This window comes from Pantoea sp. 22096, assembly GCF_052045955.1.
Classification (GTDB): Bacteria; Pseudomonadota; Gammaproteobacteria; order Enterobacterales; family Enterobacteriaceae; genus Pantoea; species Pantoea alfalfae.
The window spans coordinates 171,855-402,540 of sequence record NZ_JBQEPW010000003.1 but is presented as its reverse complement, the minus strand read 5'-3'; the positions used below and the strand labels follow the sequence as shown (position 1 = coordinate 402,540).

At 55.5% G+C, this 230,686-nt stretch carries 205 protein-coding genes, 5 tRNA genes, 1 other RNA gene and 1 riboswitch (1 of these 212 running past the window's edge); of the genes, 126 read left to right on the top strand and 85 right to left on the bottom strand.

Annotated elements, in window-relative coordinates; translation table 11 throughout:
• Positions 1-150 precede the first annotated feature (150 nt).
• The 3 genes from ACTJKZ_RS14530 to ACTJKZ_RS14520 all read left to right on the top strand — a co-directional run bounded on the left by ACTJKZ_RS14530 (position 151) and on the right by ACTJKZ_RS14520 (position 433).
• Positions 151-226 (top strand) — tRNA-Gly (locus ACTJKZ_RS14530).
• A 30-nt stretch (positions 227-256) separates the two neighbouring features.
• Positions 257-332 (top strand) — tRNA-Gly (locus tag ACTJKZ_RS14525).
• 25 nt (positions 333-357) lie between these two features.
• Positions 358-433, top strand: a tRNA-Gly gene (locus ACTJKZ_RS14520).
• Positions 434-783: 350 nt separating this feature from the next.
• Here the strand turns inward: ACTJKZ_RS14520 and queG are convergent.
• Positions 784-1,923 (bottom strand): tRNA epoxyqueuosine(34) reductase QueG, encoded by a 1,140-nt coding sequence (queG, locus tag ACTJKZ_RS14515; RefSeq protein ID WP_222924938.1) that lies wholly within the window; start codon positions 1,921-1,923, stop codon positions 784-786.
• On the opposite strand from queG, the gene nnr reads away from it, so the two are divergent.
• The 15 genes from nnr to ACTJKZ_RS14440 all read left to right on the top strand — a co-directional run bounded on the left by nnr (position 1,922) and on the right by ACTJKZ_RS14440 (position 20,234).
• Positions 1,922-3,442 carry a bifunctional ADP-dependent NAD(P)H-hydrate dehydratase/NAD(P)H-hydrate epimerase gene (gene nnr, locus ACTJKZ_RS14510; RefSeq protein WP_260059377.1) on the top strand — a complete coding sequence of 507 codons (1,521 nt, stop codon included), beginning with the start codon at positions 1,922-1,924 and terminating at the stop codon, positions 3,440-3,442. The two genes, queG and nnr, sit on opposite strands and share 2 nt — an antisense overlap.
• The gene (tsaE, locus tag ACTJKZ_RS14505) at positions 3,439-3,915 is read left to right on the top strand and encodes a tRNA (adenosine(37)-N6)-threonylcarbamoyltransferase complex ATPase subunit type 1 TsaE (protein WP_285087420.1); all 477 of its coding nucleotides are present in this window, start codon (positions 3,439-3,441) and stop codon (positions 3,913-3,915) included. The genes nnr and tsaE overlap by 4 nt, the downstream gene beginning before the upstream one ends.
• Positions 3,912-5,582 carry an N-acetylmuramoyl-L-alanine amidase AmiB gene (gene amiB / locus ACTJKZ_RS14500; protein ID WP_260059376.1) on the top strand — a complete coding sequence of 557 codons (1,671 nt, stop codon included), beginning with the start codon at positions 3,912-3,914 and terminating at the stop codon, positions 5,580-5,582. The genes tsaE and amiB overlap by 4 nt, the downstream gene beginning before the upstream one ends.
• Positions 5,583-5,628: 46 nt before the next feature.
• Positions 5,629-7,488, top strand: a complete 1,860-nt coding sequence (gene mutL / locus ACTJKZ_RS14495) for a DNA mismatch repair endonuclease MutL (RefSeq protein WP_440829759.1) — start codon at positions 5,629-5,631, stop codon at positions 7,486-7,488.
• Positions 7,481-8,431, top strand: coding sequence for a tRNA (adenosine(37)-N6)-dimethylallyltransferase MiaA (gene miaA / locus ACTJKZ_RS14490; RefSeq protein WP_161734917.1), 951 nt, complete (start codon positions 7,481-7,483; stop codon positions 8,429-8,431). Before mutL ends, miaA begins: the two co-directional genes overlap by 8 nt.
• 103 nt (positions 8,432-8,534) lie before the next feature.
• Positions 8,535-8,846 (top strand): RNA chaperone Hfq, encoded by a 312-nt coding sequence (gene hfq, locus ACTJKZ_RS14485; protein ID WP_010256116.1) that lies wholly within the window; start codon positions 8,535-8,537, stop codon positions 8,844-8,846.
• Between the two features lie 72 nt (positions 8,847-8,918).
• The gene (gene hflX, locus ACTJKZ_RS14480; RefSeq protein WP_161734914.1) at positions 8,919-10,199 is read left to right on the top strand and encodes a ribosome rescue GTPase HflX; all 1,281 of its coding nucleotides are present in this window, start codon (positions 8,919-8,921) and stop codon (positions 10,197-10,199) included.
• 227 nt (positions 10,200-10,426) lie between these two features.
• Complete coding sequence (gene hflK, locus ACTJKZ_RS14475) at positions 10,427-11,665, top strand: FtsH protease activity modulator HflK (RefSeq protein ID WP_161734911.1); 1,239 nt, start codon at positions 10,427-10,429, stop codon at positions 11,663-11,665.
• A 3-nt stretch (positions 11,666-11,668) separates the two neighbouring features.
• Positions 11,669-12,673, top strand: a complete 1,005-nt coding sequence (gene hflC, locus ACTJKZ_RS14470; protein WP_161734908.1) for a protease modulator HflC — start codon at positions 11,669-11,671, stop codon at positions 12,671-12,673.
• A 56-nt stretch (positions 12,674-12,729) separates the two neighbouring features.
• The gene (locus ACTJKZ_RS14465) at positions 12,730-12,930 is read left to right on the top strand and encodes a DUF2065 domain-containing protein (RefSeq protein WP_010256126.1); all 201 of its coding nucleotides are present in this window, start codon (positions 12,730-12,732) and stop codon (positions 12,928-12,930) included.
• Positions 12,931-13,096: 166 nt separating this feature from the next.
• Positions 13,097-14,395, top strand: coding sequence for an adenylosuccinate synthase (locus tag ACTJKZ_RS14460; RefSeq protein WP_031592738.1), 1,299 nt, complete (start codon positions 13,097-13,099; stop codon positions 14,393-14,395).
• A gap of 218 nt (positions 14,396-14,613) precedes the next feature.
• Positions 14,614-15,057, top strand: coding sequence for a nitric oxide-sensing transcriptional repressor NsrR (nsrR, locus tag ACTJKZ_RS14455; RefSeq protein ID WP_161734886.1), 444 nt, complete (start codon positions 14,614-14,616; stop codon positions 15,055-15,057).
• Positions 15,058-15,073: 16 nt separating this feature from the next.
• Complete coding sequence (gene rnr / locus ACTJKZ_RS14450; RefSeq protein ID WP_161734883.1) at positions 15,074-17,569, top strand: ribonuclease R; 2,496 nt, start codon at positions 15,074-15,076, stop codon at positions 17,567-17,569.
• Positions 17,570-17,650: 81 nt separating this feature from the next.
• Positions 17,651-18,385 (top strand): 23S rRNA (guanosine(2251)-2'-O)-methyltransferase RlmB, encoded by a 735-nt coding sequence (gene rlmB, locus ACTJKZ_RS14445; RefSeq protein WP_161734880.1) that lies wholly within the window; start codon positions 17,651-17,653, stop codon positions 18,383-18,385.
• Between the two features lie 220 nt (positions 18,386-18,605).
• The gene (locus ACTJKZ_RS14440; RefSeq protein ID WP_253420180.1) at positions 18,606-20,234 is read left to right on the top strand and encodes an isovaleryl-CoA dehydrogenase; all 1,629 of its coding nucleotides are present in this window, start codon (positions 18,606-18,608) and stop codon (positions 20,232-20,234) included.
• On the opposite strand, the gene bsmA is transcribed toward ACTJKZ_RS14440, so the two are convergent.
• Together bsmA and ACTJKZ_RS14430 are read right to left on the bottom strand one after the other, a co-directional pair.
• Entirely contained in the window at positions 20,208-20,534 is a 327-nt protein-coding gene (bsmA, locus tag ACTJKZ_RS14435) for a biofilm peroxide resistance protein BsmA (RefSeq protein WP_033734041.1), read from the bottom strand. The two genes, ACTJKZ_RS14440 and bsmA, sit on opposite strands and share 27 nt — an antisense overlap.
• A gap of 56 nt (positions 20,535-20,590) precedes the next feature.
• On the bottom strand, positions 20,591-22,522 hold the full coding sequence (locus tag ACTJKZ_RS14430; RefSeq protein ID WP_440829758.1) for a methyl-accepting chemotaxis protein: 1,932 nt from the start codon (positions 22,520-22,522) through the stop codon (positions 20,591-20,593).
• Positions 22,523-22,681: 159 nt separating this feature from the next.
• Here ACTJKZ_RS14430 and yjfP point away from each other — a divergent pair, with 159 nt between their 5' ends.
• Positions 22,682-23,431: an esterase gene (yjfP, locus tag ACTJKZ_RS14425; protein ID WP_161734867.1), complete on the top strand. Its 750-nt coding sequence runs from the start codon at positions 22,682-22,684 to the stop codon at positions 23,429-23,431.
• A 49-nt stretch (positions 23,432-23,480) separates the two neighbouring features.
• Here yjfP and ACTJKZ_RS14420 read toward each other — a convergent pair whose 3' ends face one another.
• On the bottom strand, positions 23,481-23,687 hold the full coding sequence (locus ACTJKZ_RS14420; RefSeq protein ID WP_013359170.1) for a hypothetical protein: 207 nt from the start codon (positions 23,685-23,687) through the stop codon (positions 23,481-23,483).
• A gap of 404 nt (positions 23,688-24,091) precedes the next feature.
• Between ACTJKZ_RS14420 and rpsF the strand changes: the two genes are divergently transcribed.
• Genes rpsF through rplI form a run of 4 tightly spaced genes read left to right on the top strand, consistent with a single transcriptional unit; the run spans position 24,092 to position 25,532 of the window.
• Complete coding sequence (gene rpsF, locus ACTJKZ_RS14415) at positions 24,092-24,487, top strand: 30S ribosomal protein S6 (RefSeq protein ID WP_003855334.1); 396 nt, start codon at positions 24,092-24,094, stop codon at positions 24,485-24,487.
• A gap of 6 nt (positions 24,488-24,493) precedes the next feature.
• Complete coding sequence (gene priB, locus ACTJKZ_RS14410) at positions 24,494-24,811, top strand: primosomal replication protein N (RefSeq protein WP_013359169.1); 318 nt, start codon at positions 24,494-24,496, stop codon at positions 24,809-24,811.
• 4 nt (positions 24,812-24,815) lie between these two features.
• Complete coding sequence (gene rpsR / locus ACTJKZ_RS14405; RefSeq protein WP_002210155.1) at positions 24,816-25,043, top strand: 30S ribosomal protein S18; 228 nt, start codon at positions 24,816-24,818, stop codon at positions 25,041-25,043.
• 39 nt (positions 25,044-25,082) lie between these two features.
• Positions 25,083-25,532, top strand: a complete 450-nt coding sequence (rplI, locus tag ACTJKZ_RS14400; protein ID WP_161734864.1) for a 50S ribosomal protein L9 — start codon at positions 25,083-25,085, stop codon at positions 25,530-25,532.
• A gap of 82 nt (positions 25,533-25,614) precedes the next feature.
• On the opposite strand, the gene ACTJKZ_RS14395 is transcribed toward rplI, so the two are convergent.
• Entirely contained in the window at positions 25,615-26,292 is a 678-nt protein-coding gene (locus ACTJKZ_RS14395) for a LysM-like peptidoglycan-binding domain-containing protein (RefSeq protein ID WP_161734861.1), read from the bottom strand.
• Positions 26,293-26,512: 220 nt separating this feature from the next.
• Here ACTJKZ_RS14395 and fklB point away from each other — a divergent pair, with 220 nt between their 5' ends.
• Positions 26,513-27,133, top strand: coding sequence for an FKBP-type peptidyl-prolyl cis-trans isomerase (fklB, locus tag ACTJKZ_RS14390; protein WP_010256433.1), 621 nt, complete (start codon positions 26,513-26,515; stop codon positions 27,131-27,133).
• Positions 27,134-27,179: 46 nt separating this feature from the next.
• On the opposite strand, the gene ACTJKZ_RS14385 is transcribed toward fklB, so the two are convergent.
• Positions 27,180-29,123 carry a bifunctional 2',3'-cyclic-nucleotide 2'-phosphodiesterase/3'-nucleotidase gene (locus ACTJKZ_RS14385; RefSeq protein WP_161734858.1) on the bottom strand — a complete coding sequence of 648 codons (1,944 nt, stop codon included), beginning with the start codon at positions 29,121-29,123 and terminating at the stop codon, positions 27,180-27,182.
• A 293-nt stretch (positions 29,124-29,416) separates the two neighbouring features.
• Here ACTJKZ_RS14385 and cysQ point away from each other — a divergent pair, with 293 nt between their 5' ends.
• Positions 29,417-30,160, top strand: coding sequence for a 3'(2'),5'-bisphosphate nucleotidase CysQ (cysQ, locus tag ACTJKZ_RS14380; protein WP_161734855.1), 744 nt, complete (start codon positions 29,417-29,419; stop codon positions 30,158-30,160).
• A gap of 66 nt (positions 30,161-30,226) precedes the next feature.
• Here cysQ and ACTJKZ_RS14375 read toward each other — a convergent pair whose 3' ends face one another.
• Positions 30,227-30,784: a YtfJ family protein gene (locus ACTJKZ_RS14375; RefSeq protein ID WP_253420173.1), complete on the bottom strand. Its 558-nt coding sequence runs from the start codon at positions 30,782-30,784 to the stop codon at positions 30,227-30,229.
• A 315-nt stretch (positions 30,785-31,099) separates the two neighbouring features.
• On the opposite strand from ACTJKZ_RS14375, the gene ACTJKZ_RS14370 reads away from it, so the two are divergent.
• Positions 31,100-31,306, top strand: coding sequence for a DUF1107 domain-containing protein (locus ACTJKZ_RS14370; RefSeq protein WP_003855513.1), 207 nt, complete (start codon positions 31,100-31,102; stop codon positions 31,304-31,306).
• An 82-nt stretch (positions 31,307-31,388) separates the two neighbouring features.
• Here the strand turns inward: ACTJKZ_RS14370 and ACTJKZ_RS14365 are convergent, their stop codons facing one another.
• Positions 31,389-32,711: a hemolysin family protein gene (locus ACTJKZ_RS14365; protein ID WP_013359164.1), complete on the bottom strand. Its 1,323-nt coding sequence runs from the start codon at positions 32,709-32,711 to the stop codon at positions 31,389-31,391.
• Between the two features lie 517 nt (positions 32,712-33,228).
• Here ACTJKZ_RS14365 and tamA point away from each other — a divergent pair.
• From tamA to ACTJKZ_RS14350, 3 genes are read left to right on the top strand one after another with little or no spacing between them, the layout of a single operon-like run.
• On the top strand, positions 33,229-34,944 hold the full coding sequence (tamA, locus tag ACTJKZ_RS14360; RefSeq protein WP_202604986.1) for an autotransporter assembly complex protein TamA: 1,716 nt from the start codon (positions 33,229-33,231) through the stop codon (positions 34,942-34,944).
• Positions 34,941-38,708 (top strand): autotransporter assembly complex protein TamB, encoded by a 3,768-nt coding sequence (tamB, locus tag ACTJKZ_RS14355; RefSeq protein ID WP_440829757.1) that lies wholly within the window; start codon positions 34,941-34,943, stop codon positions 38,706-38,708. The genes tamA and tamB overlap by 4 nt, the downstream gene beginning before the upstream one ends.
• Before the next feature lie 2 nt (positions 38,709-38,710).
• Positions 38,711-39,064, top strand: coding sequence for a gamma-glutamylcyclotransferase family protein (locus ACTJKZ_RS14350; RefSeq protein WP_013359161.1), 354 nt, complete (start codon positions 38,711-38,713; stop codon positions 39,062-39,064).
• 59 nt (positions 39,065-39,123) lie between these two features.
• On the opposite strand, the gene ppa is transcribed toward ACTJKZ_RS14350, so the two are convergent.
• From ppa to ACTJKZ_RS14335, 3 genes are all read right to left on the bottom strand, one after another.
• Complete coding sequence (gene ppa / locus ACTJKZ_RS14345) at positions 39,124-39,654, bottom strand: inorganic diphosphatase (RefSeq protein WP_033734022.1); 531 nt, start codon at positions 39,652-39,654, stop codon at positions 39,124-39,126.
• Between the two features lie 100 nt (positions 39,655-39,754).
• Positions 39,755-40,204, bottom strand: coding sequence for a DUF441 domain-containing protein (locus ACTJKZ_RS14340; protein ID WP_013359160.1), 450 nt, complete (start codon positions 40,202-40,204; stop codon positions 39,755-39,757).
• Between the two features lie 61 nt (positions 40,205-40,265).
• Positions 40,266-40,676, bottom strand: a complete 411-nt coding sequence (locus ACTJKZ_RS14335) for a lysozyme inhibitor LprI family protein (RefSeq protein ID WP_161734841.1) — start codon at positions 40,674-40,676, stop codon at positions 40,266-40,268.
• Between the two features lie 169 nt (positions 40,677-40,845).
• On the opposite strand from ACTJKZ_RS14335, the gene ACTJKZ_RS14330 reads away from it, so the two are divergent.
• On the top strand, positions 40,846-42,405 hold the full coding sequence (locus ACTJKZ_RS14330; RefSeq protein ID WP_440829756.1) for a methyl-accepting chemotaxis protein: 1,560 nt from the start codon (positions 40,846-40,848) through the stop codon (positions 42,403-42,405).
• 58 nt (positions 42,406-42,463) lie between these two features.
• On the opposite strand, the gene fbp is transcribed toward ACTJKZ_RS14330, so the two are convergent.
• Positions 42,464-43,471: a class 1 fructose-bisphosphatase gene (gene fbp, locus ACTJKZ_RS14325; RefSeq protein ID WP_010256459.1), complete on the bottom strand. Its 1,008-nt coding sequence runs from the start codon at positions 43,469-43,471 to the stop codon at positions 42,464-42,466.
• Between the two features lie 168 nt (positions 43,472-43,639).
• Here fbp and mpl point away from each other — a divergent pair, with 168 nt between their 5' ends.
• Positions 43,640-44,992 carry a UDP-N-acetylmuramate:L-alanyl-gamma-D-glutamyl-meso-diaminopimelate ligase gene (gene mpl / locus ACTJKZ_RS14320; RefSeq protein WP_222924947.1) on the top strand — a complete coding sequence of 451 codons (1,353 nt, stop codon included), beginning with the start codon at positions 43,640-43,642 and terminating at the stop codon, positions 44,990-44,992.
• A gap of 582 nt (positions 44,993-45,574) precedes the next feature.
• Positions 45,575-46,315 carry an oligogalacturonate-specific porin KdgM family protein gene (locus ACTJKZ_RS14315; RefSeq protein ID WP_135907641.1) on the top strand — a complete coding sequence of 247 codons (741 nt, stop codon included), beginning with the start codon at positions 45,575-45,577 and terminating at the stop codon, positions 46,313-46,315.
• Between the two features lie 38 nt (positions 46,316-46,353).
• Here the strand turns inward: ACTJKZ_RS14315 and yjgA are convergent, their stop codons facing one another.
• On the bottom strand, positions 46,354-46,899 hold the full coding sequence (gene yjgA / locus ACTJKZ_RS14310; protein ID WP_013359154.1) for a ribosome biogenesis factor YjgA: 546 nt from the start codon (positions 46,897-46,899) through the stop codon (positions 46,354-46,356).
• Positions 46,900-47,014: 115 nt separating this feature from the next.
• Here yjgA and pmbA point away from each other — a divergent pair, with 115 nt between their 5' ends.
• The 11 genes from pmbA to ACTJKZ_RS14255 all read left to right on the top strand — a co-directional run bounded on the left by pmbA (position 47,015) and on the right by ACTJKZ_RS14255 (position 56,699).
• Positions 47,015-48,355: a metalloprotease PmbA gene (pmbA, locus tag ACTJKZ_RS14305; RefSeq protein ID WP_161735387.1), complete on the top strand. Its 1,341-nt coding sequence runs from the start codon at positions 47,015-47,017 to the stop codon at positions 48,353-48,355.
• A gap of 63 nt (positions 48,356-48,418) precedes the next feature.
• The gene (gene cybC / locus ACTJKZ_RS14300; protein WP_161735395.1) at positions 48,419-48,805 is read left to right on the top strand and encodes a cytochrome b562; all 387 of its coding nucleotides are present in this window, start codon (positions 48,419-48,421) and stop codon (positions 48,803-48,805) included.
• 294 nt (positions 48,806-49,099) lie between these two features.
• Positions 49,100-49,435, top strand: coding sequence for a glycine dehydrogenase (locus ACTJKZ_RS14295; RefSeq protein WP_440829755.1), 336 nt, complete (start codon positions 49,100-49,102; stop codon positions 49,433-49,435).
• Between the two features lie 13 nt (positions 49,436-49,448).
• Complete coding sequence (locus tag ACTJKZ_RS14290) at positions 49,449-49,805, top strand: SFCGS family glycine-rich protein (RefSeq protein ID WP_010256477.1); 357 nt, start codon at positions 49,449-49,451, stop codon at positions 49,803-49,805.
• 2 nt (positions 49,806-49,807) lie between these two features.
• Complete coding sequence (locus tag ACTJKZ_RS14285) at positions 49,808-50,107, top strand: DUF4312 family protein (RefSeq protein ID WP_013359149.1); 300 nt, start codon at positions 49,808-49,810, stop codon at positions 50,105-50,107.
• A 127-nt stretch (positions 50,108-50,234) separates the two neighbouring features.
• Positions 50,235-51,011 (top strand): DUF4311 domain-containing protein, encoded by a 777-nt coding sequence (locus tag ACTJKZ_RS14280; protein WP_161735383.1) that lies wholly within the window; start codon positions 50,235-50,237, stop codon positions 51,009-51,011.
• An 11-nt stretch (positions 51,012-51,022) separates the two neighbouring features.
• Positions 51,023-51,664 (top strand): DUF4310 family protein, encoded by a 642-nt coding sequence (locus tag ACTJKZ_RS14275; protein ID WP_010256482.1) that lies wholly within the window; start codon positions 51,023-51,025, stop codon positions 51,662-51,664.
• A 44-nt stretch (positions 51,665-51,708) separates the two neighbouring features.
• On the top strand, positions 51,709-52,839 hold the full coding sequence (locus ACTJKZ_RS14270) for an amidohydrolase/deacetylase family metallohydrolase (protein WP_440829754.1): 1,131 nt from the start codon (positions 51,709-51,711) through the stop codon (positions 52,837-52,839).
• Positions 52,823-53,944, top strand: a complete 1,122-nt coding sequence (locus ACTJKZ_RS14265; RefSeq protein ID WP_222924950.1) for a DgaE family pyridoxal phosphate-dependent ammonia lyase — start codon at positions 52,823-52,825, stop codon at positions 53,942-53,944. The genes ACTJKZ_RS14270 and ACTJKZ_RS14265 overlap by 17 nt, the downstream gene beginning before the upstream one ends.
• Entirely contained in the window at positions 53,941-54,681 is a 741-nt protein-coding gene (dagF, locus tag ACTJKZ_RS14260; protein ID WP_440829753.1) for a 2-dehydro-3-deoxy-phosphogluconate aldolase, read from the top strand. Before ACTJKZ_RS14265 ends, dagF begins: the two co-directional genes overlap by 4 nt.
• Positions 54,682-54,788: 107 nt before the next feature.
• Positions 54,789-56,699, top strand: a complete 1,911-nt coding sequence (locus tag ACTJKZ_RS14255) for a BglG family transcription antiterminator (RefSeq protein WP_285087483.1) — start codon at positions 54,789-54,791, stop codon at positions 56,697-56,699.
• A gap of 22 nt (positions 56,700-56,721) precedes the next feature.
• On the opposite strand, the gene ACTJKZ_RS14250 is transcribed toward ACTJKZ_RS14255, so the two are convergent.
• Positions 56,722-57,621: a LysR family transcriptional regulator gene (locus ACTJKZ_RS14250; RefSeq protein WP_013359142.1), complete on the bottom strand. Its 900-nt coding sequence runs from the start codon at positions 57,619-57,621 to the stop codon at positions 56,722-56,724.
• 129 nt (positions 57,622-57,750) lie between these two features.
• Here ACTJKZ_RS14250 and ACTJKZ_RS14245 point away from each other — a divergent pair, with 129 nt between their 5' ends.
• A complete protein-coding gene (locus ACTJKZ_RS14245) occupies positions 57,751-58,455 on the top strand; it encodes a pirin family protein (protein ID WP_161735374.1) in 705 nt (234 codons plus the stop codon).
• A gap of 52 nt (positions 58,456-58,507) precedes the next feature.
• Here ACTJKZ_RS14245 and dolP read toward each other — a convergent pair whose 3' ends face one another.
• From dolP to ACTJKZ_RS14225, 4 genes are read right to left on the bottom strand one after another with little or no spacing between them, the layout of a single operon-like run.
• Positions 58,508-59,080, bottom strand: a complete 573-nt coding sequence (gene dolP, locus ACTJKZ_RS14240) for a division/outer membrane stress-associated lipid-binding lipoprotein (protein WP_161735372.1) — start codon at positions 59,078-59,080, stop codon at positions 58,508-58,510.
• A 14-nt stretch (positions 59,081-59,094) separates the two neighbouring features.
• Complete coding sequence (gene diaA, locus ACTJKZ_RS14235) at positions 59,095-59,682, bottom strand: DnaA initiator-associating protein DiaA (protein WP_003855538.1); 588 nt, start codon at positions 59,680-59,682, stop codon at positions 59,095-59,097.
• Between the two features lie 14 nt (positions 59,683-59,696).
• The gene (locus ACTJKZ_RS14230; protein ID WP_161735370.1) at positions 59,697-60,092 is read right to left on the bottom strand and encodes a YraN family protein; all 396 of its coding nucleotides are present in this window, start codon (positions 60,090-60,092) and stop codon (positions 59,697-59,699) included.
• Positions 60,050-62,080 carry a penicillin-binding protein activator gene (locus ACTJKZ_RS14225; RefSeq protein WP_440829752.1) on the bottom strand — a complete coding sequence of 677 codons (2,031 nt, stop codon included), beginning with the start codon at positions 62,078-62,080 and terminating at the stop codon, positions 60,050-60,052. The genes ACTJKZ_RS14230 and ACTJKZ_RS14225 overlap by 43 nt, the downstream gene beginning before the upstream one ends.
• Before the next feature lie 62 nt (positions 62,081-62,142).
• On the opposite strand from ACTJKZ_RS14225, the gene rsmI reads away from it, so the two are divergent.
• Both rsmI and rnpB read left to right on the top strand, forming a co-directional pair.
• Positions 62,143-63,009 (top strand): 16S rRNA (cytidine(1402)-2'-O)-methyltransferase, encoded by an 867-nt coding sequence (gene rsmI / locus ACTJKZ_RS14220; RefSeq protein ID WP_045139595.1) that lies wholly within the window; start codon positions 62,143-62,145, stop codon positions 63,007-63,009.
• Positions 63,010-63,042: 33 nt separating this feature from the next.
• An RNA gene (gene rnpB / locus ACTJKZ_RS14215) (RNase P RNA component class A) lies at positions 63,043-63,421 on the top strand.
• A gap of 59 nt (positions 63,422-63,480) precedes the next feature.
• Here the strand turns inward: rnpB and ACTJKZ_RS14210 are convergent.
• The 10 genes from ACTJKZ_RS14210 to ACTJKZ_RS14165 form a co-directional block, all read right to left on the bottom strand.
• Complete coding sequence (locus ACTJKZ_RS14210; protein ID WP_440829751.1) at positions 63,481-64,455, bottom strand: glutathione S-transferase family protein; 975 nt, start codon at positions 64,453-64,455, stop codon at positions 63,481-63,483.
• Positions 64,456-64,531: 76 nt separating this feature from the next.
• Complete coding sequence (locus ACTJKZ_RS14205; protein WP_222925449.1) at positions 64,532-64,945, bottom strand: DoxX family protein; 414 nt, start codon at positions 64,943-64,945, stop codon at positions 64,532-64,534.
• Between the two features lie 201 nt (positions 64,946-65,146).
• Positions 65,147-65,431, bottom strand: a complete 285-nt coding sequence (locus ACTJKZ_RS14200; protein ID WP_033733988.1) for a YqjK-like family protein — start codon at positions 65,429-65,431, stop codon at positions 65,147-65,149.
• Entirely contained in the window at positions 65,431-65,826 is a 396-nt protein-coding gene (locus tag ACTJKZ_RS14195; protein ID WP_440829750.1) for a phage holin family protein, read from the bottom strand. The genes ACTJKZ_RS14200 and ACTJKZ_RS14195 overlap by 1 nt, the downstream gene beginning before the upstream one ends.
• A 2-nt stretch (positions 65,827-65,828) precedes the next feature.
• Positions 65,829-66,134 carry a DUF883 family protein gene (locus ACTJKZ_RS14190; protein ID WP_089414886.1) on the bottom strand — a complete coding sequence of 102 codons (306 nt, stop codon included), beginning with the start codon at positions 66,132-66,134 and terminating at the stop codon, positions 65,829-65,831.
• A 35-nt stretch (positions 66,135-66,169) separates the two neighbouring features.
• Positions 66,170-66,544, bottom strand: coding sequence for a DUF1090 domain-containing protein (locus ACTJKZ_RS14185; protein WP_440829749.1), 375 nt, complete (start codon positions 66,542-66,544; stop codon positions 66,170-66,172).
• A gap of 190 nt (positions 66,545-66,734) precedes the next feature.
• Entirely contained in the window at positions 66,735-67,082 is a 348-nt protein-coding gene (gene mzrA / locus ACTJKZ_RS14180) for an EnvZ/OmpR regulon moderator MzrA (RefSeq protein ID WP_161735360.1), read from the bottom strand.
• Complete coding sequence (locus ACTJKZ_RS14175) at positions 67,082-67,756, bottom strand: DedA family protein (protein ID WP_098052313.1); 675 nt, start codon at positions 67,754-67,756, stop codon at positions 67,082-67,084. The genes mzrA and ACTJKZ_RS14175 overlap by 1 nt, the downstream gene beginning before the upstream one ends.
• 323 nt (positions 67,757-68,079) lie before the next feature.
• Positions 68,080-68,856: a transcriptional regulator ExuR gene (gene exuR / locus ACTJKZ_RS14170; RefSeq protein WP_150013533.1), complete on the bottom strand. Its 777-nt coding sequence runs from the start codon at positions 68,854-68,856 to the stop codon at positions 68,080-68,082.
• Between the two features lie 86 nt (positions 68,857-68,942).
• A complete protein-coding gene (locus ACTJKZ_RS14165; protein ID WP_440829748.1) occupies positions 68,943-70,247 on the bottom strand; it encodes an MFS transporter in 1,305 nt (434 codons plus the stop codon).
• A gap of 399 nt (positions 70,248-70,646) precedes the next feature.
• Between ACTJKZ_RS14165 and uxaC the strand changes: the two genes are divergently transcribed.
• Genes uxaC through ACTJKZ_RS14150 form a run of 3 tightly spaced genes read left to right on the top strand, consistent with a single transcriptional unit; the run spans position 70,647 to position 75,008 of the window.
• The gene (gene uxaC, locus ACTJKZ_RS14160; protein WP_161735354.1) at positions 70,647-72,062 is read left to right on the top strand and encodes a glucuronate isomerase; all 1,416 of its coding nucleotides are present in this window, start codon (positions 70,647-70,649) and stop codon (positions 72,060-72,062) included.
• Between the two features lie 2 nt (positions 72,063-72,064).
• Complete coding sequence (locus ACTJKZ_RS14155; RefSeq protein WP_161735352.1) at positions 72,065-73,513, top strand: tagaturonate reductase; 1,449 nt, start codon at positions 72,065-72,067, stop codon at positions 73,511-73,513.
• A gap of 4 nt (positions 73,514-73,517) precedes the next feature.
• Positions 73,518-75,008: a UxaA family hydrolase gene (locus ACTJKZ_RS14150; protein ID WP_440829747.1), complete on the top strand. Its 1,491-nt coding sequence runs from the start codon at positions 73,518-73,520 to the stop codon at positions 75,006-75,008.
• Between the two features lie 294 nt (positions 75,009-75,302).
• Here ACTJKZ_RS14150 and sstT read toward each other — a convergent pair whose 3' ends face one another.
• The 3 genes from sstT to ACTJKZ_RS14135 form a co-directional block, all read right to left on the bottom strand.
• Positions 75,303-76,535: a serine/threonine transporter SstT gene (sstT, locus tag ACTJKZ_RS14145; protein WP_440829746.1), complete on the bottom strand. Its 1,233-nt coding sequence runs from the start codon at positions 76,533-76,535 to the stop codon at positions 75,303-75,305.
• A gap of 235 nt (positions 76,536-76,770) precedes the next feature.
• Positions 76,771-77,739, bottom strand: a complete 969-nt coding sequence (locus ACTJKZ_RS14140; protein ID WP_161735347.1) for a TerC family protein — start codon at positions 77,737-77,739, stop codon at positions 76,771-76,773.
• 255 nt (positions 77,740-77,994) lie between these two features.
• On the bottom strand, positions 77,995-78,981 hold the full coding sequence (locus ACTJKZ_RS14135) for a Gfo/Idh/MocA family protein (protein ID WP_161735345.1): 987 nt from the start codon (positions 78,979-78,981) through the stop codon (positions 77,995-77,997).
• Between the two features lie 146 nt (positions 78,982-79,127).
• Here ACTJKZ_RS14135 and ACTJKZ_RS14130 point away from each other — a divergent pair, with 146 nt between their 5' ends.
• Positions 79,128-80,816, top strand: coding sequence for a chloride channel protein (locus tag ACTJKZ_RS14130; RefSeq protein ID WP_260059327.1), 1,689 nt, complete (start codon positions 79,128-79,130; stop codon positions 80,814-80,816).
• On the opposite strand, the gene ACTJKZ_RS14125 is transcribed toward ACTJKZ_RS14130, so the two are convergent.
• Positions 80,813-81,316 carry a M48 metallopeptidase family protein gene (locus ACTJKZ_RS14125; RefSeq protein WP_161735341.1) on the bottom strand — a complete coding sequence of 168 codons (504 nt, stop codon included), beginning with the start codon at positions 81,314-81,316 and terminating at the stop codon, positions 80,813-80,815. The genes ACTJKZ_RS14130 and ACTJKZ_RS14125 overlap by 4 nt on opposite strands.
• A gap of 83 nt (positions 81,317-81,399) precedes the next feature.
• On the opposite strand from ACTJKZ_RS14125, the gene rlmG reads away from it, so the two are divergent.
• The gene (gene rlmG, locus ACTJKZ_RS14120) at positions 81,400-82,518 is read left to right on the top strand and encodes a 23S rRNA (guanine(1835)-N(2))-methyltransferase RlmG (protein ID WP_440829745.1); all 1,119 of its coding nucleotides are present in this window, start codon (positions 81,400-81,402) and stop codon (positions 82,516-82,518) included.
• On the opposite strand, the gene ACTJKZ_RS14115 is transcribed toward rlmG, so the two are convergent.
• On the bottom strand, positions 82,519-84,537 hold the full coding sequence (locus ACTJKZ_RS14115; RefSeq protein WP_260059323.1) for an NADPH-dependent 2,4-dienoyl-CoA reductase: 2,019 nt from the start codon (positions 84,535-84,537) through the stop codon (positions 82,519-82,521).
• Positions 84,538-84,730: 193 nt separating this feature from the next.
• Positions 84,731-85,438 (bottom strand): polyphenol oxidase family protein, encoded by a 708-nt coding sequence (locus ACTJKZ_RS14110; RefSeq protein ID WP_222924959.1) that lies wholly within the window; start codon positions 85,436-85,438, stop codon positions 84,731-84,733.
• A 106-nt stretch (positions 85,439-85,544) separates the two neighbouring features.
• On the opposite strand from ACTJKZ_RS14110, the gene ACTJKZ_RS14105 reads away from it, so the two are divergent.
• From ACTJKZ_RS14105 to ACTJKZ_RS14090, 4 genes are all read left to right on the top strand, one after another.
• On the top strand, positions 85,545-86,354 hold the full coding sequence (locus ACTJKZ_RS14105; RefSeq protein WP_222925450.1) for a 5'-nucleotidase, lipoprotein e(P4) family: 810 nt from the start codon (positions 85,545-85,547) through the stop codon (positions 86,352-86,354).
• A 579-nt stretch (positions 86,355-86,933) separates the two neighbouring features.
• Positions 86,934-87,569, top strand: coding sequence for a carbonic anhydrase (locus ACTJKZ_RS14100; protein WP_161735333.1), 636 nt, complete (start codon positions 86,934-86,936; stop codon positions 87,567-87,569).
• Positions 87,566-89,041, top strand: a complete 1,476-nt coding sequence (locus tag ACTJKZ_RS14095) for a SulP family inorganic anion transporter (RefSeq protein ID WP_161735332.1) — start codon at positions 87,566-87,568, stop codon at positions 89,039-89,041. The genes ACTJKZ_RS14100 and ACTJKZ_RS14095 overlap by 4 nt, the downstream gene beginning before the upstream one ends.
• A 269-nt stretch (positions 89,042-89,310) precedes the next feature.
• Positions 89,311-90,732, top strand: coding sequence for a diguanylate cyclase (locus tag ACTJKZ_RS14090; protein ID WP_440829744.1), 1,422 nt, complete (start codon positions 89,311-89,313; stop codon positions 90,730-90,732).
• Positions 90,733-90,752: 20 nt separating this feature from the next.
• On the opposite strand, the gene ddlA is transcribed toward ACTJKZ_RS14090, so the two are convergent.
• Both ddlA and ACTJKZ_RS14080 read right to left on the bottom strand, forming a co-directional pair.
• Positions 90,753-91,850, bottom strand: coding sequence for a D-alanine--D-alanine ligase (ddlA, locus tag ACTJKZ_RS14085; protein ID WP_161735328.1), 1,098 nt, complete (start codon positions 91,848-91,850; stop codon positions 90,753-90,755).
• A gap of 225 nt (positions 91,851-92,075) precedes the next feature.
• A complete protein-coding gene (locus tag ACTJKZ_RS14080; protein ID WP_440829743.1) occupies positions 92,076-100,661 on the bottom strand; it encodes a GH36-type glycosyl hydrolase domain-containing protein in 8,586 nt (2,861 codons plus the stop codon).
• A 308-nt stretch (positions 100,662-100,969) separates the two neighbouring features.
• Between ACTJKZ_RS14080 and ACTJKZ_RS14075 the strand changes: the two genes are divergently transcribed.
• The gene (locus tag ACTJKZ_RS14075) at positions 100,970-101,125 is read left to right on the top strand and encodes a YnfU family zinc-binding protein (RefSeq protein ID WP_216844881.1); all 156 of its coding nucleotides are present in this window, start codon (positions 100,970-100,972) and stop codon (positions 101,123-101,125) included.
• Positions 101,126-101,243: 118 nt separating this feature from the next.
• Here ACTJKZ_RS14075 and ACTJKZ_RS14070 read toward each other — a convergent pair whose 3' ends face one another.
• The 3 genes from ACTJKZ_RS14070 to ACTJKZ_RS14060 form a co-directional block, all read right to left on the bottom strand.
• The gene (locus ACTJKZ_RS14070; protein ID WP_285087537.1) at positions 101,244-101,516 is read right to left on the bottom strand and encodes a hypothetical protein; all 273 of its coding nucleotides are present in this window, start codon (positions 101,514-101,516) and stop codon (positions 101,244-101,246) included.
• Between the two features lie 601 nt (positions 101,517-102,117).
• Positions 102,118-102,193: transfer RNA gene (locus ACTJKZ_RS14065), tRNA-Ile, on the bottom strand.
• Between the two features lie 202 nt (positions 102,194-102,395).
• A complete protein-coding gene (locus tag ACTJKZ_RS14060) occupies positions 102,396-103,187 on the bottom strand; it encodes an SDR family NAD(P)-dependent oxidoreductase (protein WP_260059297.1) in 792 nt (263 codons plus the stop codon).
• 137 nt (positions 103,188-103,324) lie between these two features.
• Here ACTJKZ_RS14060 and ACTJKZ_RS14055 point away from each other — a divergent pair, with 137 nt between their 5' ends.
• Together ACTJKZ_RS14055 and mug are read left to right on the top strand one after the other, a co-directional pair.
• Entirely contained in the window at positions 103,325-103,909 is a 585-nt protein-coding gene (locus tag ACTJKZ_RS14055) for a TetR/AcrR family transcriptional regulator (RefSeq protein ID WP_440829742.1), read from the top strand.
• Complete coding sequence (gene mug, locus ACTJKZ_RS14050) at positions 103,906-104,424, top strand: G/U mismatch-specific DNA glycosylase (RefSeq protein ID WP_161734955.1); 519 nt, start codon at positions 103,906-103,908, stop codon at positions 104,422-104,424. The genes ACTJKZ_RS14055 and mug overlap by 4 nt, the downstream gene beginning before the upstream one ends.
• Before the next feature lie 75 nt (positions 104,425-104,499).
• On the opposite strand, the gene rpoD is transcribed toward mug, so the two are convergent.
• The 3 genes from rpoD to rpsU form a co-directional block, all read right to left on the bottom strand.
• Positions 104,500-106,341 carry an RNA polymerase sigma factor RpoD gene (gene rpoD / locus ACTJKZ_RS14045; RefSeq protein ID WP_013359071.1) on the bottom strand — a complete coding sequence of 614 codons (1,842 nt, stop codon included), beginning with the start codon at positions 106,339-106,341 and terminating at the stop codon, positions 104,500-104,502.
• 231 nt (positions 106,342-106,572) lie between these two features.
• A complete protein-coding gene (dnaG, locus tag ACTJKZ_RS14040; RefSeq protein ID WP_161734958.1) occupies positions 106,573-108,318 on the bottom strand; it encodes a DNA primase in 1,746 nt (581 codons plus the stop codon).
• Between the two features lie 118 nt (positions 108,319-108,436).
• Entirely contained in the window at positions 108,437-108,652 is a 216-nt protein-coding gene (gene rpsU / locus ACTJKZ_RS14035) for a 30S ribosomal protein S21 (protein ID WP_001144069.1), read from the bottom strand.
• Positions 108,653-108,929: 277 nt separating this feature from the next.
• On the opposite strand from rpsU, the gene tsaD reads away from it, so the two are divergent.
• Positions 108,930-109,943, top strand: a complete 1,014-nt coding sequence (gene tsaD, locus ACTJKZ_RS14030) for a tRNA (adenosine(37)-N6)-threonylcarbamoyltransferase complex transferase subunit TsaD (protein WP_440829741.1) — start codon at positions 108,930-108,932, stop codon at positions 109,941-109,943.
• A 29-nt stretch (positions 109,944-109,972) separates the two neighbouring features.
• Here the strand turns inward: tsaD and plsY are convergent, their stop codons facing one another.
• On the bottom strand, positions 109,973-110,578 hold the full coding sequence (gene plsY, locus ACTJKZ_RS14025) for a glycerol-3-phosphate 1-O-acyltransferase PlsY (RefSeq protein ID WP_098052336.1): 606 nt from the start codon (positions 110,576-110,578) through the stop codon (positions 109,973-109,975).
• A gap of 108 nt (positions 110,579-110,686) precedes the next feature.
• Between plsY and folB the strand changes: the two genes are divergently transcribed.
• Positions 110,687-111,046 carry a bifunctional dihydroneopterin aldolase/7,8-dihydroneopterin epimerase gene (folB, locus tag ACTJKZ_RS14020; protein ID WP_013359068.1) on the top strand — a complete coding sequence of 120 codons (360 nt, stop codon included), beginning with the start codon at positions 110,687-110,689 and terminating at the stop codon, positions 111,044-111,046.
• A gap of 191 nt (positions 111,047-111,237) precedes the next feature.
• On the top strand, positions 111,238-112,056 hold the full coding sequence (gene bacA, locus ACTJKZ_RS14015) for an undecaprenyl-diphosphate phosphatase (RefSeq protein ID WP_003848438.1): 819 nt from the start codon (positions 111,238-111,240) through the stop codon (positions 112,054-112,056).
• A gap of 15 nt (positions 112,057-112,071) precedes the next feature.
• Here bacA and ACTJKZ_RS14010 read toward each other — a convergent pair whose 3' ends face one another.
• Both ACTJKZ_RS14010 and ACTJKZ_RS14005 read right to left on the bottom strand, forming a co-directional pair.
• Positions 112,072-113,304, bottom strand: a complete 1,233-nt coding sequence (locus ACTJKZ_RS14010) for a multifunctional CCA addition/repair protein (protein WP_440829740.1) — start codon at positions 113,302-113,304, stop codon at positions 112,072-112,074.
• Positions 113,305-113,461: 157 nt separating this feature from the next.
• The gene (locus ACTJKZ_RS14005) at positions 113,462-114,082 is read right to left on the bottom strand and encodes a TIGR04211 family SH3 domain-containing protein (RefSeq protein ID WP_008925741.1); all 621 of its coding nucleotides are present in this window, start codon (positions 114,080-114,082) and stop codon (positions 113,462-113,464) included.
• Positions 114,083-114,353: 271 nt separating this feature from the next.
• Here ACTJKZ_RS14005 and ACTJKZ_RS14000 point away from each other — a divergent pair, with 271 nt between their 5' ends.
• The 3 genes from ACTJKZ_RS14000 to hldE all read left to right on the top strand — a co-directional run bounded on the left by ACTJKZ_RS14000 (position 114,354) and on the right by hldE (position 120,045).
• The gene (locus ACTJKZ_RS14000; protein ID WP_440829739.1) at positions 114,354-115,664 is read left to right on the top strand and encodes a CYTH domain-containing protein; all 1,311 of its coding nucleotides are present in this window, start codon (positions 114,354-114,356) and stop codon (positions 115,662-115,664) included.
• A 33-nt stretch (positions 115,665-115,697) separates the two neighbouring features.
• Positions 115,698-118,550 carry a bifunctional [glutamate--ammonia ligase]-adenylyl-L-tyrosine phosphorylase/[glutamate--ammonia-ligase] adenylyltransferase gene (gene glnE, locus ACTJKZ_RS13995; protein ID WP_161734967.1) on the top strand — a complete coding sequence of 951 codons (2,853 nt, stop codon included), beginning with the start codon at positions 115,698-115,700 and terminating at the stop codon, positions 118,548-118,550.
• A gap of 70 nt (positions 118,551-118,620) precedes the next feature.
• Positions 118,621-120,045 carry a bifunctional D-glycero-beta-D-manno-heptose-7-phosphate kinase/D-glycero-beta-D-manno-heptose 1-phosphate adenylyltransferase HldE gene (gene hldE, locus ACTJKZ_RS13990; RefSeq protein ID WP_161734970.1) on the top strand — a complete coding sequence of 475 codons (1,425 nt, stop codon included), beginning with the start codon at positions 118,621-118,623 and terminating at the stop codon, positions 120,043-120,045.
• A 38-nt stretch (positions 120,046-120,083) separates the two neighbouring features.
• Here hldE and ubiK read toward each other — a convergent pair whose 3' ends face one another.
• Positions 120,084-120,479: a ubiquinone biosynthesis accessory factor UbiK gene (gene ubiK / locus ACTJKZ_RS13985; RefSeq protein WP_161734973.1), complete on the bottom strand. Its 396-nt coding sequence runs from the start codon at positions 120,477-120,479 to the stop codon at positions 120,084-120,086.
• Positions 120,480-120,650: 171 nt separating this feature from the next.
• Positions 120,651-120,808, top strand: a riboswitch (FMN riboswitch).
• Between the two features lie 110 nt (positions 120,809-120,918).
• Here ubiK and ribB point away from each other — a divergent pair.
• Complete coding sequence (ribB, locus tag ACTJKZ_RS13980) at positions 120,919-121,575, top strand: 3,4-dihydroxy-2-butanone-4-phosphate synthase (protein ID WP_222924974.1); 657 nt, start codon at positions 120,919-120,921, stop codon at positions 121,573-121,575.
• A gap of 235 nt (positions 121,576-121,810) precedes the next feature.
• On the top strand, positions 121,811-122,596 hold the full coding sequence (gene ygiD, locus ACTJKZ_RS13975; protein ID WP_440829738.1) for a 4,5-DOPA dioxygenase extradiol: 786 nt from the start codon (positions 121,811-121,813) through the stop codon (positions 122,594-122,596).
• Between the two features lie 53 nt (positions 122,597-122,649).
• Here ygiD and ACTJKZ_RS13970 read toward each other — a convergent pair whose 3' ends face one another.
• From ACTJKZ_RS13970 to tolC, 3 genes are all read right to left on the bottom strand, one after another.
• Entirely contained in the window at positions 122,650-123,810 is a 1,161-nt protein-coding gene (locus tag ACTJKZ_RS13970; RefSeq protein WP_161734981.1) for a glutathionylspermidine synthase family protein, read from the bottom strand.
• A 7-nt stretch (positions 123,811-123,817) separates the two neighbouring features.
• The gene (locus ACTJKZ_RS13965) at positions 123,818-124,489 is read right to left on the bottom strand and encodes a DUF1190 family protein (RefSeq protein WP_033733914.1); all 672 of its coding nucleotides are present in this window, start codon (positions 124,487-124,489) and stop codon (positions 123,818-123,820) included.
• A 142-nt stretch (positions 124,490-124,631) separates the two neighbouring features.
• Positions 124,632-126,098: an outer membrane channel protein TolC gene (gene tolC / locus ACTJKZ_RS13960; RefSeq protein WP_222924976.1), complete on the bottom strand. Its 1,467-nt coding sequence runs from the start codon at positions 126,096-126,098 to the stop codon at positions 124,632-124,634.
• Positions 126,099-126,310: 212 nt separating this feature from the next.
• Between tolC and nudF the strand changes: the two genes are divergently transcribed.
• The 6 genes from nudF to ACTJKZ_RS13930 all read left to right on the top strand — a co-directional run bounded on the left by nudF (position 126,311) and on the right by ACTJKZ_RS13930 (position 131,761).
• The gene (nudF, locus tag ACTJKZ_RS13955) at positions 126,311-126,946 is read left to right on the top strand and encodes an ADP-ribose diphosphatase (protein ID WP_161735044.1); all 636 of its coding nucleotides are present in this window, start codon (positions 126,311-126,313) and stop codon (positions 126,944-126,946) included.
• The gene (locus tag ACTJKZ_RS13950; protein ID WP_061063379.1) at positions 126,943-127,368 is read left to right on the top strand and encodes a DUF1249 family protein; all 426 of its coding nucleotides are present in this window, start codon (positions 126,943-126,945) and stop codon (positions 127,366-127,368) included. Before nudF ends, ACTJKZ_RS13950 begins: the two co-directional genes overlap by 4 nt.
• Before the next feature lie 42 nt (positions 127,369-127,410).
• Positions 127,411-128,238 (top strand): 3',5'-cyclic-AMP phosphodiesterase, encoded by an 828-nt coding sequence (gene cpdA, locus ACTJKZ_RS13945; RefSeq protein ID WP_013359054.1) that lies wholly within the window; start codon positions 127,411-127,413, stop codon positions 128,236-128,238.
• A gap of 3 nt (positions 128,239-128,241) precedes the next feature.
• Positions 128,242-128,823: an esterase YqiA gene (yqiA, locus tag ACTJKZ_RS13940; RefSeq protein WP_033733910.1), complete on the top strand. Its 582-nt coding sequence runs from the start codon at positions 128,242-128,244 to the stop codon at positions 128,821-128,823.
• A gap of 49 nt (positions 128,824-128,872) precedes the next feature.
• A complete protein-coding gene (parE, locus tag ACTJKZ_RS13935) occupies positions 128,873-130,768 on the top strand; it encodes a DNA topoisomerase IV subunit B (RefSeq protein WP_033733909.1) in 1,896 nt (631 codons plus the stop codon).
• 93 nt (positions 130,769-130,861) lie between these two features.
• Positions 130,862-131,761 (top strand): LysR substrate-binding domain-containing protein, encoded by a 900-nt coding sequence (locus tag ACTJKZ_RS13930; RefSeq protein ID WP_161734990.1) that lies wholly within the window; start codon positions 130,862-130,864, stop codon positions 131,759-131,761.
• 378 nt (positions 131,762-132,139) lie between these two features.
• Here ACTJKZ_RS13930 and ACTJKZ_RS13925 read toward each other — a convergent pair whose 3' ends face one another.
• Positions 132,140-132,448: a putative quinol monooxygenase gene (locus ACTJKZ_RS13925; protein ID WP_013359050.1), complete on the bottom strand. Its 309-nt coding sequence runs from the start codon at positions 132,446-132,448 to the stop codon at positions 132,140-132,142.
• 48 nt (positions 132,449-132,496) lie between these two features.
• Positions 132,497-133,078, bottom strand: a complete 582-nt coding sequence (locus ACTJKZ_RS13920; RefSeq protein ID WP_150014764.1) for an NAD(P)H-dependent oxidoreductase — start codon at positions 133,076-133,078, stop codon at positions 132,497-132,499.
• A 114-nt stretch (positions 133,079-133,192) separates the two neighbouring features.
• Here ACTJKZ_RS13920 and ACTJKZ_RS13915 point away from each other — a divergent pair, with 114 nt between their 5' ends.
• The 4 genes from ACTJKZ_RS13915 (at position 133,193) to ftsP (ending at position 138,830) form a co-directional block, all read left to right on the top strand.
• On the top strand, positions 133,193-134,008 hold the full coding sequence (locus ACTJKZ_RS13915; protein WP_253422070.1) for a transporter substrate-binding domain-containing protein: 816 nt from the start codon (positions 133,193-133,195) through the stop codon (positions 134,006-134,008).
• Positions 134,009-134,200: 192 nt separating this feature from the next.
• Positions 134,201-136,474 carry a DNA topoisomerase IV subunit A gene (parC, locus tag ACTJKZ_RS13910; RefSeq protein WP_161734993.1) on the top strand — a complete coding sequence of 758 codons (2,274 nt, stop codon included), beginning with the start codon at positions 134,201-134,203 and terminating at the stop codon, positions 136,472-136,474.
• A 45-nt stretch (positions 136,475-136,519) separates the two neighbouring features.
• The gene (locus tag ACTJKZ_RS13905) at positions 136,520-137,257 is read left to right on the top strand and encodes a 1-acylglycerol-3-phosphate O-acyltransferase (RefSeq protein WP_161734996.1); all 738 of its coding nucleotides are present in this window, start codon (positions 136,520-136,522) and stop codon (positions 137,255-137,257) included.
• Positions 137,258-137,399: 142 nt separating this feature from the next.
• The gene (ftsP, locus tag ACTJKZ_RS13900; RefSeq protein ID WP_161734999.1) at positions 137,400-138,830 is read left to right on the top strand and encodes a cell division protein FtsP; all 1,431 of its coding nucleotides are present in this window, start codon (positions 137,400-137,402) and stop codon (positions 138,828-138,830) included.
• A 91-nt stretch (positions 138,831-138,921) separates the two neighbouring features.
• On the opposite strand, the gene dkgA is transcribed toward ftsP, so the two are convergent.
• Positions 138,922-139,746 carry a 2,5-didehydrogluconate reductase DkgA gene (dkgA, locus tag ACTJKZ_RS13895; protein ID WP_161735003.1) on the bottom strand — a complete coding sequence of 275 codons (825 nt, stop codon included), beginning with the start codon at positions 139,744-139,746 and terminating at the stop codon, positions 138,922-138,924.
• A 203-nt stretch (positions 139,747-139,949) separates the two neighbouring features.
• Between dkgA and ACTJKZ_RS13890 the strand changes: the two genes are divergently transcribed.
• Positions 139,950-140,858, top strand: a complete 909-nt coding sequence (locus ACTJKZ_RS13890) for an AraC family transcriptional regulator (protein ID WP_013359043.1) — start codon at positions 139,950-139,952, stop codon at positions 140,856-140,858.
• A gap of 30 nt (positions 140,859-140,888) precedes the next feature.
• On the opposite strand, the gene ACTJKZ_RS13885 is transcribed toward ACTJKZ_RS13890, so the two are convergent.
• The 5 genes from ACTJKZ_RS13885 to ACTJKZ_RS13865 form a co-directional block, all read right to left on the bottom strand.
• On the bottom strand, positions 140,889-141,551 hold the full coding sequence (locus tag ACTJKZ_RS13885; protein ID WP_033733897.1) for a DedA family protein: 663 nt from the start codon (positions 141,549-141,551) through the stop codon (positions 140,889-140,891).
• A 175-nt stretch (positions 141,552-141,726) separates the two neighbouring features.
• Positions 141,727-142,917 (bottom strand): cystathionine beta-lyase, encoded by a 1,191-nt coding sequence (gene metC / locus ACTJKZ_RS13880; protein ID WP_161735006.1) that lies wholly within the window; start codon positions 142,915-142,917, stop codon positions 141,727-141,729.
• 408 nt (positions 142,918-143,325) lie between these two features.
• Positions 143,326-144,612, bottom strand: a complete 1,287-nt coding sequence (locus ACTJKZ_RS13875) for a TRAP transporter large permease (protein WP_161735008.1) — start codon at positions 144,610-144,612, stop codon at positions 143,326-143,328.
• Between the two features lie 14 nt (positions 144,613-144,626).
• Complete coding sequence (locus ACTJKZ_RS13870; protein WP_161735011.1) at positions 144,627-145,133, bottom strand: TRAP transporter small permease; 507 nt, start codon at positions 145,131-145,133, stop codon at positions 144,627-144,629.
• A gap of 49 nt (positions 145,134-145,182) precedes the next feature.
• The gene (locus tag ACTJKZ_RS13865; RefSeq protein WP_253420064.1) at positions 145,183-146,154 is read right to left on the bottom strand and encodes a TRAP transporter substrate-binding protein; all 972 of its coding nucleotides are present in this window, start codon (positions 146,152-146,154) and stop codon (positions 145,183-145,185) included.
• Positions 146,155-146,503: 349 nt separating this feature from the next.
• On the opposite strand from ACTJKZ_RS13865, the gene exbB reads away from it, so the two are divergent.
• From exbB to ACTJKZ_RS13850, 3 genes are all read left to right on the top strand, one after another.
• On the top strand, positions 146,504-147,226 hold the full coding sequence (gene exbB, locus ACTJKZ_RS13860; RefSeq protein WP_222924979.1) for a tol-pal system-associated acyl-CoA thioesterase: 723 nt from the start codon (positions 146,504-146,506) through the stop codon (positions 147,224-147,226).
• Positions 147,227-147,232: 6 nt separating this feature from the next.
• Entirely contained in the window at positions 147,233-147,655 is a 423-nt protein-coding gene (exbD, locus tag ACTJKZ_RS13855; protein WP_013359036.1) for a TonB system transport protein ExbD, read from the top strand.
• A gap of 235 nt (positions 147,656-147,890) precedes the next feature.
• Entirely contained in the window at positions 147,891-149,213 is a 1,323-nt protein-coding gene (locus ACTJKZ_RS13850; RefSeq protein WP_440829737.1) for an MFS transporter, read from the top strand.
• On the opposite strand, the gene ACTJKZ_RS13845 is transcribed toward ACTJKZ_RS13850, so the two are convergent.
• Genes ACTJKZ_RS13845 through ACTJKZ_RS13825 form a run of 5 tightly spaced genes read right to left on the bottom strand, consistent with a single transcriptional unit; the run spans position 149,210 to position 154,470 of the window.
• Positions 149,210-150,187, bottom strand: coding sequence for a Csu type fimbrial protein (locus ACTJKZ_RS13845; RefSeq protein ID WP_161735024.1), 978 nt, complete (start codon positions 150,185-150,187; stop codon positions 149,210-149,212). The genes ACTJKZ_RS13850 and ACTJKZ_RS13845 overlap by 4 nt on opposite strands.
• Positions 150,184-152,631, bottom strand: a complete 2,448-nt coding sequence (locus ACTJKZ_RS13840) for a fimbria/pilus outer membrane usher protein (RefSeq protein ID WP_440829736.1) — start codon at positions 152,629-152,631, stop codon at positions 150,184-150,186. The genes ACTJKZ_RS13845 and ACTJKZ_RS13840 overlap by 4 nt, the downstream gene beginning before the upstream one ends.
• Before the next feature lie 7 nt (positions 152,632-152,638).
• Complete coding sequence (locus ACTJKZ_RS13835) at positions 152,639-153,337, bottom strand: fimbrial biogenesis chaperone (protein WP_440829735.1); 699 nt, start codon at positions 153,335-153,337, stop codon at positions 152,639-152,641.
• Positions 153,338-153,362: 25 nt separating this feature from the next.
• Positions 153,363-153,878, bottom strand: coding sequence for a Csu type fimbrial protein (locus ACTJKZ_RS13830; protein ID WP_161735038.1), 516 nt, complete (start codon positions 153,876-153,878; stop codon positions 153,363-153,365).
• A 22-nt stretch (positions 153,879-153,900) separates the two neighbouring features.
• Positions 153,901-154,470, bottom strand: a complete 570-nt coding sequence (locus ACTJKZ_RS13825) for a spore coat protein U domain-containing protein (RefSeq protein WP_161735041.1) — start codon at positions 154,468-154,470, stop codon at positions 153,901-153,903.
• A gap of 544 nt (positions 154,471-155,014) precedes the next feature.
• Between ACTJKZ_RS13825 and ACTJKZ_RS13820 the strand changes: the two genes are divergently transcribed.
• The 3 genes from ACTJKZ_RS13820 to ACTJKZ_RS13810 all read left to right on the top strand — a co-directional run bounded on the left by ACTJKZ_RS13820 (position 155,015) and on the right by ACTJKZ_RS13810 (position 160,915).
• Positions 155,015-157,096, top strand: a complete 2,082-nt coding sequence (locus ACTJKZ_RS13820; protein ID WP_440829734.1) for a putative bifunctional diguanylate cyclase/phosphodiesterase — start codon at positions 155,015-155,017, stop codon at positions 157,094-157,096.
• 144 nt (positions 157,097-157,240) lie between these two features.
• The gene (locus tag ACTJKZ_RS13815) at positions 157,241-159,385 is read left to right on the top strand and encodes a putative bifunctional diguanylate cyclase/phosphodiesterase (RefSeq protein WP_161732725.1); all 2,145 of its coding nucleotides are present in this window, start codon (positions 157,241-157,243) and stop codon (positions 159,383-159,385) included.
• A 126-nt stretch (positions 159,386-159,511) separates the two neighbouring features.
• A complete protein-coding gene (locus tag ACTJKZ_RS13810) occupies positions 159,512-160,915 on the top strand; it encodes an aminotransferase-like domain-containing protein (RefSeq protein ID WP_161732723.1) in 1,404 nt (467 codons plus the stop codon).
• On the opposite strand, the gene ACTJKZ_RS13805 is transcribed toward ACTJKZ_RS13810, so the two are convergent.
• Positions 160,912-161,394, bottom strand: a complete 483-nt coding sequence (locus ACTJKZ_RS13805) for a YlaC family protein (RefSeq protein ID WP_013359026.1) — start codon at positions 161,392-161,394, stop codon at positions 160,912-160,914. The two genes, ACTJKZ_RS13810 and ACTJKZ_RS13805, sit on opposite strands and share 4 nt — an antisense overlap.
• 331 nt (positions 161,395-161,725) lie before the next feature.
• On the opposite strand from ACTJKZ_RS13805, the gene ACTJKZ_RS13800 reads away from it, so the two are divergent.
• Both ACTJKZ_RS13800 and ACTJKZ_RS13795 read left to right on the top strand, forming a co-directional pair.
• On the top strand, positions 161,726-162,337 hold the full coding sequence (locus ACTJKZ_RS13800; protein ID WP_440829733.1) for a cupin domain-containing protein: 612 nt from the start codon (positions 161,726-161,728) through the stop codon (positions 162,335-162,337).
• Between the two features lie 272 nt (positions 162,338-162,609).
• On the top strand, positions 162,610-165,459 hold the full coding sequence (locus tag ACTJKZ_RS13795) for a bifunctional diguanylate cyclase/phosphodiesterase (RefSeq protein WP_161732717.1): 2,850 nt from the start codon (positions 162,610-162,612) through the stop codon (positions 165,457-165,459).
• An 11-nt stretch (positions 165,460-165,470) separates the two neighbouring features.
• Here the strand turns inward: ACTJKZ_RS13795 and ACTJKZ_RS13790 are convergent, their stop codons facing one another.
• Positions 165,471-166,535, bottom strand: a complete 1,065-nt coding sequence (locus ACTJKZ_RS13790) for a LacI family DNA-binding transcriptional regulator (RefSeq protein WP_161732715.1) — start codon at positions 166,533-166,535, stop codon at positions 165,471-165,473.
• Positions 166,536-166,758: 223 nt separating this feature from the next.
• Here ACTJKZ_RS13790 and ACTJKZ_RS13785 point away from each other — a divergent pair, with 223 nt between their 5' ends.
• Together ACTJKZ_RS13785 and ACTJKZ_RS13780 are read left to right on the top strand one after the other, a co-directional pair.
• Positions 166,759-168,069 (top strand): MFS transporter, encoded by a 1,311-nt coding sequence (locus ACTJKZ_RS13785; RefSeq protein ID WP_440829732.1) that lies wholly within the window; start codon positions 166,759-166,761, stop codon positions 168,067-168,069.
• A gap of 10 nt (positions 168,070-168,079) precedes the next feature.
• On the top strand, positions 168,080-170,443 hold the full coding sequence (locus ACTJKZ_RS13780; protein WP_440829731.1) for a TIM-barrel domain-containing protein: 2,364 nt from the start codon (positions 168,080-168,082) through the stop codon (positions 170,441-170,443).
• 359 nt (positions 170,444-170,802) lie between these two features.
• On the opposite strand, the gene ftnA is transcribed toward ACTJKZ_RS13780, so the two are convergent.
• Positions 170,803-171,309 (bottom strand): non-heme ferritin, encoded by a 507-nt coding sequence (ftnA, locus tag ACTJKZ_RS13775; RefSeq protein ID WP_033733871.1) that lies wholly within the window; start codon positions 171,307-171,309, stop codon positions 170,803-170,805.
• A gap of 490 nt (positions 171,310-171,799) precedes the next feature.
• On the opposite strand from ftnA, the gene ACTJKZ_RS13770 reads away from it, so the two are divergent.
• From ACTJKZ_RS13770 to mrdA, 13 genes are all read left to right on the top strand, one after another.
• Entirely contained in the window at positions 171,800-172,468 is a 669-nt protein-coding gene (locus ACTJKZ_RS13770) for a nucleoside recognition domain-containing protein (protein ID WP_161732709.1), read from the top strand.
• Positions 172,458-172,931 carry a YjiG family protein gene (locus ACTJKZ_RS13765; RefSeq protein ID WP_161732707.1) on the top strand — a complete coding sequence of 158 codons (474 nt, stop codon included), beginning with the start codon at positions 172,458-172,460 and terminating at the stop codon, positions 172,929-172,931. Before ACTJKZ_RS13770 ends, ACTJKZ_RS13765 begins: the two co-directional genes overlap by 11 nt.
• Positions 172,932-172,935: 4 nt before the next feature.
• Positions 172,936-174,039 (top strand): amidohydrolase, encoded by a 1,104-nt coding sequence (locus tag ACTJKZ_RS13760; protein WP_161732705.1) that lies wholly within the window; start codon positions 172,936-172,938, stop codon positions 174,037-174,039.
• Between the two features lie 292 nt (positions 174,040-174,331).
• Complete coding sequence (gene prfC / locus ACTJKZ_RS13755; RefSeq protein WP_161732735.1) at positions 174,332-175,918, top strand: peptide chain release factor 3; 1,587 nt, start codon at positions 174,332-174,334, stop codon at positions 175,916-175,918.
• A 257-nt stretch (positions 175,919-176,175) separates the two neighbouring features.
• Complete coding sequence (gene osmY, locus ACTJKZ_RS13750; RefSeq protein WP_161732703.1) at positions 176,176-176,790, top strand: molecular chaperone OsmY; 615 nt, start codon at positions 176,176-176,178, stop codon at positions 176,788-176,790.
• Positions 176,791-176,885: 95 nt separating this feature from the next.
• Positions 176,886-177,047 (top strand): DUF1328 domain-containing protein, encoded by a 162-nt coding sequence (locus ACTJKZ_RS13745; RefSeq protein WP_003848537.1) that lies wholly within the window; start codon positions 176,886-176,888, stop codon positions 177,045-177,047.
• Positions 177,048-177,268: 221 nt separating this feature from the next.
• Complete coding sequence (locus ACTJKZ_RS13740) at positions 177,269-178,321, top strand: patatin-like phospholipase family protein (RefSeq protein ID WP_440829730.1); 1,053 nt, start codon at positions 177,269-177,271, stop codon at positions 178,319-178,321.
• The gene (locus ACTJKZ_RS13735; RefSeq protein ID WP_440829729.1) at positions 178,318-179,115 is read left to right on the top strand and encodes a TatD family hydrolase; all 798 of its coding nucleotides are present in this window, start codon (positions 178,318-178,320) and stop codon (positions 179,113-179,115) included. Before ACTJKZ_RS13740 ends, ACTJKZ_RS13735 begins: the two co-directional genes overlap by 4 nt.
• Positions 179,116-179,349: 234 nt before the next feature.
• On the top strand, positions 179,350-180,129 hold the full coding sequence (gene deoC, locus ACTJKZ_RS13730) for a deoxyribose-phosphate aldolase (RefSeq protein ID WP_161732697.1): 780 nt from the start codon (positions 179,350-179,352) through the stop codon (positions 180,127-180,129).
• A 62-nt stretch (positions 180,130-180,191) separates the two neighbouring features.
• Positions 180,192-181,520: a thymidine phosphorylase gene (gene deoA / locus ACTJKZ_RS13725; protein WP_440829728.1), complete on the top strand. Its 1,329-nt coding sequence runs from the start codon at positions 180,192-180,194 to the stop codon at positions 181,518-181,520.
• A gap of 95 nt (positions 181,521-181,615) precedes the next feature.
• A complete protein-coding gene (deoB, locus tag ACTJKZ_RS13720) occupies positions 181,616-182,839 on the top strand; it encodes a phosphopentomutase (RefSeq protein WP_222924993.1) in 1,224 nt (407 codons plus the stop codon).
• A 26-nt stretch (positions 182,840-182,865) separates the two neighbouring features.
• Positions 182,866-183,579, top strand: coding sequence for a purine-nucleoside phosphorylase (gene deoD, locus ACTJKZ_RS13715; RefSeq protein ID WP_090965956.1), 714 nt, complete (start codon positions 182,866-182,868; stop codon positions 183,577-183,579).
• A gap of 220 nt (positions 183,580-183,799) precedes the next feature.
• Positions 183,800-185,677, top strand: coding sequence for a penicillin-binding protein 2 (gene mrdA / locus ACTJKZ_RS13710; protein WP_222924994.1), 1,878 nt, complete (start codon positions 183,800-183,802; stop codon positions 185,675-185,677).
• Between the two features lie 23 nt (positions 185,678-185,700).
• On the opposite strand, the gene ACTJKZ_RS13705 is transcribed toward mrdA, so the two are convergent.
• Positions 185,701-187,020: a methyl-accepting chemotaxis protein gene (locus ACTJKZ_RS13705; RefSeq protein ID WP_440829727.1), complete on the bottom strand. Its 1,320-nt coding sequence runs from the start codon at positions 187,018-187,020 to the stop codon at positions 185,701-185,703.
• A 222-nt stretch (positions 187,021-187,242) separates the two neighbouring features.
• On the opposite strand from ACTJKZ_RS13705, the gene ACTJKZ_RS13700 reads away from it, so the two are divergent.
• From ACTJKZ_RS13700 to ACTJKZ_RS13655, 10 genes are all read left to right on the top strand, one after another.
• A tRNA-Phe gene (locus ACTJKZ_RS13700) sits at positions 187,243-187,318 on the top strand.
• A gap of 557 nt (positions 187,319-187,875) precedes the next feature.
• On the top strand, positions 187,876-188,628 hold the full coding sequence (locus ACTJKZ_RS13695) for a HalD/BesD family halogenase (protein WP_440829726.1): 753 nt from the start codon (positions 187,876-187,878) through the stop codon (positions 188,626-188,628).
• A 27-nt stretch (positions 188,629-188,655) separates the two neighbouring features.
• Entirely contained in the window at positions 188,656-189,309 is a 654-nt protein-coding gene (locus ACTJKZ_RS13690) for a class I SAM-dependent methyltransferase (RefSeq protein ID WP_440829725.1), read from the top strand.
• Between the two features lie 68 nt (positions 189,310-189,377).
• On the top strand, positions 189,378-190,637 hold the full coding sequence (locus ACTJKZ_RS13685; protein WP_440829724.1) for an ATP-grasp domain-containing protein: 1,260 nt from the start codon (positions 189,378-189,380) through the stop codon (positions 190,635-190,637).
• A gap of 7 nt (positions 190,638-190,644) precedes the next feature.
• Positions 190,645-191,607: a DMT family transporter gene (locus ACTJKZ_RS13680; protein WP_440829723.1), complete on the top strand. Its 963-nt coding sequence runs from the start codon at positions 190,645-190,647 to the stop codon at positions 191,605-191,607.
• Positions 191,570-192,358: an AraC family transcriptional regulator gene (locus tag ACTJKZ_RS13675; protein WP_440829722.1), complete on the top strand. Its 789-nt coding sequence runs from the start codon at positions 191,570-191,572 to the stop codon at positions 192,356-192,358. Before ACTJKZ_RS13680 ends, ACTJKZ_RS13675 begins: the two co-directional genes overlap by 38 nt.
• A gap of 555 nt (positions 192,359-192,913) precedes the next feature.
• The gene (locus ACTJKZ_RS13670; protein ID WP_440829721.1) at positions 192,914-193,879 is read left to right on the top strand and encodes a diguanylate cyclase domain-containing protein; all 966 of its coding nucleotides are present in this window, start codon (positions 192,914-192,916) and stop codon (positions 193,877-193,879) included.
• A 749-nt stretch (positions 193,880-194,628) separates the two neighbouring features.
• The gene (locus ACTJKZ_RS13665) at positions 194,629-194,793 is read left to right on the top strand and encodes a general stress protein (protein WP_004571242.1); all 165 of its coding nucleotides are present in this window, start codon (positions 194,629-194,631) and stop codon (positions 194,791-194,793) included.
• Between the two features lie 502 nt (positions 194,794-195,295).
• Positions 195,296-195,778, top strand: coding sequence for a YciE/YciF ferroxidase family protein (locus tag ACTJKZ_RS13660; protein WP_150015696.1), 483 nt, complete (start codon positions 195,296-195,298; stop codon positions 195,776-195,778).
• Between the two features lie 10 nt (positions 195,779-195,788).
• Positions 195,789-196,295: a ferritin-like domain-containing protein gene (locus ACTJKZ_RS13655; RefSeq protein ID WP_136196597.1), complete on the top strand. Its 507-nt coding sequence runs from the start codon at positions 195,789-195,791 to the stop codon at positions 196,293-196,295.
• 74 nt (positions 196,296-196,369) lie between these two features.
• On the opposite strand, the gene treF is transcribed toward ACTJKZ_RS13655, so the two are convergent.
• Together treF and ACTJKZ_RS13645 are read right to left on the bottom strand one after the other, a co-directional pair.
• On the bottom strand, positions 196,370-198,028 hold the full coding sequence (gene treF / locus ACTJKZ_RS13650) for an alpha,alpha-trehalase TreF (protein WP_161732733.1): 1,659 nt from the start codon (positions 198,026-198,028) through the stop codon (positions 196,370-196,372).
• Positions 198,029-198,379: 351 nt separating this feature from the next.
• The gene (locus tag ACTJKZ_RS13645) at positions 198,380-199,237 is read right to left on the bottom strand and encodes an SDR family oxidoreductase (RefSeq protein ID WP_253420018.1); all 858 of its coding nucleotides are present in this window, start codon (positions 199,235-199,237) and stop codon (positions 198,380-198,382) included.
• Positions 199,238-199,335: 98 nt separating this feature from the next.
• Here ACTJKZ_RS13645 and ACTJKZ_RS13640 point away from each other — a divergent pair, with 98 nt between their 5' ends.
• From ACTJKZ_RS13640 to ACTJKZ_RS13605, 8 genes are all read left to right on the top strand, one after another.
• Positions 199,336-199,716, top strand: a complete 381-nt coding sequence (locus tag ACTJKZ_RS13640; protein ID WP_033784031.1) for a winged helix-turn-helix transcriptional regulator — start codon at positions 199,336-199,338, stop codon at positions 199,714-199,716.
• 777 nt (positions 199,717-200,493) lie between these two features.
• Positions 200,494-201,906 (top strand): cytochrome ubiquinol oxidase subunit I, encoded by a 1,413-nt coding sequence (locus tag ACTJKZ_RS13635; protein WP_285087770.1) that lies wholly within the window; start codon positions 200,494-200,496, stop codon positions 201,904-201,906.
• 1 nt (position 201,907) lies between these two features.
• On the top strand, positions 201,908-202,912 hold the full coding sequence (gene cydB / locus ACTJKZ_RS13630; RefSeq protein ID WP_013359001.1) for a cytochrome d ubiquinol oxidase subunit II: 1,005 nt from the start codon (positions 201,908-201,910) through the stop codon (positions 202,910-202,912).
• Position 202,913: 1 nt separating this feature from the next.
• Entirely contained in the window at positions 202,914-203,087 is a 174-nt protein-coding gene (locus tag ACTJKZ_RS13625) for a DUF2474 domain-containing protein (RefSeq protein WP_253420012.1), read from the top strand.
• Between the two features lie 495 nt (positions 203,088-203,582).
• On the top strand, positions 203,583-204,452 hold the full coding sequence (locus tag ACTJKZ_RS13620; RefSeq protein WP_161732679.1) for a helix-turn-helix domain-containing protein: 870 nt from the start codon (positions 203,583-203,585) through the stop codon (positions 204,450-204,452).
• A 224-nt stretch (positions 204,453-204,676) separates the two neighbouring features.
• On the top strand, positions 204,677-204,859 hold the full coding sequence (locus ACTJKZ_RS13615; protein WP_223811653.1) for a hypothetical protein: 183 nt from the start codon (positions 204,677-204,679) through the stop codon (positions 204,857-204,859).
• A gap of 332 nt (positions 204,860-205,191) precedes the next feature.
• Positions 205,192-206,028, top strand: a complete 837-nt coding sequence (locus ACTJKZ_RS13610) for a siderophore-interacting protein (protein WP_440829720.1) — start codon at positions 205,192-205,194, stop codon at positions 206,026-206,028.
• Positions 206,029-206,099: 71 nt separating this feature from the next.
• A complete protein-coding gene (locus ACTJKZ_RS13605; RefSeq protein ID WP_222925000.1) occupies positions 206,100-206,639 on the top strand; it encodes a PadR family transcriptional regulator in 540 nt (179 codons plus the stop codon).
• Here ACTJKZ_RS13605 and ACTJKZ_RS13600 read toward each other — a convergent pair whose 3' ends face one another.
• Complete coding sequence (locus ACTJKZ_RS13600; RefSeq protein WP_161732673.1) at positions 206,640-206,936, bottom strand: SelT/SelW/SelH family protein; 297 nt, start codon at positions 206,934-206,936, stop codon at positions 206,640-206,642.
• Between the two features lie 495 nt (positions 206,937-207,431).
• Here ACTJKZ_RS13600 and ACTJKZ_RS13595 point away from each other — a divergent pair, with 495 nt between their 5' ends.
• Positions 207,432-207,929, top strand: a complete 498-nt coding sequence (locus tag ACTJKZ_RS13595) for a CinA family protein (RefSeq protein WP_161732671.1) — start codon at positions 207,432-207,434, stop codon at positions 207,927-207,929.
• A 30-nt stretch (positions 207,930-207,959) separates the two neighbouring features.
• Here the strand turns inward: ACTJKZ_RS13595 and acuI are convergent, their stop codons facing one another.
• The gene (gene acuI, locus ACTJKZ_RS13590; RefSeq protein WP_440829719.1) at positions 207,960-208,943 is read right to left on the bottom strand and encodes an acrylyl-CoA reductase (NADPH); all 984 of its coding nucleotides are present in this window, start codon (positions 208,941-208,943) and stop codon (positions 207,960-207,962) included.
• Positions 208,944-209,496: 553 nt separating this feature from the next.
• Here acuI and ACTJKZ_RS13585 point away from each other — a divergent pair.
• Positions 209,497-211,650: an ornithine decarboxylase gene (locus ACTJKZ_RS13585; protein ID WP_161732667.1), complete on the top strand. Its 2,154-nt coding sequence runs from the start codon at positions 209,497-209,499 to the stop codon at positions 211,648-211,650.
• Between the two features lie 802 nt (positions 211,651-212,452).
• Here the strand turns inward: ACTJKZ_RS13585 and mltC are convergent.
• Genes mltC through mutY form a run of 3 tightly spaced genes read right to left on the bottom strand, consistent with a single transcriptional unit; the run spans position 212,453 to position 214,944 of the window.
• Positions 212,453-213,532 (bottom strand): membrane-bound lytic murein transglycosylase MltC, encoded by a 1,080-nt coding sequence (gene mltC, locus ACTJKZ_RS13580; protein ID WP_161732666.1) that lies wholly within the window; start codon positions 213,530-213,532, stop codon positions 212,453-212,455.
• A gap of 54 nt (positions 213,533-213,586) precedes the next feature.
• Positions 213,587-213,859 (bottom strand): oxidative damage protection protein, encoded by a 273-nt coding sequence (locus ACTJKZ_RS13575; RefSeq protein WP_003853409.1) that lies wholly within the window; start codon positions 213,857-213,859, stop codon positions 213,587-213,589.
• A complete protein-coding gene (gene mutY / locus ACTJKZ_RS13570) occupies positions 213,859-214,944 on the bottom strand; it encodes an A/G-specific adenine glycosylase (protein WP_260060056.1) in 1,086 nt (361 codons plus the stop codon). Before mutY ends, ACTJKZ_RS13575 begins: the two co-directional genes overlap by 1 nt.
• 154 nt (positions 214,945-215,098) lie before the next feature.
• On the opposite strand from mutY, the gene trmB reads away from it, so the two are divergent.
• The 3 genes from trmB to ACTJKZ_RS13555 all read left to right on the top strand — a co-directional run bounded on the left by trmB (position 215,099) and on the right by ACTJKZ_RS13555 (position 216,926).
• On the top strand, positions 215,099-215,818 hold the full coding sequence (gene trmB, locus ACTJKZ_RS13565; RefSeq protein ID WP_150014222.1) for a tRNA (guanosine(46)-N7)-methyltransferase TrmB: 720 nt from the start codon (positions 215,099-215,101) through the stop codon (positions 215,816-215,818).
• The gene (locus ACTJKZ_RS13560; RefSeq protein ID WP_003853403.1) at positions 215,818-216,144 is read left to right on the top strand and encodes a YggL family protein; all 327 of its coding nucleotides are present in this window, start codon (positions 215,818-215,820) and stop codon (positions 216,142-216,144) included. Before trmB ends, ACTJKZ_RS13560 begins: the two co-directional genes overlap by 1 nt.
• A gap of 65 nt (positions 216,145-216,209) precedes the next feature.
• Positions 216,210-216,926 carry a DUF2884 domain-containing protein gene (locus ACTJKZ_RS13555; protein WP_222925004.1) on the top strand — a complete coding sequence of 239 codons (717 nt, stop codon included), beginning with the start codon at positions 216,210-216,212 and terminating at the stop codon, positions 216,924-216,926.
• Positions 216,927-216,962: 36 nt separating this feature from the next.
• Here ACTJKZ_RS13555 and hemW read toward each other — a convergent pair whose 3' ends face one another.
• Genes hemW through ACTJKZ_RS13535 form a run of 4 tightly spaced genes read right to left on the bottom strand, consistent with a single transcriptional unit; the run spans position 216,963 to position 219,984 of the window.
• Complete coding sequence (gene hemW, locus ACTJKZ_RS13550) at positions 216,963-218,102, bottom strand: radical SAM family heme chaperone HemW (protein WP_222925005.1); 1,140 nt, start codon at positions 218,100-218,102, stop codon at positions 216,963-216,965.
• Positions 218,095-218,688: an XTP/dITP diphosphatase gene (locus tag ACTJKZ_RS13545; RefSeq protein WP_161732654.1), complete on the bottom strand. Its 594-nt coding sequence runs from the start codon at positions 218,686-218,688 to the stop codon at positions 218,095-218,097. The genes hemW and ACTJKZ_RS13545 overlap by 8 nt, the downstream gene beginning before the upstream one ends.
• 21 nt (positions 218,689-218,709) lie before the next feature.
• Positions 218,710-219,264 (bottom strand): YggT family protein, encoded by a 555-nt coding sequence (locus ACTJKZ_RS13540; protein ID WP_150014212.1) that lies wholly within the window; start codon positions 219,262-219,264, stop codon positions 218,710-218,712.
• A gap of 12 nt (positions 219,265-219,276) precedes the next feature.
• Positions 219,277-219,984 (bottom strand): YggS family pyridoxal phosphate-dependent enzyme, encoded by a 708-nt coding sequence (locus tag ACTJKZ_RS13535; protein WP_440829718.1) that lies wholly within the window; start codon positions 219,982-219,984, stop codon positions 219,277-219,279.
• A gap of 14 nt (positions 219,985-219,998) precedes the next feature.
• Between ACTJKZ_RS13535 and ACTJKZ_RS13530 the strand changes: the two genes are divergently transcribed.
• Positions 219,999-220,994: a type IV pilus twitching motility protein PilT gene (locus ACTJKZ_RS13530; RefSeq protein WP_440829717.1), complete on the top strand. Its 996-nt coding sequence runs from the start codon at positions 219,999-220,001 to the stop codon at positions 220,992-220,994.
• 5 nt (positions 220,995-220,999) lie between these two features.
• Here ACTJKZ_RS13530 and ruvX read toward each other — a convergent pair whose 3' ends face one another.
• The 6 genes from ruvX to ACTJKZ_RS13500 all read right to left on the bottom strand — a co-directional run bounded on the left by ruvX (position 221,000) and on the right by ACTJKZ_RS13500 (position 225,216).
• Positions 221,000-221,419, bottom strand: a complete 420-nt coding sequence (gene ruvX, locus ACTJKZ_RS13525) for a Holliday junction resolvase RuvX (RefSeq protein ID WP_161732648.1) — start codon at positions 221,417-221,419, stop codon at positions 221,000-221,002.
• On the bottom strand, positions 221,419-221,982 hold the full coding sequence (locus ACTJKZ_RS13520) for a YqgE/AlgH family protein (RefSeq protein WP_161732646.1): 564 nt from the start codon (positions 221,980-221,982) through the stop codon (positions 221,419-221,421). Before ACTJKZ_RS13520 ends, ruvX begins: the two co-directional genes overlap by 1 nt.
• Before the next feature lie 87 nt (positions 221,983-222,069).
• The gene (gene gshB / locus ACTJKZ_RS13515) at positions 222,070-223,014 is read right to left on the bottom strand and encodes a glutathione synthase (RefSeq protein ID WP_098052423.1); all 945 of its coding nucleotides are present in this window, start codon (positions 223,012-223,014) and stop codon (positions 222,070-222,072) included.
• 106 nt (positions 223,015-223,120) lie between these two features.
• Positions 223,121-223,852 (bottom strand): 16S rRNA (uracil(1498)-N(3))-methyltransferase, encoded by a 732-nt coding sequence (gene rsmE, locus ACTJKZ_RS13510; protein WP_161732642.1) that lies wholly within the window; start codon positions 223,850-223,852, stop codon positions 223,121-223,123.
• A gap of 70 nt (positions 223,853-223,922) precedes the next feature.
• Complete coding sequence (endA, locus tag ACTJKZ_RS13505) at positions 223,923-224,627, bottom strand: deoxyribonuclease I (protein WP_161732640.1); 705 nt, start codon at positions 224,625-224,627, stop codon at positions 223,923-223,925.
• A 76-nt stretch (positions 224,628-224,703) separates the two neighbouring features.
• Positions 224,704-225,216: a SprT family zinc-dependent metalloprotease gene (locus ACTJKZ_RS13500; RefSeq protein WP_285087811.1), complete on the bottom strand. Its 513-nt coding sequence runs from the start codon at positions 225,214-225,216 to the stop codon at positions 224,704-224,706.
• A gap of 210 nt (positions 225,217-225,426) precedes the next feature.
• Between ACTJKZ_RS13500 and ACTJKZ_RS13495 the strand changes: the two genes are divergently transcribed.
• Entirely contained in the window at positions 225,427-226,572 is a 1,146-nt protein-coding gene (locus ACTJKZ_RS13495) for a glycosyltransferase (RefSeq protein ID WP_285087814.1), read from the top strand.
• Positions 226,562-227,830 (top strand): O-antigen ligase family protein, encoded by a 1,269-nt coding sequence (locus ACTJKZ_RS13490; protein WP_237566680.1) that lies wholly within the window; start codon positions 226,562-226,564, stop codon positions 227,828-227,830. Before ACTJKZ_RS13495 ends, ACTJKZ_RS13490 begins: the two co-directional genes overlap by 11 nt.
• A 79-nt stretch (positions 227,831-227,909) precedes the next feature.
• Here ACTJKZ_RS13490 and ACTJKZ_RS13485 read toward each other — a convergent pair whose 3' ends face one another.
• Both ACTJKZ_RS13485 and metK read right to left on the bottom strand, forming a co-directional pair.
• A complete protein-coding gene (locus tag ACTJKZ_RS13485) occupies positions 227,910-229,307 on the bottom strand; it encodes a sugar porter family MFS transporter (RefSeq protein WP_161732634.1) in 1,398 nt (465 codons plus the stop codon).
• 532 nt (positions 229,308-229,839) lie between these two features.
• On the bottom strand, positions 229,840-230,686 hold the 3' portion of the coding sequence (gene metK, locus ACTJKZ_RS13480; RefSeq protein ID WP_010248851.1) for a methionine adenosyltransferase. 305 nt of this gene lie beyond the right edge of the window; the window shows 847 of its 1,152 coding nt (coding positions 306-1,152); the start codon falls outside the window, past its right edge — the gene reads right to left on this strand; it ends in the stop codon at positions 229,840-229,842.

The following is a 230,686-nucleotide window of genomic DNA, read 5'->3' as shown; positions in this document are numbered from 1 at the left end:
CGACGGGTGCGCATGAAACCACCAGGTTGCTGATTTAATCAGCAAACGCGCTGAAAGCGAAAAATTTTGCTTTCAGACGCTTGCAGCAGCAACGATTTCTCGTATAATGCGCACCCCGTACCGGTGAAGAATTTAGTATCGGTACAAGGCGCGGGAATAGCTCAGTTGGTAGAGCACGACCTTGCCAAGGTCGGGGTCGCGAGTTCGAGTCTCGTTTCCCGCTCCAGATTTTTAAAATGTAAGCAGTAACCTCTTTGCGGGAATAGCTCAGTTGGTAGAGCACGACCTTGCCAAGGTCGGGGTCGCGAGTTCGAGTCTCGTTTCCCGCTCCAGTTTTATAAAGCAGTACCCTTCTATGCGGGAATAGCTCAGTTGGTAGAGCACGACCTTGCCAAGGTCGGGGTCGCGAGTTCGAGTCTCGTTTCCCGCTCCAGATTTTACATCACCCCCTGTTTCAGTTCGTTATATGGCTGTTTTTGGTCGCGTGATTTTAGTTGTCTCCTGAAGGTTATCCACAGCACCCCCCCCCATCTTTCATGCCTGTCAGGGCGATCTGTAAATATCTTCTGAACAGAGTTATCCACAGCTTTGTGATTTAACCGCAGCGGTAGTCTCATTATTAAATAAACACAAATTTTTCATAAGTGGTTGATATTTATGTTTATGAAGATATTTCAATTTGTTATTTCACAGTGAAATCAGCGTTGTTGCAGTTGAATGACAACGGCTTTTTATTTTTATTCACAGCATGTGGAAAACGATATCTAGCGGCTCGCTGTTCAATCATGCATCACGCGGTAAACCCTTCTCAACTGCACGAACCAGCCGTTTCTGCTGGGCGGGCTGCACTTCAACTACCAGCTGCTCACGTTTCTGCTGCTGTTGTATCACTGCCCACTGAATATGTTCATCCAGCAGTTCACTCTCACCAAGTCGTTGTTCCAGCACCTGAATGATGTGGGGCGACCAGGGTGCATTACCCAGCGCCACGGCAATATTGCGCAGCCAGCGTAAATGGCCAATACGGCGAATGGCTGAGCCTTCCGTGATGCGTAAAAATTTCGCTTCATCCCACTGAAACAAATCGAGCAGCTCCGGTGCATGTAAAGCCGCGCGCGGTGAAAAGTCGCTTTCGTCACTGAGTTGTCCATAGCGATTCCACGGACAGATCAGCTGGCAGTCATCGCAGCCATAAATCCGGTTACCCATCAGCGGACGAAATTCTTCCGGGATAGCCCCTTCCAGCTCAATGGTGAGATAGGAGATACAGCGCCGGGCATCCACGACGTAAGGCTCAACGATTGCGCTGGTGGGGCAGATGGTCATGCAGGCAACGCAGCGGCCACACTGCTCCTGCTGCGGAGTGTCGACCGGCAGCGGAATGTCGATCAACAGCTCGCCGAGGAAAAACCACGAGCCGGCTTCCCGATTCAGTATCAGCGAATGTTTGCCGGTCCAGCCGAGTCCGGCTTTGGCCGCCAGCGGGCGCTCCAGCAGCGGTGCCGAATCCACAAACGGCCGGAAATTCAGCTCGCCACAGTGCTGCTGGATCATTTCTCCGAGCTTTTTCAGTCGATTGCGCAATACTTTGTGGTAATCACGACCGAGTGCATAACGGCTGACATAGCCCAGTCGGGGATTTTTCAGCGTGGTGGCAAAGGCAGCTTTGGCCGGAAGGTAGTTCATACGAACGCTGATGACGCGCAGCGTGCCGGGCAGCAACTCATGAGGACGCGCCCGCATCATGCCGTGTCGCGCCATCCATGCCATCTCACCATGATACTGCTTATCGAGCCATTCCTGCAGGCGCGGCTCTTCTGCACTGAGATCGGTATCGGTGATGCCGACCTGCTGAAAGCCGAGATCCAATCCCCACTGTTTAATCTGTTGTGCGAGTTCATGAAGATCGAGAGGGTATGACATGAGTGACCAGGATTCGAAGAAAAACAGCCGCAGTTTACCATATTCTGTCTGGCCTGCGCAGGCTGTGGCACAGCTTGAGCAACAGGGAGCCGATGCGCTCGGGATTACTCTGTATGAGCTGATGCAGCGTGCCGGGCAGGCCGCTTACGAGCATCTGACAGCGCACTGGCCCGAAGCCAGCCACTGGCTGATCCTGTGCGGTCATGGCAATAACGGCGGTGATGGCTATGTGCTGGCGCGTCTGGGGCAGGCGGCGGGCAAAACCATCACGTTGCTGGCGTGCGAAAGTGAAAAAGCGCTGCCGGAAGAGGCACAGCGTGCGCGGGACGCATGGCTGGATGCGGGCGGTGAAATTCATGCGGCCGATGCGGCCTGGCCAGATCAGGTTGATATGATTGTCGATGCCCTGCTGGGAACGGGCAGCAATCGTGCGCCCGAAGAACCTTATGCCACGCTGATCCAGCAGGCGAACGCCCATGCGGCACCGATAGTCGCCATTGATATGCCTTCTGGCTTATCCGCGCGCAACGGCACTGCGCCCGGCGAGGTGATTAATGCCAGTCATACGCTGAGTATGGTCGCACTGAAACCGGGCCAGATCACCGGCAAGGCGCGAGACTACATCGGAAAGCTCTGGTATGCCGATCTTGGTCTGGCTGCTTTTCTGGCCGGAGAAGAGGCACCTATCGCCCGTTATGATGCCAGCGCATTAACTCGCTGGCTTAAGCCACGTAAACCGACCTCGCACAAGGGCAGTCACGGCCGGCTGCTGGTCGTGGGAGGCGATGCGGGCACCGCGGGCGCCGTTCGAATGACGGCAGAAGCCGCGTTACGCAGCGGCAGTGGGTTGGTGCGAGTACTCACTCACAAAGATAATATTATTCCGATTCTGACCGCACGGCCTGAAATTATGGTCGATGAACTGACTGATGAACGCCTGACGGAGGCGCTGGAGTGGGCTGATGTCATCGCGATTGGACCCGGTCTGGGTCAGCGCGAATGGGGAAAGCAGGCATTGAAGCGGGTAGCAGGCAGTGAAAAGCCGATGCTTTGGGACGCGGATGCACTTAACCTGCTGGCAATCAGTGCTGAGAAACGTCAGAATCGCATTATTACGCCGCATCCTGGCGAAGCGGCGCGTTTGCTGAATATCGAGACCAGTGAAATTGAGAGTGACCGCTTACATGCAGCGCAGACATTGGCGCAGCGTTATGGTGGCGTAGTGGTACTGAAAGGTGCCGGCACGCTGATTGCCAGCGAGCAGGGCGAAATGGCCTTTGCGGATGTAGGCAATGCCGGTATGGCGTCCGGCGGTATGGGCGATCTCCTGAGTGGAATTATCGCCTCGCTGGTGGGTCAGAAACTGACGCTGTTCGATGCGGCCTGCGCGGGCTGCGTTGCACATGGTGCAGCGGCCGATGCGGTTGCGGCAGAACGCGGTACTCGCGGTATGCTGGCCACTGATTTACTGGATCTGCTGTGGCAGTTTGTTAATCCTGAGATGAATAAAGAAGCATGAAGACCTGTGTTATTTCTTTGCCCGATGAGGCGGCTACGCTCAGTTTGGGCGCTCAGCTGGCGCGCGCCTGTGGCAGCGCGGCAGTGATTTATCTCTATGGCGATCTGGGGGCGGGTAAAACCACCTTCAGCCGCGGCTTTCTGCAGGCGCTGGGCCATCAGGGCAATGTCAAAAGTCCTACTTACACCCTCGTTGAACCTTACACGCTGGATGACCGTACGCTCTACCACTTCGATCTTTATCGCCTTGCCGATCCCGAAGAGCTTGAGTTTATGGGCATCCGCGACTACTTCAGCGGTGATGCTATCTGTCTGGTGGAATGGCCTCAGCAGGGTGCCGGTTTTCTGCCACAGCCCGATCTCACCTTAACGCTACGTTATGCGGGTGAGGCGCGTGAAGCAGAACTGACGGCACAATCCGCGTCCGGCCAGCAGTGGCTTGAACACGTTGGTCAGAACAGGGATGAGGCATGATGTCACGGATGAAAATAGCACTGGTATCACTGCTGCTGCTGGTCTGTACGCCCCTGTTTGCCGCCACGCTGTCTGATATCAAAGTGGCTAATGGCGATAGTCAGGCTACCGTTACGCTGAACTTTGCCGGACAGCCGGTCTATGCCTTTTTCTCTCTGCACAACCCGAATCGTGTAGTGCTGGATGTGCGCCAGAGCGGCGTGGTTCAGGGGCTGCCGTTAAATTTCAGCGGCGAAAACATCGTAAAGCGAATTCGCACCAGCACCCCTAAAGATAAACAGAGCGTGCGGCTGGTGTTTGAGCTGACGCAGGCGGGTAAAACCCGGGCGGTCACCCAGCGCAATGGCAACAGCTACAGCGTAGTCTTCACCATTACCGGTAAGCCACCTGCTGTTACGCGCAGTGTGCCTGCGCCCGTCACAGCACCGACGCGCGTACCCACCCAGAGTGCCGCAGCGGCTAACCCCTTTAATTCGAATCCGGTGACGTCCGTGACCAGCACAGCCAGCACCGTGAGTCCTGGCCGGGCCGTCAGCCAGAATGATACCGTGATTGTGGCGATTGATGCCGGACATGGCGGTCAGGATCCCGGCGCCATCGGGCAGCGCGGACTGAAAGAGAAGAACGTCACGATCGCGATTGCACGTAAACTGCGGGTGTTGCTGAATAACGATCCGATGTTTAAAGGCGTCCTGACGCGTGATGGCGACTATTTTATCTCGGTTATGGGCCGCTCCGACGTGGCGCGTAAAGCCAACGCCAACGTGCTGGTTTCAATTCATGCTGATGCCGCGCCGAGCCATGCGGCGACCGGTGCATCGGTCTGGGTATTATCAAACCGCCGGGCCAATAACGAGATGGCTAACTGGCTGGAGCAGAAAGAGAAACAGTCTGAGCTGCTGGGCGGCGCAGGTGACCTGCTGGCTAACAGTCAGGCCGACCCCTACCTCAGCCAGGCGGTACTTGACCTGCAATTCGGCCACTCGCAGCGGGTCGGTTATGACATCGCCCAGAAAGTGTTGCAGCAGATGCGCAGCGTGACGTCGCTGCATAAACGTCTGCCTGAGCATGCCAGTCTTGGCGTGCTGCGTTCACCCGATATTCCTTCTTTGCTGGTGGAAACCGGCTTTATCAGTAATTCCTCGGAGGAGCGACTGCTTGGCAGTAGCGCACACCAGGATAAGATTGCGCAGTCGATCTATAAGGGTCTGCGCACTTATTTCCTGGCGCACCCGCTGCAATCCATCCCAAAGGAGGAAAACCGGCCGCTGGGCTCGTCGCCAGCGGTTAGCGTCGCCAGCAACCCGGCGACAGGTGTGACACAATATACCGGAGCAACGCAGCGCCATACGGTAACGCGTGGTGAGACACTTTCCGGTATTGCCGCGAAGTATGGCGTCAGCATGAACACCCTGCGTGAGATGAACACCCTGAAGCGGGATGTGGTGTGGGTCGGACAGCGGCTCAAAGTGCCGGCCAGTGCAGTCGCCAGTCGCACCACGCGCGCTACGCCACGCGGCGTTGTGCGCCACAAAGTTGTGGTGGGCGATTCATTAACCGGCATTGCCGCACACTACGGCGTCAGTCCGAAAGCGATAATGCAGACCAATAATCTGAAGTCGACCAACGTCATGTTGGGGCAGAACCTGAAAATTCCTGCATCCTGATTGTTTGCCCGGCCCCTGCGCCGGGCTGCCAGCTAAAAGGAAAACCATGCCGATTCAAATTTTACCACCCCAGCTGGCTAACCAGATTGCGGCGGGTGAAGTGGTTGAGCGTCCTGCCTCCGTGGTTAAAGAGCTGGTGGAGAATAGCCTGGATGCCGGCGCGACGCGCATTGACGTTGATATTGAAAAAGGCGGCGCAAAGCTGATTCGCATTCGTGACAACGGGTGCGGCATCGTGAAAAGCGAGCTGTCGATGGCACTCGCCCGTCACGCTACCAGTAAAATAACCTCACTGGATGACCTGGAAGCGATCATGAGCCTGGGTTTTCGTGGTGAAGCGTTGGCCAGTATCAGTTCTGTCTCCCGCCTGACACTCACCTCACGCACCGCCGATCAAACTGAAGCCTGGCAGGCCTATGCAGAAGGGCGTGATATGGCGGTAACGGTTAAACCGGCGGCACATCCCTGTGGTACCACACTGGAAGTGCTGGACCTGTTTTATAACACGCCGGCACGCCGCAAATTTATGCGCACCGAGAAAACCGAGTTCGGTCATATCGACGAGGTCATTCGCCGTATTGCCCTGGCACGTTTTGATGTCGCCCTTTCGCTAAGCCACAACGGTAAAATGATGCGTCAGTATCGGGCCGTCAGCGAGGAGAGCCAGCGCGAACGGCGGCTGGCTTCTATCTGCGGCACCACGTTTATGCAGCATGCGCTGCGCATCGACTGGCAGCATGACGACCTCTCGCTGCGCGGCTGGGTTGCCGACCCTGCCGGTTCGCGCCAGGTCACCGATCTGCAGTATTGCTATGTGAATGGCCGAATGATGCGCGATAAACTGATTAACCACGCTATTCGCCAGGCGTTCCAGACTCAGCTCCAGGATGACCAGCAGCCCGCTTATGTGCTCTATCTGGAGATCGACCCACATCAGGTTGATGTCAACGTCCATCCGGCCAAGCACGAAGTACGGTTTCATCAATCACGCCTGGTGCATGACTTTATCTATCAGGGTGTGGTCAGCGCATTACAGGCGATGGCGACACCGACCTTACCTGCGCTCCAGGCAGAAGAGCCCGCACCGCGCTGGCAGCCGGAAAACCGTCAGGCAGCAGGCGGTAATCATTTTGCGCAGCCATCGGCATCCGTCAGTGAGAAGAAATCAGCAGCATCCGGGCGTGAAACACAGCCTGCTCCGGCCTGGCAGAACAAAGAGAATGGGTATCGTCAACGTGAAGGGGCGGTTTATCAGCAGTTGCTGAAAACGCCTGTCAGCACGTCATCACCGCCAAAAGCCCGCGAGCCGATAGCGCGTCAGGCCGAAAGACCCTCGCCACTGGCCGCGCATGCTCAAAGTTTTGGCCGTGTACTGACCGTGTTACACAATCACTTTGCACTGCTGGAGCAGGATCAGACATTAATGCTGATGGCGTTGCCGGTGGCGGCGCGCTGGCTGAAACAGGCGCAGCTTGAACCGGGCGAAGAGGGGCTTAAACCGCAGCCACTATTGATCCCGGTGCGCCTGAAAATCGCCCAGGAAGAACGACAGGCAGCAAAAGAAAAGAGCAGCCTGCTCAATCAGATGGGCATTGAACTTCAGCCCGAAGGAGACCACGTGACATTGCGCGCGGTGCCTTTACCGTTACGAACACAAAATTTACAAATCTTGATTCCTGAGCTGTTAGGCTATCTCGCCCGGCAGCAGGAGATCTCTGCGACGCAACTGGCCCAGTGGCTGGCGCGGCGTCAGGATACAGAGTCCTCCGACTGGAATCACTCACAGGCGATCAACCTGCTGGCAGAGCTTGAACGGCTTTGCCCACAGCTGCTGAAATCGCCGCCTTCAGGCTTATTACAGCCCATAGAGATTGAGAGCGCGATCAACGCGTTGAAGCATGAGTGAATTAAACCAGGCTGGCCGGCCAAAGGCTATTTTTTTGATGGGACCCACGGCGTCTGGCAAAACGGCTTTAGCAATTGAATTGCGTAAGCAGTTACCAGTGGAACTAATCAGCGTAGATTCTGCCTTAATCTATCGTCAGATGGATATTGGCACGGCGAAACCGTCGGCTGAGGAGTTAGCAGTGGCGCCCCATCGTCTGCTCGACATCCGCGACCCCGCAGAAACCTATTCGGCAGCGGAGTTCCGGCGGGATGCTTTAGCAGAAATGGCGGATATCGTTGAAGCCGGACGAATACCGTTGCTTGTTGGTGGAACCATGCTCTACTTCAAGGCGTTACTTGAAGGATTGTCGCCGTTGCCCTCGGCCGATCCCGACGTTCGTCAGCGGATAGAGCAAACGGCGCGTGAAAAAGGCTGGGAAGCTTTACACCGCCAGCTGTGTGAAATCGACCCGGTTGCCGGCAGTCGTATTCATCCGAATGATCCGCAGAGACTTTCGCGAGCACTGGAAGTTTTTTTTATTTCGGGTAAAACTTTAACGGAACTGACAAAAACATCCGGTGAAGCGTTACCCTACGACGTGCAACAGTTTGCCATCGCCCCCGCGAGCCGCGAATTGCTGCACCAGCGCATCGCGTTGCGTTTTGAGCAGATGTTGGCGTCAGGATTTGAAGCGGAGTCTCGGGCCCTGTTTGCACGAGGTGATTTGCATACGGACATGCCTTCCATTCGTTGTGTTGGTTATCGTCAGATGTGGTCTTATTTGTCGGGCGAAATCGATTACAGCGAGATGGTTTATCGGGGAATTTGCGCAACCCGGCAGCTTGCTAAGCGACAGATGACCTGGTTACGCGGTTGGGAAAATGTTCACTGGCTTGACAGTGACGAGCCCCGGCTGGCGCGTGATACAGTGTTACAGGTTCTTAGTGCGAAGCATGGGTGATTGTGTACAATTGATGGGTTATCGTGCGCAAATTTTTACGCAGTTTTTTCAGAACCATAGGTTCTACTTGCAACAAACAACAAGCATATAAGGAAAAGATAGAATGGCTAAGGGGCAATCATTACAAGACCCGTTTTTGAACGCACTGCGTCGTGAACGTGTTCCGGTTTCGATTTATCTGGTTAACGGTATTAAGCTGCAGGGTCAGATTGAGTCATTTGATCAGTTCGTCATTTTGTTGAAAAACACGGTGAGTCAGATGGTGTATAAGCACGCCATTTCTACCGTTGTTCCTTCACGCCCGGTTTCTCACCATAGCAATAATACCGGTGGCGGCAGCAACAATTACCATCATGGCGGCAGCAACACAACTGCGCAGCCACAGCCACAACAAGACGGTGATAACGCAGAATAACGCGTCACCGTACAGCCAGGAACGGAGAACAGCGGTTTTCCGTCCTGGTCTTTTATTTAGCGAGGTTATAGCTTGTTTGACCGTTATGAAGCCGGTGAGCAGGCCGTACTGGTACACATCTGGTTCTCCCAAGACAAAGAAGTAGAAGATTTGCAGGAGTTTGAAACCCTGGTCTCTTCTGCTGGCGTTGAGGCGCTGCAAGTGGTTACTGGCAGCCGCAAAGCGCCACACCCCAAGTATTTTGTCGGTGAAGGAAAAGCCGTTGAAATTGCCGATGCGGTAAAAACAACAGGAGCATCGGTCGTATTATTCGATCATGCCCTTACGCCCGCTCAGGAAAGAAACCTCGAGCGCCTGTGCGAATGCCGTGTCATTGATCGCACCGGTCTGATTCTGGATATCTTTGCCCAACGCGCACGTACCCACGAAGGTAAATTGCAGGTTGAGCTGGCACAGCTGCGCCATCTTGCGACACGTCTGGTACGCGGCTGGACGCACCTTGAACGTCAGAAAGGCGGGATAGGCTTGCGTGGCCCGGGTGAAACACAGTTAGAAACCGACCGTCGTCTGCTGCGCGGACGTATAAGTCAGATCCTGTCACGTCTTGAGCGGGTTGAAAAACAGCGTGAGCAGGGACGACAATCTCGTGCTAAAGCGGATGTGCCAACGGTTTCGCTGGTGGGTTACACCAATGCCGGCAAGTCGACCCTCTTTAACGCCATGACCTCTGCCAACGTCTTTGCCGCAGACCAGCTGTTTGCGACACTTGACCCTACACTGCGTCGTCTGAATGTTGCCGATGTCGGAGATGTCGTTCTGGCGGACACGGTGGGCTTTATCCGCCATCTTCCTCACGATCTGGTTGCCGCATTTAAAGCCACGCTGCAGGAGACACGTCAGGCGACGCTGTTACTGCACGTGATTGATGGTGCCGATCTTCGCGTTACGGAAAATATCGCCGCCGTCGATACCGTACTGGAAGAGATCGAAGCGGACGAAATTCCGACCTTACTGGTCATGAATAAAATCGATATGCTCGACGGATTCGAACCGCGTATCGATCGCAACGAAGAGAACCTGCCCATCCGCGTCTGGCTTTCCGCCCAGACTGGTGCAGGCATTCCGTTGCTGTGGCAGGCTCTGTCCGAGCGCCTGTCAGGTGAAATTGCCCAGCACGCGTTACGTCTGCCACCGGAGGCGGGGCGACTTCGCAGCCGTTTCTATCAGTTGCAGGCGATTGAGAAAGAGTGGAATGAAGACGACGGCAGTGTAGGATTGCAGATACGTATGCCCATCATTGAGTGGATGCGTTTATGTAAGCAGGAACCGTCGCTGACCAGTTACATTGTTTGATATTGCCCAAACGCATTTACCTTAAAAATTGAAGATTGTCGCACTTTCGTTGCAGGCCTGAATACGCAGGATTTACCCGGGTATTTCGGATTTCAGCAAGGCGGCAACTGAGTGAATCCCCGGGCGCTTACGCAGATGAGTGAGCGGGGTGAGCGAAGGCAGCCAACACCGCTGCAATCCGAAAGATGAAGGGTAAAAACCGTAATTACAATAAATGGAGTAGAGACATGGCGTGGAATCAGCCCGGAAATAACGGACAGGACCGCGACCCGTGGGGAAGCAGCAATAATCAAGGCGGCAACTCTGGGGGAAATAAGGGAGGACGGGAATCCGGGCCTCCTGATCTGGATGATATCTTCCGTAAGCTGAGCAAGAAGCTTGGTGGACTGGGTGGTGGCAAACAGAGCGATAACGGTCAACGCGGCTCCGGCAGCGGAGGCAAAATCGTTGGCATCGTGGCTGTTGCTGCTGTAGTCATCTGGGCTGCAAGCGGTTTCTACACCATCAAAGAAGCGGAACGCGGCGTGGTAACGCGCTTCGGTAAGTTCAGTCACCTGGTTGAGCCCGGCCTGAACTGGAAACCGACATTTGTTGATCAGGTACGTGCGGTTAACGTTGAATCGGTGCGTGAACTGGCGGCTTCTGGCGTGATGCTGACCTCAGATGAGAACGTGGTACGCGTGGAGATGAACGTGCAGTATCGCGTGACCGATCCGGAACGTTATCTTTATGCCGTCACCAGCGCGGATGACAGTCTGCGTCAGGCGACTGACAGTGCGCTGCGCGGCGTGATTGGTCGTTCTACCATGGACCGCATTCTGACTGAAGGTCGTACCGTGGTGCGTAGCGATACCCAGCGTGAAATCGATGAAACAATTCGCCCTTACAACATGGGGATCGCGGTACTGGACGTCAACTTCCAGGCTGCCCGTCCGCCGGAAGAGGTGAAGTCTGCGTTTGATGATGCGATTGCCGCACGTGAAAACCGCGAACAGTATGTCCGTGAAGCAGAAGCTTACGCCAATGAAGTTCAGCCTCGAGCTAATGGCCAGGCGCAACGTATTCTGGAAGAGGCGCGCGCTTACAAAGAGCGTACCGTGCTGGAAGCGCAGGGTGAAGTGGCGCGTTTCGCCAAGATTTTGCCGGAGTATAAAGCCGCGCCTGAAATTACCAAAGAGCGTCTCTATATTGAGACAATGGAACGCGTGCTGAGCCATACCCGCAAAGTACTGGTTAACGATCGGGGTAACAACCTGATGGTACTGCCGCTGGATCAACTGATGCGTGGTGGTCAGTCTGCACCAGGCCAGAATGGTCAGAAAGGCGGTAACAGTTCTTCGCTGCCAGCCATCTCCGATCGCAACGCCAGCCGCAATGACACGTCGTCATACAGTCCGGACAATATCATGGATCAGCGTCGGGCGAATGCTCAACGCAGCGACAGCCAGCGCGAAGGGAGAGAGTAATCGATGCGTAAGCCAATAGTATTTTTAATCATTGTCGTGCTGGTGGCGCTCTATGCGTCGCTGTTTGTGGTGCAGGAAGGGCAGCGAGGCATTGTTCTGCGCTTCGGTAAAGTCCTGCGCGACGGCGAAAACAAACCGCAGGTATTTGAGCCGGGTCTGCATTTTAAGATTCCATTCCTGGAAACGGTTAAAACGCTGGATGCGCGAATTCAGACGATGGATAACCAGGCCGATCGCTTCGTCACCAAAGAGAAGAAAGATTTGATCGTGGACTCCTACATCAAATGGCGTATCAGCGATTTCAGTCGCTACTACCTGGCTACCGGTGGCGGTGATGTTTCTCAGGCAGAAGTGCTGCTGAAACGTAAGTTCAGTGACCGTTTGCGTTCTGAAATGGGTCGTCTGGATGTGAAGGATATCGTCACAGACTCCCGTGGTCGCCTGACCACCGATGTGCGTGACGCGCTGAATACTGGTTCTGCGGGCAGCGATGATGAAATCGCCACGCCTGCGGCTGATGATGCGATTGCCAGCGCAGCAGCCCGTGTCGAGCGCGAAACCAACAGCAGCGAGCCGGCACCGAATCCGAACAGTATGGCAGCACTGGGTATTCAGGTTGTGGATGTGCGCATCAAGCAGATCAACCTGCCGACAGAAGTCTCCGATGCCATCTTCAACCGTATGCGTGCTGAGCGTGAAGCCGTAGCGCGTAGTCAGCGTTCACAGGGTCAGGAAGAGGCGGAAAAACTGCGCGCCCAGGCCGATTACCAGGTGACGCGTACGCTGGCTGAAGCCCAGCGTGAAGCCCTGATCACGCGCGGTGACGGTGATGCGGAAACGGCGCGGTTGTTTGCCGATTCGTTCAGTAAAGATCCTGACTTCTACGCCTTTATTCGTAGCCTGCGTGCCTATGAAAACAGCTTCAATAGCGATCAGGATGTGATGGTGTTAAGCCCGGATAGCGACTTCTTCCGATATATGAAGGCGCCCTCTAACGCAACACGCTAAGAACTGATATAACCTGTGGGCCGACAATGTTGTCGGCCTTTTTTTTAGGATTCAGAATGAAAACAAGCATCTGGATGGCGCTGGCGCTGGTGTTAGTGCTGGAAGGGTTGGGACCGATGTTTATGCCGCGCGCCTGGCGACGCATGATCCTGACGATGACGCGGTTGCCCGATCGTCTGCTGCACCGCTTTGGGGGAGGACTGGTCGTTGCTGGCATGGTGATTTACTGCATGCTCAGCCTGCACGGCAACCTCTAGTACCCGAGTTCACACCGGCTAAATTGTGCCTCTTCGCGCCATTATCCCCAACATGTTGTAGTGATCAAAACTCAGGCAAAAAAGCGCGCAATCGTATGCTAAAAGTGCTGAAAGCCATGGGATCAGATGGTAGAATCCTTTTTTAAGCAATCGGTGATTTTGAGAAATGGGTAAGAACGTCGTCGTACTGGGCACCCAATGGGGTGACGAAGGTAAAGGTAAGATTGTAGACCTTCTGACTGAGCGCGCGAATTACGTTGTGCGTTATCAAGGCGGCCACAATGCGGGCCACACGCTTGTCATCAACGGTGAAAAAACCGTCCTCCACCTGATCCCTTCTGGCATTCTGCGCGATAACGTAACCAGCATTATTGGTAACGGCGTAGTGCTTTCTCCTGAAGCCTTAATGAAAGAGATGAAAGGCCTGGAAGCGCGCGGGATCCCGGTACGTGAACGTCTGCTGATTTCTGAAGCCTGTCCGCTGATCCTGCAATATCACGTTGCGATGGATATGGCGCGTGAACGTGCCCGTGGTGCCAAAGCGATTGGTACTACCGGCCGTGGCATCGGCCCTGCTTATGAAGATAAAGTCGCTCGCCGTGCACTGCGCGTTAGCGACCTGTTCAACAAAGAAACCTTTGCTGCCAAGCTGAAAGAAGTGGTCGATTTCTACAACTTCCAGCTGGTTGAGTACTACAAAGAGCCGGCAGTGGACTTCGACAAAGTGCTGAGCGATGTGATGGAAGTCGCTGACATCCTCACGGGCATGGTGGTTGACGTCTCTGAACTGCTGGACGTTGCGCGTAAGCGTGGCGATCTGATTATGTTTGAAGGCGCGCAGGGTACGCTGCTGGATATCGATCACGGAACCTATCCGTACGTGACGTCGTCCAACACGACCGCAGGTGGCGTGGCAACCGGTTCAGGCATTGGTCCGCGTTATGTCGACTACGTGCTGGGTATTGTGAAAGCGTACTCAACCCGCGTGGGCGCAGGCCCGTTCCCGACCGAGCTGTTCGATGAAACTGGCGAATTCCTCTGTGCGCAGGGCAATGAGTTTGGTGCGACCACCGGACGTCGCCGTCGTACCGGCTGGCTGGATGCGGTCGCGGTTCGCCGTGCGGTTCAGATTAACTCCCTGTCAGGTTTCTGCATGACCAAGCTGGACGTGCTGGATGGCCTGAAAGAAGTGAAAATCTGTGTTGCTTACCGTATGCCTGATGGCCGCGAAGTGACCACGACGCCACTGGCGGCAGAGAACTGGGAAGGCATTGAGCCGATCTACGAAACCCTGCCAGGCTGGAGCGAGACCACGTTTGGCGTGAAGACGCTGGAAGGTTTGCCTCAGGCCGCACGCGACTACATTAAGCGTGTAGAAGAGGTAACGGGTGTGCCGATTGATATCATCTCAACCGGTCCCGATCGCAGTGAAACGATGATTCTGCGCGATCCGTTCGACGCATAATCACTCAGGCCGGACGCTGTCCGGCCCTTGTTTTTCCACTATTTGATGCCACTTTACCTCCCTTCGCTTGTCAAACCTTGTGCTGGCTTAAAAAAACGCACGGCAAATCAGACTCTGGTTTATCATCGTAGTTAATCGAATGGCAATCCGATTTAATCCTGACATCAATCACAGGGCGAATAATGCAATGCCACGCCTGAAGGTTCACTGAGGTTACTGTGCAGCTCACGAGTTTTACTGATTATGGCTTACGGGCGCTGATTTATCTGGCAGCGTTGCCTGAAGATCAGCAGACCAATATTACGGAAGTGACAAACACCTATGGTTTGTCCCGTAATCATATGGTCAAAATCATCAATCAGCTGAGCCGTGCGGGCTACGTTGCCGCAACGCGTGGTAAAAATGGGGGCATTCGCCTGGGTATGCCGCCTCGTCAGATTGTCATTGGCGACGTGGTACGCAAGATGGAACCGCTACAATTAGTGGACTGCGCCTCCTGTTCCATCACACCAGCCTGCCGTCTGAAGCAGGCACTGCACGATGCAGTGCAGCGCTTTTTGCAGGAGCTGGATAGCTATACGCTGGCAGATTTGGTCGAAGGTAATACACCACTTTATGAAATCATCCTGTCCAAATCGCCGCCGGAAATAAATATTAAATGACATCGGAGGAACCGCTATGTCAAAAGATCCTTTTCAGGATAGAGAAGCTGAAAAATACGAAAATCCTATTCCAAGCCGTGAATTTATTCTGGCTCTGTTAGAAAAACGTGAAAAACCAGCCAGCCGTGAAGAGCTGGCTGAAGAGATGAATCTGCACGAAGAAGAGCACCTTGAGGCGCTACGTCGCCGTCTTCGCGCCATGGAACGTGATGGTCAGCTGGTGTTCACCCGCCGTCAATGCTATGCGCTGCCAGAACGTCTTGATCTCCTGCGGGGTAAAGTCATTGGCCATCGTGATGGCTACGGCTTCCTGCGGGCAGAAGGTCAGAAAGATGACCTCTACCTCTCCGCAGAGCAGATGAAATTCTGTATGCACGGTGACGTAATCCTGGCGCAGCCGCTGGGTGCCGATCGCAAAGGCCGCCGCGAAGCGCGCGTGGTCCGCGTGCAGGAACCGCGCAACAATCAGATCGTTGGCCGCTACTTTACCGATGCGGGTGCCGGCTTTGTGGTGCCTGACGACAGTCGCCTGAGTTTTGATATCCTCATCCCGCCTGAAGAGACGATGAATGCCCGCATGGGTTCTGTGGTGGTGGTTGAGCTGGTCCAGCGTCCGAACCGTCGCACCAAAGCGATCGGTAAAGTGGCTGAGATACTGGGCGATGATATGGGCACCAGCCTGGCCGTTGATATGGCGCTGCGTACCCATGAAATTCCGCACACCTGGCCGCCAGAAGTGGAAGCTCAGGTCAGCAAGCTGAAAGAAGACGTCCCGGAAGAGGCCAAAAAAGGCCGCGTCGATCTGCGCAAACTGCCGCTGGTCACCATAGATGGTGAAGATGCCCGTGACTTTGATGATGCGGTCTACTGCGAGAAAAAACGCGGTGGCGGATGGCGTCTGTGGGTCGCTATCGCCGATGTGAGCTATTACGTCCGTCCGGGTACGCCACTGGATGACGAAGCGCATCAGCGCGGCACCTCAGTCTACTTCCCGTCGCAGGTTGTGCCGATGCTGCCGGAAGTCTTGTCGAATGGCTTATGCTCGCTTAACCCGCAGGTCGATCGACTCTGTATGGTGTGCGAGATGACCATTTCGACTAAAGGTAAGCTCACCGGCTTTAAGCATTACGAAGCGGTGATGAACTCCCATGCGCGTCTGACCTATAACAAAGTCTGGAACATCCTGCAGGGCGACAAAGAGTTGCGTCAGCAGTATGCACCGCTGGTCAAAGATCTTGAAGAGCTGCACAACCTCTACCAGGTACTGGATGCTGCACGTGAAGAGCGCGGCGGTATCTCGTTTGAAACGGAAGAAGCGAAGTTCATCTTCAACGCCGAGCGCCGTATTGAACGTGTTGAGCGCGCGTCACGTAATGACGCCCACAAGCTGATCGAAGAGTGCATGATCCTGGCGAACATCGCCTCAGCACGCTTCGTTGAGAAAAATCAGGAACCGGCACTGTTCCGCGATCACGATCGCCCGACCGATGAGAGCATCAAGAGCTTCCGTACCGTGCTAAACGAGCTGGGACTGACTCTGCCAGGCGGCAACAAACCGCAGCCTGTCGACTATGCGGCGCTGCTGAAGCAGGTTGCCGATCGTCCTGATGCAGAGATGCTCCAAACCATGCTGCTGCGTTCGATGAAGCAGGCGGTTTACGATCCGGAAAACCGCGGTCACTTTGGTCTGGCACTCTCATCGTATGCGCACTTTACTTCGCCAATTCGCCGCTACCCGGATCTGACGCTGCACCGCGCCATCAAATATCTGCTGGCAAAAGAGCAGGATGAAGGTAAAGGCCTGGTACAACGCGCCATCAAATACCTGATGCCGAGAGAGCGCAGCGTCGCCAAAGATATGACGACAGCAACCGGCGGCTATCACTACGAGATGCCGGAGATGCTGCAACTGGGTCTGCACTGTTCCCTGACCGAACGTCGCGCCGATGAAGCAACCCGCGACGTCGCGGACTGGCTCAAGTGTGACTTCATGCAGGACCAGGTTGGCAACGTCTTCAACGGCGTTATCTCCAGCGTGACCGGATTTGGCTTCTTTGTCCGCCTGAGCGATCTGTTCATCGACGGACTGGTCCACGTTTCAACCCTCGACAACGATTACTACCGTTTTGACCCGGTAGGTCAGCGTCTGATTGGTGAATCGGGCGGCCGTACCTATCGTCTGGGTGACACCGTTGAAGTACGTGTCGAAGCGGTCCATATGGACGAGCGTAAAATCGACTTCGCTCTTATCTCCAGCCAGCGTCAGGTGCGTGGTGAGGGTAAAACCGCGCGTGATCGGGCGAAGCGTGAAGACAACGCGCCAGCGAAGCGTCGTCGTAACGTGAACAAAAAGTCCAACTTCGAGCCGGATGCTGCATTCCGGGGTGACAAGGGCAAACCAGCCGTGGCGAATACCGAGAAAAAAAGTAAAAACGTCTCGGAAAAAACCCGTAAAATCGCCGCCGCCACCCGGGCGAAGCGCGCCAGAAAAAAAGCTGAGCCTGAAGGCTGAGCGTAATAGAGTGCGCATACCCGCCCTTTCTTTCCGCAGAAAGGGCGGTCATTTATTCATTTCCAACCACTGAGCAGATCGATGAGCGAAATTATTTTTGGTATCCATGCCGTGCAGGCGCTGCTGGAACGTGATCCACAACGTTTCCAGGAAGTCTTTATCCTCAAAGGCCGCGACGATCGTCGCCTGCAACCCGTGGTCACCGCGCTGGAAGCTCAGGGGATCGTGATTCAACTGGCCGAGCGTAAGTGGCTCGATAGCCAGGTTGAAGGCGGTGTGCATCAGGGCATCGTGGCACGGGTAAAACCGGGTCGTCAGTATCAGGAAGGCGACCTGCCGGATCTGCTGCAGAGCCTGGAGAAGCCTTTCCTGCTGGTGCTGGATGGGGTTACCGATCCGCACAACCTGGGTGCCTGCCTGCGCAGCGCCGATGCGGCCGGTGTTCATGCGATTATCGTGCCCAAAGATCGTTCTGCTCCCCTGAATGCCACGGCCAAAAAAGTGGCCAGCGGTGCGGCAGAGAATGTGCCGTTGATTCGCGTCACTAATCTTGCGCGTACACTGCGCCTGCTGCAGGAGTACAACATCTGGGTGGTCGGCACCGCAGGTGAAGCGGACCATACCGTCTTCCAGAGCAAAATGACCGGTCCGATGGCGCTGGTAATGGGCGCGGAAGGCGAAGGCATGCGTCGTCTGACCCGCGAGCATTGCGATGAGCTGATCAGCATTCCGATGGCGGGCAGTGTTTCTTCACTCAACGTCTCGGTCGCAACCGGTGTCTGCCTGTTTGAAGCAGTGCGTCAGCGCAACGCCTAATCCCCGATGTGATCCTCGCCACAAATTAGTTTCTGTACCAGGCATAACTGCGCGTCATTCGTATATACCCAAAGGATTTCGGGTTGCATTGAGGCGGCAAGAGAACGAATCCCGATGAGCTTACATGAGTAAGTGATTCGGGTGAGTGAACGCAGCCAACAAAAATGCAGCTTGAAAGACGACGGGTATACTTACTGAGTGACATCCGCGAGGAGTGGTTATGACCTGGACAACACACACCGTTTTTAATCAGCCCCATCCTCTGAGCAACAGTAACCTGTTCCTGTCCGACACGCCGCTTGGTGAGGCACTGTCACGCGAAGGCGCCGGATGGGATGGGGAATGGCTGGCGTCAGTCGGCCGCCAGCTGGGCAGCGCCGAGTCGCTGGAGCTGGGCCGACTCGCCAACGCTGAACTGCCTGAACTGCTGCGCTACGATGCCCGTGGCGTGCGCCTGGATGAGATTCGCTTTCATCCTGCCTGGCACCTGCTGATGCAGGGCGTCTGCGCCAGTCGTCTGCACAATCTCAGCTGGCAACCGACGGTGCGTGAACAGGCCAGCGTAGCGCGCGCTGCACGCTTTATTCTGCACGCACAGGTAGATGCGGGTACGCTCTGCCCGGTGACCATGACGCACGCCGCCATTCCGCTGCTGCAGACTTATCTGCCCGCCGCGTTTGAAAGCTGGCTCGATCCGCTGCTCAGCGACCGCTACGACACGCATACACAGCCTGGCGACCAGAAACGCGGATTGCTGATCGGGATGGGCATGACAGAAAAGCAGGGCGGCAGCGATCTGCTTACCAGCACCACCCGTGCCGAGCCGCTGGGTGCGCGCGGCGCGGGAGAAGCCTACCGACTGACCGGTCACAAGTGGTTCTTCTCAGTGCCGCAGAGCGATGCGCATCTGGTCCTGGCCCAGACGCCCGAGGGATTAAGCTGTTTTTTCCTGCCGCGTCTGTTGCCCGATGGGTCACGCAACGCCATCCAGCTTGAGCAGCTCAAAGATAAGCTGGGCAATCGCTCAAATGCCAGCTGCGAAGTGGAATTTCGCGACGCGACCGGCTGGCTGCTGGGTGAGGAGGGCGAAGGCGTACGACTGATCCTGAAAATGGCCGGTATGACGCGCTTTGACTGCGCGCTCGGCAGTCATGGCCAGATGCGGCGTGCCTTCTCAGTGGCGATCTGGCATGCCCATCAGCGTCAGGTCATGGGAAAAAATCTGGTGGATCAGCCACTGATGCGTCAGGTTCTGGCACAGCAGGCGCTGCAGCTTGAGGGGCAAACCGCCTTGCTGATGCGGCTGGCTCGTGCCTGGTCACAACCGGCCAAACCGCATGAGGTCGCCTTTGCCCGTTTATTTACGCCAGCGGCAAAATATGTGATTTGCAAAGCGGGTGCGCCGTTTGTGGCGGAATCGATGGAAGTGCTGGGGGGCATCGGCTACTGCGAAGCGAGTGAGCTGCCGCGCCTCTATCGTGACATGCCGGTCAACAGCATCTGGGAAGGATCGGGCAATGTGATGTGTCTTGACGTTCTGCGCGTACTCGCCCGTCACGCAGAGGTGACTGAGATGCTGAGTCAGGAGTTTGAGGCGGTAAAAGGGAGTAATCGTCATTTCGATACGCGCTGGCGTCAGCTGCGACTGAGGCTTAAGAACGTTCCCGAAGAGCAGGCGCGCGACGTCACCCACGCGCTGCTGCAGCTGGCGACAGGCGCTCAGCTACTGAAATACAGTGAGCCACCGCTGGCGGATGCGTGGTGCCAGCAGTGGCTCGACCAGCGGGGTTCACACCCGTCTGAGGCTGCAGTAACTGACCGGTTACTGGCCCGCGCCTGTGGCCGGTGAGGCACCATACAGAATTGCGCTGGCGTACCATAAACCGGGCATCACGGTTTCGCTTAGCATCACGATCTGATAGTAAGCCGCGCCAGCCTGATTAGCCTGGGCGGCGATGGCCCGCTGGGCATCATCCGGTGAGCCATGCACGTTAACGGTAATGTTACCCAGCTTCGGCAAACCGCCACTCTGTGCCCGTGAAATTTCCTGCGCCTGTTGGGTTGGCGCAGGCGGGGCTTTTGGCGTGGTTTCAAGCGCGGAACAGCCTGCCAGCAACAGACTGATTATCAGTAAGTAAGCGGAACGCATAGCCAAACCCCTGTTCAGGACGAAACAATAAGTGTATGTCATCGTCCTGAATGACGTCAGGATTTAAGGCTGAAAACGCTGACCAGCTGAGTCAGGTGATGCCCTTTATCACTCAGGTTCTGTGCGCTGTGTTCTGCCTGTGCCACCAGTTCACTGTTCTGATGGGTTGCCTGGCTGATCTGGTTCATCGCCAGATTCACCTGGCCGATACCCGCCGCCTGCTCCTGCGCTGCCACGTTGATCTCGCCCATCAGCGCCTGCACCTGTTCGATGTGGGTCACAATGTTGGTCATCGCATCACGCGTCTGCTCAGAGAGCTGGTGTCCCTCCGCCACGTTGCTGATAGAGGTGGCAATCAATCCATCAATCTCTTTGGCGGCCTGCGCGGAACGCTGTGCCAGCGCACGCACTTCTGCAGCCACCACAGCAAAGCCACGGCCCTGTTCACCGGCTCGTGCCGCTTCAACGGCCGCATTCAGTGCCAGAATATTGGTCTGGAAGGCGATCGACTCAATCACATGGGTGATATCCGCAATGCTTTGCGATGACACCTTAATGGCCGACATGGTGTTAACCGAGTGCACCACCGTCTGGCTGCCATGACTGACGATATCGCTGGCTTCGGCCACCAGTGACATCGCCTGACGCAGGCTGTCAGCGGTGTGTTCGACCGTGGCACCAAACTGCTCCATGCTGGCAGAGGTCTGCTCCACGCTGCTGGCCTGACGCCCGATCTGCTCGCTGATGTTATGGCTGCTGGCCGCGATGGTGTCCGTGCCGTCGCTGATCTCCTGCGCCGCGCCGCGCACCTGGCCGACGATTTTTTCCAGCCCATCGCCAATGCCGTTAATCGCAATAATCAACTGACCGACTTCATCACGACGGCGGGTATCCATATGGACCTGCAGATTTCCGGCGGCATACTGCTCCGCCAGATGGATCACCTGCTGTAGCGGACGGGTAATCGCCCGGCGGCTGTACCAGACAAACCCCAGTGCGAAGATCACCACCAGAATCAGTCCGGTAATCAGGAACAGGTTACGGCTGTGGGTAATCGGGGCGAGCAGGCTGGCACGGTTAACTTCACCGGTAATCACCCAGTTCCAGCCCGGCAGCTGCTGCCATGCCAGCATCTGCTGTTTACCGTTGATCTCCACCTGCTGCATACCCTGCGGCTGCGTCAGCAGGGGCTGAAGTGTCGCGTCATCCCAGTCTGGCCGTTTCCCTTCATTGTGCTGATCGAACAGATACTCGCCCTGATTCTTGCCTGGCGTGCCGTTGAGCACATAGAAATGGCCGCTGTCGCCCAGCCGGCGCGCCAGGATTTTCTCGCGCATCAGGGCATACTGCTTATCAATGCCAACACCGACAAACAGGATGGCGACGACTTTGCCACTCTCATCTTTTACCGGCTGATACTGCGTGATGTAGCGATGGCCGAACAGCGTGGCCAGGCCGCGGTAGACTTCGCCCTGGTGAACACTCTTCCAGGCGGCACCGCTGCGGTCCAGCTGCGTACCGATGGCGCGACGGCCATCTTCTTTTTTCAGCGAGGTTGAAACACGGACAAAATCATCACCATCGCGCACGAAAATGGTCGCCACGGCGGCAGTGCGGTCGGTGAAATCGTCAACCGCGGTCTGATCGAGGTTCAGCGTTTTTAATCCAGCACGCAGCACCGGCGTCGAAATGGTACCCACCTGCACCCGCGAGCTTTCATCCAGACTAAAGCGCCTGGGCAGGAAACTGGTAAACAAATCGGTGTAGTGAGCCACCTCTTCGGTGAGGGTGGCGTTAAACATGGTAGTCATTTCATAGATGCCCTGCACCTGGTTGTGCATATCATCAATGGCGAGATTTTCCAGCTGACGCGAGGCGTTGTGGCTTTGAGTCAGGGTCAGTACCAGCAACAGCAGCGCTACGCTGAGAGACGTCAGTACAGACAGCTTAACTCCGAGACTCAGTCCGCTGAGAGAGAGACGCTTCATAAATTACCTTTGATCAAGTTAGGGGAATACACGATCAACGGCACGCTGCGGAAAAAGTTTAGCGTGGAAAAGCATAACTAAGCGCAGCGGGGAATTTCGCAAATTAACCTGCAGAACGTACACTTGAACGGCACGCCTTGCCCCCGCTCAGGAGAGACCATGATTGAACTCACCACAGAAACGCTGGCCGGTATCGAATGCCTGCACGCCACGCCTGCCGGACAGCGGAATCAGCCGCTGCCGACCGTACTGTTTTATCACGGCTTCACCTCATCAAAAGAGGTCTACGCCTACTTCGCCGTTGCGCTGGCGCAGGCGGGATTTCGTGCAGTCATGCCGGATGCCGAGCTGCACGGCGCGCGTTTTCACGGTGATGCCGAAGCACGCCTGGGCCGCTTCTGGGAAATACTGAAGCAGAACATTGATGAGCTGCCGCTGCTGGAGACTGCGCTGCGTAATAAGAATCTGATCGCTGACGGGCATTTCGCCGTGGCAGGTGCGTCGATGGGCGGGATGACGGCGCTGGGTGCGATGGCGCGTTATCCACAGATTCAAAGTGTCGCCTGCATGATGGGATCGGGCTATTTTATGCAGCTCAGCGAGTCGCTCTTTCCGCCGCTGGTGGCCGACACGCCAGAGCAGAAGGCGCAGTTTGCGGCCCGCATGGCACCGCTGGCGGACTATGATCCCTGCAATCGTCTGCAGGCACTGGCAAACCGACCGCTGCTGTTATGGCACGGCGAGGCGGATGAGGTGGTGCCCTGGGCGGAGAGCGTCCGACTGGAGCGCGCACTGCGTGAAAACGGGCTGGCGCAGCATCTGACCACGCTATCGGAAAAGCAGATTGGGCATAAGATCACCCCATCCGCATTGACGGCGCTGGTCAGCTTTTTTAAAGATCAGCTTTGAAAAATGAACGGGCGTAGAAGAACTCTGCCGCCCGTAAACTTACCGGCACTTACCAGTGTGCAGACGATTTTTCTGCTGTTCTGGCAGGCGCATTGACCGGGTTTCTTTCCGGCGTATCCAGACGGTTAACGTAGACATAACCCGATGCCGCTTCGCTGCTGTGACTTCTCATCTGCTGCGCACAGTCAGCATAGCTGGCAAGAGCGGGTGGAGACAGGAAGAGACCCAGTAAAGTGGCGATGACGAACGTTTTCATGCCCGACTCCTCACTTCAGGGAACACACTCTGAATGACGCCACGAAGCGAATCGTCGCGTCTTTATTCAGTTTAGCGACTGAGCATAGTATCGCCAGATCGTTCCTCTGAACCTCTTCGTCAGCGTTTTTGAACAAAGCGGCATTAACCCGCTGTATTCACGCCATTAGCACAAAAAGCCACGGTATCTGGCACGCTATCGGCAATTTGTTTAAATGTGCGCTTGAGTTCACGGGCCGTCACCAGTATGATTACGCGTCAATTTTTCAGCCGCATTCTCAGGCTGTGTCCCACAAACGCTCGTCACAGCGAACCTTTGTGGGACACAGCCTATAACGTTCCTTGCTTCCATGGGCCGCGGTTGACCCCGACAGGAGGCTGAATAATCCGTAAGGAGCAATTTCGATGCGTCATTACGAAATCGTATTTATGGTTCATCCTGACCAGAGCGAACAGGTTCCTGGCATGATCGAGCGTTACACTGGTGCTATCACTGGTGCAGAAGGCACGATTCACCGTCTGGAAGACTGGGGCCGCCGTCAGCTGGCTTACCCGATCAACAAACTGCACAAAGCGCATTACGTTCTGATGAACGTTGAAGCGCCGCAGGAAGCGATCGATGAGCTGGAAACGAACTTCCGCTTCAACGACGCCGTTATCCGTAGCATGGTTATGCGCGTTAAAAACGCGGTAACTGAAGCATCGCCGATGGTTAAAGCGAAAGATGAGCGTCGTGATCGTCGCGAAGATTTTGCTAACGAATCCGCTGATGAGTCAGATGCTGGGGATTCTGAAGAGTAATCCATCGTGACGGTCAATCGACTTCGCCTGTCAGGCACTGTGTGCAGGACACCGGTTCGAAGAGTTAGCCCGTCAGGAATTCCTCACTGTCAGTTCGTGCTTGAGCACCGCTCAGTGCAGGAGGAGGCCGGGTTTCACCGGCAAGCCTGGTGTCGTATGCCTGTTATTATTAGCGGCAGCGCCCATCAGGTGATTACTCAACATATAACGGTCGGCACGCAACTCACACTCGACGGTTTCATTAGTTGCCATCAGGCACGAAATGGCCAGAGCAAAGTGGTGTTCCATGCCGAGCAGATTGAATTGATAGATTCTGGAGACTAGCCTAATGGCACGTTATTTCCGTCGTCGCAAGTTCTGCCGTTTCACCGCGGAAGGCGTTGTTGAGATCGATTACAAAGACATCGCAACGTTGAAAAACTACATTACCGAAAGCGGTAAAATTGTCCCGAGCCGTATCACCGGTACTCGTGCAAAATACCAGCGTCAGTTGGCTCGCTGCATCAAGCGTGCGCGTTACCTGTCTCTGCTGCCGTACACTGATCGTCATCAGTAATCGGCAACTGTCCATTAACGACTTTAAGAGGATAAGGTAATGCAAGTTATTCTGCTTGATAAAGTAGCAAACCTTGGCACCCTGGGTGATCAGGTTAACGTTAAAGCGGGCTACGCTCGTAACTTCCTGGTACCACAGGGCAAAGCTGTTCCTGCCACCAGGAAAAACGTTGAGTTCTTCGAAGCACGCCGTGCTGAACTGGAAGCCAAACTGGCTGACGTTCAGTCTGCAGCAACTGCACGCGCTGAGAAAATCAATGCACTGGGCACGGTAACCATCACGTCTAAAGCAGGCGATGAAGGTAAACTGTTCGGTTCAATCGGTACCCGCGACATCGCTGATGCAGTGACTGCAGCAGGCGTTGAAGTTGCTAAGAGCGAAGTTCGTCTGCCGAACGGCGTTCTGCGCACTACCGGTGAGCATGAAGTAAGCTTCCAGGTTCACAGCGAAGTCTTCGCTAAACTGAACGTGAAAGTTGTTGCTGGTTAATCCTGATTAACTAAGCACGACATCAACGCCGGCCCTGTGCCGGCGTTTTTGTTTTTATACCTTTGTTTATCCGCTGTTCGCATTACTGCGCGCGAATAAAGCTGCCATCGGGCTGACGGGTAAACAGCACCGGGCCGTTAGCGCCCTCCACCGTCAGACCTGTTACTGCACCCTGCGCATCCTGACGGATTTTTACCTGCTGACCACTTTTCAGTGTGCTGAGCGGCTGATCGCTACCCTCTACCCGCGCCATCGCAAACACATCATTGACCGGCAGACTGTTGTCACGGAACAACTGCGCCAGCGTCTGACCGGAAGCGATGGTGAGGTTACGCCATTCCCCCTGAGAATCGGCTTTTGGCGTCTGCTGAGATTGTGAGGATGAAGGCTGGCGGGTACCGTTGTTTTCATAAATATCCGCCTGCATCGGTACCTCCTTCTCAGCCGAGGGTGTAACAGGCTGCTCAACCGGATAGCGCAATGTACTGGCGGGCCAGAGAAACGCCACCAGTATCACCAGCAGGGCAGCTACGATGCCCCGGCGGTGCGGCGCTGGCAGCGGATCCATCCAGCGAATGTGGTCGGTAAAATGCCAGATACGCTGTAGCCAGCTCGGCAGGCGGGATGACGCGTCTGAAGCCATTCGGGGTTCCTCCTCTCCGGCAGGCTGCTGCGGCCTGCGTGCGGCCAGCCAGGTCTGTAGCCGGGTTACAATATGTTGTGCACGCATCCTGCGGCGGCGTGGGGCAATCTGGCCCATGTTTACTCTCTTATTCAGGTGCTACAGACGGGGTGATCCCCATCGATAGTTATAGTATGGGCAATACCGGCGCGAAGTGCCTGCCAGCATTGATAAATTTGACGGCTCTATTGTTTCTCTTTCATCAGTAAAAGTCATCTGCGACGCAGGGCATTTTACGCCAGCGGCCTGCACTGCTATGCTGCCGGTTCGAATTTATCCGAGAGTGAAAGGAACGAAGATGACTACCCCTTCTTTCGACAGCGTCGAAGCACAAGCAAGTTACGGTATTGGTTTACAGGTTGGCCAGCAGTTGCTGGAATCTGGTCTGCAGGGTCTGCAACCAGAAGCACTGCTCGCGGGTCTGCGCGACGCGCTGGAAGGGAACTCACCGGCCGTACCGGTTGACGTGGTTCATCGCGCACTGCGTGAAGTACACGAACGTGCAGAAGGCGTGCGCCGTGAGCGCACCGAAGCCATGGCAGCAGAAGGTCAGGCGTTCCTGCAGGAACATGCGCAGCGTGAAGGCGTGAGCAGCACCGAATCAGGCCTGCAGTTCAGCGTGATTACTCAGGGCGAAGGTCCAATCCCATCACGTCAGGATCGCGTACGCGTTCATTACACCGGCAAACTGATCGACGGCAGCGTATTCGACAGCTCGGTTGCCCGTGGCGAACCGGCTGAATTCCCGGTAAGTGGTGTTATCCCTGGCTGGATCGAAGCACTGACCCTGATGCCGGTTGGCTCAAAATGGGAACTGGTGATCCCACAGAACCTCGCGTATGGCGAGCGCGGTGCGGGTGCCTCTATCCCACCATTCAGCACCCTGATCTTCGAAGTCGAACTGCTGGAAATTCTGTAATACCCGGACGCTGCAACCAATCCGGTTGCAGCGTTTTTCTCCCGCCTTATTTTTGCTGTAAATTCACCTGCCACAGCGCAAAGCCAATCGCATCTGTGCCTTTGGGCTGAAGCGGATATTGCGCATGCTGCTGAATAAAGTTGGTCGCCTTATCACCCGGTGCCGTTTCAAACTGAATATTGAGCGGGGTGGATGCGGTAATCGGTGCCAGACGCCAGTTATTGTCCGCCTTCGGCTGCACTTCACCGTGTGCTTTGGTTTCCGCGCTGATATAAGCCGCAACCACTGCCCGGTTCTCGTCCGGCGAAGCAAAGGCAATGTACTTATCCCCGGTGCCAGCAAACTTGCCGCCGTAAGCGCGATAGTTATTGGTCGCGACCAGGAAAGTGGCCTGCGGATCGACGGGCTTACCCTGCCAGGTAAGCTGGCGGATACGTGAAGCATCCGGGTGGATCAGTTTACACTCCGCGTCGTAGCGCGCGGGTTGAGTCACATCGATCTGGTAATTTACCCCATCGATCACATCGAAGTTATAGGTGCGGAAATCCCAGTTGATCAGCGACTGCGTTTTGCTGCTGTGTGGATCGATCTGGTTAAACTGGCCCGCAGAACACTCCAGCCACTCTTTGACCTGTGCGCCTGTGACTTTCATCACCACCAGCGTATTGGGATAGAGATAAAGGTCGGCGGCGTTACGGAAGGTCAGCGCGCCTTTCTCCACTTCGGTGTAGCTTGATGGGTCGTTTTTACGTCCGCCCGCTTTAAACGGCGCAGCAGCGGAGAGTACCGGCAGTCGGCCCAGATCCGGATCGCCCTGAATAAAGTGCTCCACATAGGCGCGTTGAGCATTATTGACGATCTGCACGGTTGGGTCGTCCTGAACCAGCGACAGATAGCTGTACATCACATCGGCGGACTTGCCGATGGGTTTCGCCACAAACTCCCGTGTTGCGCGGTGATCGTCAGCGAGCACTTTTACCAGCGTCGGATCCTCTGCGGCCAGTGATTTCTTTGCGGCGATGTCATAAATTGGCCGCGCCTGTGCTTTGCCACTGCTTACCTGCCAGTGTCCATCTTCATTGCTCAGCACCAGATCGACCACACCCAGATGATCGCCCCACATGCCTGGCATCACTGCCGGAATCCCGTTCAGCGTGCCGTTAGCGATGTCTGCACCCTTAATGGCGGCGAACTCCTCACTGGGGAAGACTGCATGTGCATGACCAAACAGGATGGCATTGATGCCTTCTACCTGGCTGAGATAGTAAACCGAGTTTTCCGCCATCGTGTGATACGGCTCGCTGCTCAGGCCGGAGTGAGGGATAGCAATAATCAGATCGGCACCCTGCGCACGCATCTCAGGCACGTAGCGGCGTGCCGTTTCGGTGATGTCATCGACCCGTACCTTGCCCTGCAGGTTGGCTTTATCCCACACCATGATCTGCGGCGGCACAAAGCCGATATAGCCAACCTTCAGGGTCTGTGTTTTCCCCTCACGATCAACCACCGTGGTGGATTTGATGATATATGGGGTAAACAGCGGCTTGCCGCTCTTCACATCAATCACGTTGGCGTTCACATAAGGAAAGCGGGCGCCTGCCAGCGCTTTTTTCAGGTAGGGCAAGCCATAATTGAATTCATGATTACCGAGGTTGCCGACGCTGTAATCCAGGGTGTTGAGCGCCTTATAGACCGGATGAATCTCGCCATCACGTAACCCTTTGGCCGCCATATAGTCACCCAGCGGGCTGCCCTGGATGATGTCACCATTATCGACCAGCAGACTGTTCTTCACCTCCTGGCGCGCAGTGTGAATCAGCGTGGCGGTTCGCACCAGCCCAAACTTCGCGGTTGGCGTGTCTTTGTAATAGTCGAAATCCATCATATTGCTGTGCAGATCGGTGGTTTCAAGTATCCGCAAATCCACCGTTGCGGCCTGGGTGGCGACGGAAACGCTCAGGGCCAGTAACATCATTCCGGGCTTAAACATGCTTGCTCCTGCTGCAAATTAAATTAAGGCTCTCAAAATAATGTAAAAGCATGACAGATAGTCATTTTAAATCGTGATGGATATAACGTTTTGGTGCATCAGCCAGCGGCGGATTCTTATACGCCGGAGGCGCATCGGCGCAGGCGTAGCGATAAGCGTGTAACTATGGTATTGATATATCTATAAATTGATGGGTCAGCCTGCCTGTGCATGAGCACCGCAGGCTGAACTGCTAAAATGTCACTAGCTGGGGTGAACCTATCCCGCAGCAGACAGACACAACGAGGTGAAAAATGTTAGAGCAAATCTGCCAACTGGCACGCGAAGCGGGCGACGCGATTATGCAGGTCTATAACGATGCCGCGCCGCTTGACGTTTCTCACAAATCGGACGATTCACCGGTGACCGCCGCAGATATCGCGGCGCACCACGTTATCATGCAGGGCCTGAAGCAGTTATCGCCTGAAATCCCGGTGCTGTCAGAAGAAGATCCCCCTGCCTGGGAGGTGCGTCAGCACTGGCAGCGTTACTGGCTGGTCGATCCGCTGGATGGCACCAAAGAGTTCATCAAGCGTAACGGCGAATTTACCGTCAATATTGCGCTGATCGAAGCGGGCAAGCCAGTGATGGGCGTGGTTTACGCGCCGGTGCTGGGCGTAATGTACTCCGCAGCAGATGGCAAAGCGTGGAAAGAGGAGGGCGGTCAGCGTGAGCAGATTCATGCCCGTGACGCGCGTCCTCCGCTGGTGGTGGTAAGCCGCTCACATGGCGATGACGCCGAGATGAAAGAGTACCTGAAACAGCTGGGTGAACATCAGACCGTCGCCACCGGCTCTTCTCTGAAATTCTGCCTGGTGGCGGAAGGGAAAGCCCAGCTCTATCCCCGTTTCGGGCCAACCAACATCTGGGATACCGGCGCGGGTCATGCCGTGGCGATGGCCGCTGGCGCCCATGTTCATGACTGGCAGGGTAAAACCCTGGACTACGCGCCGCGCGAATCCTTTCTTAATCCTGGCTTCCGCGTCTCACTGTTTTAATGCTGTCTGAATTTGCAGGCTTATGAAATGCCGACGGTCGCTCTGTGACCGCCGGGATTTCAGCGATTACTCTTTCAGCAGTGAGGCCAGCAGCGCCATCACTTTTGTCACTTCATCCTGCGTCAGCGATCCATCCTTCACAAATCTCACCTTGCCCTGTTTATCCAGTACCACAATGGCGGAACCGCCCGACTGTAACTGCCAGGCATGCTGCACATTGCCCTTGCTGTCGATGACAAACTGCGACCAGGAATATTGCTGCTTGTTGGTCTCAACGCTGCTGCGCACAAACATGCCGGTGCCGGGAATGGCGTCATCGGTATTTACGATAGTGGTGGTCTGATAGCGCTCGTGCGGCAACTTCGCGGCCTTGATCGCCTCTATCAGTGCCGCATTCATCTCTTTAGCGGAGGAGCGGCCAGCAATATGCTGGACCACGCGAACTTTTCCACTAAGCTGCGCGCTATTCCAGTTTTTGTAGCTAAACTTCTTCTGCTGTAATAACAGTTCGCCCTTATCGTTGACGCCAATGGCGGGGACTCGTGATCCCAGCCTGAGGTCATGGGCCATCACGCTTGCTGGTATCAGCAAAGACAGCGCCACCGCGGTCAGAATGTTTCGCATTGCTATTTCCTTGAGTGATCGGACCAGTTAGTCATTTTACTGCAATAGTAAGCAGGGATGATGCGCCTGTCATGGAAAGGTGTCAGGTTTGTTATGGACACCACAATTCCTTAACCAATGAAGGTTTATACTGTCTTGTATGACGCTGATAACAGAGTGTTCTGTAATGATGTGTCAATTCAGTAAAAAAATTCACTTTTCGGAACACCAGTCGATTTTAGTGTTCTATAGTTATCGCGAATTCGCGCTTCATGGGCTGGAACCAAATTTGGAAACGGCGAAGCGTGCTTTAAAAATGTACAGGAGTTAGTCACTATGAAGATCTTCCAGCGCTATAATCCGCTACAAATAGCGAAATATGTAAAAACGCTGTTCAAAGGAAGGTTGTATATCAAGGACGTTGGCGCGTTCGAGTTCGATAAAGGGAAAGTCTTAATCCCGCGCGTTAAAGACAAACAGCATCTGAGCGTGATGTCAGAAATTAACCGCCAGGTCGTTCGTCTCAAGCTTGAGTTCAACTAATATCAAGGGCGCCGATGGCGCCCTTAGTGTCTGGCCCGTCAGACTATTTTATTTGACAGTCTGAACCTGGCCCTGAGTCATTCTACTCTTCTTCGCTTTTCGTCATGCTCAGTACCGGCGGTCGTTCGTCGATGCGGGTCACCAGCAGCTGGTCGATGCGATAGCTATCAATATCCACCACCTCGAACTTGTAGCCAGCAAACTTCACAAAATCAGTACGCTTCGGAATCTTACGCAGCATATACATCATAAAGCCGCCGATGGTTTCGTAGTTGCCTGACTGCGGGAAATCATCAATGTCCAGCACGCGCATTACGTCATCAATGGGTGTGCCGCCCTCAACCAGCCATGAATTTTCATCGCGCGCCACAATCTGCTCTTCCATGCCCTGTCCCACCAGGTCACCCATCAGCGTGGTCATCACGTCATTCAGGGTAATGATGCCCACGACCAGCGCATACTCGTTCATGATCACCGCAAAATCTTCGCCAGCGGTTTTAAAACTTTCCAGCGCTTCGGAGAGGGTCAGCGTGTCCGGCACAATCAGCGCAGAGCGAATCTGCAGGCCGCTGTTCAGCGCCATACTCTGATTGCCCAGCACACGCAGCAGCAGCTCTTTAGAGTCGACATAACCGACGATATGATCGATATCACCGCTGCAGACCAGAAATTTAGAATGCGGATGCTCAGCGATTTTGGTCTTGAGGCTGGTTTCATCTTCATGCAGATCAAACCAGACGATATTCTCACGCGAGGTCATGGAAGAGGGAACGGTACGTGATTCCAGCTCAAACACGTTTTCAATCAGTTCATGCTCCTGCTTACGCAGCACGCCCGCCAGGGCACCCGCTTCAACGACGGCATAGATGTCGTCAGAGGTGATGTCATCTTTGCGCACCATCGGCAGTTTGAATATACGGAAGAAGACGTTGGCCAGGCCGTTAAACAGAAACACCAGCGGACGCATCACCAGCAGGCAGAAACGCATTGGGTTGATGATGCGCAGCGCGATGGTTTCCGGGGCGACCATGCCGACCCGTTTCGGCGTTAAGTCGGCGAACAGGATAAAGAGGCTGGTGACGATGGTGAAAGAGCAGATAAAGCTGAGCTGCTCTGCCAGTTCTGGCGAGACAAAGCGGTTAAACAGGCCGCTGAAAACCGGTGAAAAGGCGGCGTCGCCGACAATACCGCCCAGGATGGCGACGGCGTTAAGGCCAATCTGCACCACGGTGAAGAACATGCCCGGCGTTTCCTGCATTTTAAGCACACGCTGCGCATTAACATTGCCTTCATCGGCCAGCAGTTTGAGTTTGATCTTACGGGCGGCCGCCAGCGATATCTCTGACAGAGAAAAAAAGGCACTGATTACGATCAGCAACAGAATGACAAGTAAGCTATCTAACATATGAGATCCAAAGGGTTATCCACTTGTCATTTTTGGCCTGGGCAGCGTGGGTAAGCGCAAACAGAGTTGGTTTATCCGTGAAACACAGCTATCCGTGCCAAAAATGTCTGCGCCTGTTCGACAGGAAAAAAGATGTCGGGGCAGAAATGAAAACAGGCGGAATGCCTGTGGTGGCAGATTATAGCAGGAGCGCTCATTGTGCCGCCAGAGGGCAAACCGCCGCATCGGACAGCATTAGCGTCCAGAGCAGCCGGTTATCGGCTCGGATTTATCTGGCTGAGTCATCTGAAATTGATCATTCCACTCCTCAGGAGTTGTATCGCGATCCTCATTTACCGACAATACCCTGTTATTTGACTTAGATGTCAGCGTTGCGCCGCCGTTTACCATAAAGTGCGGCTATGATGAGGGTGTTGCCGTTGCGGTAGTGCGGGCAAAGATGATTAATAAGTGCCCCGCGGAAAAGGGGCCGGCATGATTAACAGGAGTACAGGTGCCACGATTTTATGTTTATTGCATGGCTGGCCTGCTGCTTGCCGCGCCCGCCCTTGAGGCGGCGACAGTGCGATTACAGGTAGACGGCTTAACCGGGGATCTTCAGAGAAATGTCAGGGCGCGCCTGTCGACCATCGGCAGCGATGAGGTCTCTAACGATGGCCGTTTTCGCGCGCGTGTTTCTGTTGCGATAAAAGAGGGGCTACGTGCACTCGGTTATTATGAGCCCACCATCGATTTTGAATCCCGCCCCGCGCCTGCGCAGGGCGGACGCCCGGTATTAGTGGCCCATGTCACCCCTGGCGAGCCTGTCAAAATCGGCGGCAGCACCATCGTCGTTGAAGGCGATGCGCGCAATGATCCCGATTACAAAGCCTGGGTGAAGCAGGGACGGCCCAAAGTGGGCGCGCAGCTTAACCACGGGCAATATGACAAATTCAAAAGCGGTTTCTCAAATCTTGCGCTGCGTAACGGCTACTTCGACGGTACGTTTAAAAAAAGCCAGCTCGGCGTCTCGGTAGAGCGGCGTGAAGCCTTCTGGGATATTGATTACGACAGCGGCGAGCGCTATCGCTTTGGCGACGTCACGTTCCAGGGGTCGCAGATTCGCGAAGAGTACCTGCAGAATCTGGTGCCGTTCAAAGAGGGGGATTACTACAGTTCCCGCGATTTAGCCGAACTGAATCGCCGCCTTTCCGCCACCGGCTGGTTTAATTCGGTGGTGGTCGCGCCGGAATTCAGCAAGGGACGCCAGACCAAAGTCCTGCCGCTGAATGCCGTGATGTCGCCCCGCACCGAAAATACTATTGAAACCGGTGTCGGCTACTCCACAGATGTCGGTCCGCGCCTGAAAGGCACCTGGAAAAAACCGTGGATCAACGACAGCGGCCACAGCCTGGCGGCCAGCGCCTACGTTTCTGCGCCGGAACAGCAGGTCGATCTCAGCTACAAAGTGCCGCTGCTGAAAAGCCCGCTGGAGCAGTATTACACCTTCTCTGGCGGTCTGAAGCGCACCGACCTCAACGACACGAAAGCCGATACCACGACGCTGGCGATGTCGCGCAACTGGGACAGCAGCAGCGGCTGGCAGAAGGCCGTTAACCTGCGCTGGAGCCTGGACCACTTTACGCAGGGCAGCGTGACCAACACCACGATGCTGCTCTATCCCGGCGTCAGCGTAAACCGCACCCGTTCGCGTGGCGGTCTGATGCCGACCTGGGGCGATTCACAGCGCTACTCGGTGGACGTCTCTGATACGACCTGGGGTTCGGACGTTGACTTTCTGATCCTGCAGGCGCAAAACGTCTGGATCCGCACGCTGGGCGACAGCCATCGCTTTGTGGCGCGCGGCAATCTTGGCTGGATCGAAACCAACGACTTTGACAAAGTGCCGCCGGATCTGCGCTTCTTTGCCGGGGGTGACCGCAGTATTCGTGGCTACAAATACAAAAACATTTCCCCGCGTGATGACGACGGCAAACTCACCGGTGCATCCAAACTCGCCACCGGATCGTTGGAATATCAGTACAACGTCACCGGGAAATGGTGGGGCGCGGTGTTTGTCGACTCGGGCGAAGCGGTTAACGACATCAAGCAAAGTAACGTCAAAACCGGTGCGGGCGTCGGCGTACGATGGTCTTCACCAGTTGGCCCCATCAAATTTGATATCGCCAGACCTATCGGGGATGACGAGGCACATGGATTACAATTTTACGTAGGGCTGGGGCCAGAACTATGAAGCTGTGGAAAAAGGTCCTGATCGGTATTCTGATCTTTCTGGTACTGCTGTTGGGCGGCGCGGCATTTTTAATCGGTACCACGCCTGGGCTGCATTTAGTGCTGAAAGGGGCATCGCGCTGGGTGCCCGGCCTGTCAATCAAACAGGTCGATGGCGGCTGGCGTAACCTGACGCTCAACGGTCTGCGCTATGAAATGCCAGGCGTCAGTGTGGATGCCGGGCAGATTCATCTGGCGGTGGATCTCAACTGCCTGCTGCACTCCTCCGTGTGCGTTAACGACGTCTCCCTGCACGATATCAGCGTGGTCGTTGACAGCAAGAAGATGACACCTGCTGCACCTGCGCCGGAAGAGGAGAGTGGCAGCACTAACCTCAGCACGCCATACCCGATTACGCTGCGTCATCTTGGCCTGCACAACATCAATGTCAAAGTGGATGACACGGCGATCTCGCTGCTCGACTTTACTACCGGCCTGCAATGGCAGGATCGCGCGCTGACGCTGAATCCGACCCATATTCAAAGCCTGCTGATTGCGCTGCCGAAAGCGGCGAAAGTGGTCAATGACGAGGTAGTAGAACCGAAAGTCCAGCAGCCCCATCCTGCCGAGAAACCGCTGGGTGAAACGCTGCAGGCGATGTTTGCCCAACCGCTGCTGCCTGCGCTGCCCGATTTCCGTCTGCCGCTGGATATTGAGGTTCAGCAGATTCTGGGCGAACAGCTGCGCATTACCGGCGATACCGATATCTCCGTCAGCCGGTTGCTGCTGAAAGCTAAAACCGCCGATCGTCAGATGCAACTCAGCACGCTGGAGGTGGACTCGAACCTCGGCAACCTGAAGGGTAGTGGTCAGGCGACGCTGGCGGATAACTGGCCGGTCGATTTCTCCCTTAACGGTACAGTTAACACCGATCCGATTAAAGGCGAAAAGCTGGCGCTGAAACTGAATGGCGCGATGCGCGACGAGCTGAAGATGGGGCTGAACCTCTCCGGTCCGGTGAATGCGCAGCTGGACGCCACGACCCAGCTGGCGGTGGCGGGACTGCCGCTGTCACTGAAGCTGACCAGCCCGCAGCTTCGCTGGCCGTTAACCGGCCCGGTACAGTACCAGGCGGATAACCTGGACTATCAGTTCAAAGGCAAAGCCACTGACTATGTGATGTCACTGCAAACCGCCGTGAAGGGCGAGTCCGTACCACCAGCCACTATCTCACTGACGGGTAAAGGCAATGTTGAGCAGTTCAGCCTGGATCGCCTGCGCGTGGCTGCATTGCAGGGCAACATCGATCTCACCGCGCTGGTGGACTGGAGCAAGGCGATCAGCTGGCGCAGTGAGCTGACGCTGGCCGGGATCAACACCGCGAAACAGTATCCTGACTGGCCGGCGCGGCTGGATGGAAAAATTACCACCCGCGGCAGCCTTTATGGCGGCAGCTGGCAGCTGAGTGTGCCGCAGCTTCAGCTGAAAGGAAACGTGAAGCAGAACGCCGTGACCGCTGACGGCTCACTGACCGGTAACAGCTACAACCAGTGGACAGTGCCGGGCATTAAGCTGGCGCTGGGACGCAACCATCTGGATGTCAAAGGGGCGTTGGGTGACAGTCTGGATCTCGATGCCAGCATCGACGCACCGCAGCTCGATAATGCACTGCCCGGTCTGGGCGGTGTCGTCAACGGCACCCTCAAAGCGCGCGGCACCCTGAAGGCGCCGCAGCTGCTGGCCGATCTCAACGGTCGTGGTCTGCGCTGGCAGCAGATGCAAATTAATCGCGTTACGCTGAATGGCGATGTGCGTTCCGGCGAACAGGTGGCGGGTAAACTGCAACTGCGCGTCGAGCAACTGAAGCAGGATGCGCTGAACATCAGCCTGCTGACGCTGAATGCGGATGGCAACGAGCGTCAGCATCAGCTGAAGCTGAATGTGCAGGGCAAACCGGTCTCTGGCCAGCTGGCGCTCAATGGCAGCTTTGATCGCCAGACCGAACGCTGGAGAGGCTCGCTGAACGATACCCGCTTTGATACGCCTGTCGGCGAGTGGCGTCTGACCCGCGCGATGGCCATCGACTATCTCAACAGCCGCCAGACGGCGACCATTGGGCCGCACTGCTGGCAGAACCCGAATGCACAGATTTGTGTACCAGAGCCGGTAGAAGCCGGGCCGGAAGGCAAGGCGCATGTCGTGCTGAATCGCTTTGACCTGGCGATGGTGAAGCCGTTTATGCCGGATGCGACCCAACTCAGCGGCCTGTTCAGCGGTGATGTGCGCGTCAACTGGACGGCCGACGGCGCGCTGCCGACCGGAACCGTGGCGCTGAAAGGCAATGGCGTGAAAGTGGTGCAGGATGTGCAGGGCAATAACCTGCCCATCGCCTTTGATACGCTGAACCTCAATGCCGCGCTGCGTAATGGACGCGCCCAGCTCGACTGGCTGATCCGCATCGCTAATAACGGGCAGCTGGATGGCAGTGTGCAGATCGACGATCCGCAAAACCGCCGCACGCTGGGTGGCAACGTTAACATCCGCAATATCTCGCTGGCGATGCTCAATCCGGCCCTGATGCAGGGTGAGAAAATCAAAGGCAGCCTGAACAGCAGCCTGCGTCTGGGTGGCAGCATCCAGCAGCCACAGGTGTTTGGTCAGCTTGGTCTGACGGGTGTCGATGTGGATGGCAACTTTATGCCGGTCGATCTCACTGCCGCTAACCTGAATCTGGTGTTCAACGGAATGAGTTCGACCCTGAACGGGCTGGTGCAGACCGGGCAGGGCAACATCAACCTTAGCGGTAACGCGGACTGGAGTCAGCTTGATAACTGGCGTGCGCGCATTGCGGCGCAGGGCAGCCGGGTTCGCGTGACCGTGCCGCCGATGGTGCGTATGGACGTCTCGCCGGATCTGGTATTTGAAGCGACGCCAGCCGCCTTTAACCTTGATGGCCGGGTCGACATTCCGTGGGCGCGCATCACGGTGCAGGAAGTGCCGGAAAGCGCCACTGGCGTCTCGTCGGATGAAGTGATGCTGGATAAACAGCTGAAGCCAATCGCACCGCAAACCGCCGCGATTCCGATTAACAGTAATCTGGTGATCCATGTCGGTAACGATGTGCGGCTCTCAGCATTTGGCCTGAAAGCGAAACTGAATGGCGATCTGAAAATGGTGCAGGATCGGTCAGGACTTGGCTTAAACGGTCAGATCAATATCCCATCAGGTCGCTTCCACGCCTACGGTCAGGATCTGATTGTGCGTAAAGGCGAACTGCAGTTTGCTGGCCCGCCGGACCAGCCTTACATCAACCTGGAAGCCATCCGTAACCCGGATGCGACTGAAGATGGCGTCACTGCCGGTCTGCGCGTCACCGGCCTTGCCGATGAGCCGAAAGCAGAGGTCTTCTCCGATCCGGCGATGTCGCAACAGGAAGCGCTTTCCTACCTGCTGCGCGGTCAGGGACTGGGCAGTGACGGCGACAGTAACGCCCTGACTTCGGCTCTTGTTGGCTTAGGGGTTGCACAAAGTGGGCAGGTTGTGGGTAAAATCGGGGAGACATTCGGTGTCAGTAATCTGGCCGTTGATACTGCGGGTGTTGGCGACAGCCAGCAGGTGCAGGTCAGTGGCTATGTACTACCGGGTCTGCAGGTAAAATACGGTGTTGGCATATTTGATTCACTGGCGACGTTAACCTTGCGTTACCGCCTGATGCCTAAACTCTATCTGGAAGCCGTGTCCGGTGTGGATCAGGCTCTCGATTTGCTCTATCAGTTTGAGTTTTAGCAATGCGAATAATTGTCTACGGCAGTTTACGGCGCAAACAGGGAAACAGTCACTGGATGACGAATGCGCAGTGGCTGGGTGATCACCAGATTGAAGGCTTTGAGCTTTACAGTCTGGGGCATTATCCCGGCGTCATAGAGGGCAATGGAGCGGTACAATGTGAAGTGTACCGCATTGATGCCTCAACCCTTGCGGAGCTGGATGCGCTTCGCACCAAAGGGGGAGAGTACAAACGTTATCTGACTCAGACGCCGTTTGGCAGTGCATGGCTTTATGTCTATCAACGCTCAGTGGCAGGACGCCAGCGCATTATGAGTGGTGACTGGCTGAAGCGCGATGAGGAGCCAGAGGCCTGAACAAAAACACCGTCCAGTTGGACGGTGTTTTTTTTTCGACTCACAAACCGGCAGCAGGATTACTTCTTCTGTGCGCGCTCGTAAGAGGCGATGATTTCGGCTTTAGCGGCTTCGGCGTTATCCCAGCCATCCACTTTCACCCATTTGCCTTTTTCCAGATCTTTGTAGTGCTCAAAGAAATGGGTGATCTGTGCACGCAGCAGTTCTGGCAGGTCGTTCACATCTTTGATGTGATCGTACTCTTTAGAGAGCTTGGTGTGCGGAACGGCAACCAGTTTGGCATCTTCGCCAGACTCGTCGGTCATTTTCAGCACGCCAACCGGACGGCAGCGAATCACTGAGCCTGGGACCAGTGGATACGGGGTCGGAACCAGTACGTCAACCGGATCACCATCCAGAGAAAGGGTGTGGTTGATGTAGCCGTAGTTGCACGGATAGAACATGGCGGTAGACATGAAACGGTCTACAAACAGGGCACCAGACTCTTTATCAACTTCATATTTGATCGGATCAGCATTCGCTGGGATCTCAATGACAACGTAGATATCTTCTGGCAGGTCTTTACCTGCTGGCACCTGGTTCAAACTCATCTGGCATTCCTTCAGTAGTCGTATGTTGAGTGTCGGCTATTATAGCCAACTGACTCTGAAAGTATGCCCTCTTTTTGGCGTTTCGGAATGCGCCCAAACGCTACTTCGCCGCCACAAACAGCGAAACAATGCCTGCGGCAATCAGTGGCCCTACCGGCACGCCACGGAAGAACGCTACGCCAATCACCGTACCAATCAGCAGTCCCCCGATGACCGACGGCTGCACGCTCATAAAGTTCACGCCACGACCGCCCAGCCAGGCGACAAAAATCCCCACCACAATCGCCACAATCGACTTCCAGTTGGCAAACGATTTGAGCAGCGCGGAGGCGGGCAGTGAGCCGCTGGCCAGCGGGGCCATCACCGCCACGGTAAGAATAATGATGCCTAAAGTAATGCCCTGTTTTTCCACATAGGGAAAGAACTGCGCCAGTGGGGTAATTTTAATCGCCAGCAGCACCAGAATCGAAATCGTGACCGCGTTGTTGTGAACGAAATAGCTCAGTACGGCAAGGGCAATCAGAATCAATGTCGAGGCGTAAGCAGCCATGGTTTCTCCCTGAAGGTGAATGAGCGCGCTGACTTCAGCCAGCGCAAAAGCCGGTTATCGATCAGCAGTCATCGGGGTTAGCACAGCTGCCTTTACCAAGTGACTGCAACATCAGTGCCTGATTGCGCACCAGGCTCAGGCTCTGAGCGCTCAGCGCCACGCTGCCCAGCGAGCCTTGTGTAGTGAGCTGGCTGCGGCTCGCCTCAAGCCAGCTGTCGCGGTAACTCAGCCAGGCACGCTGCGCGGCACGCAGTTTGTTTTTAGGTTCACCGGAGAGGGTTTTCATCAGTGTGTTGTACTGCTTATTCATCTCCTGATCCCAGGCCCGATTGGCCGCAGCGTAGCACTGGTTCATGGCAAGGGTAGTCGAGGCGTCATTGAGGCAGCGGTCGGGCGAGGCGTCTGTCGGCAGATCCTCTGCCAGCGCCGCCGTGCTGAGGCACAGCAGCATCAGAAGTAATCCTGGTTTCATTCTTTTCTCCGGATAACGGATAAGCGGCGATTAGCTTGATGGATGTTTCCGTGATGATCAAGTTGTTAACACTAATCAGAGTTAAAGTTTCGCGCCGTTACTGCCGATACTTCATCCGTTTTAGGGCCGCTGGAAAATTCGCCTTTTCTCTTACACGGAAATTATCAGGATGAAACAGATATCACTTCGCACGGGGTTGCTGGCATTGCTGGCATTTATGACACTGCTGCTGTTGGCGGTGAGTTTTATGGGTATCGTGGCAATTAATAAAGGGAATCGCTCGCTGGATGTGATCAACCGTATTCAGGGGATCGAGCTGAACAGTCTTTACCAGAGTAATTCAGATCTGATGCGGGCCCGCGCTAATGCAGCGCTGGCGGTGCGTAAAATTGAAATCGGTATGCTGGAAGAGGGCGCGGCAGTGACAAAGCTGTCGCAGGCGGATGTGGTGTCATCACAGCGAAACCTGAAGCGCTTTGTGGATGCCGGAACGGTGACGGCGCACGGGAAAATGCTGGCGGACGCGATTTCAGCCAGTTACAAAGCCTATCTCGACCAGGGCATCAAACCGATGATGGACGCGCTTGATAAGCAATACACTGACGAATATTACCAGCTGCTGGAAGGCAACCTGGCGACGCTGGCGGCAAGCTACAACAACGCTGTCACAGACTTCAGCCAGTTCGCCGGACAGGTCACCGAGGCCCAGCTCGCACAGGCGGCCTACAATGAAACCAAAATGAAAATTCTGATCGCTGTGGCAGGCGTATTAACACTACTGCTGCTGGTGCTCGCCTGGCAACTGCTGCGCCGGATGCTGCTGCAGCCGCTGAATCTGGCGATTGTCCATCTTGAACAGATCGCGGCTGGCGACCTGTCGCAGGTGCTGCCGCCGTCCAGCAACAACGAGCTGGGCAGGCTTAATCATGCACTGAGCGGGATGCAGCAGTCACTGCGCACCTCGGTGAGTCAGGTGCGTGAAGCGAGTATGCAGATCGACATCGGCAGCCGTGAACTGGCGGCGGGTAACGTCAATCTGTCGCAGCGCACCGAAGAGTCCGCTGCCTCGCTGGAGCAGACGGCGGCCAGCATGGAGCAGCTTACGGCCACGGTCCGTCTTAACGCCAGCAACGCTCAGCAGGCGCATCAGCTGGCTAACGCGGTCTCTGATACCGCCGATCGCGGCGCTGAAGTGGTCTGCTACGTGATGGAAAAAATGCATGAGATTACCGATAGCGCCAATCGTATCGGCGACATTCTCAGCGTGATTGACGGCATCGCCTTCCAGACCAACATTCTGGCGCTTAACGCCGCCGTCGAAGCGGCGCGAGCCGGCGAACAGGGGCGTGGCTTTGCGGTGGTGGCGAATGAGGTGCGTACGCTGGCGCAGCGCAGTGCTAACGCGGCCAAAGAGATCCGCACGCTAATCAGTGATTCACAGTCGCGGGTCAAAGAGGGGACGGAGATGGCGACGCGCGCTGGGGAAACCATGGATGAAATTTCTGGTGAAGTGATGCGCGTAACGGCACTGATGAAAGAGATCTCGATGGCCTCCGACGAGCAGAGCCGTGGCATTGAGCAGGTCAATCTGGCGGTCACGCAGATGGATGCAACGGCGCAGCAGAATGCGGCACTGGTAGAGCAGGCCACCGCCGCGACCCAGTCGCTGGAAGCGCAGTCCGGCCAGCTTCAGGCGACGATGGCGCAGTTCAGATTGCAGACGGCGTAAAAGCAAAAAGGGCGCGAAATCGCGCCCTTTTTATATCTCTTATTAAACCACTACCTGATTAACCCTGACGGCAATCCGGGAACTCGGCCAGGAAACGCTCAACGTCGTTCACCATCGCCTCGTTACCGCAGTAGAACGGGCAGCGCTGGTGCAGCGTGACCGGTGGAATATCCAGAATACGCTTCTGACCGTCGCTGGCTTTACCGCCCGCCTGCTCGGCCAGGAAGGCCATCGGATTGCACTCATACAGCAGACGCAGCTTGCCCTGTGGGTGGCTGGCGGTGCTTGGATAGAGGTAGATACCGCCTTTCAGCAGGTTACGATGGAAATCCGCGACCAGCGATCCGATGTAACGTGAGGTATAAGGACGGTGCGTTGGCAGATCCTCTTCCTGACAGAACTTCAGATATTTCTTCACACCCTGCGGGAAACGAATGTAGTTACCTTCGTTAATGGAGTAGGTGTAACCCGTTGGTGGATAGGTCATACGTTCGTGGCTGAGGCAGAATACACCCAGAGACGGATCGTAAGTAAACGCATGCACGCCTGCACCGGTGGTATAAACCATCATGGTGGAGGAGCCGTAAACCACGTAACCCGCAGCGACCTGCTTGTTGCCTGGCTGCATGAAGTCCGCTTCAACAACCGGCGTACCCGGTTCGCTGACGCGGCGGTAGATAGAGAAAATGGTGCCGACAGAAACGTTAACGTCGATGTTAGAAGAACCATCCAGTGGATCCATTAACACCACGTACTTACCGTTTTCTTCACCTTCAAAGATCACAAACTCGTCTTCTTCCTCAGAAGCGATACCGGCGACGATGCCGCGTGCTTTCAGTGCTGCCTTCAGTTTCTCGTTGGCAAACAGATCCAGTTTCATCTGCTGCTCACCCTGAATATTCTCGACGCCGCTGGCACCCAGAATATCCACTAAACCGGCTTTGTTGATGTCGCGGTGGATGATTTTGGCACCCAGCTTAATAGCGGAAATCAGCGCTGTCAGTTCACCTGTAGCGTGCGGAAAGTCATGCTGCTTCTCGACGATAAATTCGCCCAACGTTTTCATAACACATTCCCTGAATCTTCGATGGAGTGGCAGCACGCGTAACAGTCTGCCAACGGATGCGTACGCAGTTTAGCCGATTGAACTTCAAAAACCATAGTCCTAATCCGTTTCTTCCGTCTGCGAGCGGCGTTACACTGTGCGCCGAACTTTTGAGTAATGGATCATGTTATGCGCATTCACATCCTCGGGATTTGTGGCACTTTTATGGGTGGTCTGGCGGTGCTGGCTCGTTCACTGGGTCATCAGGTGACCGGTTCAGACGCCAACGTTTATCCGCCAATGAGTACACTGCTCGAACAGCAAGGTATTGAATTAACAGAAGGTTATGATGCCAGTCAGCTTGATCCGGTGCCTGACTTAGTCATTATCGGCAATGCGATGACGCGGGGTAATCCTTGTGTGGAAGCGGTGCTGGAACGCAACATTCCCTACCTCTCTGGCCCGCAGTGGCTGCACGATTTCGTGCTGCGCGATCGCTGGGTGCTGGCCGTGGCCGGAACCCACGGTAAAACCACCACAGCCGGCATGGCAGCGTGGATTCTCGAGGCCTGCGGCCTGGAACCCGGCTTCATTATTGGTGGTGTGCCTGGAAACTTCGATGTCTCGGCAAAATTAGGAAAAAGTCCATTCTTCGTGATTGAAGCGGATGAGTATGACTGCGCGTTTTTTGATAAGCGTTCCAAGTTTGTCCATTACTCTCCACGAACCCTGATCCTCAACAACCTTGAATTTGATCACGCCGATATCTTTGACGATCTGCGGGCGATCCAGAAGCAGTTCCACCATCTGGTGCGGATCGTGCCGGGGCAGGGCAAGATCCTGCTGCCGGAACATGATCCTAACCTCAAACAGGTGATGGCGATGGGTTGCTGGAGCGAGCAGGAGAGCATTGGCGAGCACGGGCGCTGGCAGGCGAAGAAGCTGACCAACGATGCGTCTCACTGGGAAATCTGGCTCGACGGCGAAAAAGTCGGGGAAGTGAACTGGGCGCTGGTGGGTGAACACAATATGCACAACGGGCTGATGGCGATTGCAGCCGCGCGGCATGTCGGTGTGAAGCCGGAAGATGCAGGCCAGGCGCTGAACACCTTTATCAATGCACGTCGCCGGCTGGAGCTGCGTGGCGAAGTAAATAACATCAAAGTCTATGATGACTTCGCTCACCATCCGACGGCAATTCTGGCGACGCTGGCTGCCCTGCGCAGCAAAGTGGGCGGCAGAGCACGCATCCTGGCCGTGCTGGAGCCTCGCTCCAATACCATGAAGATGGGCGTCAGCAAAAACGACCTGGCACCGTCGCTGGCGCGTGCTGATGAGGTCTTCCTGTTCCAGCCGCACCATATTCCGTGGCAGGTTTCAGATGTCGCAGAAGCGTGCATTCCGCCTGCACACTGGAGCGCGGATATCGATACCCTGGTAGAAATGGTGGCAAAAGCCGCTCAGCCAGGTGACACGATTCTGGTGATGAGCAACGGTGGGTTTGGCGGCATTCATCAGAAGCTGTTGGACAGGCTGGCCTAAAAACAGGCACCCGTTTCGGGCGTTTCAGACTGATGACAAACCCTAATCAGGGTGAATCTGGCAGCAACGCAGTTGCCCAAGGCGAAGGGAATTCGGTCAGAAGAGGAAAGCGTCCCGCGCTACGGATGACGCGGGCCGGGCGTGTCATCGATGACAGCTTTTGCGTCTTTCCGATCTGACCGCGTTCTCTTTGCAGGCTCGGTCTTACCGCTACAGGGCCGAACTTTATCAACAATCTCCGACGCCCATATCGGGCGTTTTTTTAAACGTAGTATTCCCTATAATATTATCTTCTCAACAAATACCACATATTTTTGAATTTGATCTGCTCACTCTTCCTTCAGTTGCCATATTTTCTCTATTAGTGTCTGAAACAGAAAGGCCACACCTGTCGGTTATTTTTAGCATCGTCTCTGTTGTAGCCGGGAAATAAATAATAACCAGAAGGATTCAGGTTAAAAAATAACAGGTTTTATTTATGTGGCATCTTATATTAATACGGTTTTTAAATATAAGTTAACTTTGGGTTAAATGAGTTCGGATAATTCATTGCCCTGATGACTGAGAATAAGGATGTTTTTTATGGGAAAAAGTACAACACGATCATTGGCTCTGGGCGTTACGCTGTTATGCACTTCCGCAGCAGCACTGGCAACAGCCACGGTGGATTACCGGCACGAATACCGTCTTCGCGACCGCACGCACTATGACAAGCTGGGGCTGAGTACCACGCTGCCGGATAATATGTTTCTTGGCGTCGAAACCAAATTTAAAACCGGTGGCGCCGATCCAAAAGATAAATATTATAACGACACCGTGTTAAATGTGGTGGAAGTCACCTTTCTGAAGTCCTATTACTGGGGTAACTGGACGCTGTCACCTTTTATCCAGCCGGAATTTAACTCCTCGCGCACCGAATGGAAGTTTGGTGTGGCGCCCTGGTATAAAATTAATGACCGCTGGTCTGTTGGCGGATTATATCGCCTTGAACTGACCGATTATGCCCATGACGATCAATGCCGCACCGGGGGGATTGATTATTGCGATACTGACCGGCATCGCACGGCTAACCGTTTTGACCTCTATCTGCGCAATAAAACCGATCGTCTCACCACCACCTATAAGCTGGTATATAAGCACGCGGATGCGAAACTGTTTGCTAATAAGCATGATGACTATGAACAGGAATTACAGTTCGATTATGCGCTTGGCAACGATCGCGTCTGGGTGCCTTACGTCACCTTTGGCGATATCGGACGTTCTGCGACATCGAGCGAACGCCAGTTGCGGCTGCGCACCGGTATTCTCTATATCTATCGGTAAGGGCTGCCGGGAGGCGGGCGAAACTGCCCGCCATGGCATTACTGCGCTTCGGCCAGCTCGCGCAGATACTGGAAAATCTGACGGGCAGACTTCGGCGGCTTGTTGCCCGCTTTCTCTTTCTGCGCGTTACGGATCATGCTGCGTAACTGCTGACGATCGGCATCGGGATAAAGCGCAATGACGTCGCTCATCGCCTCATCGCCTTGCTCAATCAGACGATCGCGCAGCATTTCCAGTTTGTGGAACAGCGCAACCTGCTGGTTGTGGCGATTCTTTAGCTTATCCAGCGCAATGCGGATCGGCTCCACATCAATACTGCGCAGCAGTTTACCGATCAGCTGCAGCTGACGGCGGCGACCCTCTTTCTTGATGCGCTGTGCCAGTTCGATCTCGGTGCGCAGGCGTTCATCCAGCGGGATTTTATCCAGCGAGTTTTTACCCAGATCAACCAGTTCGGCTCCCAGGCGCTTTAGCTCTTCTGCATCGCGTTTAATTTCACTCTTACTGACCCAGATAATCTCTTCATCTTCTTCTTCGTCATTATCTGGCACATCGTCGAGCCACTCATCGGGCTGTCTGGTCATTTCCGGGCTCCCAAAAAAAAGAGGCTAATCCTACCAGTTTATCGGGTGACTGCGAAATTGTTCTCTGACTCTGATAGACTCAAATCATTCACACATAAGATTAGACGGCAGGTCGATGAACGTATCTACTCAGGTTGCAGAACAGCGAAAAGTACTGGAGCAGGCCATTGCGCAGGCACTTGAACTGGCTAAAGCAAGCACTGACAGCGCGGAAGTGGCTGTCAGTAAGACCACCGGCATCGGGGTCAGCACCCGCTATGGCGAAGTGGAAAACGTTGAATTTAACAGCGACGGTGCGCTGGGCATCACCGTTTATCATCAGAATCGTAAAGGCAGTGCCTCATCGACCGACCTCAGCCCGGATGCGATCAAGCGTACCGTGCAGGCGGCGATTGATATTGCCCGCTACACCTCACCCGATCCCTTTGCCGGTCTGGCCGACGCAGAACTGCTGGCCTATGATGCGCCGGATCTGGATCTCTACCATCCGTGGGAAATTGACGCTGATCGTGCCATTGAACTGGCCGCGCAGGCGGAACAGGCGTCACTGCGTGCCGACAAGCGTATTACCAACACCGAAGGCGGTAGTTTCAACAGCCACGTCGGCATCAAAGTCTTTGGCAACAGCCACGGAATGTTGCAGAGCTACTGCTCAAGCCGCCATTCGCTCTCCAGCTGCGTTATCGCTGAGCAGGATGGCAACATGGAGCGCGACTACGCCTATACCATTGGCCGTGCATTTGAAGATTTGAAAAGCCCGGATTGGGTAGGTGCAGAGTGCGCGCGCCGTACGCTCTCCCGTCTGGCCCCGCGTAAACTTCCGACCATGAAAGCCCCGGTGATTTTTGCCGCTGAAGTGGCGACTGGCTTGTTTGGTCATCTGGTTGGTGCGATCAGCGGCAGCAGCGTTTACCGTAAATCGACTTTCCTGCTGGATTCAATGGGTCAGGAGATTCTGCCGGAGTGGCTCACTATCAGTGAACAGCCACACCTGCTGAAAGGGCTCGCCTCTACGCCGTTTGACAGTGAAGGGGTGCGGACTCAGGCGCGCGACATCATCAAAGATGGCGTATTGCAGACCTGGCTGTTGACCAGCTATTCCGCCCGTAAACTGGGTCTGACCAGCACCGGCCATGCTGGTGGTATTCATAACTGGCGCATTGCGGGTCAGGGCCACAGCTTTGACGACCTGCTGAAGCAGATGGGTACCGGGTTAGTGGTGACCGAACTGATGGGCCAGGGCGTCAGCGCCATTACCGGTGACTACTCACGCGGTGCAGCCGGTTTCTGGGTTGAGAATGGCGTAATTCAGTACCCGGTCAGCGAAGTCACTATTGCCGGCAATCTTAAAGAGATGTGGCACAACATGGTGACCATCGGTGACGATATTGAAACCCGCAGTAATATCCAGTGCGGTTCGGTGTTACTGCCTGAGATGAAGATAGCGGGACAATAAAGATGAATTCCTGAAGCAGCCTGTTGGCTGCTTTTTTTTCATCACAATAAAAAGGAAGTAATGATGCGTAAGCATGTGATTGCAATGTTGTCGGCTTCTCTGTTGTTCTCCAGCGTCAGTCTCTATGCGGCAGATCTGGAGCAGGATATGGACACGCTGAATGCGAACCTGAAAATCGTTAAGAAAACGGACAGTGCGCAGGAGATGCAGCAGGCGTTAACCAAAATGCGTGCCGCGGCGCAGGATGCCAAAAAGTCGACGCCCGATAAGCTGGAAGGTCAGCCTGCTGACAGTGCGCAGATCAAAGACTATCACGCTGGCCTGGACTCACTCATCGCACAGATTGATGTGGTCAGCACGCTGGCGAAAGCTAACAACGTGGACGGCGCAAAGCGCGAAGCCGCTAAATTTGATGACATCCGTAATACTAACCATAAGAAATTCCGCTAATCCGACCGCCGGTCAGCCCGACCGGCAGTTTTTACCATCACTTCTGCTTATTACCGCGCCGTAAACTACCGTTTGGCAGTCTGGTCGCCGCACAATATCACCGCTTTTCTCGGTTAAATCCATCAAATTACGCATTCTGCGACGCGTGTCGCACTAAGCGTGCAGCCTGCGATCTGACGCACAACCTTCACTTCAATTTCCACTTGCTGCTGGAAATGTTGCCTCTCCACAGCCGGGGTGATGACCGCTAATTTATTTCTAACGCGAATTATCCGGTTTAACAGGAGTAGCAAGGTGAGCAATAACGGCGTCCCGGTGTATGAAGCGCCACCGGAGAAAGTGCAGCAGCTGGCTGACAGCGTAATGACGCAGATTGCGGCACTCTATCAGCAGCATGGCATTCAGCCCAATGCGGTCCAGCAGCAGATGCTGCAATCGCATGTCGGAGCCATGGCGTCACGCTCGCTGAGCGGCGAGCCGTTACCGGAAGTGGAAGCGGAGTTGTTTGAGGATATTCCGCCGGAAACGGTCGCGCTGGCGCAGCAGGTTGTCGACCTGTTTGGCAATCTCCCCCGCGAAGAGGCCTGGCTGCTGTCAGTGCATATTGAAGTCGCGCGATCAAACAAATAGAGAGGAACACACCATGGTAACAGTAGTGATTGGCGATCGTTTAGGTAAGGGCCAGAAAGTGGCCGCGGGCATCGAGAAAGCGGGTGGTCGTGCCGTCGTGGTGCCAGGCGTGGCCGCTGACATGAAGCTGGGTGACGTGATGAAGGCAGAGAACGCTGATTTCGGCATCTCGTTCTGCGGCAGCGGTGGCGCGGGTGCTATTACCGCGCAGAACAAATATGGCTACAAAGCAAAACATGGCATGCGTTCTGTCGACGAAGGCGTCACTGCCATCAATGAAGGTGCCACGGTGCTGGGCTTCGGCTTTATGGATAAAGAAGAGTTAGGCGAGCGGCTGGTGCAGGCCTGGAACAAGAAGCACGGCAGCTGATTATGAAAGAACACTACGTTACCCAGGTAACGGTCGAGGGCAAAGGCGACACCAAAGCGAAAGCCTTTGCCGATGCCCTGAGTCGGGTGCAGAACCAGGTCCTGCGCGCGACGCAAAAAATTCTGCTGCGCATTGAACCTCAGGATGTCCGGGTGCTGCGCGCGCAGGAGAGCGTCAGAACCGAGAAGTTTCTCTTCTTCTTTCTGGCGCGCCAGCGGAGGAGCTTCAGCGTCACGCTGGAGATCACCGTCAGCGTCACCGTTTTCGACACCGAACAGGTGACGTTCACGGCGGCATCATAAAACAGAACCTGTTCACATCAGCCCGCCGTTTGTCCGTTCCACTGCTGTTGCGATAGCGCGGCGGTCAGGCCAGGTCAATGCGGCGTCGCGGATAGGGCGGGTAAAAACGACAACAAGGTACAACAACATGTTTTTAATCATTTTGTTTAAGTCGTTGATCATTGGCGGGCTGGTCGGGGTCGGCGTCGGTGCGGGTGCTGCGCGCATGTTCCATGCGCCCACCACCCAGGGCATGGGCGCCTTTCGTACGCTGGGCGAGCTGAATTCGTGCGAGGGCGATCCGGCATCCCACTTCTCCTTTGGTCTTGGCTTCTTTTTCAATGCCTGGGCATCGTCTGTCGCAGCCGGTTCATTCACGCAGGATGTGGATCACCGCATCATTCCAAACTGGGGCGCGGCCGCTTTGATGGTGAAGAACCGTAATGTGGCGGAGACGCTGCACGATCCGAAAAAAATGGCCATCGCCTGCGGCATCATCGGCATGATCGTGGTCGCCTTCCTCAACTCCACTGCCTCTGCTGTGCCGGCTGCACTGCAGGTGACCGCGGTCAAAGTACTGGTGCCCGCCGCTAACCTGCTGGTGAATACCGTCATGCCGGTGATCTTCTGGCTGGCGGCGATTGATGCAGGCAAAAAATCAGGCTTCTGGGCCACCATTTTTGGCGGTCTGGCGCAGCTGATTATGGGCAACGCCGTGCCAGGTCTGGTGCTGGGTATCCTGATCGGTAAAGGCGTGGAAGAGAGCGGCTGGAACCGGGTCACTAAAGTGATGATGACCGCCATCGTGCTGCTGTTTGTGCTCAGCGGTTTCTTCCGTGGTTTCGACATGAAGCTGCTGCAGTCCTTCCAGCTCGGCATTCCCGGCTGGCTCGACATGATCCATAACGCAGTCAGCGGCAAATAAGAGGCGATGCGATGAACGAAAATAAAGGCTTCTGGTACGCCGACTGGTCTTTCCCAATCTTTGTTGGCCTGCTCTCCTCGGGCGTTTTTGCCGGGACCCACATGTATTACCTCTATGGCATCGGCGCGTTTAACGAAGTGGCGTTTGTTTCGATGCTGCGCGCGGGCATGGAGACCGGCGTCTACGGTGCAGTCGCCGCCTTCGGTGCCAGTTTCCTGTTTGCCCGCATCATTGAAGGTTCGCTGGTGGGCATTCTGGATATCGGCGGCGCGATCCAGACCGGCGTCGGGCTGGGTGTTCCGGCACTGCTGCTGGGGGCGGGCATCGTCTTTCCGGTGGCGAACTTCGCGGCTTCGCTGGCGACCGGCCTGGTGATTGGCGTGGCGATTGGCTACCTGATTATTCTGGCGCGTAAATTCACCATCAATCAGAGCGACTCCACCTACGGCGCAGACGTGATGATGGGCGCGGGTAATGCTTCGGGCCGCTTCCTGGGTCCGCTGATCATCCTGTCCGCTATGGCAGCCTCCATTCCGATTGGCCTGGGCTCACTGCTGGGTGCGCTGCTGTTCTACCTCTGGAACAAACCGATTACCGGCGGTGCCATCCTCGGCGCGATGATTCTGGGTGCGCTGTTCCCGATTGCTCTCTGAATCTCACCGGCAGCCCGGCAGCGGGCTGCCGTTAAGGAGAAACCATGTACGACTTGATTATCCGCGCAGCAAGACTCTGCGATGAGCAGGTGGTCGACATTGCGCTGCAGGATGGCCGCATTGCCGCTATCGGCAACGTGCAGGGCAAGGCCTGGCACGAGCGCGATATGGCGGGCCGCTACTACGTCAGCGCTGGCTGGATAGACTCACACGTTCACTGCTATCCCAAATCACCGATTTACCATGATGAAGCGGACGCGATTGGCGTGGCGCATGGCGTCACCACGGTAGTCGATGCGGGCAGCACCGGCGCAGAACACATTGACGATTTCTACCAGCTGACGCGTGCGGCGCAGACTCAGGTCTATGCGCTGATCAATATCGCCCGCACCGGCATCGTCACCCAGAATGAGCTGGCCGATATGACGCAGATCGACGGCGAAGCGGTGCAGCAGGCCGTAGCACGACTGCCCGATTTTATTGTCGGCCTTAAGGCGCGCATCAGCAGCAGCGTGGTGGGTCAGAACGGCGTCCAGCCGCTGATAAAAGCTAAGGCAATTCAGCAGGAAAGTGGCGGTCTGCCGCTGATGGTTCACATCGGCAATAATCCACCCAATCTCGACCAGATTGCGGATCTGCTCACCACGGGCGACATCATCACGCACTGTTTTAATGGCAAACCCAACCGCATTCTGACGCCGCAGGGTGAACTCAAAGCGGCGGTAAAACATGCCATTGCACGTGGCGTAAAACTCGATGTCGGCCACGGTAGCGCCAGTTTCAGCTTTGAGGTTGCCCGCGTGGCGATTGCGCAGGGCATTCTGCCCGACACCATCAGCTCTGACATCTACTGCCGTAATCGCCTGAGCGGGCCGGTTCACAGCCTGGCACATGTGATGTCGAAATTCTTCAGCGTCGGCATGACGCTGCCGCAGGTTATCGACTGTGTGACGGTCAATGCGGCTGCCGGACTGCGCCTGCTGCGCAAGGGCCAGCTGAAAATTGGCTACGACGCCGACCTGACGGTTTTTAGCGTCAAAGAGGAAACCCGGCCCTTTATCGATTCAGAAGGTGAACAGGTCGCCGGTGAGAAGCATCTTGTTCCGCTGGCGGCCGTCGTCGCTGGTACGTGGTTCGCGACAAAAGAAGGAATAGCGCATGAACTCGGTATATGAAAAGTATGGCCTGAAGCCAGTAATAAACGCCTCTGGCCGTATGACGATCCTCGGCGTTTCAACGCCGTCCAGTGACGTGATCGATACGGTGAAGTACGGCCTCGACCACTACTTTGAAATGAAAGATCTGGTGGATAAGACGGGTACTTATATCGCCGGTCTGCTGAAGGTGGAGGACGCGCTGGTGGTCTCCTGCGCCTCGGCCGGTATTGCCCAGAGCGTGGCGGCGGTGATTGTGAAAGACAACGACTGGCTGGTGGACAACCTGCACGCCGCACCGCTGACCATCCCGCACCAGATTGTCGTGCCGAAAGGGCACAACGTGAACTATGGCGCACCGGTCGGCAGCATGGTGGCGCTGGGTGGCGGGCAACTGGTGGAAGCAGGATATAGCAACGAGTGCTCACCCGCCCAGCTGGCGGCGGCGATCACGCCACAGACCGCAGCGATCCTCTATGTGAAATCTCACCACTGCGTGCAGAAAAGCCATCTCGATGTGGCACAGGCCGCGGCGGTTGCGCGTGAGCATGGTGTGCCGCTAATCGTCGATGCGGCAGCGGAAGAGGATCTGCAATGCTACTACCAGGCGGGTGCTGATCTGGTGATCTACAGCGGCGCAAAAGCGATTGAAGGGCCGACCAGCGGACTGGTCATTGGCAGACACCACTACGTTGAGTGGGTCAAACGCCAGACTAACGGTATAGGCCGCGCGATGAAAGTGGGCAAAGAGGGGATTCTCGGGCTGACCCAGGCGATTGAAAACTATCTGTCTCAGCCAAAAATCAGCGGCGCGCAGATGGTGGAAAAAATGACGCCGTTTATTGAGCGGCTCAACAGCCTGAATGGCGTGACGGCCCGCATCGTGTGGGATGCAGCCGGACGCGATATCGCCCGCGCTGAGATCGCATTTGACGAAGCCGCGATCCAGCAGCGCACCGGCGATCTGGTGCAGGCGCTGAAAAAGGGCGACGTCGCGATCTACTTCCGTGGCTACAAAGCCAACGAGGGGATCATTGAGGCGGACGTGCGCAGCGTCAGCGCCGATCAACTGCACACGATTTTCACCCGCATTCAGGCACTGTTAAACGGAGAGAAACACGCATGACGCTGACCCCCAACTTTTATCAGGATCGCATCTGCCTTAACGTCCTGGCGGGATCAAAGGAGAACGCCCGCGCCATCTGGCAGGCAGCAGAAGGGCACGTGCTGGTCGGCGTGCTGTCAAAAAACTACGCCAGCAATGACGCTGCTATCGCGGATATGCGTGAGTATGCCGCGCTGATCGATAATGCACTCTCGGTGGGGCTGGGCGCGGGCGATCCTAATCAGTCACTGATGGTGAGTGAGATTTCGGCGGTGCTGCAACCACAGCATGTGAACCAGGTCTTTACCGGCGTTGCCACCAGTCGTGCGCTGCTGGGCCAGTCACAGACCATCGTGAACGGTCTGATCTCGCCCACCGGCTCGCCGGGCCGGGTCAAAATCTCTACCGGACCGCGCAGCGCAAAAGAGCAGGACGGGATCGTGCCCATCGAAACGGCGATTGCGATGCTGCAGGATATGGGCGGCAGCTCGGTGAAATATTTCCCGATGGGCGGCCTGCAGGCGGTGGATGAGTACCGCGCTGTGGCGGAAGCCTGTGCAAAACAGGATTTCTGGCTGGAGCCCACCGGCGGCATCGATCTGGACAATTTCGGCGAGATCGTGCGCATTGCGCTGGAGTCGGGCGTCAGCAAAGTGATCCCGCACGTCTACAGTTCGATCATTGACAAAGCCAGCGGAGAGACCCGCATTGAAGATGTGCAGCAGCTACTGGCCATCTGTAAAACGCTGCTGGCCTGAAGATCGACACGATCAGCCTGCGGCAGGCCGATCGCGCGACATGGACGTTGCGTGACGATCGCCGTAGGCTGATCTTCCCACTTTCTGTCTGCAAACAGGTAACGCTTGTGAGATTTCCCAATCAGCGCCTTGCGCAACTGTTCGATGCCCTGCAAAACGAAACGCTGCCTCAGGATGAGCTGGCGCGGCGTTTTGCCGTCTCGACCCGCACCGTGCGCACCGATATCACGGCGCTGAATGCGCTGCTGGCAGAGCATGGCGCGCAGTTTATCCTGAGCCGTGGCGCGGGCTATCAGCTGAAGATTGAGGATGTTCAGCGCTTTCAGCATCTGCAGCAGCACACTGCGTCGCCGCTACGAGTGCCACGCACCTCGCCAGACCGGGTTCGTTACCTGCTGACCCGCTTTCTCACTGCGGCTTATTCGCTGAAACTTGAAGAGCTGGCCGAAGAGTGGTTTGTCAGCCGCGCCACCCTGCAGAATGATATGGCGGAGGTGCGCGAATGGCTGGGTCGCTATCACCTCACCATTGAGAGCAAGCCACACTACGGCATGAAGCTGTTTGGCAGCGAAGTGGCAATTCGTACCTGCCTGACCGACCTGTTATGGCAAATCGATCAGGCGCAGCCAGAGAGTCCGCTGCTGACGATTGAAGCGCTGAACAGCGGCATGCTGGAGACGCTGCGCCCGCTGCTGCAAAGCTGTTTTGCTCAACACAACATTCGCCTCAGCGATGAAGGTGAACGCTATCTGCGGCTTTACTGCGCCGTGGCGGTGCGTCGCATCAGCGAGGGCTATCCGCTTAACGATCCGGGTGCCGAGGAGATTGGCGATGAAGTGCGGGAAGCGGCGCATCAGTTGATTAATCTGATGCGCCCGCTGGTCAGCAAACCGATTTCACCGGCGGAAGAGAACTGGCTGCGGGTCAATATTGCGGCGCGACGCATTCAGGCGATCGCGCCCAGCGCCATCAATGCGGATGATGCCGACGCGCTGGTGGATTATCTGCTCAGCTTTATCAACACGCACTACAACTTCAATCTGCAAAACGATCAGCAGCTGCGTGCTGACCTGCTCACCCACATCAAAACTATGATTACCCGGGTGCGTTATCAGATCCACATTCCAAACCCGCTGCTCAGCAACATTAAGCAGCACTATCCGATGGCCTACGATGTCACCTTAGCGGCGGTGACCAGCTGGGGGAAATATACTCCATATGTTATCTCCGAGAATGAGATCGGCTTTCTGGTGCTGCATATTGGCGTCGGGCTGGAGCGCCACTATGACGTGGGCTATCAGCGTCATCCGCAGGTGTTGCTGGTGTGCGACAGTGGTAACTCTACGCTGCGCATGATAGAGGCGATGCTGCTGCGCAAATACCCGCAGTTACAGATCACGGCGCGCCTGTCACAGCGCGAATATGAAGCGCGAAGTCGTATTGACGAGGATTTTGTTATCTCGACCATCCGGCTCAGTGAAAAAGAGAAACCGGTGGTAGTGATGTCACCGTTTCCCACCGGTTTTCAACTGGAGCAGATTGGCAAGCTGGTGCTGGTTGACCGGACCCGGCCCTACATGTTGGCGAAATTTTTTGATGCCCAGCACTTTCATATCGTTGACAGGCCGATGACCCAGTCTGAACTGTTCCGTCAGCTGTGCGATCAGCTACAGACTGAGGGCTTTGTAGATGCGGCGTTCTATCCGTCGGTTGAAGAGCGTGAAGCGATTGTCAGCACCATGCTCGGCGAAGGGATTGCGCTGCCGCATTCGCTGGGACTGCTGGCAAAGAAAACCGTGGTCTATACCGTGCTGGCACCGCACGGCATCGCGTGGGGCGACGATACCGCCTATGTCATCTTCCTGTTGGCGATCAGCAAAAGTGAATATGAAGAAGCAATGGCAATTTACGATCTGTTTGTGACGTTCCTGCGTGAACGGGCGATGACCCGCCTGCGGGACAGCAGCGATTTTAACAGCTTCAGGGCGGTGGCGATGGATTGCCTGAGCCGGTCTTAGCTTCGCCCTGAAACCACGATACTTAGTTTTTCTTCGCCAGCAGGCGCGGGATCTCGCGCAGGCACCAGGATTTGGCTTCGCCCATGCTGTCACGTCGCCACGCCATAATAATATCGACCTCGCGGGTATATTCCGGGCTCACTACCCGCAGACGACCTTCAGCAATATCCTGCTCGACTAATGAATAGGGCATGGTTGCCACGCCCAGACCCGCCAGCAGCGCACGGCGCTTATCGTCCATGCTGCTCACGGTCAGGCGCTGCTGCTTATCCAGCAACTGCACGGTCAGCACCGGACGTTCGCGCGCAGTATCCGCGACTGCAATGCCACGGTATTTCACCCGCGTCACTTCAGACTGCGGTTCCGGCTCGTTATGAATCGGGTGATCCGCACTGGCGACGTAGACGCTCATCATGGTGTAGAGCTTGCGGGTATTGATCTCGGTGGAGGCGCGGAAATGCATATCGGGGGCAATCACGATATCGGCGCGGCCCTGTTCCAGTCGTTCCCATGCGCCCGCCAGTACTTCTGTGACCAGCGAAAACTGCGTGTTAGCTTTGTCGGCCAGACGGGTCACCAGCGGAAAGAGTGCATCAATGGGCACCAGCGCTTCGGTAACGATAGTCAGATGGGTTTCCCAGCCACGCGCCAGCGCTTCCGCATCGGTGGTGAGCTTGTCGGCCGCTTCCAGCAGTACCCGGCCACGCTCCAGCAGCATGCGCCCCACGTTGGTAAATTTGGTGCGGTGACCGGAGCGGTCAAACAGCACCACATCCAGTTCTTCTTCCAGCTTTTGCATGGTGTAGCTGAGGGCAGACGGTACACGCCCCAGTTCATCCGCTGCTGCTGCAAAACTGCCACGGCGATCGATCGCATCCATAACGCGTAACGATTCAAGGGTTAACGCACGCTCTTTAGCCATCCCGGTTCTCTGTCAGGAAATTTGAACATGCCGGGCAGATTAACTGGCTAACAATCCGGCGTCCAGACTTTTACCATGGGTGCATAAAGTCCGTGGCCGATCCTCGTCACCGGATGCCGGAGGTAAATAATGATAACGACACGCAGTGCGTCCGCCTGTGGTCAGGCCGATTTCGGCTGGTTGCAGGGCCGCTACAGTTTCTCTTTTGGCCACTACTTTGATCCCAAACTGATGGGGTACGCATCGCTGCGCGTACTGAACCAGGAAGTGCTGGCGCCGGGTGCCGCTTTTCAGCCGCGCACCTATCCGCAGGTCGATGTGCTGAACATCGTGCTGCAGGGTGAAGCCGAATATCGCGACAGCGAAGGCAATACGATCAGCGTGCGGGAAGGGGAAGCGCTGCTGCTCTCTGCTCAACCCGGTGTGAGTTACACCGAAATTAATCTGAGCAAAGATCGCCCGCTGACACGCATGCAGCTCTGGCTGGCTGCCTGTCCGGAGCGCGAAAATCTGCGGATGCAGAAAATAGCCCTCACGGAAGGTCGCTTGTCTCAGCTTATCGCCTCGCCGGATGGCGTGGACGATAGTCTGCAACTGCGTCAGCAGGTGTGGATCCACCAGGTCGAGCTGGCACCGGGCGAACATTACTCGCTGCCGATACAGGGCCCGCGCGCCTATCTGCAGTCGATTCATGGCTCGCTGGAGGCGATGTCCGGCACGGATCATCAGGAGAAGCTGGGCTGTGGCGATGGTGCGTTTTTACAGGAAGAGAAACAGTTGCAGCTGACAGCAAAAACCGCGACCCGCGCGCTGGTCATCGACATTCCGGTCTGAAAATCGGACCATAAAAAAGGCGGCCATGGCCGCCTTTTTTGCGTTTCAGGAGTTACTTCAGCATGGTGAAGGCCGTAGTGACGTGCTTCACGCCACTGACGCGGCTGGCAACATCGGCCGCAGCCTGCGCTTCCTGTTGTGTCACGAGACCCAGCAGGAATACTTCGCCATTCTCGGTCGTCACTTTCACGTTGGAGGATTTCACCTGATCGCTGCCCAACAGCTGCGATCGGATTTTGGTGGTAATCCAGGTGTCGGACGACGTAGTGCCTAACGTCACTTTCTGGCCGATGCGGATCTCGTTATAGACTTCGGTTGCGCCATCGACGCCCATGGTGATCTGTTTGGCACGATTGGCGATATCCTGCGAAGGTGCCTGACCGGTCAGCAGCACTTTGCCCTGATAAGCCGTGGCGATGACGCGTGCATCGGTTTTAATCTGCTGATCTTTCGCCAGCGCGTTAGTGACGCGCAGCTCCAGAGTGCCGTCATCAACCTGCGTACCTACCGAGCGTGGATCGGTCGCCGTTTTGGTGGCAACCGCTGCGCCGCCAGCCACAACCGCAACGCAGCCCTGAAGCAGCATGGCGGTTAACAGAATAGCTATAGCATTCAATGCTTTCATTCGTGCTCCTTCGGTCATTCCTGATGGGGAAAGAGAGTGTTATCGATCAGATCGCATAAGCAATTCACGGTCAGCATATGCATCTCCTGGATACGGGCGCTACGGTGCGATGGAATGCGGATTTCCACATCCTGCGGCCCCAGCAGTCCGGCGAGCTCTCCGCCATCATACCCGGTAAGCGCAACGATAGTCATATCGCGTGTTACCGCTGCTTCGACGGCCTTAACGATATCGCGGGTGTTGCCCCGGGTTGAGATAGCCAGTAGTACATCGCCTGCGTGTCCCAGCGCGCGTACCTGCTTGGCATAGATCTCATCGTGCAGACGATCATTACCAATCGCGGTCAGCATCACGTTGTCTGCACTTAATGCCAGCGCCGGTAAGCTGGGACGCTCAGTCTCAAAACGGTTGATCATGCTGGCGGCGAAGTGCTGTGCATTGGCGGATGAGGCACCGTTGCCACAGCTGAGGATTTTATTGCCATTCAGAAGCGACTGCACCAGCGTCATGGCTGCGCGGGAAATAGCGTCGGGCAACGCCTCTGCTGCGGCAATCTGAGTCTGAATACTTTCGGTAAAACACGCTTTAATTCTTTCCTGCACACGACCACCTGGTTCTAAACGTCTGCATTAAAGGCATTCGGCAGCCACTCGAGCGCCGTGCCGGTAATGGCGATGATGTCGAAACGGCAATTCACTGTTTCAAAACTGCCGCCGCGTTGCGCCAGCCAGAGAGCAGCGGCGCGCAGCAGCTTTTGTTGTTTATTCCGGGTAATGCTGGCGAGTGCGCCACCATAACGCGCATCGCGCCGGTAGCGGACTTCAACAAACACCCAACAGTGCCCGTCACGCATAATCAGGTCAAGTTCACCGTTGCGAAAGTGAACATTGCTGGCGACCCATATCAGGCCTGCCTGCTCCAGATAGTGTCGGGCATTTTCTTCATGCCCGGCACCAATCTGACGGCGATTTAGTTGGCCGGTGCGATTTCGCCCCGACGATACTGGTTCCATGTCAACTTCCTGTTGATCACACAATCCGTGTCGGCGCTCAGCTTGCCGGTATTACCATCCAGCGTAAAGCCAGGAGACTGACGCATCTGGTTAAAGTGGTTCGCCAGCGTCCAGGCATCCATTCCCATGGCATAGAGACGCACCAGCGAGTAGTCATTATTGAATGACTTCGAGGTCTGCTGCATCAGGCCAGGGTTGCTGCCGGAGAGCAGCGGAATATCGCTGAACTGCAGGCCATCCATTTCCAGACGGAAGTCCGGTCCTGCACCTGCCTGCGCGCTGCGCGAGCTGGCATAGAGCGAAATGTTGCTGCGACTGCCAGTGCGCATGGCAATCATAGGTTTGATCAGCTGCAGTTCATCCTGCGTGGAGACGATGTAGACCGCATCGACGCCGCCACCGCTGCTGGTGCTGACCACATCTGGCGTGCTCTGTTGCGGTGCTGGAATGGTGAGGCCTGCAATCGAAACGCCCTGTGGCTCGGCAGGTGCAGCGTTCACAGGCGTACCCGATAAGCTGATGCCCGCACCGCTGTTGATGCCCTGTTTCAGCTCAGATGTCGTGCCAAAGCGTTGCTGCATGACGGTGCTGCCCCCCAGCGTCTGCCACTCCTGAGCAAAAGCGTTGGTGACGCGATCGCCCAGTCCACTGCGCGGCACCAGCAACAGCGGCTGGCGTTTGCCCTGATCCCAGATATGGTGTGCGGCATCGCGCGCTTCGTCTTCAGGAGAAAGCGCAAAGTAACAAATATTCGGATGGTTCTGGATCTTTTCCGGCTCATTAAGCGCCAGCACATTCAGTGGCGTCTGGCTGTTGGCGACCTTCTCAACGTTGCTCTTCAGCAGCGGGCCGACCACGATAGTCGCACCATCCTGCTGGGCCTGCTGCATGACCTGCTCAATAGGCTGGCTGCTGGTGTCATAAACCTTGATCTGGGCGTTGCTGACCGGTGCGGCTGCAGCAGGCTGAGACTGGGGCTGTGACTGAGGTTGTGGTGTGATGTCAGCAGACTGCTGCGGCGCGCTGATGGGATCGGCAGCCGATCCCGCGGCAGCAGCAGGTTGCGTGCTGGCCGTCGCATCTGCAGAAGCAGGCTGGGCAGCCGCTGGCTGGGCGACCGGCGCGGTTACGCCATTCTTCGCGTCGTTAAAGCCTTTCTGAATCGCATTCGCAAACACCTGCGCCTGGCCATTCAGCGGCAGCAGCAGGGCGATGATGCTGGTAGAGGCTTTGGTGTAGTTCTGCATCTGGCTCAGCTGCGTCGGCAGCGTTTTAGCCGCCGGGTTCTGCGGATAGCGGGTCTGCCAGTCTTTGATGCCGGACTTGAGCATCTCCGCATCCTGGGCGTTGGCACGCCAGACCGCGAGCAGATCGAGCCAGCCCTGCAGCACATTTTCGTCGGCATTAATCACCAGGTTGCTGGCCTCCTGTGGTGACATCTGCGTCAGGGTCTGCCAGGTGGCGTCAATGTTGGCCTGATGATCGGTGCCTTTCAGCAGCGGCTCCTGCGCAATATAGGTGCGCAGCAGTGAGAGTGAAGGGCGACCCTGGGCGCTGGCGATCTGCAGGCTGTAATAACGTGCCAGCTGATCCTGCGACAGCGAACCGGTTTTCACCTGTGCTAACAGGGGTTCAGCCTCTTTGGTTTTCTGCTGTGAAATCAGCAATTGCGCTCTCAGCAGCAGGGATTCCTGTTGCTGCGTCTCTGAGAGCTGCTGCGGCAACTGGCTCAGTTGCTGGGTCGCTTCAGGATACTTTCCTTCCTTCAACAGGGCGCGGATTGCGAGTAATTGCCAGTCGGTCTTGCTATCATCGCTGCTTTGCTGCGCTTGCTGCAGATAGTAAGCGGAGCTGGCGGTGACTGGCCCCTGAATATTGACGGTTGAGGTTTGCGGCCCCTGACCGCTACACGCGGCTAAAATCAGCCCAGCAAGAATGACAGGCAGAAAGCGTCCTGCTTTATGACGAACGACTTTTGAAGGAAGCATACTGTATCCAGTGATGTTTTTTTCAAGATGCTCAATATTAAATCGGCAATTCGGATGAAACAATGAAACAACTCGATCGGGCAGAGATTTCTGCCAGCACGCTCTACATCGTTCCAACCCCGATTGGTAATTTGGGTGATATCACCCAGCGGGCGCTGACGGTGCTTTCGAGCGTCGATCTGGTCGCTGCGGAAGATACACGTCATACCGGGCTGTTGCTACAACATTTCGCCATCAATGCGCGACTCTTCTCACTTCATGACCACAACGAGCAGCACAAGGCTGAACTGCTGTTAACGAAGCTGCAGGAGGGTCAAAGCATAGCCTTAGTTTCCGATGCTGGCACGCCGCTGATCAACGATCCGGGCTACCATCTGGTGCGTCGCTGCCGTGAAGCGGGTATTCGTGTGGTGCCGCTGCCCGGTGCCTGTGCTGCCATTGCCGCGTTAAGTGCTGCAGGACTGCCATCCGATCGTTTCTGTTACGAAGGGTTTCTGCCCGCTAAAACCAAAGGCCGCTGCGATGCGCTGCGGGCGCTGGTGCAGGAGCCACGCACGCTGATTTTCTATGAGTCGACTCATCGTCTGATCGACAGCCTGCAGGATATGGTGAGTGAGCTGGGTGCCGAACGCTACGTGGTGCTGGCGCGCGAGCTGACTAAAACCTGGGAGTCGATCTACGGTGCACCGGTTGGCGAGCTGCTGGCCTGGGTGAAAGAAGATGAGAATCGTCGCAAAGGCGAAATGGTGCTGATTGTTGAAGGGTATAAAGTCGATGATGAAGATGCGCTACCGGCTGATGCGCTACGTACGCTGGCGCTGCTGCAGAAAGAGCTGCCACTGAAACGCGCGGCTGCGCTGACCGCTGAGATCCACAGCGTGAAGAAAAATGCCCTTTATAAGTATGCGCTGGAGCAGCAAGAGGCGTGACAAACGCTGGCGAATGTCCTATTATCCCGCGCCGAAGCTGACCAGACAGTCGCCGCTTTGTCGTCGTCCTCACTTGTGGGGAGACGGGCAGAGGGGAGGAAAGTCCGGGCTCCATAGGGCAGGGTGCCAGGTAACGCCTGGGAGGCGCAAGCCTACGACCAGTGCAACAGAGAGCAAACCGCCGATGGCCCAGAAATGGGATCAGGTAAGGGTGAAAGGGTGCGGTAAGAGCGCACCGCGCGACTGGCAACAGTTCGTGGCACGGTAAACTCCACCCGGAGCAAGGCCAAATAGGGGTTCACAAGGTACGGCCCGTACTGAACCCGGGTAGGCTGCTTGAGCCAGTGAGCGATTGCTGGCCTAGATGAATGACTGTCCACGACAGAACCCGGCTTAACGGTCAGCTTCGACTTTTTATCAAAAACCCCGCTTCGGCGGGGTTTTTTGCTTTGTGGGATATGTGCTGGCAGCTTAACCGCGGCCGTGCGGCTCATCCCAGTCAAACGCCGGGCCCAACGAAATGACGCCGTTCGGGTTGATGGTCTTATGGCTGCAGTAATAATGATGGCGGATATGTGGCAGATTAACCGTCTCTGCGATACCCGGCATCTGATAGATATCACGCAGGAAACCGCTGAGGTTTCTGTAGTCACTGATGCGATGGCGATCGCATTTAAAGTGGGTCACATAGACCGGATCAAAGCGCACCAGCGTGGTCCACAACCGAAGATCTGCTTCGGTCAGCTGATCGCCAGTGAGGTAGCGATGCTGGCCCAGGATCTGCTCCAGCCGCGACAACGAATGGAACAGCGCCGTGACGGCCTCATCGTACGCGGATTGCGACGTGGCGAAGCCTGACTTATAGACGCCGTTGTTCACCGTGTCGTAGATCCAGCCATTCAGCTCATCAATCTTCTCGCGCAGCGCAACGGGATAGTAGTCACCGGCACGGGCGCCCACCGCATCAAACGCACTGTTGAACATGCGGATGATATCCGACGACTCATTGCTGACGATGGTATTCTGGTGTTTGTCCCACAATACCGGCACGGTTACGCGGCCACTGTATTGTGGGTCGGCATGCAGATAGAGTTGATAGAGGAACTCATTCTGGTAAAGCTTATCGCCGGTCGCATCCTGAAAACTATCATCGAAGGTCCAGCCATTCTCCAGCATCAGCGGATGCACCACGGAGACATCGATCATGCTATCCAGGCCCTTCAGCTGGCGCATCAGCAGCGTGCGGTGCGCCCAGGGGCAGGCCAGCGAGACATAAAGATGATAGCGGTCGCGTTCGGCGACAAATCCCGCTTTACCTGCCGGGCCAGCACTGCCATCCGCGGTAACCCAGTTGCGGAAAGCCGACTCTGAACGCTTGAAGCGTCCGCCGGTAGATTTAGTGTCGTACCAGGTGTCATGCCAGACACCGTCAATTAACTGTCCCATAATGGCTCCAATGCAAACAGGGCGGGGAAATGTCCCCGCCCTGCTAAGTATATGTGGCATTACGCTTTATGTGAGATTAGCGCGCAATCGCTGGCTGTGTTTTTCTTTTGCTGATCAGGCGATCAAGGCTATATGCACCCGGACCCACCAGACCTAACACCAGGAAACCCCCGGCGATAGAGAGGTTCTTCATGAACATCAGCTGGTTCACGCCTTCGGCAAAGTTACTGTGAAACAGAAACGCGGTCAGGATGGTGAAGCCTGCAGTGAACAGGGCAGTGAAACGGGTCAGGAAACCAAACAGGATGGCCAGACCGCCGCCAAACTCCAGCAGGATAACCAGCGGCAGCATAAAGCCCGGGACGCCCATTGCTTCCATATATTGCTGAGTGCCAGCATAACCGGTGATTTTGCCCCAGCCAGCCGTAATGAACAGGATTGGCATCAGGATGCGAGCCAGTAACAAACCAACGTCTTCGAATTTTTTCATCATTTACTCCAGCGCTATCAGGAATGCAGGGCAAGCTGCCCGCAGGGTTTATGCCCGCTGAAAGCAGTTCTGCATTCATTGGGTTGATAGCTGGAGATGATAATCGCGGCGTGGAAAGGTTGTAAGCGAGATATACTGTCAGTGTTCTTCAGAAATTCTGATGAAGAAAACCGGCCTTTTCAGGACCGGCTTTAAGCAGAATTAACGCGGGGGCAGAGCAGACTTGATCATGCGCCAGGTGCTCCATGCACCGAATCCCCGCTTTGCCCAGCGCAACAGCTTGCTGGGACTGCGAATGGAGTAAACGGCCAGCGCGCTGCTGCCAATGGCCAGATAGCGACGTAAGCTGAGGAAAGTAAACCAGCCGCGATCGTAGTGGGCGGTGCCTTCCAGCCAGTCACGCCGCGCAGCGCTTAAATCCAGCCGCTGCTGCTGCACATGCTTAAGCAGTTCATGGATGCGTTCTTCACGCTCGCGGCGACTCATCAGCGCTGGTCCTCAAGCAAATCACGATCTGTTTCCAGCTCTTTGCGCGTGTGGCGCAACAGCGTGGACTGACGTGATTTGTGAAGCGTCCAGAGTCCGAAAATAACCGCCAGCAAAAACAGCGTACCGGTCGTGATGCCAATCGCCATCAGACGATATTGTGCATCCACTGCCCAGATGATCAGGACCATCAGGCTCATCAGACCAAATGCAGTGAACAACATTGTCAGGCCAGTCATCAACAGCATCTGTATCAGATTCGCTTTCTCATGCTCAAGTTCCACCACTGCCAGACGAACGCGTGTCTCAACTATGCCAACCAGCGTGGTAATGATACGCTGGCCGATGTTAATGACCCCTTTAGCCGGGCCGTGGTTCTGCTGTGAGTCTGCCATGGTTAGCGACGCGAAATGAGCATGCCGAGTGCGACGCCAATCGCTGCACCGATACCCACACCATGCCATGGATTTTCACGCACGTAGCCTTCAGCTTTCTGCGCCGCTTCGCGCGTAGTCGCAGCGATGCGCTCGCCTGATTCGCCCAGTCGCTCACGAGAGCTATCCAGCGCCACACGCGCTTTATTGCGAAGTTTATCCAGCTCACCTTTGGATTTTTCGGTGCTGCTGCTCAGCACTTCTTCCAGCGTATCAGCAAGGTTTTTCAGTTCAGCACGTAAATGTTCCGATGATGTGTCTTTAGACATAAAATACTCCTTTAACATCAGTTGGTTAATTCCGATTAATAGGGCTCCGCCTGTAACTTTTTCAGGTCCCGGCGCGCTTCATCCAGTTTTTGTTGTCGCCTGGCAATCTTCTCCCTGTCATGGCCCTCTTCACGCTCTTCCCTGAGTGCGTGCTCACGCTCAGCCACTTTCTGCTTCTGAGCATTAATTCTTTCCAGATGGGCCGCTTCCAGCTTTTTATCACTGCAATCAGCCCGGACTTCGGTCAGCGCACGCTCCAGGCCGTTAACCCGGCGCTGGTTGTTATGCTTCTGTGCCATCCCGATTTCACGCTGAATATCCTGTTCTTTCTGTTCACAAAGCGATTCTGCTGCCAGCAGCGAACCCGACAACGAAAGCAGCGCGACGCCCAGTAATACTTGATATTTCATCGGTCCTGAACCTTCCATTGCGATCTGATTCCTCATCACACGCGTAATGTTATGCCTGCGCGTGCTGAGAATCGACTCTCAGTTAAGCATAGACATCGATAGTAAAAAGTTCAAAGAAGACCGGGAGATAGGGCGCCTTTCAGACCGCCACACCCTGCCGCGGCGGCCTGAAAGCAAAGAGAGGAGCTTATTACGCCAGAGAGAGGTGCTGAGCGTGATCGTGCTGGGCCACGATAAAACCCTGTGGCAACAATCGGCGCAATACCTTCTGTGCGGCCAGGCTCTGCTCTTCGCTGTCAAAATGGATAATCAGTGCGTCACCCGCAGGCGTGATGCTTTTGATACGAATACCCTGCGCACTTAATTGCTGATAGAGATAAAAGCCATCAGGCAGCGTTGCACCAGCATGAGAAACCCGAATTTTCACTACCGTCTCGTGCTGCATCAGAGGAGGAACCACACAAAGCGCGGTCAGCGCAAGTGCGCCAGCGATCAACCACGGTATCCACCGTTTAGGAATAGCCTGCAGCAGTTTCATTACTCGGCTTTCCCGTTCTGATTCGCCTGACGCTTACGCCATAACACGACCAGCGATCCCACCAGGCCAAAGACCAGCAGCGCCAGTGGCAGCATCATCAGGAAGAACATCATCTCATCTTCATAACGACGGAAAATCGGGGTTTTACCCAGCGCAAAGCCGATAACGGTCAGAATGACTACCCAGAGGAAGGCGCTCACCCAGTTGAAGAACTGAAAGCGGGCATTGCTGAGGCCTGACAATCCGGCGATGGTCGGCAGCAGCGTTCGCACAAATGCGATAAAGCGGCCAATCAACAGGGCAGACAGACCATGGCGATGGAACAGACTGTGCGCGCGTAGATGATACTGGGCGGGAAGGTGAGAGAGCCATTTCTGTACCGTAGGCGTATTGCCCAGCCAGCGGCCCTGAATGTAGCTCACCCAGCAGCCAAGGCTGGCCCCAGTAGTGAGAACCAGAATCGTTAACGGGAAACTCATGGTGCCTTTGGCAATCAGAACACCAACAAGAATCAGCAGACTGTCACCCGGCAGAAATGCGGCAGGAAGAAGACCATTTTCTAAAAACAAAATCATAAACAGCACGCCGTAAATGGCCCATACCAGCGTGGGGTCGGAGAGAGTTTCGTAGTCCTGTTGCCACAGGGCATGCAGCAACGCTTGCAAAATATCCATCAATCATTCCTGAACATCATTGTTAAACATGTCCCACAGGGACTTAAACGCAGACCGGCATTTCGTTATAAATTTTAGGAGCGCAGCCTGGGCGGGGTTTTCCGGATCCTTCCAGAATTGATTGTTAAATCAGCGACTTTATAAAACCCTGTCGCAAAGGGTAATAAAAGGGCGATAACTGTAACAAAAATCGCCTGTCTGAGACAGGAAAACTCTCTGGCAAACAGGAGTTTTACCTTGTGAAACGGCGTGTAAAAAGGAGCTTTACATGACCTGACACTATTGCAGATTAACTGACCATCTCAGGGTGTTTTCAGGCACTTTTAGCGGGCGTTGTTGGATCCATCAGGCAGGATGACCGGATTTTCACCAAACATGTAACGATCCACGTTAAATTCAAAATCATCCGCCGTCGCGTTGAACAGCATCTGTTTAGTATTTTCCAGATGTTGCCACATCGCCAGTTTGCTGGCGGCGGGATCTTTACGCATCAGGGCTTTGAGAATCTGATCGTGGTCGTCGCACCAGCTGAGAATGCTGCGCTGGTCGATATGTTCGTGAAGTTTAAGCCAGTAGGGATTGTGCAGACGATGCAGCCACATTTTTTCAACGATGGCGGCCAGGGCACTGTTTTGGGTGGATTGTGCAATTCGCACATGAAACTGCATGTCCCACTCGGAGTCACGGAAGTGATCCTCCTGGCGGGCTTTTTCCTGGATCGCCATCAGATCGATAATGTCCTGACGCGTTACCTGGGTGGCAGCGAATTCCGCCACGTTACTCTCAATCAGCTGGCGCGCCTGCAGTAATTCAAACGGACCAAAAGTGGCAAACTCAAGCTGGCTGCTGGTAGCGGCGATGCGGTTCTGCTGCTGGCTGGCGATAACATGAATACCCGATCCTTTACGAACCTCAACATAGCCTTCAACTTCCAGCATGATGATCGCTTCGCGGACGACGGTGCGGCTCACTTCCATCTCTTCAGCAATCAGGCGCTCGGCAGGCAGTTTTTCACCCACCGGGTAGATCCCGGTTTCAATGCGGCTTTTCAGCTCGCTGGCCAGCTGTTGATAGAGTCGACGGGATTCAGTGATGTCCATTGCACAATCCTGGTAGCAGACAGATAAGTTGTTATACCACTTCAGGGCGTGCGAGGAAATGGGCTGGCGCAAGCCAGCCCGGCGGGTTAACTGCGAACGGCGCTGGCTGACGGAATAACCGCTTCATTATTCAGCTCTGAAACAGGTTTATTTTTCAGGACCGTCCAGATAACGACAGCACCCAGCAGATCGAACACTGCCAGCGCGGCAAAGAGCGGGCTGAAGCCCAGCGTATCGGCCAGGGCGCCGACAACCAGCGCAAACATGGTACTGGCGGTCCAGGCGGCCATGCCGGTTAAGCCGTTCGCTGTCGCAACTTCGTTGCGGCCGAAAACGTCTGACGACAGGGTGATCAGTGCGCCAGAGAGGGCCTGATGCGCAAAGCCGCCGACGCACAGCAGGCCAATGGCGACGTAAGGGTTGGTAAATAGCCCGATGGTGCCTGGCGCAATCATTAATACCGCACCCATTGTCACCACCATCTTGCGGGAGACGATCAGGTTAACGCCAAACCAGCGCTGAAACAGCGGCGGCAGATAGCCACCCAGGATGCAGCCAAAATCCGCAAACAGCATCGGCATCCAGGCGAACATTGCAATCTCTTTCAGATTGAAGCCGTACACCTTGAACATAAACAGCGGTATCCAGGCGTTGAACGTTCCCCACGCCGGTTCTGCCAGAAAACGCGGCAGCGCGATGCCCCAGAACTGACGGTTACGGATAATCTGCAGGGCCGACATTTTGTGGGTGTTGTTGGTCTGATGCTGCGCTTCCTGACCAGAGATAATATAGTCACGCTCTTCATCGCTCAGCTTCTTTTGCTGTTTGGGGTGCTTATAGAACACCAGCCAGCAGAGTGCCCACGCCATGCTCAGCACACCGGTCATGACAAAGGCCATCTGCCAGCTATGCACCACGATTGCCCAGACGACCAGTGGCGGAGCCAGCATCGCACCGATAGACGAACCGACGTTAAAGTAGCCTACCGCAACCGAACGCTCTTTGGCCGGAAACCACTCACTGCTCGCCTTCAGTCCGGCCGGGATCATCGCCGCTTCAGCCGCACCGACGGCACCACGCGCCAGAGCAAGGCCGCCCCAGCTGCCCGCCATCGCCGTAGCGGCACAGAAAATCGCCCACATAATAGCAAACACCGCGTAGCCAACTTTGGTGCCAAGCAGATCCAGTACATAACCTGCCACCGGTTGCATCAGCGTGTAGCAGGCTGAATAGGCCGCAATGATGTAGGAGTACTGCTGCGTGGTGATATGCAGCTCTGACATTAATGTCGGGGCCGCCACGGCAATGGTGTTACGGGTCAGATACCCTAATACCGTACCGAGCGTCACCAGTCCAATCATGTACCAGCGTAACCCTTTGATCTTACGCATCCTCTACCTCTTCCAGTTCTGTATGCGGTCTTGCCGCTGTTGTTATCTGGAGCGGGACAGCACGTGATGCAGCTCTGCTCACGCCCGCAGGTTCTGTATGAGCAACCCTGTTATGACCTTGCCCTTTGTGAGTCGCTAACGACCTCACGATGGGGCCAGAGCCTAACTTGTTATACAACTTTAAAAGTTGAGAGCCATCACAAAAACCCTTTCTGCACTGTGGGATACTGGAAACCTGCGAAATGACAGCCATTTAGCGCGCTGCGGACGACAGAAACGTCCATAACGGCAGTCAGGCACCGCCGTTTATGTGAGCAGGATCTCAAATAAATCCGTAACGAACTAAAATTGGTATGATAACTTTGGGCCATCAGTGGTTCAGTCGATGAGGAAGCATGTATGTCACGTTTCATGACCGAAGATTTTTTGCTGGATACCGAATTCGCCCGTCGTCTCTATCACGATTATGCAAAGGATCAGCCGATTTTCGACTATCACTGCCACTTGCCGCCGCAGCAGATTGCCGAAAATTATCGCTTCGCCAACCTTTATGACATCTGGCTGAAGGGCGATCACTACAAATGGCGGGCAATGCGCGCTAACGGTGTGGCTGAGGCGTTCTGTACCGGCAACGCCAGCGATCGTGAAAAATTTGACGCCTGGGCGCGCACCGTGCCTCACACCATCGGCAACCCGCTCTATCACTGGACCCACCTGGAGTTACGCCGGCCTTTCGGCATCACCGATACGCTGCTTTCTGAGAAAACCGCCGACACCATCTGGCATCGCTGCAATGAACTGCTGGCGCAGGATAGCTTTACCACGCGCGGCATCATGCAGCAGATGAAGGTGAAGATGGTCGGCACCACCGACGATCCGCTGGATGATCTGCGCCATCACCGCGCGCTGGCAGACGATGCCAGCTTCAGCGTCAAAGTGCTGCCGAGCTGGCGTCCGGATAAAGCCTTTAATATCGAAGCCGAAACCTTTCTGCCGTGGATCGCGACGCTGGAGCAGCTGACTGATATCAGCGTGCAGCGTTTTGACGATCTGCGCCGCGCACTGCATCAGCGGCTGGATCACTTTGCGGCTCACGGCTGTAAAGTCTCCGATCACGCGCTGGATGTCGTCTGTTATGCCGAGGCGGATGACGCCACGCTGGATGCAATCCTGGCGCGTCGTCGCAGCGGTGCCGCGCCCAACCCGCAGGAAACGGCCCAGTTTAAAACGGCGGTACTGGTCTGGCTGGGCAGCGAATATGCCCGCCGTGGCTGGGTGCAGCAGTATCATATTGGCGCACTGCGCAACACCAATCCGCGCCAGTATCAGCTGCTGGGGCCGGATGTGGGCTTTGATTCCATCAACGATCAGCCGCTGGCGGAACCGCTGGCGCGACTGCTGGGCGCACAGAATCTCAATAACGCGTTGCCAAAAACCATTCTTTACTGCCTGAACCCGCGCGACAACGAAGTACTGGCGACGATGGCGGGTAACTTCCAGGGCGAAGGCCAGGCGGGCAAGATGCAGTTTGGTTCAGCCTGGTGGTTCAACGATCAGCTGGATGGCATGCAGCGTCAGATGACGCAGCTGGCGCAGATTGGCCTGCTGAGCCGCTTCGTCGGGATGCTGACCGACAGCCGCAGCTTCCTCTCCTACACCCGCCACGAATATTTCCGCCGTCTGCTGTGCCAGATGATTGGCCGCTGGGTAGAGCAGGGTGAAGCGCCAGCCGATGAAGCGCTGTTAGGTCAGATGGTACAGAACATCTGCTTCAACAATGCCCGCGACTACTTTGGCATTGAGCTGGGAGCCTGATAATGAAAAGGCTAAACCGCCACGACTTTCCGGGCGCGGTCTATCGCGAACGGGTGATCCAGTTTGGCGAAGGCAACTTCCTGCGCGCCTTTATTGACTGGCAGATTGACTGGCTGAACGAACATCAGGGCACCGATGCGGGGGTTGTGGTGGTGCGGCCGCGCAACCGTGAAGTCAGCGACAGCCTGAATCAGCAGGATGGCCTCTACACCACGCTGATCCGCGGGTTAAACGATCAGGGCGAACAGGTCAGCGAAACCCGGCTGATCCGCAGCCTGAATCGTGAAATTCAGCCTTATCAGCAGATTGGCGAGTTTATGGCGCTGGCCCGTAATCCCGATCTGCGTATGGTCTTTTCCAACACCACTGAAGCGGGCATCGCCTTTGTCGGCACGGACCAGCTCACCGATCAGCCCGCCAGCAGTTTCCCTGGCAAACTGACGCAGCTGCTGTGGGCGCGCTATTCGCACTTCAGTGGTGCCAGCGATCGGGGCTGGCTGGTGGTGCCGTGCGAGCTGATTGACCATAACGGCGACACGCTGCGCGAGCTGGTGCTGCGCTATGCCGACCACTGGCATCTGCCATCCGAATTTAAAACCTGGATTCATCAGCACTGTGCATTTTACAACACGTTAGTGGACCGCATCGTCACTGGCTTCCCGGCGGAAAGCGAGCAGCTGCAACGTGAGCTGGGTTATGAAGATCGCTATCTGGTGGCGGGCGAAGTCTACTACCAGTTTGTGATTCAGGGGCCGTCGGCGCTGTTCAGTGAGCTGAAGCTGGCGACGCTGTCGCCGCAGGTCCGGCATGTGGATGATATTGCGCCCTATAAAGCGCAAAAAGTGGCGATCCTCAATGGTGCGCATACCGCGATGGTACCGGTGGCGTATCTTGCCGGGATTGAAAGCGTCGGCGAGGCAATGGCCGATCCGGCCATTGCCGGATTTGTCGATAACCTGCTGCGTCACGAAGTGATCCCGACGCTCGATCTGCCCGCCGATGAACTTCACGCCTTTGCCGATGCGGTTCAGCGCCGTTTCCGCAATCCGTTCATTCGCCACGCGCTGCTGTCGATTGCTCTCAACGGCATGACCAAGTTCCGTACCCGTCTGCTGACGCCACTGCTTGCCGCGCATCAGCAAACTGGCGAATGGCCGACACACATCACCTTTGCGCTGGCGGCGCTGATCGCCTTTTATCGCGGTGAGTCAGCCGGCAAAAGCTGGCCGTTACAGGATGAGCCGCAGTGGTTACAGCGCTACGCCGATGCCTGGAAAGCGGTTAATGCGGACCAGATGTCGCCACAACAGCTGGTGCATGCTGTGCTCAGCGACGCGCAACACTGGGGCAAAGATTTAACCCGTCAGCCCGGACTGGCTGCGGTGGTCACCCAACACCTGCAAAATATCATCGCCCACGGAATGCGTGAGGCGCTGAGCCAACTGAGATAACGCTATGCAAGACGCAATTAAAATTGATCCCCACGACAACGTCGCCGTGGCGTTACGTGACTTAGAGGGGGGCGCCACGATTGAACTGCCGCCACTGAGCGTGGCGCTGCAACAGGCCGTGGGACGCGGGCATAAATTCGCCCTGCAGCCCATCGCGCAGGATGAGCTGGTGATCAAATATGGGCTGCCGATTGCCCATGCCACACAGCCTGTGGCCGCCGGTGAGGTCATCCATTCGCAGAATGCCCGCACCAATCTCAGCGATCTGGATGAGTATGCGTATCAGCCCGAGTTTGTAACGCTTTCACCGCAGCCAGGTGACCGGGAGGTGCAGATCTACCGTCGCGCCAGTGGCGAAGTCGGCATCCGCAATGAGCTGTGGATCCTGCCGACCGTTGGTTGCGTCAACGGGATTGCACGTCAGATCCTGCAGCGTTTCCTGAAAGAGACCCGGGACGCAGAAGGCATTGACGGCGCATTCCTGTTCAGCCACACCTTCGGCTGCTCGCAGCTGGGGCAGGACCATGAAAACACCCGCACCATGCTGCAGAATATGGTGCGCCATCCCAACGCGGGCGCGGTGCTGGTGATTGGTCTTGGCTGTGAAAACAATCAGGTCGATGCCTTCAGAGACACCCTCGGCGCGTTTGAAAGCGACCGGGTCGAGTTTATGGTCTGCCAGCAGCATGACGACGAAGTGGAAGCCGGGCTGGAGCGTCTGCATGCGTTGTATAAAAAAATGCGCCATGACCGGCGTGAACCGGGCAAGCTTAGCGAGCTGAAGTTTGGTCTGGAGTGCGGCGGTTCGGATGGTTTGTCTGGTATCACCGCCAACCCGTTGCTGGGGCGTTTCTCAGACCAGATGATCGCTAATGGCGGCACCACCGTACTGACCGAAGTGCCGGAAATGTTTGGCGCAGAACGCATCCTGATGAGCCGCTGTCGCGACGAAGAGACCTTCGGCAAAACGGTGGCGATGATCAACGACTTTAAACAGTACTTTATCGATCACCAGCAGCCGATCTATGAGAATCCGTCACCGGGCAACAAAGCGGGCGGTATCACCACGCTGGAGGAGAAGTCGCTGGGCTGTACGCAGAAAGCGGGGCAGAGTCAGGTGGTCGATGTGCTGAAGTATGGCGAGCGGTTAAAAACGCCGGGGCTGAATCTGCTGAGTGCGCCGGGCAATGATGCGGTCGCCACCAGTGCGCTGGCCGGCGCCGGTTGCCACATGGTGCTGTTCAGTACCGGACGCGGCACGCCGTATGGAGGATTTGTGCCGACGGTGAAGCTGGCGACCAACACGCCGCTGGCGGAGAAAAAACCGCACTGGATCGACTTTAATGCCGGACGGTTGATCGAAGGGATGAGCATGGATGCGATGCTGGAAGATTTTGTCGACAGCATTGTGGCGATTGCCAGTGGTCAGCAGACCAACAATGAGAAAAACGATTTCCGCGAGCTGGCGATTTTTAAAAGCGGTGTGACGCTTTAAACAAAACGACCCGCTAAAGTGCGGGTCGCTTGAGATCGTTGATAAAGTCCGGCTCTGTGGCGGTGAGACCGAGCCTGCGAAGGGAACACAGTCAGATCGGAAAGTCGCAAAGGCCGTCATCCATGACACGCTCGGCCCGCGCCATCCTTGGCGCGGGACGCTTTCCTCTTCTGCCCGTGTTCCCTGCGCGTTGAGTTTATCCGTTGCGGCTGGATTAACCCTGATGTGGGCATGGCAGCAGCCTTAAGCGATCCGTAATTATTCATACGGGTCGCCTTTTTTATGTTAACTGAATCAGGCCCGGCTTGTTTCGCGCTCCGCTTCTGCCTGACAGACAGCGGCAGTAAACAGAATATCGGTTGAGGAGTTCAGTGCGGTTTCCGCCGAATCCTGCAGGACGCCGATAATAAAGCCCACGGCCACCACCTGCATCGCCAAATCATTCGGAATGCCGAACATATTGCAGGCCACCGGGATCAGCAGCAGCGAACCGCCCGCTACGCCCGATGCACCACAGGCACAGAGTGACGCCACCAGACTCAGCAGAATCGCGGTCGGCACATCAATGCTGATCCCCAGCGTATGCACCGCCGCCAGCGTCAGCACGGTAATGGTGATCGACGCACCCGCCATACTGATAGTCGCGCCCAGCGGAATCGACACCGAATAGGTATCCTCATCGAGATCCAGACGTTTCGCCAGTGCCATATTCACCGGAATATTGGCGGCAGAACTGCGGGTAAAGAAGGCGGTCACGCCGCTTTCACGCAGGCAGGTGAAGACCAGCGGATAAGGGTTGCGACGGATTTTCCAGAAGACCAGCAGCGGGTTCACCACCAGCGCCATCAGCACCATGCAGCCCAGCAGCAGCGCCAGCAGATGGGCATATTGCCACAGCGCGCCAAAGCCGGTTGAGGCCAGAATCGACGCCACCAGACCGAAAATACCGACAGGCGCACAGCGGATGACGCAGCGCACCAGCCAGGTTACCGCCTCAGAGGCATCGTTGAGAAAGGCACGGGTGCTGTCACTGCTGTGACGGAACGCCAGCCCCAGGCCAATGGCCCATACCAGAATGCCGATATAGTTAGCCTGCATCAATGCAGTGATCGGATTCGAAACCATGCTCATCAGCAGTCCACGTAACACTTCGGTGATGCCGGAAGGGGGAACGATTTCCGTGCTGCCCACCGCCAGCGTCAGCGTCTGCGGGATCAGATGGCTGAAGACCACCGCGACGACCGCCGCGAAGAAGGTGCTTAGCAGATAGAGCATAATAATTGGCCGGATATTGGTTTTCTGGCCTTGCTGGTGGTTGGCGATTGAGGCGATGACCAGCATCAGAACCAGCAAGGGCGCGACCGCTTTCAGCGCACTGACAAACAGTTCACCCAGCAGACCGACCGCCAGCGCGGCATCGTGTGAAATCCAGGCGAGCGCCACACCGGCGATCAGCCCAATCATGATTTGCTTCACCAGGCTTCCGGCGAGCAGCGTGCCCAGACGTGCGGAGAGAGTTTTCTGCATAATATTTTCTATATTTTGTCGCGGATGTAGTTTCAGACGCGATGTTTTGCATCGGCTAAAACGGTTTGCCCGGCGGAGTATAAGGAAAAGATCGGACGAGAAAAGAGAAAGTTCTGTTGCTGTGGGGTATGTCGGATTTTTATTATGCTGAATAGTGGAAGTGTGACAGAGAGATGAAATGGCGTGGCAGGCTGCCGCAAAATAAAACAGGGGCATCCGCTGCCCCTGCAGGTAATTATGGTGTGAGCTTTTTCTGGTCTCTTTTGCGGTTAACCCAGGCGTTGATCAGCAGGGTAGACGCCAGAATGGCACCGACTACGCCCAGTGAGATCCCGACCGGAATATGGTAGAGGTCGACAATCAGCATTTTGAAGCCGATGAACACCAGCACAATCGCCAGGCCATACTTCAGCATTGAGAAGCGCTCTGCCACGTTCGCCAGCAGGAAGTACATGGCACGTAATCCCAGAATCGCGAACAGGTTTGAGGTCAGCACGATAAACGGGTCGGTCGTGACGGCGAAGATCGCCGGGATACTGTCGACGGCAAAGATCACGTCGCTGAGCTCCACCATAATCAGCACCAGCAGCAGCGGCGTCGCAAACAGCACGCCGTTTTTGCGGGTGAAGAACTTCTCGCCGTCGAGATCATCGGTCATGCGTAAATGCTTACGCAGCCAGCGCACCACTGGCTTGTCGCCCACCGCACCGTCATCCTCTTTCGCCAGCGCCATTTTCACGCCGGTAAACAGCAGGAACGCACCAAACACATAGAGGATCCAGCTGAACTGCGTGACCAGCCAGCTACCTGCGAAGATCATGATAGTACGCAGCACGATAGCGCCTAATACGCCGTAGATCAGTACCCGTCGCTGCAGGTTGGCCGGAATAGAGAAGTAGCTGAACAGCATCAGCCAGACGAAGACGTTATCCACCGCCAGCGCTTTTTCCAGCACGTAACCGGTCAGGAAGGCGAGCGTCTGCGTATTAGCCACTTCACGTCCCGCGCTGCCCTCCAGATACCACCAGAAAGCGGCGCTGAACAGCAGTGAGACGGAAACCCAGATCAGCGACCAGACAGCCGCCTGTTTGAAAGACATGGTCTGCGCGCCGCGACGTCCCTGCAACAGCAGGTCGATAGCCAGCATGATCAGCACCACAACCGCAAAGCTGCCCCACAGTAAAGGCGTACCCACAGTTTGCATATTCGTATCCTGTCTTAAAAATAAAAAAACGGCTGAAGTCAGAAGACGTCAGCCGCTTATTTTTGTGTAAGCAAACCTCGCCTTCCGGCAAGGTCTCACTTACAACACAGAAATGGATTCCGGGTTGCCTGATGACCGGATGCCTGCGCATCGTAGTGACGATCAATCAGCTTACAAGTTACTCCCCTTTGCAGGAGGGTAAGTTACGGTTTAGCCGCACAGGAAGCAACTCCTCACAGACATATTTAGAAATATTTACACAGCAGCATGATCGGCAGGGAAGATCACGCCGGTCTGACGCCGGATTTCGGTCAGCAACGCGGCGGTAATGCGCGAAACCTCAAGCCCCGGATGGTCCACCTGGCGCTGCTCAACCAGCCGGGCAAAAACGGCCGCTTCGTACAGCATGGTGTTGATATGTTGCGGCTGGCTCAGCGCCTGCTTTTCCGCGCCCCGCGGCACAAAGGTCAGCTGCTGGCACTCCGATAGCTTTTCAATCACCAGCGCGCCCGCTTCACCCTGAATCTCGCTGGGCAGGCTGGAATCACTCACCTTCGAATGCAGAATCGTCACGTCGAAATCACCGTAGCTCAGCACCACCACGCCATGTGCATCCACGCCGCTCGTCAGCAATGTCGCAGTGGCCTGCACACTATCTGGCTCGCCCCACAGCGTCACCGCCGAGGCCAGACAGTAATACCCGATATCCATCACCGAGCCATTCGACCAGCGCGGATCAAAAGTATTGGGGTTCTCGCCGTTGAGATAGCGCGGGTAGCGTGAAGAGTACTGACAGTAATTCAGCAGCGCTTTTCGCAGTTTACCCACGTCAGGCAGCGCCTGCTGTAGACGCAGGAAATTCGGCAGGCTGGCGGTTTTAAATGCCTCAAACAGCACCACCTGATGCTCACGAGCGCAGGCGATCATCTTCTCTGCTTCGGCCAGATTTGAGGCCAGCGGTTTTTCGCAAATGACATGCTTGCCGTGCGACATAAACAGCAGCGCCTGCTGGCAGTGCAGGGCGTTGGGGCTGGCCAGATAGACCGCATCGATCGCCGGGCTGGCGGCCAGGGCGTCCAGTGAGGTAAAGGTCTGTTTGCAGGGATAATCGGCGATAAAGGCGTCGGCCTGCTGCTGACTGCGTGAATAGACCGCGCAGAGCTTCATCGCTCCGGTTTCATGAGCGGCATCAATAAACTGGCGTGTAATCCAGTTTGTTCCCACAATGGCAAAACGAATCACGTCATCTCTCCGGCAGCGGTAAAGCGGCAGAGTAACATCTCACCGACGCGGTGCAAGCGCGCCGGGCAGGCAGGGATTGATCCTGCGATCCGCATTCCAATACTATGCGGAAGCAATAATAAACAGGCATCAACCAGGGAGCACAGGTGAAAGCAAGTAAGCACGCATTAAACTGGACCACATTGCTGATTGCCATTCCGGTCGGGTGTGCGGCGTCGCTGGTGACGCTGGCTTTTCGCGGCGTCATTGAACTGATCAACCATCTGCTGTTTGCGCGCAGTGGCGACATTACCGAATCCCTGCATCTCTGGCCGTGGATTTTCTGGCCGCTGCTGGTGGGCGCGGGCGGCGTGCTGGCGGGCTTTTTCCTGCGTTATGCGGTTGCCATTGAGCAGCAGCAGACGGTGAAAACGGATTACCTTGAAGTGATCAACGCCCGGCTCGATGCGGTGCCGACCAAAACCTCGCTGTTCCGCGCCCTGTCGTCGATTGCCAGTATCGGCAGCGGCGCGTCGATCGGTAAAGAGGGGCCGATGGTGCAGCTCTCAGCACTGTGCGGCAGCGCGATTGGCCGCCTGTTACCGTCCTCGCTTAACCTGAAAAACAGTGACGTCGTGGCGATGGCGGCCGCGGCGGGCCTCTCGTCGGTCTACCATGCGCCGCTGGCGTCGGCGATTTTCGTCGCGGAGATTGCCTTCGGTATTTCCGCGTTGCAGCGGCTGATCCCGCTTATTATCGCCTCGGCGACGGCGGTGATGACTATGTGGACGCTGGGCTTCCGCAGCGCGCTCTATCCGCTGGCGGACGCGAATTTCGCTATGGATCTGAGCAGCCTGCTGATGACGGTGGTGATCGGTCTGAGCGCCGGTCTGGCGGGCTGGATGCTGATTAAGTGTATCGCTCGCAGCAAAATGCTGTTCAGCCGGGTCGCCTCGCTGCCCGTGCGTCTGGGCGCGGGCGGAGTCGCCGTAGGCTTACTGGCGCTGATCTCCACCGATATCCTCGGCAACGGCTACGAGGTCATCGTCAAAGTGATGGCGGGCGACTATCTGCTGCCGGGCCTGTTGCTGCTACTGGTGCTGAAAACCCTCGCCACCAGCCTGTCGGTAGGATCGAACGCGGTCGGCGGACTCTTCACGCCTTCGCTGCTGATTGGCGCACTGCTTGGCGTCATCATCGCGACGGTGGGTGCGGCGCTGCATCTGCCGCTCGGCAATGTGCTGCTCTATGCCGCCATTGGCATGGCGGCAGTGCTGGCGGCGGTCAGTCAGGCACCGTTGATGGCGATGCTGATGGTGCTGGAGATGACGCTCAACAGCAGCCTGTTGTTCCCGCTGATGATCGCTACCGTGCTGGCGTCGATGGTGGTTTATCGCCTGCAATCAGTCAGTACCTATCCGGTGGTGAGTCATCACTTCAGCCGTTCAGAGGCGAAATATGATTTCGATAATATGCGCATTGCCGAGTTGATTATTCCCGGCGCGGCGCTGCAGCCGGAAGAGTCGGTAGGGCAGGCGCTGGCGGTCAGCTCGCTTAAGCGTGAACGCTACGTCTATGTCATTAATGCCGCAGGCGCTTTCCTCGGCGTGGTCTCAATTCATGAGATTTCGCGCCGGGTGCTGGCGCAGGAGATCACCCTTGATTCACCGGTGCAGTGCGTGATGGATCAGGATTTTCCGGTGGTGTTTGAGAATCAGAGTATGCGTGAAGGGTGGGAGGCGTTTGCGGCGGTCACGCTGGAGCGACTGCCGGTGCTTAACAATCCCCAGGAACGACGCTTTCTGGGCGCGCTGACCAAAACCAGCCTGATTCAGAAAGCACAGGAGTTTCTTTAAGCCGCGTTACCGCGCATCGCCTGATCAGTCATCCAGAGCCGCGCATCAAATTCGAGCTGGTGGTAATCCGGCTCCATATGGCAGCAGAGCTGGTAGAACGCCTTATCGTGGTCTTTCTCTTTCAGGTGTGCCAGTTCATGCACCACGATCATTCGCAGAAACGGCTCTGGCGCAAGGCGGAAAAAGGTCGAGATGCGGATCTCCGCTTTCGCCTTGAGTTTGCCGCCCTGAATCCGTGAGATGGCCGTATGCAGGCCAAGTGCGTGCTTCATCACCTTAATCCTGTTATCCCACATCACTTTGCTGATGGGTGGCGCGTTGCGCATATAGCGATTTTTCAGCGCCTGGGTGTAGTCATATAGCGCTTTATCACTCATCACGTCGTGAGTGTCCGGATAACGTTCCTGCAGAAACGCACCTAAGCGCTGGTGGGTAATCAGCGTCTGAACCTGCTCAAGAAGGGGGGCAGGATAACCCTGAAGGTAGATCAGTGAGGACATTAGGGATTCCAGGCGAAAGACAGTATACTGCGCCCCCGTTTTTGGGGCGAAAATCAACCAAAGTGTACCACGCCGGAGAATTCATGAGCCAACTTGAACTGAACGATCGCACACTGATCCTGCATCGCTTCCCGCAGATGCGTGACGAAAGTCCATTACAAGCCTGGGATGCGGCTGATGAATATCTCTTACAGCAGGCGCTGCCGGCAGGACCGGTGCTGGTCTTCAACGACAGTTTCGGGGCATTAACCTGCGCCCTGAGTCCACGCACCGTCTGGCATGTCAGCGACTCCTGGCTCAGCCAGCAGGCCGCCCGTCAGAACCTTTCCTTTAATGAGCTGGATGGCAGCGACGTACACTTTGTTGATAGCCTCGCGGAATTGCCGGCGGCTCCGGCGGCAGTGCTGATTAAGGTGCCGAAAACGCTGGCGCTGCTGGAGCATCAGCTGCGTGCCATTCGCGAAGTGGTCACACCCGATACGGTGATTCTGGCGGCGGCGCGCGCCAAAGAGATCCATAACTCTACCCTTCAGCTGTTCGAACAGATCATCGGGGAAACCAAAACCTCACTGGCGTGGAAAAAAGCGCGTCTGATTTTCAGCCAGTTCAGCAAGCCTGCAGTGCGTGAGGCGACGCCGACGCTGGTCTGGCCGCTGGATGGCACCTCTTATCAGATCCACAACTATGCCAACGTTTTCTCGCGCTCGTCGCTGGATATCGGCGCACGGCTGTTTGTGCAGCATCTGCCGGAAAACATTGAAGGTGAGATTGTCGATCTGGGCTGTGGCAACGGCGTGGTAGGGCTGGTGGCGCTGGAGCAGAATCCGCAGGCCGAAGTGCATTTCCTTGATGAGTCTTATATGGCGGTCGCCTCCAGCCAGCTTAATGTGGAAGTGAACCGTCCTGACGATCTGTCGCGCTGTCAGTTCCTGGTGAACAACGTGCTGAGCGGCTATCCGTCAGATCGGCTGCACGCGGTGCTGTGCAACCCGCCGTTCCATCAGCAGCACGCTGTCACCGATCATCTGGCGTGGCAGATGTTCCGCGATGCGAAACGCTGCCTTCAGTATGGCGGTGAGTTGCGTATTGTCGGCAACCGCCACCTTGATTATCACCACAAACTGAAGAAGCTGTTCGGCAACTGCACGCTGATCGCCTCTAACCAGAAGTTTGTGGTGCTGCGCGCGGTGAAAATGCGCTAGTCAGACCGTTAAAGCCAGCTGCGTTGCCTGCGCAATCGCGCGGCGCGCATCCAGTTCCTGCGCTACGTCTGCACCGCCTATTACCGTCACTACCTGTCCTTTTGCACGCAGCGCGGCTTCCAGTTCGCGTTGTGGCTCCTGTCCGGCACAGATAATCACGTTATCGATCGCCAGCAGCAGCGTTTCGCCGTTACGCCGCAAGTGCAGGCCGCTATCATCAATCGCCAGATACTCCGCGCCGCCCCACATCTCCACGCCGCGCGCCTGCAGGCTGGCGCGATGGATCCAGCCGGTGGTTTTTGCCAGCCCGGCGCCGGGTTTCCCTGTCCGGCGCTGCAGCAGCCAGATTTGCCGTAACGCGGCAGGCGGCTCAGGTTTCACGATGCCGCCGCGCTGCGTCAGGCTGTGGTCGATGCCCCATTCGGCGTAAAACGCCGCCCGATCCTCATCATGTGAAGGCTGTGACAGATACTCCGCCACATCAAAGCCAATCCCGCCCGCGCCGATAATCGCCACCCGTTTACCCACCGGGCGCTTATCACGCAGCACCTCAAGGTAGCTCAGCACGCTGGGGTGATCGATGCCTGGAATATCAGGCGTACGGGGCTGAATGCCGGTCGCCAGCACCACTTCATCGGCGTCACTCAACTGATCCGCCGTGACCCGACAGCCGGTTTTGACCATCACGCCCGCTGCCGCCAGCTGATTGCGGAAATAGCGCAGCGTTTCGCTGAACTCCGATTTGCCGGGGATCAGCCGGGCAATATTGAACTGGCCGCCTATCTCCGGCGCGGCCTCATAGAGTGTCACCTGATGGCCGCGCTGTGCCGCCTGCAGCGCAAACGCCATCCCGGCGGGACCGGCACCCACTACTGCCAGCCTGCGCGGTGCGGTGCTGACGATAACCGGCATCAGCGACTCATGGCAGGCGCGCGGATTGACCAGACAGGAGGTGATCTTCCCGGCAAACACCTGGTCGAGACAGGCCTGGTTACAGGCAATGCAGGTGTTGATGCTGTCCGGTTCGCCGCGCTGCGCTTTGCTGACAAAGGCGGGGTCGGCAAGGAAAGGGCGCGCCATCGAGACCATATCGGCGCAGCCCGACTGCAACAGCTCTTCGGCAACGGCGGGGTGGTTGATGCGATTGGTGGCGATCACCGGCACTGACACATGGGCGCGCAGGCGCTGCGTCACCCAGGCAAAGGCCGCGCGCGGCACGCAGGTGGCGATGGTCGGGATGCGCGCTTCGTGCCAGCCAATGCCGGTATTGAACAGCGTGACGCCGCACTGCTCCAGCTCGCCCGCCAGCAGCAGCGTCTCCTCCAGCGTGCTGCCTTCTTCGATCAGGTCGAGCATCGACAGCCGGAAGATGATGATAAAGGCATCGCCGGTTGCGGCGCGAACCGCGCGGGTAATCGCCAGCGCGAACTGCATCCGCTGGCGGAAGTCGCCGCCCCAGCGGTCGGTTCGCTGATTGGTGTGCTTCACCAGAAACTGATTAATCAGGTAGCCTTCGGAACCCATGATCTCCACGCCATCGTAGCCCGCCCGCTGCGCCAGACGGGCGCAGCGGGCAAAGTCATCAATGGTCTGTTCAATCGCCGCCTCGCTCATCGCCTGTGGCGTGAACGGGTTAATCGGGGCCTGACGTGCCGAAGGCGCAACCAGATCGGGCTGATAGCTGTAACGGCCAGTATGCAGGATCTGCAGGGCGATTTTGCCCTGATGCTGATGTACCGCCTCCGTGATCTGCCGATGCCAGCTGCACTGCGCTTCGTCGATAAGCATCGCGCCATGCGCGGTGGTGACACCCTGAGCATTAGGCGCAATGCCGCCGGTGACAATCAGTGCAACGCCTTCACGCGCCCGCTCGCCGTAGAACGCCGCCAGCCGCGCTGCGCCATCCGGATGCTCCTCCAGACCGGTGTGCATTGACCCCATCAGAAAGCGGTTTTTCAATTGGGTAAAGCCAAGATTCAGCGGCGTAAACAGCGCAGGATAATCAGGATTGACGGGCATGATAGTCACTCACAGTTAAGTGGTCGGATGAGTTCACTCTAGCCACTTCTGCGTTAAAAAAAAGTGAAAGAATGTCAGGGTGTGAGTGAAATCATAAACATCGGTGGGGAAGTGCTGATGAGCGGGAGCAGGGAGGTTGTGCCTTACGCAGCACAACTATCCGTGGGCTTTAATGTTTCTGACTCTGAAACGCTTAGCGCCGTCGGATCCACGAATAGCGTGAGCGATAGCCGCTGCCATGATGAGTATTAAAGCGGTAGCTTGATCCGCTCTCCGCCATGCAGTAGGTGCAGACGTTCACGTTATCGATCTGCGCGACCGGCACACCCGCCTGCACCAGCAAATGCGTTGCCAGCGCAGGCAGATCGAACCAGACGCCCTGCTGGCGGGCAGCAGCCTGTGGACGTTGCGCCAGCGGATTGACCGGCGGGTTCCGGTGCCAGCGCAGCCCGCTGGCAAACGCCGGGTTCTGCGCAATCTCTGCAAGCTGCGGTTCAGCCAGCTCATAGCAGCAGGGCCCCATTGCCGGGCCAATCGCCACCACCAGGTCCTGCGGGTTGCAGCCCTGCTCGCCCAGTTTTTCCACGGCGCGGGTCAGCACGCCCGCCAGTGTTCCCTTAAGTCCGGCATGAACTGCCGCCACGATTCGTTTATTGCGGTCGGCGAACAGCACCGGCAGGCAGTCGGCGGTATAAACCGCCACCGGGCGTGTTCCGCTACCGATCACGCCATCCGACTCGCAGCTTTTCGGCGGGGTGTTCTCAATGTCGGTGACCACAGTCGCGCTGTGGCGCTGATGTCCCCAGGCGGCATCGGCGGGAGGCGGCTCACCGGCGGGCTGAAACGCATAATCGAGCCACTCCAGTGAATCGAGCAACGGCGAGCGCGGGATCACGGCCATAAGAATCTCCTGTTATAACAGCGTGCGTTAGGCTGCCCACAGCTTACGTTAACTGCTACATTTTTGAAGCTTCTCCTCAGACCTTTCTCACCTTAAGGATGAAATGATGAAAACCTCCGCAAAACTCGCTGCATCCGGACTGGTCGCGCTGCTGCTGACCGGCTGCGCCTCGTCAACACATCAGACCGCGCAACAGCAGCTCGGGCAGCAATCGGTGCTGGCGGTAAACTGGTTCCAGCAGTCAGGCGAATATCAGGCACTGACCTGGCAGGCGTTCAATACCGCGCGCATGGCGTTTGATCAGGCACCGTCGCTGACCGGCAAACCCAAAGCGGTGATTGTCGATCTGGATGAAACCATGCTGGATAACAGCGCCTACAGTGCATGGCAGGCGAAGAACGGCCAGCCGTTCAGCAGCAAAACCTGGTCAGCCTGGACGCAGGCGCGTCAGGCGAAAGCAGTGCCGGGTGCGGTCGAGTTCGCGCGTCATGTGACAGAGAAGGGCGGCACGCTGTTCTATGTGTCGAACCGCGATCAGAAAGATTACGCCGCCACGGTCGCCAATATGCAGCAGCTCGGCTTCCCGAACGTCAGTGATAAAACGGTACGTCTGAATACCGACAGCTCCAACAAGCAGGCGCGTTTCGATGCCATCAAAAACGCGGGTTACAACGTGGTGCTCTATGTCGGCGACAACCTCAACGATTTTGGTGGGTCGACCTGGCATAAGGGTAATCAGACGCGTCGCGATTTTGTGAGTCTAAATCACCAGCAGTTTGGTACGCAGTTCATCGTTCTGCCGAATCCACTTTATGGCGACTGGGAGAGCGGAATGGCGGAAAACTACAATAAACTGACACCGGAGCAGCAGTTGTCGGTGCGGGAATCACGGCTGCAAAGCTGGAACGGTAAATAATTCGTCAAGAAAAAGAGCCTGCTCATTCAGGCTCTGTTCAGAACTGGTCCTGATTTACTTACTGCCGTCACTATTCTGCTGCAAATTAAATTAATCATCTCTTGCTTCATTCTTCTCTTATTACAGGCATATTTAACTGGCTGTCAGCAATTAAGCCGGTGGATTGTGCTAATGGTTAGTTTTTTAATTAAGAGTATTCCTGGAAAAAAGCCCACCGGTTGGTATGGCAGTGAATATCCCCTCATTTATTAATTGTATTTATTTGTCATCAGTAACTTTAGTTTATTTTTATTACTATTTTATCTGTTTGATTTTATTGCCTTAATAAGGTGGTTGATTTATTTGCCCACATTCCTGCTGCTGAATTAAATTTACTTAACCCTGACCTTTACTGACTGTTAGTTGACAATAGCGGCATTGTTAAATCGCTGTGAAATATTACGCGTGCATTGAAATTAGTTAGCGTCTATAACCTTTTTCTGTGACTCAGTTCTTATTAACCTGGCGGCTCACGCTTTATTTGTGAGCCGATACACTTTGTGGTTAGCCAGGATGCGACATCCCGGTAGTAGAGAGAAGATGATTGTGACGACACTTAAACCCTTATTAGCGAAAAATCGCAGTTGGGCCTTACAGCGCCGCCAGCGTAATCCGGATTATTTTAACAAATTCCTTCATCAGCAAAAGCCACACTCACTCTGGATTGGCTGCTCTGATAGTCGCGTTCCGGCAGAAGTCTTAACCGGCTCCCATCCCGGCGAACTCTTTGTGCATCGCAATATCGCCAACATGGTGATTGAGGACGATGACAATTTACTGAGCGTGCTGCAATACGCACTCTTCTTTCTCGGCGTTAAACGCATTGTATTAAGTGGTCACTATGGCTGCGGCGGCGTAGAAGCCGCGCAAAATCTGCCGGGCAGTGTGCTGGACGGTCAGGAGAGCGCACTGGCGAGACGCATTCAGACCCTGCGTGATGATATTCAGGCGGGTCTGACAGACATTCCCCTCTCAGACGCGCCGCCGGGTGAACAGCTCGATCGGCTGGTTGAGGCCAACGTTAAGGCGCAATTCGCCCGGCTGGTGAAATCTGAACCGGTCCGGCAAATCTGGCAATCGGGCCAGGAACTGGAGGTGTTTGGTTGTGTTTATGACCTGCGCTCCGGCCATCTCAAAGAGCTGATTCATCAATCTGCAGAGGAGCCTTCATTATGAACCTCGATACCCTGCGTCGCGATATTCCTGCGGGTCTGGTGGTTTTCCTGGTCGCCTTGCCGCTCTGCCTTGGCATCGCACAGGCCAGCGGATTACCTCCGTTTGCCGGTCTGCTGACCGGTGTGATTGGCGGTCTGGTGGTGACGTCACTAAGCCCATCCCGGTTTGCCGTGAGTGGCCCGGCGGCGGGGCTTGTCACTATTGTCGTCGCCTCGATGGCTTCACTGGGCAGCTTCTCTGCTTTTCTCACTGCGCTGATTATCGCCGGGGCACTGCAATGCCTGTTTGGCCTGCTGCGCGCCGGACGGTTTATTTCGCTGGTGCCGGGTAGTGTCATCAAAGGAATGCTGGCGGCGATTGGCCTGCTGCTGATTATGCAGCAGATTCCGGTGGCGCTGGGCGCCGCTGGTGATGCAGAGCTGGTGTCACTGGTGACCGGCCAGATGACTTTCTCGCTGCCAGCGATAGCGGTGGCGGGTGTCGGCCTGGCCATTCTCTGTCTCTGGACGACCGCGCCGGTGAAACGGATCAAAGCGCTCGCCTGGATCCCTGGCCCGCTGATTGCGGTACTGATCGGCTGTCTGGCGACGGTAGCAGGAGGGCGGCTCTTCCCTGAAATGACGCAGGGGCTGGCGCGCATTTCGTTGCCTGCGTTTGACAGCGTTTCCGCACTGATGGCTGAACTGGAAACGCCCGACTGGATGGCCTGGCAGAATCCGCAGGTCTGGGTAGTGGCGGTGACTCTGGCACTGGTTGCCAGTCTGGAAACGCTGCTGAGTCAGGAGGCGCTGAAAAAACTGCGCCCTCAGACGCCCGCGCCGTCGCCCAATAAAGAGATGTTCGCGCAGGGTATCGGTAACCTGGCGGCGGGTTTTCTTGGGGCGATGCCGATAACGGCAGTGATTGTACGTAGCTCGGTCAACGTCAGTGCGGGCGCGCAGACGAAGCTCTCGATCTTCATTCACGGCGTGCTGCTGCTGATTTGTGGCATGTGGTTCAGTGAGATGCTGAATGCCATTCCGCTGGCCAGCCTGGCTGCCGTACTGCTCTATACCGGTTATAAGCTGGCGACACCTAAACTGTTTGTTGAGCAGTTCCGGATGGGCGCACAGCAGTACGTGCCGTTTCTGGCCACCATCGTCGGCATTATCACGCTGGGTATGCTGGTTGGTATTGGCATCGGTATCGCCACACAAATCCTCTACAGCATCTATAAGAGCCATCGCAACGCGTTGCAGCTTACCCGTTATGATGACCATTACGTGCTGCGCTTCCAGCAGAACCTGACCTTTATGCACAATCCAAAGTTGCAGGGATTGCTGGATGAGATCCCGGAGAACAGCGTGGTTATCGTCGATAACGACAATGCGGAATATATCGATCCGGACGTTAAAGCGGTGCTGAAAGATTTTGGTGATAACGCCGATAAACGCGGCATTCGCCTGAGTCAGTGGCCGGTTGCGGTAAAATAGCGCTTAGCGCAACGGTAAAGGGGTTTAAAAGGAAAAAATCGGATATCTCGGATATCCGATTTTTTTATTTGCGAGGCATAATAAGTTCCCAATTTCTGCTGTCATCGGATGGGGTTAGCCACTGCAGGATAACTTTCCTGAATCATCCCACGAAATGAGGCTTTATCGCCGGATGAGATTGAGGGTATTCAGGATTTAATCATTCTGACACCACGCGCCTGTTCAGGCTGGCGTGGACAGCCAGCCTCTCTGCGACAAGGTCCGGATGTATGCGCATACAGCTGTTTGAAGAGCACAACGCTAAGAAGAACGCATTTTTGCTGTTTTTAATCACGCTGCTGTTTTGCTTTATCGGCGGACACCTGCGTTTCCCCCAGGAGCTGTCTCTTTTCTGGCCGGTCAACGCGATCGTCACTGGCGTTATCGTCCGTAATCCTTTTCTGCATCAGACCCGCTCTTACCTGGCCATCTTTGCCGCGATGGTGTTTAACGACACCGTATTTTCCGGCTGGGCGCTTTCTGCATTTACCCTCAACCTGGCGAATATTCTGTTTGTGCTGGTGGCCGCCACGCTGCTGGTAAAGCATCTTCAGCATGACTCCGGCAGCGAGCGTATTACCAGTGTGCTGCGTATTTTTCCTGCCTGTCTGCTGGCCGCGCTGGCCTGTGCCAGCTGGGGAGCGCTGGCACAGCAGGCTGATTTTGATGCCGGACTGGCGGTGGCATGGGGTGACTGGTTCAGTGAGCAGTTATCAACCGGGCTGATGCTGCTGCCCTTTTTGCTGACGCGCGACTGGTCGTCGCTGTCGCCCCGCCAGTTTCTGCAGTTCCGCAAGCTGGCACCGGTCATCGCCGTGATGGTTTCGCTGATGATCGGCGCAATGATGGGGGGCGCGGGCAGCCTGACGCTGCCGGTTCCGGCGCTGGTCTGGTGCGCTATTGTGTTGCCGATGCCGCTGACCAGCCTGGTGATCCTGCTGACCGGTATTACTGAAATCATTCTGGTCTCTCATGGTGTGATGAACATTCAGGGCGACGATAATCTGTTGCCGCTCAGCCATCTGACCTCTGCGCGACTGGGTGTGGCAACCATCGCAATTAGTCCGCTGATCGTGGCTGCAAGCATGGATGCAATCCGCCAGCTTAATCAGCGTCTGGCGCTGCGCGCGAATTACGATTTCCTGACCCGCCTGCTGTCACGTTCCGGTTTATATGAAAGCCTGCGTGCGGAGCCGATTTTTCCGGATCGCAAAGTGGGCGTGATCCTGCTTGATGTTGATTACTTCAAAGCCATCAATGACAATTTTGGTCACGATGCGGGTGACAGCGTGCTGGAAGAGATCGCCCGCCGGATGCAGTGCGTGGTGGGTAAAGCGGGGCGCATCTGTCGCTTTGGCGGAGAGGAGTTTGTGGTAGTGCTGTTCGACCAGAATGCGGAAAAGCTCTATTTTCTGGCGGAGGCAATCCGGCAGAAGATGGCGAAAGAGAAGTTCTGGTTGCAGGGTAGCACGGCTACGGTGACCGTCAGCCTGGGGCTGGCCCATGGCAGTGCCAATGAGGCGACGGAATGGCACCGCGTGATCAACCGGCTAATCTCTGCGGCGGATAAAAATCTCTATCTGTCGAAGCGCAATGGCCGTAATCAGACTTCGCCGGTTAACTACCGCACGATTACCAGCGACGTGGCATAACGCCACGTCACCGGGTTCGATCAACTGACGCTGCTTTTCAGGGTGCTGGCCTGCTGATGGCGTTCAATCGCCAGGTCGATCAGACGGCTGATCAAATCCTGATAACTGAGTCCGGCCGCCTGCCACAGTTTCGGATACATGCTGATATTGGTGAAGCCGGGCAGGGTATTCACTTCATTGACGATAATCTCGCCGTCATCGGTCAGGAACACATCGACGCGCGCCATGCCAAAGCACTCCAGCGCGGAGAAGGCTTTGATGGCGACGTCACGGATTGCATCGCTGGTTTCCGCTGCAATGGCTGCCGGAACCACCGTCTGCGCACCACTTTCAGAGATATATTTAGTGTCATAAGAGTAGAAAGCGTCATGCACCACCACTTCGCCACACGGGCTGGCTTCCGGCGCATCGTTACCGAGCACCGCGCACTCGATCTCCCGGCCTTTGATACCCTGTTCAATCAGCACCTTGCGGTCAAAAGAGAAGGCCAGCGCCAGCGCCGCATCAAATTCTTCCATGCTATCCACTTTGCTGACGCCGACTGATGACCCCTGGTTGGCGGGTTTGATAAACAGCGGCAGGCCAAAGCGGGCAATGACTGCCTCTGCATCCAGGAGGGCGCGTTGTGCCTGAGTAATGCTCAGCCATGGCGCGACGTTGAGGCCGGCATCACGCAGCAGGCGTTTGGTGAAATCCTTATCCATGCTGACCGCAGAACCCAGCACGTCGGAACCGATGAAGGGTAACGAGGCCATGCGCAGCAGGCCCTGCAGAGAGCCATCTTCACCCAGCGTACCGTGCACGATAGGGAAGATAACGTCGATCTGCGACAGCGGATGGGCGTTGTGGCGGGTGATGATCTGCTGCTGAGTCGTGCCGGGCACCAGCGCCACATCTTCAGCGGCGTGATTCAGCGCGATTAGCGCCGGATTTTCTGCGTTAAGTAAGAAGTTTGACGCATCGTTAAGACGCCAGTGTCCCTGCTTATCGATGCCCAGCAACACCACGTCAAACCTGGTTTTGTCGATCGCCTCAAGGATATTTTTGGCCGACTGCAACGACACCTCATGCTCAGCCGATTTGCCGCCAAACACGATCCCTACCCGCAACTTTGTCATCAATTTTGCCCACTGAAAAAATCAAAACCACAAGATAGCATGGGGTTTGCGCGGGAAAACAGGGTGGGGCGAGAGATAATTGTGAGCAGGCGATTAACCCTCGCCATTCACCCGATCGCTGTCGTTGAGCTGCCCGTAGCGGCGCGGGTGGCAGCTCAACGGCCCGCTCGCAAAGGCCACTTAATCTCCTCTTTAACCTGATGCAGGCGGGGTGTCTGGTTTAACTTAATCTGACGCAGAGCCCAGCCAGACTTCAACCTGATGTTCCTGGCTATGGCTTTCCAGCGCTATTTCGTCGCCGTCACACCGTTTGCCATCCAGCCACAGCTGATAGGTGCTGCCACCGCGAGTAACCCGGATGTTGTAGATCCCTTCCCCCTCACGGTAGACAATTTTTATCTCTGACCATTCAGCGGGAAGCTGTGGCCGGACAGACAGCGCGTTGCCGCGCCGGATTATCCCAAGCAGACTCTCACTGATAAGCTGATAGGCCCAGCCTGATGAACCGGTATACCAGGTCCAGCCGCCTCGCCCGCTGTGGCCTTCGGCTGCATACACATCCGCAGCCATCACATAAGGTTCCGCTTTGTAGATCGCCATATCCTGTTGATTGCCACTATGATTAACCGGATTAATCATTGAGAGTAGGGACCAGGCGCGCTCTGTTTCACCCATCGCCGCAAAGGCCATAATCGCCCACAGAGCCCCATGGGTGTACTGACCGCCATTTTCCCTGACGCCCGGTAAATAACCGCGAATGTAGCCCGGATTTGGCCCTGCGCCATCGAAAGGCGGAGTAAGCAATTTAATCAGCCGGTTATCCTTATCAACCAGATGCTGATAAAGTGCCGCCATCGCTGACCGGCATCTGGCGTCCTCGCCTGCGCCAGAGAGTACCGACCAGCTCTGGGCAATGGCGTCTATCCGGCACTCACTGTCAGCATGTGAACCGAGCGTCTGACCACTGTCAAAAAAGCCGCGCAGATACCATTCACCATCCCAGGCCGCATGGTTAAGCGCGGTTTTGAGCGCCTGCGCATTGTCCTGACAGTGCCGGGCGGTATCGGTATCGCCGAACCGCACAGCCAGCGCGGCAAAGCGGTCCAGAACCGTATAGAGGAAGAAGCCGAGCCAGACGCTTTCACCCTTGCCGGCAATCCCGACGGTACTCATACCATCGTTCCAGTCCCCGGAGCCCATCAGCGGGAGGCCGTGCTGACCGAAATTAAGGGCGTGGTTAATCGCGCGAACGCAGTGCTGCCATAGCGTTTCATTAATCTTACTGACGCCCGGAAGCTCATAGACAGACTCTTCGTCCTCTGCCAGCAGGCGACCTTCAAGGTAGCTGACGGGCTGTGACAGCAGCGCAATATCATCGGTTGCCTGCACATAGCGGCACAGCGCATAGGGCAACCACAGGTAGTCGTCGGAGCAGCGGGTTCTGACGCCACGGCCAGCAGGCGGATGCCACCAGTGCTGTACATCTCCCTCGATAAACTGGCGGGATGCACACAACAACAGCTGATCGCGCAGACGCTGCGGGGCTGCGTGGGTCAGCGCCAGCGTATCCTGCAACTGATCGCGGAAGCCAAAGGCACCACCGGATTGGTAATATCCGCTGCGCGCCAGCAAACGGCTGGCCAGCGTCTGGTACAGCAGCCAGCCGTTTGCCAGTAAATCGACCTCCGTTGCCGGTGTCTGGATTTGCACTTTAGTCAGTAGCTGGTGCCAGTGCTGTTTAACCCTGGTCAGCTCGTTCTGAGCCTCCCCGGTGGAGAGGAACTGCTGCATCAGCGCGGTCACTGCACCCTCATCTTCCCCGACGCCGAGGGCAAAAACAAAACTGCGGCTGTCGCCGTCAATCAGTGTCGTCAGCGTTTGCAGCGCGGCGCAGGGATCCATTCCTGCCCCGGTGTTACCTGACAGACCACGAACATTCATCATCGCGGGCTGCCGTGTGGTGCCGTTACGACCCAGACACTCAAGCCGGTTGCCGCTGTGCGCAATCCGGGTTCCTGTGACGGCAAAAAAAGCGGTCCGCGCAGAGCCTGTGCTGTTATAAAAGTTTCTGGCCAGAACCGCGCTGCCTGTGGCAATAGCGGCAGGGGACGTCACCACATGCCTTGCGGAGCGGCTCGCCAGCTCACCCAGAACCCATTCGACGTATCCGGTAATTGACAGATTACGCGTTTTGCCAGAGAGGTTACTCAGCGTCAGCAGGGAAAGTCTGACCGGCGCCTCCTCTGCCACGAACACCGTCAGCGTGCTGCTGATGCCATACTCCGTGTGTTCAAACGTGCTGTAACCGAAGCCATGACGGGTCAGATAATCCCCCTTGCCGCGAACCGGAAGCGGCGTGGGCGACCAGACATCACCCGTCTCTTCATCACGCAGATAAAGCGCTTCGCCAGAGCTGTCACTGACGGGGTCATTATGCCAGGGCGTCAGGCGATATTCATGCGCGTTTTCATACCAGCTATAGCCCTGGCCACTCTCGGAAATGACGGTGCCAGACTGGCTGTTGGCCAGCACATTGCACCACGGCGCAGGTGTCTGTTGCTGGTCGGAAAGAATGATGTGATATTCGCTGCCGTCCTCGTTGAAGCCACCAGTGCCATTAAAAAACTGCAACCGCTCCGGCGAAAAGGTGACGGCTGCAGGCTGCGGCGTCTTACTGACCGATGGAAACGCAAAAGCAGGCGGGGTGCGCACCGGTTTTAACAGCGTGCTGAGTTGATCGGCGAGGCTGCCGTTTCGGCCTTCCAGCACGACCGCCGCGACGCTCAGCAACAATTGCAGATCGTCAGCGGAAAAACTTTCGCTTTTGCGGATAAAGATGCCGCCAGGTTTGTCTGCCTGCTGTCGTTCGTCTCCGGCAGGGATCAGAGTCGTGAGCTGATTGAACAGATTCTGCTGGTAGCCGCCCTGGTCGCTGTTCAGGATGAGCAGATCGACCATCAGCCCTTTTTGTCGCCAGTACTGATGCGCCTGAATGAGGGTGGTGACCAGGTCGAGCTGATTAATGTTTTCTATCCGAACCAGAAGAATCGGCAGATCACCCGAAATCGCATGACGCCACAATGACTCCTGGCCCAGCCGGTTCTGCATCAGCGCGTCTGATTCGCCACGCATTTCGGCGCTGGAAAACAGTACGGCACTGGCCAGCTGATTAAACAGACTGGTATCTTCGGTGCGGATATTCAACTGACGCAAGGCGACCTGACTGTGGGACCACGCCAGTTCAAACACCCGATCGGCGCTAATGTGGTTACGGTACTTCTCAATCAGCGCAATAGTTGTTTCACGCTGAAGTGTCACACCGTAAAGCATATCGATGGTGACGGCCTCTCCCGCTTTTAACGTCACTGACTGGCGAATTGATAACACGGGATCTAACACCGCTCCCTGCTGACCCGTTAATTCACTGCCCGGCATCAGCGCCTGAGCATCGGCTGGTATCCTGCCACGCCCGAGAAAACCAGCCCGGTCGGTTTCAAAAGAGGTCTGGCGGCCGGTATTGCCATGTATCGCCATCGCGTGAAACATCCATGCCGTCACTTCTTTCTCTTCACGTGGCCGTCGGTGAGCCAGGATCGCTTCCAGCCTGTCAACGATCTCAGTCTGGACGAACAGATTACTGAACGCAGGGTGGGCCATATCGCTGGCTGCTGGTGCCAGTACCACTTCGGTGTAGCTGGTGATATCGAACGGGCGGGTCTGACGGGAACGGTTAGTGACCGTGATGCGTCTGATCTCCACATCATCTTCCGGGGAGACCACGATATGCGTGTGAATGCTGAAGGTGGTGCCTGAAGCGTCAAACTCAATCCCGGCATCAGTAAAACGGGTTTTATAATGCGGACGCTCGCAGCAGGTCGGCTGATAGCTGTGAGCAATCACTTCGGCGGATTGCTGATCGGTAACGTAGCAGAACGTTCCGTAGTTGTTGCTGGTGCTATCCGCACGCCAGCGGGTGAGTGCCAGCCCCTTCCACTGGCTGTAGCCCGTCCCCGCGTGCGTCACCATCAGGTGATAATCTGCGTTTGAAAGCAGCTGCAGTTGTGGCTGGTGCGGATCTGAACCACTGAATTCTCGCTGGTCGGTAATGCTGCGCTGCTGTTTAGGGTCACTGTTTTCGACAAAACTGCGGCGTGGGGTATAGAGCTCAATATCATCAGGCACTTTTTCCTGAAGCAGCAAACGCGAAGACTGAAACAGTGCGCTGGACATAAAGCGCGCGACCATTGGCGCATCCAGCAGCTGGTGAGAGAGTGCAAGCAATCCCATCGCCTGATGATGGGCCATATACGATTTGACGATCGAAAATGGCTGACCGGGAGCCAGTCGGTCCGCGGTGAAATCCAGCGCTTCGTAATAACCGTAGTCACCGCTGGCACCCATTTTTTTAAGTCTTATCAGATTAGCCGTCGCCTCCTGCGGCAGCACCATCAGCGCCAGCAGCGTCGCATAGGGCGCAACAACATGATTGTCATTCAGGCCGCGTTTCAGACCCAGTTCTGGCGTGCCAAATGCCCGATACTGGTAGTTATGATTGACGTCAAACGCAGCGTAACCCGATTCCGAAACGCCCCAGGGCGTATCGGTGCTGTTACCCGAGGCAATCTGTTGCCTGACCGCCGATAACGCCATCTTTTCCAGTAGCGTGTCGGGGTAAACCGGCATGACCAGGTGCGGCATCAGGTATTCAAACATTGAGCCGCTCCATGACATCACGGCGGGCTGGTTATTCAGCTGAGTAAATAAGCGACCCAGCACAAACCAGCTCTTAGCCGGAAGCTGACTGGTGGAGATAGCAAAGTAGTGCGTCAGGCGGACTTCTGAAGGGAAAAGGTCATATTTGCTGGCGTCCAGCAGACCGCTGTCCATGTTATAGCCCACGCTGAGTAAAGACGTGGCTGGATAATAGAGAAAGCGGAAGTCCATACTGGCGTGATCGTTAAGGCGGCTGTCCAGCTCCAGCAGGGCAGCCATACGTTCGCGGGCGGCCCATATCACCGTTTCTGCCTGTTTTTCCGGGAGTCCGGGGCGGTTCAGGTTCAACTCAGCGAGCCACAGCAATGACGGAATGTCGGCAGGCAGTGGCGCATCCGGGCTAACCCAGCTGAAAAGGAGGGACCACTCCTGAGTAAAATCGACCAGCTGCTGGTGGAAAAGCGCCGGCCAGTTTACCCGTGTTGTCGGAAGATAAGTCTGTTCTGCCACCACGCTTAACGCCAGCAGAGCCTGCATCCCGGCGTGAAAATCGGCGGGCGAAGCGTGCTGCATCAGGCTTAATTGCGCATCGATTTTTTCCACAATGTCGCTGCGGGTGTCGCTCAGTTGGTCTTTAAGCAGTGAGAAGGTATCGGAGAGACCTTCCAGGATACAGGGAAGAGACATCACCGGCTGGTATTTCCACTGCGCCAGGCCAGCCTGAAGGGTTACAAGGTGAGCCGCCATATTACCGCTGTCTACCGTTGAGACGTAGCGTGGGTTCAGCGGTTTTAACGTCTGGGTGTCATACCAGTTATAAAGATGTCCTCTGAAATGCTCCATTCGGTCAAGAGTATCGAGGGTGTCGAGCGTCCGGCTGATGACCCGATTCTGGCTGATATAACCAAAATCCCAGGCCGTCAGGTTTGCCAGCAGCGACAGGCCAATGTTGGTCGGTGACGTCCGGTGGGCCACCCGCGACTCCGGAATCTCCTGCAGATTATCCGGCGGCAAATGGTTGTTGTCACTGCTGGCAAATTCGTTAAACCAGGCCCAGGTTTTACGCGCGGTGCGACGCAAAAAGATGCGCTGTTCCGCTGAAAGGCTGCCTGGCTGAGCGCGTTTAGGCTGGCTCATGCGGCTCAGTAACGCGGGGGCGACCGCCCACAATAAAGCGAGCGCCAGTGCAACATGCGTCATCGACGGCATGCTCAGGCTGGTCAGGAATACCAGAACCGCGCCTGCTACCGGATTAATCCACATGCAGCGGTAGAAGTGGCGCACATCAGGCTCGACAGGTTTCTGTGATGAAGCGCTTTTCCACTCGTTCAGGTAGCGATGGCTGATAGTCAGGCGCCATAAGGTCACGATAATCGCCTTCAGCGACCAGTAACTCTCGTGAGGCAGGATGGCCAGCGCCAGGCCAGCGCGGGAGAGGCGGTTAAAGGCATCGGTGACCAGCATGGATAAATGCTGTCGCCAGGTACGCGTTTTACTTTTCGTCACCCCATCGATCACCAACGCTGGCAGTCCCGGAAGCAGCAGAAAGAGCATGATGCATCCGACCCAGAATATCGGGTTTGGTACTATCGTGCACAGCATAAACACCAGCATCAGCAGGGCAGGTGCTACCAGGCTGCGGCGCAGATTGTCTGTTAATTTCCAGCGGGAAAGCGCACTGAGTGGGTTTTTTTGACGGCTGCAATCTTCCTGCCGCACCTGCAGCCGTAGCCAGTTCAGGAGCTGCCAGTCGCCCCGCACCCAGCGAAATCGTCGGTCAACATCGCTCAGGTAACTATCCGGATATTGTTCATACAGGACGACGTTACTGACCACACCGGAGCGGGCATAGCAGCCCTCCAGCAGGTCATGGCTCAGCACCAGATTTTCCGGACAGGTATTGCGTATCGCCCGGCTAAAGGCAGCGACATCGTAAATACCCTTGCCGACAAATGAGCCTTCACCAAACAGATCCTGATAAATATCGGATGAGAGTGAGGAGTAAGCATCATTCCCCGGAATGCTGCTGCACAGCCGGGCATAGCGGCTCTGACCGTTAACTGGTATCTCTTCAGCCAGACGAGGCTGCAGGATGGCATAGCCTTCAACTACCCGATTTTTGACATCGTCGAACACCGGCGCATTGAGCGGGTGGGCCATGACGCCAATCAGCTTATGCGCTGTCTCACGCGGCAGTATTGTGTCGCTGTCGAGAGTAATCACATATTTAACGCTGTGCAGTTGCGTCTGCGTGGCACCTACCGTGACGCTGAAGGCGTTTTCTTCACCCTGAAGCCAGCGATTCAGGGCATGGATCTTACCGCGCTTGCGTTCATACCCCATCCAGACGCCCTGAGAAATATTATGGGTGCGGTCACGGTGTAACAGGGAGAATAGCGCAATGTCCGATTTACCCCCGCTGTAGCGCCGATTCAGGGCTTCCGTTTTCAGCACGGCGTAACGGATAAGCGCGGCGTCATGATGATGGTCCTGTTCGGCGCTATCGGTAAAGTCGGTCAGTAACGCAAAACTGATATTCGCCAGGGCGTTACCGAGATAGCAGATTTCCAGAGAGCGCAACAGGGCGTCTGTGCCCTCATTGCTGCTGAGCAAACAGGGGATAACCACCAGTGTACGGTCATGCTCTGGTATCGCCTGAGCATAATCGAGTCGTGGCAGGGGAAGGGGATGGCGGCTGCGGGTGGTTAACTCACTCAGCAACTGTAAGGCTAACTGGCTGCTGACAATGATGGCGGGCAGCACCAGCAACCACAGTAAAGATGCCATGCCCGCCTGATGGGTGCTGTAGAGCATCTCGGCGGTAAACGCGGTTGTCAGCAGTAAAAGGCTGCCTAACCAGGAGAGTAAAGGAGTCTGGCTCAGATGCTGCCGGCTCTTGTTCAGCCACGTCACCTTAACGTCAAGCTGCTGTTCCAGTTGCTGAAATCCTTTATCCAGCAGGTAATAGCCGACATGCTGCTGACGCAGGGGAAGATCAGGCTGGCTGGCCAGCGTCAGCACAGCCTGGGCGACTTCACGTTCATCAAACCGACTGTGTCGTGCCAGACGTTCAATCACATGGCGGTAGTCATCACGACTGTCAAAATGCATCAGCGGGTATGTCCCGGTGGGATCCTGCTGCAGGACTTTCTCAACCAGGCTGACGGATTCGACAAAGGCCTGCCAGTCAATTTCGCCGAGTTGCCGCAGGCCGGTAATAGTGTTGCTGACAGAGAGCTGACTCAGGGCCAGCTGCCGGTTGAACTGCTCAATGACTTCCGAGGTTTTCCGGCCGGTAATTTCCAGCTGTTGTTCAACCCAGGTTAACGCCAGGGTATTGTTCTGGCCACTTAATCGCCGTTCAAGTTCAGCGACGAAAGCGCCGGAAACCTGCGGGTTCTGGCGGGCCATATCAGCGATGACCAGAATAACTTTTGACGCATCTTCGGCGGCAGTGGATAGGATATCGCTGATCCACTGCTCCGCTTTATTACGTTCCTGATGTACCCTGGCCACGTCATCCGCAATCCGGGACAGATTGTTGATAAGCGCAAAACGTAACATGGCAGGCAGGGCCCACAGTTCGCCGAGCAGCAGGGGCGTAACACGCTGGTAGGCAGCGATAAAAGGATGTAGAACGCTGGTTTCCAGGCGGCCATCACTGTGCTTAATCATCTCCTCGGCGATAGCCTGGATGCGAAGGTAATGGGCCGACTCCTCCAGCATGGGCAATCCTTTACCGAATTTGGCCGGTAACAGGTGCCGGACCAGGCGGATCTGCTCTTCAATGATGTAAAAATTATCGAGTATCCAGACGGCCGCTGGTGTCTGGCTGCGCTTATCGCCTTCACTCAGGATTTCTGCGCTGCGCGTCAATGACTGTTCATTATCTGCCAGCTGCTGCAACAGTCGGTAGGACCATTTCCCACCCGACAGATTATGCGTTTTCGCTAATTTTTCGCCGTAGTTATCCATTTGTTCAGCCGAAAAAACATCTGGCCGATGGGCCTGATAAATACCTTCTGTCGGGAACAAAGGAAAATGCTCATCGGATAATTCACTTTCCCGGCTGAACCACGTCGTCAGTTTTATTTTCACACTCATTTCCTTGCGCTTGCGCAGCAGCTGGATCCGGAAAAAAAGAAAGGATGACAAAAAAGGAGCCAAAAGAAGGGCTGGAGGTGATAAAAAGGTGTAGATGGTATTGATTATAGTCCTGTTTGCGTTATTCGTAGCTTTCCTGATTATCCGGCTGACGTTCTTTTATGGCGATTAAATAACGTTAAAAAAAATAAACAGCTGCCTTCTCCTCACCTTAGCCCTTTTTAACATCATAGCCGACAGATAAAAAAATTAATTTACCTCCACTGTGTTACGCTGATGGCAACATTTCAGAGGATAACGACATGACCTGGTTGAGCTTTCTCTTCGACGCGCTACACAGCAGCGAAACCAATACACAGTGTCCGGTGTGTAAAAAGTTTTCCAGACAGTCTGTAGCTAAAAAGAATAAAGGACAGGCAGTTTTATGCCCTCACTGTAAGTCATTGTATGTTATATAAAGTCCGTCGTCTTTTTATGTTGTGATCACCAGGCGTCAGCAAGTTATACTGTTTAACCTTATCCCTCATTGAGGCAATATCTTCGTAACATGTATTTCAATGTGCTGATAACTCTGCATTATCTTTCATACTCGGTGAAATAACGCTTTGATTCACCCTGGTCGAGAAATTCGAATGGTGAAAGTTGAATAATATCTGATCCTGCAGACCACACGTCATTAACTCTTGAAATAATATCGCCTTCCTGAAGCGACAGGAGGTTGTTAATGCGTAACACAGCAAATCTGCCATTTTCAAATTCGACTTGATACAACGCAACTTTCTCCAGCGGCATGATGGTTCTTCCACGAATTACCCGGCAGCAGAGTTCAGCACTCGATGAACTTTTCATGATAAACCTCTAATCTATTCATAATCTTCTGTTCAATAAATTAATCTGCAGCATTGTTAATCTGAGCTCAGCGCACACGTTGTGCAGATTTCAATTGGCCCGTTTTGACTGCATTTTTTCATATCCGTAAATATAGCGGGTTTATGAAAATAATCTGATATACCCTCTGCAGAGTTAAAAAGTGACTCCGGGGTATCCGTCGGGTTATCAGAGTGAGCATGAGTGGCGTCTTTTACAGGGAAAATAGTGGATATGAGAGTGTGAGGTTAATCAGGGAAAGGGAGAGGTGAAACGGCTGACGCGGCAATATACTGAAGCCTTCATCTCCCTGACGTAGCTTACCTGGCACGGCCCCGACCAGTTGGGCTATGCGCACTAAGGCATCACCACGCCGCCTGTTGAGTTCGCGAAAGGCCGAACTTTCCATCTGATGAAGTCGGACATCAATCAGCAGATTTCCGGCCTGCCGGGTTAGCTGTCGGTGGCTTAACAGAAAAATTTCAGATTTTTATAGGAAGAGAGAAACAAGGAAGTGAGATTTGAAGGATAAAAAAACCACCGTGAAAGGTGGCTTTAATCTGCTGATTTTACAGCTAAAATTTGGTGGCCCCTGCTGGGTTTGAACCAGCGACCAAGCGATTATGAGTCGCCTGCTCTAACCACTGAGCTAAGGGGCCAGCGGAGCGGGGATTATAAAGTATCTCTTCAGGGCAATCCAGCACTCCGCCATCGGTTGCTGAAATAAGCAGCAGTGATTTACCTGCTGATTTCTATAACAAATCTGGCAACGCCTGAAGCTGTAGTCGCAAAACGGCACGGATAATGCTTTACCGTGCCTTTAACAGAACTGTACTTCAGGCGGAAAGAATTAAGACTGACTCACTTCTGACGATAGCGGGATGCCGATTTGTCCCGTGAAAGGTGAGGAACCATTGCACCACGCGCCCGATCGTAATCGTGCCACATCTGCAGATCTTCCAGCGCCGGAATAGTTACCGTCTCCTTGCTGTCGAGTCCGGCAAGCGCGGCGTCCACCATCTCATCAACGTCCATCAGCATTTCAGCCGGGATTTCATTGATAGACTGGCCTGCGCGGTCGAAAATCTCCGTACGGGTCGCACCGGGTAACACCGCCTGTACCTGCACGCCGCTCTCTGCGAGTTCGCGCTGCATCGCACGCGTCAGTGTCAGCACGTAAGACTTGGTGGCGTTGTAGGCACCATTGAACATCTCGTGCACCAGCGACAGCACCGACGCGATATTGATAATGATGCCGTGACCGCGTGCTTTGAATGTCCGGCCAGCCGCCTGTGCCAGACGGGTTGGGGCCAGAATATTTAACGCCAGCATGCTGTTAATGCGTGTGATGTCCGCCTCCAGAAACTCACCCTCAACGTTCATGCCCGCGTTGTTCAGCAGCAGCGTAATCTGTGCGTTGTTCGCGAGCTCCGACTCCACACGCTGCAGGTCCTGCTCCTGCGTTAAGTCAGCCTTCATCACGGTCACCTGAACAGCGTGCAGCTTTGCCAGTGTGTCCGCCAGGGTGGTGAGTCGCGCCTGATCCCGGGCGACCAGGATCAGATCATAACCGCGTGCTGCCAGCCGTTTTGCATAAGTCGCGCCGATACCGCTGGATGCGCCGGTGATTAATGCTGTGCCTGATTTTGACATCTTTTTTCCTCGTATGATGATCGTCATAATCGTTATAAATATGACGATCATCATATCTGCCGTCAAGCTGGAATATGATGACCGTAATAATTACTATAATAGCCAGAAGCTACCGGGCAGAAACCGAAGGAAATAAGATGGAGAAGCAGAGCAGCAAAGCACAGACGCGGCAGCGTATCCTTGATGAGGCGGCGCGTGTGATGCGTGAAACCGGCACCGAAGGAATCGGTGTAGCGGCGCTGATGAAGCGGGTAGGGCTGACACACGGCGGTTTTTATGCACATTTTGCGTCACGTGAGGAGCTGGTTGAGGAGGTGCTAAAGCATATGTTCGCTGAAGCCGATACCTTTAAGCCCGCTGAGTCCGTGGCCCAGCCAGCGCAGCAGGTGGCAGACTTTATTGATAGCTATCTATCCGAGGCGCATCGTAATGCACCGGCGCAGGGCTGTCCGATGGCAGCGCTGGTGAGCGAAGTGGCGCATCTTCCCCAACCGACGCGACAGATCTTCGCTCAGGGCTTCAGTACGATGCATGCCAGCCTGACGCAGTTGCTGAGTGAGCTGGGGTGGACGGAAGCGGATACGCTTGCTTCAAGCATGATGGCAGAGATGATTGGCGCGCTGGCGCTGGCGCGAGCCTGTCCGGATGCGGAGCAGGCCAGCCTGCTGCTGCAACGCAGTCGCACAGCGCTGAAGCAGCGCACGCTGGAGGTCACCGCATGAGTGAACACGCTATCCGCGACATCATCAGTTCCGGTCTGGATGTACTGTTCTGCGGCATTAACCCAGGCCAGTCAACGGCCCATCAGGGGTTCCACTTTGCACATCCCGGTAATCGCTTCTGGAAGGTGATCCATCTGGCGGGATTCACCCGGGAACAGCTGAAACCCGAAGAGGAGCAGCGCCTGGAGGAAACCGGCTGCGGCATCACGATGCTGGTCGAGCGGCCCACGGTGCAAGCGAATGAGTTAGCGCCTGATGAGCTGCGGGACGGCGGCAAGCGGCTGATGGAAAAGGTGCTGAATTATCAGCCCGCCGCGCTGGCGATTCTGGGTAAAGATGCGTTTCGTCGTGCCTTTAAGCAGAGCAAAGTCGAATGGGGGAAACAGCCGATCTGTATGGGGAAAACGCAGGTGTGGGTGTTGCCGAATCCCAGTGGTCTGAATCGCGCATCACTGGACGAAATGGTTGAGGCGTATCGTCAGCTCTGGCTGGAACTGCATCCGGAGAGCAGCTGAACCTGCGCAGGGCAGGGGAGAGGCGGGTAGCAGGCAGGCATAAAAAACCCCGGCGAACCGGGGTTTTTGTCGGACTTAATCGTCGAGGAAGCTACGCAGCACTTCCGAACGGCTCGGATGGCGCAGTTTACGCAGGGCTTTCGCTTCAATCTGACGAATACGCTCACGCGTAACGTCAAACTGTTTGCCCACTTCTTCCAGCGTATGGTCGGTATTCATATCGATACCGAAACGCATGCGCAGTACTTTCGCTTCACGCGCGGTCAGGCCAGCCAGCACATCGTGGGTGGCAGAACGCAGGCTCTCTGAGGTAGCAGAATCCAGCGGCAGCTCCAGCGTGGTGTCTTCGATAAAATCGCCCAGATGTGAATCTTCATCATCACCAATCGGCGTCTCCATCGAGATCGGCTCTTTAGCGATTTTCAGCACTTTGCGGATTTTATCTTCCGGCATCAGCATACGCTCAGCCAGCTCTTCCGGCGTCGGTTCGCGGCCCATCTCCTGCAGCATCTGGCGCGAAATACGGTTGAGCTTGTTGATGGTCTCAATCATGTGCACCGGAATACGGATGGTACGTGCCTGGTCAGCGATAGAGCGGGTGATAGCCTGACGGATCCACCAGGTCGCATAGGTCGAGAACTTGTAACCACGGCGATATTCAAACTTATCTACCGCTTTCATCAGGCCGATATTACCTTCCTGAATCAGGTCGAGGAACTGCAGACCGCGGTTGGTGTATTTCTTGGCAATCGAAATAACCAGACGCAGGTTCGCTTCCACCATCTCTTTCTTGGCGCGACGGGCTTTAGCTTCACCGATCGACATGCGACGGTTAATATCTTTAACCTGTTCAATAGTCAGGCCGGTCTCTTCTTCAACCTGTGCCAGTTTCTGCAGGGAACGCATTACGTCATCCTGCACTTCCAGCAGCTTCTCAGACCACGGCTTGTTCATTGCCAGTGCGGCTTTGAACCAGCTTTCATTGGTTTCGTTGCCGGTAAACAGCGTGATGAAGTTTTTCTTCGGCATTTTGCACAGCTCAATACAGAGCTTCATGATCAGACGTTCCTGGGTACGGACACGTTCCATCATGGTGCGCATGCTGCCTACCAGGTAATCGAACTGCTTCGGTACCAGGCGGAACTGCTTGAAGACGTCGGAAAGGTTCTGGATTTCGGCAACGGCAGCAGCATGACTGCGACCTTTGCTTTTAATCACGTCGCGGGTGGTTTCATACTGCTTACGCAGGTCAGAAAACTTCTCGCGTGCCAGTTCCGGGTCGATAGAATTATCGTCGTCGGAGCTGTCATCATCCTCTTCATCTTCTTCATCGTCGTCGTTACGATCGGCTTCAGAAAGTTCGGAGCCCACGTGCGTTGCCGTCGGGGCCAGATCTTCTTCTGCGTTAGGATCGACGAAACCCGTGATCAGATCGGAGAGGCGTGATTCACCTGCTTCAACTTTGTCGTACTGGTCCAGAAGATAAGTAATCGCTTCAGGGTATTCGGCTACGGAACACTGAACCTGGTTGATACCGTCTTCAATACGCTTGGCGATGTCGATTTCGCCTTCGCGCGTCAGCAGTTCAACGGTACCCATTTCACGCATATACATGCGAACCGGGTCAGTGGTGCGCCCGATTTCAGATTCAACGCTGGATAACACCTGAGCGGCAGCTTCCGCGGCATCTTCGTCAGTATCGGAGCTGTTTTCATTCAGCATCAGATCGTCAGCATCCGGGGCTTCTTCAACCACCTGAATACCCATGTCGTTAATCATCTGGATGATGTCTTCGATCTGATCTGAGTCGACGATATCTTCCGGCAGATGGTCATTGACCTCAGCATAGGTCAGATAGCCTTGCTCCTTACCACGGGTGACAAGAAGCTTGAGCTGTGACTGCGGGTTTTGCTCCATAAGACGGTATCCACACTTCTGTTAAATTAGATTGGTGTCGGTCGGCAGCGAGCCAACAATAGCAGTAAAGGCGTTTAATTCTTGCCGCTGCCTTCGTCGCGGCGTGGGCTTTGCCCAACAGTAATCGGCACTTAAGCCGCTTGTATAAATTTTGGTGGTACAGGCCTGGCTTAACGCTCCCGGCCTTAAAACAGCCACGCTGCCCTTCGTCAGAACGGGCAGCGTGCTAAATTATTTCCTGGCAAAAGCCTGACTGAGTGTCCAGAGTTCACGGCGCTCATCGGCGCTCAGTCCCTGGGTGCGCTCACGCGCAATCAAAAATTCCAAACGCTCTTCAAGAGCAGAATCGTAGATGCTGGCCAGCGAGTCCTGAAATACCGCTTCGGCTTCTTCATCTACTATCATGTGGTTCCAGATCGCCAGCGTTTCAAGCGTCTGACTAAAATTTGTTCCGCGATATAACTCTAGTAGCTGTCCGGTGGTCAATCCAGGATTCTCAGTGCAACGACCCACTAACTCAATAAATAGCGGTAAACCCGGCATTTTTGACTCAGACAGCCCATCAAGCGAAGGCACCAGGGTAGCCAGCTGCGGGTTCTGAATCAGCAAGGCGATCAGCACACGCATGGTGGTCCGTTTCAGCGGTGGCGCAACTGGCGCCGTTCCACTTGCAGCCAGCTTCGGCATCAGCTTTTCAAGTTGATTGTCGTCAAGAATACCCAGTTTGTTCCCCAACTCCTGACGCATATAAATACGCAAGGTCTCACCGGGGATCTGGGTAATCAGCGGTAAAGCCAGCGTGCTCAGACGCGCTTTTCCGTCGCGTGAGCTCAGATCTACCTGCGGCAGCAGGCTATCAAACAAAAACGAAGAGAGCGGCATGGCCTGCTCCATCCTCGCTTCGAAGGCGGCTTTACCCTCTTTGCGTACCAGCGTATCCGGGTCTTCACCCTCAGGTAAAAACATAAAGCGTAGCTGACGACCATCATTCATGTAAGGCAATGCGGTCTCAAGCGCACGCCAAGCCGCTTCACGACCCGCCCTGTCGCCGTCGTAACAGCAGATCACGGTGTCGGTACTGCGAAACAGCAACTGAATGTGTTCAGCCGTGGTTGAGGTGCCTAATGACGCGACGGCATAATCGATCCCGTACTGCGCCAGCGCAACCACGTCCATGTATCCCTCGACCACTAACAGGCGGGCGGGTTCAGGATGGTTCTTAACTGCTTCATACAGGCCATAGAGCTGGCGGCCTTTATGGAAAATAGGGGTTTCCGGTGAGTTCAGATACTTCGGCGTATCGTTACCCAGTACGCGGCCACCAAAACCGATGACGCGTCCACGTTTATCGCGGATCGGAAACATGACGCGGTCGCGAAACCGGTCATAGGTACGGCCTTTGTCATTGCTGACCAGCATGCCCGCCTCCATCAACGATTCGCGGTCTTCCGATTGCTTACCAAAACGCTTGAGAACATTATCCCAGCCGGCTGGCGCGTAACCTATGGCGAAATGATTGATGATGTCGGCGCTCAGACCACGACGATCAAGATAGTCGCGTGCTGGCTGCGCACTGGATTGCTGCAGACCCTGCTGATAAAAACCGTTCAGGTTCTCCATCAGCTGATACAGGCTCTGGCGCTGATGGCGTTCCATCTGGCTGGGCCCGCTGCCTGCTTCGTAAGGCACGTCTAAACCGTGGGAAGTGGCTAACTCTTCAATACTTTCAACAAACTCCAGACGATCAAAGTTCATTAAAAAGTCGATAGCGTTGCCGTGTGCACCACAGCCGAAACAGTGATAGAACTGCTTTTCGCCGTTTACGGTGAAAGAGGGCGTTTTTTCATTATGGAAAGGACAGCACGCATGGAAATTCTTACCCTGCTTTTTCAGCTTAACGCGGGCATCGATAAGATCCACGATATCCGTGCGGGCAAGTAAATCGTTGATAAATACGCGTGGAATTCGTCCAGCCATACGCCCCAGATTTTCAGCTCATAAACGGCAACAAGCCGCGCTTCCTTTCGGAAAGCACGGCCTTTTACTTGACTCTGTCTGCGTGAATCACGCGGTGGAGGCGAACCTCCGGAACGACTTAGTACAGACGAGTGCGGCGTGCGTTTTCGCGAGCCAGTTTCTTGGCATGACGCTTAACTGCTGACGCTTTAGCGCGCTTACGTTCGGTAGTCGGTTTTTCATAGAACTCACGACGACGAACTTCAGCCAGAACGCCTGCTTTCTCGCATGAACGCTTGAAGCGACGCAGTGCTACGTCAAATGGCTCGTTTTCACGTACTTTAATTACCGGCATGTAACTCTCACCTCGATAAAATTCGGTTTTGCTGCTGACTGCGGCGCCAGCACATTTCAAAATGGTGCAGCATTTTACTCCAACTCATGTTGGTTTGTAAAGCACCATGGATAATTTGAAACCAACAGGAGCGTTTGCCTGTGCGGCTGCCGGTTTTTCCAGGGGCGGGAGTATAGCGCACTCTTTAGCCGACAGAAAATGACTTTTTAAGCGGGATGCCCGCGCTGCACATCACATTGCTGTGATAAACTGCGCGCCGCAAGAATGAGGTGATGCAATGCGAATTCTGGGTATTGAAACGTCGTGCGATGAAACCGGCATCGCAATCTATGATGACGAGGCTGGATTACTGGCTAACCAGCTCTACAGCCAGGTAAAACTGCACGCCGACTATGGTGGTGTGGTGCCGGAACTGGCCTCACGCGATCACGTGCGTAAAACCGTGCCGCTGATTCAGGCGGCGCTGAAAGAAGCGGGTCTGGAGCCGCAGCAGATTGATGCAGTCGCTTACACTGCCGGTCCCGGACTGGTCGGTGCGCTACTGGTCGGCGCCACCATTGGCCGCGCGCTGGCGTTTGCATGGAAAGTGCCTGCCGTGCCGGTTCATCATATGGAAGGGCACCTGCTGGCACCAATGCTGGAAGAGAATCCACCGGAGTTTCCGTTTGTCGCACTGCTGGTGTCCGGCGGGCATACCCAGCTGATTAGCGTCACCGGCGTCGGTGAATATGAATTGCTGGGTGAATCGATCGATGATGCCGCGGGCGAAGCCTTTGATAAGACGGCGAAGCTGCTCGGCCTGGATTATCCGGGCGGGCCGATGTTGTCGAAGATGGCGCAGCAGGGCACGGCGGGGCGTTTCACCTTCCCGCGTCCGATGACCGATCGTCCGGGCCTGGATTTCAGCTTCTCCGGCCTGAAAACCTTTGCCGCTAATACGATTCGCGCCAATCCTGATGATGCGCAGACCCGTGCTGACATCGCCCGCGCCTTTGAAGATGCGGTGGTGGATACGCTGTCGATCAAATGTAAACGCGCGCTGGATCAGACCGGCTTTAAGCGTCTGGTGATTGCCGGGGGCGTCAGCGCTAACCGCACATTGCGCGAGCAGGTGGCAATTATGATGCAAAAGCGCGGCGGCGAAGTGTTTTACGCCCGCCCGGAGTTCTGTACCGACAACGGTGCAATGATCGCGTATGCGGGCATGGTGCGGTTAAAAGGCGGAACACGGGGCGAGTTAAGCGTCAGCGTGCGGCCGCGATGGCCGCTGGCGGAGTTGCCCGCGATCTGATGTGAAAAAAGCCGGCTTGCCGGCTTTTTTTATGGCTGAGATTTCTTTTTGCGCTTCCAGATTTTACCTTCCTGACCGCGCCACAGCCGCTGAATATTATCGTGATGACGCAGCAGGATCAGACAGGAGAGCATGGAAACCGGAAAGGTAAACTGCGGTTTGAACCACCAGACATAGAATGGCGCGATCAGTGCACTGACAATCGCCCCCAGCGAAGAATAGCCACTGAGTAGCACCGTGAGCAGCCATGTGCCGGTAACCAGCCCGGTTAAGTCCCAGCCAATCGGCGCAATCGCGCCAAATGCCGTTGCTACGCCTTTGCCACCGCGAAAGTGAAAGAACACCGGATAAATATGACCGAGACAGGCGGCAATGGCGGTCAGGCCAAGATAGAGCGGCGTCACGTGCATCAGATAAGCCAGCCAGACCGGTACCATCCCTTTCAGCACATCAAACACTAATACGCTGGCTGCAGCGGCTTTACCGCCCAGACGCAGTACGTTGGTGGCACCCGGATTACCGGAACCGTGTGTGCGGGGATCGGGCAGGCCAGCGAGTTTGCAAACCAGAATCGCACTGGAAATGGAACCGCAAAGATACGCGAAAATAATCATACCAAGCGCGAAAGCACTCATAACACCGTACCGTTCCCTTTAGGGTCGTTTTGATCTCATCAACCGTGGATAATACGCATAATCCGCCGGAAGTGGTATCCGGCTTAGCCAAAAACAGAGACCCTCATCATGGATATCGTATTTATAGAACAACTCACGGTGTTCACCACCATTGGCGTTTACGACTGGGAACAGGGTATACAGCAGAAGCTGGTGCTCGATGTCGAAATGGCCTGGGATAACCGTCTGGCGGCCAGCAGCGACGATGTGAAAGATTGTCTCAGCTATGCCGATGTCTCCTCTGCGATTCTGACCCATCTGAATGGGGGGCGTTTTGCCCTGGTTGAGCGGGTAGCTGAAGAAATCGCGGATCTGTTGATGAACCGTTTCAATTCGCCTGGCGTACGCATAAAGGTAAGCAAACCGGGCGCTGTAGCCCAGGCGGCGCAGGTTGGCGTGCGAATTGAGCGCGGGACTATTCCTAAATAAATACGATGTGATTGCCATCACAATGAAACCAAACCAAATTACTGTCTGTCATAGCGTGGACCGTTTCGTTACAGCAGGCGAAACGGAGCGGAGCTTAAGGTTTAATTCAGGCTAATTGCGGCATGATTTCAGGCGATAGCAACGCGCTACCGCCTTTTTAATGGTTTTGAAACGGATAGAGGGAACATTTGATGGCAGATATTCATCAGCTTTGGGTAGCTGCAATCCTGGGCGTTGTGGAAGGGCTGACCGAATTTTTACCGGTCTCTTCCACAGGGCACATGATTATAGTGGGTCACCTGCTGGGCTTTGAAGGTGAAAAAGCCGAGACCTTTGAAGTTGTGATCCAGTTAGGATCGATTCTGGCTGTAGTAGTGATGTTCTGGCGCCGTCTGTTTGGCCTGATCGGCATTCACTTTGGCGAAGTCAAACATGAAGGTGTCGGCACCGGTCGTCTGTCGCTGATCCATATCCTGCTGGGTATGGTTCCGGCTGTGGTGGTGGGTCTGGTGCTGCACGATCAGATCAAAACGCTGTTCAATCCGATCAACGTGATGTACGCGCTGGTCGTGGGGGGGGTGCTGCTGCTGGCCGCAGAGTATCTCAAGCCAAAACAGCCGAAAGCCGTAGGTGTCGATGATATTACCTATCGTCAGGCGTTTATGATTGGCTGTTTCCAGTGCTTAGCGCTGTGGCCGGGCTTCTCACGTTCTGGAGCAACCATCTCCGGCGGGATGCTGATGGGTGTGAGCCGCTATGCCGCGTCAGAATTCTCCTTCATTCTGGCCGTGCCAATGATGATGGGTGCGACTGTACTGGACATGTACAAGAGCATCGGCTTCCTGACGATGGCGGACTTCCCGATGTTCGCCGTGGGCTTTGTCACGGCGTTTATCGTGGCGCTGATTGCGATTAAAGCCTTCCTTGAGCTGATCAAACGCATCTCTTTTGTCTCGTTCGCCATTTACCGCTTCATCGTGGCGGCAGCGGTTTACATGGTCTTCATGTAAACCTGTGGCAGCCTGCTAGTCAGGCTGCCCAATCGCCAGACCTTGCGCGACAGCGGCAATGCGTCGTCGCGTCATCTCTTTTCGCACTTCCATCCCTTTGAATCCCGCTTCGACGACCGCTTTGGTCGGCACCGTCTGCGCCAGCGCAAAAGCACGACGCAGATAGTCGCCCTGCGGATAAGGCATACTCTCCAGCCCGGCACGTCCGCGCGCATCTGCTTCGCTGGTCAGCGCCATCTGCTCAACGCGCTGCGGCTTACGCCAGGCATCGATGCGATCAAACAGCGCTACCAGTGACGCCGCAGATTGCCGCTCAATGGTGTGCACAATGTCGTGAAATTCGGTCACGATCAGCGCCAGATCGCGAATTGCGTTGGGCACCCGCAGCCGCTGGCACAGCGCCTCGACCAGCGGAACGCCTGCCAGTCCATGACCGTGGTGGCTTGGCCACAATTCAGGCGGTGTCAGCGCCTTGCCGACGTCATGGAACAGCGTAGCAAAGCGCACATCGATCTCGCCGGAGAGCGCGGCGGCCATCGCCAGCGTCATCAGCGTATGCACACCGGTGTCGATCTCCGGGTGCCACTTAATCGGTGCAGGAATACCAAACAGATTATCCAGCTCAGGAAACAGCACCTGCAACGCACCGCAGTCGCGCAGCACCTGAAAGTAGACCTGCGGATTACGGGTGCCCAGTGCTTTTTCTGTCTCTTTCCACACCCGTTCGGCAGTGAGATTCGACAGCTCACCGCTTGCAGCCATCTGCTGCATCAGCTGCTGGGTTTCGGGGGCAATACGAAAGTTGAGATGGGCAAAACGCGCAGCAAAGCGCGCGACACGCAATACCCGCAGCGGGTCTTCACTGAAGGCTTCCGAGACGTGACGCAGCAGGCGCAGGGCAATATCACGCTGGCCGTTGTAGGGATCAACCAGCTCGCCGCTTTCATCCTGTGCGATGGCATTGATGGTCAGATCGCGGCGCTGTAAGTCCTGCTCCAGCGTCACGTCGGGCGCAGACCAGGTGACAAAACCGGTGTAGCCTTTCCCGTTTTTCCGCTCGGTCCGGGCCAGCGCATACTCTTCGCGACTGACGGGATGCAGGAAAACGGGAAAATCGCGACCGACCTGTTGATAACCCTGCTCAAGCATGGCTTCGGGCGTGGAACCTGTTACCACCCAATCTTTATCTGTAACCGGCAGATTCAGCAGCGCATCACGCACCGCACCGCCAACAAGAAACGTCTTCACGCAACACTCCAGAGAAAAAGAAATGACCTGCACGCCGGGCGTATCCCGCGCCAGAAATCGGCGGTGCATCTCATTTTATTGTTGCACAGATTCCCCGGATTGCAGACATGCCAAAAGGGAGATCCTGTGATCCCCTGATCAGACCGACAGAAGGGGGTCAGTTCATCCAGCGGTCGCTTTTCTTACGACGCGGCAGCATGTGCGGCAGTAAGAGTCCCAGCAGCAGGCCAACACCCAGCACGCCACCGCCATACATAAACCACTGCATGATAATGGTGCGCTGCTTGTCATCCAGCTGAACGTTAGCGGCGCTGACTTTCTTCTGAGCGACGATCAGCTCATTTTTCAGCTTCTGATTCTCGCCTTTCAGCCCGTTGATCACGCCGTCGCTACTGGCGACTTTGTTCTGCATCTCAGCGGTACGCTGGTTCCAGCTGTTGTCGATGTTATCCAGCTTGGCTGTCAAATCTTTCACCTGCTGCTCAAGCTGCGGCACACGGGTACGCAGGCTCGGATTCGCGCTAAGCTGCGACAGGGGGATCCAGGTAGTGCGGCCTTCCGAATCACGGATCTGGCCGTAATGGGTGTCATTGTTGGTCTGTAACAGCTGCACCTCTTCTCCGGCGTTCAGCTTACCGAGCAGGCGAAACTGATCGCCCGGCCCGCTGCGGACCCAGGTTGAGAGTTCATCAGAAACATAGCGTTTTTCGTCGGCATGGGCAGGTGCAAGGGTGCTGAGGGCCAGCAAAGTGAGTCCAGCGAGTGTGATTTTTTTCATTCGATTTCGTTTGGCTTAGTCTGACTAAAATTTACCGGCACAGTCTGGAGAGGCCTCGCATAAATCTGAATGAGAACTATCCTGGTCTCATGAGAGTGCGAAAAGGTCTGCGAAAGAGCAAAGAAAGCAGAGACAGCGCGGCTTCTGTGCATTAATCTTCGCCTGATACCCCCTTGCCCTCCAGGCGACAGCGTGAGTAACCTGCTGATAATCGCCTGAAATATGCAGGAAAAACTCTCTTAAGTGCCAGCGGCGTAGTGAATAAAAAATTATGACCATCGAAATCGAACTAAAGTTCATTGCAACTCCACAAGCGGCCGGGAAACTGGCTGAACTGCTCTCCACTCTGCCGCATCAGCATCAGGCTGCTCGCGAGCTGACCAACATCTACTTCGAAACCGACGACAACCAGCTTCGACGCTGGGATATGGGATTGCGTATCCGTGGCATCGACCAGCGGTACGAAATGACGCTGAAAGCGGCGGGCCAGACGCTCGGCGGGCTGCATCAGCGCCCGGAATACAACGTTGAACTCAGCGAGCCGGTGCTGGATATTGCCCGCCTGCCTGCAGAAATCTGGCCGCAGGGCACCGATGTCGCAGCGCTGCAGCCGCGCTTGCAGCCCCTGTTTACCACCCATTTTCAGCGCGAGATCTGGCTGATCACCACAGGCAACAGTGAAGTTGAAGTGGCGTTTGATCAGGGCGAGGTCACGGCAGGTGATCTCAGCGAACCGCTGTGCGAGATCGAGCTGGAGCTGAAACGTGGCGAACGCCAGGATCTGCTGGCCTTCGCACAGCAACTGGTGGCGCTGGGTGGTCTGCGTATGGGCAGCCTGAGCAAAGCCGCCCGCGGTTATCAACTGGCGCAGGGTAATTCGTCACGCCAGATTGAGGCTTTCCCGCTGCTGAAAGCCGGCGTTAAAGCGACAGTTGAGCAGGGCATGGTCGCTGCGATGTCGGCTGGCTTGCGTCACTGGCAATATCATGAAGAAGTCTGGCTGCGCGGCAACGCGGCGGCGCAGGATGCGGTGCGCGAAGCGCTGGATCTGCTGCGTCAGGCATTCAGCCTGTTCGGTGCGCTGGTGCCACGCAAAGCCAGCAGCGCCCTGCGTCAGCAACTGACCACGCTGGAAGAGATGCTGGTGAACGAAGAGCAGGAGGCGGCGACGTTCTGCTTATCTTCTCTCTCGGTTGAAACGCAGCTGGCGCTGACCCACTGGCTGGCTGAGTCTCAGTGGCGTCAGTGGATTGATGCCAAAGGGGAGGCCAAGCTGCAGGGTTCATTTAAGCGCTTCAGCGACATCATGCTGAGTCGCGTCAATGCTGACCTGAGAGAGACGTTCGTCACGGTCAAACAACCTAACGAGTATCAGGACAAAGCCACGCGTCTGGCGCGTCAGCTGCTTACGGTGCATTTGCTGGCCGGATCTTATCCTGCAGAAACGGTAATGGCCTGGCTGGAACCTTGGCAGCAACTGCTGTCGGCGATTCATGAAAAGCAGTCATCCGGCTTAGCCTGGCTGACGTCGCAGGCTCTGAAACAGCAGCCATTCTGGCTCACCAGCGGCGCTGGCCGCTAACGGGTAATTCGTACCGCCATCAAGGAGGGCGTTATGTTGGCAGCACTTCCCGCGTTGCTACGCGATCAGGCCGAAGAGGCCGCCCGACAGCTTGGGGTTCCGCTGGCTTCGCTCAGCCCGGAGCAGGCCGCCGGGCTGGCTTTCAGCGACTTTGTGCTGGAAAATCTGCAACAACATCCCGACTGGTGGCAGATGATGCTCGACCAGCCGCCGCAGCCTGAAGAGTGGCAGCACTACGCTGTATGGCTAAACGAGGTGCTCAGCAGCATCGACAGTGAAGCGAGCCTGATGCGCGAACTGCGGCTGTTTCGCCGCCGTATGCTGGTGCGTATTGCCTGGATGCAGGCGCTGCAACACGCCACGACCGAACAGAGCCTGCACCAGCTCAGCGTTTTAGCCGAAGTGCTGATCAGCAGGGCGCGTGACTGGGTATATCAGGATTGCTGCCGTGATTTTGGTACGCCCTGTAATGCCGACGGCGACGCACAGCCGCTGCTGATTCTGGGCATGGGCAAGCTGGGCGGCGGCGAACTCAATTTCTCCTCTGACATCGACCTTATTTTCGCCTGGCCGGAAAACGGCACCACGCGTGGCGGACGGCGTGAGCTCGACAATGCTCAGTTCTTTACCCGTATGGGCCAGCGGCTGATCAAAGTCCTGGATCAACCCACCATGGATGGCTTTGTCTACCGTGTGGATATGCGGCTGCGGCCATTTGGCGACAGCGGTCCGCTGGTGATGAGTTTTGCCGCGCTGGAGGATTACTACCAGGAGCAGGGACGCGACTGGGAGCGTTACGCCATGGTCAAGGCGCGCCTGATGGGCGATGACCACGACCGCTGGAGCCTGGAGCTGCAGCAGATGTTGCGGCCGTTCGTGTATCGCCGCTACATCGACTTCAGCGTGATCCAGTCACTGCGTAACATGAAAGGGATGATCAGCCGCGAGGTACGGCGTCGCGGACTGAAAAACAATATCAAACTGGGGGCGGGCGGCATCCGTGAAACCGAGTTTATCGTACAGGTGTTCCAGCTGATTCGGGGCGGGCGTGAGCGCTCGCTTCAGTTACGTGCCCTGTTGCCGACGCTGGAGGCGATCAAAACCCTGGCTCTGCTGCCTGCTGAACAGGTGGATACGCTGCGTGACGCCTATCTGTTCCTGCGGCGGCTGGAGAATCTGCTGCAAAGCCTGGGCGACGAGCAGACCCAGACGCTGCCGGAAGATGAGCTGCATCGCGCCCGGCTGGCGTGGGCGATGGATTGTGCCGACTGGCCTGCGCTGATGACCCAGCTTGAGGCTCAGATGGCAGCGGTACGGACAATCTTTGACGAGCTGATTGGGGAAGATACGCCTGAGATTGGCGATCAGCGTGAGCTGGCGGAGTTTCAGGTGCTGTGGCAGGACCAGCTGGAGAATAATGAGCTGGCGCCGCTGGTACCGCAGCTCAGTGACGATCAGCGGCTTACACTGCATCAGACGCTGGAGGCGTTTCGTCAGGACATCAGCCGGCGCACTATCGGTCCGCGTGGCCGTCAGGCGCTGGATCAACTGATGCCGCGTCTGCTGAGCGAGGTCTGCCCGCGTGAAGATGCGGCGGTCACGCTGAGTCGTCTGACGCCGCTGCTGCTCGGCGTGCTGACCCGTAGCACCTATCTGGAGCTGCTGACCGAATATCACGGTGCCCTGCGTCACCTGATTCGCCTGTGCGCGGCCTCACCGATGGTGGCCAGCCAGCTGGCGCGTCACCCTTTATTGCTGGATGAACTGCTCGATCCGGCCACGCTCTATCAGCCGACCGCCACTGACGCCTATCGCGATGAGCTGCGACAATATCTGCTGCGCATACCCACTGAGGATGAGGAGCAGCAGCTGGAAGCGGTGCGGCAGTTTAAGCAGGCGCAACATCTGCGTATTGCCGCCGCTGACATCGCAGGCACGCTGCCGGTGATGAAAGTCAGCGATCATCTCACCTGGCTGGCTGAAGCAATCATCGACTCTGTGGTACGTCAGGCGTGGAACATGATGGTGCAGCGCTATGGTCGTCCCTCTCACCTGAACAATGAATATGAACGCGGTTTTGCCGTACTGGGCTATGGCAAGCTGGGCGGCTGGGAGCTGGGTTACAGTTCTGACCTCGATTTAGTCTTCCTGCATGACTGTCCGGCAGACGCAGTGACAGAAGGGGAGCGCAGCATTGATGGCCGTCAGTTCTATCTGCGCCTTGCTCAACGCATTATGCATCTCTTCAGTACCCGTACCGCCTCCGGCATTCTCTACGAAGTGGACGCGCGTCTGCGTCCTTCCGGCGCGGCAGGCATGCTGGTCAGTACTTTTGAAGCGTTTGAAGAGTATCAGCGTAGTGAAGCCTGGACCTGGGAGCATCAGGCGCTGGTCCGGGCGCGCGTGGTGTTTGGCGAAGCCGCGCTGGGTGATCGTTTCAACGCGATTCGTCAGACGATTCTGTCGCTGCCACGTCCTGCAGACGCGCTGCAAACCGAAGTGCGTGAGATGCGTGAAAAGATGCGTGCTCACCTCAGTAACAAACATAAAGGTCGGTGGGATATCAAGGCCGATGCGGGTGGCATCACCGATATTGAATTCATCGCCCAATATCTTGTCTTACGCTACGCCGCTGAGCAGCCCGAGCTGACGCGCTGGTCTGACAATGTGCGCATTTTTGAGCTGATGGCGAAGTACCATAAAATGCCCGCCGATGAAGCGCAGGCGCTGACGCAGGCTTATGTCACGCTGCGCGACGCCCTGCATCATCGCGCCCTGCAGGCGCTGCCGGGCCACGTTGAGCCAGAGGCTTACGCAGCGGAGCGGCAGACGGTTCTGAACAGCTGGCAACGCTGGCTGATAACGCCTGCGTCTATCCTGGCGTGATGCTGATAGCACAAATCGCAACTGTGCTATCATCCGCGCACTATTTTTAATGCAGTCTGGAGTGTCTGGAATGAAAGTGACTCTGCCCGCGTTCGGCCAAGCCTCAGTGCTGGTTGTTGGCGATGTAATGTTGGATCGTTACTGGTATGGCCCAACCAGCCGTATCTCCCCTGAAGCCCCGGTTCCGGTGGTGAAAGTGGACACGGTTGAAGAGCGCCCTGGCGGCGCGGCAAACGTGGCGATGAACATTGCAGCACTCGGTGCCGCGTCCCGGCTAATTGGCCTGACCGGTGAAGATGATGCGGCGCGCGTGTTAAGTAATACGCTCAAAGACGTCAACGTTCATTGTGACTTCGTGGCGGTCAAAAGCCATCCGACCATTACCAAACTGCGCGTACTTTCCCGCAATCAGCAGCTGATCCGCCTCGATTTTGAAGAGGGCTTTGAACAGGTCGATCCAGAGCCGATTCACCAGAAGATGCGTGAGTCACTGGCTGCTGCGGGTGCGCTGGTGCTGTCCGATTATGCCAAAGGCGCGCTCTCCAGCGTGCAGACCATGATTACCCTGGCCCGCGAAGCGGGCGTGCCGGTATTGATCGACCCGAAAGGCACTGATTTTGCGCGCTATCGTGGCGCAACGCTGCTGACGCCGAACCTCTCCGAATTTGAAGCCGTGGTTGGCAAATGCAAAAACGAAGAGGAGATCGTGGCGCGCGGCACGCAGCTGATCGCGGATTTTGACCTCTCCGCGCTGCTGGTGACCCGTTCCGAAAACGGTATGACGCTGCTGCAGCCGGGCAAAGCGCCTCTGCATCTGCCGACCCAGGCGCAGGAAGTCTATGATGTGACTGGTGCCGGTGACACGGTGATTGGCGTGCTGGCGGCAGCACTGGCTGCGGGCGACTCGCTGGAAGAGGCCTGTTTCCTGGCGAACGCGGCGGCGGGTGTCGTGGTGGGTAAACTCGGTACCTCGACCGTCAGCACTGTTGAGCTGGAAAATGCGATTCACGCCCGCCCGGAACAAGGGTTCGGCATCATGACGGAAGCGCAGTTAAAAGCCGCCGTTGAGATGGCCCGTCGTCGTGGCGAAAAAGTGGTGATGACTAACGGCGTGTTCGACATTCTGCACGCGGGACATGTCTCTTATCTGGCCAATGCACGCAAGCTTGGCGATAGACTGATTGTCGCGGTGAACAGCGATGCATCCACTAAACGTCTGAAAGGTGAAAGCCGTCCGGTCAATCCGCAGGAAAACCGGATGATCGTGCTCGGCGCGCTTGAAGCAGTCGACTGGGTAGTCGTCTTTGAAGAGGATACGCCGCAGCGGCTGATCGCAGGGATTCTGCCCGACCTGCTGGTCAAAGGCGGTGATTATAAGCCGGAAGAAATCGCGGGCAGCAAAGAAGTGTGGGCAAATGGCGGCGACGTGCAGGTGCTGAACTTCGAAGATGGTATCTCCACCACCAACATCATCAAAACTATTCGCGGCAGCTAAAGCAGAAAGTAAGCGGGAGCCTGGCTCCCGCTTAACACTTATTCTGACTTGTTGTCCGGAACAGGTTTCACGACATCGGCAACCGGTGGCGGAGAAACGGCAGGTGAAGTGGCTACTGAAGCGGATGGTGTCGCCGCTGCAACAGGTGTTGCCGGTGCGGTTACCGTTGCAGTCGGAGGCGTACCCGCTGATGACCCCTGACTTTCCAGCTGGGCCAGACGTTGCTCCAGGGCCGCCAGTTTCTCCCGCGTACGCAGTAATACCTGCGTCTGCACATCAAACTCTTCACGGTTGACCAGATCCATCCGGGTCAGCTGCGCCTGAAGAACCTGACGAATTTTCTTTTCGACATCATCACCAAACTCACGAACACCTTTAGGCATCGCTTCGTGAACCTGACGGGCAAGTTGTTCAATTTTTTTCGTGTCGATCATGATGATTTCCTGGTTACGGAGAGCTGTGTCAGCGTGTTTACCAACGTAATAAGTGTTAAGTGTAATGCCAGAAATGAAAAGGATAAACCTCAAATCGGTAACGCAGGAAATGCAAAAGCAATTGCGTTATTGATGATTGCCGCCTCAAACGATCGGCGTTATAGTTGAAAGGCTTATTCTCAGGGCGGGGCGCAATTCCCCACCGGCGGTAAATCAGCTTCGGCTGAAAGCCCGCGAGCGCTTTATCTCGATGAAAAGAGAGGTAAAGGTCAGCAGATCCGGTGTAATTCCGGAGCCGACGGTTACAGTCCGGATGGGAGAGGGTAACGACATCTGTCGGACAGTTGTGTCTGCATCACGTTATTGCCACGTCTTTTTGACGTCACTCCTAAGCACGCCCTGATTCTGGTAACCCATACATTTTAAGGTTTTTATTACCATGAATCAGACGCTACTTTCTGAATTTGGCACGCCTGAACAGCGTGTAGAACGTGCTATCGCCGCCCTGCGTGAGGGACGCGGTGTGATGGTACTCGACGATGAAAATCGTGAAAACGAAGGCGATATGATCTTCGCCGCAGAAACCATGACTGTTGAACAGATGGCGCTGACTATTCGTCACGGTAGCGGCATCGTCTGCCTCTGCCTGACCGAAGCGCGTCGCCAGCAGCTTGACCTGCCCATGATGGTGGAAAACAACACCAGCTCCTTTGGCACCGGCTTCACCGTGACCATTGAAGCGGCTGAAGGCGTCACCACTGGCGTCTCCGCGCAGGATCGCATCACCACCATCCGCGCCGCCATTGCCGACAATGCCAAACCTACCGATCTGCATCGCCCTGGTCATGTCTTTCCGTTGCGTGCCAGCGAAGGCGGCGTATTGACCCGTGGCGGACATACTGAAGCAACTATCGATTTAGTGACGCTGGCCGGCTTTAAGCCCGCTGGTGTGCTGTGTGAACTGACCAACGACGACGGCACTATGGCTCATGCGCCTGAAGCGATTGCGTTTGCCCGTCAGCACAACATGCCGGTAGTCACCATCGAAGATCTGATCGCCTGGCGTCGCGGACACGAAACGCGCTACGCCAGCTAATCTCTTTGATGCGATAAACAGGCCCCGAGCGGGGCCTGTTTCATTCCTGTCGCACCGTCATGGCGCGGGCTGAACTCTCGCTTTTCCTCACTTCTCCCTGCTGAATTCGTTTTAATCTGATACGTCAAATTTCATTCAAATTTCCTGGTGATCATCATCATGGTTATCCGCGTGATAACCTGACGAATGCGCGTATCGTAGTGGCTATTAAACAACCGGATCCCGGAGATGACGAATGAGCCTGTTACGCATGCCAGCCCTGTTTTTAGGCCATGGCAGCCCGATGAATGCCCTTGAAGAGAACCGCTATACCGCCGCGTGGCGTCACGCAGGCGATACGCTGCCACGTCCACGCGCAATTATTGCGGTTTCGGCGCACTGGTATACGCGTGGCACCGCCGTGACGGCAATGGCACAGCCGAAGACCATTCATGATTTTGGTGGCTTCCCACAGGCGCTGTTTGATACGCGCTATCCGGCACCGGGATCGCCTGAACTGGCTCGGCAGCTGGCAGAGCAGTTAGCGCCCGTCGAGGTGAAGCTGGATCAGGATTGGGGACTGGACCATGGCTCCTGGGGTGTCCTGATTAAGATGTACCCGGATGCCGATATTCCGGTGGTACAGCTCAGTATTGACGGCACCAGACCTGCGGCATGGCACTTTGAGATGGGCCAGAAACTGGCAGCACTGCGCGATCAGGGCGTAATGATTGTCGCCAGCGGCAACGTGGTGCATAACCTGCGTAAAGTGCGCTGGGATGGCAACAGCGAAGTCTATCCGTGGGCCAGCAGTTTTGAGCAGTTTGTCCGCGATAACCTGGCGGTGCAGAGCGATGCCGCTTCTCATCCGCTGGTTAATTTTATGGACCATCCTGGCGCGGCGCTTTCTAACCCAACACCTGAGCACTATCTGCCGCTGCTCTATGTACTGGGCGCACGTCAGCCGGATGAGACAATCAGCATTCCGGTTGATGGCATGGAGATGGGTGCCATCAGCATGTTGTCGGTTCAGGTAGGTTAGGGCGAAGCGGAGAGAAAACAGGCCAGAAGCTGGCCTGTTATTATCGCGGTGCGTTAACCGATAAAGGCGTGCGGATAGAAACGGGAAAGATCCTGAGTGATCAGGTCACGATCTTCACGCAGGCCGATTCCGGCCGGTTGATCGTCGATCAGCCAGCTTCCAATCAGCGTATAACTGTCGCCAAATTTTGGCAGCGGATGGAACTGCTGGACGATCATTCCTTCTTCGCCGTACGGCCCATCAACGCGGGCAATCTCCTGACCATTTTCCACGATCCGGATGTTAGCGCCTTCACGTGAAAACAGTGGCTTCACCACATATTTTTCCATGTGTGGCACGTCATCTTCTGCGAACCAGGCGGGCAGCAGGTTAGGATGATTTGGGAACATCTCCCACAGCAGCGGCAGCAGAGCTTTGTTCGAAATGATGCTTTTCCATGCCGGTTCCAGCCAGCGCACGCCAGCATCGCCCAGCTTGGTAGAGAACATTTCACGCAGCATGAACTCCCACGGATAGAGCTTGAACAGGTTACTAATCACCTGATCATGAGCGTCGGTGAATTCACCTTTTTCGCCCAGGCCAATCTCATCAATATAGAGAAATTCACTCGGCAGACCCGCTTCGGTGGCGCAATCCTGAAGATACTGCACGGTGCCACGATCTTCGTCGGTGTCGCGGCAGCAGGCGAAGTGCAGCCAGTTAAAGCCGTGCTGCTGGTGTAACGCGGCAAAGCGTTCAATCAGCTTTTCCTGCAGGCTATTAAACTGATCGCTGCCGGCGGGGAGTTGACCGGCGTTAAGCTGGTCTTCCAGCCAGAGCCACTGGAAAAATGCCGCTTCATACAGCGAGGTCGGCGTATCGGCATTGTTCTCCAGCAGTTTAACATCATCCTTGCCATCCCAGGCGAGATCCAGACGAGAGTACAGCGATGGCTGACGCTGATGCCATGAATCGCGCACGAAATCCCAGGTATGCTTAGGAATGCGGAATTTAGTCAGCAGCGCTTCGCTGTTGACCACTTTTTCCACCACCTGCAGGCACATCTGATGCAACTCAGCGGTAACATCTTCCAGATGCTCAATTTGCGCCAGCGTGAACTGATAATAAGCATCTTCACACCAGTAGGGCTCGCCATGCATGGTGTGAAAACGAAAACCGAATTCGGTGGCTTTTTCGCGCCAGCCCGGGCGCTCTGAAATGGCAATGCGTTCCATTGGGGCGTTAGCCTCCCATTGAACGGCTGGAGGTGCCGGTGGCGCTGCTGCGCTGCATGCTGTTCTGCTTCGCGACGGTTTCACCAAAGCCACCACGGGTAATGGTCGACGTGGTCGCCGGTTTTGGTGCCAGCGCCGTTTTCGGCACAGTCATGGTTTTGCCAGAGGTAGCAGCGCCATAGTTACGGCCCGATGCATCAACAAACTGACCATTGGCCGGGCTGCGGGCATTTTTCGGAGAGAACAGCGGTTGCTGCGCAAAGCCCGAACCACCGCCCATCATGCGGCCCATCATGTAACCCGCCATCAGTGGCATCCAGAAGCTGCCGCCGCTCTGCTGTGATTCCGCATTGGTGGTGCCCACGCCTGCCTGAGCCGGTGTCTGCTGACACTGGTTTTCGCCAAATTCAGCGACACAATCTTCACGGGTGGCATATTTTGGCGCGGTGCGTTCCGCCTCTTTTTTGGCCTCATTGAATGCGGTGGTACATTGCGCACTCTGGCCCGGATTGGCTTTCGAACAGTCATCGGCGTTCTGGTACATCGAAACCGTTTCATCGTTCTGTTCACAGCCAGCCAGCATAAATACCGCCGAAACGGCGATAGCAACAGGCGTTAAATGGCGTGCCTGCCAGCTCTTACGAAAAGCGGCATAGCGAATAGATTTTGTGCGTTTCATTATGATTATCCTGTGCCCAAAGGTAGCGCATAGAATAGGGGATGGGGGGGTAAAATTGAAGCTGGAGGCCTGATGCAACAGGGATCTTTACTTAGTTATACGTTCAACAGAGAGGCGGGCCGCAAAGCAGCCCACCTGCTGATTAATTACCGAAAGGATTACCGCTACTGTGGCGAGCCGCAGGACGTGCGGCCTCAGAAGAGCCGGTTGCCACCGGACCGCTATCCACACGTGCGGTCTGCTGGGCATTTTCCGGTGCCACGGTTTCCGGTGACGTCGGGATCTCTTTACCAAGCTGGCTGTTCAGTTTCTGCAGGCTCTGCTCATTGAGCGTACCCAGCGCATAACTGATATTCAGCTGGTTAATCAGGTAGCTATAGCGCGCATCAGAGAGCTGCTGCTTCGCGTTGTAGAGCACGGTAGTTGCATCGAGCACATCGACGATAGTACGTGTACCCACCTGATAGCCTGCTTCTGACGCATCGAGAGAGCTTTGCGCAGAGACCACGGCCTGTTTGTAGGCGTTGATGCTGCTGATAGACGCATTCACGTTGTTAAACGATGAACGTACGGTCTGAACCGCAGAGCGGTGCGCGCTTTCCAGTGATTCACTGGCGCTGACGAAGCTGTACTGCGCCTGTTTCACCTGAGAGGTGACGCTGCCGCCGCTATAGAGTGGCAGTGAGAAGCTCAGGCCAACCTGGTTAGAACCGGTAATGGAGTCAGTTGAACCCTGGCTCTGGTTCGCACGGCTGCCGCCATACTTGCTGTTTGACAGGCCGGTAGAGGCAGTCAGACCAATAGTAGGCATATGACCCGCTTCCATCTGGCGGATCTGCTCACGGGCTAAATCCTGGTTCAGACGCGCAGAGAGCAGCGACAGGTTACGGGCTTCCGCCTGCTTAAGCAGTGCGCTCACGGGTTCCGGCTTATCGGTTCTGAAGCGATCGATGCTCAGCGAAGCAAGCGACATGTAATCCATGCCGGTGATCTGACGCAGCGTTTCTACGTTATTATCAAGGTTGTTACGCGCGGTGACTTCGTTGGCCAGCACGCTGTCATACTGGGCGCGGGCGTTCTGTACGTCAGTGATGGCAACCAGGCCAACGTTAAAGCGCTGAGTGGTCTGATCCAGCTCGCGATAGATCGACTGTTTCTGCGCTTCCGTGTAAGAAAGCGTATCAATCGCTTTCAGCACGTTGAAGTAGGCGGTCGCGGTGTTCAGAATCAGATCCTGCTGTGCGACCTGATAGGTGACATCCTGAATACCGGCAGCTTTTTCCTGCAGGGTCAGCGCGCGCCATTTCGACATGTCGAAAATAGTCTGGGTCAATTGCAGCGTGCCGCTGGTCGTGTTGGAATGGAGACCGCTGCTGTCGCGATAGCCGTTGTTATAGGTGTAGTCTGCACCCAGGCCGAGCTGGGGTAATAATGGGCTGCGCGCTTCGTTGATTTTCTCAAAAGCAGAATCGCGATCGGCAGCGGCGCTGCGCAGATCCGGGTTGCTCAGACGCGCTTGCTGGTAAACCTGAAGCAGGTCTTCGGCCTGGCTGGCGAAGCTGAAACCGCCCAGGCTCAGCCCAATAAAAAATGGGAGCAGTTTTTTCATTTGCATTCCTTTTGTTGCAGCAAATTGCAGTGGGTGCGCTGCCGGGTAAGCCAAAAATTATCGCCGATTCTAGCAGAGGGCAACTGTGAGATAAGTTGGCTGAACGTGCCTTCTCCCTCTAATTTACGTAAATAATTCAGAAAGAACTACTTACATGGAGCACAGTTACAGGCTTTTTTCGCTCCACCCCAATCTGCACAAGGAACCTGATGATGCCGGAAGAAAAAAAATCCCCTGTGACTTTCACAAAAAACGATGTAGAAATTATTGCACGCGAAACCGTCTATGATGGTTTTTTTTCCATCGAACGTTACCGCTTCCGCCATCGCCAGTTTAATGGCGAAATGAGTGGGGAAGTGCAGCGTGAAGTTTTTGAGCGCGGACATGCCGCCGTGCTGCTACCTTATGATCCCTTACGCGATGAAGTGGTGCTGATTGAGCAGATCCGCATCCCGGCTTATGACAGCAGTGCTTCACCCTGGCTGCTGGAGATGGTCGCCGGCATTATTGAACCCGGCGAATCTGTTGAGCAGGTTGCGCGCCGTGAAGCCGTTGAAGAAGCAGGTCTGGACGTTGGCCGGGTTAAGCCTGTGCTTAGCTATCTGGCCAGCCCTGGTGGCACCAGCGAACGTCTGTCGGTGCTGATTGGGGAAGTGGATGCCAGCCAGGCAGAGGGATGCCATGGTCTGGAGGAAGAGAATGAGGATATTCTTGTGCATGTGGTAAGCCGCGAACAGGCTTATCGCTGGGTGGAAGAGGGGATAATCGACAATGCGGCGTCTGTCATCGCCCTGCAATGGCTGGCGTTGCACCATGAAAAACTACGCGAAGAGTGGATACAAAAATGAAACAGCGCTATACCCCTGACTTTCCCGAAATGATGCGGCTCTGCGAAACCAACTTCGCCCAGTTACGCCGCCTGCTGCCGCGCAACGATGAGGCGGGAGAATCGGTGATTTATCAGGTAAATGGCGCCCGTTATCAGCTGACGATTCAGGAGTCGACGCGCTACACCACGCTGGTGGAGATCCGCCAGGTCGCGCCTGCTGTGAGTTACTGGAGCCTGCCCTCAATGTCGGTTCGGCTCTATCACGATGCGATGGTCGCCGAAGTGTGTTCAACTCAACAGATCTATCGCTTCAAAGCGCGCTATGATTATCCTAATAAAAAATTGCATCAGCGCGATGAAAAGCATCAGATAAACCAGTTTCTTGCAGACTGGCTGCGCTACTGCCTGGCGCATGGCGCGATGGCAGTTCCGGTCTGCTGATGCGTATAATGCAGTAAATGGCGTGGAGACGAAGGAAACGCTTTGGATAGCCTGCTAACTCTTCCTGCAGCGAACGGTTCCGAAATCAGGATTTTGCAAATCACGGATACCCACCTCTTCGCGGGAAAACATGAATCGCTGCTTGGCGTGAACACCTGGTCGAGTTATGACGCGGTGCTGGATGCGATTATTGCGCAACAGCGCGACTATGACCTGATCATCGCTACCGGCGATCTCGCCCAGGATCACTCTGTCGAAGCCTATCAGCATTTTGCTGAGGGCATCTCACGTTTACCGCGACCCTGTGTCTGGCTGCCCGGTAATCACGACTTTCAGCCCGCGATGGTTGACACGCTGGCGGCAGCGCACATTAATGCCCATAAACAGGTGCTGGTGGGTGAGCAGTGGCAGATTGTGTTGCTCGATAGCCAGGTCTACGGTGTCCCGCATGGGATGCTGAGCGACTATCAGCTGGAGTGGCTCGACAACGCGCTGTCCCGCTTTCCGCAACGCCATACGCTGGTCCTGCTGCATCACCATCCGCTGGCCTCGGGCTGTACCTGGCTCGATCAGCACAGCCTGCGCAATTCCCATCAGCTCGATGCGGTATTACAGCGCTACCCGTTAGCCCGGACGCTGGTCTGTGGTCATATTCATCAGGAGCTGGATCTGGAGTGGCATGGCCGCCGCGTGCTGGCGACGCCGTCAACCTGCGTCCAGTTCAAACCGCACTGTACCAGCTTTACGATTGACACCGTGGCGCCTGGCTGGCGCTGGTTTACCCTGCATCCGGATGGCGGCCTTGAGACCGAGGTCAACCGGCTTGACACCGACGCTTTTCGTCCCGATTTAGACTCAGAAGGATATTAACGCGTGGCGGCATTGCTTTATCTGCACGGTTTTAACAGCTCGCCGCAGTCGGCGAAGGCAACGCAGTTCCGGCAATGGTTAGAGGCGCAGCACCCCGGCATCGAGATGATCGTGCCTCAGTTGCCGACTTTTCCGGCCGATGCCGCGGCCATGCTGGAAGATCTGGTGCTGAGCCGCAGTGGCGAAACGCTGGGGCTGGTGGGCTCTTCGCTGGGCGGTTATTACGCCACCTGGCTGTCGCAATGCTTTATGCTGCCCGCCGTAGTCGTCAATCCTGCGGTGCGACCTTTTGAGCTGCTGGCGGATTTCCTGGGCGAAAATCAGAATCCCTACACCGGCCAGCAATATGTGTTAGAGTCACGCCACATTTACGATCTCAAAGTAATGCAGATTGAACCGCTGGAAGCGCCCGATTTACTCTGGCTGCTGCAACAGACCGGCGATGAAGTTCTCGATTACCGCCAGGCGCTCGATTATTACAGCGCGTGCCGTCATACGGTAGAAGAGGGCGGAAATCATGCATTTACTGGATTCGAGCGCCATTTCCCGCAGATTCTGGACTTTCTCGGTCTGAATCATCCCTGAGTAATGCGGAAATCGCACCCCATTTCACCCTTCTAATCAGACATTTACGATGAGTCAATCTAACTATAACGCGGATGCCATTGAGGTCCTGACTGGCCTTGAGCCTGTTCGCCGTCGTCCGGGCATGTATACCGATACGACGCGGCCCAACCATTTGGGTCAGGAAGTGATTGATAACAGCGTCGATGAGGCGCTGGGCGGCCATGCGAAGCGGGTTGAAGTGATTCTGCACGCTGACCAGTCGCTGGAAGTGATTGATGATGGCCGCGGCATGCCGGTGGATATCCATCCGGAAGAGGGCGTGCCAGCCGTCGAGCTGATTCTGTGTCGTCTGCATGCGGGCGGCAAGTTCTCCAACAAAAACTATCAGTTTTCGGGCGGCCTGCACGGCGTCGGTATCTCGGTAGTTAACGCCCTGTCAAAACGGGTCGAAGTCACGGTGCGCCGTAATGGCGAAATCTATGACATGGCGTTTGAAAATGGCGACAAAGTGCAGGATCTCACCGTCACCGGCACGGTGGCTAAACGTAACACCGGCACGCGCGTCCATTTCTGGCCCGATGAAAGCTTCTTCGACAGCCCGCGTTTCTCGGTATCGCGTCTTTCCCATCTGCTGAAAGCCAAAGCGGTGCTCTGCCCTGGCGTTGAGATTGTCTTCAAAGACAAGCTGAACAATACCGAACAGCGCTGGTGCTACGAAGATGGCCTGACCGACTACCTGTGTGAAGCGGTGAATGGCTTACCGACGCTGCCGGAAAAACCTTTTGTCGGCAGCTTTGCCGGTGATGTGGAAGCGGTGGACTGGGCGCTGTTGTGGCTGCCGGAAGGCGGTGAGCTGTTAACGGAAAGCTACGTTAACCTGATCCCGACCATGCAGGGCGGAACGCACGTCAACGGCCTGCGTCAGGGGCTGCTGGATGCCATGCGCGAGTTCTGCGAATACCGCAACATCCTGCCGCGTGGCGTGAAGCTCTCAGCGGAAGATATCTGGGATCGCTGTGCCTATGTGCTGTCGGTCAAGATGCAGGATCCGCAGTTCGCCGGGCAGACCAAAGAGCGTCTCTCCTCACGTCAGTGTGCTGCCTTTGTCTCTGGCGTTGTAAAAGATGCCTTCAGCCTGTGGCTGAACCAGAATATTCAGACGGCGGAAATGCTGGCTGAGCTGGCAATCTCCAGCGCCCAGCGTCGTATGCGGGCAGCCAAAAAAGTGGTGCGTAAAAAGCTCACCAGCGGACCGGCTCTGCCGGGCAAACTGGCGGACTGCACCGCGCAGGACCTGAATAAAACAGAACTGTTCCTGGTCGAGGGGGACTCGGCAGGTGGATCGGCCAAGCAGGCGCGCGATCGTGAATATCAGGCGATCATGCCGCTGAAAGGCAAGATCCTGAACACCTGGGAAGTCTCTTCCGATGAGGTGCTGGCGTCGCAGGAAGTGCATGATATTTCCGTGGCGATCGGCATTGATCCTGACAGCGAAGATCTTTCGCAGCTGCGTTACGGCAAGATCTGTATTCTGGCGGATGCGGACTCCGATGGTCTGCACATTGCTACACTGCTCTGTGCGCTGTTCGTGAAGCATTTCCGCTCACTGGTCAGAAATGGTCACGTCTACGTCGCCATGCCGCCGCTCTACCGTATCGATCTCGGTAAAGAGGTTTACTACGCGCTGGACGAAGATGAGAAAGAGGGCGTGCTGGAGCAGCTGAAACGCAAGAAGGGCAAACCGAACGTTCAGCGCTTTAAAGGGCTGGGTGAGATGAACCCGTTACAGCTGCGCGAAACGACGCTGGATCCGAATACCCGTCGGCTGGTTCAGCTGACGATCAGTGAAGAGGATGTTGACCAGACGCTGCGCATGATGGATATGCTGCTCGCGAAAAAACGTTCCGAAGACCGGCGTAACTGGTTGCAGGAAAAAGGCGATATGGCCGATATTGAAGTGTAGAAAACAGGACGCGAAAGCGTCCTGTTTGCTTTGTACTTCAGCCTGTACATCCTCAGAGAATCCGGCAGATTCAGAGCAGAGACAGTAACCCTTGTGAAAATTACCCTGGAAGAGCTACGCGCCTGGGTGGCGGTGGTGGACAGCGGTTCCATTACTGCGGCGGCATCCCAGCTGGCGCAGACCAGTTCCGGCATCAGCCGGGCGCTATCGCGGCTGGAGAGTAAGCTGCAGACCACGCTGTTGCATCGGACTACCCGACGGCTGGCGCTGACCGAAGAGGGGCAGGTTTTTCTGGAGCATGCGCGCCAGATCCTGGCCTCGGTTGAGCAGGCGGAAGAGCAGATTGCACTGCGGCGTGAGATACCGTCAGGACGGCTGCGGGTGAATGCCGCCACGCCCTTTATGCTGCATGTAATTGTGCCGCTGGTTGAAGATTTTCGCGCCCGTTATCCGCTGATCCAACTCGAACTGAATACCGACGACATCATGATCGATCTGCTGGAGCAGCAGACCGACATTGCCATTCGCATTGGCGAACTGCGTGACTCCACGCTGCGCGCCCGGCTGCTTGGCAGTAGTGCAATCCGGCTGATGGCCAGTCCGGCCTATCTGGCAAAAGCGGGCACGCCGCAGAGCGTTGCCGATCTCGCGCACCATCAGACCATCGGCTTCAGCTATCCTGACACCCTCAACGTCTGGCCGATCTGGCAGCCCGATGGTGATTTTATGCGTGTCAAGCCGACGCTCTCGGCTTCGAGCGGTGAAACCATCCGGCAGCTGGCGCTGGCAGGACAGGGTATCGCACGGCTCTCCGACTTTGTCAGCCGGGAAGATTGCGCCGCTGGCCGGCTGGTGCCGGTTCTTCCCGCGGAAACCCGCGATCTGCGGTTGCCGGTGCATGCGGTTTATTACCGTAACACCACGCTCTCTTCGCGTATCGGCTGCTTTCTCGATTTTCTCCGCACCGAGATTGATCGGCGTCAGATGCTCTGAACCGGCCTGTCAGAAACAAAAAACCTCTGTCACAGGACAGAGGTTTGAGGAGGGTGACAAAGTCTGGCCGGATTTGCTTTCAGAACGTGCCTGCACAAGGAACACGGTCAGATCGGAAAGACGCAACTACCGCCATCCATGGCACGCTCGGCCCGCGCGATTACGCACCTCATCCCTGAGGTGCGCCCTGACCGGACCAACGCTTTGCGTTGTTCAAAAACGCTCCCGGCGTTTTTATCCGGGCGGCGGGACGCTTTCCTCTTCTGACCGTGTTCCCTGCGCTTTGAGCTAATTTATTGCTGCCAGAGGCACCCTGCTGAGACTTCATCACCAGCCTTAACCCCCGCTACACAACCGGCGTTAAGGTTTCAGCAATCATCAGGCACTCGGTTCCAGCACCAGAATCTTCACATCCACCACATCATCTTTAATGATGGCGCGATGCGCATCCATATGCGGCATCTGCTGATGCTGCTCCAGATGGCGCAGCGTTTCCCACTGCTCCAGCATGAAAATAGAGTCTGGCGAGTTTTGCTTCCATGGCACCTGCGCCTGATGATCCAGCAGCGCGTCATACTGATGGCAGCCATCTTCTTCTAAGACCTGCGGGATCAGCTTTTTCACTGCATCCAGCACAGCCTGACGGCGACCGGGTTTAACACAAATTTCAGCAACGACTGTTAACATTCGCGAATTCCTCTTTCGTGGAAAAATAGGGGATAGCCCCCAACCATCTTACGCAAAAACGCGGCTAAGATGGGTCCGATAAGCGGCAATATCGCGTGGCACGTCCGGCGCTTTAATCACGTCGTTGCAGATAAAGGTCGGCAGCGCTTCCATTCCCAGGAACTGGTTGGCCTTGTGGAAGTGTAGATAGAGACCATCGACGCCGACGCCTTCAAAGAACTGTTCAGGGTCGGTAAAGGCCTGGAGCGGCGCATTCCAGGTCAGCGACAGCATATATTTTTTGCCCTGCAGCAGACCGCCGGAACCATATTTTTTTGCTGCATCGGAACGGGTACGACCATCGCTGGCGTAGAGCGAACCGTGGCCTTCAGTAAAGACTTCATCGATGTAACGCTTCACTGTCCAGGGTTCGCCCATCCACCAGCCCGGCATCTGATAAATCACCACATCGCTGTCGACATATTTCTGCACCTCATCGGCGATCACGTAATCGCTGTCAGCCACGGTGACTGACACTTCATGTCCCATGTCACGCAGCTGGCTGGCCGCAACATCGGTCAGGGTGTGGTTCAGTTCGCCTTTAGAGTGGGCAAAAGTTTTGCCGCCATCGATAATTAAAATCTTGCTCATGAATAGGTTGCCTCGTTTCCTGAATATGGTGCTCAGCTTACGTGCGCCGCAGCCGCAGAAAAATGCGTGGTTGATCACAACACTTTTGCTGCAGCAGCAACAATACGCCGGTTTATGGCACCATCGGTGGGCAAACTCACCATAAAAATCATAGAAAAAATCAGAATGAAAAAATTAATCCTCGCTTTGTTGCTGGCCAGCGGTGCTGTCCATGCGCAATCTCATCTCGACACCGTTCTCCGTTCTAAGACGCTCAAAGTCTGCACCACCGGCGATTACAAACCCTATAGCTATCTGCGACCCGATGGTCAGTATGAAGGGCTGGATATCAGCATGGCGAACGCGCTGGCTACCTCGCTCGGCGCAAAAGTAGAGTGGGTACAGACCAGCTGGAAAAACCTGATGCCAGACTTCCTGGCAAAGCAGTGTGACATCGCCGTCGGCGGCGTCTCCGTCACGCTGAAACGCCAGCAGACGGCCTGGTTCGCGCAGCCGCTGGACGTGGATGGCAAAATCCCGCTGGTGCGCTGCAGCGATAAAGAGCGCTTCCAGACCCTCGAACAGCTCAACCGGCCTGACGTACGGCTGATTGAACCGGCAGGCGGTACTAACGAAGCCTTTGTACACAGCCATCTGCCAGAGGCTTCGCTGACGCTGTTTCACGATAACGTCACCATCTTCCAGCAGCTGGTCGATAACAAAGCGGATGTGATGATCACCGATGCCTCAGAAGCGCGTTTTCAGCAGCAGCATTACCCGACGCTCTGCGCGATCAATCCCGACACACCGCTGCAGTATGGCGAGAAGGCTTACATGATCCCGCGTGACGACATCAGCTGGAAACTCTATGTCGATCAGTGGGTGCATCTCAGCATCGCCACGGGTGAATATCGTGATATTGCCCGTCAGTGGATAGGGTCAAAGCCCTGATTCACTTCAGCAGAGAGGTCAGGCACTTGCCGGTCTGAATCCGGCGTGCTTCCGGCACATGAAATTGCGCGGCGGGACGCCTATTGTCCCGCGCTTCCCCTGTGACTAACACCAGGGAATAAGGTACTATCCTCGCCAAACCACCGCCGGGTGTCCCGCCGTTGTGGGCCACGATGTGAGGATGAGAAATTAATGAGTGAACTGACTCAGGATGGTGCAGAGCGTCTCGCCCTGCACACATTCACCGAGAATGCGTACTTAAACTATTCGATGTACGTCATCATGGACCGCGCACTGCCTTACATTGGCGACGGATTAAAGCCGGTTCAGCGACGTATCATCTACGCCATGTCCGAGCTGGGGCTTAGCGCCAGCGCAAAATTCAAAAAATCGGCACGTACCGTGGGTGACGTGCTGGGTAAATACCATCCGCACGGCGACAGCGCCTGCTATGAAGCGATGGTGTTGATGGCGCAGCCGTTCTCCTACCGTTATCCGCTGGTTGACGGTCAGGGCAACTGGGGGGCGCCGGATGATCCCAAGTCGTTCGCGGCGATGCGTTACACCGAATCCCGTCTGTCAAAATATGCCGAGCTGCTGCTGGGCGAGCTGGGTCAGGGCACGGTCGACTATCAGCCGAACTTTGATGGCACGCTGCAGGAGCCGAAGATGTTACCGGCGCGCCTGCCCAATATTCTGCTGAACGGCACCACTGGTATCGCCGTAGGCATGGCGACCGATATTCCGCCACACAACCTGCGCGAAGTGGCTCAGGCGGCGATCGCATTGATCGACGCGCCGAAAACCACGCTGGAACAGCTGCTGGATATTGTCCAGGGACCTGATTATCCGACCGAGGCGGAGATCATTACGCCGCGTGACGAAATCCGCAAAATTTATCAGACCGGGCGTGGTTCCATCCGCCAGCGTGCGGTATGGAAGAAAGAAGAGGGCGAGGTGGTCATCACCGCGTTGCCGCATCAGGTGTCAGGCGCGCGCGTGCTGGAGCAGATTGCTAACCAGATGCGCAATAAAAAGCTGCCGATGGTGGAGGATCTGCGTGATGAATCGGATCACGAGAACCCGACCCGCCTGGTGATCGTTCCGCGCTCCAACCGCGTCGATCTCGATCAGGTGATGAACCATCTGTTCGCCACCACCGATCTGGAGAAGAGTTACCGCGTTAACCTCAATATGATCGGCCTGGATAACCGCCCGGCGGTGAAAAATCTGCATGAAATCCTGACCGAATGGCTGGTGTTCCGCCGCGATACGGTCAAACGCCGTCTGAACTACCGGCTGGATCGCGTGCTGCGCCGCCTGCATATTCTGGAAGGTTTGCTGGTCGCATTCCTGAACATTGATGAAGTGATCGAGATCATCCGTACTGAGGATGAGCCGAAGCCGGTCCTGATGTCGCGTTTTGGCATCAGTGAAACGCAGGCCGAATCCATCCTCGAACTGAAGTTGCGCCACCTGGCAAAACTGGAAGAGATGAAGATCCGTGGCGAGCAGGCGGATCTGGAAAAAGAGCGCGATCAGCTGCAGGCGACGCTGGCGTCTGAACGCAAGATGAATACCCTGCTGAAAAAAGAGTTACAGGCTGACAGCGCCAGCTACGGCGACGATCGTCGTTCGCCGCTGTGTGAGCGTGAAGAAGCCAAAGCTCTGAGCGAAACCGAGCTGGTGCCGTCTGAACCGGTCACCATTGTGCTGTCGCAAATGGGCTGGGTGCGCAGCGCCAAAGGCCACGATATCGATCCAGCCGGACTGAGCTATAAAGCAGGCGACAGCTATCTGGCTGCCGCACGCGGCAAGAGCAATCAGCCGGTGGCCTTTATCGACTCCACGGGCCGCAGCTATACGCTGGATCCGACATCGCTGCCTTCCGCGCGCGGACAGGGCGAGCCGCTGACCGGCAAGCTGACGCCACCGCCGGGTGCGGTGGTTGAACAGGTGCTGATGGAGCCGGATGACCAGCGTCTGCTGATGGCCTCTGATGCGGGCTACGGTTTCATCTGTACCTTCAGCGACCTGGTGTCGCGCAACCGTGCCGGTAAAGCGCTGCTGACGCTGCCGGACAATGCCCGCGTAATGACGCCAATGGCGGTCCATCATGAAGATGACATGCTGCTGGCGATTACCCAGGCGGGACGGATGCTGATGTTCCCGGTTGGCGAACTGCCGCAGATGTCGAAAGGCAAGGGCAACAAAATCATCTCTATTCCGTCAGCAGAAGCCGCCGCGGGTCAGGACAAACTGGCCTGGCTGATGATCCTGCCGCCGGGCAGTGCGATCACACTGCACGTGGGCAAACGTAAAATGCTGCTGCGCAGTGAAGAGCTACAGAAATTCCGTGCCGATCGCGGACGTCGCGGCACGCTGTTACCGCGCGGCCTGCAAAAAATTGATCGTGTTGAACTGGATGCACCTGCGCGTCCGGCGAGCCCGGATAGCGAAGCGTAAACTACCCGGCTGACCCTGCGTCAGCCGTGGCTCAATGAGGGAACTATGTTACTGATTCTGCGTGCCATTATCGTCGTCATTTATTCGATCCTAATCTGTATCTTTGGCTGTATCTGGTGTCTTTTTTCACCACGCGATCCGCGCCACGTCGCCACTTTTGGCCGTCTGTTCGGCAAATTATCGACGGTGTTTGGTCTTAAAGTCGATCTGCGCAAACCGGAAGGCGCAGAGAATTATGGTAATGCGATTTATATCGCCAACCATCAGAACAACTACGACATGGTCACCGCGGCTAAAATGGTGCAGCCCTATACGGTAACCGTGGGCAAGAAGAGCCTGCTGTGGGTGCCGTTTTTTGGCCTGCTCTACTGGCTGACCGGCAACCTGCTGATTGACCGCGATGACCGGGCGAAAGCGCGCGGCACCATCGGTGAGCTGGTGGATCAGTTTAACCGCAAGCGCATCTCCATCTGGATGTTTCCTGAGGGAACGCGCAGCCGTGGCCGTGGCCTGCTGCCGTTTAAAACTGGTGCCTTCCACGCTGCCGTGGCGGCGGGCGTGCCGATCATTCCGATTGTGGTCTCCAATACCCATGGCAAGATCGATCTCAACCGCTGGAACAACGGGCTGGTTATTGTTGAGATGCTGCCGCCGGTTGATGTAAAAGCATTCGAGTCTTCGTCGGTGCGTAAGCTGGCTACCCACTGTCGCGAACTGATGGCGGCGAAGCTGGAAGAACTCAACGCCGAAGTCGCAGAACGCGAAAAAAACGGAAAAATCTGACCGGCGAGCCATTCGCCGAACTATCCTGCATGGATGCCGCGCGGCGGGCCTTATCCGGCTCGCCGTGAACGCAGCACAGCAAAAACAGATCAATAAAAACAGGGTCGGCGCTTAGCGCCACGCGTAAAGGGTCAGAAGTTTTATGTCTTTCAGCAGACGTCAGTTCATCCAGCTTTCTGCCGGAGCGGCGCTTAGCGCCAGTTTACTCCCTCATGCGGCACATGCCGCCTCTTCAGCCAATGGCGATACACCGCTTCCGGTTCCGCCGTTGCTGGAATCCCGTCGCGGCCAGCCGCTGTTCCTGACGATGCAGCGCAGCCACTGGTCATTTAATGGCGACAATAACAAAGTGCCGGTGTGGGGTATCAATGGCCTCTATCTTGGCCCGACCGTCCGGGTTTACAGCGGTGACGACGTAAAGCTGATCTACAGCAACCGGCTGAATGAGTCCGTCTCCATGACCGTCAGCGGTTTACAGCTGCCGGGTGCATTAATGGGTGGCGCGCCACGTATGATGTCGGCCGGTGTCGACTGGTCGCCGGTGCTGCCGATTCGTCAGGCGGCCTCAACCTGCTGGTATCACGCCAATACCCCAAACCGCATGGCGCCGCATATCTATAACGGTCTGGCGGGTATGTGGCTGGTGGAAGATGACATCGGTAAACAGCTGCCGCTGCCGAAGCATTACGGCGTCGATGACTTCCCCATCATCATTCAGGACAAGCGGCTCGATAACTTTGCCACGCCGGTCTATGACCCGCCGCAGGATGGTGGTTTCCTGGGTGATACGCTGCTGGTGAATGGGGTACGCAATCCGTATGTTGAGGTGTCACGCGGCTGGGTACGCCTGCGTCTGCTGAACGCCTCGAATGCGCGACGCTATCAGATGGTGCTCAGCGATAATCGTCCGTTTATGGTGATTGCCAGCGATCAGGGCTATCTGCCTGCGCCGGTTGCGGTGCAGCGTCTGTCACTGGCGCCGGGCGAACGTCGCGAAGTGCTGGTGGATATGTCGCAGGGCGATGAAGTGTCGATTACGGCGGGAACGGCGGCAGGCATTATGGATCGGCTGCGCGGTTTCTTTGAGCCATCTTCTATTCTGACCTCCACCCTGATCCTGACGCTGCGCCCAACCGGCTTACTGCCGCTGGTGACGGATAATCTCCCGATGCGGCTGCTGGCCGACCAGATTCTGGATGGGGTGGCGGTGCGCACCCGCGAATTCCGCATCGGTGACAGCATGCCGGGCATCAACGGCGCGCTCTGGGATATGAACCGCATTGACACCACTGCGCAGCAGGGCACCTTTGAGCGCTGGATCCTGCACGCCGATCGGCCACAGTCGCTGCATATTCAGGGCGTTATGTTCCTGATTAAAAGTGTGAATGGCGCACAGCCGATGGGCGAAGATCGTGGCTGGAAAGATACGGTGTGGGTCGATGGCAGCGTGGAACTGATGGTCAGCTTCCCGCAAAGTTCGTCAGATCACTTCCCGTTTGTCTACCACAGTCAGACCCTGGAACTGGCCGATCGCGGTACGGCGGGTCAGCTGGTGGTGCAGCCCACTGCATAACAGCGCGGTCAGGCAGGAAGAACCCGCCTGACCGCATTAAGCCCCCTCTGCCCGTCAACGGCAGGGCAGAGCGGTTAAGGTCACCTTCACGTCAGTTAAAAGTGTCCGGATCCGGCCCCAGACGATTACCGCTGTCCAGTTTCGCAATATCACTCACTTCATGCTTATCCAGACGGAAGTCGAATACCTTAAAGTTCTCTTCGATACGTGCTGGCGTCACCGACTTCGGAATCACCACCAGACCGCTATCCAGATGCCAGCGGATCACGATCTGCGCCGGGGTCTTACCATATTTCTTCGCCAGCGACTTGATGATCTCCTGATCAAAAACGCCTTTGCCGCCCTGTGCCAGCGGACTCCAGGATTCGGTCTGGATCTGGTGCAGCGCGTTCCACGCATGCAGCGTACGCTGCTGTAGCATCGGGTGCAGCTCAATCTGGTTCACGACCGGCGTCACACCGGTTTCATCCAGCAGACGCTTCAGGTGCGCTTCATGGAAGTTACAGACGCCGATGCTTTTGGTCAGCCCCTGCTGCTGCAATTCGATCATCTTCTTCCAGGCATCAACGTAGTGGTCTTTTTCCGGGCACGGCCAGTGCATCAGATAGAGATCGACCTGCTCCAGTTTGAGTTTCTCCAAGCTGGTTTCCATCGCCTGCTGAACATTCTGCTGATCGTCGTTCCACAGTTTGGTGGTCACGAAAATCTCTTCGCGCGGCACATCGGTTTCCTGCAGAGCCTGGCCAATCGCCTCTTCATTCTTATAGGCGGCGGCGGTATCGATTGAGCGATAGCCGACCTCAAGCGCTTTCAGCACCGCATGACGCGCATCTTCGATGCTGGCCTGCCAGACACCGAGTCCGAGTTGCGGCATCATATTGCCATCGCGCAGTTTGATAATGGGTTGGTCTGCCATAGTTGCTCCTTTCCGTTGCGGTTAACCCGTGAGAATTCACTGTGCTTAAGTCTAGCCAACAATTTTCAGCCTGCTCAGCGTCAGCAACAACAGCAGGTCTGTTCTTCTGCCCGATCCGGTAAATTTCTTGCCTGATTCTCCAGGCTGCTGGCGGTTCAGGCATTCGCGCGGCACACTGGCTTTTTGTCCGAAAAGGAGTCGCTATGGCGCACGATGCACTCTGTCACCGGCTGGCACAGCAGGTAGTCACCTTAATGACTCATGGTCGCGACCGTCTTTGCCCGGTCGAAAATGTGTCACTGATTTATGCTAATCAATATCGTCCCCGTACGCCGATGATGTATCAGCCCGGCATTGTTATCCTGTTTCAGGGCAGCAAAACCGGCTATCTCGGCAGCACCGTGTTTCAGTATGACGCCAGCAAATACCTGATGCTGACCGTGCCGCTGCCGGTGGAGTGCGAAACCTGGGCCTCGCCGGAAATACCGATTGCCGGGCTGTGTCTCAGGGTTGATACCGCCAGCCTGCAGGATCTGCTGATTGAAATCGGCGACGACGATCAGTTTCAGCCTCAGCCGCAGACTTCGGGTATCCACTCGGCGTGGCTGACGGAACCGATGCTGTGCGCCGCGGAGCGGCTGCTGGATGTGATGACCCAGCCGCGCGATGCGCGCGTTCTGGGGCCGCACATCGTGCGTGAAATTATTTACTATGTGCTGACCGGTCCGATCGGCGGCGCGCTGCTTTCGCTGGTGAGCCGACAGACGCAGTTCAGCCTGATCGCGCGTGCCCTGCGACGGATTGAGAATCACTATGCGGAAAACCTCAGCGTTGATGCGCTGGCAGCAGAAGTGAACATGAGCGTCTCAGCCTTTCACCATAACTTCAAAGCGGTGACGCAGACCTCGCCGTTGCAGTATCTCAAGCGCTATCGCCTGCATCAGGCGCGACTGCTGATGCTGCACGATGGACTAAAGGCGAGTGCGGCGGCGGTGCGGGTGGGCTATGAAAGCCCTTCACAATTTTCGCGGGAGTTTAAACGCTATTTCGGCGTGACGCCGGGGGAAGAGGTGAGTCGTGTCAGGCAGACGGTAGCGGATCCGTCCGCCTGAGTGGCGGCGGATCCGAAAGCCAGATGCGCGTCAGGCGCGTTTCTGGCGACGCTTTTTCCAGATCACCACAATGCTGCCGGACAGGCCGAGCACCAGCAACACCATCGGCAGTATCATCAGGATCGCCATCACCTGATCTTCATGACGCTTGATAAACGGCACCTGACTGATGCCATAGCCAAAGGCAACGACAATGCCGACCCACAGCACGCCGCTGAGCCAGTTAAACAGCTGAAAGCGGCCATTCTGTAAGCCTGCAATGCCCGCCATAGTCGGCAGGATCGTGCGGATAAAGGCGAGAAAACGGCCGACCAGCAGCGCCATCAGCCCGTGACGGTTAAACATATTCCAGGCGCGCTGGTGATACTGTGCCGGCAGATGCATCAGCCAGCTCTTCACCAGCCGGGTATTCCCCAGCCAGCGGCCCTGCAGGTAGCTCAGCCAGCAGCCCAGGCTGGCAGCGGTCGTGAGGATCACCATTGTCGGCACAAAATCCATCACCCCTTTGGCCACCATCGCCCCGGCCAGCAGCAGCAGGCTGTCGCCTGGCAGGAAAGAGGCGGGCAACAGACCATTTTCCAGAAACAGCGTCAGGAACATTACGCCGTATACCACCCACACTACATCCGGATTTGCCAGTGCGGCAAAATCCTGATGCCAGAGCGCCTGGACAATCTCGTGTAAAACACCCATTAGCGATTCCATCACGTCACAAGGAACAATCCGTCTGCGTTCAGACAGCGCAGTGATTTCACTGATAACCTGAACGATGCGGGATAAATTTTAACAACAAATGAGCCGGTGCCCGGCAAACTCTGCGGGCCACCGCTACGTGGTTTATCTTCTGTTTACTTTCTGTTTATCTGACTTAGCGCGTCAGGCGTGAAAAACCGGCCTCCAGGTCAGCCAGCAGATCATCAACGTGCTCCAGACCAATATGCAGCCGCACCAGCGTGCCGGTGAAATCCACACCGCCCGCCGGACGAATCTCTGCCAGCTCTTCCGGCTGATTCGCCAGGATCAGCGATTCATAACCGCCCCAGGAGTAAGCCATGCTGAAATGATGGAAGTGATCGAGATATTCCGCCAGTTGGGGCGCGCTTAATTTTTCCTGCAGGATGAACGAGAAGAGGCCGCTGCTACCGTTAAAATCGCGCTGCCAGAACGCATGACCTTTGCTTTGCGCCAGTGCCGGGTGATTCACTCGTGCCACTTCCGGGCGCGCCGCCAGCCACTCTGCCACCTGAATCGCACTCTCTTCATGCTGACGCAGACGGGTACCCAGCGTACGCAGACCGCGACTCGCCATGTAGGCGGTATCGGCATCCACCATCTGGCCCATCAGGTAAGAGTTCTCACGCAACTGGTCGATACAGCGCGCATTGGCGACCGCCGTGCCGATCATCGCATCGCTGTGACCAATCAGATATTTGGTGCCAGCCTGAATCGAAATGTCGATACCGTGCGCCAGCGCGTTAAACAGAATACCGGCCGCCCAGGTGTTGTCGATCATGATGATCGCCTCGGGCGCTTTAGCGCGTACCGCTGCCACAATCGCCGGAATATCCTGCACTTCCATCGTTATCGAAGCAGGCGATTCCAGGAAGACAACACGGGTGTTGGGCTGCACCCGCTCACCGATTTCACTGCCGATGCAGTGATCGAACCAGCCGGTGGAAACCTGCAGCTTAGCGAGAATTTTTGTACAGAAGTCCTGTGTCGGTTCATAGACCGCGCCGCTCATCAGTACGTGGTCGCCCGCCTCGACAAATGCCAGAATCGCGTTCGCGACGGCCGCTGCGCCGCAGGGATAGAGCACACAGCCTGCGCCGCCTTCCAGCTCGGTCATCGCATCCTGCAGTGCAAAGTGCGTCAGGGTGCCGCGACGGCCATAAAAAAGTTCGCCTTTTGCCCGACCTGCGGTGGCGCGTTTTTTCTCCGCAACCGTATCAAAAACCAGCGAAGAGGCGCGCTGAATGACGCTGTTCACCGAGCCCTGGGTATAACGCTTGCTGCGTCCCGCACTGACGAGCGTGGTATCAATTTTTCTGGTGGTCATGAGTCGCCTTTACCGCTTCAGACTAAGCCCTCACGTTATCACGAAACGGCCAGCAGGGTTGAGACTCAATGGTGATTATCAGAGTGCGTCGCAGGAAAAAAACCGGCTCGCGAGCGGGCCGGAGATTGATGACTAAGTGTGGCCCGGTTAGCTGTGAGACCGAGCCAGTGCAGGAAACCCGGTCAGACCGGAAAGGCGCTTACGCCAATCCCTGGCTCGCTCGGCCCGTTGCCGGGCCAACGCGTTGCGTTGTTCAAAAACGCTCCCGGCGTTTTTTTCCGGGCGGCGGGCCGCTTTCCTCCTCTGACCGTGTTCCCTGCCTGTTGAGCTAATCCATCGCTGCCAGTTGCACCCTGATTCGAGTTTGTCAGCAGTCTGAGACCCGCAAGCGAGCCGGTTTCCATTGCCTTACATGACGCCCATCAGGCGCGGCAACCAGAGTGAAATAGCGGGAATATAAGTAATCAGCATCAGCACCAGGAACAGCATGCCGTAGAACGGCAGCATCGCCCCGACGACCTGCTCAATCTTCTGCTTACTCACCGCGCTGGCCACAAACAGCACGGTGCCGACCGGCGGCGTAATCAGTCCGATGCCCAGATTAGTCAGCATGATCATGCCAAAGTGAACCGGATCGACCCCCAGCGCGGTGGCTACCGGCAGCAGCACCGGCGTCAGGATCAGAATCAGCGGCGCCATATCCATCAGCGTGCCTACGACCAGCAGCAGGATGTTGATGCACATCAGGATCACATATTTGTTATCGGAGAGGCTGGTGAACGCCTCAGTAATAATGGTCGGCAGCTGCATAAAGGTCATCACTGCGCCGAACCCGGCTGCGAAAGCGATCAGTACCATCACGATGGTGACGGTTTTAATGGTGCGGAACAGCAGGATATGCAGCTGGCTCCATTTAAAGTCGCGATAGATGAACATGGTGACAAAGAAGGCCCAGATACAGGCAATCGCAGCGGATTCCGAGGCGGTAAAGATGCCGGAGAGGATCCCCCCCATGATGATAACGACGGTAAACAGCCCCCAGAACGCGTCGAAGAAAATCTTCAGCGCCTGACGAAACGGAATACGCTCGCCTTTGGGATAACCGCGTTTATGGGCAAAGCCCAGACACATCACCATCAGGCATCCGCCGAGCAGCAGGCCAGGGAAGATCCCGGCAACAAACAGCGAGGAGATGGTGACCATGCCGCCGGTCGCCAGCGAGTAGATGACTGAGTTGTGGCTGGGGGGCGTCAGCACCGCCTGTACCGAACCGCTGGCGGTCACCGCCGCGGCGAAGTCACGCGGATAGCCTTTCTCCTCCATCTGCGGGATCATTACCGAACCAATGGAGGCGGTATCCGCCACCGACGAACCGGAGATAGCGCCAAAGAACGTTGAAGCGACGATATTAACCAGCGACAGCCCGCCGCGAATAAAGCCGACAAAGATATAGGCGAAGTTGACCAGCCGGCGGGCGATGCCGCCCTCGGCCATAATCGCGCCCGCGAGGATAAAGAACGGAATGGTCAGCAGGGAAAATTTGTTAATCCCGTTGGTCACCTGAATCACCACCGCCTCCAGCGGCAGGTCGATCCACCAGGCCCCGATAAAGGCGCTCAGTCCCACCGCAAAGGCGACCGGAAAGCCCACCATCAGCAACACCAGCAAACTGCCTATCAAGATCAATGCATCCATTTTTCTGCTCCGCGTTAGTGGGTGCCGCCCAGCGTGACAATCGGTCGCTGGCTCTGATCGCCGCTCAGCAGGCGCTCAACAACAAACAGCAGGGTGAAGATCGCGCCAATCGGGATTGGCAGATACATCTCGCCGTAGGTCACCGCTGGAAGTGACGCGAGGGTCTGAACCCACATCGCTTCGCACAGGCTGTAACTGGCCTGGAAGATCACCAGGCAGGTGATAATCATCAGCAGATCGCTGACGCGCAGCATGAGGCGCTGCCGGGCAGGCGACAGGCGGTCAGTGACCATCGATACACAGATATGGGTTCCGGCGCGCAGACCCACCGGCGCGCCGATAAAGGTAAAAATAATCATGCAGATAATGGCAACCGGCTCCGGCCAGGAGAGCGCGCCGTTCATCACGTAACGGGCGAAGATCCCAATCGGGATGACCGTTACCATGATCAACAGTGCCACGGCGGCCACCAGCATGCAGAGCAGATAAAGCCCATCCATCAGACGCGTATAAGCAGACATAATTGATACCTGATTAAGCACGCCACACGGCAGTGTGGCGCGGGAAGGGTTATTTCACCTCAGCGATCCGGGTCATCAGATCCTGATATTTGCCGCCAAACTGATCGCGTACTGGCTGAGTCGCTTTGACGAAATAGTCACGGTCAGTCTGCTGGAAGGTGACGCCGCCCGCCTTCATTTTGGCGATCGACTCTTCGGTATAGGTCGCCCAGAGCTGGCGCTCCTCATCCTGTGCTTCTTTGCCGAGCTTTTTCAGCAGTGCCTGATCTTCGGGTTTCAGGCGATCCCAGGCGCGTTTTGAAAACAGGATCATCTCTGGCTGGATAAAGTGGCCGCTGAGGGTGTAATACTTCGCAACCGGCATGTAGTTATGAGCGACAAAGGTCGGTGGGTTGTTCTCGGTGCCATCGACCACGCCAGTCTGCATCGCACTGAACACTTCACTGACGCCCATCGCCACCGGATTCGCGCCCATCGCTTTCAGCGTCGCCAGCGAGATGGCGCTATTCTGCACCCGGATCTTCATGCCCTTAAGATCCTCCGGCTTCGCCAGCGGCTTCTTAGTGATCATGTTGCGCTCACCGGCATCGGTCCAGCCCAGGAACACCATGCGGGCATTGGGATCGTTGTCGAACTTGTCGGCGATCTCGCGGCCTATCTCGCCATCCAGCACTTTGTGCATGTGATCAACGTCGCGGAAAACGTAGGGCAGGGTCAGCACGCTGGTTTCCGGGGCAATCGAGGTGACCGGCGCCAGCGAGACGCGGATCATATCGATGGCACCCAGCTGCACCTGTTGCAGCGTCTGATCTTCATCGCCCAGTACGCCACCGGCGTAGAGCTTCATCTCCAGCCGTCCATCGGTGGCCTGTTTCAGTTTGTCGCCCATGTGTTGCAGGGCGACCACGGTGGGATAACCGGCAGGCTGTACTTCAGCCACTTTAATCACCTGTGCCGTGGCGGTGGCGCTCGCTATCATCGCCGCCAGGGCACTGGCTACGCATGTTTTCATCATTATCATTATATTGTCTCCCGCAGAGGTAAGACGGCCTGCAGTCTGGGCTAACTGCAGAGGGCCGTGAGGAGCCAGCATAGTGAAAACGCGTCTGAGTAAAATGTAGCAATGCTGATTGAATGAATTCCGTCACATTTTGAAACGTTGTTTTAATAAATTTTCATGCAGCTTCACATTTTCGAAACATCCTCACAAGCCGTGCCTGAACCCGCTCAACAACAGGTCAATAGCGCAGATCAGCTTTGTAAATACTAATGAGAACTACTATCAATTCGCCACCGTTTTGCTATTATTTGCGCTTGTTTCGCATCCCTGAATCAGAAGTTGGAGAAGCAGCGTGGTAGCCAGTGATTTGATGCAAACGGACCTCTCCGTTTGGGGCATGTATCAACATGCCGATATCGTGGTAAAGGTGGTCATGATTGGCCTGTTATTGGCCTCAGTGGTGACCTGGGCGATCTTCTTCGGCAAATATGCCGAACTTAGCGCGGCTAAGCGTCGCCTTAAGCGTGAGCAACTGGCACTGGGCGAAGCCCGCAATCTGAATGACGCCGCCCGCATTGCCCAGTCGTTTACCGGGCACAGCCACAGTGTGGTGCTGCTGAACGATGCGCAAAATGAACTTGAACTGTCGGCGGGTGTGGAAGATACCAACGGCATTAAAGATCGCACCAGTTTCCGTCTTGAGCGCCGTGTCGCCGCCTTCAGCCGCCATGCAGGACGGGGCAATGGCTTCCTGGCGACTATCGGGTCTGTCGCACCCTTTATCGGCCTGTTTGGCACCGTCTGGGGCATCATGAACAGCTTTATCGGCATCGCGAAAACCCAGACCACTAACCTTGCGGTGGTGGCACCGGGTATTGCCGAAGCGCTGCTGGCGACTGCGATTGGCCTGGTCGCTGCGATCCCGGCCGTCGTCATCTATAACGTTTTTGCCCGCATGATCGCCAACTACAAAGCCTCGCTGGGGGATGTCGCTGCTCAGGTGATGCTGCTGCAGAGTCGTGATATCGACCTGGGCACCGTTGCCAAAGAAGTTCCGCGTCCTGCGACCGCCCAGAAACTGCGCTTAGGGTAAGTTGTTATGGCCATGCGATTAAACGACGATCTGGAAACCGATGGTGAAATGCATGAGATCAACGTGACGCCGTTTATCGACGTCATGCTGGTGCTGTTGATCATCTTTATGGTGGCCGCGCCACTGGCCACGGTTGATGTGCGCGTTAATCTGCCCGCGTCCACCAGCGCGCCGCAACCGCGGCCGGAAAAGCCGGTCTATCTGTCGATTAAAGCGGATAAGCAGCTTTACGTGGGTAACGATCAGGTCACGCCGGATTCGCTGGTTAACGTGCTGACCAGCCAGACGCAGGGCAACAAAGAGACCACCATTTTCTTCCAGGCAGACAAGTCGGTAGATTATGAAACGCTGATGAGCGTGATGGATAAGCTGCGCACGGCGGGCTACCTGAAAATTGGTCTGATGGGCATGGAAACTGTGAAGAAATAGCGGGTTATCCGGCAAAATGAAAAGGCGACTGTTAAGGTCGCCTTTTTTATGGCGGCGCTTCAGCCAGATAAAATCAGGCAGATCGGCGGCCAGGCAGATCATTTATGCTGCCTGATTTGAATTGTTAATTGGTTGTTACTCATGTACACAGAATTGTAAAGTGCAATGGTGAGCCAGGTCACATTAATCTCGCCTTAGTCAGGCTAAAACGGCTAAAAAACAACAGGAAGCCGTTATGAGTCACACCCCGTCTTTACAAAAGCCGCCGAAAAGTGCGGCCCGAACCATCTTTAACGTCACCAGTGGTAACTTTCTGGAGATGTACGATTTTATGGTGTTTGGCTATTACGCCACCGCCATTGCCAAAACTTTCTTTCCCGGTGATGACCCGTTTGCTTCCCTGATGCTCACCCTGATGACCTTTGGTGCTGGTTTCCTGATGCGCCCGCTGGGGGCGATCATTCTGGGTGCCTACATCGACCATCACGGTCGTCGTAAAGGCTTGTTGCTGACGCTGGGCCTGATGGCGATGGGTACCCTGACCATTGCGCTGGTGCCAGGCTACGCCACGCTGGGCGCGGCGGCACCGATTCTGATCCTGCTGGGACGCCTGTTGCAGGGCTTCTCGGCAGGCGTCGAGCTGGGTGGCGTGTCGGTCTATCTGGCGGAAGTCGCGCCGAAAGGTCGTAAAGGCTTTTTCGTCAGCTGGCAGTCGGGCAGTCAGCAGATTGCGGTTATTTTTGCCGCGCTGCTGGGCCTGATGCTGAATCATCTGCTGGCGAAAGAGGCGGTGACGGAGTGGGGCTGGCGTATCCCGTTTGTGGTCGGCTGTCTGATTGTGCCATTCCTGTTCTACATCCGCCGGATGCTGGAGGAGACCGAAGCGTTCAGCAAACGTAAACATCACCCGAGCATGACGGAAATCATGCGCTCAGTTGCCAGTAACTGGGCGCTGGTGCTGGCGGGTATGCTGATGGTGGTCACCACCACGGTGATGTTCTACATGATCACTGCCTTTACCCCGACCTTTGGTAAAACCGTGCTGATGATGAGCGACAAACAGGCGTTTCTGGTCACCCTCTGCGTCGGTGTCTCAAACCTCTTCTGGCTACCGCTGATGGGCGCGCTGTCGGATCGCGTCGGTCGTCGCCCGCTGCTGATCACCTTTACCCTGCTGATGATTGTGACTACCTGGCCGGTACTGCATTGGCTGGTGGGATCGGCCAGCTTCGCTCATCTGCTGGAAGCGGAACTGTGGCTGTCGTTTCTTTATGCCAGCTACAACGGTGCGATGGTGGTCTATCTGGCGGAGATTATGCCTGCTGAGGTGCGCGCCGCCGGTTTCTCCATGGCCTATAGCCTGGCGACGGCGCTGTTTGGCGGTTTCACGCCTGCCATCTCCAGCTATCTGATCCATGCAACCGGTGACAAAGCGATGCCGGGCGTCTGGCTGACCTTTGCCGCAGTCTGTGGGTTGATCGGCACGTTGCTGATTGGCCGGATGGTGAAGCAGTATCAGACCCGTCACAGCGCTACGCCGGTCAGTGCTTCACTCTAAAATGACAAATCGACCACCACGCTGTCGCTGTAGTTACCGGCAGGCGGCGTGTTCTGCGTGGTCAGGATGCGCGCGGTGTAGTTAAAGCCGCGCGTCAGTCCATCCGTGGATACCGCCGTCGAGGTGGTACTGCTCCAGCGTTCCGTGCCTGCCGATCCCCAGCGATTGCTGGTGGTACTTTTATAAATTTCATAGCTCAGCCGATTCGCGCCGCTTGCCATATTCCTGACGCTACCCGCCGCATAGCTGCCATTGCTCAGCCCGACGGTATAGGTGCTGCCTTTGCTGCACAATACGTTGATGGTCTGCGAGACGGCGGAGAAGCTGCCGACCAGCGGCGCGCTGCCAAAGCTGATATTGGGCGAGGTGATCGTCGTACAGTCATTGGTCAGGATAGCGGTGATGTTAATCGGAATTACGCCGCTACCGGTCTGCTCACTTAAGCAGAGATTGCCCACCCCGACGCTGGTGCAGATGCGATAGGTCACCGCCATGTTCAGCGTCACCTGATAGGTTCCGGCGGCGACCACCTGTCCGGGAACGGTGCGCAGATAGACCGGGATGGCGAAGTTAAGGCTGCCCAGCAAGCCCGCCAGGTTGATCAGGGTCTGCGAACCATAGACAAACGGCGTGCCGCCAATCGTCAGTTCAGTAGCGCAGGCCGTGTCGGTGCAGAGCCGCACCGGCACATTATCACTGCCGGTATCACCGCTGCGTTTCAGCGTACCGCGCGTGCCGTTGCTATTGGTTGCGCCGGTCAGCTGAAAGGTTATCTGGTTATTGCCTAGCAGCGACAGCGACGAGCCGGAGCCACAGTTGACGTTGGCGTTGGTGGTGACCGAACTGACGGTGGTATTCGCTACAAAGGTGGTGACCGAACCAAAGCTCGCTGTGGAGGCGGGCAGGGTACAGGCTGCGTAACCCAGCGATGGCAGTAACAGCAGCAGACCAGCCAGTAACAGAGATCTCATCATAGTGGGTTTCCGGACGTAAAAGGTTCAGCAGGCGCGGCGGCGCTACCTGCAACTGGAGCCGGCAGCGCGCAGGTCAGGGGGCCATAGGTTTTCAGCGCCTGCGGCTGACCGCTGGCGATATGCAGTTGGGTTTCGCAGCGGCGACCATCGGGCGTCACCACTTCGATCGGGTTGCTGGCGGTAAGATCTTCCATCCAGACGATACCATCCCAGCCGACATATCCGGTGGGATGGTCAGGCCGCTGTACAAGGCTTGAGACCGGCAGCGGCTGGCCCTGCGCATCAACCAGGATTACGCTGGCGGCGCGCAGTTTCTCCACCGGGAAGTTGAGGAGGTAGCCGCTCTGGCGTTTCACCGCAAAGCGCTGCTCAACCCGCGGCGTGGTCATATCTGCCGGCAGGTCGAGGGTGTCGATATCATATTTGGCCGGGTAATAGCTGCTGATGGCGGGCACCAGCAGATAGCCCTGTTGATTGGTGCGTCCCATCGACTGATTTTCATAGCGCACGTTCACGTCGGGATAGCTTGTTTTCACCAGCACAAAGGCGTCGTTGATGGCGTTAGCGGCAAAGACGCTGTTATCCATTAACACCAGCGCACCCGAGAGATCGGCCCATTGCGTGAGGTTGTCATCATCGCCATAGAAGCCCGCTGAGGTATCAATCTGGTTGTTGCGATAGCGCAGACTGCCCTGACGATAATCGCCGCTGTCTCCGCTCTGATTCGCCCACGAGGCATCCCAGGCGAACCCGCCGTCGCTGGGCATGGCGCTGGAGGCATAAACGCGCTGACTGTCGCGGCCACGCTGATCGCGTTCGGTGCTGAGGGCAACGCTGCCCTGTTCGCCAAACGGGATCACCAGCGAGATGGCACCGGTCCAGCTCTTCTCTTCCTGATCGCGGCTGGCCGAGACATACAGACTGCTGTTACCCCAAAGATTTTTACTCCACGAAAGGTTCCATAGCCGGGTGCGATCGCCCTGACCGTCGGTGATGTCGATGAAGGCGGCACCAACGCTGCCAAAGCGATTCAGCGAGACGCTGGCGCTGTACTGCGCACTGCGGCGTGAGAGTGCGTAGCGGCTATCCGCCTGACTACCGGCACGGCTGCCGACCAGCGCCAGATTGCCGAAGTCGCTGCTGCGCTGGGTCTGCTGCGTGCCGATGTTGAACCAGCGGTTGTTGTACTGATATCCCCAGCTATATTGCCTGCCGCTCTCCCCATCGAGCTGACTTTGCGCCACCGCGCCGTTGACCACGCCCCAACTGCCGACGCGCAGCTGACCACCCAGCCCACCCATTGCCAGCGTTTCGCTGCCTTCGGCGTGGCTCTCCAGCGTCAGCCAGTCGGTCATACCGTAACGATAAGAGCCACTGGCCGCGGCCTCACCATAATCGAAATTCTTTATGCCGTAGTTTTCGCGGATTGCCCCGGCAGAGAAGGCGTAGTCCGACAGCCCCGATTTCAGCAGGTTACTGGAGACGTAAAACGGCATGGTGGTGGTGACGCGGCGGCCAACCGCATCGGTGGTGGTGATCACGGCATCACCCGCGCCGTTAACAAACGGCACATTGGTCATCGACCAGGGGCCAGGCTGCACGTTTGCCTGGCTGGAACGATAGCCGTTGATAAAGAGATCGACGGTGGAAGGCACGGCGGCCTGACCGGAAAAGGCGGGCAGCGGATAGGTTACCAGATCGGGACGGACGCTGAAGTCGCGGCCGACGCGGATGCCGCCGAGCCGCACACTGCTGCTCCAGGCCAGCGAATCGGTGATCAGATCCCCGACCCGCCAGCTTACCGCCGTGTTCTCATCTTCATTGCTCCACCAGGTGTCGTAGCGGATATAGCCATCATCCTGATAAGTCGTACTGCCTTCCAGCTGCTGTTGCCAGACGCCGTTAGTGGAGAAATGACCGGCATCACCAAACAGCCGCAGTTCGTTCCAGGCGGACAGGCGGGAGCCACTGTTATCCGTGCGGCTGGCGTAAAGATCATAATTAATCAGCGCGCCGCTGCTGGTACGGCCCGGATAGCGGGGCCCGTTCTTCGCCTCGCCAATGACCTGACCGGGCAGCCATTCAGGCGGTACGGTCAGCAGCAGACGCTGTCGCGCAGCGTCATACTCCACTTTGATGGGTTGCAGCCTGCTGACATCGACCTGCGGCTGCTGGCCCAGCTTATCCGCTGGCAGGCCGGCACGCTGCAGATCGCCGCTGCGAATCCAGAAATGACCGTCGCGCTGCTCTACCGGCACAATATTGCCGTTCTCCTGCTGATTAATCACCAGCTCCAGCATATAACGCTGACCGCTGCCGCTGGTCTGCAGGCTGGGTGGCGGGGGCAGGGATGAGTAAGTCTCCGCCAGCACAGGATCCGGCGTAAGGGCGTAAATCACGCTGGCCACGGCCAGCCCGCAGGGATGCAGGGAAAACGGTCTCATTCAGCGCTTACTTATTGGCGGCGCTGCGCCACGGGCTCTTGTTAACCTCTGCGGTGAGCTCGCCGCTTACCGGCGAGGAGAGCGGCCAGCGGTGATAGCTGTCAGCCAGCACATACCCGTATAATCCTTCGCCCAGTTTGCGACCGCCAATCGCCACATTGCTCAACCGGGCGTGACCGCTGCCACTGTTGGTTAACTGGAGCCAGCGCCTGCCGCCCTCGCTAATCTGTTGCCAGCGCAGAGCCGGGCGAGCGCTGTCTGTGTTCAGCCCGGCGCCATAAACAAACAGCGGCACCGAATAGCGCATCTGGAAGGTCAGCCCGGCCTGATTCTCGCCGGGATTACGCGGGGTCGGGATCTCATCCAGCACCACCCGATAGGCCAGCTCTTTACCGGCCGCAGGCGGCGTCTGTTTAATCAGCCTGACCAGCTGTTTCTGGCCCGGTTCCATCCGCACCATCGGCGGGCTGGCGACCACCTGCTGCTGAGTCTGATACTGCTCCTGGCCATTGTTCTGCTGCCAGCTGAAGACGCGGATCTGCATCATGGTGGTGCTGCTACCGCGATTCTCCAGCCAGAGTTCGCTGGCTTTCTCTTCAGGATTAATGGCGGGATCGATGGGCCAGATCATGACCGAATTCGCGGCGAAGGCCGGGGAGAGCAGGGTGGAACTTAGCAGCAGCAACAGAGCGCGCAGTGGCTTCATGATCATATCCTTGTTTTCTATCACCTCACCAGCTCAGGGTGACGGTCAGCGTGTCGGTATAAACGCCGGCGCGCGCAGTGCCGGGCAGTTGTAGCTGACCGTAGATCGGCAGCGTAATGTTATTGGCATTGCTATAACTCAACGGCACCGCCTGATTGACCGGGATCACCGTGGTGCGGCTGGCGTTGCTAAAGAGCGTGTAGGGAACGGTATTGCTGAAATTGGGCAGCTTCAGGTTACGGGTCGTGGTGAAATTGTTGCCCTGATTAATGCTCATGCTCAGCGTGGTGCCTGGCGTACAGGCGAGATTAATCGAGGTGCTCTGCAGATAGCTGGCGTTGACGGTATTCGCCGCCACGCCAGACTGCGTACCGAAATTAAGCGTGCCAAAGACGCCGGTATTGGTACCGGATATCACGCAGCCTGCCACAATCGACGCGGTAACCTGAAAGGTGCTGGTAGGCAGACTCCAGGCGCTGATACTCCCTGTCAGCAGGAGCAGACCGCATGCGATCGTCAGGCAGGATCGCCAGAGAACCACCCGTATTTACCTGCGACAGCAGTTAATAGTTCACGGCAACGTTAATCGTGTCGGTATAGGTTCCGGCAGGGATCAGGGGGTTAAAACCGCCGCCGACCACCCGGCCATAGATGGCGTAGTTGGTCCCCAGCGTCGGATCGGTGGTACCGCTGGCGGCGATAGGCGTATTGTTGGCGATCGCCGTGGTAAAGGAGGCGTCACTGTAAAGGGTATAGGCGATGCCCTGCGCATTATTCGATCCCAGTATCAGATAACGCGGCGACGTTGAGGCGGTGCCATAGATAGTGGCTGGCGCAGCATTGCTGCTGGTGACCACCACGTTGTAGTCCTGACCGGTGGTGCAGCGCACAAAAATACCGTTACCGGCTGCACCGACCAGGGTGGCGTTCAGGGTATCAAAGGTGGCAGCACTGCTACCAAAGTTCAGGGTACCGAAGTTAACGCCCGCCGTGGCTGACTGACCATTTACCAGGCAACCGGTAGTTAGCGTTAACGTGGCATTGATGGTTCCCGAGGTCGTCGCCGCCTGGGTTAATGATGGAACAGCAACTGTTAATCCTGCAGCGGCAAACAGAAAAAGCTTGAGTTTCATAATATTTCCTTACGGATTATCGAGAGTCAGTGCTTTTTCACCCGGTGTTTATTAACGATTCAACCCAAAGTAAGGAAATAAAAACAATAAGGCGGGCAGCGCCGCAGTCTTAAGAAAAATCTTAGACTTAAGGATTATGATTTATATCAGTTTTACTTACTATAGATCAGTTAAAGCGTTAGGCGAAGCGCTGCCGTTTAATTTTCGTTAATCAAATGGCCTCTCTGGCCGATAACCCAGTTACAGCAAGGCATAAAAGCGAGGCGGCAAAACAAACATCTTTGTTTTTTCGGCCTCTGGCCTGCTTTCAGCTTCGGTGATATGTTCCTGTACCAATCAGACATAATAACGATTTACCCGCAGACTCAGCAGGCGGGAAATAAGATGCAGGTCATTAATGGCCTGCGTTCGTGGGCCTTTTTTGCCCGGTCTTCAGGGTCAGGAAATACCGGAGTTTATTAACTTTCACCCGTTGGGTGTTTTTAAGATTACTTTTCTGACTTTATACAGCACCTGTTTTTCTGCAGGTGGTGAGGAGTTGCACATGTTGCTTGTCACCTGGAATGGCGTTCTGATCTGCGTTTCGCTGATCGTGGCGTTTATTGCCTCTTTTACAGCGCTGGATACCGCCGGACGGGTGGCGGTCTCCCATGGCTGGAGCGCGCGGTTCTGGCTGCTGGTGGGCGGCACGACAATGGGGATTGGCATCTGGGCAATGCATTTTATCGGGATGCTGGCGATGATGATGCCGATGACGATGCGCTATGACACGCGGCTGACGATCCTCTCGCTGCTGGTGGCGATCCTGGCGTCAATATGTGCTTTCAGCCAGACGGTGAGCGGTTTACATCTCACCCGTCAGCGGCTGCTGCGCGGTACGCTGATCCTGGGCGTGGGTGTGGTAGTGATGCACTATCTCGGTATGTATGCTCTGCTGATTAATCCCCAACCTGAGTGGAACAGGCTGCTGGTGACGCTCTCTGTGCTGATTGCGTTGGCGGCCTCAGGCGTGGCGCTGTGGCTGGCGTTTCATCTGCGGCAGGGTGACCATCATCTGCTGCTGATGCGTGGGCTGGCCTCACTGGTGATGGCGATCGCGATTGCGGGCATGCACTATGTGGGGATGGCGGCGGCGGTGTTCCGCCACGGCAGCATAATGCAGCCGTATGGCGTCAGTAATCCGGGACTGGCGGTATGGGTCACGCTGATTACGTTAATTATTCTGGGGATCACTCTGCTGAGTTCGATGCTGGACGCTCAGATGCGTGCCGCGCGGCTGGCAACCCGGCTCAATCGCGCTAACCAGGAGCTGCGTCAGCTGGCGATGCATGACAACCTGACCGCGCTGCCCAACCGGGTGATGCTGGAGCAGCAGCTTGATCTCGCCATCAAACAGGCGCTGCTGAATGAAGATCGCTTTGCCGTGATTTATATGGATCTGGATGGCTTCAAAGCGGTCAATGACACCTGGGGGCATCATGTCGGTGACCGGTTACTGGTGGCGGTGGCGGAACGGCTGCGCAGTCAGCTCAGTAACACTATGCTGCTGGTGCGGCTGGGCGGGGATGAGTTTGTGCTGATGGCGGAGTGTGACATCAACCCGGCCCAGCAGCTGGCGCAAAAACTGGTTAAAGTGATCGGTACGCCGTTTGAACTTGACCGCTATGTACTGCACGTTTCACTTAGTGCAGGTATTGCAATCTTTCCACTGCATGGTCGCAACCGGCAGGAGCTGCTGTTTAATGCCGACGCGGCGATGTACCACACCAAACACAGTGGACGAAACGGCTGGTGCCTGTTTGAACCTGCTATGAGCGCGGCAACGCAGCATCAGCTGGAGCTGGCCAACGATTTATGGGAAGCGATCGATCGCCAGCAGATGCGGCTGTTCTATCAGCCCAAATTCCGTTCCGGCGGCACACGCCTGATGGGGTTTGAGGCGCTGCTGCGCTGGCAGCATCCGCAGCGCGGTCTGCTGACGCCTGAGCTGTTTCTGCCACGCGCTGAAAAAACCGGCCAGATTGTAGCGCTGGGAAACTGGGTCATCGGGGAAGCATGCCGTCAGTTAAGGATCTGGCACAGCCAGGGCCACGGCGAGTGGACGGTCTCGGTGAACCTCTCGGCATTGCAGTTCCATCAGCGTGATCTGCTCAGCACGCTGAACGAGACGCTGGCGCGTTACCAGCTTTCAGGCAGTGCGCTGATGCTGGAGATTACCGAAGCGATTGCCATGCGCGACCCCGCTTTCAGCCAGCAGCGGATTCGTGAGTTGCAACAGGCGGGCGTCAGCGTCGCCATTGATAACTTTGGCATTGGCTATGCCAACCTGTTACATCTTAAAGACCTGGATGCCAGTGAACTCAAGATTGATCGCAGCTTTATCAACTGTCTGCGACCTGGCAGTGAAGATGCGACCGTAGTCAGCGCCATGCTGACACTGGCGCAGAGTCTCAACCTGCGCATGGTGGCGGAAGGGGTTGAGACTGAAGAGCAGCAGCATCTGCTCACCAGCCTGGGCTTTGATGCATTGCAGGGGTATCTGCTGGGCAAACCCACACCTCCGGATCGGGTTGAGGCGTTCAGTATTCCTGCACTGCGACAGCCAGTGGCGTCGGTATCTGGCTGAGGCTGACGATAGATTTCATCACTCAGAATGAGTGGAAAGGATGCAGGGTGCGCGGCTCATTAACTGCCGGTCTATGCCGATAACTAATACACATTTTAAAAAACCTCTGCCCTACCACCAGCACGGCTTTCGCGGGAATGCACAATGTTAGCGACCTCATACGACACTTTTATCGTCATCGTCTCCGTTCTTGTGGCGATGCTGGCTTCGTTTACCGCTTTAGATATGGCGGGACGGGTCGTACATTCTACCGGCAAAGTGGCGCTGGTCTGGCTGTTCGGCGGTGGTTTCTCCATGGGCATTGGCATCTGGGCAATGCACTTTATTGGCATGCTGTCGATGAACATGGAGATGGTCATGAGCTACAACGCCGGACTCACCGCTTTCTCCGCCGCCATCGCCGTCTGCGCGTCGATATTTGCACTGTGGCTGGTCTGCAATGGGGATATGCCTTTGCCGCGTCTGGCGGGCGGCGCGCTGATCCTCGGCAGTGGTGTCGCGGCGATGCACTACACCGGCATGGCGGCGCTGATGTTCTCGCCCGGTATCGTCTGGCAATGGGGCTGGGTGGCGCTGTCGGTGGCGATTGCTCTGGCCGCTTCGGGCGCGGCGCTGTGGCTGGCGTTTAACCTGCGTGAGGGGCAGACCAGCCGGGTCACGCTGCTGCGTATTGGCGCCTCTGTGGTCATGGGCTGTGCGATTGCAGGCATGCACTATACCGGCATGATGGCGGCAGAGTTTCCCGTCCACAGCCATCCGGTCGGGCAGGGCGTTAACAGCAACTGGCTGGCGATTCTGGTCACGGTAGTCACCATCTCCATCCTGGGCATTACCCTGCTGGTCTCAATGCTGGATGCGCGGATGCAGGCGCGTACCTCGATTCTCGCCAGTTCGCTGGCTGATGCGAATCGCGAGCTGGCTCAGCTGGCGCTGCACGACAACCTGACCCGGTTGCCGAACCGCATCCTGCTGGAAGATCGACTGGAGCAGGCGATCAATAAAGCGAACCGTGAGCAGGCGCAGTTTGCCCTGATGTTTATGGATCTCGATGGGTTTAAGGCAGTTAACGACGCCTTCGGACATCACATCGGCGACAGTCTGCTGGTCGGGGTGACCGAGCGGATGAGTCAGCAGATGACCGGCTACTACACGCTGGCACGGCTCGGCGGGGATGAGTTTGTGCTGCTGGTGGAGATCGACGATCCCAACGATGCCGCGGCCATTGCTGATAAGCTGGTTAAAGCAACAGGGCGTCCGTTTAATATCTCACGCTACGAACTGGTGGTCTCACTGAGTCTTGGTATCGCCGTCTATCCCGGCGATGGCGTGGATGAGCGGGAACTGATGTTCAACGCCGATGCAGCGATGTACCACACTAAAAATAATGGCCGTAACGGCTACACCTTCTTCCAGCCTTCTATGAACATCCAGGCGCAGAGCCAGCTTCAGCTGAATAACGATCTCTGGCATGCGCTGGATAACGACGAACTGCGCCTGTTCTATCAGCCAAAATATTGTGCGCCGCGCGGCCCGATCCTCGGTTTTGAGGCGTTACTGCGCTGGGAACATCCGAAGCGCGGCCTGTTGTCGCCCGATAAATTCCTGCCGATGGCGGAAAAGACCGGCATGATTGTCAACATCGGCAACTGGGTGATCCATGAAGCCTGTCGTCAGCTGCGCCAGTGGCATCTGCAGGGCCATCCGGACTGGTCGGTAGCGGTGAACCTGTCGGCACTGCAGTTTGAGCAATCGAATCTGGTGGAGACGGTGGTGGATGCGCTGACAAAACATCAGATTCCGGCCGAACTGCTGACGCTGGAAGTGACCGAGACCACTGCGATGCGCGATCCCGATGAGAGCGTGCGTATTCTCACCGAGCTGACCCAGCTCGGCGTGAAAGCTTCAATTGATGACTTTGGCACCGGCTACTCCAGCCTGCTCTATCTGAAACGCCTGCCGGCCAGTGAGCTTAAGATTGACCGGGCCTTTGTTAATGAGCTGCAGCATCAGAAAGAAGATGCCACCATCGTGTCGGCGATTGTGGCGCTGGCGCAGTCGCTGCAGCTGAAAGTGGTGGCTGAAGGTGTTGAAACCGCTGAGCAGCAGGCCTTTCTGACCAGCCTGGGCTGCAATACGCTACAGGGCTATTTGCTGGGCAAGCCGGTTCCCCCTGAGCGAGTGCCGAATCTGGCTAACTTTGTGGTGGCGGAAACGGAAGAGGCGATGGCAAACGTGAGCCCGATTGCTGAAGCCGATCAGCCACTGACGCCGCAGGTGGCGGTAATCTGAAGCACCTGATCAGAGCTGAATCAGCGTAATCAGTACGATAAGCGATGCGCGCCGCCTGTCATTGGCTGCCGTGCGTGGTAAAGTCTCGCGGTCAGACTACTCGCGGTAAACAAGGAGAGGCGACCCGTGGCGAAATACCAGCGTTTGATGGATGAGATTCAGCAGCAGATCGAGGCCGGCATCTGGCTGCCCGGCACCCGTTTACCGTCGCTGCGTCAGCAGGTCGCGCAGCAGGGTGTTAGCCTGATGACGGTGCTGCATGCCTATGAACTGCTGGAGAGTCAGGGCTGGATCGTCTCGCGTCCACAGTCAGGTTACTATGTGGCACCGCGCGCCTTAGCGCCCGCACCGCTCAGCGTGGCGATCAGCGAGCAGGTCGATATCAACGACTTTGTGTTTGATGTACTACAGGCCACGCGCGATCCCGCCATCGTGCCGTTTGGCTCCGCGTTCCCCGATCCGGCACTCTTTCCGCAGCGTCAGCTGATGCGTTCACTGGCGAACGTCTCTCATCATCTGACTCCAACCGATGCGCTGCACAATCTGCCGCCCGGCAACGCCACGCTGCGACAGCTGCTGGCGCAGCGCTATGCGCGTCAGGGCATCACCCTGTCGCCGGATGAAATTGTCATCACCAGCGGGGCGCTGGAGGCGCTGAACCTCAGCCTGCAATCCCTGACCGAGCCGGGCGACTATGTGGTGATTGAGCAACCGAGTTTTTATGGCGCGCTACAGGCGATTGAGCGGCTCAAGCTCAAGGCGCTGGCGATTCCGGTCGATGCAAAGCAGGGCATCGATCTCATCCAGCTGGAGGAGGCGCTGCAACGCTGGCCGGTAAAAGCCTGCTGGTTGATGACAACATTGCAGAATCCGCTGAGCGTAACGTTAACGCCGGAGCGCAAACAGCAACTGGTGGCGCTGCTGACGCGTTATCAGGTGCCGATGATTGAAGATGATGTTTATGCTGAACTCTGGGCGGGTGAGGCTGCGCCGCTGCCCGCCAAGGCCTGGGATCGGCAGGGAAACGTGTTGCACTGTGGCTCCTTTTCCAAGTCGCTGGTGGCGGGTTTTCGCGTCGGCTGGGTGGCGGCGGGACAGCATGCGCAGCGCATTCAGCGACTGCAGCTGATGAGCACGCTCTCAACCAGCGCACCGATGCAGCTGGCGCTGGCCGATTTTCTTGCCACGCGGCGTTACGACACCCATCTGAAGCGGCTGCGACAGATACTGGCGAAGCGACAGCAGATGGTGCGTCAGGCACTGCTGAAGGTGCTGCCGCCTCAGGCTACGGTCAGCGAAGCGCGCGGCGGCTATTTTCTCTGGGTGACGTTGCCGGACAGCATCAACACTACCCGGCTCTACCAGCAGGCGCTGGCTCAGGGGATCAGTATTGCACCGGGGCAGTTGTTTTCGGCAGGAGAGCAGTTCAGTCACTGCTTCAGACTGAATACCGCCTGGCCGTGGGATAGTCGGGCCGAGGCGGCAATAGCGACGCTGGGTCAGTTAATGGCGGAACCGCAGGCGGATTAGACGCGCGCCGCTTCCTGGTGGCCCCAGGTCAGGTAGTAGACATCATAAAAGTCCACTTCCCCTTTTTGCGTCAGCAGACGCTGGATACCGCTTTTTACCCGTTCCGGTGTTTCAGGCAGCGACAGAATGCGTGAGATAGCCTGTTCGCGCACCGGCTGAACGTAATACCACTCACCGTTGTAGCAGACACGCAGATCGAGCGCATCAATATCTTCAAAGCGATATTTCGGGTTGATATCGAGCAGCATCAGCACGCTCATTACCAGCACAAATGCGGTGGCAAACCAGAAGGCGGGCCAGCCGAGCATCTCGGTGGTGAATATCAGCGCCACGCACAGGCCGTAGCAGAGATACATAACTGCCCAGAGGCCGGGATGGTTCTTCAGAAACGAGAGGCTAAAGCGCGGCAGGTTGTCGCGACGTTCTTCGCGGTTAAGCGTGGCGATCTCGTCAATCAGGATTTGTTTAATAGCGTCCATTGGTTACCTCACTGTCATCTGTTAGCTATTACAACAGATAACAGTCAAGCATATCAGAAACAGATTTGTGCGATTTTTGTATAACAGTTTATCAAAAGACTGCCCTGGCATCGGGCTGCCGTATCTGCGTGCCGGGCCGCCTGACATTTTGCAACACTTTACCGCAGTAAGAACCGCTATCTGCCGCCGTACAGGCACGGTCTCGCCCTATTGTTAGCGACACATTTGGCTTTAGTCAGCAATATCAGTCAATTATCTCAGTTGTGTCGTCCGGCGCACATTGCATTGTGCCGCGGGTTTGCCACACTTATAAAAAAAGCGGAGAACCTGTATGCGTGCCTCATCCTCCAGTCTGATGTTAATGATGTCCTTTGCCGCAGGTACTTTTTCGGCCGGGGCCTCTGATAATCCTCAGCATCTGATGCTCGCCATTCCGTCGGGTGGCGTACCTAATAACCCGTTACCTCTGATTATCTGGCCGCGCGTGGTGCCGGAAGAGGAGGAGATCGCAGCGTGGTTTAAGAAAACGTTCGACGAAAACGGCTGGCCACCCGCCTGGCGCTATCCGATTTTCCCCTATACCCACTTCCATCCCAACACCCATGAACTGCTCGGCGTTGCGGAAGGCTGGGCGGAAGTGCTGTTTGGCGGCGACAGTGGCCGGATGGTCACCCTGCGCGCAGGCGATGCGGTGCTGATCCCGGCGGGTGTCGGTCATCGTCAGGTCAGTGCCAGCGACGATTTTATGGTGATCGGTGCCTATCCGCGTGGCATGTCGCCTGAGACGCTGCGCGACGAACCCGCGAAGCTGAAGATGGCGCAGGAGCAGGTGAAAAAAGTGCCGTTGCCGACCCAGGACCCGTTTACCGGCAAAGAGGGCGCGTTAACCGAAATCTGGCAGCCGATTGCCGCGATGCATTTACAGCAACAGATGGACCTGTAAACGCCGTTTCTGTCGCGAAATGATTAAGCGCGAGCCAGCCTCGCGCTCTGACCTTGCTGACTGTAAAACCTGCCTGAACGCCTGAGCTCAGGCGCTTATCCCAATCATTACACCATTGAACATTTGCTCGCCGCTGCCGATAACTCCCCTGATAAGATTAGTTATTCTTCTTAATACGCTTGTCTTCGCAGACCTTTTCCGCTTTAGTCCCGGCTCGCGATTAAGAACATTCCTAAGCCTTTACCGGGCTCCCGAGCAGCAGGCAAATAACAATGGATAATAACTCTGATGTCATGTATCGCATGCTGGTACAAAGCGTGATCGACTATGCGATCACCATGCTTAAACCGGACGGAACTGTCGCCAGCTGGAACGGCGGGGGTCTGCACGTCCTTGGTTACAGGCCAGACGAAATTATTGGACAGCACGCCGCCCTGTTTTACAACGAAGAGGATCGCCGTCGCGGTCAGCCGCAGCGCGAACTCGATATCGCCGCCACCACCGGACGTTACGAAAACGAAGGCTGGCGCTGCCGTAAAGATGGCAGCAGCTTCTGGGCACACGTGGTCATCTATCCCATCCGCGACGAGACCGCTCAGCTGATTGGATTTGCTGCGGTCTGCCGTGACTGCACCCGGCAGCAGGAGCAGCAGCGCAAAGAGCGGGAGCAGGAGATGCGTTTCCGCCTGCTGGTGGAGGGCGTCACCGATTACGCCATCTACATGCTCGATCAGGACGGTAACGTAGTGAACTGGAACGCCGGCGCACAGCGGGCCAAAGGCTATGTGGCGGAAGAGATTGTCGGCCAGCATTTTTCCCGTTTCTACAGCGCACAGGATCGACTCAATCATATCCCCAGCCAGAACCTGCAAACTGCCTATCGCACCGGCCGTTTTGAAGATGAGGGCTGGCGCTACCGCAAAGATGGCAGCGCGTTCTGGGCACATGTGGTGATCGACACGATCCGTGACGATCAGGGCAAGCTGCTGGGCTATGCCAAAATCACCCGTGACTGCACTGAACAGCAGCGTGTCCGCAGCGAGCAGCGCGAGCAGGAGCAGCGTTTTCGCCTGCTGGTTGAGGGCGTAACGGATTACGCCATCTATATGCTTGATACCGACGGCGTGGTTGTGAACTGGAATGCCGGCGCACAGCGCGCCAAAGGTTACAAAGCGGAAGAAGTGGTCGGTCAGCACTTCTCGCTGTTTTACAGTGCTCAGGAGCGGCTGAACAGGACACCGGAAGCTAATCTCGGTATCGCGCTGAAAACCGGTCGTTTTGAAGATGAGGGCTGGCGCTACCGTAAAGATGGCAGCGCGTTCTGGGCGCATGTGGTTATCGACGCGATCCATGATGATGACGGTAAGCTGATCGGTTTCGCCAAGATCACCCGCGACCGCACGGAAGGCCGTGAGCAGGAGCAGCAGATCCTGCGCGCCCGTGATCTGGCCGAAGCGCAGAGCACGCAGAAAACCGCCTTGTCTAAATTTCTGGACAACATCATTGCCAACATTCCCTCCTGCGTGATTGTTGAAGATGCGATTACCCGCGAGATCCTGCTGGTGAATGACCGCACCCAGCAGCTGTTTGGCCTGTCGAAAGCACTGATCGTCAACAAGCGTCCGCACGAATGCATGTCGCCTGAGCTTAGTGACTATTTTAACAATCTGGCGGACGTTGCACTGCGCAGTGAGGGCATGCATGAGCGTGAGCAGTTACTTATGACTGCCAGCGGCGAACGCATTCTGCATACCCGCGCCACCGCGATTAATGGTCAGGATGCGCGCCGCAACTACCTGATGCTGCTGGTGGAAGATGTCACCGACCAGCGCGCCGCCGATGCCCGTATTCACCATATGGCGCACCACGACAACCTGACCAGCCTGCCGAACCGCATGCTGTTCCGCCAGCGTCTGAGTGAGGCGTTGCGCACTGCGAGCCAGACGCAGCGCCAGACCGCCGCGCTGTGCCTTGATCTGGATAACTTCAAAAATGTGAACGATGCGCTGGGCCATCAGATTGGCGATGAGCTGCTGCGCAGCGTGGCTAAGCGTCTGCGAAACACGCTGCGCGATCAGGATACGCTGGCGCGCATTGGTGGCGATGAGTTCGCTATCGTGCTGCCCTCGGTAGCAAACAGTGAGGAGGCGAGCATTGTGGCGCAGCGTCTGATCGAGGCGATTCGTCCGCCGGTTAACGTTGAAGGTCATAATCTGTCGGTCGGGCTGAGCGTGGGTATTGCACTCAGCACCACCATCACCAATACGCCGGAGCAGCTGTTGCGCTGTGCGGATATGGCGCTGTATGAAGCCAAACGTAATGGCCGCAACCGCTATGAGCACTTTACGCTGGAGATGGATGATGTGGCACGCAGCCGACGCCTGATTGAAAACGATCTGCGCGATGCGATCAGCGGCGGGCATTTGCGGCTCTACTATCAGCCTATTACCAATGGCGATCACCGCACGATTATTGGCTATGAAGCGCTGATGCGCTGGCATCATCCTATCCGCGGGCTGATTATGCCCAACGACTTCATCCCGATTGCGGAAGAGACCGGCCTGATTCATATGCTGGGAGCCTTTGCGCTCTATGAAGCCTGTCGTGAAGCGGCGAGCTGGGAAGGGGAGCAGTCAGTCTCGGTCAACCTCTCACCGCTGCAGTTTAAAAACAGCTCGCTGGTGCCGGTGGTTGAAGGTGCGCTGAAAGAGTCGGGTCTCGATCCGGCGCGACTGGAAGTCGAGATCACCGAATCGGTGCTGCTGGATGACTCGCTGGGGAATATCCGTACCCTGCAGAATCTCAAGGCGCTGGGCGTACAGATTGCGCTGGATGATTTTGGCACCGGCTATTCGTCGCTGAGCTATCTGCGTTCCTTCCCATTCGACAAAATCAAAATCGACAAATCGTTTATCAACGATATGGGCGACAGCCGCGAGGCGCTGGCGATAATCCGCGCGATTACCGGCATGAGCCGCAGTCTGGATATCCAGATTACCGCTGAAGGCGTGGAGAGCGATGAGCAGTTCACGAAGCTGCGCGATGAGGGCTGTACGCTGTTTCAGGGCTTCCTGTTCGGACGACCTCAGCCGTCGGAGCTGCGGCTGAAAACGCTGGGTTAATCCGCGCCGGGTTAATCATAAAGGCCATGCTGCTGAACCGGCGCATGGCTGAGATTATCGCGGATACGGCGCACCGACTCGCGCACCACCAGCCTGCCGTTCAGCAGCAGGCTGCCGGTGGGGGTGCCGGGATTCAGCCGCATCTCCTGCAGCATTCTCACTGCCGCTGCGCCCAGCTCATCACGTGGCACCTGCACCGAGGTCAGCGGAATATCGTGGATAGCGGCCAGGTTAAACCCATCCATGCTCATCACTGAAATATCCTGTGGCACCCGTAATCCGGCCTGCTCCAGCGCAGTGACCGCCCCAGCGGCGATGTAATCCCCGCTGGCGAGAATCGCCGTCGGACGCAGTGCGTCAGGGCAGTGGCGCAGATAGTCACCCAGCCGTTCCGCCGCCTCATTGCTGCTGAAGCTGTTCAGGGTCAGCAGGTGCTGGCGGCTGTCGAAGCGCAGATTCATGGCGTGCCAGGCGTCGCGCACCCCCTGAAGACGCTGCTCCATGGTATAGCGGCGCAGGCAGTGCAGCGACAGGATCTGGCGGTGTCCCTGCTCAAACAGATAGCGCGCGGAGAATTCACCAATCAGCTGATGATGCGGCGAGACTGAAGGCAGGCGCATCCGGCGATCGAGGGCATTGATCAGCACGCAGGGCTTGTTCATCTCCGCCGCCAGCTGATGAATATGCTCATCATCAATGCCGATCAGCAGGGCGGCTTCGGTCTGCTGCATCTTATCGATAAACAGCGCGGCATCACTTTCCACCTCTTCCAGCGGACAGTAGCGCAGCCGCACCTCATGTGGCTCCACCGCCTGGCTTATCCCCTGAATCACCTTGTAGTAGAAAATGTCACTGCGTACGTCAAAGGCGCGCGGCGGGGCGAAGACCATCAGGTTATTCAGCAGGAGGCGGCCGCTGTGCAGGTTATCCAGCACGCCCTGCTGCTGCGCCACGGCCAGCACTTTGTCCCGCGTCGCGGGTCGGGTATTCGCTTTCCCCGCCAGCACCCGCGACACCGTACTGATCGAGACACCGCTCAGCGCCGCAATCTCACCGATTTTCAGCCTTTGTTTCATTCTGTGATCGCCTTCAAATCTGCTCATGAAAAATTTTTCATAGTCTGCTGAATCGCGTCAGATAAGCTTTTCAGTGCCATTTTCTGTCGGGATCCAGCCTGCCATGAAAACTGTTGCAAAAAAGTGGCTGTACCCACGTTTCGCACTTTTCTAAGTTCGATAAAAGGACACGCGGTACGCCAGCAGGCGGTGTGCGTCATCAATGGCAATCAGGAGTGGCACAATGAGCCTCGAATCAACAACCAAACCCATCAGTGCGTCACGCACGGTGCGCGTGATTAAAAATTTACGCTGGTGGATGCTGGGAATGTTTTTGCTGGGTGTAACCGTCAACTACATCACCCGTAATTCCCTCGGCATTCTGGCACCGGAACTGAAAACCAGTCTGAACATGACCACCGAACAGTATTCGTGGGTCGTAGCCGCATTTCAGCTCGCCTATACCCTGTTTCAGCCGATTTGCGGCTGGCTGATCGATGTAATCGGACTGAAGATGGGCTTCCTGATCTGCGCGCTGATCTGGTCGGTAACCTGTCTGCTGCACGCCGGAGCGGGAAGCTGGCTGCATCTGGCGCTGCTGCGTTTTGTCATGGGGGCTTCCGAAGCGGCGGCTACGCCCGCAAACGCCAAAGCGATCGGTGACTGGTTTCCGAAAAAGGAGCGTCCGGTCGCTGCGGGCTGGGCAGGTGTCGGTTTTTCGATTGGTGCGATGCTGGCGCCACCGATTATCTACGTTGCCCACATTACCTTTGGCTGGCAGGGCGCATTTCTGCTGACCGGCGGCCTGGGCCTGCTGTGGGTAGGACTTTGGTGGTGGGGCTATCACTCGCCAGAAAGCCATCCCCGTCTTTCCGATGATGAACGCGCTTTTATTAATCAGGACAACGAGGCGATCGGTGAAAAGCTGCCGTTCTTCACTGCGCTGAAAGTGATTGGTAAAGAGAAGAAATTCTACGGCATCGCCATTCCGGCCTTTCTGGCTGAACCCGCCTGGGCGGTGCTGAGCTTCTGGGTACCGCTCTATCTTGCCAACGAGCGCGGCATGGATCTTAAACAGATCGTGATGTTCGCCTGGCTGCCATTTCTGGCCGCCGACCTCGGCAGCGTTGCCAGCGGCTATCTGACCCGAATCTATGTGCGCTGGTTTGGCATGACCCGCGTGAATTCCATTGTTGCAAGTTCGGTGACCGGCGCACTGCTGATGGTCTCACTGGCGCTGATGACGCTGGTAAAAGATCCCTGGCTGGCGATCGCCCTGATCTCCGTCGGCGGCTTCGGTCATCAGGTGATCTCCTGCATGCTGAGCGCGCTGGTAGTAGAGCGTTTTGATCGCCGCCAGATGGCTACAGTCAACGGCATGCGCGGCTCCTGCGCCTGGATCGCCAGCTTTATCTTCTCGCTGATTATTGGTGTGACCGCCGATACCATCGGCTTTAATCCGCTGTTTGTGGCGATGGGCATCTTTGACCTGATTGGTGCCGTTTTCCTGGTGATGCTGATCGCCGAACGCCGCCAGCGCCCTGCTAACCCATAAGGATATCGCGATGAAAACCCTGAAGAACTGGACGCTGCATCAGCAGGCCGATCACTTTGTTGAACTCAAGGTCGACGATCGTCATTTCCTGCGACTTTATGTACTGGAAGAGAAGCTGATGCGTGTGCTGCTGAAGCGCGACGGTGATCTGGCGCTGAACCGCACCTGGAGCATTGCGCCTGAGCATGATGTGCCCTGGCAGGGACGTGACCGCGAGGCGCTGGATGGCTTTACGCTGCCCGCATTTCAGGTGGATCACGATGCGCAGCAGCTGCGCATCAGCACACCACAGTTGCGGGTGACGGTGCATCAGCCGCTCTGCCTGAGCTGGGAGCAGTTTGATGGTGTCAGCTGGCAGCCGCTGACCGCCGATCGTCATACCGGTGCCTATCTGCTCAATGCGCACGGCGACGGCGTCGAGCACTATCAGCGTCGTCAGCCGCAGGATCGGGTGTATGGTCTGGGCGAGAAGAGTGGCGACCTGAACCGCGTTAACCGGCGGTTTGAGATGCGTAATCTCGATGCGATGGGCTATAACGCCGCCAGCACCGATCCGCTCTATAAACATATTCCGTTTACCCTGACGCAGCGCGATGGCGTCAGCTTTGGCCTGTTTTATGACAACCTCAGCAGCAGCTGGCTCGATCTGGGGAATGAGCTGGATAACTACCATCTGCCTTATCGCCGTTACCGCGCCGAGGCGGGCGATCTCGATTACTACATGATGCTCGGGCCGACGCTGCTTGATGTCACCAAAGCCTTTGTGCGCCTGACCGGTCGCACGCTTTTTCAGCCAAAGTGGAGCCTGGGCTACAGCGGTTCTACCATGCACTACACCGACGCGCCGGACGCACAGCAGCAGCTGCAATCCTTTATCCGCCTGTGTCGCGAGCATGAAATTCCCTGCGACTCGTTCCAGCTCTCTTCCGGTTACACCTCGATCAATAACAAACGCTATGTCTTCAACTGGAACTACGACAAAGTTCCGAATCCCAACGCGCTGAGTGATGCCTTTCATCGTGCCGGAATGAAGCTGGCGGCCAACATCAAGCCCTGTCTGCTGCAGGATCACCCGCGTTACCAGGAAGTGGCGTCACAGGGGCTATTTATTCGTGACTCGGAACAGGATCGCCCGGAGCGTTCGGTGTTCTGGGATGATGAGGGATCGCACCTTGATTTCACCCATCCGCAGGCGGTGCGCTGGTGGCAGGAAAATGTCACGCAGCAGCTGCTGGAGAAGGGCATTGATTCAACCTGGAACGATAACAACGAATATGAGGTGTGGGATGGCGAAGCGCGCTGTCACGGTTTTGGTCAGCCGATCGCCATCAAGCATATCCGGCCGGTGATGCCGCTGCTGATGATGCGCGCCTCGATGGAAGCGCAGCAGCAGTTTGCGCCAGACAAACGTCCTTATCTGATCTCCCGCTCCGGCTGCGCCGGGATGCAGCGTTATGTGCAGACCTGGAGCGGCGATAACCGCACCAGCTGGCAGACTCTGCGTTACAACATCCGCATGGGGCTGGGGATGAGCCTGTCCGGGCTGTTTAATGTCGGACACGATGTCGGTGGCTTCTCGGGTGATAAGCCGGATGCCGAACTATTTGTGCGCTGGGTTCAGAATGGCGTAATGCATCCGCGCTTTACTATCCATTCGTGGAATGACGATCACACCGTGAACGAGCCGTGGATGTACCCGGAGGTCACGCCAATGATCCGCGAAGCGATCCGCCTGCGCTATCGTCTGATGCCTTACCTCTATAACCTCGCGTGGCAGGCCAGCGCGGAAGATGAGCCGATGCTGCGTCCGACCTTCCTCGATCATGAGCAGGATCCACGGACGTATCAGGCGTGTGATGACTTCATGCTGGGACGCGATCTGCTGGTCGCCAGCGTCGTGGAGCAGGGCGCGCGCAGCCGTGAAGTCTATCTGCCACGCAACCAGGGCGGCTGGTATGACTGGCACAGCGGCAGGGCGTTTGCGGGCGGCGAAACGGTTACGCTGGATGCGCCGCTGGATCGGCTGCCCTTGCTGGTGCGAGCCGGTGCGATTATCCCGCTGGGCGAATGCGAAAGCACCACCGATGCGCGACGCGACAGGGTGCGGCAGTGGCAGTTATGGCCCGCACCGGAAGGTGTAACCACTCAGGGCGAAATGTTTGACGATGATGGTGAGAGCCATGGCTGGCAGCAGGGCAATGCGTTGTGGCTGAGCTGGACGTTGTGCAGCAGCGCGAGCCGAATCGACCTGACGGTGGAAAAACGCGGCGACTATCAGCCTGCCTGGCGGGAGATCGCGCTGTTACTGCCTGCGGGTGAACGTCGTGAGCTGTGGGTGAACGGCGAGAAAGCGGCGAGTTACCGGCTGGAATAGCGGTGGCGTGATGGCCGTTAGACGGAAATAAGTTCGGCCCCGGAAAGGGGCCGACGAGGAAGCTGGCAAAAGCGGGTCCGCTGCCAAACCGTGCCTGCACAGGAAATACGGTCAGATCGGAAAGACGCTCAAGCCAGTCCCCGGGCGCTCTACCCGCGTGATGACGCACCTCATCCCTGAGGTGCGCCCGTAGCCGGACCAACGCGTTGCGTTGTTCCGGCTACGGGCGTTTTTGTCCCTGGCGCGGGACGCTTTCCTCCTCTGACCATATTCCCTGCTATCCTGGCTTTATCATTGCTTCCAGATAACTGATTAGGGAATTGTCAGTGGTCTTAATCGGTTGAGAGGCCCGAAAAATATTATTCTGCGTGGTTTTCGGTGCTCATGCGGCCCAGATCTTTATCGACCAGGAACAGACCGTTGCCGCTGTTGCTGACCAGCGCCAGTTTATCCAGCACGGTTTTGAACAGCTTCTCTTCTTCGTGCTGCTCGGCAACATACCACTGCAGGAAGTTAAAGGTAGAGTAATCCTGTGACGTCATAGCAGCGTGAGCCAGCTCATTGATTTTGCTGGTGATCAGCTGCTCATGCTCCAGCGCCTGCTGCAGGATTTCATTCAGCGAGGTGAAAGAAACCGGTGGCGCAGCGATAGTGCCCAGCACCGGCATCGCGCCGGTATCGCTCAGGTAATCAAACAGACGCTGCATATGCTGCATCTCTTCGCGTGAATGCATCTTCAGGAAGGAAGCGGCACCCTCAAAGCCTTTGTCGCTGCACCAGGCGCTCATTTGCAGATAAAGATTGGCAGAGAAGAATTCCAGGTTCAGCTGGTCGTTTAAACGCCCAGTCATTTCAGCAGTCAGCATGGCCGAGTCCTTTTAAGAAGATGTTAAATAAACAGGTGGAAGCGGTGAATTATGCATCATACATGTTAGTAAAGTGAAACCTTTTCCGCAAAATAAGCTAATTTATCTGATTGATTTAAATAGAATTATTTCGGAAATTGAATGCGAGCAATTCTCATTCTGTATCACGGCTATCAGGCAACAACGTCAGGCGAATCAGCACCATGATAGTGCGGGCGATGGTTATTTTGCTGGTGCAATAAGTCGCTGTAACAGACGAAATATTCGCAATCTGATGCCGTCCCGAAAATATCACCGGGTGGTCTGAAAAATAAATTTCAGAGCGTGATAAGAGGTATAGCGTGGATTAAATGTCCTGCGTGGGGAAATAAGGTGTTAACAATCTCTCTCTTAGCGGCTCTGGCATAAATCCTGCTTAGAACTGAGTTCCATATATTGAAACTTGCTACGGCAGGGAACAGGCGGCAGACCATGTTATCAGGAGAAAGTAATGTCAGATGAGAGTGTGGTTAATCCGGTAAAAATGACGGCGACCAGAGGCAGTTATATCGCATTAATTTTTGCCATTCTGTTTTTCTCAGGGCTGTTTTATAACGTCGAGGGCCTTAAATGGCTGGGGGCGTTTGACTTCACTACGCTGGGCGGCAGCTTCGGCACCATGAAAGATCCCGCCAGCAACACCTTTGTCGGCGCAGGCGGACTCAGTGCTAAAGCGGGCTTCCTGTTTGCCCTGTCGCTGACGCCCACGGTAATGCTGGCGCTGGGCGTGCTCGAAATCTTTACCCACTATGGTGCGATTCGCGCGGCACATCGCTTGCTGACACCGCTGCTTAAGCCGCTGATGGGCCTGCCGGGCCGTTGCGGTCTGGCGTTAATCACTGACCTGCAAAGCACCGACGCGGGCGCGGCATTAACAAAAGAGATGGCTGATCAGAAACTGATTGGTAAAAAAGAGCTGGTGGTGATGAGTGCCTGGCAATATTCCGGTGCGGGATTAATCAATAATTACTTCGCCATCGGTTCAGCGCTGTTCGCCTCTATGACGCTGCCGATTATTATTCCGCTGTTATTAATGTTCGTGCTGAAATTTATCGGTGCGGCAATAACGCGCGCTGTGTTAAACAGTGTTTATAAGAAGGATTTTGCCGATGGAAAATAAAATTGCGACCTGCAGTAATCCGTTCGATGTGTTTGTGACTGGCGCACGCAAAGGCTTTCACATCGCCATTCACAACCTGATGCCGAATGTGGTGATGGCCTATGTGCTGGCGGAAGTGCTGAACCTGCTCGGTATTATGCAGTTCCTTGGACATGCCTTTGCGCCGGTGATGGGGCTGTTCGGCCTGCCGGGCGAGGCGATTACCGTGCTGCTTACCGCCTGGCTTTCATCGTCGGCGGGCACTGGCGTTGCGGTAAGCCTGCTGACCAAAGGGCTGCTGACCGGCGCGGATATTACTATTCTGGCACCGGCGATTTTCCTGATGGGATCGCAACTGCAATATATGGGGCGGCTGCTGGGTGTGGCCGATGTGCCCAAAAAATACTGGCCGCTGCTGATGCTGGTGAGCATCATCAACGCGCTGATCGCGATGTCTGTTATGCGTCTGTTTATTCAGGAGTAACGCTGTGTCTAAGGTATTAGAGCATTATCACTATCTGCACGAAATTCCGGAGCTGGGCTTTCAGGAGATAAAGACCTCGGCCTACATCGCCGATCAGCTGGAGAAAGCGGGCCTGAAGGTAACGCGCAACATCAATAACACCACCGGCATCGTGGCGGAGATCGACAGCGGGGTGCCGGGGCCGGTGCTGGCGCTGCGCGCGGATATGGATGCGCTGGGGCACATCATTGATGGCGTGCCGTGTGCGCGCCACACCTGCGGTCACGACGGTCACTCTTCGGTCGTGCTGACGACGGCGACGGCTCTGCTGCAGGAGGGCGTGGTGAAACGTGGCCGGCTGAAGATCCTGTTCCAGCCCGCCGAGGAGCTGGGCGCCGGTGCGCTCTCAATGATCGAAGGCGGCGCACTGGATGATGTGGAGATGATTCTGGGCTTCCATCTGCGTCCGCTGGAGGAGTGCGTGGTCGGCCAGGCAGTGCCTGCCGTGCTCTACTCCGCCTGCAGCACGCTGGAAGCGACCATCAAAGGCCAGCCCGCCCATGCGGCGCGACCGCATCTTGGCATCAATGCGCTGGATGCGGCCGCGCAGGCGGTTCAGGCCGTCAATGCCCTCCATCTGTCCCCGGGCCTGACATGGAGCGTCAAAGCGACCCGCTTCCTGTGCGATGCGGGTGTCACCAACTCGGTACCGGATGAAGCCCGCGTGGTGTGGGATCTGCGTTCGCAGGAGAACGGGCCGATGACGCAGCTGAAAGAGCAGGTCACGCGCGCCATTACTCACAGCGTCGCGGCACTGGGAGCCACCGCCGAGGTTCGCGTGCTGAAAGAGATGCCGGCTGCCGAGATTGATGATGACGCGACGGCGGTGATCCGCGCGGCCATCGTTGAAGTGCTGGGTGAAGAGGGCGCACTGCCGACCCGCACCACGCCAGGCAGCGAGGACTTTTTCTACTATCCCGTGAAGCGTCCGGGTGTGAAGGCGGGCTTCTGGGGGCTGGGCACCAACCTGACGCCAGGGCTGCATCATCCCGATATGCGTTTTGATCTCAGCTCGCTGGAGATTGGTGTGCAGATCTTCAAAGCCTGCGTCAGAAAAGTACTGGGATAACAGAGTGGGGGCGGGTGCAGACCCGCCCGACGCTGTTGCCGCCTCCGCTATTCTCCGATTCTCCGCCCCTGAAATCCTGCCCCTTCCCTGTAGGCCGCGCGCGCAAAATATTGTATGCTATGCCGCCTTAAAGCTGACCAGGTAACCGGACTTCACGCCAATGTAACTTCGCGCTGACCCGCCAACGATGAAAGATCGTTTTTGGCACCGTTTACCCGCCGGTAAGGTTCTGCCGGCCACCGTGATTTATCAGCAGCGCCAGTATGTTGCGCTGCCTATTGAGAAGAATTCCATGTCTAATCCCTTTTTAGAAGAGGTGGCACGCCGCCGCACCTTCGCGATCATTTCGCACCCGGATGCCGGTAAAACCACCATTACCGAAAAAGTGTTGCTGTTCGGACAGGCTATCCAGACCGCCGGTACCGTAAAAGGCCGTGGCTCTAACCAGCACGCCAAGTCGGACTGGATGGAGATGGAGAAACAGCGTGGTATCTCTATTACCACCTCGGTGATGCAGTTTCCTTACCGCGATAGCCTGGTAAACCTGCTGGATACCCCAGGTCACGAAGATTTCTCGGAAGATACCTACCGTACGCTGACCGCCGTTGACTGCTGTCTGATGGTGATCGATGCCGCGAAAGGCGTTGAGGATCGTACCCGCAAGCTGATGGAAGTTACCCGCCTGCGCGATACGCCGATCCTGACTTTTATGAACAAACTTGACCGTGACATCCGTGATCCGATGGAAGTGCTGGATGAGGTGGAAAGCGAGCTGAAAATTGCCTGCGCACCGATCACCTGGCCAATCGGCTGCGGCAAGCTGTTCAAAGGGGTTTATCACCTCTACAAAGATGAGACCTATCTCTACCAGACCGGTAAAGGCCACACCATTCAGGATGTCCGCGTCGTGAAGGGGCTGAACAATCCGGACCTCGACACCGCAGTCGGTGACGATCTGGCGGCACAGTTGCGTGAAGAGCTGGAGCTGGTGCAGGGTGCATCGCACGAGTTTGAGCAGGAAGCCTTCCTGAACGGCAAACTGTCGCCGGTCTTCTTCGGTACCGCGCTGGGTAACTTTGGCGTAGACCATATGCTGGATGGCCTGGTGGCATGGGCGCCACGTCCGATGCCACGCGATACCGACACCCGCACGGTAGAAGCGAAAGAAGAGAAGTTCACCGGCTTCGTGTTTAAGATCCAGGCCAACATGGACCCGAAACATCGCGACCGTGTGGCCTTTATGCGTGTGGTCTCCGGTAAATATGAAAAAGGGATGAAGCTGCGTCAGGTACGTACTGGCAAAGATGTGGTGATTTCCGATGCCCTGACCTTTATGGCGGGCGACCGTTCACACGTTGAAGAAGCTTATCCTGGCGATATCATCGGTCTGCATAACCACGGCACCATACAGATTGGCGACACCTTTACGCAGGGTGAAAACATGAAGTTCACCGGTATTCCGAACTTCGCGCCAGAGCTGTTCCGTCGTATTCGTCTGCGCGATCCGCTGAAGCAGAAACAGCTGCTGAAAGGGCTGGTTCAGCTGTCGGAAGAGGGTGCAGTGCAGGTGTTCCGTCCGGTGCATAACAACGATCTGATCGTGGGCGCGGTCGGGGTACTGCAGTTCGATGTGGTGGTGGCACGTCTGAAAAGCGAATATAACGTCGAAGCGATCTACGAAGCGATTAACGTCTCAACGGCGCGCTGGGTTGAATGTGACGATGCTAAAAAGTTTGAGGACTTCCAGCGTAAAAACGAAGTTAACCTGGCGCTCGATGGCGGTGATAATTTGACTTATATCGCGCCAACCATGGTGAATCTTAATATTACCCAGGAACGTTACCCTGACGTCCGTTTCCGTAAAACACGCGAGCACTAATCGCCTGTTTCCGGGCCATTCCAGCAGGGAGTGGCCCTGATTTCCTCGCTCCAGACTCCTCCTAAAAAACCCTTTTTTCTTCTGTTTTGACGTGTGATCAACCAGTTAGCCAGGCAAATCGCAAAATGCCGTCTATGATTATTCTATCGGACGGCGGAAGAGACTTCTCTTGTCCTTACGTCCTGTAACGCAGCGGCATATGTGCCTCTGTTTCGCCCACAGTTTTGGGTGAGTTAACTGATAGAAGGAAGATATCGATGAACAAGACTAAGATTGCTAAAACCCTGATGGCCGCAATGATTGGCTCAGCACTGATCAGCGGCAGCGCACTGGCTGACGAATCTATGTCGCAGAAAGCGTCACAGACAGCCGACAGCGCGGGTTCGAAAATCGATAGTTCTATGAAAAAAGTCGATGGTTATATGGATGACAGCGGCATCACCGCCAAAGCCAAAGCGGCACTGGTGGATGACGACGCTATTAAAAGTACGGATATCTCGGTAAAAACGCATAGTGGCGTCGTGACCTTAAGCGGTTTCGTCACCTCACAGGATCAGGCTGAAAAGGCTGTGGCAGTGGTGCAGAAAATCGAAGGTGTTAAATCCGTCAGCGACAAACTACACGTCAGAGACAGCAAAACCTCTTCAGTGAAAGGTTATGCCGGCGATGCCGCTACAACCAGCGAAATTAAAGCTAAGCTGTTAGCAGATGACATTGTTCCGTCGCGCAACGTTAAAGTTGAGACTACCGACGGTGTTGTTCAGCTTTCAGGGCATGTTGCTAATCAGGCACAGTCAGATCGTGCAGAAAGCATCGCGAAAGCCATTGAAGGCGTGAAAAGCGTTAAGAATGACCTGACGGTTAAATCTTAAGCTTGCAAGCGGCCACTCTGGTGGCCGCTTGTATAAAAACACCCATCCGGGGATTAAATAAGCAGTTCGATTTTAAATAGGGTAAGGAGAGGCTTATGTTTCGTTGGGGCATTATTTTTCTGGTGATCGCACTGATCGCTGCGGCATTAGGTTTTGGCGGTTTAGCGGGCACAGCAGCATGGGCAGCTAAAGTTGTCTTCGTCGTTGGTATTATCCTGTTCCTCATCAGCCTGTTTACCGGCCGTAAAAAGCTTTAGCCGATGAGTCCTGCAGCGTAATGCAACGCAAAGCATAGAGCGGAGACCAGTCATCTGTAGCGACTGACGTGAAGAGAAGGACACCTTCACATCGCTGCGATGGCAAGCCAGTTCAGCTGGCCTGCCGGTTAAAGGAATAGATGACTGGTTCTCCGGAATGCTGCTGTCTTTAACGGATCCCTCCTCCAGCATACCCGGAACCCTTTTTTGAGGTTCGCACAGTGGGTATACGCATTCCCGTCACGCTCGGCGCCATTGAACCTCTGGCCCTGACACCCTTCAAAGCTCAGAAAATTGCCCTTGTCTGTGAAGGCGGCGGTCAGCGCGGCATTTTCACCGCAGGCGTATTAGATGAATTCCAGCGCGCCCGATTCAACCCTTTTCAACTGATGCTCGGCACTTCTGCCGGTGCACAAAATCTCTCTGCCTTTGTCTGTGGTCAGCCCGGCTACGCCCGTCGCGTGATTACCCGCTATACCACCAGTAAACTCTTTTTTGATCCGCTGCGCTTTGTGCGCGGAGGCAATCTGATCGACCTCGACTGGCTGATCGATATTACCCGCAGTGAATTTCCGTTGGCGATGAGCAGCGCGGAACAGCTCTTCTCCAGCGGCCGCGAGTTTTATATGTGCGCCTGCCGCAGCGACGACTATTCGCCCGGCTACTTTACGCCCACCGCCGAGAACTGGCTGGATCTGATTAAAGCCTCCAGCGCCATTCCCGGTTTTTACCGGCTGGGTGTCAATCTGGAAGGGATAAGCTATCTCGATGGCGGCATCAGCGATGCCATTCCGGTGCGTGAAGCTGCCCGGCGCGGGGCCGATACGATTGTGGTGATCCGCACCGTACCGTCGCAGATGTTCTATACCCCGAAATGGTTTAAACGGATGGAGCGCTGGCTCAGCACCGGCGCGCTGCAGCCGATGATTAACGTGCTGAATAAGCATGAGCAGAGCTATCGCGAAATTCAGCAGTTTATCGAGAATCCGCCCGACGATTTGCGCATCATTGAAATCTTCCCACCGCACGTGCTGGCCAGCAGTGCCCTGGGCAGCCGTGTTGCCGCGCTGAATCAGGATTATCATCTGGGACGGCGCTGTGGTCGCTATTTCCTCGCCACGCTGGGCCAGTGGCTGAGCGATGCTGAACCTATGATCTCAGCGCGCATTGTCACCCCACCTGCGCCGGTCGCTAATGCACCGGATACCCGATGGATCATTACGCCGCCGCTGGCGGACAATGATGCGAATTACGACAAAGGATCGCTGGCATGACGTTTATCGATACGCACTGTCATTTCGACTTTCCGCCTTTTGAAGGGGATGTTCCCGGCAGCCTGGCGCGCGCCGCTGAGGCGGGTGTAGAGAAGATTATCATCCCGGCAATTGATGCCAGCCGGTTTGAGCGCGTCTGCGCGCTGGCCGCCGAATACCCGCCGCTCTACGCGGCGCTGGGCCTGCACCCTATCGTCATTGAAAATCACCTTGAGGCGCATCTTGGGCAGCTGGAAACCTTACTGCAACAGCGGCCACGTAAGCTGGTGGCGATCGGCGAGATCGGGCTGGATCTCTATCGCGACAATCCGCAGTTTGATAAGCAGCAACGCTTTCTTGAGGCGCAGCTGAAGCTGGCGAAACAGTATCAGCTGCCGGTGATCCTGCATTCGCGGCGCACCCATGACAAGCTGGCGCAGATTCTGCGTCGTCACGATCTGCCGCGCCATGGCGTGGTGCACGGTTTCGCTGGCAGCCTGCAACAGGCGCAGGCCTTTATTAAGCTGGGTTATGCGATTGGCGTTGGCGGGACCATTACCTATGAACGCGCCAGCAAAACCCGTCAGACCGTGGCGCAACTGCCGCTCTCGTCGCTGCTGCTGGAAACCGATGCACCCGATATGCCGCTGCAGGGCTTTCAGGGCCAGCCAAACCGCCCGGAACGGGCGCGTCAGGTGTGGGAGGTGCTCTGCAGCCTGCGAGAGGAGTCACCCGAAGAGATTGCCCATGCGCTGTGGCACAACAGCCAGCAGCTGTTCCGGCTCGATCCCGCTTTCCCGGCGCTGCGTAACTGACCGGATCTGCCTAACCTGCGCTTAAATGTGATAATAGTAACATTCGGCCAGCTGGCGTATAATGGCTACCAGACGCTGTTATCTGCGATTTTCGTCACAGTGAGTGTGACGAAATTGCACCAATTTCTTATCCCTATGTGACTACTGGCACATATCAGGCCGCTTCTGAGTGTTATTATTATAACATTCCGCCGGCAAGCCGGTGGGTTGCACCCCGATCCTTTGGAGAGCCTCATGACCGATATTAAACCTCTTGCCCTGCGCGCCCTGAAACTGATGGATTTAACCACCCTGAATGACGACGACACCGACGCAAAAGTGATTGCCCTTTGTCATCAGGCTAAATCCCCGGCAGGCAATACCGCCGCCATCTGTATCTATCCGCGCTTTATTCCGATTGCGCGTAAAACGCTGCGCGAGCAGGGTACGCCGGAGATCCGCATCGCCACGGTGACCAACTTCCCGCACGGCAATGACGACATCGATATTGCACTGGCAGAAACCCGTGCCGCCATCGCCTACGGTGCGGATGAAGTGGATGTGGTGTTCCCGTACCGCGCGCTGATCGCCGGTAACAGCCAGGTTGGTTTCGATCTGGTAAAAGCCTGTAAAACCGCCTGCGCTGAAGCGGACGTGCTGCTGAAAGTCATCATCGAAACCGGTGAGCTGAAGGAAGAAGCGCTGATCCGTCAGGCTTCTGAGATTGCCATCGATGCAGGTGCTGACTTCATTAAAACCTCCACCGGTAAAGTACCGGTTAACGCCACGCCGGAAGTGGCGCAGATCATGATGAATGTGATCCGTGACAAAGGCGTCAGCCAGCAGGTTGGTTTTAAACCGGCGGGCGGCGTGCGCACCGCTGAAGATGCCGCGATCTATCTGCAGATGGCAGAAGAGACGCTGGGTGCCGACTGGGCTGATGCGCGCCATTTCCGCTTTGGTGCATCAAGCCTGCTGGCGAGCCTGCTCAACACCCTGGGTCATGACAGCGACACCAGCAAAGCGGGTTACTGATCCCTCAGGCGGTCGCTGACCGCCTGTTCTCCATCCTGATTTCCCTGAACCAGGGGGCTACTTTGTTCCTGCCACAAGAAATTATTCGAAAGAAACGTGACGGCCAGGCGCTGACTGAAGAGGAGATTCGCTTCTTCATTAACGGCGTGCGTGATAACACCGTCTCGGAAGGTCAGATTGCCGCGCTGGCAATGACCATCTGGTTCCATGATATGACGCTGCCGGAGCGGGTTGCGCTGACGATGGCGATGCGTGATTCCGGTACGGTACTTAACTGGAAATCACTCAACCTCAACGGGCCGGTGGTGGATAAGCACTCGACCGGCGGCGTTGGTGATGTGACATCGCTGATGTTAGGGCCGATGGTCGCCGCCTGTGGCGGATATGTGCCGATGATCTCGGGTCGTGGCCTGGGCCATACCGGTGGCACGCTGGATAAACTGGAAGCGATCCCGGGCTTCGATATCTTCCCGAGTGATGATCGCTTCCGCGAGATCATTAAGCAGGTGGGTGTGGCGATTATCGGCCAGACCAGCTCGCTGGCGCCGGCGGATAAGCGTTTCTACGCCACGCGTGACATCACCGCCACCGTCGATTCGATCCCGCTGATTACCGCCTCGATTCTGGCGAAGAAGCTGGCAGAAGGGCTGGATGCACTGGTGATGGATGTCAAAGTGGGTTCCGGCGCGTTTATGCCAACCTATGAAGCGTCAGAAAGTCTGGCGCAGTCGATTGTTGGCGTCGCCAATGGCGCAGGCTGCCAGACCACCGCACTGCTGACGGATATGAATCAGGTACTTGCCTCGTCAGCCGGTAACGCGCTGGAAGTGCGCGAAGCGGTCCGCTTCCTGACCGGTGAACAGCGGAATCCGCGCCTGTTGGACGTGACGCTGGCGCTCTGTAGCGAAATGCTGATCTCCGGCAAACTCGCCGCCAGCGACACCGACGCGCGTCAGAAACTGATGACAGTGCTGGATAACGGCAAAGCAGCCGAGGTGTTTGGTCGCATGGTCGCTGCCCAGCAGGGACCTGCCGATTTCGTTGAACGCTACGACGCTTATCTGCCCGCGCCAATGCTGAGCAAACCGGTCTATGCCGACCAGCCAGGCATCGTCAGCAGCATGGATACCCGTGCGCTGGGTCTGGCGGTGGTGGCGATGGGCGGCGGACGTCAGCGCGCCAGCGACAGCATCGATTACAGCGTTGGCTTCAGCGAAATGATCACCCTGGGCGAACGTGCCGATGCACAACGTCCGCTGGCGGTCATTCACGCCAGCAGCGAAGACAAATGGCAGCAGGCCGCAGCAGCGGTTAAAGCTGCGCTGGTGCTCGGGGATTCCGCCCCGGCTGAGACGCCGGTTGTCTATCGCCGTGTGAGCGATCTCAGCTAACTGACCAGTAACCGGTGCCAGCCGCGATGCATTCGGGTATACTGATCTGATCGCTTTTTTTTGACTTGTCACGCGCCAATGCGCAGGAGACTTGCATGAAACGTGCTTTTATTATGGTTCTCGATTCCTTTGGAATTGGCTCCAGTAAAGATGCCGATAAATTCGGCGACGCAGGTTCAGATACCCTGGGTCATATCGCCGAAGCCTGTTTTAACGGTAAAGCAGACAAGGGACGTAAAGGTCCATTGCATCTGCCTAATCTCACCGCGCTGGGGCTGGGTAAAGCCGCCGAGCTGTCGACCGGCCGCTTCCCGGCGGGTCTGGATCCTGAGGCAAAAATCACCGGCGCGTACGCTTACGCCAGTGAGCTTTCGTCAGGTAAAGATACGCCGTCAGGCCACTGGGAGATCGCCGGTGTGCCGGTGCTGTTTGACTGGGGCTACTTCAGCGACAAAGAGAACAGCTTCCCGCAGGAACTGCTGGACAAGCTGGTAGCGCGCGCCGACCTGCCGGGTTATCTCGGTAACTGCCACTCTTCAGGTACGGTGATCCTTGACCAGCTGGGCGAAGAGCATATGAAAACCGGCAAGCCGATTTTCTATACCTCTGCGGACTCCGTGTTCCAGATCGCCTGTCACGAAGAGACCTTTGGTCTGGATCGACTCTATGCGCTGTGCGAAATCGCCCGTGAAGAGCTGACTGAAGGTGGCTACAACATTGGCCGGGTTATTGCCCGTCCGTTTGTGGGTGACAAAGCGGGTCAGTTCGAGCGCACCGGCAATCGTCACGATCTGGCAGTCGAGCCGCCATCCGCCACCATGCTGAAAAAGCTGGTGGATGAGAAGGGCGGTCACGTGATCTCCGTGGGTAAAATCGCCGATATCTATGCTGAGCAGGGCATTACCAAAAAGGTCAAAGCGACCGGTCTGGATGCGCTGTTTGACGCGACGATTCAGGAGATGAAAACTGCGCCGGATCAGGCGATTGTTTTTACCAACTTCGTTGATTTCGACTCCACCTGGGGACATCGCCGTGATGTCGCCGGTTATGCGGGTGGGCTGGAGCTGTTTGACCGTCGTCTGCCTGAGCTGATGGAGTTGGTCGGAGAAGATGACATCCTGATTCTGACCGCTGACCACGGCTGTGATCCGACCTGGGAAGGCACGGAGCACACGCGTGAGCACATTCCGATTCTGATCTACGGACCAAAAGTGGAGCCGGGTTCACTCGGATACCGCGAAACGTTTGCCGATATTGGTCAGACAATTGCACACTATTTTGGCCTGTCCGAGATGGACTATGGCAAGAACATGCTGTAAATCAGCAATTTAATAAGGATTAAACAATGGCAACTCCACATATTAATGCTGAAATGGGCGATTTTGCAGACGTTGTACTGATGCCTGGCGATCCGCTGCGCGCAAAACACATCGCAGAAACCTTTCTGGAAAACGCGGTTGAAGTGAATAACGTTCGCGGCATGCTGGGCTACACCGGTACTTACAAAGGCCGTAAAGTCTCTGTGATGGGTCACGGAATGGGTATCCCTTCCTGCTCCATCTACACCAAAGAGCTGATTACGGACTTCGGCGTGAAAAAAATCATCCGTGTGGGCTCCTGTGGTGCCGTACGTGCCGACGTAAAACTGCGTGATATCGTGATTGGTATGGGTGCCTGCACCGATTCAAAAGTGAACCGTATGCGTTTCAAAGATCACGACTTCGCGGCGATTGCTGACTTCGACATGGTGCGTAACGCGGTTGATGCGGCGAAAAACCTGGGTGTTGAAGCGCGCGTGGGTAACATCTTCTCTGCCGATCTCTTCTACACGCCGGATCCGCAGATGTTCGACGTAATGGAAAAATATGGCATCCTCGGCGTTGAGATGGAAGCTGCAGGTATCTACGGTGTGGCCGCTGAGTTCGGTGCAAAAGCGCTGACCATCTGTACCGTATCAGACCATATCCGTACGCACGAGCAGACGACGGCTGCTGAGCGTCAGACAACCTTCAACGACATGATCAAAATTGCGCTGGAGTCTGTCCTGCTGGGTGATTAATACACGCGGCGGGTGACGATTCCCGCCCGCTGGCCAATCGCCTGTTCAGATCCTCCCTGACCGGAGGATCTGAGTTCCCGCCTCGCTTTCCCGGTAACATTCACATCAAATGACACACTTTTGCTGAGGCTTGTGCATCTTCGCGCTGGCACGCCTGCGATCGCGCTTTATCATGGTGCGCAACAACAGATAATAATTAATCGCCTGATAATGTCCCCTGATGAACTTTCGTAACTTCGACGCTGAAGAGAAGCTGTTTGCCCGTCGCGCCGCAATCGCCTTTGCCCTGGTCTGTCTCTGTTTCACCCTTCTTGGCGTAAACCTTTTCCGCTTACAGGTGCGCGACCATGCCTACTACCAGACGCGTTCCAACCAGAACGACATCAAGATGATCCCCATTGCCCCGACGCGCGGGCTGATTTATGACCGCAACGGTATTCCACTGGTGCGCAACGTCAGCTGGTATGCCATCACGCTAACGCCTTATAAAATCGACGATATGGACGCCACGCTGCGGGCGCTGACGCCGATCGTAAATCTGACACCCGATGAGATTGACACTTTCCGCCGTGCGCTGAAGCAGACCAGCCGTTACAAGCCGGTCGTGCTGAAAGAGGAGCTGACCGAAGAGCAGGTCGCCCGCTTTGCGGTCAATCAGTTCCGCTTTACCGGTGCCAGCATTGAGACCTACCAGGATCGTGAATATCCCTATGGAGCCGATCTGGCCCATGTGATCGGTTATGTCTCGAAAATCAACGATAACGACTACAAACGACTGAATGCGGAAGGTATCGCCGAAAACTATGCGGCTGACCACAACATCGGCAAGCAGGGGATTGAGGGCTATTACGAAGCGCAGCTGCATGGCAAGCCGGGCTATCGGGAAGTAGAAGTGGATAACCATGGCCGCATTGTGCGAGTGCTGAAAGAGGTGCCGCCGGTCGCGGGTAAAAACCTGACGCTGACGCTGGATCTGCATCTGCAACAGTATGTGGAGAGCCTGCTGGCAGGGCAGCGTGCGGCGCTGCTGATTGAGGATCCGCACGACGGCTCCGTGCTGGCGATGGTCTCCAGTCCCAGCTACGACCCGAATCCGTTTGTGAAAGGCATCAGCTATCAGGCTTACAAAAAGCTGCTGCAGGATAAAGACCTGCCGCTGATCAACCGCGTCACGCAGGGACTCTATCCGCCCGCCTCGACGGTGAAGCCTTATATGGCGATGTCGGCGCTGCTGACTCATGTGATTACGCCACAGTCGCAGTTCTTTGGTGCGCCGACCTGGACGCTGCCGGGGACGGACCGGCGCTATCGCGACTGGAAGAAAACCGGGCACGGCATGCTGGATGTCACTCGCGCGATAGAAGAGTCGGCCGACACCTTCTTTTATCAGGTGGCTTTCATGATGGGCATTGACCGGATTCACACCATGCTCAGCCAGTTTGGCTATGGTAAATCGACCGGCATCGACCTCAATGAGGAGTACAACGGTTTGCTGCCAGGCCGTGAATGGAAACTGAAGGTGCACAAAAAGGCCTGGTATCAGGGCGATACGGTTTCAGTTGGCATTGGTCAGGGCTACTGGATTGCGACACCGATTCAGATGGTGAAAGCGATGGTCGCGCTGATCAATAACGGTCGGGTCATCGCACCGCATCTGCTGGAGAAAACCCAGCGCGGCACGCTGGTGGAGAACTACCATCCACAGCAGCACGAGGCACAGATTGGCGATCCTCACTCACCCTACTGGTCGCTGGTGCGTCACGCGATGTTTGGCATGGCTAACGCACCAAACGGCACCGGTTATAAATATTTCCATACGGCGCCTTATGGCATCGCCGCGAAAAGCGGGACGTCGCAGGTGTTCAGCCTGCGTCAGAACCAGACTTATAACGCGAAGATGATCCCGGTGCGGCTGCGTGACCATATCTTCTATACCGCCTTTGCGCCGTTTGATGACCCGAAAGTGGCTGTGGCGTTGATTCTGGAGAATGGTGGCGGGGAAGGGGTAACGGCTGCGCCCGTGATGCGGGATATTCTGGACCATATCTTTATCCCGCCAGTACCAGACGCGCCGGTGCAGGGCACACCTGATAAATAGGGGGCGAGCGCCCCCGAAGAGTGTCAGACTTTAAGCGTCTTGGTCACCTGGCCGATGGCGCGCACCACGTCCGTTGCGCCTTCACGGATTTCTGCAATCACGCCGCCCGCCTCCTGAGCCAGCTGTACGCCCTGATCGGCACGTTTCAGGTTCGACTCAATACCTTTCAGCGCCCGGCTGGCCAGCAGATGATTTTGCTGAATCCGGTTTTCGATGTCGGTCGTGGCGCGGTTAATGTTGGCTGCCAGCGTGCGGACTTCGTTAGCCACCACCGCAAAGCTACGGCCATGGGTGCCGGCCCTTGCTGCTTCAATGGCGGCATTCAGCGCCAGCAGGTTAGTCTGATCGGCGATCCGACGGATGCCTTCCACAATTGCGCCGATACGATCGGAGGACTCACTCAGGCCAGTAATATCACCGGAGATCCCCTGCAATTCGCCCGCCAGCGCATTCATAGTCTGCACGCTGCTGGCGATAACATCGGCACCCAGCTTTGTGCTTTCATCCGTTTGCAGCGCGGTGTGATAAGCCCGCTGTGCCGCATCGTGCTCCTGCTGATTCTTTTCCACCTGTGCCGTCACATCCGTGGCGAATTTGACGATTTTGTAGAGCCGGCCCTGCTCGTCAAATACCGGATTGTAGGTGGCGCGCAGCCAGACCGTCTCGCCACGTTTATTCACCCGGGGAAACTGACCCGAGACAAATTCACCCCGGTTCAGTTGCTGCCAGAACTCGCTATATTCGCGGCTGTCGCGTACAGCCTGTGAACAGAAGTGACGGTGGTGGATCCCTTCTACCTCCTCACGACGGTAGCCCATGGTTTTCAGGAAGTTGTCGTTGGCTTTAAGCACTTCACCTTTGAGGTTAAAGGCGATCACCGCCATCGACCGTTCAATGGCGGTGGTGATGGCGCGCTGCTCCTGTGCATCGTTGATATGACCTGTAATGTCGGTGGCCAGTTTGACGATTTTAATTACCCGGCCATGGCGGTTTTGCACCGGCACATAGTTGGCTTCGAGCCAGATTGGGCGGCTGTTTTTCGCCATACGCAGAAATTTATCGCTGAAACTTTCACCCCGGTTCAGTCGCAGCCAGAAATCCTGATAATTGCGCGACTGAAGCTGTTCCGGCGTACAAAACAGGCTGTGGTGCTGGCCTTCAATCTCTGTCAGCGTGTAGCCCATGCGCGCCAGAAACAGCGCATTGGCGCTGAGAATGGTGCCATCGGGGGAGAACTCAACCATGGCGATGGAGCCGTTGAGTGAGCTCAGCGTGGCCGCTGAGTGTGCCCGCTTCTGCCAGCCGTGGCGTGAAGCGATACCTGATGTAATGGTGGAAAACATGGCGATCCTTATTATTAGTGTTGGTCTCACCTCCTATATCGGCAAAATCGCGGCACAATGGAGCCTTTACCGCTCTGCTGACTAAAATTTACCCGGTCAGCCACGACATTTTTGCATCAGGTCAAACCCGATATTTGAGTTGATGGAAAAGCCGTCAGTCGATGTGATTTTGGTGAAAAGCGTTTGACGCTGCCGGGCCGCTTTGGTTTAATGCGCCCCGTTGCCCGAATAGCTCAGTCGGTAGAGCAGGGGATTGAAAATCCCCGTGTCCCTGGTTCGATTCCGGGTTCGGGCACCATCTTTAAAGAACCCGCCTCTGGCGGGTTTTTGCGTTTTGAGGCGAACCCGTTATCGACGGTTCGATTCACTCGCCACATCCTGTGACTCGCCCTTCGGGTCGCGCTGGCACGCGATGCAAAAATGCTCCCGGCATTTTTGTCCGGGTTCGGGCACCATATTTAAAGAACCCGCCTCTGGCGGGTTTTTGCGTTTTGAGGCGAACCCGTTATCGACGGTTCGATTCACTCGCCACATCCTGTGACTCCATAATTTGAAACCCTCGCTTCGGCGGGGGTTTTTGCGTTTAAAGACAATACATTAGCGAATGTATGCCTCTGCGCTGATTTCAGCGTTAATCTGCACTTCGCGAGCCAACAGATTCGTCGTAAGCAGATAAAGAACGACTGCGCTATGGGGCCGTTTTTCGTACGGCCCGGCCTGGAAGAACCTAATTGATTGTTCGTTTTTTGTTCGATTATTGAAATGAGATACAAGATTTATGAATGTTGCTAAGGCATGCTTAAAACGTCTAAGACAAGGCATAAAAGGGTATTTATAAAAATAAGGGAGTTAACTGTGGAACAGATTGAAACACAAATTTCTCAGCACATTAATGGATTACCAGAGTCGCTGATCAACTATTTTAAAAACGACTATGAAGACGATTTAATGGTCGTCATTGAGGATCTTCTTCCCCTGGATCTACAACAGAAGATGGAAGATGAGGCGCGCTCACTGCTTGAGAAAAATGCGCTGCGTCGTGAAGTTATTATCAAACAGAGTGGTAACACACCAAGGGCATACGATAGTGTTGGCCGTAATGCTATTCGTGAAGAAGGGAAATATATTCCTGCCTTTTTCGACAGCCCAGGTGTCCTGAAATTTCTTTCCCGAATTACCGGTGAAGAAATTTATCGCGTACCTTACGAGCCTGAAGAATTTATCATCAATTCCCAAAATAAAAGTGGCGATAATTATGGCTGGCATTGGGATGACTATTCGTATGCTTTAGTATGGGTAATTGATGAGCCTGATGTGCTTTCAGGTGCCCGGGTTGAATTTATCCCGCGCATTCCCTGGAAGAAAGAGAATACAAGAGAGTGGATTAAAAAGACGCTGGCTGAATATCCGGTTATTAGTCGTCATGTTGCTCGTGGCCAGTGTTACCTGCTAAGGGCCAGGGATGCTCTTCATCGTATAGCGCCGTTAACGCAGGAATCTCGTCGCACAGTTATCGTTTTTACGTATGCAAATGAGCTGGACTTTAACGACGCATCGCTGACACATGATTCAATGGAAGAGATTTATCCACAAGATACAGCTCAATAAAAAATAGTAAGAATAATGGAGAGTACAATGTCAGCAGGTGGCATGAACGATAAAACAGGATTTCCTGTGTTTTTTACAGAAGTGCCCAATAATCTCGTTCGCTATCAGGACTATACTTTCGCATCAGAAAAATTTGCTAATTTGTTCCCTCCATCTGAATACGCGTCTGTATTAGATATATGCTGCGGCATAGGAAAAATGAGTCATGCTTTATTTCTTCAGGGGTATAAAGTGACTGCCATAGATTTATCTTCTGAACAAATTGAAATAGCAAAAAAGGATGCCTCAGGCCCAGGTTATTACCAGGCTGATATGAAAGATATTCCCGGTAAAAATTACGACCTGTTAATTAATATATATACAAGTTTCGGGTACTACACCACTGAGGCAGAAGACCTGTCACTTTTCAGATACTGGTATGGGTTATTACGTCCGGGCGGTGTTCTTGTAATAGAACTTGCTGATATGGAAAGAGCAAGAAATAGAATTAATGCAGAGGGCGTTTTAGTCCGGGAAGATAATGGCGTTACGGAATATCTTCATATGGATTGGAATAAGAGACTGATTAGGGTTGATTATCATAATCAATCCCAGCACTGGAGTTGCCTCACAAGGCTCTATGAGAAAGAAATGCTCAGAGATGAGTTATTAAATGCAGGCTTTGAAAGCGTGTCGTTATAGGGTGATTTCTCTTTGAAGAAAAAAGAGAAAGACGACAATCTGGTTATCATTGCACGTAAAGGATTAAAATGAAAAGATACATCTGTATTGTTGATGCGTATTCTACAGGTGCTGAGTTAGCGCCTGTTTTCAAAAAAAATGGCTGGACTTGCATTCATATTCAATCATCCCCGGAGATTCCACTGGAATATCAGCAAACATTCAGACATGAAACTTTTGATTTCCTGATTTCGCCGGGTGATGAATCTCACAGTGAATTTTTGAGGATAGCCGAAGAACTTAAGCAACTGTCGCCAGAATATATTATACCTGGAACCGAAACCGGTGTTTATATCGCAGACCTCCTGTCTTCGTTAGTGGGTACCCCCGGGAATTCAATAGACACCAGTGCTTTGCGTCGCAATAAATATGCAATGCAGGAGGCCTTAAAATCAGGGGGAATCAGCTCTATACCTCAGTTTTTAACCGACTCTGTTGAACAGGCAAAGAAATGGGCTGGTGAGCTGAATAAGTGGCCTGTCGTCGTCAAACCCGTGGATAGCGCTGGAGCGGATAGTGTTCGCTTTTGCAACACGGTTGATGAAGTACAGAATGCCTTTAATAAAATATATGGTAAAAAAAATAAATTAGGTTTAAAAAATGGCACTGTTCTTTTGCAGGAACGCCTTATCGGAAGGCAATATATTGTCAATGCGGTCAGCATCAATGGACAGCATCTGATTACAGAGATATGGTCTGATGACAAAAAGGAAGTTGAGAATGCATCGCTGATCTGTGAAAGGGAAATTCTTCTGCCTTACTCGGGTGAAGTACAGGATCAGCTTGTCAGATATATGGAAAAAGCGCTGACTTTTCTCGGTATCGCCAATGGCCCGTCTCATAGTGAAGTAATGATGACGGAATCCGGGCCTGTGCTTATTGAAACCGCTGCCCGAATGCAGGGAACTATCATGCACAACGCGGTTGTGTCTGCATTGGGATATAGCCATGTCACACTTACTGCCGAACGTTATGTGAAACCTCAACGTTTTGCTGCCAGGCTTGGAAAGAATTATATGCTCAAAACTCAGCTGCAATGTATTACACTGGCTTCAGAATTTGAGGGTGTGGTTAAAGTTAATAATTGCGAAAAATTGCTTAAGTTACTCCCATCCTATTTCGGCATGATGCACACGCCAGATGCAGGCGAGAATATATACAGGACGACGGATCTTTTTACTAATCCAGGTATTATTTACTTGTGTCATGAAGATGAAAAGCAAATTGACAGTGATCATGCAAAGATCAGAATTTATGAAAAAGAAGGTAAACTTTTTGATTTAGCCTGAGAATAATATGAATAATAAAAATTATCTTTTTGGTCTATTGATGGTCTTCCTCTATAATTTTCTTGATGCTGTAAAGGAGGTTTATTCAGGATTCCTTGTTCAGGATAACCATCCTTTAAGCATCACTTTTATTGTCTTTTCAATTGCAATGCTCTTTTTTCAGTCTTATGGTGTTATTTTTAACCGAAGGAATTATGTTTCTACGGTGCGATTTTTTGCACCCGTAGTAATTTTAAATATTACTACAGCGGGTTCCTGGATAACATTTTTCTATTGCATGAAGTGTCTTGAGCCCGCGGTGGCGTCTGCTATTATAACAGGCGTAGCACCGTTAATGATTATTTTCATTGCACCAATGTTTTTTAAAAATGAATCTCATCAATACAAATCTATATATATTTCCGGGATTACTGTTTGTTCTCTTTGGCTCGCTCTGATTAGTTTGCATCAGGGCCGGTTTATCTATAACTATTCTTCATCAAACGTTATGGCTGGCGTGATGATGGCGGTGCTCTGCTCTGTCTTCAGTATCTTCTCTAATATTTTTAGCAGAAAACTGAGTGACAAAGGTTGCTTACCCTCTTCGATCATGGCACATCGCTTTTACATTACAGTATTTATAACAATGAGTTATAGCATGGATTCATTTGGTTATAGTGCGATAGGTGAAACCCTGTCACCGGGTATCGTCATCCTTGCTATATGTGGCGTGGTTATACCACTTTGGTGTCTGCAGTACGGCATAAAATCTTTACCACCTGCCAGAGTTATGGTTTTTATTTCTGTAAATCCGATTTTTACTTTCATTTTTCAGTTATTTGACCCGAGATTATCGCCATCACTTTCCTCACTTGTTGCAATTCTGTTAATATGTTTCTTCTCTCTTGCATCAGAGATATGGGGCGTAAAGCCGAAAGGAAAGGTTGAATCAGATGGGTATCACGATATATCGGAAGATCGCCGGAATTGAGGTCACATTATCAGACAGCACCAATCATATTTTTCCAAAGCACTCTCATGATGAGTTCTACATTGGTGCTAATGTCTCGGGAAGAGAAAAGATTTGGTTAGATGGAAAAAATGCTGAGGCCAGTGTTGATGAGATAACCATTTATAATCCAGGTCAGATTCAGGCTGCTGAGCCTACACCCTATGAATGGTACTACTACAGCTTTTATGTTTCCCCCGAGTCAATGATGGAATTTACCGGTCTCGATTGTGATGATCATTTCAAAAAAAACATTATTGCAGCGCCTGATGTGGCAGCGGAAATACGTCAGGTCGCTGCATTTGCACTCGATCGCCACACGTCAGATTGCGAGATTAACGAACGCGTGGCGAGTGTTCTGCAATCAGTGCTTTCTCGGTCAGGCGCACATCCGCATATCGCGATAAAAACAACAGATAAAACTGTCGTTGATTATGTGGTAACGAGACTAATGGATGATTTTCATTTTCCTCCTACGCTTCAAATGTTGGCAAATGAAACAGGCGTCTCACCCGTCAAACTGGTCAGAATGTTTACTAACGTTAAGGGACTTCCGCCTTTTGCATGGATTAAAGGAGCACGATTGCGTCAAGGTAAGAATATGATTATTCAGGGGAAAGCTATATCTGACATTTCAGCTCAATTAGGTTTCACCGACCAGGCACATTTCACGCGAAATTTTAAAAGCATGTTCGGGGTTACGCCTGGTCAACTTTATAAGCTCGCACAATAAAGATGCTGTGAGGGCGTTAACTTAATTAAGCTTTTTAGCATAGTCAGAATTACGCTGAGCCAGCGTCTGACAGGACACAATCCTGCAGCGCTGCCTTACTATCCTTTCTCTTTTGTTTATTTTGCTGTTTCATCTGCTCCTGACGTCCTTAATCCGTAAACCTGACTCACTCGGCAAGGCACCGCCACTGTGGGGTTTAACCGCGGCAGGCTGTGACACGTAAGGTAATCGGGTTCCTGGTCTGGCGTAGCCGCGGGTTATGCACAGCGCCTTGCTGCGGTCAGTGGAATGTAATACCGATGTACTCACTACTGCCTGAAGATTCTGATTTTCACCGCTCTCCGGCCCATTGCTTGTCTCAATTCTACAACGATACAAACAGATTTCATGGCGAAATCAATTTGCCGCTTCGCCTCTGTGCTGCGTTGCCAGACTGGCACCGCCTGATATCCTGTCCAGCCTGCAATTGACCGTGGCTAATCGTGTTTTATAAGCCACCCTTTACAGAATCATCCTGACAGGCACAATACCCCTTTTTCCTCCTCTTACATGGTTATGTCAGAAGAAGCGCTGCGTCTGCAAATACAGAACCTGAAAAAGCACAATGCGCGTCTGAAGCGTATAGCGCATGATGCCCGCACCAAACTCAATGCGGCGCTGGATGGCACCGGACTGTTTCTGTGGCAGCTCGATATTCCCAGCGGCAAGCTGGTGATCTTTAACCGGCGCTGGGGCGCGATGCTCGGCTTCCAGCCAAAAGAGACCGACGCCAACTTCGAATCGTGGAAAGAGAGCCTGCATCCCGATGACGCCGCCGAGGTTTTGCGAGCGTTTAACGATCACATTGCCGGAAGAGCGCCTTACTACGAAGCGCTGCATCGCATGATTGCCAAAAATGGCAGTATCACGTGGGTGCTGGATCGCGGTCGGGTCAGTGAGTGGAACGCGCACGGCGAGCCGGTTAAAGTCATTGGCACTCACATCGACATGACCAAAGAGAAGCAATATGAAGAGCAGCTCGCCCTGCTGGCGCTGCACGATCCTCTTACGCTGCTCAACAATCGCCATGCTCTGCAAAATGATTTCTGTGAAATGAAAGCGCAGGGGCCGCTCTGCGTTGTTTTTATTGATCTGGATAATTTCAAAAACGTCAACGACACCCTGGGGCATCGCAGCGGTGATGAAGTGTTAATTCAGTTAAGTCAGCGATTGACTGATCTTTCCCCGGCAGAGGTGATCATCGGCCGGCTTGGCGGCGATGAATTCGTCCTGCTATTGCCGTTTGCACTAAGCGAGCCGCAGGTCAGACAGCTGGCGCATGCCTGCCTTGACGCGGTACTTACCCCTTTTGATTTGGCTAACGGGCAAGCGCACATAGGCGCGTCAGTAGGCGTGTCACAGGTTCGGGTAAAAGATGACTTTGATACCGCCCTGGCACGGGCAGATGAAGCCATGTACCGCATTAAGAAAAATGGCAAACGCGGTGTGGCCTTTGCGCCCGCTTTCCCGGATCCCTTCTGATACTGCTCTACTGGACCGGACAGCAGCCTGGCCTGCTGTTAGTACGTCATCTTATCTCTCGTCCCGGCTACCTTTAATCCATAATTTTGAGCCTTGCCTTTGGCGCGACGTGCGATAAAGCAGTAGTAACCGACAAAAAAAGGGTTTTCGTATTATTCTTAATTATGGTTTTTAGAAGCAAATTGCCTCGCTTTTTCCGCTTCGCTTACCTGGTATTACCACTCCAGAATCAGAAGTGTCATTTGAATTAAAACTCTCGTTAAAACAGCATAACTGATCATTTAATGATCAATTTCAGCTATTTTAAGCGGGTGGATTTAACTCTTTACGCTTCGCTTATTTATAACGTCATGAAAAACTAAATTAGTGTTATTTGCCGCTTCGCTTAGGGAATTTGATCGTTTGTTGATCATCTTCACTAACTGATATTGATGTGGTTTTCTCAGTACCGCTTCGGTTACTATTTTTTCAATTGGACATTTTTCGAAAATGATCGATTAATAGGGCGCGGCGATTTTTGTAAGCAATCTTTTTTACGCCGTATCCCTTTTTTAAATAGTACAGAGCGATAGTTGAAAGGCGTTACCAATCCGGATGAAGTTTGTACTGTCAATAAGGTGATGCTGTAACAGATTTTTATTTGTCTTTCTTGATCGGTCCGATTTTCTGTCTACATTTATGTTGCTGAATCGGCCTGATGAAGCATTAACTGTGCAAATTCTGATTTCAACTTCAAAGAGGAACACAGAATGACTCAATATCGCGGTGGGGCCGGAAATTTTGCGGCTGATAAGGAGCGTGCTGCGGAAGCAGGACGCAAGGGCGGTCAGAAAAGCGGCGGGAATTTTAAGAACGATCCCGAACGTGCCATTGAAGCCGGACGCAAGGGAGGTAAGGTAAGCCGCAGAAGCTAAACGCTTTTAAGGTCGCTGTAACAGCAGTTTAATGCGTTTGCCGGGCTGTGCAGATTCTCTTTTCATTAGCCTGCAAGATAATTACCTCCTGAATTATGTCGCTGATTTATCATCGGCACAGAGAGACACCGTTAATTAAACCGGTTGGGATTTCCCTGCCGGTTTTTTATTTTCTATCGTTTAAAGTTATACGAATTAATAAAGTCCTGTACAACTAAGTTTTAAATGGCGCTTTTTTCATGCACATAATCTGAAAAAATTTATGCAGCGATTTATTGCTTTGTACAAATTCAACCTGCCTGGCGAAGCCGGAGCCATAAAAAATTTATCCGCTAAATCACTGCTGTGAAAAGGAAAATGCATTTTATATGCTACTTCTGTCTTAAATTCAGGCTGATGAAACGTGCGATATTAAGAATCTCCACTAGACTTTTCAGGTGTCAACGACATGACTGGCGTTGCGTTATTATCGACGCAGCTTTTTAAACAATGAGGCTATCTTATGACAGTGAAAACGTTAAACGATCTGTTCATCCATGACCTATCCGATGTATACAGCGCTGAGAAACAGATAACCCGTGCATTGCCTAAAATGGCGCGCGCAGCCAGTGACGAAAACCTTATCGCTGCGTTCAATCAGCACCTGGAAGAGACCCGTGCTCAGATTGAACGACTTGATGAACTGGTGGAAGTAACACCTGAAGTCAAAATCAAAAGAATGAAATGCCATGCGCTCGAGGGTCTGGTTGAAGAGGCGCAGGAAATTATTGACTCGGTCGAGAAGGGCGAAATCCGCGATCAGGGGCTGATCGGTGCAGCGCAGAAAGTGGAGCACTATGAGATTGCGACTTACGGTACGTTGCATGCGCTGGCGCTGAAGCTGGGTTATACCAAAGCGGCAGAGCTGCTGGCCGCGACTCTGGATGAAGAGAAACAAACCGATGAGAAACTCACCTCGGTAGCCGAAGCTATTACTGTCTCTTAAGGAGTAACACATGACAGCGATCGAACACTATCATGACTGGCTGCGCGATGCGCATGCGATGGAAAAGCAGGCAGAAAGCATGCTGAGCAAGATGTCAGGCCGTCTTGAACACTATCCCGCGCTGGAACAGCGTCTGGCGCAACATCTGGAAGAGACTAAGCATCAGCTGACCCTGCTGGAACAACTGCTCGACAGCCACGGTATCGATCACTCTGTGATGAAAGATGCGATGGGTAAAATGGCGGCGACCGGCCAGGCGGTGGGCGGTATGTTTAACTCAGATGAAGTGGTGAAGGGTGCCATCAGTGGCTACGTTTTTGAGAATGCTGAGATCGCCAGCTACACCAGCCTGATCGCCGCGGCGGAGCAGGTAGGTGATACGCAGGGCGTTCGCATTCTCAACGAGATCCGCGATCAGGAAGTGGCCATGGCGGAGTGGCTGCTGCAGAACCTGCCTGACGTGACTCAGCAGTTCCTGCAACGTGCATCACAGCCGGGCACTGAAGCGAAGAAGTAACGCCTGACAGCCTGCATGAAAAAAGCCGGGAATTGCCCGGCTTTTTGCGTTTTGTGATTTGCAGGCTGCGACACTCAGTCAGCCATTAAATGCCCATACATCGTCATCAGCTTACGGGTAACGCCATTCGTCCAGCCAAAGCCATCCTGTAACGGATATTCACCGCCGCCGCCGGGGCGCGCGCGTTCTCCGCTGATGTCATACTTCTCGACCAGCTTGTGGTGCAGCTGATAGAAGTTATTCACCGTATTAAGCCAGTTTACCGCGACTTCACTTGCCAGCGTCTCTTCACCGTAATTATTCAGGCCAACAACGGCCATCCACTGCATCGGTGCCCAGCCGTTGGGACGATCCCACTGCTCACCGCTTTCCACCATTGAAGTCAGCAGGCCACCGTTGCTCAGCAGCAGATGACGCAGTGAGATTGCCTGCAGATGCGCCTGATGCGGCGTCGCCAGACCCACAAATAGCGGAACCACAGAGGCAACGGTAAAAGCACCGAAACGTTCACGACGCCAGTCGTAGTCGCGGAACACACCAGCGGTGCTATCCCAGAGGTAACGGGTGATAGCACGTTTCCGCGTTTCCGCTTTTTTCTGCCAGGCCAGCGCCGTCAGCTCTTCACCTTTGGCGTGCGACAGGGTGGCAATCATCAGCTCCAGCTTGTACAGGAACGCGTTCAGATCGATGGGGATAAACTGCGTTGTACGGATACTCGACAGCCGTTTCGGGTTACGCAGCCAGCGCGAGGAGTAATCCCAGCCCGACTCTGCACCAGCACGCAGGTCACGATAGACTTCGCTGGCCGGACGTCTGGATTCGCGCGCGGTTTCGACATCTTCCATCCACGACTCATCACGTGGCGTATCGCGGTCATCCCAGTAACGATTCAGCAGCGAGCCATTTGGCATCCGCACGACGTGACGATAAGCCTGGTTTGGCATCAGTGAGCCGGCACCATCCATCCAGAACTGGTACTCCTTCATCAGCTGTTCCTGATAGCGCTTAGCACCGCGCACGCCATCTTCTTCGAACAGCTCCACCATCAGGGCAAATACCGGCGGCTGGGAACGGCTGAGATAGTAAGTACGGTTGCCGTTTGGCACATGACCGTAGTTATCGATCAGCCAGGCAAAGTTATCCGCCATGTGACGCAGCAGGTCATCACGGCCCGACTCCGCCAGGCCCAGCATGGTGAAGTAGGAGTCCCAGTAGTAAGTTTCGCCAAAGCGTCCGCCCGGAACTACATAAGGTTTTGGTAACGGCAGCAGCGATGAGTGCGGCATATGCTGCTGTGGCATTTTGGTCAAAACTGGCCACAGGTCATCGATATGCTCATTGAGCGATTTATCCGGGTTGGAGACATAAAAACTTTCGTTTACGCCAGGCAGATAAAAGTGATCGGCAACAAAACGCGACAGGTCGAAATCACTGCTGCGTTTCTGTCGACGATAGCGCATCAGCACATCCAGCGGATCGTACTTAGGCGAACAGTCGGGGAAGGTTTTGCTGTCCTCGAAAATCCGCGACATCTGGACATGTTCAAACAGTTCCAGATAACGATCGGCAGGCGTGAGCGCATCCGGCGCCGGTAAGCCTTCAATCAGCTCCGGTTCCGGTTCAGAATCCTGCATGCGATCCAGTTTCAGTTCATGGGGATCGTATTGATACTCAACTTCCGCCCCGGCACGAACCTCTTCAAGTGCATTTTGTTGCTGGCGATGGGTATTAATAACGGCCTCCTGAGCGGTCGTGGTTGCACAAAGGACAAATTATAGACCTCTCATCCCAGGGAACAACAATGCAGAATATCTATGAACGTAATAAAAATTGTCGATTAATCGAGCTTTTTTAATAAATTCCAGTCAATTCAACCAAATATAGCGGTGTTCACAAAAAACGCATTTCAGATGAATCTCTTAGCGACCCGAATAAAAAAATTTAACCTGAAGAAAACTGGCGTTTATTCACATTTTGTAAAAGAAACCGCAGCTGCAAAGGGTGCAGAAAATGGCATACGCAACGGAAATCAGGGCAGGAGTGGGAAGTGAGCGGGCCAGGTTGCCCGCTCAGAGAAAGCTGGATTAATGGTTTGCCAATGCTGCGCGGATCACCGCCTGCCAGCTTGTGGTCGGGCGACCGATCAGTTTGCTCAGCTGACGCGAATCATCAAACAGACCCCCTTTTTCTGCACCAGCATCAGAATCTGCCAGCATCTCTGCCAGACCTTCTGGCAGGCCAGCGCCTTTCAGCGCGGCGGCAAAGTCAGCCTGAGACAGGTTGACGTAATCGACCTTCTCCCCACTCTGTGCGGCAATCTCCGCAGCAAACTGCGCCAGCGTGTAGCTGTCGTCGCCGGACAGCTCATAGACTTTGCCCGCCTGATCGTCACGGGTCATCACTTCAGCCGCCGCTTCAGCGTAATCCTGACGGGCAGCTGAGGCGATGCGGCCTTCACCCGCCGCGCCGATAAACGCATGATGCGCCAGCGCCGGAGGAATGCTGGCGGCATAGTTCTCGGTGTACCAGCCGTTGCGAAGCAGGGCAAACGGGATACCCGAGGCTTTCAGCAGCGCTTCAGTCGCGCGATGTTCAACACCTAAACCCAGCGGTGAGGTATCCGCATGCAGCAGACTGGTGTAGGCGATAAAGCCCACGCCTGCCGCCTTTGCAGCGTCGATGACAGCTTTATGCTGCGCCTCACGCTGGCCCACTTCACTGCCCGAGATCAGCAGCAGCTTATCCACGCCTGCAAAAGCGGCTTCCAGCGTCTCTGGCTGGCCATAATCGGCCTGGCGCACAATCACGCCCAGCGCAGCAAGATCGGCCGCTTTGGCGGGCGTACGCACAGCGGCAACAATTTCTGCCGCCGGCACTTTTTTCAGTAATGCATCGATAACGATTCGGCCCAGCTGGCCGGTGGCACCTGTAACTGCAATCATGGGATGACTCCTGTGGCTGTTGGTGAAATCCAGACTAAGATATAAACTAATTTTTAGTAAGTACTTACAGAATTGTTAGTTTGAGGTGTGCAGATTAAATGTCTGAAAAACTGAGTGAAAAATTTAGTCGTGGTGAACTGCTTAACGTTAACTGTCCGTCGCGCGACGTACTAAAACGGGTGACCAGCCGCTGGAGCGTACTGATCCTGCTGGCCCTGCAGGATCAGACGCTACGCTTCAGTGCATTGCGCCGTGCGGTCGGTGGCGTCAGCGAACGGATGCTGGCGCAGAATCTGCGCTATCTGGAGGAAGATGGCTTCGTGCAGCGCATCGCTTACGATGTTGTGCCGCCGCACGTAGAGTATCGTCTGACCCCGCTTGGCCGTGAAGTCAGTGAACAGGTGGTGGGGCTGGCGGACTGGCTGGAGCTGAATCTGAGCCGGATTCTGGCACAGCGTGAAAAATCTGCAGCTGAGTAAAATTCTCAGCCTGTCAGCTATCTCGTCGTGAAGGGGGGATGCTGGCAGAAGATTTCTGATCTGCTCTTCTCTTACTTCACTCCCTGAAACCGGAATAACGTAACGGCAGCGAAAATAACCCCAGCGGTTTTTACGCCTCTTTGCTGGTTATTAAATCATTTTATCAAGCTCAGGCCCGGAATAACTGACTGCTTCGTACGTGCTGTTAATTCATAACGGCTTTTTGACCCATTTTATTAACATCTCTGGTGGCGCTTAACTGCGCTGCTCTGGCTATTTTTCGCCAGGATCCAGGTCTGGATTAACCCGGGTAAAGCAAAAAATTAAACAAAGCGGTTCAGATAACTATTTACTAATGTAACTCTTTAAGAAATAAGGTTATTTAAATTATTTACTCTCAATTTTGACCTTTTTTAAAACCGGATTTATAAAAAAATAGCTTCTGAAAACAGCCGGTTGAAGGCTTTTTTTAGTCAGGTATTGCTTTGCCGACGTGAAATTTTAAAGTGACAAATACCGTAACATTAACGACACATAAATACGCTCTGATTAACCTTTAAGCCTTATTTTTAAATAAGTAATTCCCGCTAAAAACAATGATCAAAATCAACAAAGACTGTTATAGTTTTCATTAACCCCACTGTTTCTGTTTCCTCGTCGCGGATAGTTCTAAATTTGCGGCGGGAATTTCAATAAGCGCAGAGAAGTCAGCGCATCAGGCTTAAGTTGTTAATAATAAGTAAATACATGGTGTTCTATGTGGCAAAGAGGTAAGCAATGTTCGGATTAGATGCCTTTCATCTGGCCAGGATTCAGTTCGCATTTACTGTTTCCTTCCATATTATCTTTCCCGCCATCACCATCGGTCTCGCCAGCTTCCTGGCTGTACTCGAAGGTATGTGGCTCAAAACCCGCGATCAAACCTATCGCGATCTCTACCATTTCTGGTCCAAAATCTTTGCCGTTAACTTCGGTATGGGTGTGGTATCAGGGCTGGTAATGGCTTATCAGTTCGGTACGAACTGGAGCGGCTTCTCAGAGTTTGCCGGCAGTATCACCGGCCCGCTGCTCACCTATGAAGTGCTGACGGCGTTCTTCCTGGAAGCGGGCTTCCTGGGCGTGATGCTGTTTGGCTGGAATCGCGTAGGTCCGGGTCTGCACTTCTTTGCCACCTGCATGGTCGCCCTGGGGACACTGATTTCGACCTTCTGGATCCTGGCCTCTAACAGCTGGATGCATACGCCGCAGGGCTACATCATTCAGAATGGCATCGTGGTTCCGCAGGATTGGTTCAAAATCGTCTTTAACCCCTCTTTCCCTTACCGGTTGTTCCATATGTCGGTGGCGGCGTTCCTGGCGAGTGCCTTCTTTGTTGGGGCGTCGGCGGCCTGGCATCTGCTGAAGGGCAACAATAACCCTGCCATCCGCAGGATGTTCTCCATGGCGTTGTGGATGGCGCTGATCGTCGCGCCGATTCAGGCAATGATTGGTGATGCTCACGGTCTGAACACACTGGAGCATCAGCCTGCCAAGATCGCGGCAATTGAAGGACACTGGGAAAACCCGCCGGGTGAAGCCACACCGCTGATTCTGTTTGGTATTCCCGACATGGAGCAGGAGCGCACCAAATATGCGCTGGAAGTGCCTTATCTCGGCAGTCTGATTCTGACGCATAGTCTGGACAAGCAGGTTCCGGCGCTGAAGTCGTTCCCGAAAGAGGATCGACCTAATTCAACGGTGATTTTCTGGTCCTTCCGCGTGATGGTGGCGCTGGGCCTGCTGATGATCACGCTCGGCGTGGTCAGCCTGTGGCTGCGTTTTAAAGGGCGTCTTTATGAGTCGCGTCCGTTCCTGTGGTTTGCGCTGCTGATGGGACCATCGGGTCTGATTGCGATTCTGGCTGGCTGGTTTACTACTGAAATCGGTCGTCAGCCGTGGGTGGTTTATGGCGTTCAGCGTACCATCGATGCGGTCTCGGCACATGGCGATATGCACATGAGCATCAGCCTGCTGGCCTTTATTCTGGTCTATAGCTCGGTGTTTGGCGTGGGGTATCACTACATGATGCGTCTGATTAAGCAGGGACCGGTTGTCGGCGAAGGTCATACCACCGAAGAGGGTGGACCGGGTCAGAAGAAAACGCCAGCGCGTCCACTTTCCGCTGCCACCTTTAAGGATGGAGACCACTAAGATGATCGATTTTTCCGTTATCTGGTTTGTGATTATCGTCTTCGCAACCCTGATGTATATCGTAATGGATGGTTTCGACCTGGGCATTGGTCTGCTGTTCCCGTTCAATAAAGATGCTGGCGAGCGCGACATGATGGTTAATACCGTCGCGCCGGTCTGGGATGGTAATGAGACCTGGCTGGTGCTGGGAGGCGCAGGCCTGTTCGGTGCGTTCCCGCTGGCCTATGCAGTCATCGCCGATGCACTGTCGATTCCGCTGACCGCCATGCTGATTGGTTTGATTTTCCGCGGCGTTGCCTTCGAGTTCCGCTTTAAAGCGGTGGAAGGCCATCGTGCATTCTGGGACAAGTCGTTTATTGCCGGTTCGATTATCGCCACCTTCAGTCAGGGTGTGGCGGTCGGTGCATTGCTGGATGGCATTCCTGTTGAGGGGCGCCGCTTTGCCGGTTCCGCAATGGACTGGCTGGCACCGTTCCCGCTGTTCTGCGGTGTGGGTCTGGTGGTGGCCTATGCGCTGCTGGGCTGTACCTGGCTCATCATGAAGACCGAGAATGAACTACACCGTAAGATGTCTGCGCTGGCGACGCCGCTGGTGATTGCGCTATTAGTGATTATTGGCATCGTCAGCCTGTGGACGCCGTTTGCGCATGCCGACATTTCTCATCGCTGGTTCAGCACGCCAAATCTGTTCCTGTTCCTGCCGGTTCCGGTGCTGGTGCTGCTCTGCTCGTGGGGCATTATTCGCGCCATCAAACGCGAGGCACACTATTCACCGTTCCTGCTGACGCTGGCGCTAATCTTCCTGGGCTTCTCTGGACTGGGCATCAGTATCTGGCCAAACATTATTCCGCCATCCGTGACCATCTGGGCCGCTGCGGCACCTCCGCAGAGTCAGGCCTTTATGCTGGTGGGTAGCCTGCTGATTATCCCGATGATCCTGGGCTATACCTTCTGGAGCTACTACGTATTCCGTGGAAAAATCAAAGCAGACGCAGGATATCATTGATATGAAAAGCCTTAGCAGCATGAAAGACCACAACCACAACGCAGAGATGAAAGCACCGTGGTGGAAGCGGGTGATGTGGCTGGTGTTTATCTACGCCGCCAGCGTGCTGGCGCTGGGTGTTGTCGCCTCGCTGTTCCGGATGATGATGACTGCGGCGGGTATGCGTAGTCATTAGTTGTCGCAGGCATGAGTCAGGCTGATGCGGATCTATATTCAGGCAGCTGACAAAGCTCATTCCGGGTGATGCTGGCAGCAACGACTAAGCCCAACGCGCAGGTAACACGGGCAGAAGAGGAAAGCGTCCCGCGCCAGGGACAAAAACGCCAGGCGTTTTTGTACAACGCAACGCGTTGGCCCGTTTACGGGCGCACCTCAGGGATGAGGTGCGTAATCGCGCGGGCCAGGCGTGTCAGGGATGACGGGTTTTGCGACTTTCCGATCTGACCGTGTTCCCTTCGCAGGCTCCGTCTTGCCGCTATCCGGCGCAGTTTTTATCAATAATCAGAAGGCTGACGTAAGCCAGCCTTTTTTAGTTAGTAACCTAAGCAATTAATGCGGAAACGCCCTGAACGGGCGCGCAATGCTTACCCATTCCTTACACCGATTTGCGATTTTTGTTATCCTTTTGTAACTGAAATTCCAGTCCTAACCCGCGTCGTAAATCGCCATCATGCTTAGTCAGGCCATTAAAAAACAGCACATCAACGATCTGGTCGAGTGGATAGAAGCCAACCTCACCGACGATCTCAATATCGATCAAATCACCCTGAAATCAGGTTATTCCAAATGGCACATGCAGCGCATGTTCAAGGAGATGACCGGACAGACGCTGGCGGCGTATACCCGCAAACGGCGTCTGACGATGGCGGCCATGGCGCTGCGTCTGACGCGTATGACGCTGATCGATATCGCCGTACGTTTTGGCTTTGATAATCAGCAAAACTTCACGAGGGTGTTCAAAGGCCACTTTGCACTGACGCCTGGCGCGTTTCGCCGTATTCCTCATTTGCCGGTTAAAAACTTCCATGGGCGCATTCTGGTGCGCTCGCTGGCAGAGCGTGCGACGCTGGTGGAACGTGAGGAAGAACTGCACCTGTGCGGAGAGACACTGGAGTGGGAGTGCAGGTTTGGTGAGTATATTGCCGACCACGACCACCGTGTGGCAGAGCAGGCACGGCATCTGGTCGCGCTGGCGGGCAGCCATACGACGCACGGCTGGTTAGGTTTTCAGTATGGTCCCGGCCATAGCTCTGCTGACCAGCAGAATATCAGCCTGTTTCAGGCGCTGGCACCACAACATGCCGGGCTGCTGGGTGACAATACCGCCAGCTGGAGCGAGGTGTGTGGCCTTTATGCGTCGATCCGCTGGAGCGGCAGGCCGGAGCAGCTGACGCGCTTTATTGAGGATATCTACTATCAGCATCTGCCCATGCTGGGCGTGTCACGCCGTCCGGGCAAAGACCTGCTGCGTCTTGATTTTGCGCACTGTAAGCCCGACTGGCTCAGCGGTGTTTTTTCTATTCCGGTGATGCAAGCGTAGCCGGCAGGGCAGGGGCGATCGCTTCTGCCAATGCATCTTTCGTGCGATAAACCGTGACAAACCGCACGATTTTATAAAATAAGTCGCTATTCTGGCGTAAAATCCTCCCCCGAAACCCTGCCATATCTGAATCATCGTACTTCTGTGGCAGGGCTGGAACATTCATCTGCATTTCAGGCCTTTTCTGGCCAAAACGACAATCGAAGACAACTATGCGACGCTTAATGATTTCCCTGATCCTGGCATTGCCTGCAATGGCGATGGCGCAGCAGGCTGAGCCTTTCTCACCGCCTGCCGGACTGCATCCACACTCTCAGGTCACCCAGCATGAAATCCTGGGTGATGGTGAACTGCCGGATCACACCAGCAGTAATGCCTCCCTTTCCGGATTCAACGACACGCTGTAAGTGTTGATGTGCTGCCAGAACCGGCGGCGCGAGATGATGCCCGGCTCGTCAGGAGCCGGACAGCTTCCGCCTGATTGACCTGCTCACACTCTGCACCTGCGGCTTCCTCTCTGAGGCCCACTCGCCTGCATCTGAAACACTCTTTACCTGCATGCTGCATCTCTGATGCTTCTCTCTCATGCCACTTTCCGTCCGTATTACTTCTCTTACGACGCTGTTTAAAATATATCTTAAGTCGCAGAATCGCATTTTTCGTTCTTGTGCCGAAGATATATCATAGCTAATCTTGTGGCTTCAGATGAGAATGATTGTTATTCCATTGTTGTTTAATCATGGCGGGTATGCCCCTGACTATCGGGCATAGACCCTGTTTCAGGAGAGAGATTTTGACTACAACAGCCGAAAAGCGAACGCCGCAGCGCGTCCGCAATGAACTGCGTTTTCGCCATATCCAGGTCGAGAGTAAAACGCATATTGCCGGGAAATTCTGGCGCATCCGGTTCAGCGGCAGCGATCTGGCAGGCTTTACGTCGCCAGGCTTTGATGACCACATCAAGGTGTTTTTCCCTTCTGCTAAAAGTGAAACTCTGGCTCTGCCACAGATTACCGACGCAGGCATTGTCTGGCCTGAAGGTTTACGTCCGCAGGCGCGTGATTACACGCCGCTGGAATTCGATGGTGAGTCTTCACTGACCCTCGACTTCTATATTCATCAGCAGGGCGTAGCCAGTGACTGGGCCGCGCAGGCGCAGGTAGGCGATCAACTGATTGTTGGTGGACCACGCGGCTCGCTGGTAGTGCCGACCGACTACGCATTCCAGCTTTACGTCTGCGACGAAACCGGGCTGCCCGCTTTTGCCCGCCGTCAGCGTGACGCCCGCGCCCAGTCGCTGCATCTCTATGCCTTTACCGATGAGGCGACCGGTCGCGACTATTTATCGGATATGGCAGGCGTAACGGCAAACTGGCTTAGCAGCGGTCAGATGCAGAAAGCGCAGCTCAGCCAGCTGATTACCCGGCTTGATCAAATCGCTATTCCGACGGAGGATTACTTTATCTGGCTGACCGGCGAGGGGGAGTTTGTTAAAGCGCTGTCTGACTACTTTACATCGCAGCGTGGTCTCGACAGCGACTTCGTGCGGGCGGTGGCCTACTGGCATCAGAAGTAAGCCGCGCTGGCAATTGAGTTTTGCCAGATGGCGGACTACCATCACTCTCCTTTTTTTCAGCAGGGCAGGTCATGAAACAGCATCCGACTTCTACTTCATCTGACGAACAGACTTCGCGCGCAGGCGGCTGCAGCGGACGACGTAAACGACGTGAAAAGATGCTGGAAGCGGGTGAGATACGCCTGCTGATGCTCCATTTCCTGGCGCAGAATGCGGCGCACGGCTATGAACTGATCAAGTCCGTTGAGGAGCTGTCAAAGGGAGAGTATTCGCCCAGTCCGGGGATCATCTATCCCAACCTGACGCTGCTGGAAGAGATGGAGGCGATTCAGGTGGTGGATGCGCAGGCAGCGCGTAAAGCCTACCGACTGACGGCGGCTGGTGAGGCGCAGCTGGCGGATAATCGCGAAACGGTAGCCAGCCTGATTACGCGTCTCTCTACGCTGGCAATCGTTGTCAATAACCGCAGCATTCCTGCTGTGGAGCAGGCAATTCACGGGCTGAAGGTGGCTCTGAATCAACGACTGGCGCAGGAAGATATTTCAGAAGCCGCGCTGCAGACGCTGATTAGGGCGCTGCACGACGCGGCTGATAAAATCACCCACAGTTAATCAGCTGATTTCACCTTTATTCTTGTCGATGTGACCCAGGGTACGATCCGGGAAACAGATGTCGCGCACGCGCTGTTTCAGGGTAGTCGCATCCGGGAAACCACCGTCCCGCTTACGTTCCCATAGCAGATGACCATCCAGCGTAATCTCAAAAATACCGCCGGTGCCCGGTTTCAGCGTCACCTCCGCCAAATCCTCAGCGAAGGTATGCAACAGTTCCTGTGCCATCCACGCTGACCGCATCAGCCAGTTGCATTGCATACAGTAGTGAATAACAACCACAGGTTTTTGCGCCATAACTCTCTTCCTTTACGTATTGATAAATGCAGATGCATTCGGGTTAACAATTTGAGCGCTGTGGTTATTGATGAATTCATAAAGCTGTTGAATCCCATTCTTAAGTGCAATAGATGGGATAAGAGCCTCGCTTGATCAGCCTGCTGTTTTGTTTTTTTACGGCTTTTATGCAGAACTGTTTTTGTGATGCCAGCGAGCAAGCGAGTGAATACTAACAACTAATCAGGTGATTCGCTCCTGTGTCACTACGTTTTAGGAGATTGACTAAACGGCATCAGCTTCAACAGACGTTACCCGGCACACTCACAGATTCGTAAAATGCTGACTTACTGCTCTCAGTCTCTGTTGCTGAGGGGGAAACAGGCTACGTGTAAACCGCCCGATATTGTGCTGTGTATTCTGGCCGTTTCGCTTTAAAAACATTGCTTTGCGTGTTTTTAATCACTGGTTTTGCGCTATACCTGGTGTTCAGGACAGAAGATTCAGGAGACCATAATGGCAAAATCATTAGATCAAACCGCTGAGCAACTGGGTAACATTTTACTCTCCTCCGGACTTCATCTGACGACCGCCGAATCCTGTACCGCCGGGCTGATCAGCATGACGCTGGCCGCGGTGGAAAGCAGCGGCGACTTCTATACCAGCGGCTTCGTCACCTACAGCGAAAATGCCAAAATCCGTTTGCTGGGCGTGCATCCTGATACGCTGAAACAGCACACGGCGGTGAGCGAGCAGACGGCACGTGAAATGGTACAGGGAGCCTGCGCCCGCTCTGGTGAACCGGTGGGGTTATCGATTACCGGCTATGCCGGACCCGATGGTGGCGAAGATGGCACGCCAGCAGGCACTATCTGGTTTGGCTGGGTATTGCCCGACGGCAGGGACGATGCGGAGTGTCATCAGTTCAGCGGCGATCCGAAGTCCGTGATGGAGCAGGGCACGCAGTTCGCGCTGGAAGGGTTAATCAAACGACTGCAGCGAACCAGTCGATAAAGGCGCGCGATACGCGCCTTTAAACGCGGGTTAGCGACAGTCGACAATCAGACGACCCTGTACGCGGCCATCCAGCAATGCCTGCGCACCTTCTCTGGCTTCACTCAGCGGGATCACCCGGCTCAGTTTGCTGAGCCGATCGCTATCCAGCAGCTCACCGAGCCGCTGCCATGCCTGCTGACGAAGCGGCTTCGGACACATCACGCTGTCGACACCCGCCAGCGTGATGCCACGCAAAATAAAAGGTGCGACGCTGGCGGGCAGGTCGAGTCCCTGCGCCATACCGCAGGCAGCCACCACGCCGTCACGCTGAATGCCGGCCAGCACGTTCGCCAGAGTGTGACTGCCGACGCTGTCTATCGCGGCGGCCCAGCGCTCTTTTGCCAGCGGCTTGCCGGGATGAGAAAGCTCTTCGCGGTTAATCACCGATGCCGCGCCCAGTGTATCGATAAGATACGCATGGTCGCTGGCGCGCCCGCTGGAGGCGATCACCTGATAACCCAGACGCGCCAGCAGGCTGACGCTGTAGCTGCCGACGCCGCCACTGGCACCGGTCACCAGCACGGGTCCGTGTCCGGGCGTGATGCCCTGTTTTTCCAGCGCCATGACGCAGAGCATAGCGGTCAGCCCTGCTGTGCCGATGGCCATGGTCTGCAGCGGGCTAAGAGAGGCGGGCACGCGCACCAGCCAGTCGCCGCTGACGCTGGCTTTCTGCGCCAGGCCGCCCCACTGTTTTTCGCCTGCGCCCCAGCCCGTCAGCAGCGCCACATCATCCTCTTTCCAGTCGGGATGACGGCTGGCCGTCACGCGGCCGACAAAATCGATACCTGGCACCATCGGAAACTGGCGCACAATCGGGCCTTTGTTGCAGATAGCCAGGGCATCTTTATAGTTCAGGGATGAGTAGCTGACGTCGAGCGTGACATCGTGGTCTGGCAGTTGGGATTCGGGGAGATCTTTCAGCAGAGAACGGTAACCTTGTTCGTCATTTTCAATGACCAGTGCCTTGAACATGCAGCCTCCGGCAGAGTGGGAATGAGAGGATCAGTTTACGCCTGGCTGCGGTAATGCGGTAGGGCAATGGCCGAGTCTGCGGATGAAGGCCACTGCAGGAGCGCAAAATTGCGCAGCATGACGTTTGCATAAATCTGCATATAATTCATATAATTAGTCGTATTATGAATTTCTTATAATAAATAGACTATAAAAATCATGTTGTTATCTTTTTATTACATGACTGAATAATTCCCTGGGTCGGGTTGTTCGTGCATAAAAAAGATGACATTATGACCGCCACGTTTTGGCCCTGCTTGTTCACCACAGAGGACGTCGCCATGTCCGGTTCACCGCGCACTTGCCCGGATTACCGTTCGCTTTTTCCGGCGCTCACCGGGTTTTCCTCTTTCCCAAACTCTCCATTATTCACCATGCGGTGAGGCCAGCCAGGCAGCGGCTGTGGATCTGCTCGCCACACTGCAATATGCCTTCTGACGATCAATTATTCGCCGGGGCGCTGTCCCCATAATTGTGCTTCTGGCACGCCCTCCCTGACGTTAGGGATCCTGTTATGACTCCACTGAAAATTGCTGCCAGCGCTGCTGTCGCACCCAGCCTGACCCTGAACACCGCGCGTGACGTAGTGACGCTGGACAATACCGACTTTACGGATGTGGCGGCGGTCGTCGTCTCGCTGGCGGATACCCGCAGCGGTGTGCTGGCGCTGCTGCGTCACACCGGTTTTAATCTGCCGGTGTTTGTCGCGAATGCGTTTGAAGAAGAGGTGATGCACCTGCCTGGCGTTAGCGGTGAGCTGAATGGCGAGCCGCAGGAGTGGCTTGCGCTGGAAGCCGCTGCGCAGGCGTATGAAGCGGCGCTGCTGCCACCCTTTTTCGAGACGCTGACCCGCTATGTCGATATGCAGAACAGCACCTTTGCCTGCCCCGGACATCAGGGTGGGGCATTCTTTAAAAAGCATCCGGCGGGCAAACAGTTTTATGACTTCTATGGCGAGAATGTTTTCCGCTCTGACATGTGCAACGCCGACGTCAAACTGGGCGACCTGCTGATCCACGAAGGTTCGGCTAAAGATGCACAGAAGTATGCGGCAAAGGTGTTTAACGCCGATAAAACCTACTTTGTGCTCAACGGCACCTCAAGCGCTAATAAAGTAGTGACCAATGCGCTGCTGACCCGCGGTGATCTGGTGCTGTTTGACCGTAACAATCACAAGTCGAACCATCATGGCGCGCTGATTCAGGCGGGCGCGACCCCGGTCTATCTTGAAGCAGCACGTAACCCGTTCGGCTTTATTGGCGGCATTGACGCGCACTGCTTTGATGAGGCTTATCTGCGCGAGCAGATCGCGGTCGTCGCCCCCCAGCGTGCAGAAGAGGCGCGGCCTTTCCGTCTGGCGATTATCCAGCTCGGCACCTACGATGGCACGGTCTACAACGCCCGCCAGGTGGTGGATCGCATCGGTCATCTGTGTGATTACATCCTGTTTGATTCCGCGTGGCTCGGCTATGAGCAGTTCATTCCGCTGATGGAAGGCTGTTCGCCGCTGACCCTGGAGCTGAATGAAAACGATCCTGGCATCTTTGTCACGCAGTCCGTACATAAGCAGCTGGCCGGTTTTTCGCAGACCTCGCAGATTCATAAAAAAGATAACCACATTCGCGGACAGCGGCGCTTCTGCCCGCATAAGCGACTGAATAACGCCTTTATGCTGCATGCTTCAACCAGTCCGTTTTATCCGCTGTTTGCCGCGCTGGATATCAACGCCAGAATGCATCAGGGCGAAGCGGGACGTCGCATGTGGGATGAGTGCGTCACGCTGGGTATTGAGGCGCGTAAAGCGATCCTGGAACGCTGCGAAATGATCCTGCCGTTTGTGCCGGAGATCGTTGATGGACAGCGCTGGCAGGATGCGCCCACGCAAACGATCGCCCGCGATCTGCGCTACTTCAGCTTTGAACCGCAGGCGAAGTGGCACGGTTTTGCGGGTTACGCGCGCGATCAGTACCGGGTCGATCCCTGCAAGCTGCTGCTGACCACGGCAGGGATCGATGCGGCCAGCGGGGAATACAGTGATTTTGGGATCCCGGCCACCATTCTGGCCAACTACCTGCGTGAAAACGGCATCGTGCCGGAGAAGTGCGATCTCAACTCGATCCTGTTCCTGCTGACCCCGGCTGAGAGCCCGGAGAAGATGACGAATCTGGTGGCGATGCTGGCGCAGTTTGAGCAGCACGTTAAAGAGGATGCGCCGCTGGCCGAAGTGCTGCCGACGATTTACCGCAAAAACGCGCAACGTTATGCCGGCTATACCCTGCGTCGCCTCTGTCAGGAGATGCACGACCTTTACGTCAGTCATAACGTGAAGGATCTACAGCGCCTGATGTTCCGCGCCGCGGAGTTCCCGCCGGTCAGCGTGAATCCGCAGGATGCACATCAGGCTTATATTCGCGGCGAAGTGGAGCTGGTGCCTATCGCCGAGGCCGCAGGCCGGGTCGCTGCGGAAGGCGCGCTGCCTTATCCACCGGGCGTGCTGTGCGTCGTGCCGGGAGAAGTCTGGGGCGGCGCGGTGCAGCGTTACTTCCTGGCGCTAGAGGAGGGGCTGAATCTGCTGCCCGGCTTCTCCCCGGAGCTGCAGGGTGTTTACACCGAAGAGGATGAGCATGGACGTAAGTATCTGGTGGCCAATATGATGGTGGGGCGCTGATCTGAGGGCGTTTTCGCCTGGCGGCGGGGCACGCTTTGCAGCGGGCTGGCTATGAGAAGATTTCGCCCGCCAGGCGAGGGGGAGTTTCAGGTTGTCCGTGCAGGCGGACGCGTCAAGGGGCGGACGCCCGCCCCTTAACAATCCCGGCGTCCGGCTGCCTGCGCGCCCCGCTTTGCGGGGTGCCTTCGTCACGCCCTGCGGCCGACGGACCGTCCGGACGCGCCATCCCTGGCGCGAACCGTCCTTTCGCCGACGTCCTGTCGGCTCATCCTCGCCTCCGGTTGTTCCTCAGCGCTTCGGATGCCTCTCACCAACCCCCGCCTGTGATTTCTTTGTGTTAACTGTGGTGCTGTGTTGTCTGCTGGACTTAAAGCCACAGTCAAAGTCAAAGCCAGTCCCAAAAAACCCTCAGTGATAAAGTACCCAACACAAAAAGAAGAGATAACAGCGGAGGGTTGGGGAGGCCGTCAGAACCGCTGAGCGGATGAGGGATTTCAGGGCGAGCGACAGGGATGTCGCGAAGAGGCGGGTTCGCGCCAGGGATGGCGCGTCCCGGCGGTCCGTGAGAAATCCGGAAGAAGCGAAGGGACCGCGAAGCGGCGGTGAAGCAGGCCGGAGCCGGGGGGCAAGGGGCGCGGCGACTGGCGCCCCTTGTCGGTCGCCTGCAGAGGCGCGTCTGAAACTGCCCAACTAATCAGGCGAACGAAACCCCGCTCATAGCCCGTTCGCGCAGCGAACAAACCCCGGCTTCAGCGCCGCAAGCCCGTTCGCGCAGCGAACACCCCCGCTTCAGCGGCTCCGATCAGAATCCCCGATAACTCTTCTGAGCAGTGCTCACCTTATACAGATAACGACGCGACTCCGCCGACGGATGCTGGTTCGCCAGGGTCGAATAGACCTTGCCCGGTGACATGCCGTTAATCATCGAGAACGCGCGATCTTTATCGCTGGAGAAGACGCGCAGCACGCTGCCTGCACCACCGTTATAGGCGGTGATTACTGCATAGCGGCGTGATACCGGATCCTGAATGCCGCCCAGATAGCTGCGTTGCAACAGTGACAGATAAGCCGTACCGGCATCGATATTGTTCTCCGGATCCAGCAGATAGCTGCGGCTCGGCTTGCCCCATTTACCCTTCATGCGGAATACGTCAACACCGGCGGTATGCTGCACCACCTGCATCAGACCCAGCGCATCAGAATGGCTCACGGCGTAGGGGTTAAAGCTCGACTCCGTCTGCATAATCGCCAGGATCAACGAAGCGTCGACACCATACTGCTCGGCGGCTTTACGCACCATCGGCAGGTATTTGTGCGCTCGCTTGTCCAGGTGGTTCGGCACCATCGGAATCGAAATGCTGTAAATCACATGCAGACCCGAGGTGCGGCGCATCAATTTATTCTGAATCAGATAGTCAGCAAAGGCTTCCGCGCGGCCCTGCCAGCGAATCGGCTGACCGGTGTTATCCAGCACCTGACCATAGAGCAGCGGCTCTTTACTGATCTCGATGTCGTTGGCGTCAGAGTAGAGATCGACATTGCCCGGATCTTCGCCAATCAACAGCGTGGTCACGATCGCCTGACGCAGACTGGCCATCGGATCGGTACCAGAAATCGTCTCGATGGTCAGCTTACCGCTTTCAAAGTTGATGTGGCTGCGGGTGTAATAGTTGTCGCTATATTTGACGTAATCTTTAGGTCCGGCGATCAGGACCTCATTGATACCCCAGATATTCTCAATATTGTGAGCAAACTGGCCCATCAGAATATCAAAGCCGTTGGTGTCTTTAACCCACTCCTCGTGGGATTGCTGATTCTTTGACCCGGAACAGGAAACCAAAAGTGGGGCTATCACCAGCAGGGCGATTAATTTTTTATTCATTGGGAATGCAAGCCTGACCTGGATAACCGGCCTCAGCGATGAGGCCCGGAATGTTTACGCTTCTGGCGGTGTATAGCCTTCGATATGAACGTCTTTGCCTTCGAACAGGAAATTGATCATCTCCTTCTCCAGCACTTTACGATCTTCGGGATTCATCATGTTGAGCTTCTTCTCATTGATCAACATGGTCTGTTTCGCCATCCACTTCTGCCAGGCTTCTTTGGAGATGTCGTTGTAAATGCGTTTACCCAGGTCGCCCGGATAGAGCTGAAAATCCTGACCTTCCGCGTCGCGCTGTAAAAAAGTACAAAAAATGGTGCGGCTCATTACTCTTCCTCATTAATCTCACAACTGTCCAAAGCCAGTTGTCGGGGATGGCGCAGCTCGTGTAACAGGCGCTCAACGGGTGCAGCTAATCCCACAGATGGTGGCAGCGCTAAGTTATACCAGAGACCGCCTGCTTCATCCATCGCCGCCCCGGCAGAAGGCCACGACAGCCACATCGGCACGATATCGAGATGGAAATGGCTGAAGGTGTGACGAAACGCAGTAAGCTGCTGTGGTTTTGCATGGATGCCACGCGCTGCCAGCCAGTCATTCAGCGCCGCTTCGGTGGTGAACTGCGGAAAGCAGAACAGACCGCCCCACAGACCCACAGGCGGGCGCTGCTCCAGCCAGACATCATCGCCATCCTGCATCATCAGGAACCAGCCGCTGCGCTCTGGCAGCACCTGCTTAGGCTTCTTGCCGGGATAGCTCGCCCAGCTGTTGCTGGCGTACGCCTCACACCCGCTGTTCAGCGGGCAGATTTCACACTTCGGCTTAGAGCGGGTGCAGACAATCGCACCCAGATCCATCATAGCCTGATTAAACTGGCTGACGCCCTCGGCGGGTGTGACCTCTTCGCTGATCTGCCAGAGCCGTTTCTCGACCTCTTTTTTACCCGGCCAGCCGCTGACGGCATAGCAGCGGGCCAGCACGCGCTTGACGTTGCCATCCAGAATCGGGAAATGCTGACCCAGCGACAGCGACAGGATCGCGCCCGCCGTAGAGCGGCCAACGCCGGGCAGGGCTGAGACATCATCGAAATTACGTGGGAATTCGCCCCGATGAACCTCAACAATCTGCTTTGCGGCTTTATGGAGATTACGCGCCCGGGCGTAGTAGCCGAGGCCGGTCCAGAGATGCAGTACCTCATCCAGCGGCGCCGCAGCGAGATCGGTGACCGTAGGGAAGCGCGCCATAAAGCGTTCAAAATAGGGAATAACCGTGGCAACCTGGGTTTGCTGTAGCATCACTTCGGAGAGCCACACCTTATAAGGTGTTTTCTCCAGCTGCCACGGCAGGGTTTTGCGACCAAAGCGCTGATACCAGTCCAGCACCTGTTGCGCGAACTGCGGCGCTTGCATCATAAGAAGGAAATTTTCCGTGTTTACTCTACACTCAGGCAGGAATTCCAGCACATGCGCACCTGGGTGTAAACCGGAAGATTGCAAAGGCTTGCTTCTGCTTATGAACTTTGCATAATGCCCGTTTCCCGGAACAGGCTAACCAGCAGGCTTTTACATGATTAATGACGTCATCACCCCAGAATTTGATGAGAACGGGCGGCCATTGCGCCGGATCCGCAGCTTTGTGCGCCGCCAGGGTCGCTTAACGAAAGGCCAGCAGCAGGCGCTGGACACCCTGTGGCCGGTCATGGGGGTGGAATATCAGCCGGAGCCTGTCGATCTGCCCGCACTGTTTGGCCGCGAAGCTCCGGTCACGCTGGAGATTGGCTTTGGTATGGGCGCGTCCCTGGTGACCATGGCGCAGAACACACCGCATCAGAACTTCCTGGGTATTGAAGTGCACGCGCCGGGCGTGGGTGCCTGTCTCGCCGCCGCCAAAGAAGCCGATGTACAGAACCTGCGGGTGATGTGTCACGATGCGGTAGAAGTGCTGGAGAAGATGATTCCGGATAACTCACTGCGCATGGTTCAGCTTTTCTTCCCCGATCCGTGGCATAAAGCGCGTCACAATAAACGCCGTATCGTTCAGGTACCTTTCGCCGAGCTGGTGATGCGTAAACTGAAGCCGGGCGGCGTTTTCCATATGGCGACCGACTGGGAAGCCTACGCGGAGCATATGCTTGAAGTGATGAACAGCATCGATGGCTACCGCAACCAGTCAGAGCAACAGAATTACGTGCCGCGTCCTGAGACGCGTCCACTGACCAAGTTTGAGCAGCGCGGGCAGCGTTTAGGCCACGGCGTATGGGATTTAATGTTTGAGAGGGTGAAATAATGGCCACACAACGCAGCCGCCGTTTACGTAAAAAACTGCACATCGACGAGTTTCAGGAACTGGGCTTCTCCGTTGCCTGGCGCTTTCCGGAAGGCACCAGCGAAAGCGAAATCGATGAGACGCTGAACCAGTTCATCAATGAAGCGATCGATCCTAACGGCCTGGCCTTTGATGGCAGCGGCTACCTGGTGTGGGAAGGTCTGGTTTGCCTGCAGAAAACCGGCAAATGCACCGATGAGCATCGTGCGCTGGTCCGCAAATGGCTGGAAGACCGCAAGCTGCAGGATGTGCAGATGACGGAACTCTTTGACGTCTGGTGGGACTAAGTCGTCACACAGTGTCGGGCTGCGGCCCGATCGGAGGGTTTCAGACCCGATCTTAGGGAGTAGATATGATGCGTAAAGCGCTTCTTGCTGTGCTGCTGGTGGCAGCAACTCAGGCTCAGGCAGCCTACGAATGCAGCGTTAAGCCACAGGACGATGTGGTGATTAAACCGCAGAGCGTGCAGGTGGTCGGTGCCAGTGGCAATATGGAAATCTCGCCGCAGGGCGACGTGCAGTTCAACGGCCAGAAAGTTTCGCTGGATATCGCTGAACGTCAGAAAGCGATCGACTATCAGAACGCGCTGCGTCGCGATCTGCCGTGGATCGATAGCGGAGCGACATCCCGTCTGGAAAAAGGACGTGCGGCACTGGATCGGGTCATCGTTGAAAAACTGGGCACCGACAGCAACGTGCGTAATCGCCTGACCACGCTGAATGGTCAGCTGAAACAGCAGATGAACCGCATCATTGAACATCGGGAAGACGGTCTGACGTTCCACCATCAGGCGATTGATGAGGTGCGCGCCGAAGGCGAACGGCTGGTGCAGTCAACGCTGGGCGGCGTGATGCAGGATAGTCTGAATGAGATGGGCAGTAAGCAGGGCAGCGGCGGCAGTAATCCGCTGCAGGCAATTATGGGCAATCTGGGCGGTCTGCAACAGTCGATTCAGGCTGAGTGGAGCAAGCAGGAGCAGGATTTCCAGAACTTCGGACACGAAGTATGTAATCGCGTTATTTCGCTGGAAGATCAGCGTAAACAGCTTACCCGCGCACTGAAAAAATAAGTTAACGCCTCAGCCTGCCGGGCTGAGGCGCTTTTGCTACTCTTCCGCTAAAAACAGCTCCAGCAGCGAATTCAGGAACAGCTTCCCTTTCTCCGTAATCTGCCACTGATCAGCGGTTTCCGTCACATAACCGGCGGCAATCGCGGCATCCATCTGCGGACGGATCACCTGCTCTGACAAACCGGTGTAGCGGCTGAACTCGTCGCGCGGCGCGGCCTCCAGCAGGCGAAAGCGGTTCATGAAATATTCAAACGGCTTGTCGCTATCGGCAACCTCATACTGCTTTTCGCGGTAGTTACCCTGCATGAAGCCACGCGGATGACGGGTTTTCACCGTGCGGACAATGCGGCCATCCGGCTGCGTCAGCTTGCCGTGTGCGCCACAGCCAATCCCCAGATAGTCGCCAAAGCGCCAGTAGTTGAGGTTGTGTTCACAGCGATAACCCGGCTTCGCGTAGGCGGAGGTTTCATACTGCTGATAACCCGCCGCCTGAAGTAGCCGATCACCCTGTTCGAAAATATCCCAAAGTGCATCATCATCTGGCAGCACCGGCGGGCGTGAGCCAAACAGCGTGTTGGGTTCGATGGTGAGCTGGTACCAGGAGAGATGCGGGGGGTTAAGCGCAATCGCCTGACGTAAATCGTCGAGCGCTTCCTCCAGAGACTGATCGGGCAGGCCATGCATCAGGTCGAGGTTAAAGCTGCGCAGCGACAGCGACTCTGCCAGTTCGGCGGCGCGTACGGCCTCTTCCGGGCCGTGAATACGGCCCAGACGCTGCAGCTTTTGCGGACTGAAACTCTGTACACCAATCGAAATACGGTTGATACCGGCGCGCTGATAGGCGCTGAACCGGTCCGCTTCCACGGTACCAGGATTTGCTTCCATGGTCACTTCCGCATCAGGGGAGAGCGTCAGACGCTCCCGCACGCCATCCATCAGCATCTGCATCGCGCTGCTGCTCAGCAGGCTGGGCGTGCCGCCACCAATGAAAATCGTGCGCACTTCCCGGTCGCCGATCAGCGGCAGGTCGATCTCCAGATCGCGCAGCAGGTGCTGCACATATTCAACGTGCGGCACCTCATCTTTCAGCGCGTGGGAGTTAAAATCACAGTAGGGGCACTTCTGTACGCACCACGGAATGTGGATGTAGAGACTTAACGGCGGCAGATTAGGCATTACGCATCGCTTCCAGCAACAGCGTCAATGCTTTACCCCGGTGAGAAACCGCACCTTTTTCCGCTTTGCTCAGCTCGGCCGCAGTTTTACCCAGCGCCGGGACAAAGAAAATCGGGTCGTAACCGAAGCCACCGGAACCCGCAGCGGAACGCGTAATTTCCCCCTGCCAGCTGCCGTGAAACACCAGCGGGGTCGGGTCTTCCGCATGACGCAGATAGACCAGTACGCAGTGGAACTGCGCCTGGCGCTGACCGTCAGGGACGTTTTCCAGCGCCTGTAATAGCTTCTCCAGGTTCTGCTGATCGCTGGCCTCTTCACCGGCGTAACGCGCCGAGTAGATGCCAGGCGCGCCGCCCAGCGCATCCACGGCCAGGCCGGAGTCATCGGCGATGGCCGGTAATCCGGTGATCTGTGCCGCGTGACGCGCTTTGAGAATCGCGTTCTCAATAAAGGTCAGGCCGGTCTCTTCTGCCGATTCAACCCCAAGGTCCGTCTGCGCGACGATATCCAGACCAAAGGCGGAGAGTAACTCCGCCAGTTCACGCACTTTGCCGGGATTGCCGGTTGCGAGCACAACTTTTTGCATAACAGTTCCAGTTTGATTCATTTACAGCAGATACCAGAGACCCGGAAACAGGTCCATGCCGAGAAAGTTCAGGGCATACAGCACCAGGATGACGATCATCGCAGAGAAATCGATGCCGCCCATCGCAGGCAGAATACGGCGAACAGGGGCCATCATCGGCTCGGTTAACTGCACCAGCAGATAATCGACCGGGCCACGTCCCTGGCTGATCCAGCTCATCAGAGAGCGTACGATAATGACCCAGAAGACCAGATAGCCGGCGGATTTCACCAGCGACAGCAGGCCGACCAGCAGGTTAGTCGGATCGACCGAGAACACGCCCACCTGAATCAGCAGCAGAATCGGGTATTTCAGCGTGGTCAGCACAAAGGCCAGCAGCAGCGAGGCGGTATCAATCGGCCCCAGCGCCGGCAGTATGCGGCGCAGTGGCTTAACAATTGGCTGTGTCACTTTTACGACAAACTGCGCCACTGGATTGTAAAAATCGCAGCGGGACCACTGCATCCAGATGCGTAACAGCAGCACCATGACGTAGAGATCGATCAGCGTTTTTACTAAAAACGTCAGTGTTAACATGAAGTTCCTCTGTTATTGTTGTGAGTTGTGCGCATAATCTCGTGCGCCAAAAATGGCGGTGCCGATACGCACCATCGTACTACCTGCGGCGATTGCCGCCTCCATGTCATCGCTCATTCCCAGCGAAAGCGTATCTATACCAGAATAGTGCTGTTGCAGCTGCCGGAAGGCTTCCGCCATCTGCTGACACACCGCCAGCTGCCGCTGGTAATCACTCTCCGCTGCCGGAATCGCCATCAATCCCCGCAGCCGCAGTTGCGGCAGGGCAGCGATCTGCTCCGCCAGCCCGGAAACGGCCTCCAGCATGATGCCAGATTTGCTGTTCTCGTCACTGATATTTACCTGAATTAACACATTCAGCGGTGGCAGCGAGGCGGGCCGCTGATCGTTGAGCCGCTGCGCAATGCGCTGGCGGTCAATGGTGTGACACCAGGCGAAATTTTCCGCCACCAGACGGCTTTTGTTGGACTGCAACGGGCCGATGAAGTGCCACGCCAGCTCAGGATGTGCGGCCAGTGCCTGAACTTTTTCAACCCCTTCCTGAACGTAATTTTCACCGAAGGCAATCTGGCCAGCGGCAAAGGCTTCTTCGACCGCGCTCGCAGGTTTGGTTTTACTGACTGCAAGCAGGGTAATTTCTTCTGGTGCGCGGCCGCAACGCACGGCAGCGGCGGCGATTCGCTGCCGCACTTGCTGTAAGTTCTGCTGGATTGAAGTCATAGTCAGGAGAAATTATGAATCTGGATGAAATGGTGGGGCTTAGTGTAAAGCATAATGCCGCCGATCTGCACCTTTGCTGCGGACATTTGCCCTACTGGCGGCGGCAGGGAAAGCTGGAGGTCATTTCGCAGCAGGGCCCGCTTTCTGCCGCCTGGATGGCAGAGTTTATGACCCGCTGGCTCAGTGACCCGCAGCGGCAGGCGCTGGAACGCGCAGGGCAGCTCGACTTCGCTCTGAGCCTGGCTGGCGGTCAGCGTCTGCGTGCCAATCTGTTTATGCAGCGTAACGGCCTGTCACTGGCGCTGCGCATCATCGCCACGACGAGCCCGACGCTGGAGAGCCTGCAGCTGCCCGCCATTGTGCCGACGTTGCTGGAGCAGCAGGATGGCCTGATTCTGGTGACCGGTGCGACCGGAAGTGGTAAATCGACCACGCTGGCGGCGCTGGTCGATGCGCTGAACCGCCAGCAGGCGCGCCATATCATTACGCTGGAAGATCCGATTGAATTTATCCATCACAGCCAGCAGTCGCTGATTCAGCAGCGCGAAATCGGCCTGCACTGCGATTCGTTCTCGCTGGGGATAAAGGCGGCGCTGCGTGAAGATCCCGACGTCATCCTGCTGGGTGAGCTGCGCGACAGCGACACCATCCGTCAGGCGCTGACGGCGGCGGAGACTGGCCATCTGGTACTGGCGACGCTGCATACTCGTGGCGCGGCGCAGGCGGTGGATCGGCTGGTGGATGCCTTCCCGGCGGAGGAGAAGCAGCTGGTGCGTACGCAACTCGCGGGCAGCCTGAAAGCAGTGATTGCACAGCGGCTGGTAACCTCAGTGGCTGGATCGCGGATTGGACTGTTTGAGGTACTGATCGCCACTCCGGGTATCACGAATCTGATCCGGGAAGGCAAGATGCATCAGATCCCCGCGCTGCTGCAGACCGGCGCACAGGCCGGTATGCAGACGTTTGAGCAGAGCCGGCTGGCGCGTCAGGCAGCCGGTCTGATTGAGTAAGCCGATCAGTAATGGTTTTCGAACCAGTCCTGCAAAATGATGGCAGCAGACTGTGAATCGACCGAGCCTTTGTTGAGGGCGCGATAACCGCCGCGCTCAAACAGGCCAGCACGCGCCTCTACCGTGCTGAGCCGTTCATCCTGCAGCTCTACCCGGATGCCAAAGCGACCGTGCAGGCGGTTGGCAAATTTACGCGCGCGGTCAGTCAGCGGCTGCTCGGTGCCATCCATATTCAGCGGCAGGCCGACGACGACAAAATCGGGCTGCCACTCTTTCAGTAGCTTTTCGACCACCAGCCAGTCCGGGATGCCATCCTGCGCTTTAATTGCGGTCAGCGGACGGGCACTGCCCGTGAGTTCCTGACCTACAGCGACACCAATACTTTTGGTGCCGAAGTCGAAACCTAACAGAGTCTGAGTTGACATCAGGCGTGTCCCGCGTCGCTGGCCATGTTGTGAATATCGACGCCAATACTGCGCGCCGCTTCGCGCCAGCGCTCTGAAATCGGCGTCTGGAACAGGATATTGCTGTTAGCGGGCGTGGTCAGCCAGGCATTTTCCATCAGCTCATTTTCCAGCTGATCTTTTTCCCAGGCGCAGTAACCCAGCGCGACCAGCACATTGGTGGGCTGAGACGCGGTGCCAATCGACTCCAGCACGTCACGGGAGGTAGTGATAATCGTGTTATCTGAGACGCGAATGCTGGAGGTAAACGTGCGTTGTGCTGAGTGCAGAATAAAGCCACGATCTTCCGCCAGCGGACCGCCGGTAAACACCGGTTTATCCAGCCTGATGGCCGGGTCGCGATCGTCAGCAGGGATTTTCAGCTTCTTCAGAATGCCTTCAACCGTCAGGTTTTCCATGGGTTTATTGATGATCAGTCCCATTGCACCCTCTTCGTTATGTTCGCAGAGATAGACCACGGAACGTTTGAAGAAAGGATCCTGCAATGAAGGCATGGCAATCAAAAAGTGATGTTGTAAATTCATTCTCACACGATGTACCAAAAAAATAACCGGCACGCGACGGCCGCACCGGTATTGGGTTGATCACGGAGCCACGCCCCGGCTTCTTGCTCAGCCCAGGCGCTTCTCAATGGCATCCATCAACATGCCGGTGATGGAGATCGGGAACGCAGCCTCAATTTCACGAATGCAGGTTGGGCTGGTCACGTTAACTTCAGTCAGTTTATCACCGATGATGTCGAGACCGACAAAAATCAGTCCTTTTGCTTTCAGCGTTGGGCCTACACGGCGCGCAATTTCCCAGTCGCTTTCGCTCAGCGGACGCGCTTCACCGCGACCACCGGCGGCGAGATTACCACGCGTTTCACCACCCTGCGGGATACGCGCCAGGCAGTAAGGGACCGGTTCGCCATCTACAACCAGCACGCGTTTGTCGCCTTCTTTAATCGCCGCAATGTAGTTCTGTGCCATGCAGAAACGGCTCTCATGCTCGGTCAGGGTTTCGGTAATCACACCAAAGTTAGGATCGTCTTTCTTCACGCGGAAGATAGAGGCGCCACCCATGCCATCCAGCGGCTTCATGATGATGTCGCCATGCTCCTGCCAGAAGTCACGCAACTGCGCTTTGCTGCGGGTCACCAGGGTGTCAGGCGTAAACTCGGCAAACCAGGCGGTGTAGAGCTTTTCGTTACAGTCACGCAGGCTCTGCGGTTTGTTCACGATCAGTGTACCCAGCTCTTCTGCGCGCTCCAGAATGTAGGTTGCATAGATGAACTCGGTATCGAATGGCGGATCTTTACGCATCAGCACCACGTTCAGGTCAGCCAGCGGGATCACCTGCTCGCTGCCGAATTGATACCAGTTGTCAGGATTCTGCTCGACGGTCAGCAGACGGGTGCGGGCAGAGGCCACGCCACCGCGCATGGAGAGATCGTGCATCTCCATGTAGTGAATTTCGTAACCGCGGCGCTGTGCTTCCAGCAGCATAGCGAAGCTGGAGTCTTTTTTAATATTGATGGACGAAATAGGGTCCATCACGATGCCAAGTTTAATCATTATTATCTCCTCGGTGAGGCGGTGTTTACCGCCTCGTCTGGTTCGGTCTGCAGTGGGCCGATCGGTCAGGACATCATGCCTGCGCTCTTTCCGCTGAAAGTATCGCTTAACCCAGGTCGCCAAACCTCACCTGAAGTGCCGTAATGGCCGTCAGCGCGGTGGTTTCGGTACGTAATACCCGTGGGCCAAGCAGAATGTCAGTAAAGTCGTGCTGGGCCGTCATCGCAATTTCGTCCGCAGACAAACCGCCTTCAGGGCCAATCAGCAGCCGTACCCGCTCAACAGGCTGTGGCAGCGTATTGATGCTGTGACTGGCGCGCGGATGCAGGTTGAGCTTCAGACCGCTGTCAGCCTCTGCACACCAGGCTTCCAGCGTCATCGCTTCACGAATCTCCGGCACGCGATTACGGCCACACTGTTCGCAGGCGGCAATAGCAATTTTCTGCCACTGCTGGATCTTCTTCGCCAGACGTTCAGCATCAAGCTTTACGCCACAGCGCTCGGAAAACAAGGGTGTAATGACATTCACGCCCAGCTCGATCGATTTCTGGATAGTGAATTCCATTTTTTCACCGCGCGACATCACCTGACCTAAATGCAGATGCAAAGGTGACTCGCGATCGTCCGGCTGGCTCTCTGTGAGCGATACTTTTACACGCTTTTTATCAACATGCGTGATCTCTGCTGCAAAAGTCAGATTAGTGCCATCAAAGAGTTCCAGACGCTGGCCTGCCGTCATCCGGAGTACCCGGCCCACATGATTGGATGCATCTTCATCCAGGGTAATTTCACTGCCGATCTCTAATGGCCCGGCGTGATAGATGCGAGGTATGCGCATAAGGTTCCTGAAACCGGACGCCGCACTGCAGCGGCGTCATGGGAAAAAAAGCTAGTGTAGGGCAGGGATTTTAGCGCTGGCAAGCCTGCTGCACATAAGGATTGTGATTGCCCTGAACCTTTGCAATGCGCTGATCGCGTTCACACTCCCACTTTGTGACGGGATAGAGCTTGTCCCAGGCGGTAAACAGCTGCGTCTGCTGGCGCGAAATGCGCAGATGGTACTGATCGCGCATGTAGAAATAGGTTCGGGCAATAGCTCCCCGCGCCCGTGCGGGTGGCTCCGCCTGTTTGAGTTTAAAGTCGATCTTCATCTCACACTGGCCGTACTGCTTCTCGCTACCGTTCCATTGACTGTAGGCGAAGTTACCACGGTCACCATTCACTTCACCCACTGCAGGCTGAAGGTTATGCAAATCTGTTTCGATGCGGCGATAGTCGGGGTCCTTGCTGCAGTTTTTGCGGCCTCCGTCCTGCCAGCACTGACGCTGATGACCAAACTCCCAGGCCGGCATCACATGTTCCCACTCAATGCGCCCGGCGCGATTGGCGTTCCTGCGCACCTGATAACCACAGCTGTTGAGATCGGGAATGCCCTTTTTGCCCTGCCACTGAATCTTACAGCCACAGTAGAATGAACCCGGCGCATCGGCGTTAATCGCCGCCGCAAAGGTTTTAGCCTGCTGGAAGTTATTTTGATGATAGTTATTCAGATTAAGGGCGTCAGCGGCAGGTGCAAATAGCAGCGCAACCGCCAGACTTAGTATGCGAGACATATTCCGGATTTCTTCCTGGTACGAAAAAGGGCGGCAGGTTAACAGAATGTGGAATAGGGCGGAATGGGGATTGTTCTCAGGAAGCGACAAACTCGCCTGCGACCAGCAGGCTGCCACAGTGCACGCAGCGATATTCACTTTCTTTACGCAGAACACGATTGTGGCGGCGAACCGTCAGCTGATGCTGCTGGCACTGGCAGCGGTAAGCAAAGGTGTTACTGCGTACGGAGGCGATCTCAAACTGATGGGTGCGCCGTGCCGGAACGCCCAGAACCTGCTCCATCATCCACTTCCACTCTTTGCCGTGTGGTGCGACGCGGCCAAACTGTTTCCACACCAGCAGGTGCGCCAGCTCATGCGGCACCACTTCATCGATAAATGTCTGCTGATTTTCCAGCAGCAGCACCGGATTGATGCGGATCTCCCAGGACGCCAGCCAGGCGGTGCCCGCCGCCGTACCGCGCTGCTGGTAAAGCAGCTTCGGTTCCGGATAATGGGTTTTCAGTGCCAGATTTGCACGCTCAAGCGACTGGCGCAATGAGCGCATTACGGCCTGCTGCAGGGCAATGGGGAGACGAGGTATTTTCATGGCGCTCAGAATAATCGCCGTCGTCCAGGAACTCAACGTTACCCGTGAAAACGACAGCGCAGCGACTATACTCTTTCGCCAGTTTCGATCCATACGATCCACCGCGGGAGAGTGGCCAAGAGTGTCCCTGCTATTGGCTGAAATTTCTGGATTAAATATGGTTACGGCCTTTTTTAGAATATCCTGTTGCTAATGTTCACAGCAGAGTGAATGGATCAGAAGCGGAAAGCACAGTGTACGGACAACGCAATGAAAAATAATAACATCAGGAAACAGCGCATTGTGCTGGTTACCGATCTCATGGCTGGCCGCGGCGGTATGGAGAATGTGACCTGCCAGCTGATTACCGCCCTCAATAAGGAATCCGGAACGGAAGCGGGGCTGTTTATTATCAACAGCGGAGAGGAGAGCCTCTCCCGCGCCTGGACTGCCAACGCCGTTTTATCAGAGAGCGTCTGCACGCTGCGGAATAAGAAAATAAAAAATCTTATTCACACGCTGAGAATGGCCGCCTTCTTTCGTCGTTATCAGCCTGATCATGTTCTGACCCTCAACACCATTCCCTGTCTGATGACGCGCCGGGCCATTACGCTCTCAGGACGTAAAATCATGTTGTCGAGCTGGATGCACCTGCCACCGCGTGAACGCTATCGCCCACATTATCTGCTGCGGGCCGATCACCATTTTGCCATCAGTAAGCAGATTAAAGAGCAGTTGGTGGAGTTAGGTGCACGCGCCACTGACGTGGACGTTATCTACAACCCGATCAGGCGTAATGACGTGGTTATCGGCAGGCCGCAGGGGCTGAAGTTTCTCTATATCGGCCGCGTCCATTTTCAGCGGCAGAAACAGCTTAAAGATCTGTTTGATGCGTTAAAGCATCTGGATGCGCCGTGGACGCTGGAAATTGTCGGGGATGGGGAAGATCTGACGCAATGTCAGCATTACGTGTCGGAACTCGGCATTCAGGATCGTATCACCTGGCATGGCTGGCAGGAGAACGCCTGGGAGTATGTCATCCGCTATATCAGACAGGTCACCTGTCTGCTCATGACCTCGAACTTTGAAGGCTTCCCGCTGATCCTGCTGGAGGCGATGTCACGGGGCGTCTACTGCGTCTCATCCGACTGCATCAGTGGCCCGTCAGAAATTATTCAGAACGGTCTCAATGGTCAGCTCTACCCCACCAATGACAGCATGGCGCTTGCCGCTATTCTCAACGCCATGAGCCGGGATTACCCCTTTCCCGATCATCAGGTTATTAAAGCGAGCATCACCGGTTTTTATGAGGAAAATTATATGAAGCACCTGATGAGTGCATTTAACCGTCTGACTGAGGTTAAGCATGACAAATAAAAGCAGCCGTAATGGATTAACGTTAATGGTTAATGCCTCAGTTGTTGCGCTCTGTCTGGCGCTGTCACTGAATATGTTTGTTTCCGGCCTGCCGCAAAAAATATTTTATCTGGTCTCTTATCTCTCCGTCGCGTCTGTGTTGTATGGCGTAGTGCGCAAGCGAGTAGCGTTTAAAGAGAACGGTTTTTATGTCGTCCTGTTTGCTGTGCTGATTATCTTTGCTCTGATCCGTCTGTTCTGGGCAATACACACAAAGGGGATTGAGACCGCGCCCTCAAACGATGCCATGACCAATATCAGCAACTATCTGCTGGGGGCGAAGCGGCTGTTGCTGGGCGCCTTTGTGCTGCTTAGTCTGGCGATTTATGGCAATCGGGTCTCTGCAACCACGCTGCGTATTGGAAAGGTGTTAATTCTGGTCGGTCTGCTGATTACGCTGGGCTTTGGTATTCATGAGCATCTCTATACCGAGAATATCCGCATTAAGCTCACCACCGAAGCGGCCTCCATGTCCTCCTACATGATTCTGTTTATCTACTGCGCCTGGCTGTGGCTGAGCCGTTACGAGACGCACAGATACTGGAAGATTGCCGACATCGCCGTACTGGCGGTGACCTTTGCCTTGCTCTACCTGTGCGGCACCCGCGTAACGCTGATTGCGCTGATTGCCGTGGGTCTGCTGTTCCTGTTGCAGACCTGGCGGCTGTCGCTGCTGACCAACTGGCGGATTAGCGCACTGTTAGTAGGCGTACTGGCGGTGCTGATCCTGATGACCAGTAACCGTTGGGTGGAAGGCGTGCAGGACATTGAGAACTACGGATCAAACAGCTCGACCTCTCTGGGCGCACGTGTCGCGATCTGGGGCGGGGCGGTCAACTTTATTGAGCATCATGGCAGTTTTGCGACGCCGGATGCGCGCACTACCGAGGCGCGTCAGTTCATCATGGCGCACTATCCACTGAATGTTGAAGGCTACACCAACGTTAAATACAACATGCACAATGAGTTTCTGGAAGTAACCACGCTACAGGGCTGGCTGGGTACGCTGTCGCTGGTGCTTCTCTATCTGACTGTGGCTGGCGGCATGCTGAAGAAGTGCGATCTGCGCGGCGTGGCGCTGCCAATGCTGGCACTGTTTATCTGCGGATTAACCGATTCGGTACTGCCGTATAATCAGACCGTCACCATTTTCATTATGGCGCTGGCGCTCTGCTGCATACGTCAGCCATTGCCGGCAGGGCGAGTTAACACGCTGTAATCCTGTATTGAACAAATAAAAACGGCGGGGTTTCCAGAGAAACCCCGCCGTTTTTTTTACCGCGTTTTATCCGGTAATGTTAATCGCGTGAACCGATGTCACGCAGTTTTTTACCTGCCATCAGGTTACGTTCGATGTGCTCCAGCGAGACGTTTTTGGTCTCCGGGATCAGCATCAGCGTCAGCAGAATAAAGAACAGGTTAAGCAGTGCGTAGACCCAGAAGGTGTTCGCGTTGCCCAGCGTATTCAGCATCGTAAGGAAGGTCGCACCCACGATCATGTTTGCGATCCAGTTGGTGGTTGTGGAAACCGTGATACCGAAGTCGCGGCCTTTCAGCGGCTGAATTTCGGAACAGAGTACCCAAATCAACGGACCGGCTGACATCGCAAAACCAACGATGAACATCAGCAGCATACCTACTGCGAAGTACTGCGCGCCCGCAGAGTGGATACCGAAATGCAGCATCGTACCCAGCACGCCCATACCGGCTGCCATCACCATAAAGCCCAGAATCAGCGTAGGTTTACGGCCCCAGCGATCCACCAGACCAATAGCGATGAAGGTGGCCAGTACGTTGACCAGACCCACAATCACCGTGCCCCACATCTGCTGGGTGGTGTTGGTAAAGCCCGCGATTTCGAAGATTTTTGGCGCGTAATACATGATAACGTTCATACCGGTAAACTGCTGCATGACCTGCAACAGGATGCCGAGATAGACCGCACGACGGAAGTGGCTGCTGCTGGTGAACAGACCCCAGCCAGACTGCTTGACCTTCAGACTTTCACGAATCTCTTCCAGCTCACGTTTTGCCTGCTCACTGGTATCACGCAGACGATCCAGTACACGTTGCGCATCGCGGAAGTTGCCTCGCGCCGCCAGCCAGCGTGGGCTGTTTGGCAGGAAGAAAACACCAACCAGCAGCAGCAGTGCCGGAATGGTGATAATGCCCAGCATCCAGCGCCAGTTGCCGGTAAAGCTGAAGGCGGTATCAGTAAGGTAAGCACCCAGAATACCGATGGTGATCATCAGCTGGTAAAGCGAAATCATACTGCCGCGAATTTTTTCCGGAGCGATCTCAGAAAGATAAAGCGGGGCAGTATAAGAGGCGATACCCACTGCCAGGCCCAGCAGAACGCGGGCGCTGATCAGCATTTCCGGGTTCGGCGACATTGCCGACCAGAGTGAACCGATAACGAACAGAATCGCACCGGCCATCAGGCTTTTTTTACGCCCCAGGCGGGAAGACATCCAGCCGCTGCCGATAGCACCGACCGCCGCACCAAACATCATGGAACTGACGATCCACTCCTGCTGATGAGGAGTAACGTTAAAGTCCTTTGCGATAAACGGCAGGGCACCGGCGATAACGCCGATATCCAGGCCGAACAGCAGTCCCGCAAGGGCCGCCAGAAAGCAGACAAATAAGGTCATCGCCTTATTTGAAGTTCTGCTTTTGTGTGTATTGCCAGGCATGGGAGCCTCCAGGTTTATCCATCATTGTTTTTATCAATGTTAAAAAACCTTTTGCGGGAAAAAAGTGAGTCTGATCACATCAGTGTAATCGCTTACACACGCTGAAACCCTGAAATTCAGCATATTTTTCCCGGAAAGATTAATTAACCAGTGAGGTATAGCACTCATTAAGTTTCTGACAATGCTCTATTTAGTGGCTATCAGACGACGCTGAAAATAACGCATTTTCAGCATAATAACTACGTGCGTTAATTCCTAAATATCAGAAAAACAAAGCATTTCAATTTGTAATCGTTAACATTTTGTCGTCAGAAAAAGCGAAAGGAAGTGTAGCTGAGAATGGAAAATTTGCTTCAGAGTGAAGGAGATGCCGGGCAGATTTATTTTTATAACGTCTGAAGGTCGCCGGGAACTGCGCGAATATGGCGTTCAGTCTGCGTGCGTGAGAAAAAATTCTCTGGTCAGCAGTGGGGCTGAAAAGGCGATAAAAAACCCCGCCGCAGGGGCAGGGTTTTATTAGCAGTCGCTGATCTTACAGGCCAGCTGCTTCACGCAGCAGGGCTGCTTTGTCGGTTTTTTCCCACGGGAAATGTTCGCGACCAAAGTGACCGTAAGCGGCGGTCTCTTTATAGATTGGGTGCAGCAGATCCAGCATCTGAATCAGACCATATGGACGCAGGTCGAAGAACTCACGTACCAGCAGCGTCAGCTGTTCGGTAGAGATTTTCTCAGTGCCGAAAGTTTCCACCATGATGGAGGTCGGTTCAGCCACGCCGATAGCGTAGGAGACCTGGATTTCACAACGGTCAGCCAGACCGGCAGCCACGATGTTTTTCGCCACGTAACGCGCTGCATAGGCTGCAGAGCGGTCAACTTTTGACGGATCTTTACCCGAGAACGCACCGCCACCGTGACGCGCCATGCCGCCGTAGGTGTCCACAATGATTTTACGACCGGTCAGACCGCAATCGCCCATCGGGCCGCCGATCACAAAGCGACCGGTTGGGTTGATGTGATATTTGGTTGAGGCGCTCAGCCATTCTGCTGGCAGAACCGGCTTGATGATCTCTTCCATCACCGCTTCCTGCAGATCTTTCTGGCTGATGGATTCTGCGTGCTGGGTAGAGAGCACGACGGCATCGATGCCGACGATTTTGCCATCGTCATACTGGAAAGTGACCTGGCTCTTGGCATCCGGACGCAGCCACGGCAATGTGCCGTTTTTACGCACTTCAGCCTGACGCTGCACCAGACGGTGCGCATAGGTCACCGGCGCAGGCATCAGCACATCTGTTTCGTTGGTGGCATAGCCGAACATCAGGCCCTGGTCGCCCGCGCCCTGTTCCAGTGGATCGGTACGGTCAACGCCCTGATTGATA

Bases quoted from the DNA above. Each gene is read 5' to 3' on its own strand.
- nnr (WP_260059377.1), top strand. From the start codon at position 1,922: ATGAGTGACCAGGATTCGAAGAAAAACAGCCGCAGTTTACCATATTCT.
- queG (WP_222924938.1), bottom strand. From the start codon at position 1,923: ATGTCATACCCTCTCGATCTTCATGAACTCGCACAACAGATTAAACAG.
- tsaE (WP_285087420.1), top strand. From the start codon at position 3,439: ATGAAGACCTGTGTTATTTCTTTGCCCGATGAGGCGGCTACGCTCAGT.
- amiB (WP_260059376.1), top strand. From the start codon at position 3,912: ATGATGTCACGGATGAAAATAGCACTGGTATCACTGCTGCTGCTGGTC.
- mutL (WP_440829759.1), top strand. From the start codon at position 5,629: ATGCCGATTCAAATTTTACCACCCCAGCTGGCTAACCAGATTGCGGCG.
- miaA (WP_161734917.1), top strand. From the start codon at position 7,481: ATGAGTGAATTAAACCAGGCTGGCCGGCCAAAGGCTATTTTTTTGATG.
- hfq (WP_010256116.1), top strand. From the start codon at position 8,535: ATGGCTAAGGGGCAATCATTACAAGACCCGTTTTTGAACGCACTGCGT.
- hflK (WP_161734911.1), top strand. From the start codon at position 10,427: ATGGCGTGGAATCAGCCCGGAAATAACGGACAGGACCGCGACCCGTGG.
- hflC (WP_161734908.1), top strand. From the start codon at position 11,669: ATGCGTAAGCCAATAGTATTTTTAATCATTGTCGTGCTGGTGGCGCTC.
- ACTJKZ_RS14465 (WP_010256126.1), top strand. From the start codon at position 12,730: ATGAAAACAAGCATCTGGATGGCGCTGGCGCTGGTGTTAGTGCTGGAA.
- ACTJKZ_RS14460 (WP_031592738.1), top strand. From the start codon at position 13,097: ATGGGTAAGAACGTCGTCGTACTGGGCACCCAATGGGGTGACGAAGGT.
- rnr (WP_161734883.1), top strand. From the start codon at position 15,074: ATGTCAAAAGATCCTTTTCAGGATAGAGAAGCTGAAAAATACGAAAAT.
- rlmB (WP_161734880.1), top strand. From the start codon at position 17,651: ATGAGCGAAATTATTTTTGGTATCCATGCCGTGCAGGCGCTGCTGGAA.
- ACTJKZ_RS14440 (WP_253420180.1), top strand. From the start codon at position 18,606: ATGACCTGGACAACACACACCGTTTTTAATCAGCCCCATCCTCTGAGC.
- bsmA (WP_033734041.1), bottom strand. From the start codon at position 20,534: ATGCGTTCCGCTTACTTACTGATAATCAGTCTGTTGCTGGCAGGCTGT.
- ACTJKZ_RS14430 (WP_440829758.1), bottom strand. From the start codon at position 22,522: ATGAAGCGTCTCTCTCTCAGCGGACTGAGTCTCGGAGTTAAGCTGTCT.
- yjfP (WP_161734867.1), top strand. From the start codon at position 22,682: ATGATTGAACTCACCACAGAAACGCTGGCCGGTATCGAATGCCTGCAC.
- ACTJKZ_RS14420 (WP_013359170.1), bottom strand. From the start codon at position 23,687: ATGAAAACGTTCGTCATCGCCACTTTACTGGGTCTCTTCCTGTCTCCA.
- rpsF (WP_003855334.1), top strand. From the start codon at position 24,092: ATGCGTCATTACGAAATCGTATTTATGGTTCATCCTGACCAGAGCGAA.
- rpsR (WP_002210155.1), top strand. From the start codon at position 24,816: ATGGCACGTTATTTCCGTCGTCGCAAGTTCTGCCGTTTCACCGCGGAA.
- rplI (WP_161734864.1), top strand. From the start codon at position 25,083: ATGCAAGTTATTCTGCTTGATAAAGTAGCAAACCTTGGCACCCTGGGT.
- ACTJKZ_RS14395 (WP_161734861.1), bottom strand. From the start codon at position 26,292: ATGGGCCAGATTGCCCCACGCCGCCGCAGGATGCGTGCACAACATATT.
- fklB (WP_010256433.1), top strand. From the start codon at position 26,513: ATGACTACCCCTTCTTTCGACAGCGTCGAAGCACAAGCAAGTTACGGT.
- ACTJKZ_RS14385 (WP_161734858.1), bottom strand. From the start codon at position 29,123: ATGTTTAAGCCCGGAATGATGTTACTGGCCCTGAGCGTTTCCGTCGCC.
- cysQ (WP_161734855.1), top strand. From the start codon at position 29,417: ATGTTAGAGCAAATCTGCCAACTGGCACGCGAAGCGGGCGACGCGATT.
- ACTJKZ_RS14375 (WP_253420173.1), bottom strand. From the start codon at position 30,784: ATGCGAAACATTCTGACCGCGGTGGCGCTGTCTTTGCTGATACCAGCA.
- ACTJKZ_RS14370 (WP_003855513.1), top strand. From the start codon at position 31,100: ATGAAGATCTTCCAGCGCTATAATCCGCTACAAATAGCGAAATATGTA.
- ACTJKZ_RS14365 (WP_013359164.1), bottom strand. From the start codon at position 32,711: ATGTTAGATAGCTTACTTGTCATTCTGTTGCTGATCGTAATCAGTGCC.
- tamA (WP_202604986.1), top strand. From the start codon at position 33,229: ATGGCTGGCCTGCTGCTTGCCGCGCCCGCCCTTGAGGCGGCGACAGTG.
- tamB (WP_440829757.1), top strand. From the start codon at position 34,941: ATGAAGCTGTGGAAAAAGGTCCTGATCGGTATTCTGATCTTTCTGGTA.
- ACTJKZ_RS14350 (WP_013359161.1), top strand. From the start codon at position 38,711: ATGCGAATAATTGTCTACGGCAGTTTACGGCGCAAACAGGGAAACAGT.
- ppa (WP_033734022.1), bottom strand. From the start codon at position 39,654: ATGAGTTTGAACCAGGTGCCAGCAGGTAAAGACCTGCCAGAAGATATC.
- ACTJKZ_RS14340 (WP_013359160.1), bottom strand. From the start codon at position 40,204: ATGGCTGCTTACGCCTCGACATTGATTCTGATTGCCCTTGCCGTACTG.
- ACTJKZ_RS14335 (WP_161734841.1), bottom strand. From the start codon at position 40,676: ATGAAACCAGGATTACTTCTGATGCTGCTGTGCCTCAGCACGGCGGCG.
- ACTJKZ_RS14330 (WP_440829756.1), top strand. From the start codon at position 40,846: ATGAAACAGATATCACTTCGCACGGGGTTGCTGGCATTGCTGGCATTT.
- fbp (WP_010256459.1), bottom strand. From the start codon at position 43,471: ATGAAAACGTTGGGCGAATTTATCGTCGAGAAGCAGCATGACTTTCCG.
- mpl (WP_222924947.1), top strand. From the start codon at position 43,640: ATGCGCATTCACATCCTCGGGATTTGTGGCACTTTTATGGGTGGTCTG.
- ACTJKZ_RS14315 (WP_135907641.1), top strand. From the start codon at position 45,575: ATGGGAAAAAGTACAACACGATCATTGGCTCTGGGCGTTACGCTGTTA.
- yjgA (WP_013359154.1), bottom strand. From the start codon at position 46,899: ATGACCAGACAGCCCGATGAGTGGCTCGACGATGTGCCAGATAATGAC.
- pmbA (WP_161735387.1), top strand. From the start codon at position 47,015: ATGAACGTATCTACTCAGGTTGCAGAACAGCGAAAAGTACTGGAGCAG.
- cybC (WP_161735395.1), top strand. From the start codon at position 48,419: ATGCGTAAGCATGTGATTGCAATGTTGTCGGCTTCTCTGTTGTTCTCC.
- ACTJKZ_RS14290 (WP_010256477.1), top strand. From the start codon at position 49,449: ATGGTAACAGTAGTGATTGGCGATCGTTTAGGTAAGGGCCAGAAAGTG.
- ACTJKZ_RS14285 (WP_013359149.1), top strand. From the start codon at position 49,808: ATGAAAGAACACTACGTTACCCAGGTAACGGTCGAGGGCAAAGGCGAC.
- ACTJKZ_RS14280 (WP_161735383.1), top strand. From the start codon at position 50,235: ATGTTTTTAATCATTTTGTTTAAGTCGTTGATCATTGGCGGGCTGGTC.
- ACTJKZ_RS14275 (WP_010256482.1), top strand. From the start codon at position 51,023: ATGAACGAAAATAAAGGCTTCTGGTACGCCGACTGGTCTTTCCCAATC.
- ACTJKZ_RS14270 (WP_440829754.1), top strand. From the start codon at position 51,709: ATGTACGACTTGATTATCCGCGCAGCAAGACTCTGCGATGAGCAGGTG.
- ACTJKZ_RS14265 (WP_222924950.1), top strand. From the start codon at position 52,823: ATGAACTCGGTATATGAAAAGTATGGCCTGAAGCCAGTAATAAACGCC.
- dagF (WP_440829753.1), top strand. From the start codon at position 53,941: ATGACGCTGACCCCCAACTTTTATCAGGATCGCATCTGCCTTAACGTC.
- ACTJKZ_RS14250 (WP_013359142.1), bottom strand. From the start codon at position 57,621: ATGGCTAAAGAGCGTGCGTTAACCCTTGAATCGTTACGCGTTATGGAT.
- ACTJKZ_RS14245 (WP_161735374.1), top strand. From the start codon at position 57,751: ATGATAACGACACGCAGTGCGTCCGCCTGTGGTCAGGCCGATTTCGGC.
- dolP (WP_161735372.1), bottom strand. From the start codon at position 59,080: ATGAAAGCATTGAATGCTATAGCTATTCTGTTAACCGCCATGCTGCTT.
- ACTJKZ_RS14230 (WP_161735370.1), bottom strand. From the start codon at position 60,092: ATGGAACCAGTATCGTCGGGGCGAAATCGCACCGGCCAACTAAATCGC.
- ACTJKZ_RS14225 (WP_440829752.1), bottom strand. From the start codon at position 62,080: ATGCTTCCTTCAAAAGTCGTTCGTCATAAAGCAGGACGCTTTCTGCCT.
- rsmI (WP_045139595.1), top strand. From the start codon at position 62,143: ATGAAACAACTCGATCGGGCAGAGATTTCTGCCAGCACGCTCTACATC.
- ACTJKZ_RS14210 (WP_440829751.1), bottom strand. From the start codon at position 64,455: ATGGGACAGTTAATTGACGGTGTCTGGCATGACACCTGGTACGACACT.
- ACTJKZ_RS14205 (WP_222925449.1), bottom strand. From the start codon at position 64,945: ATGAAAAAATTCGAAGACGTTGGTTTGTTACTGGCTCGCATCCTGATG.
- ACTJKZ_RS14200 (WP_033733988.1), bottom strand. From the start codon at position 65,431: ATGAGTCGCCGCGAGCGTGAAGAACGCATCCATGAACTGCTTAAGCAT.
- ACTJKZ_RS14195 (WP_440829750.1), bottom strand. From the start codon at position 65,826: ATGGCAGACTCACAGCAGAACCACGGCCCGGCTAAAGGGGTCATTAAC.
- ACTJKZ_RS14190 (WP_089414886.1), bottom strand. From the start codon at position 66,134: ATGTCTAAAGACACATCATCGGAACATTTACGTGCTGAACTGAAAAAC.
- ACTJKZ_RS14185 (WP_440829749.1), bottom strand. From the start codon at position 66,544: ATGAAATATCAAGTATTACTGGGCGTCGCGCTGCTTTCGTTGTCGGGT.
- mzrA (WP_161735360.1), bottom strand. From the start codon at position 67,082: ATGAAACTGCTGCAGGCTATTCCTAAACGGTGGATACCGTGGTTGATC.
- ACTJKZ_RS14175 (WP_098052313.1), bottom strand. From the start codon at position 67,756: ATGGATATTTTGCAAGCGTTGCTGCATGCCCTGTGGCAACAGGACTAC.
- exuR (WP_150013533.1), bottom strand. From the start codon at position 68,856: ATGGACATCACTGAATCCCGTCGACTCTATCAACAGCTGGCCAGCGAG.
- ACTJKZ_RS14165 (WP_440829748.1), bottom strand. From the start codon at position 70,247: ATGCGTAAGATCAAAGGGTTACGCTGGTACATGATTGGACTGGTGACG.
- uxaC (WP_161735354.1), top strand. From the start codon at position 70,647: ATGTCACGTTTCATGACCGAAGATTTTTTGCTGGATACCGAATTCGCC.
- ACTJKZ_RS14155 (WP_161735352.1), top strand. From the start codon at position 72,065: ATGAAAAGGCTAAACCGCCACGACTTTCCGGGCGCGGTCTATCGCGAA.
- ACTJKZ_RS14150 (WP_440829747.1), top strand. From the start codon at position 73,518: ATGCAAGACGCAATTAAAATTGATCCCCACGACAACGTCGCCGTGGCG.
- sstT (WP_440829746.1), bottom strand. From the start codon at position 76,535: ATGCAGAAAACTCTCTCCGCACGTCTGGGCACGCTGCTCGCCGGAAGC.
- ACTJKZ_RS14140 (WP_161735347.1), bottom strand. From the start codon at position 77,739: ATGCAAACTGTGGGTACGCCTTTACTGTGGGGCAGCTTTGCGGTTGTG.
- ACTJKZ_RS14125 (WP_161735341.1), bottom strand. From the start codon at position 81,316: ATGTCCTCACTGATCTACCTTCAGGGTTATCCTGCCCCCCTTCTTGAG.
- rlmG (WP_440829745.1), top strand. From the start codon at position 81,400: ATGAGCCAACTTGAACTGAACGATCGCACACTGATCCTGCATCGCTTC.
- ACTJKZ_RS14115 (WP_260059323.1), bottom strand. From the start codon at position 84,537: ATGCCCGTCAATCCTGATTATCCTGCGCTGTTTACGCCGCTGAATCTT.
- ACTJKZ_RS14110 (WP_222924959.1), bottom strand. From the start codon at position 85,438: ATGGCCGTGATCCCGCGCTCGCCGTTGCTCGATTCACTGGAGTGGCTC.
- ACTJKZ_RS14105 (WP_222925450.1), top strand. From the start codon at position 85,545: ATGAAAACCTCCGCAAAACTCGCTGCATCCGGACTGGTCGCGCTGCTG.
- ACTJKZ_RS14100 (WP_161735333.1), top strand. From the start codon at position 86,934: ATGATTGTGACGACACTTAAACCCTTATTAGCGAAAAATCGCAGTTGG.
- ACTJKZ_RS14095 (WP_161735332.1), top strand. From the start codon at position 87,566: ATGAACCTCGATACCCTGCGTCGCGATATTCCTGCGGGTCTGGTGGTT.
- ACTJKZ_RS14090 (WP_440829744.1), top strand. From the start codon at position 89,311: ATGCGCATACAGCTGTTTGAAGAGCACAACGCTAAGAAGAACGCATTT.
- ddlA (WP_161735328.1), bottom strand. From the start codon at position 91,850: ATGACAAAGTTGCGGGTAGGGATCGTGTTTGGCGGCAAATCGGCTGAG.
- ACTJKZ_RS14075 (WP_216844881.1), top strand. From the start codon at position 100,970: ATGACCTGGTTGAGCTTTCTCTTCGACGCGCTACACAGCAGCGAAACC.
- ACTJKZ_RS14070 (WP_285087537.1), bottom strand. From the start codon at position 101,516: ATGAAAAGTTCATCGAGTGCTGAACTCTGCTGCCGGGTAATTCGTGGA.
- ACTJKZ_RS14060 (WP_260059297.1), bottom strand. From the start codon at position 103,187: ATGTCAAAATCAGGCACAGCATTAATCACCGGCGCATCCAGCGGTATC.
- ACTJKZ_RS14055 (WP_440829742.1), top strand. From the start codon at position 103,325: ATGGAGAAGCAGAGCAGCAAAGCACAGACGCGGCAGCGTATCCTTGAT.
- mug (WP_161734955.1), top strand. From the start codon at position 103,906: ATGAGTGAACACGCTATCCGCGACATCATCAGTTCCGGTCTGGATGTA.
- rpoD (WP_013359071.1), bottom strand. From the start codon at position 106,341: ATGGAGCAAAACCCGCAGTCACAGCTCAAGCTTCTTGTCACCCGTGGT.
- dnaG (WP_161734958.1), bottom strand. From the start codon at position 108,318: ATGGCTGGACGAATTCCACGCGTATTTATCAACGATTTACTTGCCCGC.
- rpsU (WP_001144069.1), bottom strand. From the start codon at position 108,652: ATGCCGGTAATTAAAGTACGTGAAAACGAGCCATTTGACGTAGCACTG.
- tsaD (WP_440829741.1), top strand. From the start codon at position 108,930: ATGCGAATTCTGGGTATTGAAACGTCGTGCGATGAAACCGGCATCGCA.
- plsY (WP_098052336.1), bottom strand. From the start codon at position 110,578: ATGAGTGCTTTCGCGCTTGGTATGATTATTTTCGCGTATCTTTGCGGT.
- folB (WP_013359068.1), top strand. From the start codon at position 110,687: ATGGATATCGTATTTATAGAACAACTCACGGTGTTCACCACCATTGGC.
- bacA (WP_003848438.1), top strand. From the start codon at position 111,238: ATGGCAGATATTCATCAGCTTTGGGTAGCTGCAATCCTGGGCGTTGTG.
- ACTJKZ_RS14005 (WP_008925741.1), bottom strand. From the start codon at position 114,082: ATGAAAAAAATCACACTCGCTGGACTCACTTTGCTGGCCCTCAGCACC.
- ACTJKZ_RS14000 (WP_440829739.1), top strand. From the start codon at position 114,354: ATGACCATCGAAATCGAACTAAAGTTCATTGCAACTCCACAAGCGGCC.
- glnE (WP_161734967.1), top strand. From the start codon at position 115,698: ATGTTGGCAGCACTTCCCGCGTTGCTACGCGATCAGGCCGAAGAGGCC.
- hldE (WP_161734970.1), top strand. From the start codon at position 118,621: ATGAAAGTGACTCTGCCCGCGTTCGGCCAAGCCTCAGTGCTGGTTGTT.
- ubiK (WP_161734973.1), bottom strand. From the start codon at position 120,479: ATGATCGACACGAAAAAAATTGAACAACTTGCCCGTCAGGTTCACGAA.
- ribB (WP_222924974.1), top strand. From the start codon at position 120,919: ATGAATCAGACGCTACTTTCTGAATTTGGCACGCCTGAACAGCGTGTA.
- ygiD (WP_440829738.1), top strand. From the start codon at position 121,811: ATGAGCCTGTTACGCATGCCAGCCCTGTTTTTAGGCCATGGCAGCCCG.
- ACTJKZ_RS13970 (WP_161734981.1), bottom strand. From the start codon at position 123,810: ATGGAACGCATTGCCATTTCAGAGCGCCCGGGCTGGCGCGAAAAAGCC.
- ACTJKZ_RS13965 (WP_033733914.1), bottom strand. From the start codon at position 124,489: ATGAAACGCACAAAATCTATTCGCTATGCCGCTTTTCGTAAGAGCTGG.
- tolC (WP_222924976.1), bottom strand. From the start codon at position 126,098: ATGAAAAAACTGCTCCCATTTTTTATTGGGCTGAGCCTGGGCGGTTTC.
- nudF (WP_161735044.1), top strand. From the start codon at position 126,311: ATGCCGGAAGAAAAAAAATCCCCTGTGACTTTCACAAAAAACGATGTA.
- ACTJKZ_RS13950 (WP_061063379.1), top strand. From the start codon at position 126,943: ATGAAACAGCGCTATACCCCTGACTTTCCCGAAATGATGCGGCTCTGC.
- parE (WP_033733909.1), top strand. From the start codon at position 128,873: ATGAGTCAATCTAACTATAACGCGGATGCCATTGAGGTCCTGACTGGC.
- ACTJKZ_RS13925 (WP_013359050.1), bottom strand. From the start codon at position 132,448: ATGTTAACAGTCGTTGCTGAAATTTGTGTTAAACCCGGTCGCCGTCAG.
- ACTJKZ_RS13920 (WP_150014764.1), bottom strand. From the start codon at position 133,078: ATGAGCAAGATTTTAATTATCGATGGCGGCAAAACTTTTGCCCACTCT.
- ACTJKZ_RS13915 (WP_253422070.1), top strand. From the start codon at position 133,193: ATGGCACCATCGGTGGGCAAACTCACCATAAAAATCATAGAAAAAATC.
- parC (WP_161734993.1), top strand. From the start codon at position 134,201: ATGAGTGAACTGACTCAGGATGGTGCAGAGCGTCTCGCCCTGCACACA.
- ACTJKZ_RS13905 (WP_161734996.1), top strand. From the start codon at position 136,520: ATGTTACTGATTCTGCGTGCCATTATCGTCGTCATTTATTCGATCCTA.
- ftsP (WP_161734999.1), top strand. From the start codon at position 137,400: ATGTCTTTCAGCAGACGTCAGTTCATCCAGCTTTCTGCCGGAGCGGCG.
- dkgA (WP_161735003.1), bottom strand. From the start codon at position 139,746: ATGGCAGACCAACCCATTATCAAACTGCGCGATGGCAATATGATGCCG.
- ACTJKZ_RS13890 (WP_013359043.1), top strand. From the start codon at position 139,950: ATGGCGCACGATGCACTCTGTCACCGGCTGGCACAGCAGGTAGTCACC.
- ACTJKZ_RS13885 (WP_033733897.1), bottom strand. From the start codon at position 141,551: ATGGGTGTTTTACACGAGATTGTCCAGGCGCTCTGGCATCAGGATTTT.
- metC (WP_161735006.1), bottom strand. From the start codon at position 142,917: ATGACCACCAGAAAAATTGATACCACGCTCGTCAGTGCGGGACGCAGC.
- ACTJKZ_RS13875 (WP_161735008.1), bottom strand. From the start codon at position 144,612: ATGGATGCATTGATCTTGATAGGCAGTTTGCTGGTGTTGCTGATGGTG.
- ACTJKZ_RS13870 (WP_161735011.1), bottom strand. From the start codon at position 145,133: ATGTCTGCTTATACGCGTCTGATGGATGGGCTTTATCTGCTCTGCATG.
- ACTJKZ_RS13865 (WP_253420064.1), bottom strand. From the start codon at position 146,154: ATGATAATGATGAAAACATGCGTAGCCAGTGCCCTGGCGGCGATGATA.
- exbB (WP_222924979.1), top strand. From the start codon at position 146,504: ATGCAAACGGACCTCTCCGTTTGGGGCATGTATCAACATGCCGATATC.
- exbD (WP_013359036.1), top strand. From the start codon at position 147,233: ATGGCCATGCGATTAAACGACGATCTGGAAACCGATGGTGAAATGCAT.
- ACTJKZ_RS13850 (WP_440829737.1), top strand. From the start codon at position 147,891: ATGAGTCACACCCCGTCTTTACAAAAGCCGCCGAAAAGTGCGGCCCGA.
- ACTJKZ_RS13845 (WP_161735024.1), bottom strand. From the start codon at position 150,187: ATGATGAGATCTCTGTTACTGGCTGGTCTGCTGCTGTTACTGCCATCG.
- ACTJKZ_RS13840 (WP_440829736.1), bottom strand. From the start codon at position 152,631: ATGAGACCGTTTTCCCTGCATCCCTGCGGGCTGGCCGTGGCCAGCGTG.
- ACTJKZ_RS13835 (WP_440829735.1), bottom strand. From the start codon at position 153,337: ATGAAGCCACTGCGCGCTCTGTTGCTGCTGCTAAGTTCCACCCTGCTC.
- ACTJKZ_RS13825 (WP_161735041.1), bottom strand. From the start codon at position 154,470: ATGAAACTCAAGCTTTTTCTGTTTGCCGCTGCAGGATTAACAGTTGCT.
- ACTJKZ_RS13820 (WP_440829734.1), top strand. From the start codon at position 155,015: ATGTTGCTTGTCACCTGGAATGGCGTTCTGATCTGCGTTTCGCTGATC.
- ACTJKZ_RS13815 (WP_161732725.1), top strand. From the start codon at position 157,241: ATGTTAGCGACCTCATACGACACTTTTATCGTCATCGTCTCCGTTCTT.
- ACTJKZ_RS13805 (WP_013359026.1), bottom strand. From the start codon at position 161,394: ATGGACGCTATTAAACAAATCCTGATTGACGAGATCGCCACGCTTAAC.
- ACTJKZ_RS13800 (WP_440829733.1), top strand. From the start codon at position 161,726: ATGCGTGCCTCATCCTCCAGTCTGATGTTAATGATGTCCTTTGCCGCA.
- ACTJKZ_RS13795 (WP_161732717.1), top strand. From the start codon at position 162,610: ATGGATAATAACTCTGATGTCATGTATCGCATGCTGGTACAAAGCGTG.
- ACTJKZ_RS13790 (WP_161732715.1), bottom strand. From the start codon at position 166,535: ATGAAACAAAGGCTGAAAATCGGTGAGATTGCGGCGCTGAGCGGTGTC.
- ACTJKZ_RS13785 (WP_440829732.1), top strand. From the start codon at position 166,759: ATGAGCCTCGAATCAACAACCAAACCCATCAGTGCGTCACGCACGGTG.
- ACTJKZ_RS13780 (WP_440829731.1), top strand. From the start codon at position 168,080: ATGAAAACCCTGAAGAACTGGACGCTGCATCAGCAGGCCGATCACTTT.
- ftnA (WP_033733871.1), bottom strand. From the start codon at position 171,309: ATGCTGACTGCTGAAATGACTGGGCGTTTAAACGACCAGCTGAACCTG.
- ACTJKZ_RS13770 (WP_161732709.1), top strand. From the start codon at position 171,800: ATGTCAGATGAGAGTGTGGTTAATCCGGTAAAAATGACGGCGACCAGA.
- ACTJKZ_RS13765 (WP_161732707.1), top strand. From the start codon at position 172,458: ATGGAAAATAAAATTGCGACCTGCAGTAATCCGTTCGATGTGTTTGTG.
- prfC (WP_161732735.1), top strand. From the start codon at position 174,332: ATGTCTAATCCCTTTTTAGAAGAGGTGGCACGCCGCCGCACCTTCGCG.
- osmY (WP_161732703.1), top strand. From the start codon at position 176,176: ATGAACAAGACTAAGATTGCTAAAACCCTGATGGCCGCAATGATTGGC.
- ACTJKZ_RS13745 (WP_003848537.1), top strand. From the start codon at position 176,886: ATGTTTCGTTGGGGCATTATTTTTCTGGTGATCGCACTGATCGCTGCG.
- ACTJKZ_RS13735 (WP_440829729.1), top strand. From the start codon at position 178,318: ATGACGTTTATCGATACGCACTGTCATTTCGACTTTCCGCCTTTTGAA.
- deoC (WP_161732697.1), top strand. From the start codon at position 179,350: ATGACCGATATTAAACCTCTTGCCCTGCGCGCCCTGAAACTGATGGAT.
- deoB (WP_222924993.1), top strand. From the start codon at position 181,616: ATGAAACGTGCTTTTATTATGGTTCTCGATTCCTTTGGAATTGGCTCC.
- deoD (WP_090965956.1), top strand. From the start codon at position 182,866: ATGGCAACTCCACATATTAATGCTGAAATGGGCGATTTTGCAGACGTT.
- mrdA (WP_222924994.1), top strand. From the start codon at position 183,800: ATGAACTTTCGTAACTTCGACGCTGAAGAGAAGCTGTTTGCCCGTCGC.
- ACTJKZ_RS13705 (WP_440829727.1), bottom strand. From the start codon at position 187,020: ATGTTTTCCACCATTACATCAGGTATCGCTTCACGCCACGGCTGGCAG.
- ACTJKZ_RS13690 (WP_440829725.1), top strand. From the start codon at position 188,656: ATGTCAGCAGGTGGCATGAACGATAAAACAGGATTTCCTGTGTTTTTT.
- ACTJKZ_RS13685 (WP_440829724.1), top strand. From the start codon at position 189,378: ATGAAAAGATACATCTGTATTGTTGATGCGTATTCTACAGGTGCTGAG.
- ACTJKZ_RS13680 (WP_440829723.1), top strand. From the start codon at position 190,645: ATGAATAATAAAAATTATCTTTTTGGTCTATTGATGGTCTTCCTCTAT.
- ACTJKZ_RS13675 (WP_440829722.1), top strand. From the start codon at position 191,570: ATGGGTATCACGATATATCGGAAGATCGCCGGAATTGAGGTCACATTA.
- ACTJKZ_RS13670 (WP_440829721.1), top strand. From the start codon at position 192,914: ATGTCAGAAGAAGCGCTGCGTCTGCAAATACAGAACCTGAAAAAGCAC.
- ACTJKZ_RS13665 (WP_004571242.1), top strand. From the start codon at position 194,629: ATGACTCAATATCGCGGTGGGGCCGGAAATTTTGCGGCTGATAAGGAG.
- ACTJKZ_RS13660 (WP_150015696.1), top strand. From the start codon at position 195,296: ATGACAGTGAAAACGTTAAACGATCTGTTCATCCATGACCTATCCGAT.
- ACTJKZ_RS13655 (WP_136196597.1), top strand. From the start codon at position 195,789: ATGACAGCGATCGAACACTATCATGACTGGCTGCGCGATGCGCATGCG.
- ACTJKZ_RS13645 (WP_253420018.1), bottom strand. From the start codon at position 199,237: ATGATTGCAGTTACAGGTGCCACCGGCCAGCTGGGCCGAATCGTTATC.
- ACTJKZ_RS13640 (WP_033784031.1), top strand. From the start codon at position 199,336: ATGTCTGAAAAACTGAGTGAAAAATTTAGTCGTGGTGAACTGCTTAAC.
- ACTJKZ_RS13635 (WP_285087770.1), top strand. From the start codon at position 200,494: ATGTTCGGATTAGATGCCTTTCATCTGGCCAGGATTCAGTTCGCATTT.
- cydB (WP_013359001.1), top strand. From the start codon at position 201,908: ATGATCGATTTTTCCGTTATCTGGTTTGTGATTATCGTCTTCGCAACC.
- ACTJKZ_RS13625 (WP_253420012.1), top strand. From the start codon at position 202,914: ATGAAAAGCCTTAGCAGCATGAAAGACCACAACCACAACGCAGAGATG.
- ACTJKZ_RS13620 (WP_161732679.1), top strand. From the start codon at position 203,583: ATGCTTAGTCAGGCCATTAAAAAACAGCACATCAACGATCTGGTCGAG.
- ACTJKZ_RS13615 (WP_223811653.1), top strand. From the start codon at position 204,677: ATGATTTCCCTGATCCTGGCATTGCCTGCAATGGCGATGGCGCAGCAG.
- ACTJKZ_RS13610 (WP_440829720.1), top strand. From the start codon at position 205,192: ATGGCGGGTATGCCCCTGACTATCGGGCATAGACCCTGTTTCAGGAGA.
- ACTJKZ_RS13605 (WP_222925000.1), top strand. From the start codon at position 206,100: ATGAAACAGCATCCGACTTCTACTTCATCTGACGAACAGACTTCGCGC.
- ACTJKZ_RS13600 (WP_161732673.1), bottom strand. From the start codon at position 206,936: ATGGCGCAAAAACCTGTGGTTGTTATTCACTACTGTATGCAATGCAAC.
- ACTJKZ_RS13595 (WP_161732671.1), top strand. From the start codon at position 207,432: ATGGCAAAATCATTAGATCAAACCGCTGAGCAACTGGGTAACATTTTA.
- acuI (WP_440829719.1), bottom strand. From the start codon at position 208,943: ATGTTCAAGGCACTGGTCATTGAAAATGACGAACAAGGTTACCGTTCT.
- ACTJKZ_RS13585 (WP_161732667.1), top strand. From the start codon at position 209,497: ATGACTCCACTGAAAATTGCTGCCAGCGCTGCTGTCGCACCCAGCCTG.
- mltC (WP_161732666.1), bottom strand. From the start codon at position 213,532: ATGAATAAAAAATTAATCGCCCTGCTGGTGATAGCCCCACTTTTGGTT.
- ACTJKZ_RS13575 (WP_003853409.1), bottom strand. From the start codon at position 213,859: ATGAGCCGCACCATTTTTTGTACTTTTTTACAGCGCGACGCGGAAGGT.
- mutY (WP_260060056.1), bottom strand. From the start codon at position 214,944: ATGATGCAAGCGCCGCAGTTCGCGCAACAGGTGCTGGACTGGTATCAG.
- trmB (WP_150014222.1), top strand. From the start codon at position 215,099: ATGATTAATGACGTCATCACCCCAGAATTTGATGAGAACGGGCGGCCA.
- ACTJKZ_RS13560 (WP_003853403.1), top strand. From the start codon at position 215,818: ATGGCCACACAACGCAGCCGCCGTTTACGTAAAAAACTGCACATCGAC.
- ACTJKZ_RS13555 (WP_222925004.1), top strand. From the start codon at position 216,210: ATGATGCGTAAAGCGCTTCTTGCTGTGCTGCTGGTGGCAGCAACTCAG.
- hemW (WP_222925005.1), bottom strand. From the start codon at position 218,102: ATGCCTAATCTGCCGCCGTTAAGTCTCTACATCCACATTCCGTGGTGC.
- ACTJKZ_RS13545 (WP_161732654.1), bottom strand. From the start codon at position 218,688: ATGCAAAAAGTTGTGCTCGCAACCGGCAATCCCGGCAAAGTGCGTGAA.
- ACTJKZ_RS13540 (WP_150014212.1), bottom strand. From the start codon at position 219,264: ATGTTAACACTGACGTTTTTAGTAAAAACGCTGATCGATCTCTACGTC.
- ACTJKZ_RS13535 (WP_440829718.1), bottom strand. From the start codon at position 219,984: ATGACTTCAATCCAGCAGAACTTACAGCAAGTGCGGCAGCGAATCGCC.
- ACTJKZ_RS13530 (WP_440829717.1), top strand. From the start codon at position 219,999: ATGAATCTGGATGAAATGGTGGGGCTTAGTGTAAAGCATAATGCCGCC.
- ruvX (WP_161732648.1), bottom strand. From the start codon at position 221,419: ATGTCAACTCAGACTCTGTTAGGTTTCGACTTCGGCACCAAAAGTATT.
- ACTJKZ_RS13520 (WP_161732646.1), bottom strand. From the start codon at position 221,982: ATGAATTTACAACATCACTTTTTGATTGCCATGCCTTCATTGCAGGAT.
- gshB (WP_098052423.1), bottom strand. From the start codon at position 223,014: ATGATTAAACTTGGCATCGTGATGGACCCTATTTCGTCCATCAATATT.
- rsmE (WP_161732642.1), bottom strand. From the start codon at position 223,852: ATGCGCATACCTCGCATCTATCACGCCGGGCCATTAGAGATCGGCAGT.
- endA (WP_161732640.1), bottom strand. From the start codon at position 224,627: ATGTCTCGCATACTAAGTCTGGCGGTTGCGCTGCTATTTGCACCTGCC.
- ACTJKZ_RS13500 (WP_285087811.1), bottom strand. From the start codon at position 225,216: ATGAAAATACCTCGTCTCCCCATTGCCCTGCAGCAGGCCGTAATGCGC.
- ACTJKZ_RS13495 (WP_285087814.1), top strand. From the start codon at position 225,427: ATGGATCAGAAGCGGAAAGCACAGTGTACGGACAACGCAATGAAAAAT.
- ACTJKZ_RS13490 (WP_237566680.1), top strand. From the start codon at position 226,562: ATGACAAATAAAAGCAGCCGTAATGGATTAACGTTAATGGTTAATGCC.
- ACTJKZ_RS13485 (WP_161732634.1), bottom strand. From the start codon at position 229,307: ATGCCTGGCAATACACACAAAAGCAGAACTTCAAATAAGGCGATGACC.